Consider the following 230,686-nt stretch of genomic DNA (forward strand, 5'->3'; position numbering starts at 1 on the left):
ACCACCGAGGTGTACGAGGGCATGATCGTCGGGGAGAACTCCCGCTCCGACGACATGGACGTCAACATCACCAAGGAGAAGAAGCTCACCAACATGCGGGCCTCTTCCTCCGACGAGACCGAGAAGCTGATCCCGCCGCGCAAGCTGTCCCTGGAGCAGGCCCTGGAGTTCTGCCGCGAGGACGAGTGCGTCGAGGTGACCCCGGCGTCCGTGCGCATCCGCAAGGTCGTCCTCGACCAGACGCAGCGCGCCCGCGCGACCGCCCGCCGCAAGCACGCCGGCTGACGGCCGAGCACGACGTACCGGGCGGGCCGGGAGGGATCACCTCCCGGCCCGCTCCGCGTCCGGCCTCCTACGTCCGGCCCCCGCACCCGGCCCGTCGGCGGCCGGATCCGCTACGGTCACCGGCATGATCTGGGACGAGCTCGACGCGCATCTGGACACGCTGCCGGGCACCGTGTCGGCGTACCTGGGCCGGCTCGACGCCGCCCCCACCTGGACCCGCCACCCCGACGCCACCCACTACGCAGCCAGCACCATGAAGGTCGCCGTACTGCTGGCCCTGCACCGGGCGGCCGAGGCCGGCACCCTCGACCTGGCCGCCCCCGTCGACGTACGCAACGAGTTCGACTCCGCCCGGCCCGGCGCGCCCCGGTTCTCCTGCGCCCGGCACTACGACAACGACGAGGCCGTCTGGCAGCGGGAGGGCCACGGCGCACCCCTGCGCTGGCTCGCCGAGCGGATGATCGTGCGCTCCAGCAACCTGGCCACCAACGTCTGCCTCGGCCACGTCGGGCTGCCCGCCGTGGCCGACGCCTGGGCGCTCGCCGGCGCCCGGCACAGCGTCACCGGGCGCGGCATCGAGGACTTCGCCGCCCGGGAGGCCGGGATCACCAACCTGGTCACCGCCGCCGACCTGGCGGCCCTGCTCGGCGGGCTGGCCGCCGGGGCGATCCGGCCCGGGCCGCTCGCCTCCCCCGCAGGCTGCGCCGCCATGCTCGATGTCCTGTTCGCCCAGGAGTTCCGCGAGGATCTCGCCGCCGGGCTGCCCGAGGGGGTCCGCATCGCCCACAAGAACGGCTGGGTACGCGGCGTCCGGCACGGTGCCGGGGTGATCTACCCGCCCGACGCCCCGCCGTACGTGCTGGTCGTCTGCACCACCACCGACCTCGCCGACGGGGGTGCCACCGGCGACGAGTCCTCCGACGACGCCTGCCTGGTGCTCGCCGACATCTCCGCCCGGGCCTGGGCTGCCCGCCACGACCTGTGCCCCGCCGGCTAGACCCGCCCCCGGCAGGCGCCGCCACTGCGACCCACGCACCTGGCAGACGCCGCGCCGGTCCAGCTCGCATCCGGCAGACGCCGCGCCGGCCCAGCTCGCATCCGGCAGACGCCGCGCCGGCCCGCCACGCACCTGGCAGGCCCGGCGCGGTGGTGTTCCCACCCCCGCCGCGCGCCGGCCTCAGTCCAGCAGGCTGCCCCGCAGCGCCGCCAGGTGCGCGTCGGTCAGGCCCAACCCGTCGCGCAGGTACCGGTCGAACGAGCCGTGCACCCGGCGGACCTCGTCGTACGCGGCGTCCAGGTACTCACCGCGCACCTCCATCAGCGGCCGGATCGCCGCCTCCGCCAGCTCCGGCTGCCGGGCCCGCATCGCGGTGAGGATGACCTCCTTGAGGCTCTCCGTCTGCTCGTTGGTCCGCAGGTAGTCCGCCCGGATCGCCGCCTCGTCCACGCCCAGCGCGGTGAGCAGGACCACCGACAGCCAGCCCGTGCGGTCCTTGCCGGCCGAACAGTGGAACAGCAGCGGCAGGTTCCCCGCGTCGGCGGCCAGCCGGGCCGCCCCGCCGAAGCCCACCCTGGCCGCCTCCCCGGTGACGAACCACCGGTAGATCCCCGCCATCGCCGCCGGGCTGCCCTGCATGGCCAGCGTCGCCTCCGCGCCCAGGTTGTGCCCGAGCAGCACCTCCGACACCGCCGTGAAGACCGGGTGGGCCTCGTCGTACACCGGAAGTCGCACCACCCGGGGCTCGCCGGCCAGCCGGTTCGGCGGTGCCGCCGCGATCTCCGAGTCGTCGCGCAGGTCCACCACACAGGCCGGGGCGATCCTCCCCAGCGTCGACAGGTCGTCGTCGGTCAACCGACCCAGCGCCGGTGTCCGGATCAACCGGCCCGCCCGCACCCGCCGCCCATCCGCACCCACCATGCCGCCGAGGTCACGCGCGTTCGGTGCGCCAACCAGTTCCCAGCCCTGCCCCGTCATCCGGCCTCCCCTGTCGTCGTGCGCTGCCGTATAGGGTGCCGCACATGACAATCGCCGTGGTGCGCACCCACCGGCTCTCCGCGCCCCTGCACACCCCGTTCGTGACGGCGCTGCGCCGTACCACCACCGTGGACACCCTGATCGTGGAGCTGGTCGACGAGGACGGACGGTCCGGGTTCGGCGAGGCGCCGCAGGTGTGGCAGGTGACCGGGGCGTCGCTGGCCGGCGCCGAGGCCTGCGTCCGGGAGATGCTCGCACCGGTTCTGGTCGGGCGGGACGCCGACGACCTGGTGGCCCGCTGCGTCGAGGTGCAGCGCGCGGTGGCCGGCAACGAGGCCGCCAAGGCCGCGGTGGACACCGCGCTGCACGACCTGGCCGCGCGCCGGCTCGGCGTACCCCTGGTGCGGTTGCTCGGCGGCACGGCCCTGCGGGTGCCGACGGACGTCACCCTGGCCGCGGGCGACGCCGCCGACCTGGCCGCTGCCGCGCGGCAGCGGCGGGCCGAGGGATTCGCGGTGCTGAAACTGAAGGTGGGCACCGACGCGGCGGGCGACCTGGAACGGGTCCGCGCGGTCCGCGCCGCCGTCGGCCCTGGCGTGCAGATCCGGCTGGACGCCAACCAGGGCTGGACGCCCCGCGAGGCGGTCCGGGTGATCCGCGGCATCGAGGACGCGGGGCTGGACGTGGAGCTGGTGGAGCAGCCGGTGGCCCGCTGGGACCTCGACGGGCTGGCCTGGGTCAGCGACCGGGTCGGCGTGCCGATCCTGGCCGACGAGTCGGTCTTCGGCGTGCGCGACCTGGTCGAGGTCATCCGCCGCCGGGCCGCCGACATGGTCAACGTCAAGCTCGCCAAGTGCGGCGGCCTGCACGCCGCCCGGACCCTGCTCGACCTGGCCGCCGCGCACGGCGTCGGCACCATCGTCGGTTCGATGATGGAGAGCCAGGTCGGGGTGGGGGCCGCAGCCAGCCTGGTCGCCGCGTACCGGACCACCGCCGTCTCCGACCTCGACGCCGCCTGGTGGCTGGCCTGGTCGCCGGTGCGCGGCGGCATCCGGTACGACGGGGCGACGGTGCTGCTGCCGGACTCCCCCGGCCTCGGCATCGCCTCCGTGTCTGTAGCAAATATGCGATCGCCCGGTTGATGCTCGGCACTTTCTTTCATAGGGTCACGGCAGGTGACATCGGAGCTGGGAGTGGACGTGGAACTGCAACCGGGCCATGAGGCCGTCGTCCGGGTCGCGGTCGCGACCCTGTGGACCAGCCCCGAGGAGGTACGCCCCGTCGACCGCCCCGCCCTCGACCCGCAAGCCGACGTCGCCGCCTGGATCTCCGGCATGGACCCCGAGCAGCAGGTGGGTGACTGCGTCCTGAGCCAACTGCTGTTCGGGGAACGGGTGCTGGTCACCGCGCTGCGCCCCGACGGCTGGGCGCACGTGGTGGCCGTCGAGCAGCCCTCGGCCACCCATGACTCGCGCGGCTACCCGGGCTGGCTGCCGGCCGCCCAGCTCGCCCCCGTCGCACCCGACGACCCGCAGGGACCGGACGCCCCCTGGGTCGTCGACGCGACCGTCACCGCCCTGCGTACGGCCCCGGGCGGCGAGCCGGTCGTCGCCGGCATCGTCCTCGGCACCCGGTTGGCCCCGGCGGGCCCACCGGCCGACGGATGGCGCCCCGTGCACGCCTCCGGGCACGACCGGCCGCTCTGGCTACCCGACAGCCACCTCGTGCCCCTGCCCACCGAGCCGCCGCCCGCCCGGGACGTGCTGGCCGTCGCCGCCCGACTGCGCGACGTGATCTACGTCTGGGGCGGATTGTCGACGTACGGGATCGACTGCTCCGGCCTGGTGCACCTGGCCTGGCGGCGGTTCGGCGTGGTGCTGCCCCGCGACGCCGCCGACCAGGCCCGGGCCACCACCCCGCTGCCGCTGGGCGCCGAACGACCCGGCGACCTGTACTTCTTCGCCCGGCCCGGCCGGCAGATCCACCACATCGGCTTCGTCAGCGCCGAGCCGGACGCCGCAGCGAACCGGCGCCTCCTACACGCCTGCTACCAGCATCGGGGCGTGGTGGAGGAGGCGATGCCGGCAGGCCGGACCGCCACCCTGGTCGGCGTGCACCGGGTCTGACCCGTCGCCCAGCTAAGCCCAACCCAGGCCCGGCCAACCGGGCACGGGGCACTGCGGCATGGCGCAACCCGCCCGGCACCGACGCCAAGGGGCGCTCCCGGTGCGGGAGCGCCCCTTGGCGTCGGGTGGGTTGTCAGCCCCGGGCGGCGGTCAGCTCTCGCCGCCGGTCCCGGGCCGACTTGATCAGGCTGGCCACGGTCGCCACCAGCAGGGTGCCGAGGATGACCACCAGGGAAAGCCAGATCGGGATGTGCGGGGCCCAGCCCACCGGCTCCCCGCCGTTGACGAACGGCAGGTTGTTGTCGGCCAGCGCCTCCAGCACCAGCTTCACGCCGATGAAGCCGAGGACCACGGACAACCCGATGCTCAGGTAGATCAACCGGTCCAGCAGCCCGCCCAGCAGGAAGTAGAGCTGGCGCAGCCCCATCAGCGCGAACACGTTCGCGGTGAAGACCAGGTACGGCTCCTGGGTGATGCCGAAGATCGCCGGGATCGAGTCCAGCGCGAAGATCAGGTCGGTGGTGCCGATCGCGATCATGACGACCAACATCGGGGTGAACAGCCGGCGGCCGCGCTCGTGCGTGATCATCTTCGCGCCGTCGTAGTCCCGGGAGATCGGCAGCGCCCGCCGGCTCCACCGGATCAGCAGGTTCTCGGAGAAGTCGTCCTCGTTCGGCTCACCCTGCCGGAAGAAGTTGATCGCCGTGTAGATGAGGAACGCGCCGAACAGGTAGAAGACCCAGGAGAACTGCGAGATCAGCGCCGCACCGGCGGCGATGAACCCGCCGCGCATTACCAGCGCCAGCACGATGCCGATGAGCAGCACCTTCTGCTGGTACGGCCGGGGCACCCCGAAGCGGGCCATGATGATCACGAAGACGAAGAGGTTGTCCACCGAGAGGCTGTACTCGGTGAGCCAGCCGGTGTAGAACTCGCCGGCCACGCCGGGGCCGGCTGCGAGCCAGAGCCCCACGCCGAAGACCAGGGCCAGCCCGACGTAGAAGGCGACCCATAGACTTGACTCTCGGACGCTCGGCTCGTGCGGCCGGCGGCCGATGATCAGCAGGTCGACGACCAGAACCGCTGTCAGTGCGACGAGGGTTACCGCCCACACCAATCCGGACACGTTCAATCCAATCCTCCGGCAGACACGCGGCGTCGGGCACACCGTACGCCCCATGCGGGCGGGCGGGTTGCGGCAACGCGAAACAGTGGTGGCTGTCGGAGGTCTCTTCCGCCAGCGGCCCACGTGTGGACCGCTGACCGACGGAGCCGGGTCGCGCCACCGGGGGCGATGGTCGACCGTGCTGACGACTCCGTCACGGGGGAATACTCCCCTCCTTCGCCACCATTCTTCCCCATCGAGGCCTCCGGCCGCATCTTCGGGACCGCACATCGACGATCCCACCACGTCCGGCGTGACGGAAGTCTCCGCCCGTAGAGCTTCCTAGGAGGCCATCCCGGAACCGGTGCTGCCCGCTCGGCGGTCGCACACCTCCCGCCACCAGCCCGCCCGACGCCGATCGAGGCGGCCAGCGCCCGCAGAGATCCGCATCAGGCCGGGCAGCGATCAACTTGCTGCTGAAACACGGAAAGAGTGGCCACGCAGCGATGCCGAGGCCACTCTTTCCGTGTTTCAGCGCGATCTTGCTCGGCGGCGGAACGTGGAAGGGCAGGGCGGGGGCGGGGGCGGGCGGGGGCGGGCGGGGGCGGGCGGGGGCGGGCGGGGGCGGGCGGGGGCGGGCGGGGGCGGGCGGGCGCGGGGCGGGGCGGGGCGGGGGCGGGCGGGCGCGGGGCGCGGGGGGCGGGCTGGTCCGAGGGGCGGGACAGTGCCCCCGCGTCGTCCGTCCCGGACGGGTACGTGGCAGGCTCAGGGGCATGGTGCTTGAGGTCGCGCTCATCGATGTGGTGCCCGGACACGAGGACACGTTCGCCGCCGCGTACGCGCAGGGTCACGAGATCCTCGCGACGACGCCCGGCTGCCGCTCGGTGCGGATGACCCGCGGCATCGAGTCGCCGTCGCGATTCGTGCTGCTGGTCGAGTGGGACTCCGTCGAGGCGCACGAGGCGAACTTCCGGGGCACCGAGCGGTTCACCCGGTGGCGGGAGCTGATCGGCCCACACTTCGCCGGCCCGCCGCTGGTCGAGCACTTCGTCGACGTCCCTGCCTGAGCGACCCCGGCACTGCGGGTGCGCCCGCCGGTGCGCTTGACGGGTGCGCCCGCCGTAGCGGTCGGCCGCCGAATGTCGTACCCCCCGCCTACAGTGCGCCTGACGCGCCGGCCACCGGTGCCGACGGGCTCGGGGCCGCCGGGCCCGGTGGCGGCGTGGCGACAATCCGGGCTCAGTCCTGCGGCGGGCGGGGCCGGGGCACCGCCGCCACCTCCTCCGGCCGCACGCGGAAGGCCAGTGGATGGCCGCCCGGACCCGTCGGCGACGGCAACGCCGGATCGTCGGCCAGCCGGGCCAGCAGCGCCGTCGTCTCGGCTGCCGGGAGGGCGGAGTCGAGCATCCGGTCGACCACGGCGTCGTACCAGGCGAGGTCGGCGGCGGAGACCAGCCGGACATCGGTGGTCAGCGCCTCAAGCATCACGGTGCGCGGGTCGGCCGGGTCGGGGAAGGAATACCGGGCGAACGGGGTCAGCGGATGGGCGGCGCCGGTCGTGACGCCGGGCGGCACCACCCTGATCGTCACGTTCGGCTTGCGGGACAGGAGGGCCAGGTGGCGGACCTGCTCGCGCCAGACCCCTTCCGGCAACCCACCCGGGCCGCAGGCGGTGAACTCCAACAGCGCCGTGTACTGCGGCGGCTCGGCCCGGTGCAAGACCTCCTGCCGAACCAGCCGGGCCCGTACGTCGGCCTCCACGTCGACGTCGGGGTGCAGCAGCCGGGCGACCCCGAGACGCAGCCGGGCGTACGCCGGGGTCTGCAACAGGCCCGGCACGACGGCCGGCTGGTACTCCACCACGGTCGCCGCCCCGGCCTCCAGCTCGGCGTACGCACGCTGGCGCTCGCCCATCCCGCCGAGAGTCTTCCACCAGCCACGACCGATGGCCGCGTCCCGGGCGATGACGATCAGCGCGTCGCGTTCCTCGGCGGCGACCCGGTAGACATCGAGCAGGTCGAGCACGTCGGCGAGATCGGGGCGGCTCTGGCCCAGCTCGATGCGGGACAGCTTGGAGGTCGATGCCCAGCCCAGCCGCTCACAGACCTGCTCAAGGGTGAGCTCCTCCCGCCTGCGTAGCTGGCGCAACTCGGCACCGAGTCGCGCACGTCGGATCACCGGACTCGTTGGCAACGGCATCCCCGCCTCCCAGGACGGAGAGTACGCAGATCGATCACACGCTGCAATACCTTGCTCGCCGTCCGCAACGGGTGCCGGTGGTGCCCCGTGACCGCCACCCGCACCCGAGGGCGGGTCAGGGACGGTAGGTGCCGAACGACCAGATGTTGCCGACCAGGTCCCGGGCGGCGTAGTCCCGGGAGCCGTAGTCGGTGTCGAACGGTTCGCGGATGATCCGGGCACCGGCGGCCCGCGCCTGGGCGTGATGGGCGTCCACGTCGTCGACCGCGACATAGACCGCGTAGTCGTCCTCGGCCGGGCGGGACCGGGGGCCGGGGCCCGCGCCGAGCATGACCATGCCCGTCTCCCGCACCAGCTGGACGTGGACGACGGTCCCGTCCGGCGCGCGGTGCACCGCCCGGGGTTCGAGGCCGAAGGCGGCGTGCAGCCAGTCGACGGCGGCTTGGAGGTCGGGATACCGGAGGATCGGGTAGATCGTACGCATACCCCGATTCTGCGGGCGGCCGGTCAGCGGGGATTGGACGAATGTGACCGCGAACCGACGAGGCCAGCCGGGGTGTCCCCGGCGAACTCGCGGAAGTCGCGGATCAGGTGGGACTGGTCGTAGTAGCCGCAGGCCGCCGCCAGCTCCGCGCCGGCGGGCCGGCCCCCCAGGCCGTACGGGTCCCGGCGGACGTGCCCGGCCGCGCCGCCCGACCCGCCGCCGCCGTGCTCGGCCGGACCCGTCCCGCGCTCGTCCGCGCCGCCGGGCCCCGCCGGCGCACCGCCGGGCGGGGTGCCGGTCAGCAGGGCGTACGCCCCCTGGAAGCGCAGCAGCCGAGCGGTCGTCTTCGGGGTGAGCCCCAGTTCCCGGCGGAACCGTGCCGCCAGGTGCCGGCGGCTGCACCCCAGCTCCTCGGCGAGCGCCCCGACGCCCACCAGCCCGCCGCTGCGGGCGAGCCGCCCCCAGGCCCACCGCAGCGCGGGATCCACCGGGTCGGCCACGGCGAGCCTGGCCCCGATCGCGGCGTCGAGCAGCGCGAACCGCCCGGCCCAGTCGGGCGTGTCGGCCAACCGCCCACGCAGCCGGTCGAGCCAGCCGCCGGGAAGCTGCTCCGCCGCGAGGGCCCGGTTGGTCAGCTCACCGAGCGGCACGCCGAGCATCCGACGGGCGGCCGGCGGGGTGAGCGTGAGCTGCACCCCGGTGCCGGCCCCGACCGTGCTGGTGGTGCACCACGCGTCGAAGGTGCCGGCCACGAACGAGTCCACCCGGTACGCCGACCTGGCGGGGTCGCGCGGATCGACGATGTCCAGCGGGGCTCCCCAGCCGAGTACGACCACCACGAAGGCCCCGGCCACCTCGCGACGGCGCAGCTCCCGCTCGACGCGCTGCCGGTAGCCGAGGTAGTGGCCGACGAACGGGCGCAGCGCCGGGGCGGGCAGACCGACGACGGCCTCGTCGAGCGGGTCGACCGGGGCAGCCGCCCGCTCGCGGGTGGGGTGCGACGGCCCGGTGGGATGCGACGGCGGGGCACCGGAACCCACCGACCCGGTGCCTTCCCCGGGGGCCCGTTCCCCGGTCACTTCACGCCGGCCGCGTCCATCCCCCGCAACTCCTTCTTGAGGTCGGAGACCTCGTCGCGAATGCGGGCGGCCAGCTCGAACTGCAGCTCACGGGCGGCGGCCAGCATCTGGTCGTTGAGCTCCTGGATGAGCTGGGCCAGGTCGGCCCGGGCCATCCCCTCACGGGACGGGCCCGCCGCGCCGATCCGGCTGCGGCTGCGGGTCTCCTTGACCGGCGCCTTGCCCCGGGAAAGCTGCCGCGCCGCCCCGCCGATCCGGGAGTTCTCGGTGTCCTCCGCCTCCCGGTAGATGTCGTCGAGGATGTCGTGAATCTTCTTGCGCAGCGGCTCGGGGCTGATGCCGTGCGCCTTGTTGTGGGCGATCTGCTTGTCCCGGCGCCGGTTGGTCTCCTCGATCGCCGTCGCCATCGACGGGGTGATCTTGTCCGCGTACATGTGCACCTGGCCGGAGACGTTCCGGGCGGCCCGGCCGATGGTCTGGATCAACGACCGGCCGCTGCGCAGGAAGCCCTCCTTGTCGGCGTCGAGGATCGCCACGAGGGACACCTCGGGCAGGTCGAGGCCCTCCCGGAGCAGGTTGATGCCGACCAGCACGTCGTAGTCGCCCTTGCGCAGCTCGCTCAGCAGCTCCACCCGGCGCAACGTGTCCACCTCCGAGTGCAGGTAGCGCACCCGGATGCCGTTCTCCAGCAGGTAGTCGGACAGGTCCTCGGCCATCTTCTTGGTCAGCGTGGTGACCAGGACCCGCTCGTCCCGCTCGGTGCGCAGCTTGATCTCGTGCATGAGGTCGTCGATCTGCCCCCGGGTGGGCTTCACCACCACCTCGGGGTCGAGCAGGCCGGTCGGGCGGATCACCTGCTCGACGAACTCGCCCTGGGCCCGCTCCAGCTCCCACGGGCCGGGAGTGGCGGAGAGGAAGACCATCTGGCCGACCCGCTCCAGGAACTCGTCGAAGCGCAGCGGCCGGTTGTCGCCGGCGCTCGGCAGCCGGAAGCCGTGGTCGATGAGCATCCGCTTGCGGGAGGCGTCGCCCTCGTACATGCCGCCGATCTGGGGGATCGTCACGTGCGACTCGTCGACGACGGTGAGGAAGTCGTCCGGGAAGTAGTCGATCAGGCAGTGCGGCGGGCTGCCGGGCTGCCGGCCGTCGATGTGCATGGAGTAGTTCTCGATGCCGGAGCAGAAGCCGACCTGACGCATCATCTCCAGGTCGTAGGTGGTGCGCATCCGCAGCCGCTGCGCCTCCAGCAGCTTGCCCTGCCGCTCCAGCTCGGCGAGCCGCTCGGCCAGCTCGGCCTCGATGTCGCGGGTGGCCCGCTCCATCCGCTCCGGGCCTGCGGCGTAGTGCGTGGCCGGGAAGATCATCAGAGCGTCGACCTCACGGACCACGTCACCGGTCAGCGGGTTGAGGTAGTAGAGCTTCTCCACCTCGTCGCCGAACAGCTCGACCCGGATGGCCAACTCCTCGTACGCCGGGATGATCTCCAGCGTGTCGCCGCGCACCCGGAACGTGCCCCGCTGGAAGGACATGTCGTTGCGGGTGTACTGGATGTCGACGAGGCGACGCAGCAGCTGGTCGCGGTCGAGCTCCTGCCCGACGGCGACCCGGACGGCCCGGTCGAGGTATTCCTCCGGGGTGCCCAGGCCGTAGATCGCCGAGACCGTGGCCACCACGACCACGTCGCGGCGGGTGAGCAGCGACATGGTCGTCGAGTGCCGCAACCGCTCGACCTCCTCGTTGACCGAGGAGTCCTTCTCGATGTAGGTGTCGGTCTGCGGGATGTAGGCCTCGGGCTGGTAGTAGTCGTAGTAGGAGACGAAGTATTCCACCGCGTTGTGCGGCAGCAGCTCGCTGAACTCCTTCGCCAGCTGGGCGCAGAGCGTCTTGTTGGGGGCGAGCACCAGGGTGGGGCGCTGCAACCGCTCGACGAGCCAGGCCGTGGTGGCGCTCTTTCCCGTGCCGGTCGCGCCGAGCAGGACCGTGTTGCGATCTCCGCGCCGCACCCGACGCTCCAGATCGTCGATGGCTGCCGGCTGGTCGCCGGCCGGCTGGAAATCGCTGACCACCTGGAATCGGCCGTCGAGCCGGGGAATGTCGAGCGCCATGACCCCAACCGTACGCCGGGGGCCCGACACAACGTGGCGACCACCGTCAGTCAGTGATCGGCTTCAATATTCGCATTGTGTGGCACATCTCACCGCGCTAGGGTATGGGCCGTAGGCCGCTCGCGGCGGCCGTCCGGGCCGGCGGCCTGGCCTCAACGGCCGGCGCCCCCGGCACAGGGGGTCGCAGCACCCGGACATCACCGGCGTGCGCACCCCCGGTGGTCGCGCGACGCGCAGACCGGCCGCCGCGAGCGCCCCACCAGGGGCGATTCGTGCGTCACCTGTCACGCGCGCCGGCCGTTCATCCTGCCGTGGACAACTCCCCCGACCCGACGCCCCGACCCGACCGGGATCGCCGCCCACCGGGCGCCTGCGGCGCCGCATTCGACCGGGACCCGCGTGGGCCGGGCGCCGACGCCGCACCCGACCGGAGCCGTCACCTTTCGGCAACCGACGGCGCAGGCGACCGGCGCGACAGCCGGCGTCGGCGTACCACCGTGGTCGCCCTCGGGGCGATCGCCGTCGCCTCCGCCGCGGGCCTGGCCGCCGGTCTGCTGACCTGGGCGCCGGCGGCCCCGGAGCCGGCCCGGCCGCTGACCCCCGCCGAGGCGGAGCGGCTCGCCGCCGTCCGGGTCACCAACCACCGGGACGTCCGGTCCGGCCTGCGGATCACGATCGGCACCGCCGCCGCCCGCACCGACGTGGTGGGCTGGGTGGACTGGTCCCGGCCGCTGGCCTACGTGGACGTCGGCGGCCCGGGGGCCGGGCGGGGCCGGGGCCTGGTCCAGGCCACCCCCGGGCTGCTGATGGCCCGGCCCGACCCCACGGCGGTGCCGGCCCCGGCATCCCCGCCCATGGTGCCCCCGGTCGACGGGTGGCGGGTCGCCGACGGGGACGCCGCCCGCCCCCTGCGCCCCACCCTCGACCTGCTTTTCGCGCTCGCCGCGCCCCGGACCGAGCCGGCCGGGGCGATCCCTGCCGGCACCGCCCGGTGGCTGGCCCGCGCCGAGGCCGGCAGGCAGCCCGTGGACGTCCTCCAGGCCCCGCTGCCCGACGACGCCGGCCGGCAAGGACCGCACGAGGCCCCGGAAGCCGGCCGACCGGCCACGTCGACCCCACGCACCGCTTCCCACCCAGCCGGCCCCACGGGCCCGCCCACGGCGTCCCCACCGCGAGCCGGCATCGCGGGCTGGCCCGGCCCGGCGGTGAGCCTGCCGGCCGCAGCCGCCAGGCCCGCCGGGACCGCGCTCCTCGACGGGGCGGCACGCTGGTGGATCGATCGGGACACCCGGTTGCACCGGTTGGAGGGACGCCTCCCCGGCGGCGTGCCGGTGACGGTGGAACTGCAACGGGCCAACCGGCCGGTGCTGTGGCCGGTGGCGGCGCTGGGCGGCCGGGCGGGGCTGCCCAGGGCGCTCACCGAGCCCGAGGAGGACCGGCTCGCGCGAGCGGCGGCCCGGATGCGCGCCGCGGGCGGCGCGGCTGCGACCTTCACCGCGCCCGTCGCCCCAGGCGTCACCCTGCGCGGCACGGGCTGGGTCAGCTGGACCGAACGGGCCGCGTACCTGTCGGTCGGTGCCCGCGACGCACCCGCCGGGCGGACCCTGCGCCGCTACGACGCCGCCGGGGTCTGGTCGGCGCCGTACGCCGGGGACGCGCTCGTCGCGCCGCCGCTGCCGCCCCCACGCGCCGGACACACCTGGGAACGCGGCAGGACCGGCGTTGACGACGTCGACGTGCTGCTGGCCGCCGCGCTGCGGGTGGGCTCGGCGACCAGGCCACCCCGGTCAGCCACCCGGATCCGTGGGGACCGCCTCGCCGACCGGACCGTCGACGTCATCGAGGTGGACGCCCAGCCCGTCCGGCTGCGCTACTGGATCGACAAGACGGGCCTGCTCCGCCGGCTGGAGCTGCGTACCCGGCTCGGCACCTACGCCCAGCTCGACCTCGTGCCGGGGCGGGCGCCGGCGCTGCCCTCGCCCGTCCCGCCCGCCCGCGAGCCGGGGCGCTGACGCCCGGTCGCCGCCCTGCCCCGCAGCCCAGGACGGTTACGACGGGTCAGGGCCGCCAGCCGCTCCGTGCCGCCCACTCCTCGGCGAGGTGGTGCTCCTCGTCGAACCACGGGTCCTTGGCGGTGGTGTACGCCACTGTGTCCGGCGCGCTGGCCGCCAGTTCCCGCTTGAGCGCCAGGTACGCCGCCCGCTGGTCCGGGTCCGCGCGCAGGTGGTCCCGCATCAGCAAGGCGTAGCGCCAGCCGGGCGAGCCCGCCGGACGCAGGTGCAGGTGCACCGGGCGGTCGGGGTCGGCGCTGCCGTGCAGACGCTTCTCCCACCGGTCGCGGCCCTCCGGCCGGGGGTTGTCCCACCACTGGCCGGGCAGCCGGGGAAACCCCGCGGCGGCGAGTCGGTCCGCCAGCGGACCGTCCGCCTCGGCCAGGCTCGGCACCGTGAGCTGGATGTCGATGACGTCCTTGGCCGCCAGGCCGGACACGGCGGTCGACCCGATGTGGTCGATCCGCAGGTCGGCGGGGGCGATCGCGTGCCGGATCCGGGCCGCCAGCCGGGCGTACTGCTGGGGCCAGGTGGGGTCGGGTTCGGTCAGCCTCACCCGCTCGGGGCGCACCGCGCGCCGGTCTCGCACGTTCGCCTCGTACGGCAGCAGCCGGTCCCGCCATAGCCGGTCCACCGCGGCGTACAGCTCGTCGAGGGTGCCGTCGTTGGACAGCACCACGTCGGCCGCCGCCCGGCGGCGGGCGTCGTCGGCCTGCGCGGCGATCCGCCGCTCGGCGTCCGCCCGGTCCATGCCCCGGTCGCGCTCCAGCCTGGTCAGCCGGGTCGCCACCTCCGCCCGCACGACGACCACCAGGTGGTACGTCGGGGCGAGCCCGACCTCGACCAGCAGCGGCACGTCGTTGACGACGACCGCGTCCGGTGCCGCCGCCGCGACGAGTTCGGCGCTGCGGGCCCGGACCCGGGGATGGGTGATCGCCTCCAGCCGGCGGCGGGCCGCCTCGTCGGCGAAGACGACCGCGCCCAGCGCGGCCCGGTCCAGTGCGCCGTCGGGGCCGAGCACCCGGTCGGAGAAGGCGGCGACGATCTCCGCCAGTCCTTCGCTGCCCGGGGCGACCACCTCCCGGGCGATCCGGTCGGAGTCGATCAACACCGCGCCGAGCGCGGCCAGCCGCGCCGCGACAGCACTCTTGCCGGACGCGATTCCGCCGGTCAGTCCCACCATCAACACCGGACCAGTCAACCGGATCCCGGGCGCCGAGCCAAACCGGCCCGACGGCCGGTGCCGGGGTGCAGGGTGCCGGCACCGATGGTGGCCCACGGTCGTGCTCGATCTTGCGGGGGCCGAGCAGAACGCGGACAGGCACGACGCGGGACGGGCACGACACCCCGCAGGGCCCTCCCTCCCCCGCAGGGGCCGGGCATGGCGAGGGCCCCGCCCCCGGCGACCCGGTGAAACCGGATCGGCGGGGACGGGGCCCGTCGTCGTCAGCGGGTCACTTGCCGCCGGCGAGCTTCTCCCGCAGAGCGGCGAGCGCCTCGTCGGTGGCCAGGGTGCCGGCCGGCTCCTCGGCCTGCCGGCTCGGGGCCGAGCTGGTCGAGGTGGTGGTGGTGGTGCCACCAGCGGACACCGGCGGAGCCGGGTTGGCAGCGGCCTCGGCGTCGGCAGCCCGGGAGGTCTGCACCTGCTTGGTGTGGGCCTCCCAGCGCTGACGGGCCTCGGCGTACTGGTTCTCCCAGGTCTCGCGCTGCTTGTCGTACCCCTCGAGCCACTCGCCCGTCTCGGGGTCGAAGCCGTCCGGGTAGATGTAGTTGCCCTCGGTGTCGTACGTCGCGGCCATGCCGTAGAGGGTCGGGTCGAAGTGCTCCTCGCCCTCGACGAAGCCCTCGTTGGCCTGCTTGAGCGACAGCGAGATCCGGCGACGCTCCAGGTCGATGTCGATGACCTTGACCATGACCTCGGAGCCGACCTGGACGACCTGCTCCGGGATCTCCACGTGGCGCTCGGCCAGCTCGGAGATGTGGACCAGGCCCTCGATGCCGTCGTCCACCCGGACGAAGGCGCCGAACGGCACCAGCTTGGTGACCTTACCCGGCACGATCTGCTGGATCGCGTGGGTGCGGGCGAACTGCCGCCACGGGTCCTCCTGGGTCGCCTTCAGCGACAGCGAGACCCGCTCGCGGTCCAGGTCGACGTCCAGAACCTCGACCTCGACCTCCTGGCCGACCTCGACGACCTCGGACGGGTGGTCGATGTGCTTCCAGGACAACTCGGAGACGTGCACGAGGCCGTCCACGCCGCCCAGGTCGACGAACGCGCCGAAGTTGACGATCGAGGACACGACGCCCTTGCGGACCTGGCCCTTCTGCAGCTTGTTGAGGAACTCGGTGCGCACCTCGGACTGCGTCTGCTCCAGCCAGGCCCGGCGGGACAGGACCACGTTGTTGCGGTTCTTGTCCAGCTCGATGATCTTGGCCTCGAGCTCGCGGCCGACGTACGGCTGCAGGTCACGCACCCGCCGCATCTCGACCAGGGACGCCGGCAGGAAGCCGCGGAGCCCGATGTCGAGGATGAGGCCACCCTTGACGACCTCGATGACCGAGCCGCGGACGACGCCGTCCTCGTCCTTGATCTTCTCGATCGTGCCCCAGGCCCGCTCGTACTGCGCCCGCTTCTTGGAGAGGATCAGACGACCCTCCTTGTCCTCCTTCTGGAGGACCAGGGCCTCGATGTGGTCACCGACCGAGACGACCTCGGCGGGATCCACGTCGTGCTTGATCGACAACTCACGAGAGGGGATGACGCCCTCGGTCTTGTAGCCGATGTCGAGCAGGACCTCGTCCCGATCGACCTTGACGACGGTGCCTTCGACAATGTCGCCGTCGTTGAAGTACTTGATGGTCTCGTCGATCGCGGCGAGGAAAGCCTCCTCGGAACCGAGATCGTCGTGGGTGACCCGGGTGGCGCTCGAGGGGGCCTCGATGCTGCTCGTCATGTGGGCGGTTGCTCCGGTCGGATGGGTTTTGGGTTGTCACTGCAGGCTGGTGTCGCGGTGACCTGTTCGCGCCAACGGATCCGTCGCCGGGCACACCGAACGATCGCTGAGTGAGATCCTGATGTAGCTCCGTCGACCGCGCACCTGCTCCCTGCCGAGGCACACGATCCGCGAGCGCATCGTCCAGCCTACCGTGTGCATTACCACAGCGTGCAAGCCCCGGGCATAAGTGATCCAGCCCGCTTTCGTGATGCGCCGCCTCTTACGTCCCGACAGGCGCTGTTTTGCCCCTGTCCGGCCGGCGCCGCGCCGGGGGCGGCGGGCCGCCTCGGCGCGGAACCGGGGACCAGGCCGGATGGCCACTAGACTGCCGCGATGACCGACGATCGGGCGGGTGCCGCCACCCACGCCGACCACGCCGACCCGCAGGGCGTGCTGCGGCGCCCGGTCACCGACGCGGAGAGCCGCCGGGCCAACCGTGGCTGGTGGGACGCCGACGCCGACGACTACCAGGCGGAGCACGGCGCGTTCCTCGGCGATGTGGAGTTCGTCTGGTGCCCCGAGGGGCTGCGGGAGTCCGAGGCCCGGCTGCTCGGCGACGTCGCCGGGCGGCGGGTGCTGGAGGTGGGCGCCGGGGCGGCGGCCGTCGCCCGCTGGCTGGCCACGGCGGGGGCGAGACCCGTCGCGCTGGACCTGTCCATCGGCATGCTGCGGCACGCCGCGGCGGCCGCCGACCGCTCGGGTGTACGGGTGCCACTGGTGCAGGCCGACGCGCTCGCGCTGCCCTTCGCGGACGCGGCCTTCGACACCGCGTGTACGGCGTTCGGGGCGATCCCGTTCGTGGCCGACTCGGCGGCGGTGATGCGCGAGGTGTTCCGGGTGCTGCGGCCCGGCGGCCGGTGGGTGTTCTCGGTGACCCACCCGATGCGCTGGGTCTTCCTCGACGACCCGGGCCAGGACGGCCTGACGGCCGTGCACTCGTACTTCGACCGCTCCCCGTACGTGGAGCAGGACGCGGCGGGCGCGGCGACGTACGTCGAGCAGCACCGCACCCTCGGCGATCGGGTCCGCGAGCTGGTCGGCGCCGGGTTCCGGCTGGTCGACCTGGTGGAGCCGGAGTGGCCGGAGGAACACGAGGAGATCTGGGGGCAGTGGAGCCCGTTGCGCGGCCGGCTCTTTCCCGGCACCGCCATCTTCGTCGCGGAGAAGCCCGCCGACTGAGTGGTGTCGCACAGCGGGTGCGACATCCCGGGCGAGGGCCGGGGTTACGCTGACCGAGTGAGCGCCGAGCCGATCGCGACACCACCTGGCCCCTGGTGTCCGGACCCGATCCGGCAGCAGCGTGCCGACTACACGCTGGAAGACCTGCCCAATTTGCCGGACGACGCCCCGCGCGTCGAACTCGTCGACGGAGTCATCCAGGTGACACCCTCCCCCACCCTGGGCCATCAGGACATCTCCCTGCTCCTGGCCCGCTGGTTGTTGCAACACGCGCCCGACCATCTCCGCGCCACGCAGGCCGTCGGGGTGGCGCTCAACGCGAACACCAGCCGACAGCCGGACGTGCTGCTGCGCCGCGCCGAGGTGCGGTCCGACCGTTCCCTGCTCCTGCCGGAGGACGTCGTCCTCGCGGTGGAGGTGGTGTCCCCCGGCACCCGGCGGGTCGACCGCTTCGCCAAGCCGGGCGAGTACGCCGCCGCCGGCATCCCGTTCTACTGGCGCATCGAGCAGGATCCGGTGCACGTGTACGCGTACCGCCTCAGCGGCCAGCTCAGCCTGAGCGGTGAGCGGCAGTACGAGCTGGTCGCCGACAGCGCGGAGCTGATCGAGCTGACCGAGCCATTCGAGATCAAGCTGCCGGTCGCCGAGCTCACCGCGTAGCCGCCGCCCGTTTGGCCGGTGACGCCCCGGGTAGCCAGCCTCATGGCCGAGAAGAAGTTCAGCAGGGGTGACCACGTCTCCTGGGCCAGCCACAGCGGCCGCGCCCACGGAGTGGTGCGGGAGGAGCTGACCGAGCGGACGCACGTGCGCGGGCACACCGTGAACGCGTCGCAGGACGAGCCGCAGTACCGCATCCGCGTCGACGACTCGGGACGGGACGTCGCCCACCGGCCGGAGGTGCTGCGCCGTGAGCAGGGCTGAGCGGGGACGCGACACGTACCGGGAGTTCGCCGAGGCGGTGAACATGAAGCCGGGCGAGCTGTCGACGTGGTTGGAGACCGACGAGTCGAAGCAGGTCGGCTCGCACAAGGGCGGCCGGGCGGGCGGCGGCGAGTCGGTCGGGCACGAGTCCGGCCGGAAGATCATCAACCTGCTGCGGCGCGGTCGGGCCGGGCTGTCCGAGGCCGACTACCAGCACATGCGCAAGGTCGTCGGGTACGTCCGCCGGCACATGGCGCAGCGGCCGTCCGGGAACGTGCGCGACACGAAGTGGCGGTGGTCGCTGATGAACTGGGGCCACGACCCGCTCAAGTGAACGGGCCGCAGCCCCGGTGCACGGTGACCGGGGCTGCGGCGACCGAGCGCCCCGGCGACCGGGTGGAGCGTCAGTGGTCGGCGCTGTTCCAGTCGCGGCCCTCCCCGAGGGACACCTCCAGCGGCACCGACAGCGGGTAGGCCCCGCCCATCTCCTTGCGGACCAGCGCCTCCAGGGCGTCCCGCTCGCCCGGGGCCACCTCGAAGACCAGCTCGTCGTGCACCTGGAGCAGCATCCGGGACCGCAGGCCGGCGTCGCGCAGCGCCGCGTCGACGTGCAGCATGGCGACCTTGATGATGTCGGCGGCCGAGCCCTGGATCGGGGCGTTCAGCGCCATCCGCTCGGCCATCTCCCGGCGCTGCCGGTTGTCGCTGACCAGGTCGGGGAGGTATCGCCGGCGGCCCAGGAGGGTGGAGGTGTAGCCGTCGCGCCGGGCCCGGGCGACGACCTCGTTGAGGTAGTCGCGGACGCCGCCGAAGCCGGCGAAGTAGTTTTCCATCAGCCCGCGCGCCTCCTCGGCGGTGATCCCGAGCTGCTGGGACAGGCCGAACGTGCTCAGCCCGTACGCCAGGCCGTAGTTCATCGCCTTGATCTTGCGGCGCTGGTCGGCGGTGACCGCCTCCACGGGCACCCCGAACACCGATGACGCGGTGGCGGCGTGGAAGTCCCGGCCGGAGTTGAAGGCCTCGATCAGCGCGTCGTCCGACGACAGGTGCGCCATGATCCGCATCTCGATCTGGCTGTAGTCGGCGGTGAGCAGGCAGTCGTACCCCTGCCCCACGACGAAGGCCCGGCGGATCCGCCGGCCCTCCTCAGTGCGGATCGGGATGTTCTGCAGGTTGGGGTCGGTGGAGGAGAGCCGGCCGGTGGCCGCCACCGTCTGCTTGAACGTGGTGTGGATGCGGCCGTCGTCGGAGACCGACTTGAGCAGGCCGTCGACGGTCGACTTGAGCTTGGCCACGTCCCGGTGGCGCAGCAGGTGCTCCAGCACCGGCAGCGGGTTCTGCGCGTGGAGCCACTGGAGGGCGTCGGCGTCCGTGGTGTAGCCGGTCTTGATCTTCTTGGTCTTGGGCAGCCCCAGCTCGCCGAAGAGCAGTTCCTGGAGCTGCTTCGGCGAGCCCAGGTTGAACTCCCGCCCCACCGCGGCGTAGGCGCCCTGGGCGGCGGCCTTGACCTCGCCCGCGAAGTGCGCCTCCAGCTCCTGGAGGTAGTCCAGGTCTGCGGCGATGCCGACCTGCTGGATCGTGGCGAGCACCTCCGACAGCGGCAGCTCGACCCCCGCCATCAGCCGGGCGGACTGCTCGCCGTCGCGGGACAGCTCGGCGTCGATCGCGTCGGCCAGGTCGAGGGTGGCTCGGGCCTGGAGCATCAAATTCTGCTCGGCCTCGCCGTCGTCGCCGAAGCCGTCGAGGGTGAGCTGACCGGTCTCCGGGGCGTCGACCCGCAGCTCCCGGTGCAGGTAGCGCAGCGCCAGGTCGGTCAGGTCGTAGGAGCGCTGGTCGGGGCGGGCCAGGTAGGCGGCCAGCTCGGTGTCGCGGGCCACGCCCGCCAGGGACCAGCCACGGGCGGCGAACGCCAGCCGGGCGTGCTTGCTGTCGTGCACCACCTTGGGCCGCTGCGGGTCGGCCAGCCAGCCGGACAGGGCCCGCTCGTCGGCCTCGGCCAGCTGCGCCGGGTCGAACCAGGCCGCCTGGCCGGCCGCCAGCGCCAGGGCCACGCCGTCGAGCTGAGGCTCGTACCGCTCCCGGGGGGTGGTCGGCTTCGCCGGGGTCTTCACCGCGACGCCGACCTGGACGCCGGCCGGGGCGTGCGCGTCGAGCCAGCCGGCCAGCGCGCCGGGCTCGGTGAGCTTCTCGCCGGTCAGGTCGAACCCGGCCTCCGCCTCCGGTTCCACGGCCTCCAGGTACTGGTAGAGCCGGTCGCGCAGGATGCGGAACTCCAGGGTGTCGAAGACCTGGTGCACCGCCTCCCGGTCCCAGCCGGCCCAGCGGGCGTCCTCGGGGCGGACCGGCAGCTCCAGGTCGGAGACCAGGCAGTTGATCTCGTAGTTGCGGATCACGTCGGCGAGCCGCTCGCGCAGGCTGTCGCCGGCCTTGCCCTTGATCTCGTCCGCGTGCGCGATGACGCCGTCGACCCCGCCGTACAGGTTGATCCACTTGGCGGCGGTCTTCGGCCCCACCCCGGGCACGCCCGGCAGGTTGTCGCTGGTCTCGCCGACCAGGGCGGCCAGGTCGCGGTAGCGCTGCGGGCCGACGCCGTACTTCGTCTCGATCGCGGCGGCGTCCATCCGGGCCAGGTCGGAGACGCCCTTTCGCGGGTAGAGCACCGTGATGTTGTCGTCGATGAGCTGGAAGGCGTCCCGGTCGCCGCTGGAGATCAGCACCGTCATGCCCTGGTCGCGGGCCTGGCAGGCGAGGGTGGCGATGATGTCGTCGGCCTCGTAGCCCTCCATCTCCACCACCGGGATCTGGAGCGCGGCCAGAACCTCCTTGACGAGGCTGACCTGGCCCTTGAAGTCCGCCGGGGTCTCGCTGCGGCCCGCCTTGTACTCCGCGTACTTCTCGGTGCGGAAGGAGCGGCGGGACACGTCGAAGGCGACGACGATGTGGGTCGGCTGCTCGTCGCGCAGCGCGTTGATCAGCATCGAGGTGAAGCCGTAGACGGCATTTGTCGGCTGCCCGGTCGTGGTGGAGAAGTTCTCCACCGGCAGGGCGAAGAAGGCCCGGTATGCCAAGGAGTGTCCGTCGACGAGGAGCAGGCGTGGCGTCGTAGCTGTCACGCGAGCGACTCTAGCCCGTACGCCCGACAGCCCACGCCCGCCACGGCCGCGCACGGGCCGGCGGGAACACGATCCGCTCGCTAGGGTATCGACACACATGCCTGGACGGGGGAATAGGAATGCGTAAGACGATCATGCGTGTCGCCGTGCTGGCGCTCGTGGCCGCCGGCGGGCTCGCCGTGGCGGCCACGCCGGCCCAGGCCGGCGGCTGGATCACCCACAGCCTGTACGGCAGCCTGGCGGCGTGCCAGAGCGCCGGCGCCGGCTACGTGGCCGGCATCTACGACAGCTACCAGTGCAATCTCGGCACCTGGCCGTGCTCCGCGGCGGCCGCCACGGACGCGGCCACCGGCGTGCCCGAGGCCGTCCTCTACGACCGGTGCGGCGATCGCGGCTACATCCTCCGGCTCTACATCAGCTAGCCGGGCCACACGGCGGCGGCCGCCCGCTCCCCTCGCGGGGAACGGACGGCCGCCGGCGGCGCGGGGTCAGGCCACGCCGAGGTACGCCTCCTTGACCGCCGGGTCGTGCAGGAGGTCGCGACCGCTGCCCTCCTTGACGATCCGCCCGGTCTCCAGCACGTACCCCCGGTGGGCCCGGGACAGCGCCTGCTGGGCGTTCTGCTCCACCAGCAGGATCGTGGTGCCCTGCTCGTTGATCCGAGTGATGATCTCGAAGATCTGCTGGATCAGCTTCGGCGCCAGACCCATCGACGGCTCGTCGAGCAGCAGCAGCCGCGGCCGGGCCATCAGCGCCCGACCCACGGCGAGCATCTGCTGCTCACCGCCGGAGAGGGTGCCGCCGGCCTGCTTGCGCCGCTCCGCCAGCCGGGGGAACAGGTCCAGCACCATCGCCATGTCCTTGGCGATCTCGGCCTTGTCCCGGCGGGTGTACGCCCCCATCTCCAGGTTCTCCATCACCGTCATGCCGGGGAACACGCCCCGGCCCTCGGGCGCCTGCCCGATCCCGCGGGTCACCCGCAGGTCGGCCCGCATCCGGGTGACGTCCGTGCCGTCGAAGACGATCGAGCCCTGGGCCACCGGGCGCAGCCCGGAGATCGCCCGCATGGTGGTGGTCTTGCCCGCGCCGTTGGCGCCGATGAGCGCGACCACCTCGCCCTCGTTGACCACCAGGCTGATCCCGTGCAGCGCCTGGATGCGCCCGTACAGCAGGGTCAGGTCCTTGATCTCAAGCAGCATCGGTCGGCACCCCCAGGTACGCGGCGATCACCTTCGGGTTGTCCCGGACCTCGGCCGGCAGCCCTTCGGCGATCTTCTTGCCGAACTCCAACACGACGATCCGGTCGGTCACGCCCATCACCAGCCGCATGTCGTGCTCGATCAACAGCACGGTCGTGCCGTTGTCGCGGATCAACCGGATCAGGCCGAGCAGTTCCTCCTTCTCCGCCGGGGTGAAGCCGGCGGCCGGCTCGTCCAGGCAGAGCAGGGCGGGGTCCGTCGCGAGAGCCCGGGCGATCTCCAGCCGGCGCTGTTCGCCGTACGACAGGTTGCGGGACAGGTCGTTCGCGCGCCGCTCGATGCCGACGAACCGCAGCAGTTCGTACGCCTTCTCCCGGCCCTCCCGCTCCTCCCGCCAGTGCCGCGGCAGCCGCAGCATGGCCGAGATGACGCTGGTCTTGTGGTGGACGTCCGCGCCCACCATCACGTTCTCCAGCGCCGTCATCTCGGGGAAGAGCCGGATGTTCTGGAACGTCCGGGCGATGCCGGCCTTGGTGATCCACGACCGCCGCTTGCCGTTGGTGCGCTGCCCCTTGAACCGGATCTCGCCCTCGGTGGGCCGGTAGACGCCGGTCATCGCGTTGAAGCAGGTCGTCTTGCCGGCGCCGTTCGGGCCGATCAGGCCGAGGATCTCCCCCTTGTAGAGGGTGAAATTGACCTTGTCGAGGGCGACCACGCCGCCGAAGCGCAGCGTGACGTCGTCGACCTCCAGCAGCGGCTCCCGCCCTGCCGCGTCCCGCGCCGCCGGGGCGGTGGCCGTGGGCCCGTCGGGGCCCTTCGCTGGCGGCACGCCGACCGTGCTGCGGCCGTCGGCGGTGACGTCGCGGTCGCTGCTGGCGTCGCGCTCGCTCTTCATCTGCGGGTCACTCACTGGGCACCTTCTCCTGCGGAACCGCCTCCTGGCGCCGGTCGGCGAACTCCGCCGCCCGCCGCCGGTTGGGCACGATACCCTGCGGACGGAAGATCATCATCACGATGACGACCAGGCCGAAGATCAGGATCCGGTACTCCGCCGCGTCGAACTCCACCCCCAGCAGTTCGCCGACGCCGCGCAACCACTCCGGCAGGTACCAGGTGATCGCGCCGCCGACGATGGCGCCCTTGATGTTGCCGACACCACCCAGGATGACCGCCGCGAGCACCAGGATGGAGCTCTCCAGCACGAACTGGTCCGAGTTGATGAACGTCTGCTTGCCGGCGAAGACGGCACCGGTCAGACCGGCCACCGCCGCCCCGATCGCGAACGCCCAGAGCTTGTACTTGAACGTCGGCACGCCCATGACCTCGGCGGCGTCCTCGTCCTCGCGGGTGGCGACCCAGGCCCGGCCGACCCGGCTGTTGGCCAGGTTCCGCACCAGCACGATCACCAGGAGGATCAACGTCAGCAGGAGCCAGTAGTACGGCCGGGCGTCCACCACCCCGAACAGCGGCTTGCCGTCCGAGCCGGAGCCCGGCGGGTGCGGGATTCCCGGGATGCCCCGCTGCCCCTGGGCGATGCCCTCGTTGCGGGCGGCGTAGAGCCGGATCATCTCGGCGAAGCCGAGGGTCACGATGGCCAGGTAGTCGCCGCGCAGCCGCAGCGTCGGGCCACCGAGGACGACGCCGGAGATCATCGCGACCATGACCGCGATCGGCACCGCCGCCAGCCACGGCCATTCCGTCCCGAACCGGCTCTCCGGCGAGGTCAGCAACGCGACCGTGTACGCGCCGAGCGCGTAGAAGCCGAAATAGCCCAGGTCGAGCAGGCCGGCGAAGCCGACCACCACGTTGAGCCCCACGGCCAGCAGGACGAAGACCGCGGTGTCGAACAGCACGCCCGCGAAGTCCGACCGGGTGGTGTAGAGAGCGAAGTACTCGCTCCCGATCGGGAAGCCCAGGTACTCGTAGAACCACTTGTTGGGCAGGATGTAGAGCAGGACGATCAGCGCCGCGAGGGCGGCCCAGCGGACCTGCTTGGGCATGGCCGCCCAGCGGCCCTTGAAGCCGGCGGGCCGACCCTTGTCCACGGTGGCGGTCATGCGCGCGCCCTCCCGAGAGATTCGCCGAGCAGGCCGGTGGGCCGGAACATCAGCAGCACGATCAGCAGCACGAAGCCGGTGAAGTCCTTCCAGTCTCCGCCGAACAGGCCGGCGGCGTAGTTCTCCGCCACCCCGAGCAGCAGGCCGCCGAGCAGCGCGCCACGCAGGTTGCCGATGCCACCGAGCACCGCCGCCGCGAACGCCTTCAGCCCGATCAGGAAGCCGACGTTGAACTTCGTGAAGCCGTAGCGGACGTTCCACAGCAGCGCCGCGACGCCGGCCATCAGGCCGCCGAGCACGAACACCAGCAGGATCACCCGGTTCTTGTTCACGCCCATCAGGGCGGCGGTGTCCGGGTCCTGGGCCACCGCCCGGATGCCGCGGCCGAGTCGGCTGCGGTTCACGAACTGGTCCAGGCCGACCATCATCACCAGCGTCACGCCGAGGATCAGCAGCTGGATGTTGGTGACGGCCGCGCCGAAAACGGTGAACAGCGTCTCGGAGGGGAGCAGCGTCGGCATGCCGAACGGCGCCCGGGAGGTGCCGATGCCGAAGGACTCGGCGAGCACGAACGACGCGCCGATCGCGGTGATGAGGAAGGCCAGCGGTGGCGCGTTGCGCCGCCGCAGCGGCCGGTAGGCGACCAGCTCCACGGTCACCGCCGTCGCCGCGGAGGCGACGCCCGCCACGATCAGGCCGGCCGCCAGCGCGAGGATCAGCGGGCCGAGGGCCGGCGCGGCGGAGTTCTGGTCGTAGCCGAGGGCCTCCCAGGTCCAGAAGGCGGTGAAGGTACCGACCATGAAGACCTCGGAGTGGGCAAAGTTGATCAGGCGGAGGACGCCGTAGACCAGGGTGTAGCCGAGGGCGACCAGGGCGTAGATCGCGCCCTGTTCCAGCCCGGTGATGGTCAGGGCCGGGAAATTCCCGAACAACTCATCGAAGTTCAAGTGGGGCTCCAACTGTGCGGCCAAACGAGGCGGCCGGGAGGTTCACTCCCGGCCGCGTCGTCTGGTATCCCTGGCGGGACCGGAGAACCGGTCAGGCCTTCGGGATCTCGATGTCCGGAACGACCTTGCCCGCGTTGACCTTGAACGCCCAGACCAGCACCTGCGCCGGGTCCAGCTCGCCACTGGCCTCGAACTTGTAGGTCACACCGGTGGCGGGGCCGGCCTTGTTGTAGGCCTTCACGAAGGCGAGGAGGTCGGCGCGGGTGACCTTGCCGGCCTTGATGCCCTCGAGGTAGATCTTGGTGATGTCGTACGACACGTCGGCGTAGGTGCCCGGCTCGGCGTTCTCGAAGGCCGCCTTGTAGTCGGTCACGAAGGTGCCCTTGGCCGCGGTGGCCGGGGCGCAGGGGCAGGTCAGGACGGTGCCCTCGGCGACCGCCTGGCCGGCGACCTTGATGAAGAGGGCGTCGTTCACGCCGTCGCCGGCGACCATGGTGCCCTTCCAGCCGGCGCCCTTGAGCTGCTTGAGCAGCAGGCCCGCCTCGGTGTAGTAGCCACCGAAGAAGAGGGCGGTCGCGCCACTGCCGACGATCTTGGTGACGACCGCGGAGAAGTTGGTCTGCTTGACCTGGATCTTGTCCTCGCCGGTGACCGAGCCGAGGACCTTCTTGACCTCGCTCACCAGGCCCGTGCCGTACGCCGACTGGTCGTCGACGACGTAGACCTTCTCGGCCTTCAGCACGTTCTTGATGTAGCGACCGGCAGCCGGGCCCTGCGAGGTGTCGTTGCCGACGCCCCGGTGGTAGACCTTCCAGCCCTTGGTGGTCAGAGTCGGGTTGGTCGCCGACGGGGTGATGACCGGCAGGCCGGCCGCGTCGAAGATCGGGCCGCCCACCTCGGACTCGCCGGAGAACGCCGGGCCGACGAGGCCGACGACCTTGGTGTCGCCCACCGCCTTCTGCGCCAGCGGCGGGGCCTTGGCCGGGTCGCCCTGCGAGTCGTACTGCTCGAGGTTGACCTTGCAGTCCGCGTTGTCCTTGTTGTACTGGTCGATCGCCAGCTTGGTGCCGTTGCGCATGTGGATACCGAGACCCGCGGCGTCGCCGGTGAGCGGGCCGAAGAAGCCGATCTTGAGGTCACAGGCGGCGGAGCTGCCACCCTCCTCGGTGCCGCTGTCGGCCTTACACGCGGCCGTGCCACTGAAAACGAGCGCGCTGATGGCCACGCCACCGAGCACCCGTGCGAGCTTCTGCCTCACGGCTCGTACCCTCCTCCGTCCGAAGGCCCGAATCACCCGCCGCAATGTGGAAATTGGCTCTTGCTGGAGGGGATCGAACCGACCGCGAACCCGGTCTGGGGCGGGACGTTATCCCACCAGCAGGGCACGCCGTAAGACCTGGGAAGCGGGGTTGACCTAACCGTTACGTTGAGTGGCCAGATTCACTGAGGTGCTGTAACACACACCCTGCGGGGAAGGGCGAAATCGGACATCCGACACTGTCCGGAAACAAACCGCAGGCACGCTCAGCCGGGCCCGTCCGGCATTCGTGCCGACCAGACCCCGGCGCCCCGCGCGCCATCCACCAGCAGCAACACCCGGTCCCCCGCCCCGGCCACCGCGACCGACCGGTCCGCTCCCACCGGCAACGGGGCCGGCACCAGCACCGGCGACCAGCCGCCACCGTCCGTCGAGAACCAGGCCGCCCCGCCCGCGTCGGACAGGACCACCGCGACCATCCCACCGTCCACCGCCGCCAGGCCCGCCACCTGCGCCGACGCGCCCCCGGCCCGCTCCAGCACCCCGCCCGGCCGCCACCCAGCCCGGGTCGCCCCCGCAGCACCGCCGGGCCCCTCGATCCAGGCCCCCACGCCGTCACCGCGCCTACCCACCGCGACCAGCCGCTCCCCCGCCCGGACCACCCGCTGGAGATCGCCCGGCGTGTCCACGCCCGACAGCGCCTCCCGCCGCCAGCCCAGGCCGTCCGGCGAGGTCCACACCGCCGGGTCACCGCCCGGCCGCCCCGACGCCAGCTTCGACCCCACCAGCACCCAACCCGACGCTCCCGCGGCCACGTCCGCCGCCCAGGTCCGCCCCGCCGCGTCAGACGCCAGCGGCGGCACGCCGCTGACCAGCCGGAACTCCCCCGCGTCCACCGAGGACCAGGCCGCCGCACCGGTGCCCCGGTTACCGGCGATCACCCAGCCCTCCGGGCCGCCCGCGATCCGCCCCACATTCACCGCGTCCGGGCCGCCGAACACCTCGAACTCCGCCGGCACCTCCACCACAGAGCCGTCGGCGAGCTGCCGCCACGTGCTCACCCGGGGATTGCCGTGCGCCCCGCCGCTCTTCGCGCCCACCGCCGCCAGCCGGCCGTCGCGGCAGCCCACCGCCGTCAGCACGTTCTGCGCGCCGTACCCGCTGCGCGCCGCCAACCGCAACGGCGTCCACGCCGCCGTGTCCGGGCTGGACCACGCCGCCGGCCGGGTCACACCCGCCGCGTCCGCGACCGCGCCCACCACGAACCAGCGCCCGCCGCAGGCCGCCGCGTCGCGCAGCAGCAGCCGCCCCGGAGCGCCCGGCGGCGTCGGCAGGGTCACCGCCCGCCAGTCGGGGCGCAGCGGGGTCGGCTCCGACGCGGGACGCGGGGCCGACCAGCACCCGGCCAGCAGCACCGCGCACCCGGCCAGCACCGCCGAACACGCGGCCGCCACGCCAGGCATCGCCCGCAGGCGCCGAGAAGGCATGGACGCGATCATATCGATCGATCGCAGCGACGGGGAGCCCGCGAAGCGCCGGCCCCGCCGGACGGGGCCGTCAGGGGGCCGGCTGGGCCACCTCGCCGCCGGCGGTCTCGGCGAGGATCCGCTCGGCGACCTCCTTCATGGTCAGCCGGTGGTCCATCGCCGTGCGCTGGATCCACTTGAACGCCTGCGGCTCCGTCATCCCGTACGTGGTCATCAACGCGCCCTTGGCGCGCTCGACGGTCTTGCGGATCTCCAGCCGGTCGGTCAGGCCGGCGACCTCGGCCTCCAGCGCGGCGACCTCCGAGTACCGGGACAGCGCGATTTCCACCGCCGGCACCAGGTCGCTCTTCTGGAACGGCTTCACCAGGTACGCCATCGCGCCGGCCGCCCGGGCCCGCTCCACCAGGTCACGCTGGCTGAACGCGGTGAGGATGATCACCGGGGCGATCCGGGCGCCGGCGATCCGCTCGGCGGCGGCCAGCCCGTCCATGATCGGCATTTTGATGTCGAGGATGACCAGGTCGGGCTTCAGTTCCTCGGCGAGCCGGACGGCGGTCTCGCCGTCGCCGGCCTCGCCGACCACCTCGTAGCCCTCCTCGACCAGCATTTCGGCCAGGTCCAGCCGGATGAGCGCCTCGTCCTCGGCGATCAACACCCGCCTGCGCTCGGCATCCGTCTGCGTCTCGGCCACGAGCCACTCCCACCATCGATCATCGAACCACTGCCACCCATGTTCCCGCAGAAGCGTAGTCCGGTACAGTTGGGCCCACCCGCCGGGATGGTGGAACGGCATACACGGAAGTCTCAAACACTTCTGCCCGAAAGGGCTTGCGGGTTCGAATCCCGCTCCCGGCACTCTTGTCATACACCCGTTCGACCATATGGGCGTGCATCCTCCAGACATGCGTACGCGTGCTCGCGAGCCTCGCGCCCGTGGCCACGACATCAGGTCAGTGGCTCGCTCGCCGTCGCTGCCCTACAAGACTGGGTGGCACTGGTGTGTCGACCGCCCCGAGCGGGCCGTCGTCGGCACGGCGAAACGCTGCTACCGGTGCTCGCCCGAGGTCGACAATCCGACACGTCCGGATGCCTACGCCTACCTGCTCGGCCTCTACCTGGGCGACGGGCACCCCGTCCCGAAGAAGCACGAGCGGGCGATCGTCCTCGCCGGCTGGCAGCGCGAGATCGTCGCGGCGCACCCCGACGACTTCCTGCGCGGCCTGTTCCACTCCGACGGCCGCCGCGCGACCAACCGGGTGACCGTGCGCGGCAAGGAGTACGTCTATCCCCGTTACACGTTCGGCAACGAGTCCGCCGATGTCATGGGGCTCTGCCAGTGGGCACTGGACCTGCTGGGCGTCGCCTGGCGGATGTGCCGGCCCGACCTGCTGTCGGTGGCCCGGCGGGAGGCGGTCGCCGCCCTGGACCGGCACGTCGGCCCGAAGTCCTGAACGCAGGGCCGGACTTCTGCCGGTCAGCCGAGCGCGGCGAGCGCCTGCTCCAGGTCCGCCCGCAGGTCCTCCGGGTCCTCCAGGCCGACGGAGATCCGCAGCAGGCCGCCGACCGGCTTGGCGTCGCCTTCGACCGGCCGGTGGGTGAGCGAGGCCGGGTGCTGGATGAGGGTGTCCACCCCGCCGAGGGAGACGGCGTGGGTGATCAGCCGGCACGCCCCGGCGACGGCTGCGGCGGCGGACGCGCCACCGCGTACCTCGAAGGCGAGCAGGCTGCCGGTGCCGGCCATCTGCCGGCCGACGAGCCCGGCCGGGTCGTCGATGCCGGGGTGGTGCACGCGGGCGACGGCGGGGTGGCGGGCGAGCCAGCCGGCGAGCTTCTCGGCCCCGGCGGACTGGGCGCGGACCCGCACGGGCAGGGTCTGGAGGCCGCGGTGCAGCAGGTACGCGCCGAGGGGGTGCAGGATCGCGCCGGTGAGGGCGCGGACCTGGCGCAGCCGGGCGGCCCACTGGTCGTCGCAGGCGACGACGCCGGCGAGCACGTCGCCGTGGCCGCCGATGCTCTTGGTGGCGCTGTGCAGGACGAGCGCGGCGCCGTGCCGGGCGGGCTGCTGGAGGACGGGGGTGGCGACGGTGTTGTCGACGAGCAGGGGCACGTCGCCGGCGGCGGTGGCCAGGGCGGCGATGTCGACGAGGTCGAGGGTGGGGTTGGCGGGGGTCTCGACGATGACGAGGGCGGTGTCGGGGCGGACGGCGTCGGCGACGCCGTCGGGGTGGGCCCAGGTGACCTCGGTGCCGAGCAGGCCGGTGGCGAGGACGTGGTCGGTGCCGCCGTAGAGGGGGCGGACGGCGACGATGTGGCGCTTCCCGTCCCGGGTGGCGGCGAGGACGGTGGCGGTCAGGGCGGCCATGCCGCTGGCGAAGGCGACGGCGGCGGCGGTGCCTTCGAGCTCGGCGAGGGCGGTCTCGAAGCGGGCGACGGTGGGGTTCCAGAGGCGTTGGTAGACGGCGCTGCCGCCGGGTGGGAGGGTGCCGCCGGTGGCGAGGAGCTCGTACGCGTCGCCGCCGTCGGTGACCGACGGCAGGGGGTTGGTGGTGGACAGGTCGATGGGTGGGACGTGGACGCCGAGGGCGGCCAGGTCGGCGCGGCCGGCGTGCACTGCTCTGGTGTCCACGGTCGTCATGTGGGAAGCGTCGAACATCAGGGCGACGATCGGCAAGAGAGTCGCAGAAGATTCTGTTTGTCGGTCTTTGACAACGCGATAATTCGGAGCAGGATGGTGGAATGCCCCTCGCACCGAATGATGTGCGGCCCTTCGCCGCCCTGGACGACGTCGATCGCGCGATCCTGACCGAGTTGGCCGTGGACGGCCGGCTGCCGAACAACGCCCTGGCGGACCGGGTGGGGGTGGCACCGTCGACATGCCTGACCCGGACCCGGTCGCTGCGGGAGTGCGGGGCGATCCGGGGGTTCCACGCGGAGGTCGACCCGGCGGCGGTGGGACTGCCGTTGCAGGCCCTGGTGTCGGTGCGGCTGACGGCGCACGAGCGGGCGGCGGTGGACGCGTTCCGGGCCCGGTCGGTGCGGCTGCCCGGGGTGGTGTCGGTGTTCCACGTGGCGGGCGCGGAGGACTACGTGTTGCACGTGCGGGCGGCGTCGGGGGACGCGTTGCGGGACTTCGTGCTGGACCATCTCGCGGTGGACCCGGCGGTGCAGCACACCCAGACCAGCCTCATCTTCGAGCAGGCGCGCGGGATGGGTTGAGCCACACGTACCCGGCGAGGGGAACAATTCCGGCACACGGCGGGTTGGACGATCGCGTGATCAACGTACCGATGTCTGTTCTTGATCTTGCCCCGGTCGCGGCCGGCGCCACCGCCGGCGCGGCCCTGCGGCACACCACCGAGCTGGCCCGGCGCACGGAGGAGTTGGGCTACCGCCGGTTCTGGGTGGCCGAGCACCACAACATGCCGGCGATCGCGAGCTCCGCGCCGGCGGTGCTGCTCGCGCACCTGGCGGCGAACACCTCGACGATCCGCCTGGGCTCGGGCGGGGTGATGCTGCCCAACCACGCCCCGCTGGTGGTGGCCGAGCAGTTCGGCACCCTCGAGGCGCTGCACCCGGGCCGGATCGACCTGGGGATCGGCCGGGCACCGGGGACCGACCAGGTCACCGCGCTGGCGTTGCGCCGGACGATGGAGGGGCTGTCGGCCGAGGGGTTCCCCCGGGAACTGGCCGACCTGATGAACTACTTCTCCGGGGAGCGCCCGGGGCCGATCACGGCCACGCCGGGGCGGGGTTTGCAGCCCGCTGTCTGGCTGCTGGGGTCCAGCGGATTCAGCGCGCAGCTCGCCGGGTTGCTGGGGCTGCCGTTCTCGTTCGCGCACCACTTCAGCGCGCAGCACACGCTGCCCGCGCTGGCGCTGTACCGGCAGCACTTCCGGCCGTCGCGGTTCCTGGAGAAGCCGTACGCGATGGTGGCGGTGAACGCGGTCTGCGCGGACACCGACGAGCGGGCGGAGTGGCTGGCGGGGCCGAGCGCGCTGTCGTTCCTGAGGCTGCGCTCGGGGCGGCCGGAGCCCCTCGCCACGCCGGACGAGGCGGCGGCGTACCCGTACACGGAGGCGGAGCGGGAGTTCGCGCTCGCCAGGCGGGAGGGGCAGGCGCTGGGGTCGCCGGAGACGGTGCGCCGGCAGCTCACCGGCCTGCTGGAGCGCACCGGCGCGGACGAGCTGATGTTGACCACGCTGGTGTACGACGTGGCCGACCGGGTGCGCTCGTACGAGCTGATCGCGGACAAGGTGGCGAGCGGGCTGCGCCGGGACGGGTGAACCTTGTTGGAAACGCCCGAAACACGGTCTTCATAACGGCGTCACCCCCGCGTCGCGGACGGCGCGTAACTTTGGTTCCGGTGGTGGTACGGCACTCCCCGGTCGGGACGGGTCGGGGGTGCCGCGGTGTGGTGCACCGGGCCGGAGCTGTGCGGATTCCGCGGCTGCGGCCCGGTGCCTGCCACCCTGCCGTGCCGGTGTCCCCGGCGGGCAGGGCATCCAGCACGACGAGCGCTCAGCGCAGGTAGATGTTCGGCACGGGCGGGGTTCCCATGCCGTCCCCGATGAAGAAGCCCGGGTGCGGCGGCTGGTTGTAGGCCGTGTTCTGCCACGCCATGGCGGCCCGGTACTGCGGGTCGTGCATCAGCGTGTGGATCCGGGTGCCGGTCGGGGTCGGGGTGCTGTAGATGCGCAGCGCGGTGTTGTCGCTGGTGCGCCACACGACCTCCTCGCGCCAGTCGCCGAGGATGTCGCCGGACAGCGCCGGGGTCGACTTGGTGCCGTTGTTGGAGCTGACGCCGCTGCCGGTGAGCAGTCGGGTCTCGCCGCCGGTGCCGTACTTGTCGATCTTCGTGCCGTCGAGGAGTTCGCGCACCGGGTCGCCGTCCCACCAGGCGAGGAAGTTCGCCGAGGACGGCTTGCGGCCGACGTTCTGGCCCCTGGTGTCGGCGAGACCGTCGACGGCGGACGACCAGGACTCGGCGCCGGGGCTGCCGGCCCAGATGTCGGCGCAGACGCCCCGGCCGTTGTCGCCGGAGGCGGCGGTCGACCAGATGATCTGCCCGGTACGGGCGTCGGCGAACCAGGAGCTGGGCTTGCTGGCGTCCTCGTCGACCTTGAAGATCTCCAGGCCGGCACGGCTGGGGTCGAGGTCGCCGACGTGCAGGGCGTCGCCGTGGCCGTTGCCGGTGGAGTAGAGCAGCCGGCCGTTGTCGTCGATGGTGGCCGCCCCGTAGACGATCTCCTGCCGGCCGTCGGCGTCGACGTCGGCGACGGAGAGCTGGTGGTTGCCCTGGCCGGCGGCGGCGGAGTTGCCGGAGGCGTTCGAGTCGAACGTCCACCGCCTGGTGAGGGTGCCGTCGCGGAAGTCCCAGGCGGCGATCACGGCGCGGGTGTAGTAGCCCCGGGCCATGATCAGTGAGGGGCGCTGGCCGTCGAGGTAGGCGGTGCCGGCGAGGAACCGGTCGACCCGGTTGCCGTAGCTGTCGCCCCAGGAGGAGACGGTGCCGCGCGGCGGGTCGTAGTTGACGGTGGACAGGATCGCGCCGGTCCGGCCGTCGAACATGGTCAGGTACTCGGGGCCGGACAGGACGTACCCGCTGGAGTTGCGATGGTCCGCCGAGGAGGAGCCGACGATCTGGCCGGTGCCGGAGCGGGTGCCGTCGGCGGTCTTCATGGCCACCTCGGCCCGGCCGTCGCCGTCGTAGTCGTACACCTGGAACTGGGTGTAGTGGGCGCCGGCCCGGATGTTGCGCCCGAGGTCGATGCGCCACAGCCGGGTGCCGGTCAGGGTGTACGCGTCGACGAAGACGTTGCCCGTGTAGCCGGACTGGGAGTTGTCCTTGGCGTTGGACGGGTCCCACTTGAGCACGATCTCGTAGCGGCCATCGCCGTCGAGATCGCCGACGCCGGCGTCGTTGGCGGCGTAGGTGTACGCCTCCCCGGTCGGGGTGGTGCCCCCGGCCGGCGGCTGGATCGGCACGTCGAGGTAGTCGCCCGCGAACTGGAGCGCCGGCCCGGACGCCGCCTGCTCGACGCCGTTCACCACGGCCCGCACCGTGTACGCCGCCCCGGCGGCGGCCCCGCTGTCGAGGTGGTTGGTGGCACCGGCGATCGGGCTGCCGTTGACCCTGGTCGAGCCCCGGTAGAGGTTGAACGACACCCCGGAGGTCTCGGTGCCCAGCAGCCGCCAGGAGACGAGGTTCCCGCTGCCGGAACGGACGCTGATCAGGCCCCGGTCGAGGTCCTCGACCTGCTTCGCCCCGGCGGGCGGGGTGGTGGGGGGCGGCGTGGTGGCCGGCGGTGGGGTGGTGGTGGGCGGGGGCGTGGTGGCGGGCGGGCTGGTCGTCGGGGTGGTGGTGCCGGTGCAGGTCGTGCCGTTGAGCGCGAAGCTCGCCGGAACGGGGTTGCTGGCGTCGTTCCACGAGGCGTTGAAGCCGAAGTTCGCGGTGCCGCCGGTGCCGATGGCGGCGTTGTAGCCGGCGTCGCGGGCGGTGACCTGGGCACCGGACTGGGTGACGGTGGCGTTCCACGCCTGGGCGACCTGCTGACCCGCGGCGTAGGACCAGGTGAGGGTCCAGCCGTTGACCGGGTCGCCGAGGTTGGTGACGGTGACGTCGGCGCCGAAGCCGCCGCCCCACTGGTTGGTGATCTTGTAATCGACGCGGCAGCCGGCGGCGGCCGAGGCTGCCACGGCGCCGAGGGTGCCGGCGGTCAGGGTGATGGCGGTGAGGGCGGTGGCCGCCGCCGCGGCGAGCAGGGCGGCGCGGCGACGGGATCTGCTGGGGTGCACGGGCGTGCCTCCGGGGAGGTCGGGCGCGCGGCGACGCGATGCCCGTCGGCCTGCCCTGGGCCGGCGGTGGCGGTGCGCCGCGCTGGGGCGGTGGGGGGACGCATTGACGTCCGTAGTTCGACTCCGCGCTGCACGAATGCTAGGACAACGCTTTCCGGCAGGCAACAGCCGCGCCGGCCCCGCGCGTCGGAAGCACCCCCGGACGGGACCTTGCCCTCGGCGGCGAGATTTGATCAACTCGGCGGATGGCTGAGCACATGGACCCCGAGGAGTTCCGCCGGGCCGGGCACGCGGCGGTGGACTGGATCGCCGACTACTGGGCGACGCTCGGGCGGCGCCCGGTCACCTCACCCGCCCCGCCGGGGACGCTGGCGGCCGCGCTGCCGACCGGCCCGACCACGCACGGCGAGCCGGTCGAGGCCCTGCTCGCCGACCTGGACGACCTGGTCACCCCGCACCTGACCCACTGGCAGCACCCGAGCTTCTTCGGCTATTTTCCGGCGAACACCTCCGGCCCGAGCGTGCTGGGCGACCTGATCAGCTCCGGGCTCGGCGTGCAGGGCATGCTGTGGGCGACCAGCCCGGCCTGCACCGAACTGGAGACGGTGGTGCTGGACTGGCTGGCCGGGCTGCTCGACCTGCCGCAGCGGTTCCGCTCCACCGGCAGCGGCGGCGGCGTGATCCAGGACTCCGCCTCCTCGGCGACCCTGGTGGCCACCCTCGCCGCGCTGCACCGGGCCAGCGGAGGCCAGTGGCGGGCCGCCGGGATCGACCGCCGCTACCGCGCCTACACCTCCAGCCAGGGCCACTCGTCCATCGAGAAGGCGGCCCGGATCGCCGGACTGGGCCTCGACGGGGTACGGGTGGTCGACGTCGACCCGGAAACCCTGGCCATGCGCCCGGACGCGCTGCGCGAGGCGATCCGGGCGGATCTGGCGGCCGGCGACGTGCCCGCGATCGTGGTGGCCACGATCGGCACGACCTCCACCACCGCCATCGACCCGCTACCGGAGATCGGCGCGATCTGCGCGGAACTCGGCGTCTGGCTGCACGTCGACGCCGCGTACGCCGGGGCGGCGGCGGTCTGCCCGGAGTTGCGCTGGTCGCACGCCGGTCTGGAGTACGCCGACTCGTACTGCTTCGACCCGCACAAGTGGCTGCTCACCGGCTTCGACTGCGACGCGTTCTGGGTGGCCGACCGGGGTGAGCTGATCGAGGCGCTGACGGTGCTGCCGGAGTACCTGCACAACGCGGCGACCGAGACCGGCGCGGTGATCGACTACCGGGACTGGCAGGTGCCGCTGGGGCGTCGGTTCCGCGCTCTGAAGCTGTGGTTCGTGCTGCGCTGGTACGGGGCGGAAGGGCTGCGGGCGCACATCCGCTCCGGGGTGGCCCTCGCCGACCGGTTCGCCGCCCACGTCCGCGCCGACGACCGGTTCACGCTCGCCGCGCCGCACCCGTTCTCGCTGGTCTGCTTCCGGCTCACCGCCGGCGACGAGGCCAGCGCCGAACTGCTGTCCCGGGTCAACGCCACGGGTCGGGTGTTGCTCACCCACACCCGGGTCGCCGGCCGGTACACGCTGCGCCTGGCGGTCGGCTCGCCACTGACCACACAGGCGCACGTGGACGAGGCATGGGAGCTGCTCTCCACCATCGCGGGGACGGTGCTGGAGGAGCCCGGAGCCAGCGGCTGAAGATCCGCGACAGCCCGACGGCACGCCCAGGGGGGTACGCCTTCCGGTCGCTATGGAGCTGCCCGCACAAACGGGGCATCAGCGCGTCACGTCACGGCGGGCACTCGAGGCTGCTGAACCAGCACAAGGTGCCCGACCGGCCGCAAGATGCCCGACCCCGACGCAAGATGCCCGACCGGGCTCATGCCGGACGTCGCCGAGGACACGCGCTACCGGTAGCGCAGACGGGGCAGCTCAATAGGCAGCCCAACAGCCCATGCAGCTGCCTCCCGTGGTCGCGAGACACAGGGCAATGCCGACCGGGCGACGCCTTGGCTCCGCAGCCCGGCGAGGCGCACCCCGGCCCTACCGGGCCGCCTCAGCGGCCAGCCACCAACCACCGCAGCCAGCCACCAGCGACCCCGAGTCCTCAGTCCTCCGACCGTCAGCCCTCGGCGGTGGCACTCACCGGGACGGGCCGCGACGGGGCGTCGTCCGCCACCGGGGCAGCCGGGGCAGCGACGGCGGCCTCGACCGTGGCACGGGCGCCGCGGACGCGGCGCAGCGCGCGGACGGCCAGGACGATCGCGACGAGCCAACCGGCGGCGAGGAGCCCGTAGACCAGCCACTGGGCCCCGCCGGCGGGGAGGCCGCCGACGCGGATCAGGGTGCGGGCGTTGGTCAGCACGATCACGCCGCCGATGGTGGCGCCGAGGAGTTGGGCGGGGACGATCCGGACCAGCCAGGCCGCGATCGGGGCGGCGATCAGGCCGCCGATCAGCAGGGCGGCGACGGTCGGCAGCAGGAAACCCTCGGTGCCGAGGCCGATCAGGAAGCCGGCGCTGGCCGCGCCCGCCACCACGAACTCGGCGGTGTCGACCGAGCCGATGACCTTGCGGGGCTCCATCCGGCCGGAGACCAGCAGCGCCGGGGTGGCGACCGGACCCCATCCCCCACCGCCGGTCGCGTCGACGAAGCCGGCGACCAGGCCGAGCGGGCCGAGGAACCGGCCGCGCAGCCCACCGGCGGCGCGGTTGACGCGCAGCGGCCGGGAGAAGCGCACCAGCAGGTACGCGCCGAGGGTGAACAGGATCGCGGCCATCCACGGCGCGGCCGCCTCGGTGGAGATGGCGCTGAGGAAGGTGGCACCGGCGAACGCGCCGAGCGCGCCGGGAACGGCGATGCGGGCGACCACCCGCCAGTCGACGTTGCCGAACCGCCAGTGGGCCACCCCGGCGGCGAGCGTGGTGCCGATCTCGGCCAGGTGTACCGAGGCCGACGCGGCGGCCGGGGCGACCCCGGCGACGAGCAGCAGGGTGGACGAGGTCAGCCCGTAGGCCATGCCGAGCGAACCATCGATCAGTTGCGCGACGAGCCCGACCAGGGCGAGGACCAGCAGCTTGCGCACGAGCGCCCCCTGACTTTGCGGCATATCCTATCGACTTGGTCGACAATGCGGCACGGGTCGCCCCGGGTCAAGTCCCCGATCGGCTGATGGGACGCGCCGGACGGCCGCACCCGTGGCGCGGTCGGCGATCCGTGGCGATGGAGGGTGGCGCGGGTGGCGCGAGGCGCGGGTGGCGCCGGTCAGCTCCAGGCGCGCGGGTCGGCGGCCAGTTCGTTGACCCGCGCGGGGAGCGTGCCGTTGGCCACGTCCGCGACGGTGACCAGTTCGAGGATCTCCCGCTCGCTGGCCCGCAGGGCGATCCACACGTCCTGCAACGCCCGGGCGGCGCCGAGGTAGCCGAGCTGCTCCGGGCGCTGCCCCCGGACGTGTGCCAGCGGCCCGTCGATCACCCGGATCACCTCCGCCAGGGAGATGTCGGCGGCCGGCCGGGCCAGCCAGTACCCGCCCTCGGGGCCGCGCTGGGCGTGCACGATCCCGCCGCGGCGCAGTTGCAGCAGGATGCTCTCCAGGAACTTCGGCGGAATCTCCTGTGTCTTGGCGATCTGCTCGGCCGTCACCGGGCGGGCCCGGCCGGCGCCGGCACCCTCGGCGACCGCCGCGAGTTCGGCGGCCGCGCGGAGGGCGTAGTCGACCCGAGCGGAGAGACGCATGTCGGCCAGGTTAGTCGCCGAGCCGACCGGCCAGGCTGCCGCCCCTCGGCCGAACGGTCGAACCTCCCTCGCCCCACCGCCCGGCCGGGCGGCTCTCGTCGGTGGCGCGGTCGTGGCACCATACCCGTGTCGTCGCACGACGGGGACCCGACGACGCGTCAGCGCGCAGAGCGGAAGACAGCCAGGCCGATAGGGGCAGCGACAGCGATGCCGGATATGACGCCGCTGGGTCCGCGGGATCCGGACCGGGCGGGCCCCTACGAACTGCTCGGCCGCCTCGGTGCGGGCGGCCAGGGCGTGGTCTACCTGGGCCGCGAACAGCAGGGCGGGTTCGTCGCCGTCAAAATGATCAACCTCGACCTGCACCACAACCCGCGCGCCAAGGCCCAGTTCGCCAAGGAGATCGCCGCCGCCCGGCGGGTAACGCCGTTCTGCACCGCGCAAATCCTTTTCGCGGACGTGGACAACGACCCGCCCTACGTGGTGAGCGAGTACATCGAGGGCCCGACCCTGCAACGGCACGTCCGCGAGTACGGCCCGGTCACCGGCAACGCCCTGCACCGGCTGGCAGTGGGCACCGCCACCGCGCTCGCCGCGATCCACCAGTCCGACGTGGTGCACTGCGACCTCAAGCCGGACAACGTCGTCCTCGGCGCGGACGGCGCCCGGGTCATCGACTTCGGCATCGCCCGGGCCCTCGACGTCACCGAGACGATGACCAGCAGGATCATGGGCACCGCGCCATACATGGCGCCGGAGCGGTTCCGCGACGACGAGGTGGGCCCGGCCAGCGACGTGTTCGCCTGGGCGGCGACCATCGCGTTCGCCGCGGCGGGCCGACCGCCGTTCGGCACCGGGACGGTCGTTGCGGTGATGAACCGGGTGCTGCACGACCCGCCGGATCTGGCCGGCCTCTCCGGTCCGCTGGGCGAGCTGGTCGGGCAGTGCCTGGACAAGGACCACCGGGCCCGGCCGCCGGCCGAACAGGTCCTGCTGCGCCTGCTGGGGCACACCCCGCACGCCGGGGCGCCGGTGCCGATCCAGACGGCGCTGCGGGCGGGCACCGACGCGGCGGCCACCCAGCTGGTCCCCCGCCAGCCGGCGATGCACGAGCCGACCGGGTACCCACCGACGACGCACGGACCGACCACGTACCAGCCCACGACACACGGGCCGACGGCTCCCCCGCCGACCGCCTACCAGCCGACCACCCACGGGCAGACCGGGTACCCACCGACCGCCCAGAGCCAGACCGCGTACCCGCCGGCCACCCAGACCGGGTACCCGCCGACGACACACGGGCCGACGGCACCCTCGCCGGCCACGTACCGGCCGACGGCGCGCGGGCCGGCGCGGGACACGTGGTCGCGGCGGGTGCGCCGGCAGTACGCCGATGCCTGGGGGATCTCGGCCGCCATCTTCCTGGGCGCGACCGGTGGGGCCGCCGGATACGTGGCGACCACCGCCCCGGGCACCGCCGCCGCCGTGGGGGCGGTGACCTTCGTCGTGGTCTACGGTGTCCGTCTGCTCGTCGCCACCGCGCTGCCCGGAGCCGCCGCACCGGACGCCGCCGCACCCGACGGGTCCGGGGCGGCGCCCACGTCCGACCGGGGCGGCCCCGCGGCCTACCCCGGCGCCTGAACCCGCGAACCCCTGGAGGATCCGATGGCCACCGGTCAGCCTTCCGCCCGGCCATGGTTGCCGTTGACGGTGGCCGTCGTCGCCGGGTTCGCGGTCATCGCCGCGGCGTACGTGATCGTGCGGCCGGACCCCGGCGCGGACCGCTCCTCGTGCGTGGCGCTGGAGGTGAACTCCTCGACGGAGAAGGACCAGTTGCTCGGCCAACTCGCCGCGAAGTACAACGACAGTGATCGGCGCTTCGGCGGGCGCTGCGCCCAGGTGACCGTGCACGGGCTCAACTCGGGCAAGGCGATGGAGGCGTTGGCGGGCGGTTGGGCCAGGCAGCAGCCGGCGATCCCGGCGCCGCAGGTGTGGCTGCCGACGTCGTCGCTGTGGACCGGTCGGCTGCGGCTGCTGGACGAGACGAACGGCCGGCCGGTGCAGACCCCCGACAAGTACCCGTCGATCGCGAACAGCCCGCTGGTCATCGCCATGCCCAAGGAGAAGGGCGAGCTGGTGCAGCAGCGCGGCCCCCTCGGCTGGGCGGACGTCCTCGGGCTGTCCGGGGACCAGGGCTGGGCGGCCTTCGGCCGGCCCGAGTGGGGCCGGTTCACCTTCGGCAAGGACAACCCCAACCTGTCCACCTCGGGGCTGGCGGCCACCATCGCGACCTACTACGCGGCGGTGCAGCGCTCCAGCGACCTGACCGAGCCCGACCTGGCGCAGCCCGCGGTGACCCGGTTCGTCCGCGAGATCGAGGCGAACGTCTCGCACTACAGCGACGACTCGGTGGACCTGCTGCGCGACCTCGCCGAGGCGGACCTGGGCGCGGGCGGTGACGCGCGGACGCGGGACATGAGCGCGGTCGTGGTGCAGGAGGAGCTGGTCTACCAGTACAACCAGGGGCAGCTGAGCCCCACGCCGGGCCAGAAGCCCCGGGTCCCGCTGGTGGCGGTGCACCCGAAGGAGGGCACCTTCAACCTCGACCACCCGTACGTGGTGCTGCCCTCGGCGGACGAGGCGCAGCGCGCGGCGGCGCAGGACTTCCTGCTCTTCCTCCAGGACGACCAGCAGCAGCGCAGCTTCGCCGAACTCGGCTTCCGCGACCACGAAGGCCGGCCCTCGGACGAACTGGTGGCCGTCGTGCGGGGCGGGTCGGCCGGGAACCTCAACTACTTCGATCCGCCGGAGCCGGAGGTGGTGGACGCGATCCTGCGCGGGTGGAGCACGCTGCGCAAGAAGGCGAACATCCTGTTCGCCGTGGACGTCTCCGGCTCGATGACCAAGAAGGTCGGCGGCAAATCCCGGCTCCAGGTGGCCACCGGCGCCGCCGGCAAGGCGGTCGGCCTGCTCAACTCGGCCGACCAGGTCGCCCTCTGGTCGTTCTCCTCGGAGACGTCGCAGCGCCCGAAGCCGCACCGCGAGGAGCTTCGGCTCGCGCCGTTCAACAAGGCCGGCTTCACCGGCAAGCTCGGCGGCCTGAAGGCCGACGGCGGCACCGCGCTGTACGCGACGGTCCGCGCCGCGCACCGCCAACTGCTCGACGACTACGACCCGGACCGGATCAACGCGGTGGTGGTCCTCACCGACGGCAAGAACGAGTACCCGAAGGACAGCGACCTCGCCCGGCTGCTCAAGGACATCGCGCTGGACCCGGAGCGGCCGGTTAAGGTCTTCTGCGTCGCCTTCGACCAGGACTCCGACTTCGCCACCCTCGACAAGATCGCCAAGGCCAGCGCCGGCAAGGCGTTCGACGCCAGGGACCCGGCGACGATCGACGAGGCGTTCGTGAAGCTGGTCAGCAGCTTCTGATCAGGTGCCGACCCGGCGCAGCAGGCCCTCCTGCACGACGCTGGCGACGTGCCGGCCGTCGGAGGTGAAAACCCGGCCGGTGGCCAGCCCGCGCGCGCCGGAGGCGGACGGGCTGCCGGAGTCGTACAGGAACCACTCGTCGGCCCGGAACGGCCGGTGGAACCACAGGGCGTGGTCGAGGCTGGCCCCGACCACGCCGCCGGGCCCCCACACCTCGCCGTGTACCGACAGCACCGAGTCCAGCAGGGTCAGGTCGGAGGCGTACGTCAGGGCGCAGGCGTGCAGCAGCGGGTCGTCGGGCAGCTTGCCGTCGATGCGCATCCAGACCCGCTGGTGCGGGTCGGCGGGCCGGTCACCGGGGCGGACCCAGCCGGGCTCGCCCACGTAGCGCACGTCGATCGGGCGCGGGATCTGCCCCCAGATGCCCAGCCGCTCCGGGTAGCGGGACAGCCGGTCGGTCATCGTGGGCACGTCGTCCGGCGCGGGCACGTCCGGCGGGGTGGGGGCCTGGTGGTCCAGGCCCTCCTCGGTCCGCTGGAACGACGCCGACATGAAGAAGATCGGCTGGTCGTGCTGGAGCGCCACCGAGCGGCGCACGGAGAACGACCGGCCGTCGCGGACGTTCTCCACCTGGTACTCGATGGGCTCGGCCGGGTCGCCGGGCCGGACGAAGTAGCCGTGCAACGAGTGCACGAACCGCTCCGGGGCGACGGTGCGGCCGGCGGCGACCAGGGCCTGGCCCGCGACCTGGCCGCCGTACACCCGCTGCGGACCGACCGAGGGGCTGACCCCCCGGAAGGTCATCTTGTCGGTCTGCTCCAGGTCGAGGACCCCGAGGAGCTGATCGACGGCAGCCTGGCCGACGGCGGCCGGGTCGGTCACTGCAACGCCCGCGCGGACGCCGCGTCGACCAGCGAACCGAGCTGGTGCACCCGCAGGGTGTTGGTGGAGCCGGGGGTGCCGGGCGGGCTGCCGGCGACGATTACCACGTAGTCGCCGGGGTTGGCCCGGTCGAGCCCCAGCAGCGCCTGGTCGACCTGGCGGAACATCTCGTCGGTGTGCTCGACGAACGGCATCAGGAACGTCTCCACGCCCCAGCAGAGGGCGAGCTGACTGCGCACCTCGGGCACCGGGGTGAAGGCCAACAGCGGCAGGTCGCAGTGCAGCCGGCTGAGCCGCTTGACGGTGTCACCGGTCTGCGAGAAGGCCACCAGGGCCTTCGCGCCGATGGCCCGGGCGATCGAGGACGCGGCGACGGTGAGCGCCCCGCCGTGGGTGCGCGGGTCGTGCTGGAGCCGGGGCACCCCGATCGAGCCGGCCTCGGTGGTGGTGATGATCCTGGCCATGGTGCTGACCGTGAGCACCGGGTACTTGCCGACGCTGGTCTCGCCGGACAGCATCACCGCATCGGCGCCGTCGAGCACCGCGTTGGCCACGTCGGAGGCCTCGGCGCGGGTCGGCCGCGAGCTCTCGATCATCGAGTCGAGCATCTGGGTGGCCACGATGACCGGCTTGGCGTTCTCCCGGCAGAGCTGCACGGCGCGCTTCTGCACCAGGGGGACCTGGTCCAGCGGCATCTCGACGCCGAGGTCACCGCGGGCGACCATGACGCCGTCGAAGGCCAGCACGATCGCCTCGAGGTGGTCGACCGCCTCGGGCTTCTCGACCTTGGCCAGGACCGGCCGGTACAGGCCCTCCTCGGCCATGATGTTGTGCACGAGCTTGATGTCCTCCGCCGAGCGGACGAAGGAGAGCGCGATCATGTCGACGCCGAGGCCGAGGGCGAAACGCAGGTCCTCGGCGTCCTTGTCCGACAGGGCCGGGACGCTGACGGCCACGTTGGGCAGCGAGACGCCCTTGTTGTTGGAGACCGGGCCACCCTCGGTGACCAGGCAGCGGATGTCGTTACCGACCACATCGCTGACCTCGACGGCCACCCGACCGTCGTCGATCAGCAGCCGGTCGCCGGCCTTCACCTCCTGCGGAAGCTTGCGGTAGGTGCAGGAGACCCGCTCCTTGGTGCCGAGGATCTCGTCCCCGGTGATCACCACGGAGTCGCCGGTGCGCCACTCGTGCGGGCCGTCGGCGAACCGGCCGAGCCGGATCTTCGGGCCCTGGAGGTCGGCGAGCAGGGCCACCGGCCGGCCGGCGGCGTCGGAGGCCTCGCGGACGAGTCGGTAGACCGCCTCGTGGTCCTCGTGGCTGCCGTGGCTGAAGTTGAGTCTCGCCACGTTCATGCCCGCCTCGACGAGCCCCCGGATGCGCTCCGGGGACGAGGTGGCGGGGCCAAGAGTGCAGACGATCTTCGCGCGGCGTGTCACGCCCATCAGGCTAGTCTCTCCTCCGGGTCGGTCTACGGGCCGACCCCTTTCGGATTGCGGAACAGTTCTGCGACGACGCGTCACACCCGCGCACCCGGCGGGCGGACTCACACCCGGAACCATCGTCCGGAATCGTCGTGTCGGCGGGCATCGGCGACCGCGCGCCGGGAATCGTACCGCCCGGCGTCACCTCCCTCGGGCGCGCTCCCCACCACGGGGCGACGGTATCAGCGCACGGGCCGCGACCGCCGTCACGATGCCGACACCCCGCCGGCCGCCGAGCGGTCAGCTCTCCGTCTTGGCCAGGGGAAACTCCACCGCGCCGGCCGGGCAGAGGAACGTCATCACGTCCACCCGGTAGAGCCCGGCCTGCACCGCCGGGTCTGCCTCCATGACGCTGCGTATGTCGTCCACCGAGCCGGTGCGGGCCAGCCCGAAGCCGATCGGCGGGTCGGGCTCCCGGGCGGGGCCGTCGATCGAACCGGCGACCAGCACGATGCCCCGTCGTTGCAGGGCCCGCATGTGTTCGGTGTGCTCGGCCTGCAACCGCTGGACCGTCTCGTCGGGCAGGGCCCGCCCGGAGGGACCCGGGTAGAGCACGATGCACTCGTAGGTGTCGAGCGCGAAGTCGACCTGCGGCATCCCCGTCATGGTGCTCCTCCCCCTGGCCAGCGTCGCACGGGCGGGCCGGCGGCGGGGCCACTCGGCCCGATCCGCCACGCCGGGTGACCCGTCGCATGCGCGGGGCGACCCCGACCTTTCCCCTCGGTGATCGAGCAACTACCTTCTGAGTGGTTCTCGTATCCGTCGAAGCGGGAGGCCCCGTGCAGGAGTACGACTACGTCGTGGTGGGCGCGGGTGCCGCCGGGTGCGTGCTGGCCAACCGACTGAGCGAGGACCCGGCGACCCGGGTGCTGCTGGTCGAGGCGGGCGGCTGGGACCGCAGCCCCTTCGTGCGGCTGCCGAAGGGGTTCAGCCGGCTGATGGACGACCGACGCACCGCGTGGCACTACCCGGCGGAGGCGGCGCCCGCGCGGCGCGAGGTGTGGCAGCGCGGCCGGCTGGTCGGCGGGTCCAGCTCGATCAACGGCATGGTGTACGGCCGGGGCGACCGGGTCGACTGGGACGGGCTGGAGCGGCTGGGCAACCCGGGCTGGGGCTGGGACACCCTGCTGCCGATCTTCAAGCGGCTGGAGGACCACCCGCTGGGGGCCTCCGAGATGCGCGGCGCGGGCGGGCCGCTGCGGCTGTCCTCGGCGACCGGCACCGACGAGCTGTGCGAGGCGACGATCGGCGCCGGGGAGGCGCTGGGCTGGCGTCGGGTGGACGACCTGAACGCCGAGGACGGCGAGCGGATCGGCTACGTCACCGCGACGATCCGCGACGGACGCCGGGTCAGCGCCGCCGACGCGTTCCTGCACCCGGTCCGGGACCGACCCAACCTGACCGTGGCCGTGGAGACGGAGGTGCTGCGGCTCCTCGTCCACGCCGGCCGGGCCATCGGGGTACGGACCCGCCGCGCGGGACGGACGGTCGACTATGCCGCCTCGGCCGAGGTGATCCTCGCCGCCGGGGCGATCGCCAGCCCGCAACTGTTGCAGGTCTCCGGGGTCGGGCCGGCGGACACGCTGCGCCGGGCCGGGGTGAGCGTGCTGCTGGACCGGCCCCGGGTGGGGCGCGGGCTGCGCGAGCACCGGTCGACGCCGGTGCAGTTCCGGCTGGCCGGCAACGGCGGGTACAACCACATGCTGGGCAGCCTGGTCGGGCAGGGGCTGGCCGCGCTGCGGTACGCGCTGACCCGGCGCGGGCCGCTGAGCCTGCCCGTGCAGGACATCGGGGCGCACTTCCGCTCCACCCCCGACATCGATCATCCGGACGCGCAGTTGCTGGTCGCGCCCTTCTCGGCGGCGCCACGCCGCCCCGGTCACGCGCTGGAGCTGGAGTCCGAGCCGGGGATGATGGGGCTGTGCACGGTCACCCGGCCGGACAGCGAGGGCAGCCTCACCATCACCTCGGCCGACCCGTCGGCCCCGCCCCGGATCGTCGCCAACTACCTCGACACCCCGCACGACCGGCGGGTCGCCGTGAACGCCTTCCGGCGGATGCGGGAGCTGTTCGCGACGGACCCGGTCGCCGGGCGCATCGCGGTGGAGACCGTGCCCGGCCCGGAGGTGCGCGACGACCGGGAGATCGTCGAGGCGACGCTGGCGCTGGGCTACTGCGGGTACCACGCGGTGGGCACCTGCGCGATGGGGCCGGGCGACGAGCACGTCGTCGACCCCGAGCTGCGGGTACGCGGGATCGACGGGCTGCGGGTGGTGGACGCCTCTGTGCTGCCGGTGCTGGTGTCGGGTTACCTCAACGCCCCGGTGATGGCGTTGGCCTGGCGCGCGGCCGACCTGATCCTGGGCCAGGTGCCGCAGCCGACGGGTGTCGGACCGGCGTCGTAGCGTCCCCGGGCATGGGAACGAGTTATCAGAGCATTCTGGCCGTCGGCGAACTGGTCGCCGTGCGCGCTGCGGTGGGTGACGCCGGCCGGGAGGCGTACGTGACGGCGGTCGGGCCACGGCGGTGGGCGGTCGTGCCCCGCGAGGAGGAGGAGAGCGGCTACGCCGAGGTCGACGACCTGGCCGAGCTCATCAGCGTGGCGACGGGCGAGCCGGCGGTGGCCTTCAACGTGTTCGACTCCGACGTCATGTCGGCCACCGTCTACGTCGCCGGCGAGCTGGCGCACGACTACGTCTCCGACCGCTCCTGGGTCACCGAGTACTGGGACGACGACGACAACGAGTTCCTGGCCGGCTTCGACGGCACCCTGTACCAGGTGGACGGCCCGCTGCCGCCACCCGGCCCGTCCGGGGCCGACCCGGCGGCGTTCGTGGCGCTGGGCGTGGGCGAGGTCGACCCGGAGCGCCTGGGCGCGGCGCTGCGCGGCGACGTGCCGCTCGACGACGCGCCCCGGCTGTTCGCCGAGTGTCAGCATGCCGAGATCCTCGACGCGCTGGGTCTCCACCCGTGCCCGCTGACCCGACCGTTCCGGCACGCCCACCTCGAGCACGTGCCCGCGCCCCTTCACCTGGTCGCTACCCTCCGGGGGGACGCAGGGGGCGTACCGCGAGCGCGAGGAGACGACGGCATGGCCGCACCGGAGCAGGGCGAATCGATCGAGGAGAGCCCGGTCGGCTGGGTGGCCGAGCACGTGCGGCGGTACGTGGCGACCGACGGCACCGAGGGGGCCACGTACCAGGGCTACGACGCGCTGCTGGTCACCACCCGGGGCCGCAGGTCCGGCAAGCTGCGGCGGACCGCGTTGATCTACGGGCGGGACGGCGGCCGGGTCGTGCTGGTCGCCTCCAACGGGGGCGCGGCGGCGCACCCGTACTGGTACCTGAACCTCGTCGCCGACCCGGAGGTGGAGGTGCAGATCGGTGCCGAACGTTTCCGGGGCCGGGCCCGGACGGCCGCCGCCGAGGAGCGGCCCCGGCTGTGGGAGCTGATGACGAAGGTCTTTCCCCAGTACGCCCGCTACCAGCGCGACACCGACCGGGAGATCCCGGTCGTGGTGGTCGAGCGGGCCTGACCGCCGGGACTCCCGGTCGTGCCGCACGGGCGGGCCGGTCCGGCCCCGCCCGCGCCACCGGGCGCGACCGCCTCGACCCGCCCGTGCGGTACGCGCCGCGCGGGCGGCGTCGGTCAGGCCGTCGGGGTGCCCGCGTCACCGCCGGGGCCTGGGCCGGCGGCGCCCCGCCCGACGGCCGGCGGCTCGGCGTCTGCCCCCGCTCCGGTCAGCGGGGCGCCGTCGGCCGCCGGCAGCGCCCGGTCGGGCCGGTCGGCGTCCTGCGCCGCCTGCCGGAGCGCCCGGGTCGCCTGGTCGATCAGCTTCGTCGCGTCCGTCCGGCCGTTTACCTGGACCTCCACCTCGGAGTCGCCCACCTGGATGCGGATGCTCACCTCGGTGCGCTGTTGGTCGACCCAGCTCTGCAACAGGCCGAACAGCCCCGGCAGCAGCGCCTGGGCCACCACCGCGATGATCACCGCGTCGCTGAACCCGGGTCGGCCGCCGGTCCGGCCGCCGGAGTCCCGCACCCCGGCACGGAACTCGGGGCGCTGGTGCAGCCAGGTCAACAGCGGCACCCGGGGCGGCCGGGCGGTGCGCGGCACGAGCACCATCCGCACCGGCTGCCGGGCCCCGGTCGGGGTTCCGGTCACGTGGTCCCTCTCCTTCATTGGTCTCCTCCGCCGGCCACCGGCGAGCGGCCGTTCCCGTCATCGCCGGCCGGCCTCACTCGCCGGGCTGGAACGTCAGCCTGCCGTCCACCACCGACAGGACGCCGGTGACATCGAACGTGTCGTCCTCGGTGAACGGGCTGGTTCCGTAGAAGCCCTGGGTGGTACCGGTGGCCACGGCCGTCCCCTGGGCCTCGTACGGCGTCGTGACCTGGGCCGTGGTGGGGCCGGTCAGGGTCAGCTCCACCTTCGGGTACTCGGTGATCCTCCAGGCGATCTTCTTGACCGTATCCCCGGTGTAGTAGCGGAACGGGCAGTTCTCCGGCGCGGCCACCTGCTTCGCGGCGCAGGCGTCCAGGTACTTCCGTACCTCCTGATCGGCCGTCGACCGGGCGGTCGGCGTCAGGGTCGGCGTCAGCCGTATGTCGCCGATGTTGCCCTGCCCGGGTACGGCCAGGACGACCTGCGGCGGGGTCTCGGCGAGCAGGTTGGACTGCCCGCCCACCGTGTACGCCCCGGGCAGCAGCGGAACGCTCTTCCCCTCCGGCCCGACCGGCACCGACACCCCGTTGATCGTCAGGCCCGCCTGCCCGGCCGGCAGGCCGAGCCACGGGGAACTCTCGCTGATCCCCCAGCCGTGGAAGACCCCCAGGGTGGCGGACTCCTCCCGCTCCAGGTGCAGCTTCGCGGTCGCCTTCCGGCCGGCGAGGGTGAAGTCGACCGTGGCGACCGCCTCGTCGCCGTCCCGCTCGATCGACGTCACATCGACGTCCTTGGGCGGCTGGTAGTCCTTCGCCTCGACCAGCGCGGCGAGCAGTTCCAGGTCGCCGCCGGACGGTCGTACGCCGGGGGCCAGCGACTCCAGGGCCGCGCGGGCGTCGTGGTCGGCCAGCCCCGAGAAGTACCCGTCGACCACCGTCGCCGGCCGGAAGAACGCCCACTGCGCCGCCCCGAGCAGGGTGCCGCCGAGGCCGCAGGCCAGCGCCAGCAGGCCGGCCACCAGCACGGCCCGCGGGGACGCGATCGCCCCCGGCCGCCCGAACAGGTCCTCGGCGGTGACCGGGGCAGCGTCCCCGGCGGGCCGCTCGGCACCGTCGGCCGCCGGGGCGAGCCGCTCCAGGCGGTCCAGCCGCAGCTCGGACGCGGGATGGGTGGCGCAGACCGCCTCGTCCCAGCCGCTACGCCCGCTCTCGAAGGACTTGCGCTGCTCCAGCATGTCCCGCATGCCCCGGGCGTGGCCGGCGAGTACGGCGCCGGCGTCGGCGCGGTACTCGGCGGCCCGGACGTCCCGGGAGTGCGGCGGCAGCACCACGTACTTCATGGTGAGCAGCACGGGCCAGAAGAAGACGAACACCACGAGGTTGGTGGCCGGGTGCGGGAAGGTCCGCATCAGCCACGCCGGCACCGCGTGCACCAGCACCAGCGGCAGCGCCACCCCCCGGACGAACGCGCCGGTCACCTCGTCGCCGGTGTGCCAGTGCACCAGTTCGTGGCTGAGCAGCGCCGCGATGTCCTCGTCGGACTCGTCGAGCAGACTGGTGGTGACCACCACATGCCGGGCGTACGCGCGGGCGTTGGTGAGCACCGGGTCGTCCTCGATGAGCAGCCGGGGCACGTTGGGCAGGCCGAGGGCGCTCGCGCAGTCGTACAGGATGGGTCGGAGCCGTTCGGTCTCGCGGCGGCTGAGCTGACGCGCCCCCGAGACGGTCAGCAGCCAGGGCTCCCACAGCACCCGGTAGAGGGTGTAGAGCACGCCGACCAGGGCGGCGGCCACCACCATCCCGACCAGGCCGGTGAACAGGTTGGCCGGCTCGTCGAGCGCGTCGCGCCACGGCCACACCAGCACCACGAGGAAGCCGGCCAGGAAGCCGATCGCGAAGCCGGCGAAGCCGCCGAGCACCCCGCCGGACCGGTTGAGGAAGGCCTCGAGCAGCGCACCCACCAGGGGCGTGTCCCGCAGCACCGACGGCATGGCGTCGGGAGCGTCGCTGCCGCCGGTGACCAGGCCGGAGCCGGCGAAAGCGACTCCGCCCAAGACCGCGAAGAGCAGGGCGACGGGTACGTAGAACCAGGTGGCCAGGAACGCGCCCAGCACGCCGCGCCAGTCGCGCAGAATGCCAGCGCGCAGCCAGACCAGGGCGTTGGGGTAGCCGAGGGGACGGTTGGCGAAGCTCTTGCCGAGCCGGGACCCGTCGCCCGGCTCGGTGGCCGGCTCGGGGTCGGTCAGTGTCTCTACGGTGGCGGGCCTGACCTGCCGGTCAGTTTCCGGGTCGCGCACGGCGGCTCCTCGACTCGGCCGCCACCGGGGCGGGTGGCGAACGGGGACGGTTCACGGGCACGGCGTATCGGACGGGCGGCTCGGCCGACCGTCGGAGGAATTGCGCAGGTGCGGAGAATAGCGTCGTCCCGCTGATGGAATCGACGTCGGCACATTACCTGTCCAGAATGGATCTCGCTACCAGTATTCCTACAGTGCCTCGCGACAGACGTAAGGTTGACAAAGCCCGACCGTGACAGTTCCACGAAAGTGAACCCGCCGTGCTATTCCCCGAGGTGAAACACCGATGCCGCTCGAACGTGGGGAAGCGCGCGAAGCTATGAACCCGCGAGCGGCGCCGACCGCCGAGGGGCCGGCTGTCGCGGCCGGCGCGCCCGGCGGTCGGCCGGGGCCGGGGTCAGCGCGGAGGGGGCCAGCACCCGGAGCCCGGCCTTCTGGACGAAGATCGACCGTCGCGCGACCGCGTCACCCCTGTCGTCGAGCTGGTAGCCGTCGAGCCAGATCCAGCCGTCGTACGTGATCCAGTCCGCGTGCACGCGGATCAATCGGAAGAAGATCGGCTGCACGAACTGAGCGCTCGCCGCCCGGGTCACGTGGAGAAGCGTCCCGGCGCGGAACTCGATCACCGCACCCAGCCGAGGAAGCGGCGGTGGAGCGTGCCGGCCGGGGCCCAGTTGATGTCCTGGCTGGCGGCCACGTAGTACGAGCCCATCAAGAGCGCAAGGGAGATCGACGCGGAGGCGTACTCCTGGAGGAGTTCGTTTCGGCGAGTGGCACAGGGCCAGGGGGCGGAGCAGCCGGCGCAGAGCCAGAGGGGCAGGACGGGGCCGTGGTCGGTCACTGGTCCTCACCCGGCCAGTTTTCCCGGCTGATCGGGATCCGGTGTCTGTGGCGGCAGGGCAGCTCGTTGCCGCACTTGCAGACGTACCGCCACCTGATCCACGACCAGACCGGCCGGTGCCGGCGGGCCAGCGTCATGGCCGTAGCGAGCAGATACTCCTTGAATGTGACGGTTCGCCGCATATGAACAGCATCGCCGTCAGCCAGGGGTTTAGTCAACAGGCAATAGCCGATTGACTAGAGATTACCACCCTACGTTCGATCTATGGACCATGGCCCGGGGCTCCTCATGGGGCCCTACGAGATCGCCGAACATCTCCCGCGCCGCCCGGCGGGACCGCTCGCACAGGGCGGCCCGGCGGCTTGACGTCCACTCTTGCTCCACCTGGGCACGCTGCGCCTTGGCGCGGGCCAAGCCCTCAGCGGTGACGATCAGGCCATGTCGGACGGATTCGACGTCCATTTCCTCGGCGCGCATCCGGTCGCGGATGGCACTGACGACATACGCACTGGCGTTGGGCTCGCGCTCCAAGCGTTCTGCAACGTCCTGAGGGAGCAAGAACGATTTCTTGCTCCCCGTCCCTGTCATACGAGGAAGCCTACCGATCGCATCACCGACGGCAGCGCCGCCACACGCGCAGCCGAGGCTGGGGTATCACTTGCCCGACGCACCCTTGCGAACGGCTCCGCAAGAACGGCCGTTGTCGCTGACGGACACGCCGGGCAAACGCACACCTTATCTCGTTCGGGCGACGATCAAGTTGCGTCAGGTCCCGGGCTCGGCGTGCCGAGCGCCTCCGCGATCGCGGCGAACTCGCGCAATGCCGCCTGTAGGTCCTCGACGATCTCCTGCGCGATCACCTCGGGCGGCAGGAGCGCGTCGGCGTCCTCCAGGGAGGCGTCCTTCAGCCAGGTGATGTCGAGGTTGACCTTGTCGCGGGCGATCAGCTCGTCGTACGAGAAGGCCCGGAACCGTTCGGTCTCCACCCGCTCCGACCGGTCCTTGCTTGGCAGGTAGCAGTCGACGAAGTCCTGGAGGTGTTCCCGGCGCAGCGGGTTCTGCTTGAGCGTGAAGTGCTGGTTGGTGCGGAAGTCGTACACCCAGAGCTTTTCGGTCCACGGCTGCTCGCGGGCGCGCTTGCGCTCGAAGAACAGCACGTTGGCCTTCACCCCGCCGGCGTAGAAGATGCCGGTGGGCAGGCGCAGCATGGTGTGCAGGTCGTACTGCTTGAGCAACCGGCGGCGGATGGTCTCCCCCGCGCCACCCTCGAACAGCACGTTGTCTGGCAGGACGACCGCCGCCCGCCCGTCGATCTCCAACAGCGCGGCGATGTGCTGGACGAAGTTGAGCTGCTTGTTGGCGGTGGTGGCCCAGAAGTCGGCGCGCTCGATCTCGCGCTCCTCCCGGCTGGCCTTGCCGCCCTCCCCCACCATCCGGATCGACGAGCTGCGCCCGAACGGCGGGTTGGCGAGCACCAGGCTGATCCGGCTGTCCGGCTCCGTGCCGAGCGCGTCGCGCACCGCGATCAGCGACGGACCATTGGGAGTGCCGATGCCGTGCAGCAGCATGTTCATAGCGGCCAGCCGCGCGGTGCCGTCGACCAGTTCGGTGCCGGTGATCGCCCCGTTGGCGAGCCGACGCCGCTGGTCGGGGGTGAGCGCGCTGCCGTGGTGGCGCTGGATGTGCTCGAACGCCGCCAGCAGGAAGCCGCCCGTGCCGCAGGCCGGGTCGGTGATGCTGTCGTCGGGGGTGGGCAGCATGCAGTCGACCATCGCGGTCGTCAGGGCACGCGGGGTGAAGTACTGGCCCGCGCCGGACTTCGCATCCTCCGCGCCCTTGGCCAGCAGTTCCTCGTAGGCGTCGCCCTTGACGTCGACCCCGGTGCCCGACCACTTCTCCTTGTCAATCAGGTCGACGATCAGCCGCTTGAGCTTCGCCGGGTCCTGGATCTTGTTCTGCGCCTTCCGGAAGATGGTGCCGAGCGTGCCGTCCTCTCGGGCCAGGCCGGTGAGGATGTGCCGGTACTGCACCTCCAGCGCGTCGCCCTCGGCGTCGAGCAAGGTTTGCCAGCTCAGCTCGTCCGGCACGATCTGCTCGGGCTTGAGCTTCCGGTTGGCCCGCTCGTTAGCCATCTTGAGGAACAGCAGGAACGTCAACTGCTCCACGTAGTCGATGGTCGAGACGCCGTCGTCGCGGAGCACGTCGCAGTAGTTCCAGAGCTTCTGCACCAGCCGGCGCGAATCCACGGTGCTCACAGCGGCAAAGCCTCCTGCTGGTAGTCGTCGCCGGTCACCCTGGTCGGCGGAGCCGGCAGCTCCTTGGCGGTACGTCTGCGGGTGCGCTGCTTCGGGACACTGGCCGCCCGCTCGGCCTTGATCCGGGCAAGCAACTCCGACGCCGGCTCATCGTTCGGGTCCTGCGGCACCAGCCGCCCCGCAAATGCCTCGGCCAGCAATGATGTCCACAACTGAAGGGCCTTCTCACGAGCTACGCCGACGGCACTCTCCATGCCATCCAGCAGCGACAGATACTGCTCGGCGGCCTGAACGAGTGCCTCCTGTTCGGCGCGCGGCGGAATAGGCACGGGGAATTTCTTCATCTTGCCGAGGCTGATGGACGCCAAGTTGACGCTCTGGAGTCCGTTGACCTCAAACCACCGCCGTCCGAATCCGTTGGCGTGCCAGGCCAGCAGCTTCGGATGTAGCAGGCCATCTCTGATACGTGCGCGGAAGACGTGATTCTGGTGGATGCAGTCAGGCAACTGCCCCTCCCAGATCCAACCCCTACCCAGCTTGTCCCGGTCCCCTCCCTCGTTCAGAAGCACGTCACCCATGCGGAGCCGTAACTGCTCAACCTTTTTTGGAGGAACCATTATGCGGGCGACGTCCGAGAGATCGAGGAGCGCGCGCTGCACGTTGGCAACCCGCAGGTAGGGCACTTCGATGTAATCCGTATTCGACTGCCGCTTGCTGTCCTTAGTGACACCACCGACGACATCAGCGATGTCCTCCAATCGCTTCCACTGCCATGCCTCCGGGAGGGCAGGCAGCTCGCCATCCGACACCGCCGCTGGCTCCAATGGGCGAGCCACACCTCGCGGGGCATCTAGCCCAAGTTGCCCCACACCTGCCAGGAACATCACCTGATCACGGAACTTACTAATGCGCGTCGCGGTGTTCTTAAGCTGCTGAAGACCGACAGAACAGTGCGCGAGGTGGACATCTAGGACAGCAACGATTCGACGCTGCTCAGATATCGGGGGGAAAGGCAAGGGAATACCCTCGACCGTCCGCGATGAAAGATGCTTCACCGTCACAGAGGAGGTTTTCTCTCGAATCGCATCTAAATAGCCTTGAAGCACAAGCGTCAGGAAACGCGCATCATAGGCGTCATGTTCACGAACGGATACCCTACAAACACGCTGGTTCAGCAGGCCCTGAGGTCCACTCCATGCAGCAACACGGAAATCGCCATCCATCCCAACAAGAATGTCACCGGAATTTACGAGGTAGCGCGACTCGAAGTCACCGGAGTAATAGGTACCCGATCCAGACCTACCCACATCGCGAATCCTGATCAGTGGAAGGCCTTCCTTCTTCACATTGAAGAACCTGGATGAGAAGGCAGCGCCATTCTGTACATCCGCGATATCGCCCAAGCCAACCCGTTCCCAGGACTCATGCTTCGAAAGCAGTCCTGGATCCGGCCGAGCTTCCGCTTCCGCCACGATTTCCCGAACACTGAGCGTAAGCGTCATGCGGACAGCTCCTGGTTCAGTTCGTCGAGCAGCGGCTCGGCCCGTTCGCCGAACGTGTTGGCGTACCCGTCGATGCCGCCGCGTTCCGTGAACGGGGCTCCCTCCAGGTCGTCGGTGGTGATTTCCACGCTGACCGCTATCACGTCCTTGATCCTCTCCAGCCACCACGCCTGATCGGCAGTGAACGTAGCCCCCGCCTGCTCCTGCGACAGCAGCCACCCACGGAAGCGCTCCTCTATGGACGTCCGGTATGGACGCAGCTCCTGGTCGAGCCCCAGCTCGTACCGGATCAGGGCGACCAGGTCCGCCACCCCGCGTGACCCGCTTTCCGCTGACGTCCGTCCGAGCAGGACGTACGCCTTCCACAGCGACTCCGGCGTCCACGCCTGCGGGGGCCGGGCGATCCGCGTGGCCAGCTCGTTGAGCTGGTCGTAGCTGATCCGGCCCTTGCCCTCGTAGAAGACCTGCAACGCGGTGATCTCGTCGCGGTGCTGCTCCAGGTACTCGTGCCAGCTCTTCACGGTCACCCGGGCGCGCTCCTCGGCCGGCACCCCGGCCGCCGAGACGAGCTTGTCGACGTTGACCTCGTCGATGGTGATGTCGTGCGCCCGCCGGATCTCCAGGATGCGTTCGCGGAGCTGCGGGTTCGCGGCGAGCGGGCGCAGCGCGCCGGCCAGCAGGTCGCGTACGGCCTCCGGCCCGGCCTGCGTCGCCGGGTTGAGCTGTTCGGGGGCGACGGCGTCGACCAGCCCGCGCACGACGCCCTTGAGCGGCTGCCCGCCCAGCTCGGCCAACTCCTGGCGCTCGGCGTCAGTGAGCTGGTGGTCGAGCCGGGACAGCCGGGAGGCGAGGGTGGCCACCTCGTCGGGGTTGGCGGTGAGGGTGCCGGCCTTGCGGAGCAGGTCGCGCAGCGAGATCTGCTTCTCGGTGTGCCGTTGCAGCGGCACCGCCTCGTCCAGGTCGGCCTCGGTGACGCCGACCGCGTCGACGATGACGAACCGGTCCTTGACCTCGGCGTCGGGGGTGACGGACTGGAAGTCGGCCGGGTCGATGGTGCGTGCCCCGCGCCCCTTCATCTGCTCGAAGTACGTGGCGCTGCGCACCGGCCGGAGGAAGAAGACGCACTCCAGGGGCTTGACGTCGGTGCCGGTGGCGATCATGTCGACGGTCACCGCGATCCGCAGCTCCGGGCTGTTGCGGAACGCCTGGATGAGGGTGTCCGGGTTGTCGCCGTCCCGGCGGGAGGAGTAGGTGATCTTCTTGACGAAGTCGTTGCCGCGCCCGAAGACGAGGCGGACCATGGCGACGATCTCCTCGGCGTGGTTGTCGTCGCAGGCGAAAATCAGCGTCTTCGGCACCGTCGAGCGGCCGGGGAAGATCTCGGCGAACAGCCGCTCCCGGAAGGTGTCCAGCACCAGCTTGAGCTGCCCCTTGGAGATGACCGACCGGCCGACCTGACGACCGGCGTACGTGAAGTCGTCCTCCAGCTCCTGGTAGCGCTCGGCGCGGGTCCGGCGGTCACGCAGCGGCACGACGGTGCCGGCCTCGATCTTCTGCCCGGACTCGGTGATCTCGGTCTTGATCCGATACACGTCGAAGTTGACGTTGACGCCGTCGGCGACCGCCTGCTCGTAGGTGTACTCGGAGACGAGGTGCTGCTGGAAGAAGCCGAGGGTCTGCTTGACCGGGGTCGCGGTCAGCCCGACCACGAACGCGTCGAAGTACTCGATGACGGCCCGCCACTTGCCGTAGATCGACCGGTGACACTCGTCGACCACGATCAGGTCGAACGTCTCCGGCGGGAGCTGCGGGTTGTAGCCCACCTCGGCCGGCTCGTCGAGGTCGTAGCTGTCGTACGCCCGGTCGTCGAGGTCCACGTCCGGCAGCTCGGCGCCGCGCAGCGCCCCGTACAGCCGCTGGATCGTCGAGATCACCACGTTCGACGAGTCGAGCATGCCGGCCCCGGAGAGCCGGTCGACGTTGTACAGCTCGGTGAACTTCCGCCCGTCGTCCGGGGTCTGGTAGCCGGCGTACTCGCGCAGGGTCTGCTTGGCGAGGTTGTTCCGGTCGACCAGAAACAGGATGCGGCCGGCGCGGGCGTGCTTGAGCAGCCGGTAGCTGGCCGTGACCGCGGTGAACGTCTTCCCCGCCCCGGTGGCCATCTGGATGAGCGCGCGGGGCCGGTCCTCGGCGAGGGACCGCTCCAGGCCGTCGACGGCGTCGATCTGCGCCGGGCGCAGGCCGAGCCGGTCCAGCGCCGGCATCCGGCGCAGCCGGGCCCGCAAAGTGGGCGCGGCCGGCTCGTCGTCCGCCTCCCGCATCCACCGCGCGAGCGTCTCCGGCCGGTGGAAGGCAAACACCTCGCGGGTACGCGGGAAGGGGTCGAGCCCGTTGACGAAGGTGGTCTCGGTGCCGGTGGCGACGTACCCGAACGGCAGGGCCGCGTCCCGCCGCCAGGCGCTGAACCGCTGCTCCTTGGTGAGCCCGGTCAGGTACCGGTCGAGCTGCGCCTCGACGCCACGCGGGGCGGTGCCCTCGCGCTTGGCCTCGATCACCCCGACCAGGCGCTGGTCGACGTAGAGCAGGTAGTCGGCGCGGCCGGTCGCCAGGGTCACCTCCCGCACGGCGATGCCCGTGGCCGCGTACAGGTTGAGCTGGTTCTCGTCCTGGACCGACCAGCCGGCTGCGGCGAGCTGCCGGTCGATCTCGATGCGGGTCTGCGCCTCGTTCAGCGGCTCGTGGGAGGCGCGGCGGGCGCGGGCGATGAACTCCTCCCGCTTGCCGGCGGAGACCTTCGCCGGCTTCGCGCTGTCGAACGCCTGCTGCGCCGCCCCGACGGCCGGCTCCAGGCTGGTCACCAGCGCGGCGGCCTCCGCCCGGCGGGCGTCGGCGTCCCGCACCGCCCTCTCGGCGGCCAGGGCCGCGTCGGCCTGGGCCTGGGCCAGGGAGCGCTTCCCCTCCAGCAGCAGCTTGGCGTCGGCGAGTTCCCGCTTGTACCGGTCGATCTCAACCTGCAGGCCGGCCGCGATCGCGGCGGGGACCTGGGCGGGCGGAGGGGTGGGCGGCACGAAGCCGATCGGCGAGCGGTCGTCGGTCGTCGCGCGGTAAAACCACAGGCCCAGCTCGAAGCAGGTACGCAGCAGCTCCAGCGCCTCGCGGAGCTCACTGAGGTGCCCGTGCACCGCGTCGTTGCCGACGTTGCGCAGCCGTTCGAAGGCGGCGTACACGTGCGGGACGAGGGTGCCATCGGCGTTGAGCGCCTGCACCTGGTGCACGAACTTGGCGCTCTGCGGCTTCGCCCCGGTGCGCCGGACCAGGTCGCGGGCCAGCACCTCGCCGAAGCTGCGGGTCTTCACCATCGCGGCCTGGGCATCGACGTAGACGAGCGATTCCGCGCCCGCCCCGTACCAGACCAGCAGCGGATGGCTCTTCAAGAACCCGAAGTTGGCGGACTGCTCCGCCAGGCGACGTACCTTACGAGGATCCACGACTCTCCACGTCCATAGTCGACGGTGAACACGACAGGATATGAAGAAAGGACCAAGTTCGCCTACCGCAGGTGTATCGGTTATCCGACAGATTCTCGCGACGGCGATCGATGATCATCGCCGACCGATGGGTCAAGATTCTTCGCGATCACAGTCGGGTCGAAAGGAAAACGGGAGAGCCATGCCGGACAACGTTGTCAGCACCGCCGACGAGGTGTTGGAGCGGCTCGAAGACGAGATCGCGTTCCTGGCCGAGGGCCTGGCCACAGCCTCCGAGCAGCTCGACGAGCTGGTCTCCAACCTCGACGACCACCTCGTCGAGTACTCCTACGATCGGGTGAGCGATGCGGTTGACGAGGTCGGGGTGATCCTGGGCGAGGAGGTGGCCAGGGATCTGACCACCCTGGTGAGCCTCGGCGTCATCCGCCACGGGCACCCCATCACCGAGGGCGGAAAGGACGCGTCGGTCCCCACGCTGACCGCCGAGGAGCTACCCCTCCTGGTCTCCGACGACGAGGACGACGAGGACGACGAGGCCCGGATCGACAACCTGCGGGACCGGCTCAACGCCGCCGCGGACCACCTCTGCCTGCTGCTGAGCTTCGCCAACGATCGGTTCGACCTGGCCAGGGAGGCAGCCGAACGCGGGAACTCCGGCCGGGCGTTGAAGGACCTGTGGCTGGCGCAGCAGGCGGTGGCAGACGCGCCCACCGCGTATCAGCTCTGGATGCGGTGCCTGGGCGAGCTGGCAGACGTGAGCCCGGGGAGCCTGGGCGCCGTCGGGGAGATGCTGATGGGCTTCGAGTCGTTCCTGCACGCCACCCACGAGGCTGGCAGCGGCAACGAGCGCTGAGCCGGCACCCCGAAGCACATCCCGGCTTGAGCAGCTATGGGGTGCGCTCGGGCGGCGAGTTGTCGGTCAGGCCCCACACTTCCTTTTTCCCCTGTCAGACAAGGACGTCCCGGTGAGCAGCACACCGCATCTCGGTCCCGTTCCCCAGCGCATTGCCGTCGACGCTGAACAGGTGCGTCGGCTTGTCGCCGACCAGTTCCCTCAATGGGCCGGCCACCCCGTTCAGCCCGTAGCCAACGGTGGCTGGGACAACTGGACCTTCCACCTCGGCTCCCGAGCGTTGGTGCGTCTGCCCAGCGCATCGGAGTACGCCCTGGCGGTCGACAAGGAACACCGGTGGCTTCCGGCACTCGCCCCCCGACTTCCGCTGCCCATCCCCATCCCACTGGCAAAAGGCGAACCCGGCGCAGGCTACCCCTACTCGTGGTCGATCTACTCATGGCTCGACGGCGAGACGGCGAGCGCCGACCGCATCGCCGACCCCGTCCGGTTCGCGCTCGATTTGGCCGAGTTCCTGTCGGCCCTGCAAAGCGTCGATACCACCGACGGGCCCCGCCCCGGGCAGCACAACTGGTACCGGGGCGGCACGCTGCGCACCTACGAGGAAAAGGCCCAGCGCGCGCTCACGGCACTCGACGGTCACGTCGACATCGACCTGGCGCGCGGGATCTGGCAGAGCGCACTGGACGCACGCTGGGACGGCGTGGAGCGCTGGTTCCACGGTGACGTCGCCCAGGGAAATCTCCTGCTCAACGACGGGAAGCTGTCAGCCGTCATCGACTTCGGGACATGCGGCGTCGGCGATCCGGCCTGTGACCTGGCAATCGCGTGGACACTGCTGACCGCCGACGGCCGGCAGGCGTTCCGGGAGCGGCTGTCCGTCGACGAGGCGACCTGGGCGCGCGGGCGCGGCTGGGCCCTCTGGAAGACGCTCGTCACCTGCGCCCAGACCCTGCACGATGCCGACGATTCGGCCGCCGGCGCACTGCGCATCCTCGGCGAGATCTTCTCCGAATACGAACTCGCGCAGCGCCGCCCGTAGGGCCTCGACGATCTCCGGCGCGATGACCCCGGCGGCAGGAGCACGTCGGCGTCCTTCAGCCAGGCCGGGCGGCACCGCAGGCTCAGCCCGGGTGGACCTGCGCAAGCACGGCGCGCAGCTCCGCCTCCGGCACCCGCTCCGGGTCGGCCAGCACGTCGACCGCCACGCCCGGCTCGACCAGCCGGAACGCCTCGCCGTCGCCGACCAGGCCGGTGACGTCGCCGTCGACGAACTCGGTCGGCCGCCACCGCGCCGCGTCCCGCTCGTGGTAGCCGGCGAGGAAGTCGCGCAGCTCGTCGAGGGTGCCCAGCCCGCCGCCGCGCAGGACGTGCACCCGCAGGTCGACCCGGTAGCCCTCCTCGACCTGCCGCTCCCACACCCGGGTACGGAAGCGCACGTCCCCCCACTCGCTAGCGAAGTCGGACACCTCTGCGCCGATCCCCGCCGGCACGTACCCGATGACGAACCCGTCCAACTCGCCGCTCACCGGCACCTCCCCGTCACCCGACCCGGCCCGCCGCCGAATCCTGGACACCTGTCGTCCACAAAAGACGACTATCGTCCAAGATCCGCGAATGCCGAAACGGGATGCGGAATGTCGCGGTATTCGGGCCCCGGGTCGGTCAGTCCTCGTCGAGTAGGGCGAGGAGGTGGTGGACGGCCGGGTTCGTGGTGTCGCGGGGCCAGGCCAGGCGCACGTCCACGGTGGGCGTCGGGGCGGTGAACCGGCGCAGCCGTACCCCCGGCACCTTCAGCGCGCGGGCACGACCGGCCGGCACCGCCGCGACCACGTCTCCCCCGGCCACCGCTCGGAGCAGTTGCTCGTCGTCCGGCTCCTGCCGGACGAGGCGGAAGCCGCCCTGCGGCCACACCTGGGCGATGGTCCGGTCGAACATGCCGGGGCCGTTCTCGCGCGGCCACATCACCGCGGGCAGGTCGACCACCTCGGCCCGGCTGATCCGACGGCGGCCGGCGGCCAGCGGATGCCCGGTCGGCAGGGCGAGCAGCAGTTCCTCGGCGTCGACGAACCGGCACCTCAGCCCCGGCTCCTCGACCGGCGTGCGGACGAACGCCGCGTCGAGCCGGCCGGCGAGCAGGCCGGCGACGTTGGGGGCGGTCCAGGCGGTCTCGGCGACCACCTCCACGTCGGGGTGGGCGGCCCGGAACCGGGTCACCAGGGCGTCCACCCGGCCGCCCCGGGCCGAGCGGGTGTACGCCAGCCGGAGCCGGCCGTCCCGACCCCGCACCAGGTCGCGGATGCGGGCGGTGCCGGCGTCGACCTCGGCGAGCAGCCGACCGGCCTCGGCGGCGACCCGCTGCCCCACCTCGGTCAGCGTGCAGCCCCGGCTGGTGCGGTGCACGAGCGGCACGCCGAGCTCACGTTCCAGGGCCCGGATCTGCTGGCTGAGCGCCGGCTGAGCGATGTGCAGGCGGGCGGCGGCCCGGGTGAAGTGCAGCTCCTCGGCGAGCACCGCGAAGTATCGCAACCGGCGCAGGTCCCACCAGGCGTCCCGGGTCACGGAGTCGGGCATGGCAGCCATTATAAGCGCCGCTTATCGCCAACTGTGGTTTCCGTCTTGGACGGCGCATCGCCCGCCCGGGCACGATCCGAAGTCACGGCATGACAGACCGCAACGTGACAACCGCGGCGCGACGGCCGTGGATGACAGGCAGCGGACGACAGCCACGGCACCGACGGCCGTGGACGACCGGAGGGAGCGGCGATGACGGAGAAGACGACGGACGTGGTGGTGGTCGGCGGCGGGGTGATCGGGCTGACGGCCGCCGTGGCGCTCCAGGAGCGGGGCGCGCGGGTGACGGTGTGGACCGCGGACGATCCGGCCGACATCGTGTCGACGGTGGCCGCCGCGGTCTGGTACCCGAGCCACACCGACGAGGACCCCCGGGTGCTGCGCTGGGCCCGGGAGACCCACGCGGAACTGGGCCGCCAGGCGGCCGGCGGAGTGCCGGGGGTGGTGGCCCGGGCGACCCGGATGCTGCTGCGCCACCCCGACGCGGGCCCGCCGTGGTGGGCGGATGCGACCGGGGACCTGACGGCCGAGCCGGCCGCCGCGCCGTACACGACGCTGCTGCGGTTCACCGCGCCCACGGTGGAGATGACGCCGTACCTGGCGTGGCTGACCGAGCGGGTCGAGGCGGGCGGGGGGCGGGTGCTGCGCCGCCGGGTGCAGCGGCTGGACGAGGCCTTCGAGGCAGCCCCCACCGTGGTGAACGCGACCGGGCTGGCAGCCGGCTGGCTCGCCGCCGACCCGGCGGTGCATCCGGTGCGCGGGCACGTGGTGCTGGTGGCGAACCCGGGCCTGACCACCTCGTTCCGCGACGAGGACGACCCGGCCGGGATCACCTACGTACACCCGCGCCGGCACGACGTGGTGCTCGGCGGCACGTTCCAGCCGGGGGTGTGGGACACCCGGCCGGACCCGGAGACGGCGGCGGCGATCCGGCGCCGCTGCGTGGCGCTGGTGCCGGAACTGGCCGACGCGCCGGTGCTCGGTGAGCGGATCGGGCTCCGCCCGGCCCGGCACGGCGGTCCCCGGGTGGAGGTGCAGCCGGCCGGACCGGGCGGCGGCCGGCTCGTGCACGCGTACGGGCACGGCGGCGCGGGGGTCACCCTCTCCTGGGGCTGCGCCGCCGAGGTCGCCCGGCTGGCCCTGGACGGCTGAACCGCCCGGTGGCCGGCGGTCAGCGCACGAGGCGGAACAGCAGCAGGTAGCCGCAGTAGGCGAGGGGCACGAGCAGCACGCAGGTGACGAAGCCGAGCGGGACGAACCGGGGCGGCTGCTCCGAGCCCAGCGCCGGCCGCCCCCACCGGCCCAGCACCAGGTACCCGGCGACGAAGGAGAGCACCGGCAGGCCGGCGCAGGTGGCGGCGTAGAGGGCACCGAGGCCCACCACCGCCAGGTCGGCGGCCACCACCATGATCAGCATCAGCACCACCCCGGCCGCCGCGCAGCCGGCGTACACGGCCAGGGCCCGGGCCAGCGGCGACCAGGTCGGCAACAGCGGCGGTTGCCGGGCGACGGCCTCGGTGGCCTGGACCAGCCGGTCGGTCTCGTCGGCGAGCCGCCGGGCCTCGGCCAGCTCCGCGGCCGGGTCGGTAACCCCGGCGCGGGGCGCGGGCACCCCGGCCGCCGTCGGCAGCGCCACCACCGCCCCGCCCGGGGCACCCGGTGGGTACGCCCCGACGCCCGGCCGCCCCGGCGCGGCGGCTGCGCCGCCGTCGGGCACCGCCCCCGCCCCGGAGGTCCCGCCGGACGACGTCGCCCCGGGGGTGCTGCTTCCGGGGGCGGTCGGCCCGGGGCGGTCTCCCCCGGCGGCGGGTGGCGGGTCGGCGGGCAGGCCGATGGCGTGGCCGAGCTGGCCGAGGCGGTGGGACTGGACGGCGAGGCGCCGGGTGAGCTGGTCGAGCGTGGTGTGCAGGGCGCGGCGGCGGCCGGCCTCGGCGGCGGCGTCCTGATCGGTCTCGCGGCGCTGGTCGGCGAGTTGCCGGGCCAGGGCGGCGTACTCGGAGAAGGTGGACACGTCAGCTCTCCTCGTCCCGCTCGCGCCCGGCCCACGCGAACGGCACGATCAGTCGGGTGCGCTGGTCGTGCCGGTCCACCAGGAGAGCCCGGTCGGCGCGCGGGGTGTGGGCGAGGTCGTGCTCGCCCAGGTACAGCCCCAGCTCCGCACCCGGGACGTTCAGCGCGACGAGGCAGGCGGCGTCGTCGCGGTGGTGCGACCCGCCGAGGTCGTCGGCGAGCCGGCGCAACCCGCGCCACCAGCCGAGCAGGTGCACCCCACGGGCTGGGCCCTCGCGCAGCAGGGCCCGCAGGTCGTCGTGGCCGGAGCGGAAGGTGACCGGGTCGGTGCCGGCGAGGGTGGCCGACGCCGCGTCCGCGCCGAACAGCACCAGGTAGGTCCGGCCGACTGCCGAGGCGGCAGCAGGCGAGGTGGTGGCGGGCGGACCGGCGGCGGGCGAGGAGGGGGCAGGTGGGGTGGCGGCGGGTGGGGTGGCGGCTAGGGCTGCGAGCCGGTCCCGCAGGGCGGCCTGGTCCAGCCGCTCGACCGGGTGGCCGGCGGCGGCGAGCGCGGCGGCGGTGTCGTCGGCCGCCGAGCCTGCGGCGGCGACCAGCGGGGCGAGCAGAAACCGGGCCTCGCCGGGCGCGTGCTGCCGGGCGAGGCTCAGGGCGGCGGCCCGCAGCACGTCCGCGCCGGCGGTCGAGGTGCCGACCACGGCCAGGTGCCGGCCCGGGGTGGCGTCCAGGGTGAACGACGCGGTGCTGCCGGCCACGTCGACCGTGCGGCCGACCAGGGCGACCGGGTGCCCGGCACCGGGGCGCAGCCCGGCGAAGGTGGGATCGTCCTCCAGCCGCGCTGGCTCGTACCCCCGGAAGACGGCCGGAGGGCTGTCGCCGGCCGGCCGGTCCCGCCACAGCTCGTGGCGCAGCCGGGCCAGGTCGGCGCGGGCGGCGTACGCGTCGGGGAAGCGGACCACGGTGTCGGCGCCGGCCGCCCCGGCGGCCGTGTTCAACACGGCCGCGCCGATCGGCAGCGCGTTGGCGGCGCCGTTGAGCGGGTCGAGCGCCCCCGCGCCGCCAGGCAGCGCCACCCGCAGCGGGAACTGCCCGAAGATCGCCTCGGCCCGCCCGTACAGCGACTCGATGCCGGTGGTGGACTGGCTGGCCAGCACCAGGTGCACCCCGTACGAGCGCCCCTTGCGGGCCAACTCCTCCAGCAGGTCGACGGCCTCCCGGGCGAGGGCGTCGGTGCCGGCGATCAGCACCTGGAACTCGTCGACGACCGCCACGATCCGGGGCACCGCCGCGTCGGCGGGCAGGTCGGCGAGCTTGGTGACGCCGTGCCGCTTGAGGACGGTCGCCCGCCGGTTCAGCTCCCGGCGCAGCTCGCGCAGGACCGCCAGGCCGTACTCCCGGTCGGATTCGATGCCGACGGCGCGGGCGTGCGGCAGCCAGGACGGATCCCGCTCGGTGGGGACGAACTCGGTGAAGCTGACGCCCTCCTTGAAGTCGAGCAGCCAGAGCTGGAGCTGCGCCGGGGAGTAGCGGGCGGCCAGCCCGTAGAGGACGTCGAGCAGGAAGACGGTCTTGCCGGCGCCGGTGCGCCCGGCGACCAGCCAGTGCGGGGTGGCGTCGTCGAAGGCGACGGTGACCGGCTGCCGCCCGGCCCGGCCGACCACGGTGGACAGCCCGGCCGCGCTCGACCCGGCCCAACGTCGGGCGGGCAGCAGGTCGGCGAAGGTGGGCGGGGCGTCGCGGCGCACGGCCGGGCCGAGGTGCCCGGCGAGGGCGGCCACGGTGGCCGGCGGCAGGTCGCCGTCGAGCACGACGGGGGCGGCCAGCCCGGAGCCGTCGCCGCTGAACGGATGCCCGGGCGGGTCGCCGACGTGGGCGTACCGCTGCATGAGGCGCAGCGCGGTGGCCGCGCCCAGCGGCGGCGGGTCGGCCGCGCCGGCCTGCGGGTGACCCGCGAGCAGTACGCAGACCGCGGCGGACGGGCCGGCGTGGGTGAGCGCGGCGAGCCTGGCCAGCTCCGGGGGCGAGGGCGCGGCGGCGGCGACCAGCACCAGCAGCTCCCGGGCGGCCGGGGCGGCGTGCTGCGCCGCCCGGGCGTGCCGCTCGGCCTCGTCGAGCAGCGCGGCGACCTCGGCGGCGGTGGTGGCGGGCGGGGCGAGCACCCCGGCATCGAGCAGCGGGCGCAGCGGCAGGAAGGTGGCCCCGAAGGCCACCGTGTCGATCCCGGCGACCCGGACCGTGCCGGCCGGGGCGGTGGCGAGCAGCCGCAGCACCAGCGCGCGCAGCAGCTCGCCGACGCGGGGATCGCGGGCGTCGGCGTCGATGGTGAGGTGGCAGCCGCCGCCGAGCGGGACGAGCACCGGGAAGCCACCGTCCAGGGTGGCCGCCTCGCCGACCCGGACTCCGGCGGGCGCCTCGGTCAGCGGGGTCGCGCCGGGGGTGGGTGCGGCGAGCCGCCCGCCGAGGCGGGCCAGCCGGGCGACGACCTCGGCGGCGCCGGTCACGGCCGCCGGTGGCGCGCCGAGGGCCAGCCGGGCCCGTTCCAACCGGTCACGGGCCTGCCGGTGGGCGGTGACCGCCTGGCCGTACGCCGCCGCGAGCCTGCCCACCCTTGTGCCCCCCACGCGATGGCCGTCCGGTCCAGCGAACCCTAACGGACGCGTGGCGGCGACGGACAGCCCCGCAGCCAGGACGGCCGCGGGGCTGGCCGGGGTCAGCCGGTGACGGCGGTCAACGCCGGCAGGAAGCCGTGGCGGTAGCCGTCGGCGTTCGGGTGGTACGCCTCGATGACGCCGCTGACGTCGCGGATCCACGGCGCGGCGGCGCAGACGCCGTGCCCGGCGAAGTACGGGCGGGTGTCGGCGAAGGTGGCCCTGGCCGCGGCGGCCCGGCCGGCGGTGACCGAGGCGAGCAGGTCGGCGGCCTCGTTGAGGATGGTGCGCTTGTAGGTGCTCATCGCGAGCAGCCCGCACGAGCCCGTCTCGAACAGTCGCGGATAGCCGAGCACGATCAGCCGGGCGTTCGGGGCCCGGTTGCGGATCGCGGCGTAGGTGCGGTCGAGCCGGCCGGGCAGCTCGCCGGTGGCGAAGGCCTTCGCTTCGTTCACCGCGTCCGTGCAGCTGCTGGTGCTGCCGAACCGGCAGCTGGTGATGACGTCGGCGAAGCCGGCGTCGTTGCCGCCGATGGTGATGGTGACCAGGGTGGTGCCGGTGCTCAGCGCGCTCACCTGGCTGTCGATGACGTCGGCGGTGACCGCGCCGCCGCAGGCCGGGAACTTGAAGCTGGTCACCTGGTGGGCGGCGGCCCAGAGTGGGGCGTACGACTTCTCGCTGCGCAGGCAGGTGGACAGGTCGTACGGGCCGGCGCCGACGCCGGAGGAGTACGAGTCGCCGAGGGCCACGTAGTTGACGGCTGCGGCAGCCTGGGCGGCACCGGGGACGGCCACCGCCCCGACGGCGGCGGTGAGGACGGCGGCCAGCGCGGTCAGGGCGCGGGCCAGCGGGCGTTGGGGCATGGAGAACCTCCACGGGACAGGGGTGGTGGATCCTCGGAACCGCGCGCGTGGCCAAGGCTGGTGGTTGTTACTGGACGGTAATGCTATCGAAACATCTAGATACAAGGAATAGGTCGGGGAACTCACCTGCGGGACACACATGTTCACAACCGTCGATTAGTTTGATTGTGCGTACACCCCGACGGAGGGAGTCCACCTCGTGCGACGCGTTCTCGCGGCGGCCATCGCCGCCCTGACCGTCACCACCGCCGGCACGGCCGTGACCGGCGCCCCCGGCCAGGCCGCCGCCCGATCGGGCTGGGGCCGGCCGATCCTCGCCCCCGCCGCGCCGAGCCCCGGCAGCCCCGGCCTGGGCGACAGCTACTTCCCCGACTACGGCAACGGCGGCTACGACGTAGACCACTACGACATCCGGCTGCGCTACGAGCCGGCCACCGACCAACTCAGCGGCACCACCACGATCCTGGCCCGGGCCACCCAGGACCTGTCCCGGTTCAACCTGGACTTTGTGCTCGGCGTCGAGTCGGTGCGGGTCAACGGCTGGTCGGCCACCTTCGCCCGGGAGGGCGTCCACGAGTTGGCGATCACCGCGCCCCGGCCGATCGTCAAGGGCCAGTCCCTGACCATCGTGGTGAAGTACGCCGGGGTGCCGTCGACGACCCGGGTCAACGGCTACAGCGGCTGGACCCGCACGTCCGACGGTGGGCTCGCCGTGAACGAGCCCGAGTCGGCCTGGTGGTGGTACCCGAGCAACGACCACCCCCTCGACAAGGCGAACTGGGACGTCTCGGTGTCGGTGCCGGCCGGCGTCGAGGTCATCAGCAACGGCGTGCAGCCCCGCCCGCCGCTGGCCGAGGCGGGCAACCGGATGCGGTGGAGCTGGCGCAGCACCAGCCCCGGCGCGCCGTACGAGTCGTTCCTGGCCGTCGGGCAGTACGACATCGTCACCGACACCGCTCCCAACGGGCAGCCGGTGGTCAACGCGTACAGCACCACGCTGGGCCCGCTCGCACCCGCGGCGCGGGCCAGCATCGAGCGGACCGCCGAGATCGTCGAGTGGGGCAGCACGATCTTCGGGCCGTACCCGTTCGAGGCGCAGGGCGGCGTGGCCGGGCCGGTCGACGGAATCGGCTTCGCCCTGGAGACGCAGACCCGCCCGGTGTACGGGCCGGGCTTCTGGCGGCGCGGGTCGAACACCTACGTGATCGTCCACGAGAACGCCCACCAGTGGTTCGGCGCCTCGGTCTCGGTGGCGGACTGGCGGCACATCTGGCTCAACGAGGGCTTCGCCTCCTACGCCGAGTGGCTATGGTCGGAGGAGCAGGGCGAGGGCACGGCGCAGGAGCTGTTCGACTTCACCTACGCCACCTACCCGGCCGACGACGACTTCTGGCAGGTCCCGCCGGGTGACCCGGGCGCCGACAACGTCTTCGACGGCGCGGTCTACGACCGGGGCGCGATGGCCCTGCACCAGATCCGGCTGGCCGTCGGCAACGACGCCTTCTTCCGGATCCTGCCGCAGTGGACCGCCGCCCACCGGCACGGCAACGGCACGGTCGAGCAGTTCCAGGCCCTCGCCGAGCAGGTCTCCGGCCAGGACCTGGACGCGGTGTTCACCACCTGGCTGTTCACCAGGGGCCGCCCGGAGCTGTCCGGTGACGCCGCCGCCCGCACCGCCACCACGCCGGCCGAGCCGAAGTCGTGGGCCAGGCTCCGCGAGTCCCACCGCCTCCTCGCCCACTGATCCAGCACCCCGGGCACGGGCACTGACACCGGCACGGGCACGGGCACCGGCACCGGCACCGGCACCGGCACCGATCGAGGCTCCACGTGGCAGCATCGCGGCATCGCACGACGGATGCCGCGATGCCGCCGCCCTCACCGCCCCGACCCGGGCGACGGCCCGCGCCCTGGCGAAGGTCGACAACGCCGTGGCCGTGGTGCTCGTCGAGGGCATCAGCGACCAGATCGCTCTGGAAACGGCCACCGTGGGACGCGGCCGGGATCTCGAGGCGGAGCGAGTCGTGGTCGTGCCGATCGGCGGGGCGCACGCGATCGGCCGCTTCCTGACGAGGTTCGGCCCGCTGGGCGCCCGGGTGCGGCTTGCCGGCCTGTGTGACCTGCACGAGGAGGAGATATTCCGGCGCGGACTGGACGCGGCCCAGGCCGGCCCAGCAGGCACGCGCACCGACATGGAGCACCTCGGGTTCTACGTCTGCGTCGACGATCTGGAGGACGAGCTGATCCGCGCCGTGGGCGTCGCAGGGGTCGAAGCACTCTTCGACTCGCAGGGCGACCTCGGGTCGTTCCGCTCGTTGCAGAGCCAGCCCGCCTGGCGCGGCAGGCAGCCCGAAGCGCAGATGCGGCGCTTCCTGGGCAGCGGCTCGCGCCGCAAGCTGCGCTACGCACGGCTGCTCGTCGAGGCGGCGGTTGGCCGGGATGCCCTGCCTCGGCCGCTCGACGCGCTGCTCACCGCCGTTCGACCCATCGACGGTCAGGCCCTCGACCACCGGCCCGAAAGGCAGCCCACTGCGCAGCCCACTCATGCCGGGGCCGCCGGCCGGGAACGCATCTGATCGCTCGGCCGTCTTGTCGACCGAGGCCCGGGATCTGCCACGGCATCGGATTCGGATCAAGACGCGGCCCGAGACGGACGATCCGACGCGGAGCCCTTTGGAGCTGCCCCGTCCACGCTACCGCTAGGCGAGACAGCCAGCAGGGACCCCCGCCACGACGGGACGGCTCCCCCTGCGCCAGCCCCGTCCCGGCCCGGATACCGATCTGCGGCCTGCCGGCCCGCAGGCCGCAGATCGGACCGCCACCAGCCCTGGGCGCACGAACGGGGCAGCTCCATAGGCGCCACGCGGACCCAGGGAGCTGCGTGAGGCCCCAGTACCGATCGGGGCAGGCACCGCATGGGGCAGGCACCGCATGGGGCAGGCACCGCATGGGGGCGCATCACCGAGCGGGGCCAACCAGCGCGTAAGCAACCGGCAGCGCGCGAAGAGCCAGCACCACGCGGGCGGACCCGTGCCAGCCAACAACGGGCACCCGGCCGGGGCGGGCCCGGGACACGGCCGGCGGGCCCGGGACACGGCCGGCGGGCCCGGGACATGAGGACCCGGCCCGCCGGCCGTTACGAGGCTCCGCCGGTCAGCGGGCGGCCAGGGGCTGCCGCGCGGGGTCGACCGGGGCGGGCAGCTCGCCCACTCCGCCGAGGTACGCGTGGATCGCGGCGGCCGCCGCGCGCCCCTCGGCGATCGCCCAGACGATCAGCGAGGCGCCCCGGTGCATGTCGCCGGCGACGAAGACGCCGGCGGCCCCGGTCTGCCAGTCCGGCCGGGCGTCGATCGCTCCCCGGCCGTTGCGGGCCACCCCGAACTGCTCCAGCAACGGCTGTCGCTCGGTGCCCTCGAAGCCGATCGCCAGCAGCACCAGATCCGCCGGGAGTTCCCGCTCCGAGCCGGGCAGCGGGGTGACGATCCGCCGGCCGTCGCGCTTCTCGACGGTCACCTCGGCGATCCGCACCGCCCGTACCTGGCCGGTGCCGTCGTCGACGAACTCCTGCACGGCGGCGGCGAACACCCGGTCGCCGCCCTCCTCGTGGGCGGGGTAGTTGCGCAGCAGCCACGGCCAGGTCGGCCACGGGTCCCGGTCGGCGTCGCGGGAGTGCGGCGGCTCCGGGTACAGGTCGAGCTGGTGCACCCCGGCCGTGCCCTGGCGGTGGGCCACGCCGAGGCAGTCCGCGGCGGTGTCGCCGCCGCCGATGATCACCACGTGCTTGCCGGCCGCGTCGATCGGGGTGCCGTCGGGCAGCACGGCGAGCGCCGCCTTGCCCTCACCGGCCGCCGCGACCACCCGGTTCGCCGCGACCAGGTGCGTCATCGCCTGGTGCACGCCGCGCAGTTCCCGCCCCGGGGTCTCGGGGGTGTCCCGGCCCTGGAGCGCGCCGCAGGCGAGCAGCACCGCGTCGTGCGCCTCGCGTAGCTGCTCGGCGGTCACGTCGACGCCGACGTTCACCCCGGTGCGGAACCGCACGCCCTCGGCCGCCAACTGGGCCTGCCGCCGGTCGATGTGCTGCTTCTCCAGCTTGAAGTCGGGGATGCCGTACCGGAGCAGGCCGCCGATCGCGTCGTCGCGCTCGTACACCGTCACGGCGTGGCCGGCGCGGGCGAGCTGCTGGGCAGCGGCCAGGCCGGCGGGACCGGAGCCGACCACGGCGACCGACCGGCCGGTCGGGGCCGCCGGTGGGCGGGGTTCCAGCCCGCCCCGGGTCACCGCCGCATCGGCGATCTCCACCTCAACCTGCTTGATGGTGACCGGGTCGCCGCCACCGATGCCGAGGACGCAGGCGGCCTCGCACGGGGCCGGACAGAGCCGGCCGGTGAACTCGGGGAAGTTGTTGGTGGCGTGCAGCGACTCCACCGCCGCGTCCCAGCTACCGGTCCGGACCAGGTCGTTCCAGTCCGGGATGCGGTTGCCCAGCGGGCAGCCGTCGTGGCAGAACGGGATGCCGCAGTCCATGCACCGGGTGGCCTGCTCGCGGACGAGGCCCTCGCCGGCCGGCGGGTACACCTCCCGCCAGTCGCTGATCCGCACCGGCACCGGGCGGCGCGCGGGCAGCCGCCGGTTGTAACGCAGGAAACCGTTCGGGTCAGGCACGAGCCACCTCCTGGGCGACCGCCCGCGGGGCGGGCGGCATGGACGCATCGGTTGGCGCCGACGGCGCCGCTGGGGCGGCTGGGGCCGCCAGTGCGCTCATCACCGCGTCGTCGACGTCACGGCCGGCGGCTTCGGCGGCCCGCATGATCTCCAGCACCCGGCGGTAGTCCCGGGGCACCACGGCGGTGAACTCCTCCACCGCCTCCTGCCAGCGCTTCAACAGCGCCTCGGCCACCGCCGAGCCGGTCTCGGCGAAGTGCCGGTGCACCAACTCGTGCAGCCGGTCCCGCTCCTCGTCGCGCAGCGGCGACAGTTCGACCAGCTCCCTGTTGATCCGGCGCCGGTCGAGGTTCCAGACGAACGCGGTGCCGCCGGACATGCCGGCGGCGAAGTTGCGCCCGGTCTCGCCGAGCACCACCACCGTGCCGCCGGTCATGTACTCGCAGCCGTGGTCGCCGACGCCCTCGACGACAGCCACCGCGCCGGAGTTGCGCACCGCGAACCGCTCGCCGACCCGGCCACGCAGGAAGACCTCGCCCGCGGTGGCCCCGTACAGGATGGTGTTGCCGGCGATGATCTGGTCCTCGGCGCGCGCGCCCGGCATGGCCTTGCCCTCGACGAACGGCGCGGCGGCGTCCGGGCGGACGACGATCCGGCCACCGGACAGGCCCTTGGCGACGTAGTCGTTGGCGTCGCCGTGCAGGCGCAGGGTGACCCCGCTGGGCAGGAACGCGCCGAACGACTGCCCAGCGGTGCCGCGCAGCAGGAACTCGACGGTGTCGGCGGGCAGGCCGGCCCCGCCGAAGCGGCGGGTGACTTCGCCGCCGAGCATCGCGCCGACGCTGCGGTGCTCGTTGCGCACCGCCACCTCGACCCGCACCGGCGTGCCGTCGGTGAGCGCCGGCCCGGCGAGGGCGATCAGCTCGTTGTCCAACGCCAGCTCCAGGCCGTGGTCCTGGGCCCGCACGCCGCGCCGGGCGGCACCGGCCGGCAGCTCCGGCAGGTGCAGGACGCGGCCGAGGTCGAGGTCCCGGGCCTTCCAGTGGTCGATGGCGTCGACGACGTCGAGCAGCTCGGTCTGCCCGATGGCCTCCTCGATGGTGCGCAGGCCCAGCTCGGCGAGGTATCCCCGGACCTCTTCGGCGAGGAAGAGGAAGAAGTTCTCCACGAACTCCGGCTTGCCGGTGAACCGCTCGCGCAGCACCGGGTTCTGGGTGGCGATGCCGACCGGGCAGGTGTCCAGGTGGCAGACCCGCATCATCACGCAGCCCTCGACGATCAGCGGGGCGGTGGCGAAGCCGAACTCCTCGGCACCGAGCAGCGCCGCGACCAGCACGTCCCGGCCGGTCTTGAGCTGGCCGTCGACCTGCACGGTGACCCGGTCGCGGAGCTTGTTGAGCAGCAGGGTCTGCTGTGCCTCGGCCAGCCCCAGCTCCCACGGGGTGCCGGCGTGCTTGAGCGAGTTCAGCGGGGACGCTCCGGTGCCGCCGTCGTGGCCGGAGATCAGGATGACGTCGGCCTTGAGCTTGGCCACGCCGGCCGCGACCGTGCCGACGCCGACCTCGCTGACCAGCTTGACGTGCACCCGGGCGGCCGGATTGACGCACTTGAGGTCGTGGACGAGCTGGGCCAGGTCCTCGATCGAGTAGATGTCGTGGTGCGGCGGCGGGGAGATCAGGCCGACGCCCGGGGTGGCGTGCCGGGTCCGGGCGATCCACGGCCAGACCTTGTTGCCGGGGAGCTGTCCACCCTCGCCGGGCTTCGCGCCCTGGGCCATCTTGATCTGGAGGTCGTCGGCGTTGACCAGGTATTCGCTGGTCACGCCGAACCGGCCGCTGGCGATCTGCTTCACCGCGGAGCGGCGCTGCGGGTCGTGCAGGCGCTCGGCGTCCTCGCCGCCCTCGCCGGTGTTGGACTTGCCGCCGAGGCGGTTCATGGCGATGGCGAGGGTCTCGTGCGCCTCGGCCGAGATGGAACCGTACGACATGGCGCCGGTGGCGAACCGCTTGACGATCTCGGTGGCCGGCTCGACCTCGTCCAGCGGCACCGGCGGGTGGACCCCGGTGCGCAGGGTGAACAGGCCACGCAGCGAGCCGGCCTTCGCGGCCAGTTCGTCGACCTTCGCCGTGTACTGGCGGAACACGTCGTACTGGCGGCTGCGGGTGGCGTGCTGGAGCAGGAAGACCGTCTCCGGGTTGAACAGGTGCAGCTCTCCCTCGCGGCGCCACTGGTACTCGCCGCCGACCTCCAGCCGGTCGGACGCCACGGCACCGGGCGGCGGCCAGGCCAGCGAGTGCCGGGCGGCCACCTCGGCGTGGATGCCGTCCAGCCCGACGCCGCCGATGGTGCTCGGGGTGCCCCGGAAGTACCGCTGGACGAGGCGGGTGTCCAGGCCGACGGCCTCGAACACCTGCGCCCCGCAGTACGACGAGACGGTCGAGATGCCCATCTTCGACATGATCTTCAGGACGCCCTTGCCGAGCCCCTTGACGTAGTTGCGCACCGCCTTGACCGGGTCCACGCCGGCCAGGGCACCGGTGGCGATCATGTCCTCCACCGACTCGAAGGCCAGGTAGGGGTTGACGGCCGCTGCGCCGTACCCGATCAGCACGGCCGCGTGGTGCACCTCGCGGCAGTCGCCGGACTCGACGATCAGCGCCACCTGGGTGCGGGTCTGCTCGCGGACCAGGTGCTGGTGCACGGCGGCGGTGAGCAGCAGCGACGGGATCGGGGCGAGGTCGGAGTTGGAGTCCCGGTCGGAGAGCACCAGGATGCGCACGCCGTCCTCGATCGCCTCGGAGACGTGCCGGCAGATCTCGATGAGCCGGGCCTTGATGCCGGGCCCGCCGTCGCGGACCCGGTACAGCCCGGAGACCCGCACGGCCTTGAAGCCGGGCAGGTCGCCGTCCTCGTCGATGGAGAGGATCTTGGCCAGCTCGTCGTTGTCGATCACCGGGTGCGGCAGCACGATCTGCCGGCAGCTCGCCGCGCCCGGGTCGAGCAGGTTGCCCTCCGCGCCGATGGTGTGCTGGAGGCTGGTCACCAGCTCCTCGCGGATGGCGTCCAGCGGCGGGTTCGTGACCTGGGCGAAGAGCTGGTGGAAGTAGTCGTAGAGCAGCCGGGGCCGGGTGGACAACGGGGCGATCGGGGTGTCGGTGCCCATCGAACCGAGCGGCTCGGCACCGGTGCGGGCCATCGGCGCGAGGAGGATCTTCAGCTCCTCCTCCGTGTACCCGAAGGTCTGCTGGCGGCGGCGCACCGAGTCGTGGGTGTAGACGATGTGCTCGCGCGGCGGCAGGTCGGTCAGGTCGATCAGCCCGGCGTGCAGCCACTCGTCGTACGGCTGGGCGGCGGCCAACTCCGCCTTGATCTCGTCGTCGGAGACGATCCGGCCGGCGACGGTGTCGACCAGGAACATCTTGCCCGGCTGGAGCCGCCCCTTGGCGACCACGGTGGCCGGGTCGAGGTCGAGCACGCCGGCCTCGCTGCCGAGCACCACCAGCCCGTCGGAGGTGCGCCACCAGCGGCCCGGTCGCAGGCCGTTGCGGTCCAGCACCGCCCCGACGATCTCGCCGTCGGTGAACGCGACCGACGCCGGCCCGTCCCACGGCTCCATCAGGCTGGCGTGGAACCGGTAGAAGGCGCGCTTGTCGGCGCGCATGTCCGGGTCGTTCTCCCACGCCTCGGGGATCATCATCAGCACCGCGTGCGGCAGGCTGCGCCCGGCCAGGTGCAGCAGCTCCAGGACCTCGTCGAAGTTCGCCGAGTCGGAGGCGGCGGGGGTGCAGACCGGGAAGACCCGGCGGATGTTGCCCGGGATGTTCGGGCTGCGCAGCAGCGCCTCGCGGGCCTGCATCCAGTTCCGGTTGCCGCGGATCGTGTTGATCTCGCCGTTGTGGGCGATGATCCGGTACGGGTGGGCCAGCGGCCAGGACGGGAACGTGTTGGTGGAGAACCGGGAGTGCACCAGCGCGATGGCGCTGTCGACCCGCTCGTCGGTCAGGTCGGGGAAGAACTCGGGAAGCTGGTCGGGGGTGAGCATCCCCTTGAACACCATGGTCCGGCCGGACAGCGACGGGAAGTACGCCGGCACGCCCCGCTCGGCGGTCTCCCGCTCGGACTGCTTGCGCACGCAGAAGGCCACCCGGTCCAGGTCGAGCCCGGACAGCGGGGAGCCGGCCGGGCCAGCCGGGGTGTCGGTGAGCCGGCGCGCGGCGAGGAAGACCTGCCGGACCCGGGGCATCGCCGCGAGCGCGGTCTCGCCGAGACCGCTCGGGTCGGTCGGCACGTCCCGCCAGCCCAGGATCTCGGCGCCCTCGACCAGGGCGTACTTCTCCAGCACCCGGCGGGCGCGGGCCTCACCGGCGTCATCGGTCGGCAGGAAGACCAGGCCGGTGGCGTACTCGCCGGCGGGCGGCAGCGGGAAGTCGACCACGGCGCGCAGATACGCGTCCGGCACCTGGATCATGATGCCGGCGCCGTCGCCGGTATTGGGCTCCGCGCCCCGGGCGCCCCGGTGGTCCAGCCGGAGCAGGGCACCGAGACCGTTGGCCACGACCGCGTGGGAGCGCCGGCCGTGGAGGTCCGCCACGAAGGCCACCCCGCACGCGTCGTGCTCGTGCGCGGGGTCGTAGAGCCCGGTCGCGCGCGGGGCCGACTGCTGGCTGGAAGGGTACGGAAAGGCCACCGGGCCTCCTGTCGTCACTCAGGTTGGAGCATGGTCGGGACGACGTCGGCCCTTATGGGTTTATTGAGTCTACGTTAGGGGTTGCGGCGCAAGGCCAGTTCAGATTGATCACACTTCCAGATGCTGGGAACGATAGTCTCGCGCGGTGGATCACGTACGTACTGAGACGACTGCGACGTTCGACCGGCTGGAGCACTTCTACGACGCGGTGCCCCGGGACTCCGCCCGGGCCGAGGAATACGGCCCCCTGGTGCTGTTCGTCCGGGAAGGGGCGGGTTGGCCGTTCTATGCCCGCCCCCGCCTGGACGCCACCGAGCCGCCCTCGCTGGCCGACGTGACCGCCGTACGGGAACGGCAGCGGGAGCTCGGCATGCCTGAGGCGTTCGAGTGGGTGCACGAGCGTAGCCCGGACCTGCTGGCGGTGGCCCGCTCGGCGGGGCTGGCCGTGCTGGAGGCCCCGCTGATGGTGCTCGACCCGGCCGCGCTGGCCGTTCCCGAGGAGTTCACCGACGTACCGGTGTGGCTGCTGGACCCCGCCGCGCCCAGCTTCGCCGCCGACGTGGCCGCCCGCCGGGCGGTCGCCGCGGTCGGGTTCTCCGCCGCCGGCACCGCCCGGGGCGAGGCCGGCCCGGCGCAGCGGGACGCCGCGGTCACCGAGCTGGACGTGGATGCACTGGAGGAGGAGCGGGCCCACGTCGCCGACGGCCGCCGGCTGTCCGCGCTCGCCGGGACGCCCGCCGAGGGTCCGCTGGCCAGCGGGATGGCGATGCGGGTCGGGGAGGTGGCCGAGATCGCCGGGGTCGCCACCCTGCCGGCGGCCCGCCGCCGGGGCCTCGGCGCGGCGGTCACCGCCGCCCTCGCCCAGGCGCTGCGCGGTGCCGGCACCGGCCTGGTGTTCCTCTCCGCCGGCAGCGAGGAGATCGCCCGGGTCTACCTCCGCGTCGGATTCCGCCGGGTCGGCACCGCCTGCATCGCGGAGCCCGCCGCGCTCATCTGAGCGCACCCCGCCGCCCGGTTCCCCGGCACCCGTCGCCGGAACGGGACGGGCCCGGCCGGCCGGGCGGGTGAGCCGGTCAGGACGGGGGGCGCCACTGGGCGGCGACGGAGGCCGCGGTGGAGAGCAGGCGGGGGCTGATGGTGCCCAGGGCGGCGTCCCGGGCCCGCAGGGCGAGCCGGCCCCGGGCCTGGAGCACCGCCGACATCCGCCGGGTCTGCCGGACCACGATCGCCGCCCGGGGCCGGCGCAGCCGGTCGTAGGTGGCCACGGCGTCCGGGAGGCGGGCCTCGCGCAGCAGCGAGGCGAGGGTGGCGGCGTCCTCGAAGGCCAGGCAGGCGCCCTGGCCCAGGTGCGGGGGCATGGCGTGGGCGGCGTCGCCCAGCAGCACCACCCCGCCCGGCCCGGCCGGGAAACCGTAGGCGCGGGGCAGCGGGCGCAGCTCGCGGATCTCCTGCTGGACCACGTCGGCCGGGTCGGTGGCGTCGAGCAGCTCGCCGATTGGGGCGGGCCAGCCGGCGTACCAGCGGCGGAGCAGGGCGAGCTGGGTCTCCGGGGACTCCGGCCGGGGCGCGCCGGCCGCGGTGGCCACCCAGTAGATGCCGCCCCGGCTCGACCCGCCGGACGAGCCGCGCTCGCCCAGCGAGGCGGCCACGAAACGGTAACCGGCGCCCAGGGTCTCCCCGCCGGCCGGCTGATCCGCGGGAAGCCGGGGCGCCCGGTACCAGGGGATGACCGCCCGCCACGCGGCGCAGCCGGAGCTGACCACCCCCGCCTCGGGGGCCAACTGCCGGCGGATCTCGCTGTCGGTGCCGTCCGCCCCGACCACCAGGTCGGCCTCGAAGCGCTGCCGGCCGTCGCCGACCGAGGGCCGCTCACCACGATCGGCCCGGACCGTGCGCACCGTCACGCCGGTGCGCAGCTCCACCCGCTCGCCGAGGCCCGCGATCAGCGTGTCGTGCAGATCCTCCTGGTGCACCACCACCGGCATCCGGTCGGCCGGGGTCGGGCGGGGCTGCACCAGCCAGTGCCCGTCGGGCCGGCGTATCCCGCCGTCGGGCAGCGGGGTGGCGATCGCGTCCAGGCCCGCGCCGAGGCCGAGGGCGCGCAGCGCGCGTACCCCGTTGGGCCAGAGCACGACGGCCGCCGGATCCGGGCGGACCCGGTCGGCGCGCTCCAGGAGGGTGACCTGCCACCCGGACCGGGCGAGCGCGCCGGCGACCGCGAGGCCGCCGATCCCGGCCCCGACCACCACCGCCGTACGCATGCTGCCCCTCCCCCGCTCAGCTCTCCCGGTCGGTGGCGCGCGGGCCGGTCGTGCCGGCCCGCTCGTCGCCCGCCGGCACGTCGCCCGCCTCGCGGTCGTCCGGCGCGGCGTCCCCGGTTGCCACGGGGCCCGGCGCGTCGTCGTCATCCACGGCCGCGTCGTGGCCCGGCGTGTCGTCGTCCGCAGCCGCGTCGGGCCCGTCGGGTACGACGCCCGTGTCCCGGTACGCGCGGAACTGTTCCTCGCCCACCACCCGGTACCCCTCCGGGGCGGTCGCCTGCGCACCGGCCTCGCGCTGGGACAGGTCGACCTGGGAGACGTCGCCGCCGGTGGCGGCCGGGGCGGGGGTGGGCCCGCCGATCGGGACCAGGTACTCCCGGGGACCACGGACCCGCAGGAAGTAGATCAGCGCGCCGAGGAAGACCAGGGCGGACGTGAAGACGTTGAGCCGGACGCCGAGGATGTGGGTGGCCTCGTCGGTGCGCATCAGCTCGATCCAGAACCGGCCGGCGGTGTAGCCCATCACGTAGAGCGCGAATGCCCGCCCCTTGCCGAGGCGCAGCTTCCGGTCGAGGAGGAGGACCAGGGCGGCGACGCCGACGTTCCACAGCGCCTCGTAGAGGAAGGTCGGGTGGTACAGCCCGGGAAGCAGCACCGGCTCGCCGTCGACGACCTTCGCGTGGCCGGGGTTGCTCGGGTCCATGTCGTGCACCCGCAGCCCCCAGGGCAGGGTCGTCAGGCCACCGTAGAGCTCGTTGTTGAACCAGTTGCCGAGTCGGCCCACCGCCTGGGCCAGCGGCAGCCCCGGGGCGAGCGCGTCGGCCACCACGGTGAACGGGATGCCGAGCTGGCGGGCGGCGATCCAGGCGCCGATCGCCCCACCGGCCACCGCGCCCCAGATGCCCAGGCCGCCCTCCCAGATGGCGAACGCCTTGAGCGGCTCGCCGCCGGCGCCGAAGTACTTCTCCGGGGAGGTGAGCACGTGGTAGATGCGGGCGCCGATGATGCCGGTCGGCACCGCCCAGACGGCGATGTCGAGGACCGCGCCGGGGGCGACGCCGCGCTGGCGCAGCCGCCGCTCGGTGACCACGCAGGCCACCACGATGCCGGCGATGATGCAGAGCGCGTACGCCCGCAGCGGCAGCGGGCCGAGCTGCCAGACGGCCGTGCTGGGGCTCGGCAGGGCCGCCTGGGGAATCGTCGAGGCGAGGGTCACGGGTGCACACGCTACCGCTGTGCACCGTCGCAGCGGCACCCCCGGTCGGTCAGCGACGCGGGTTGCGCACCCCGTCGGCGAGTTCGGCGCTCAGGGCGCGCAGGGCGGCCAGGCCGGCGTCCGGGTCGGGCGCGTCGAGCACGCAGCGGACCAGCGCGCTGCCGACGATCACCCCGTCGGCGTACCCGGCGACCGTGCCGGCCTGCGCACCGGTGCCGACGCCGAGCCCCACGCCGACCGTCAGGTCGGTGACCTCGCGCAGCCGGGAGACCAGGACGGGGGCCGCGTCGGAGGTCTGCGCCCGGGCGCCGGTGACCCCCATGATCGCGGTGGCGTAGACGAATCCCCGGCAGTGCTCCACGGTCATCTTCAGCCGCGCGTCGGTGGACGACGGGGAGACCAGGAAGGTGCGGTCCAGCCCGTGCGCGTCCGAGGCGGCCAGCCACTCGTCGGCCTCGTCGGGGATCAGGTCGGGGGTGATCAGGCCCGTGCCGCCGGCCGCGGCCAGGTCCCGGGCGAACGCGTCGACGCCGTACTGCTCGATCGGGTTCCAGTAGGTCATGGTGACCACCGGGGCGCCGGTGGCCGCGACCGCCTCGACGATGCGCAGCGTGTCGGCGACCCGGACGCCGCCGGCCAGGGCGATGTCGCTGGCCTGCTGGATCACCGGGCCGTCCATCACCGGGTCGGAGTACGGGATCTCCACCTCGATGACGTCCACCCCCGCGGAGACCATGGCGGTCATCGCGGCGATGCTGCCCTCGACCGTGGGGAAACCGGCCGGCATGCAGCCCACCAGCACGGCCCGCCCGTCGGCGCGGGCCTTGTCGAACGCCTCCCCGATGCGGCTCACGTTCTCACTGCTCCTTGTCGAGGATGCCGAAGTACTCGCCGGCGGTGTGCACGTCCTTGTCGCCCCGGCCGGAGAGGTTGACCACGATGACCGGCTCCCGGCCCAGCTCGGCGGCGAGCCCCGGGGCGATCTTCAGCGCGCCGGCGAGCGCGTGCGCGCTCTCGATCGCCGGGATGATCCCCTCGGTGCGGCAGAGCAGCTCGAACGCGGCCATCGCCTCGCGGTCGGTCACCGGCGTGTACGTCGCCCGGCCGCTGTCGTGCAGCCACGCGTGCTCCGGGCCGACGCCCGGGTAGTCCAGGCCGGCCGAGATCGAGTGCGACTCGATCGTCTGCCCGTCGGAGTCCTGGAGCACGTACGTGCGGGCGCCGTGCAGCACCCCCGAGGAGCCGCCGGTGATGCTGGCCGCGTGCCGCCCGGTCTCCATGCCCTCGCCGCCGGCCTCGAAGCCGTACAGCCGCACGCCGGGGTCGCCGACGAAGGCGTGGAAGATGCCCAGCGCGTTGGAGCCGCCGCCGACGCAGGCCGCGACCGCGTCCGGCAGCGCGCCGGTCAGGTCGAGGCACTGCGCGCGGGCCTCCTCGCCGATGCCCCGGACGAAGTCCCGGACCATCTCGGGGAACGGGTGCGGGCCCGCGGCGGTGCCGATCAGGTAGTGGGTGTCGTCGACGTTGGCGACCCAGTCCCGCATCGCCTCGTTCATCGCGTCCTTGAGGGTGCGCGAGCCGGTGGTGACCGGGACGACGGTGGCGCCGAGCATCCGCATCCGGGCCACGTTGAGCGCCTGCCGCCGGGTGTCGACCTCGCCCATGTAGACCACGCAGTCGAGGTCGAACAGGGCGGCGGCGGTCGCGGTGGCCACGCCGTGCTGGCCGGCGCCGGTCTCGGCGATCACCCGCCGCTTGCCCATCCGCTTGGTCAGCAACGCCTGGCCGAGCACGTTGCGCACCTTGTGCGCACCGGTGTGGTTGAGGTCCTCCCGCTTGAGCAGCACCCGGGCGCCGATCTTCGCGGAGAACCGCTCGGCCGGGTAGAGCAGCGAGGGGGTGCCGGCGTAGCCGCGCAGCAGCCCGTCGAACTCGGCGAGGAACTCCTCGTCGCCCATCGCCTTGCGGTACGCCGCGTCCAGCTCGTCGAGCGCCGCGACGAGCGCCTCCGGGACGAACCGGCCGCCGAACCGGCCGAAGTGACCGGCGGCGTCGGGGAGCCGGCCGGGCGGGGCGGGGGCGTCGGCGCTCATCGCGGTGTCCTCTCGCTGCTGCTTGTCGCCCCGGGCGCGGGTCAGCGCGCCGGTCGGGGCGTGGCCGGGTGGTTGCCGGCGTTGACCAGTCCGGCCACCGCCTCGCGGGGGCTGGACTGGGTGACCAGGCCCTCGCCGACCAGCACGGCGTCGGCGCCGGCCGAGGCGTACCGGATCAGGTCGTGCGGGCCACGCACGCCCGACTCGGCGATCTTGACGACGCTGCTGGGCAGGCCGGGGGCGATCCGCTCGAACACCGAGCGATCGACCTCCAGCGTACGCAGGTCACGGGCGTTGACCCCGATCACCTGGGCGCCGGCCTCCATGGCCCGGTCGGCCTCCTCCTCGGTGTGCACCTCGACCAGCCCGGTCATCCCGAGGGACTCGATCCGCTCCAGCAGCCCGACCAGGGCGTTCTGCTCCAGCGCGGCGACGATCAGCAGGACCATGTCGGCGCCGTGCGCGCGGGCCTCGTGCACCTGGTAGCTGGAGACCACGAAGTCCTTGCGCAGCACGGGGACCTTCACCGCGGCCCGGACGGCGGCCAGGTCGTCCAGCGACCCGCCGAACCAGCGCCCCTCGGTGAGCACGCTGATCGCCCGGGCGCCACCGGCCGCGTACTCCGCGGCCAGCTCGGCCGGGTCGGCGATCTCGGCCAGCTGCCCCCTGGACGGCGACGAGCGCTTCACCTCGGCGATCACGGCCACGCCGGGCCGGCGCAGGGCCGCGTACGCGTCCAGCGGCGGGGGCGCGGCGGCGGCGAGTTCGCGGATCCGCTCCAGCGGAAGCTGCTCCTGCCGCCGGGCGACGTCCTCTCGGACACCGGCCAGGATCTCGTCGAGCACGCTTCCGGACGCCGCCGGACCGGCCCCGTCCCCCTCCGCGTGCGCATGGTCAGCAGTCACCAACGGACTCCCCTCTCCGGGTGTCATGGGCCGATGCTAGGTGGCGCCACCTGGGACCGGATGCCGGGGGGTATGGCGCTCCTCACGGAATGGGCTGCGGCATAATGCCCGACTTCCGGTGAACGCCGCGTCACACAGCGCCACCACTCCCGTCGATCGCGGTGACCCCGCAGCCGGCGGGTGCGCCGGTCGGCCCATCGACGGGTACCCATTCCCATTCACCCATTGTCGGCCCGCGCCCGCCCCCCGCGCATCTCGGTGGGTGCTGTGACGTAGGTCAAGGCGGAACGGCCCTGTCCAGGTCGCCCGCTCCGGGGGAGAGTTGACGTGCCGGTGACCGGGGCGAAACGTGAGCCGGGCATCGTCTTTCTCGGGCAGACTCGGTTTACGCGCCTGCCCGGGGCGTCGGGTGACGCGGCGACGCGCAGCCCGAGACCGTCGGAACGATCTTCGTGCGGGGTGACCATGAGCAACGTCGAGCCCAACCCGACCATTCGACTGACCACCATCTCCCGTACCGTCGCGTCGCTCGCTGTCGGGGTGGTGCACACCCTGGAGCGCGCCGTGGTGGGGGACGGCCGGGTCCGTACCGCGCGCGGCAACGCCTGGGAGGCGGTCTGCGCCGACCGGGCCCGCGCCGACCAGCGCGCCGAGCTGGACCGCCTGGTGGCCGAGCTGGTTGCCACCCGTGCCGCCGCCCGCGAGCGCCAGCCGGTCGGCTGACCGCCCGTCAGCCGGCCGTCGGGTCCTCGCCGCGGTCCAGCGCGTCCCATGCCTCGGTGGTGCGCCGCCCGGTCACCGGTCCGGCCGCCGCCGGCCCCGGCTCGGTGGCGGCCCGCCGGGCCGGTCGGTCGTAGCGGGCCCCCATCGCCGGCCAGCCCGCGCCGCGCAGTGCGGTGAGCGCCCCGCCGGCGCCGGCGAGCAGCCCGCCGACCAGGCACAGCGCCGGCCACTGCCGGCTGACCTCGCCGTCGAACGCGGCGACCAGTCCGTACCCTCCACCGGCCGCCACGGCGACGCCGAGCGCCAGCAGCAGCACACCGATCAGCCGGCGCAACGCCCCCCGGGTGGCCAGCACCGCGCCGCCGCCGGCCAGCCCGACCACGGCCAGCGCCGACAGCCAGGGCAGCAGCCCCGCGCCGGTGCGCGCCTCGCGCACCGGGGGCAGCGGCGTGGGCCGGACGGTCAGCTCGAACGACCAGGTCCGGGTCGACGCCCACAGCGCCAGGCCCGCCCCGGCCAGGCAGAGCAGCACCGCGTACGTCATCTCGCGCCGGCGCCGCGCGGCCGGCGCCGCGGTTGTCGGGCCGGTCACCGGGCCGGCCGGAGGGTCTCGGCGGCGGCGATGGCGGCCAGCACTGCGGCGGCCTTGTTGCGGGTCTCCTGGTCCTCGGCGGCCGGGTCGGAGTCGGCCACCACCCCGGCGCCGGCCTGCACGTACGCCCGGCCGTCCCGGATCAGCGCGGTGCGGATGGCGATCGCCATGTCCAGGTCCCCGCCGAAGTCGAAGTACCCGACGGTGCCGCCGTACAGGCCGCGCCGGACCGGCTCCAGCTCCTCGATGATCTCCATGGCCCGGACCTTCGGCGCACCGGACAGGGTGCCGGCGGGGAAGGTCGCCGCGAGCGCGTCGAAGGCCGTCCGGTCCTCCCGCACCGTGCCGACCACGGTCGAGACGATGTGCATGACGTGGCTGTACCGCTCGATGGTGGCGAACTCGGACACCTCGACGGTGCCCGGCCGGCAGACCCGGCCCAGGTCGTTGCGGCCCAGGTCGACCAGCATCACGTGCTCGGCGCGTTCCTTCGGGTCGGCGAGCAGTTCGGCGGCGAGCCGGGCGTCCTCCTCCGGGTTGTCGCCGCGCGGGCGGGTGCCGGCGATCGGGTGCAGCAGCGCCCGGCGCTGCCCGTCCGGGCCGGCGCTCACCTTCAGGTGCGCCTCCGGCGACGAGCCGACGACGTCGAAGCCGTCGAAGCGCAGCAGGTACATGTAGGGGCTGGGGTTGGTGGTGCGCAGCACCCGGTACACGTCCAGCGGGTCGGCGTGGGTCGGCCGCTCGAAGCGCTGGGCGAGCACGATCTGGAAGCACTCGCCGGCCCGGATCGCCTCCTTGGCCGCATCGACGGCCTTCGGGTAGCCGCCCTCCTCGGTGCGGCTGACCACGTCGCCGACCGCCGGCCGGTCGACCGTGGAGATCATCGGCGGGATGGGCCGGGACAGCGCGGTGGTCATCGCGTCCAGCCGCCCCACCGCGTGGTGGTACGCGCCGGAGATCAGGGCGTCGCGGTCCGGCTCGTCCGGCGGCGGGAGCACCGCGTTGGCGATCAGGATCGCCGAGCCGTCGTAGTGGTCGAGGACCACGAGGTCGGTGGCGAGCATCATGCCCAACTCGGGCACGCCGAGGTCGTCCTCGGTCAGCTCGGGCAGCCGCTCGAAGCGGCGGATCAGGTCGTACCCCAGGAAGCCGACCATGCCGCCGGTGAGCGGCGGCATGCCGCTGGCCGGGTCCCAGGCCGGGCCGGCCAGGGCGTTGACCGTCTCGCGCAGCACCCGGACCGGGTCGCCCCCGGTGGGCAGCCCGGCGGGCGGCTGGCCGGTCCAGTACGCGGTCCCGTCCCGCTCGGTGAGCGTCGCGCCGCTGCGTACCCCGATGAACGAGTACCGCGACCAGGCGGACCCGGCCGGGCCGGCGCCCTGCTCGGCGGACTCCAGCAGGAACGTGCCCGGCCCGCCGGCCAGCTTTCGGTACACCCCGACCGGGGTCTCCGCGTCGGCGAGCAGTCGGCGGGTGACCGGGACGACCCGCCAGCGGGCCGCCAGGTCGGCGAAGGTGACCTGGTCCGGGCTGACGGAGCCGTCGGTCATGAGGGGTCTCCCGGGGTGGAGGTGACCGGAAGCTCCGTGAAGAAGCAGGTCCGCTCGCCGGTGTGGCAGGCCGCGCCCACCTGCTCGACGCTGACCAGCAGCGCGTCGCCGTCGCAGTCGAGGGCGACGGAGCGGACGTGCTGGTGGTGGCCGGAGGTGGCGCCCTTGACCCAGTACTCCTGGCGGCTGCGCGACCAGTAGGTGGCCCGGCCGGTGGTGAGGGTGCGGTGCAGCGCCTCGTCGTCCATCCAGGCGACCATCAGCACCTCGCCCGTGTCGTGCTGGCGGACCACGGCGGCCACCAGGCCGTCGGGGTTGCGGCGCAGCCGGGCGGCGACGGCCGGGTCGAGCCGGGACGGGCCGGCCGGCGCACCGGCCGCCGACGGGTTCGCAGGGGCGTTGGCGCCGGTCGGCGGCGCGTCAGGTACGGGCACAGTGAGCAATTGTCCCGCACGCGGCGCGGGCACCGGCGACGGCTCCCGCCGCAGCCGTGGTACGGCCGGCGCGACGCCGGTGAGCTGGGCGAGGTAGCGGTCCAGCCGCCCGTCGGCGAGGGCGTCGGCCAGGTCCGTGCCGGCCACCGCGGCGATCTCGTCGGCGTACGGGCGGACCAGCGGGACGGTGCCGGTGACCAGCCGCCCGGCGGCGGCCCAGAGCTGCCCGGTGGAGCCGGGCCGCCCGCCGAGGCAGAGCAGCATGTCGTCGCGGTACCCGGGCGGGGCGACCGGCAGGTCGAGGGCGGCGGTGAACGCGGCCCGCCGGGACACCACCCGCACCGACGGGTTGGCCAGCCGGAGCACGGACGGGCAGAGCCGGGCCAGGTCGGCGGCGGCGAGCCGGACGCCGAGGTGGTCCTCTCGGGCCCGGGCCCCGGCGACCTTACCGAGAGTGGCGATCAGTTCCTCCAGCCGCGGCTCGTCGGCGGGCTGGCAGAGCACCGTCAGGTCGATCCGGTCGCGCCAGTGCTCGTCGGCCCACAGCAGCCGGGTGGGCGTGGTGACCGGCAACCCGAACGCCCAGTCGGCCGGCTGGGCCAGCCGGGCCAGCCAGGAGCGGACGTCCCGCACCGCCACCGAGACGTGGGTCAGCCGACCGCCGGATTCGGCGAGGTAGGCGCGGCGGGCGGCGTACGGGGCGTTGATCGGCGGGGCGGCCGACCGGGGCGGTGCCCCGTCGGTGACGAGCACGTCGAGGTCGACGTCGCTGTGCGCCGTGGCGGCCCGGCGGGCGTGGCTGCCGCGCAACAGGATGCCGACGACGGGCCGCTCGGCCCCCTGCCGCAGCCGCGCGGCCCAGTCGTCGAGGAACCCACTCTCAGGTGACGCAGCGTGACCCACCGCGCCATCGTGCCGTACGCCCGTTCGGGGCGCAATGCCCGATGCCGGACCGGCTGTCCGGGTCCGAAGGCTAGTGCCCGGTCCGAAGGCTAGTGCCCGGTCGTTCTCATTCCTGCCTCGGGGTACCTTTCGCCGGCCACGGCACCCGACGGCACCGCAGCGGCCAGCCGGGCCAGCTGCTCGGCGCTGAGCCGCAGGTCGGCCGCGGCGGCGTTCTCCTCCAGGTAGCGGATCCGCTTGGTGCCGGGAATGGGCAGGATGTCCTCGCCCTGGGCCAGCAGCCAGGCCAGCGCGGCCTGGGCCGGGGTGCGGCCGACCTCGGCGGCGACCGCCCGGACCTCGTCGACCAGTTTCAGGTTGGCGTCGAGGTTGCCCTCGGCGAACCGGGGCGCACCGGCTCGCCAGTCGCCGGCGGCGAGCTGGTCGCGGCGGGTGATCGCCCCGGTGAGCAGGCCCCGGCCCACCGGCGAGTACGCCACCAGCGCCACCCCCAGTTCCCGGCAAGTGGCCAGCATCTCGCCCTCGACGTCCCGGGTGAACAGCGAGTACTCCATCTGCACGGCGGCCACCGGGTGCACGGCGTGCGCCGCCCGCAGGGTCGCCGGGCTCACCTCGGACAGCCCGATCAGCCGGACCTTGCCGGCCGCCACCAGCTCGGCCAGCGCCCCGACGGTCTCCTCGATCGGGGTGTCCGGGTTGCGCCGGTGCAGGTAGTACAGGTCGATGGTGTCCACCCCGAGCCGGGTCAGCGACGCGTCGCAGGCCTGGCGGGCCCAGGTGGCGCTGCTGTCGACGTACGCCCCGGGGGCCCCGGTGCCACCGAAGGACGCGCCGCTGGTGCGATTGCCGAACTTGGTGGCCAGGAAGACCTCGTCCCGGCGCTGCCGGAGCACGGGGGCGAGCAGCCGCTCGTTGGCGCCCTGGCCGTACATGTCGGCGGTGTCGAGGTGGTTGACCCCGAGGTCCAGGGCACGGTGCAGGGTCCGGGTCGACTCGGCGTCGTCGGCGCCGCCGTACGCGAAGCTCATCCCCATGCAGCCGAGGCCGATCGCCGAGACCTCCGGCCCGTGCGCCCCCATCCGTCGACGCCTCATCCGCAGCCCTCCGTCCGCTGGTACATGTCGATCTTGTAGTTGAGCACCTTGAGGTCCTCCTCCAGTTCGCCGATCTGCCTCAGTACCCGGGCCCGGTGCGCCTCGAACAGCGCCCGACGGGCGGCCCGCGTCCGGTCGCCCTGCCGGGCCAGTTCCGCGTAGCGGCGCATGTCCCGCACCGGCATCCCGGTACGCCGCAGCCGGGTGAGCAGGCGCAGCCACTCCACGTCGGCGGCGGTGTACCGGCGGCGGCCCGCCGAGTCCCGGCCGACGGGGGCGACGAGGCCCTCCTGCTCGTACCAGCGCAGCGTGTAGGTGGTGAGGCCGACCAACTCGGCCGCCTCGCCGACGGAGAGGCGGGTCTCCGGCGGGCCGATCTCCTGCGTGCTGACGTCCACGCGACACAGGCTGTCAGTTGGAGCGCACTCGAAGTCAACCCCCCCGTTGCGCGCACAGAGAAATTCATCTAGCGTTGATTTCATTAGGTGATGAAATCTGGAGGTGACGATGGACCACGCGATCGCAGTCCGCGACCTGGTCGTGGACCGTGGCCGGCGGCGGGTGCTGCACGGCGTGAGCTGCACGGTGCCGCGCGGCTCGGTGACCGGGCTGCTCGGGCCGAGCGGCAGCGGCAAGACCACCCTGATGCGGGCCGTCGTCGGCGTGCAGACCGTCCGCTCCGGCTCGGTGACCGTGCTCGGCCGCCCCGCCGGCTCGGCGCCGCTGCGCAGCCGGGTCGGCTACCTGACCCAGGCGCCCAGCGTGTACGCCGACCTCACCGTCCGGGAGAACGCCCGCTACTTCGCCGTCCTGCAGGGCCGGGGCCGGGCCGAGGCGGACCGGTCGGTGGCCGACGTCGGGCTGGCGGAGGCGGCCGGGCAGCTCGTCGGCACCCTCTCCGGCGGCCAGCGCAGCCGGGCGTCGCTGGCCTGCGCCCTGGTCGGCGAGCCGGAGCTGATCGTCCTCGACGAGCCGACCGTCGGGCAGGACCCGGTGCTGCGCGCCGACCTGTGGGCCCGGTTCCACGCCCTCGCCGCGGCCGGGACGACCCTGCTGGTGTCCAGCCACGTGATGGACGAGGCGGCCCGCTGCGACCGGCTGCTGCTGATCCGCGAGGGCCGGCTGATCGCCGACGACACCCCCGACGCGGTCCGCGCCGCCACCGGGGTCGACGACCTCGACGAGGCGTTCCTGCGCCTGATCCGGGCCGGCGGCACGGCCGGGATCACGGCCGACGGCACGGGCCGCACCACCGGCCCGGACGGGGGTGCGTCGTGAGCCCGCGCATCCTGGCCGCCACCACCGGGCGCATCCTGCGCCAGCTCCGGCACGACCGGCGCACCGTCGCCCTGCTCGTGGTGGTGCCGGCGCTGCTGCTCACCCTCGTCCACTTCATGTATGCCGAGCAGCCCACCCCACCCGGCCAACCGAGCATGTTCGACCGGGTGGCGCTGGTGTTGCTCGGCATCTTCCCGTTCGTGATCATGTTCCTGGTGACCAGCATCGCGATGCTGCGCGAGCGCACCTCCGGCACCCTGGAACGGCTGCTCACCACCCCGCTCGGCCGGCTCGACCTGCTGTTCGGCTACGGCATCGCGTTCGGCGTCGCCGCCGCCGGGCAGGCCGCGATCGCCGCGGCCGTGGCGTACTGGGTGTTCGGGCTGACCACCGCCGGCAGCAGCGCCCTGGTGATCGGGATCGCGGTGGTCAACGCGGTGCTCGGGGTGGCCCTCGGGCTGTTCTGCAGCGCGTTCGCCCGCACCGAGTTCCAGGCCGTACAGTTCATGCCGGTCGTGGTGATCCCCCAGCTGCTGCTCTGCGGGCTCTTCGTCGCCCGCGACGAGATGGCCGGCTGGCTCCAGGCGGTCAGCTACGCCCTCCCCCTGTCGTACGCGGTCGAGGCGTTGCAGGAGGTCGGCGCGCACGCCGAACCGACCGGCACGATGTGGCGGGACCTCGGGGTGGTGGCCGGCGCGGTGGTGCTGGCGCTGGTGCTCGCCGCGGCCACCCTGCGCCGACGCAGCGGCTGAGCCGCCGGGGGCGGACGGCACGACGACGAACGTGGGAAGGGCGGCGATGGCGCGGCGGACCGGTCGACGACCCGGCAACCCGGACACCCGGGAGGCGATCCTCGACGCGGCCCGGGCCGCATTCGCGGAGCGGGGCTTCGACGCGACCTCGATCCGGTCGATCGCCGGGGCGGCGGGGGTGGATCCGGCGCTGGTGCACCACTACTTCGGCACCAAGGACCAGCTCTTCCTGTCCTCGATGGACGCCCCGGTCGACCCCGGCGAGCTGTTCCCCGGGGTGCTCGGCGGGGACGCCGACGGCGTCGGCGAGCGGCTGGTCCGCACGTTCCTGGAGGTCTGGGACTCCCCGGCGGGCGCCGGCGCCGTGGCCCTGCTGCGATCCGGGGTGAGCAACGAGTGGACCGCCCGGCTGCTGCGCGAGTTCCTGGTCACGCAGGTGCTGCGCCGGGTCCTGGACCACCTCGACGTCGACCCGGCCGAGCGGCCGCTGCGCGGGTCGCTGGTGGCCACCCAGATGATCGGGCTGGCCATGATGCGGCACGTGATCCGGCTGGAGCCGGTCGCCTCCGCGCCGGCGGAGACCCTGGTCGTCGCGATCGCCCCCACGGTCCAGCGATACCTGTGCGGCGACCTCTCGTAGTGCTCCGGTCGACGCCCCCGGCGGAGCTGGTCCCCCGCTCGCGCCGGGACGCGGGTGCGGGGGACACGGGCGCGGGCGGGCCGGTCAGGCGGGGCCGGTCAGGCGGGGTGACTCGGCGGGCCGGCAGAACGCGGGGTGCAGCAGCCGGGCCAGCTCGCCGTGGTCGGCCAGCGGGCTCGGGAAGGCCAACCGGGCCCGCCGCCGCGCGCCGGGGGAACCGAAGGAGACCACCAGGCCGTACCGGTCGACCCGCACCACCCGGGGCGGGTCGGCCCGGGCCGCGTCGGCCAGGCCGAGCTGCCGCCGGACGTACGCCGTCATCTCCCGGCCGTGCTGCACGGTGAGCTCGGCCAGCAGCTCCGCCTCCACCGGGTGCAGCGGGTCCGGCTCGGCCTCCGCGTACGCCAGCGGGTCGATCCGGAGCAGTCCGTCAGGGCGCTCCAGGCGGGCCTCGGCCACCTCGAAGCGGTACAGCCGGAACCGGGTGCCGACGTCGAGCAGGTCTCCCGTCGGGTCCACCTCGGCGTAGTCCAGCGCGCCGCGGCGGGCGGCGTCGCCGTGCAGCGCGGCCGCCCAGCCGGAGACCCAGGCCCGACCCAGCGACGGGGCGCCGGCGGCCGGCGGCAGGTCCAGCACGTCGAGCGCCACGGCGACGTCGCCGCCCGGCGGCAGCGCCGCCGCGAGGTCGCTGTGCACCGGTACGAGCAGCAGCACCCGACCCTCGGCGTCGGTGACGTGCCGGACGTGGAACGGGCCGGGCCGCTGGGCGAGGTAGGCCAGGCCCGGCAGCCGGCCGGCGGCCAGAGTCCGGACGATCTCGGCGGGACTGGGCCGCAGGGCGGTGCTGGGGCGCACGACCCACCTCCAAAGGTTAGGCTTACCTAAGTGGCACCGTAGACCACCCGCGCCCCCCACGTCCACCGCCTTGCCGGTTCCGGCCGGGTCACCCGGTCAGCGGGTCTGCTCCAGCCAGGAGGCGTAGAGCAGCCCGTAGACCGAGCCCGGCTCGCGGACCAGCTCGTCGTGCGGGCCGCGCTGCACGACCCGGCCCCGGTCCACCACGATCACCTCGTCCGCCGCCTGCGCCGTGGAGAGCCGGTGCGCGATCGCGAGGGTGGTCCGGCCCCGGGTCACCGCGTCCAGGGCGCGCTGCAGGCGGACCTCGGTGGCCGGGTCGACCGCGCTCGTCGCCTCGTCCAGCACCAGCAGGTCAGGGTCGGCGACGTACGCCCGCGCCAGCGCGACGAGCTGCCGCTCCCCCACGCTCAACGCCTCGCCGCGCTCGCCGACCGGGGTGTCCAGCCCGGCCGGAAGCCCGTCCAGCCAGTCCACCAGCCCCAGCTCGGTGAAGGCCGCCGTCAGCTCGGCGTCGGTCAGCTCCGGCCGGGCGAACCGGACGTTCTCCCCGACAGTGGCGTCGAAGAGGAAGCCGTCCTGCGGAACCATCACCACCCGCGCGCGCAGCGAGTCGAACCGGACCTGCGGCAGCGGCACCCCGGACAGCAGCACCTCGCCGCCGGTCGGATCCATCAGCCGGGTGAGCAGCTTGGCGAAGGTGGTCTTGCCGCTTCCCGTCTCCCCCACCACGGCCACCCGGCTCTTCGCCGAGATCTCCAGGCTGACGTCGTGCAGCACCGGCGGGCCACCCGGGTAGGCGAAACCCACCCCGGCGAAGCGGATGTCCAGCGGGCCGGACGGCAGCTCCCGCCCCCGCTCGCCCGGGTCGGCCACGTCCGGGACGACGTCCAGCACGTCGAGCACCCGCCGCCAGCCGGCGATCGCGTTCTGCGCCTCGTTGAGCACCTCGGTGGCGATCTGCACCGGCTGGATGAACAACGTCACCAGGAACAGGAACGCCGTGAGCTGACCGACCGACAGGGTGCCGTCCACCCCGAGCGTGATCCCGAGGACGACGACGCCGGCCAGCGCCAGCCCGGCCGCCAACTCCCCCACCGAGCTGCCCAGGATGCTGATCCGGATCGCCCGCTGCTGGGCCTGCCGCTGCCCCTCGATCGCCACGTCCAGCCGACGGGCCGTCCGCCCCGCGATCCCGTACGCCCGGATCACCGGCGCCCCCACCACGCTCTCGGCGATCGTCCCGAGCAGCGTCCCCATCCGCTGCCGGACCACCCCGTACGCCCCGGCGAGGCGGCGCTGGAGCACCCGGATCACCAGCACCGCCGGCGCGAACGCGGCGAGCACCACCAGGGTGAGCTGCCACGAGTACGCCAGCATCACCGCCGTGGTCACCGCGAGCTGACCGAGGTTGACGATCAGGATCACCCCGCCCCACTGGAGGAACTGGGTGATCTGGTCGACGTCGCTGGTCACCCGGGAGACCAGCGAACCGCGCCGCTCGGACTGCTGGTGCAGCATCGACAGGTCGTGCACGTGCCGGAACGCCCGGGTGCGCACGTTGGCCAGGGCGGTCTCGCTGACCGTGAACAGCCGCCGCATCATCAGGTAGCCGCAGATGGTGGTCACCACCAACACGGCGACCGCAACCACCACCACCGTCCAGACCACATCCAGGTCGAGCCCACCGACGATGCCCTTGTCGATGCCCTGCTGCACGGCCACCGGCACGGCCACCCGGCCGACCATGTAGACCAACGCCAGGGCGAGCGTGCCGGCCAGGCCGGCGCGCAGCTCCGGGGAGAGGGCCAGCCCCCGCCGCAGGGTCTGCCAGGTGCTCTCCTCCTCTGCGGGGCTCGCAAGCTCACTCCTCGCGCTCACCGATCCACCTCGTTCACGACTGCGGGGCTCGCAAGCTCACTCCTCGCGCTCACCGATCCACCTCGTTCACGACTGCGGGGCTCGCAAGCTCACTCCTCGCGCTCACCGATCCACCTCGATCTCCAGGCCCGAGGCCAACGGCTTGACCTCGTCGGGCGTGCGCTCCTGCTGGGGGTCGGTCTCGGCCTGCTCGTAGGCGGTGACCAGGTCGGCGTAGCCGGCAACGGTGGCGAGCAGCTCGGTGTGGGTGCCCCGGGCGAGCACCCGGCCGTGCTCCAGGTAGATCACCTCGTCGGCGAGCGCAATGGTGGCCCGCCGGTACGCCACCACCAGGATCGAGGCGGCCGGCCCCCCGGCGGTCGGGGCGCGCAGCCCGGCCAGGATGGCCGCCTCCACCCGGGGGTCCACCGCGCTGGTGGCGTCGTCGAGGACCAGCAGCCGGGGTCGCCCGGCCAGCGCTCGGGCCAGGGTGAGCCGCTGCCGCTGCCCGCCGGAGAGCGAGGTGCCCCGCTCGCCGACCATCGTGTCCAGCCCGTCGGGCAGCGCGGCGACGAAGCCGTCCGCCTCGGCCAGCCGCAGCACCGCCCAGACGTCCTCGTCGGCGATGTCGGGCCGGTCCAGGGTGATGTTGGCCCGGACCGTGTCGTCGAAGACGAACGGCACCTGGGCCACCAGCGCGGCGGCGCCCGCCAGCGATGTGGCCGTGAGCTCGCGGACGTCCACCCCGTCGAGGCGGACCGCGCCCGTGTGCGGGTCGATCAGCCGCACCGCCAGCGCGGTGATCGTCGACTTCCCGGAGCCGGTCGGCCCGACCAGGGCCACGGTCTTCCCGGCCGGAACGGTGAAGGAGACCCCCCCGAGCACCTCGACGCCGGGCAGGTCCGCCTCGGCCGGCTCGTACGCGAAGCCGACGTCGGCGAAGGTCAGGTTGGCCGGGGTGGGGTCGGCCGGGTCGAGCGCGACATCCCCGTACGACATCTCGCCGGTGGCGTCGAGCACCTGGCGCACCCGGTCCCAGCCGGCGACGCTGCGCGGCAGCTCGGCCAGGACCCAGCCGATGGCCCGCACCGGGAACGCCAGGACGGTGAACAGGAACGCCACGCTGACCAGCTCGGTGACCGTGATGGCACCCTGCCGGAGCCGGAACGCGCCGACCACCAGCACGGCGAGGGTGCCGAGACCGGGCAGGGTCTCCAGCAGCGGGTCGAACACGCCGCGCAGCCGGCCGACGGAGATCAGCGCGTTGCGCAGCTCACCGGCCCGGGCGGAGAACCGGGCGGTCTCCTGGGCCTCGCGGCCCATCGTCTTGACCACCAGGGCGCCGTCGAAGCTCTCGTGGGCGATCCCGCTGACCTCCGCGCGCAGCCGCTGGGCGCGGGCCTGGCGGGGGGCCATCCAGCGGGAGTAGACCACGTTGAGGGCGAACAGCGCCGGGAACACGGCCAGCCCGACCAGGGCCAGCGCCCAGTCGGTGAGGAAGAGCGAGGCGACCGCGCCGACCAGCATCACCAGCGTGCCGACCGCGAACGGCAGCGGGGCGATCGGGTACCAGGTCGCCTCGACGTCGGAGTTGGCGTTGGACAACAGGGTGCCGGTGGCGTTGCGCTGGTGCCAGGACAACGGCAGGTCCAGGTAGCGACGGGTGACCCGGCGACGGTACGCGGCCTGGAGCCGGAACTGCATGTAGCCGGCGCCGAGCCGGCGGCCGAAGATGCCGACCACCCGCAGCACGCTCATGCCGAACAGGGCCCCGGCGGCGAGGGCGATGGCCGCCACGCCCACCGACCCGCGCTCGACCGCCGGCACCACCACGTCACCGACCACCGCGCCGACGATGTACGCGCTGGCGATGACCAGCCCGCCGTACAACACGCTGCCGGCCACCGCGACCGCGAAGATCCGGGGCTGTTCCCGGATCGCCCGGCCGAGCACGGACAGTCCTCTGCCGAGCACGTCCCGACTTGCCTTGCTGGTCACGCTCTCCCCCGCCGTAAGCCGCAATTATCCCCCCTCATCCTTACCGGGTCCGGTCCACCCCGCCGTCCCGCACCGGGTATGTCGGTGATCACGTCCCGGCCTTCGACGCCGCCGCCGCGCCGAGCGCGCCGGACCGGCCTACGATCGGGCGATGACGCGGTACGCCCGGTCGGAGCGCGACGCGCTCGCCGACCTCATGCTGAGCCTGGGTCCGGACGCGCCGACGATCAACGAGGGCTGGTCGGTCCGCGACCTCGCCGCCCACCTGATCGTCCGGGAACGCCGGCCGGACGCCGCCGGCGGGATCATGCTGCCGCCCCTGCGCAACTACGCCGAGGGGGTGCGGGCCCGGATCGCGGCCCGGCCGTTCGCCGAGCTGCTCGGCCAGGTCCGCCGCCCGCCGGTGTGGAGCCCGGTGAGCAACCCGCTCACCGACGAGCTGGTCAACACCATGGAGTTCTACATCCACCACGAGGACGTCCGCCGGGCCCGGCCCGGGTGGCAGCCGAGGGACCTGCCGGCCGGGCTGCACGCCGTGCTGTGGCGCCGGGCCGGGGTGCTGGGCCGGCTGGCGTTGCGCCGCTTCCCGGCCGACCTGCTGGTGCAGGCGCCCGGGCACGGCGAGCTGTCGGCGGGGCGGGGCGGGCAGCGGGCCCGGCTGGTCGGCCCGCCGGGCGAACTGGTGCTGTTCCTGACCGGCCGGCAGCGGGTGGCCCGGGTGCAGGTGGACGGGCCCGCGGAGCTGGCCGAGCGGCTGAGGTCCGCCAAGCTGGGCATCTGACGGATCGCGATTCTTCGATCACACCCGGGTGTGAACCATTCGTGACCGAATTATGAATGTCGATCGGTGCTGACGTACCCTCGTCCGGCCGTCGCCCCACCCCGGGGCGGCCACATCCGGAAGGGCGACATGCGAAGTTTCGCAGTCTCGGCCCTGGACGAACCGCCGTTTCCCCCGCGCCGGCACGCCGAGACCGACCTGGCCGCCGAGGCGAGCCTGGCCTGGGCACAGGAACTCGGTCTGATCACCAACAGGCACCGGCTGATCCGGCTGCGCGGGGCGGCCGCCGCCGAGCTGGCCGGGCGTACCTGTCCGGACGCGGCCGGCGAGCGCCTGCGCCTGCTCACCGACCTGGTCACCTGGCTGTTCGTGGTCGACGGCGCCTGCGACGAGGACGGCCTCGGCGCGGCACCCACCCGGCTGGCCCCGGCCGTCGCCGACCTGCTCGACGTTCTCGACCGGCACGGCGCACCGGGGAACGCGGGCGGCGACCCGCTCGGCAGCGCCCTGGACGACCTGTGCCGACGGACCCGGATCCACGGCTCCCCCGGGCTGCTGCTGCGCTTCGTCGGCCAGGTGCGCGACTACCTGCTGGCCCTGCTCTGGGAGGCGGCGAACCGGGAGCGCCGGCGCACCCCCGGGGTGGCGGAGTACGTCCAGCTACGCCGGCACACCGGCGCCGTGCATCCCGCGTTCACCCTGACCGACCTGGCGTACGACGCCCCGCCCGCGGCGGAACGCCGGGTCGAGCCGGCGCTGGTCGACGTCGAGACCCTCGCCGCGGACCTGGTCTGCTGGTGCAACGACATCTTCTCGTACGGCAAGGAGAACCAGTCGGGTCCGGACGCGCACAACCTGGTCAGCGCGATCGCGGCCGAGACCGGCCGAGACGAGCCGGCGGCGCTGCGTGCCGCCGCCGACCGGTTCAACCGCACCCTCGCGGTGTACGCCGAGCGGGAGGCGGCCCTGCTCGCCGACGACCCGACGGTGCGCCCGTTCCTGGCCGCCCGGAGCAACTGGGTGCGGGCCACCTACGACTGGTCCACCCGTGCCGCCCGGTACGCCTGAGGCCGCACCCGGCAGCGCAGCCTGGGATCGCCAGGGCTAGCCGATGGGCGGTGCAGGCAATACCCTTCGGTAACCGCAGAATGACGTGACCCCCGTCACGCCTCCAGCCCTGAAGGCGGCTACAGCGATGGCTCTCGATGTACCGTACCGTTCCATCCCCGACATGTTCCTCAAGCGCGTCGCGGCGTCCCCCGACCGCCACGCCTTCGCCCACCCCGCCCCCGACGACTCCGGGCCGGTCTGGCTGACCTGGCGGCAGGTCAGCCAGCGGGCCAAGGCGGTCGCGGCCGGGCTGCACGGGCTCGGTGTCGGCCAGGAGAACCCGGTGGCGATCCTGGCGAGCACCCGGCTCGACTGGGTCATCGCCGACTTCGGCATCATGTGCGCCGGCGGCGCCACCACCACCGTGTACCCGACCACCGAGCCCGAGGAGGCGGCGTACATCGTCGCCGACTCCGGCTCCCGGGTGCTGTTCGCCGAGAACCCGGCCCAGGCCGCGAAGCTCGCCGGCGCGGAACTGCCGGCGCTGACCCACGTGGTGCTCTTCGACGGCGCGGCCGATCCCGCCTCGGCCGTGCCCCAGCTGACCCTGGCCGAGCTGGAGGAGCAGGGCGCCCGGGCGCTCGCCGCCGAGCCGGGGCTGATCGAGCGGCTGGTGGCCGGAATCGGGCCGGAGCACCTGGCCACCCTGATCTACACCTCGGGCACCACCGGCCGACCCAAGGGCGTCGAGCTGCTGCACGGCGGCTGGTGCTGGGAGGGGGTGGCACAGGACGAGGTCGGGCTGCTGCGCGACGACGACCTGCAGTACCTGTGGCTCCCGCTGTCCCACTCGTTCGGCAAGACCCTGCTCTGCGGGTCCACCCACGTCGGCCTGCCGACCTACGTCGACGGCCGGGTGGAGAAGCTGGTCGACCTGCTCGGGGTCATCCGGCCGACGCTGATGTGCGGGGCGCCCCGGGTGTTCGAGAAGATCTACAACAAGGTGGTCACCACCGCCCGGGACGCCGGCGGCGCCAAGGCCAAGATCTTCGCCTGGGGGGTCGGGGTCGGCCAGGCGAAGGTGGCCCTGGAGCAGGCCGGCCGTCCCGTGCCGGCCGGGCTGAGGCTGAAGTACGCGCTGGCCGAGAAGCTGGTGTTCAGCAAGCTCCAGGCCCGGCTCGGTGGGCGGATCCGGGTGCTGGTCTCCGGCGCCGCGCCGCTGAGCAAGGAGATCGCCGGCTTCTTCGCCGCCGCCAACCTGCCCATCTCGGAGGGGTACGGCCTCACCGAGACCAGCGCCGGCAACTTCGTCAACCCGCCGGACGGGCTGCGGATCGGCACCGTGGGCCGGGCGATGGGCGACCTCGAGTGCCGGATCGACACCGACGGGGAGATCCTGGTCCGGGGCCGCCCGGTGATGCGCGGCTACCACAACCTGCCCGAGGACACCGCCGCCGCGTTCACCGACGACGGGTTCTTCCGCACCGGCGACATCGGCAGCCTCGACGAGGACGGCTACCTGCGCATCACCGACCGGAAGAAGGACCTGGTCAAGACCTCCGGCGGGAAGTACATCGCGCCGTCGCACATCGAGGGGATGTTCAAGGCGCTCTGCCCGTACACCTCGCAGGCGATCGTGATCGGCCAGGCCCGCAACTACTGCACCATGCTGGTCAGCCTCGACCCGGACGCGATCACCGGCTGGGCGGCGGGCGGCCCCCTGGAGGGCCGCGGGTACGCCGAGATCGTCGCCTCCGACGAGGCCCGGCTCATGGTCGAGGAGTACGTCGCCCAGCTCAACGCCAAGCTGAACCGCTGGGAGACGATCAAGAAGGTCGCCGTCCTCCCCCGGGACCTGACCATCGAGCACGGCGAGATGACCCCGTCCCTGAAGATCAAGCGTCGGGGCGTGGAGGGCAACTTCGCGGCCGAGATCGAGAAGATGTACGCCGGCACGCTCGCCGAGCTCTGACCGCGGTCCCGCCGGCGGCCGTGTCCCCCCGTCCCGGGACACGGCCGCCGCCGTCGGCTCACAGGTGCTCGCCCCGCCACGGCTCCCCTCGATCTCGGCCGGGTGGTCCGGGAGCCGGGCGCACCGGGGTAGACCCACTGCGGCCAGCCCCTGTTGCCCACTCCGCCGCTCAGGCGATGACGGCCGGCTCCCGCCACCGCGGCCGGCCGCCACGGTCCAGGTCGTACCGGACCGCGGCGAGCCGCCCCACAGCGTCGACCAGGTCCGCGGCCGGCAGGGTGAACGGCAGCCGCAGGAACCGCTCCAGCGTCCCGTCCAGGCCGAACCGGGGTCCGGGGGCCAGCCGTACGCCGACCTCCTCGGCGGCCCGGGCGAGCGCGCTGGAGATCGGCCCGTCCAGCTCGGCCCAGAGCGTCACCCCGCCACGCGGGACGGTGACCCGCCAGTCGGGCAGCCGCTGCGCGAGCGCGCCGGTCAACGCGTCGCGCTGGGCGGCGAGCTGCACCCGCCGGGCGGCCACGATGGTCGACGCGTCGGCCAGCAGGTGGACCGCGACCAGCTGGTCCAGCACCGGGCCGGCCATGTCCACCCCGACCCGGGCGGCGGCCAGCCGCTGCACCTGGGGGGCGGAGGCGCGCACCCAGCCGATGCGCAGGCCGCCCCAGTACGGCTTGCTCATCCCGCCGATGGAGATCACCCGGGAGTGCCGGTCGAAGGTGGCGACGGGCGGCGGCAGCGGGGTGCCGTCCAGCGGCAGGTCCACGAACGACTCGTCGATGACCAGGTCGGTGCCGGCGGCGTGGGCCGCGCCGACCACCCGCTCGCGCAGCTCGGCGGGCATCAGGTGCCCGGTCGGGTTCTGGAACTCCGGGATCAGGTACGCCAGCTTCGGCCGCCCCTGGCGCAGGCTGCCCAGCAGCAGGTCGGCGTCCCACCCGGCACCGTCGGTGGCCAGCCCGTGGGTGGTGATCCGGGCCCGCCGGGCGGCCAGCGCGGCGAGGGCGTTCGGGTAGGTCGGCGACTCGACCAGCACGCTGCCCCCGGGGGCCAGGGCCAGCCGCAGCACCAGGTCCAGCGCGTGCTGGGTGCCGCTGGTGATCATGATCTGGTCGGGCGAGGTGGGCAGGCCCCGGTCGGTGTACCCGGCGGCCACGGCCTCGCGCAGTTCGATGATGCCGGTCGGGTGGTAGCCGGCGCCGCCCAGGTAGCGGGGCAGGTCCTCGGCGGCGGCGCGGGCGGCGGGCATCAGCTCCGCCGGGGCGGCCAGCGCGGCCATCCCGAGGTCGATCATGTCCCGGTCGTCCTGCGGGGTCCACAGCCCGGTGCTGGCGACCCGGTGGGTGCCCGGGAGCATGGTCCAGCTCCCCGCGCCCCGCCGGCTGGCCAGGTGGCCGGTCTCCCGCAGCAGCCGGTATGCGGCGGTGACCGTGGTCCGGCTGATCCGCAGCGCCTCGGCCAGCTCCCGCTCGGCGGGCAGGCGCACCCCCAGGGGCAGGCGGCCGTCGGCGAGCAGCCCCCGGACGGCGGCGGCGAGCGCCGCGTAGTCCGGGCTGCGGCGGCGGCCCGGCAGGGCGTGCCACTGCCCGAGTAGTCGGGCCAATTGGGGGCCACGCACCTGACTTGTCATGGCCACCCTTCTGATATTGGCTCCTTATGCCGTACCAATTGGACCCTAGGGTGGCACGCATGGCACCGATTGGCAATCTCCGGCAGCGGCCGGTCCGGCGGCTGACCCAGCTCTACGCGGGCCTGCTCCTCTACGGCGTCAGCATGGCGCTGATGATCCGCTCCGGGCTCGGCCTCGATCCCTGGGACGTGTTCCACCAGGGGCTCTCCCGGCTCACCGGGCTGTCGTTCGGCACCGTCACCATCGCGGTCGGCGCGCTGGTGCTGCTGCTGTGGATCCCGCTGCGGCAGCGTCCCGGCCTGGGCACGGTGAGCAACGTGCTGGTGATCGGGCTGGTGGTGGACGCTACCCTGGCCCTGCTGCCCGGCGGCGGCCCGCTCGCGGCGCGGGCGGGGCTGCTGGTCGCCGGGATCGTCGCCAACGGCGCCGCCACCGCCCTCTACCTCGGCGCGCGGCTCGGCCCGGGCCCCCGCGACGGCCTGATGACCGGGTACGTGGCCCGCCGGCCCGGACGGTCCGTCCGGCTGGTGCGCACCGTCATCGAGATCACCGTGCTGGCCCTGGGCTGGCTGCTCGGCGGCACCGTCGGCGTCGGCACGGTCGCATACGCGCTCGCCATCGGGCCGCTGGCCCAGTTCTTCCTGCCCGTCTTCACGGTGGACCTGCCGCCCCGGGAGCCCGCCGCGCCGGAGCCCGCCGGCCCGGAGCGGAACGGCCGGATCGCGGTCGACCCGGAGCCGGACGGCCATAATGTGGTCGAAGCACCGGCGACGGACTGCGGTCAACCGCGCTGAGCTGCGGAAATGCCGGGCCGGGAAAAGTGGGTGTTTCCTTGCTCGGCGGCGCACGGCATCATTCCTGCATGGGGGAGAACGGATGGCTTTGGGCCGACGCCTGGATCTTCGTTTCACTGGTGATCGCGAACGGTGCGGGGCGGCACCGCCGGGCGGCGTCCACCCGCCGGCCGGAGGGCGTCCGGCTCACTGACGTGCTCTCCACAGCCGACCACCTCAACCACGCCATCCCCGAACGGCACGAGGTGGAGACGGCGGTCCGACGGCTCGTCGGCGCCGGCCTGGTCAGCGTCTCGGACGGCTGGTTCCGGCTCACCGCCGACGGGGAGCGGCTGTGGCGCACCCGGCCGAACGCCGGCCTGTCCACCGCCGTGGACACCGTGCAGGGCGTGCTGTGCCGGCGGCACACCCCCGGCAGCGCCGACTGGACGCTGGAGAAGGAGGAGCACGCCGCCGCCGTGCAGGAGTACGTGGTCCGCTCGATCCCGGCCCCGCGCCGCTCCCCCGAGGGCCAATCCGGCCGGGGCTGACCCCGGAGGGCGACGTCAGCGGACGGGGTGACCCGAGCCGCGCAGCACGCCCTTGACCTCGCCGACGGTCAGCTCGCCGAAGTGGAAGACGCTGGCCGCGAGCACCGCGTCCGCCCCGGCGGCGATCGCCGGCGGGAAGTGGGCGATCTCGCCCGCGCCGCCGCTGGCCACCACGGGCACGTCGACGACCCGGCGGACCTCGCCGATCAGCTCCAGGTCGAAGCCGGCCTTCGTGCCGTCGGCGTCCATCGAGTTGAGCAGGATCTCCCCCGCGCCCAGCTCGGCGCCGCGCCGCGCCCACCGGACGGCGTCGATCCCGGTGCCCCGGCGACCCCCGTGGGTGGTCACCTCGAAGCCGCTCGGGGTGACCCCGGCCGGTGCCCGGCGCACGTCGAGGGAGAGCACCAGCACCTGCCGGCCGAACCGGTCGGCGATCTCCGCGATCAGCTCCGGGCGGGCGATGGCGGCGGTGTTCACCCCCACCTTGTCGGCGCCGGCGCGCAGCAGGGTGTCGACGTCCGCGACCTGCCGGACGCCGCCGCCCACGGTGAGCGGGATGAAGACCGACTCGGCGGTGCGCCGCACCACGTCGAGCATGGTGCCCCGCTCGCCGGAGGAGGCGGTCACGTCCAGGAAGGTCAGCTCGTCCGCGCCCGCCCGGTCGTAGGCCGCCGCCAGCTCCACCGGGTCGCCGGCGTCGCGCAGGTCGAGGAAGTTGACCCCCTTGACCACCCGCCCGGCGTCCACGTCCAGACACGGGATGACCCGTACCGCCACCGTCATGCCGCGAAGCCTATCCTCTCCCCGCCGCCCCCTCCGTGACCGCCCGAGCCCGCCTCCCGCACCGCAACGGCGGGGTGGTCGGGGGTCTACAGCCGGACGAGCATCTTGCCGAGGTTCTCGCCGCGGAGCAGGCCGAGGAATGCCTCCGGGGCGCGGGTGATGCCGTCGACGACGGTCTCGTCGTACGAGAGCTTCCCCTCGCGCAGCCAGCCGGCGACCTCCTGGACGAACTGGCCGCGCAGGTGTTCGTGGTCGCTGACCAGGAAGCCGCGCAGGGTGAGCCGCTTGCCGATGACCAGCGCCAGGTTGCGCGGGGCCGCCGGCGGCTCGCTGTCGTTGTACTGGGCGATCATCCCGCAGATCGCGGCCCGGCCGTGCAGCCGCATCGCACCGATGGCCGCCTCCAGGTGGTCCCCGCCGACGTTGTCGAAGTAGACGTCGATCCCGTCCGGCGCGGCGGCCCTGAGCGAGTCGCGCACCGGGCCGTCGTGGTAGTCGAAGGCGGCGTCGAAGCCCAGTTCCTTCAGCCGCTCGACCTTGGCCGCCGAGCCGGCGCTGCCGACCACCCGGCCGGCACCCCTGAGCATGGCGATCTGGCCGACCATGCTGCCCACCGCTCCGGCCGCGCCGGAGACGAAGACGGTCTCGCCCGGCTTCATCGCGGCCACGTCGAGCAGCCCCGCGTACGCGGTCAGGCCGGTCATGCCGAGCGCGCCCAGGTACGTGCTCACCGGGGCCAGGCCCGGGTCGACCTTGCGGGCGCCCCGGGCGTCGACCAGGGCGTACTCCCGCCAGCCGAGGCCGTGCAGGACCGTGTCGCCCGGGGCGATCCCGTCGGCCTCACCGGCCACCACCTCGCCGAGCGCGCCGCCGTCGAGCGGGGCGTCGAGGGCGAACGGCGGCGCGTACGACTTGACGTCGTTCATCCGCCCCCGCATGTACGGGTCGACGGACATGAACTGGTTGCGCACCACGAGCTGGCCGGGCCCCGGGGTGGGCACCTCGGTCTCCACGAGGCGGAAGTTCTCGGCGGTCGGCCAGCCCTGCGGGCGGGAGGCCAGGTGGATCTCACGGTTGACGGTCACGGTGTCGTCCCTTCGGTCGCTGGTCGGGCTGCGCTGCGCGAGGTGTCAGGCGGCCAGGGCCTCGCGGACGGTGAGCGCGACCTCGACGTTGCCACGGGTCGCGTTCGAGTAGGGGCAGACCTGGTGAGCCTGGGCGACGAGCTGCTCGGCGGCCTCCCGGGGCACGGCCGGCAGGTCCACCACGAGGGCCACGGTCAGCCCGTACCCGCCGTTGCCGTTCGGGCCGATGCCCACCTCGGCGTCGACGACGGAGCCGGTGACGTCGGCCTTCGCCCCGCGGGCGACCAGGCGCAGCGCCGAGTGGAAGCAGGCGGCGTACCCGGCGGCGAAGAGCTGCTCCGGGTTCGCGGCGCCGCCGGCCCCGCCCATCTCCTTCGGGACCGCGAGGTCCAGCTCGAACGTGCCGTCGGAGGTGCGGACGCGGCCGTCGCGGCCGTCGCCGGTGGCGCGGGCGTTGGCGGTGTAGAGGACCTTCATGTCACTGCTCCTTCTGTCGGTGGATCGTCTCGGTGACCCGGGTCAGGGTGTCGCGCAGCGCGACCAGCTCGGCCTCGCTGAGGCCGGTGGCGAGGGCCACCCGCAGCGGGACGTCGCACATCCGCTCGCGCAGCGCGGCTCCGTCGCCGGTCAGGCGCACCTCCACCCGACGCTCGTCGCGCGCCGAGCGGGACCGGACCAGCAGGCCCGCCGCCTCCAGCCGCTTGAGCAACGGGGACAGGGTGCCGGAGTCCAGGCGCAGCGCGGCGCCCAGCTCGGAGACCGTGGGGGCGTCGTCGTCGCGCTCCCAGAGCACCAGCAGCACCAGGTACTGCGGGTAGGTCAGCCCGAACGCGTCGAGGATCGGCCGGTAGACGTCGGTCAGGGCGCGCGACGCCGCGTACAGCGCGAAGCACACCTGCCGGCGCAACACCAGATCATCGGCCACCCCAGAAAGGTAGCGGACAATTAAGTTGCGCACAACCGATCTGGTGGGACGGTGGCCCGACTCACCCCGCCCTCGCCGGAGCGGGGCGGGGCGGGGTGGGGCGGGGTGGGGCGGGGTGGGGTGGGGCGGTCTAGCGGTCGCCGAGGTACGCCTCCAGCTCCACCTCGACCAGGTGGTCCGGGTCCAGCAGGGCGGCCACCACGACCAGGGTCGCCACCGGGCGGACCGCGCCGAACACCGCGTTGTGGGCCCGGCCCACCTCGTCGGCGTACGCGCGGTCGGTCACGTACATCCGGGTGCGCACCACGTCCCCGGGCTCCGCGCCGACCTCAGCCAGGGCCGCCAGGCCGATCCGCAGTGCCTGGGCGGTCTGCGCCGCGGCATCCCCCACGTGCACGACACGCCCGTCGACCGTGGCGGTGCAGCCGGCCGTGACAGCCCGGTCGCCGGCCCGGACCACCCGGGAGTAGCCGTAGAGCTGCTCCCAGGGGCCGCCCGAGCCGAGCCGGGTGACGGTCACGCGGCGGCCAGCACGTCGAGGGCCTGTCGCACGGTGAACGCGCCCGCGTACAGCGCCTTGCCGGCGATCACACCCTCCACGCCCACCGGCTCCAGGGTGGCCAGGGCCCGCAGGTCGTCCAGCGCCGAGACGCCGCCGGAGGCGATCACCGGGGCGGCGGTGCGGGAGCACACCTCGCGCAGCAGGTCCAGGTTCGGCCCTCGCATGGTGCCGTCCTTGGTGATGTCGGTCACCACATACCGGGCGGCGCCGGCCTTGTCGAGCCGCTCCAGCACCTCGAACAGGTCGCCGCCGTCGCGGGTCCAGCCGCGCGCCGACAGGGTACGACCCCGCACGTCCAGCCCAATGGCGACCCGGTCGCCGTACTCGCCGCAGACCCGGTCGCACCACTGCGGGTCCTCCAGCGCGGCCGTGCCGATGTTGACCCGGGCCGCGCCGGTGCCCAGGGCGGCCCGCAGCGACTCGTCGTCCCGGATGCCGCCCGACAGCTCCACCTTGACGTCGAGCCGGCGGACCACCTCGGACAGCAGGGCCGCGTTGGAGCCACGGCCGAACGCGGCGTCCAGGTCCACCAGGTGGATCCACTCCGCGCCGTCGCGCTGCCAGGCCAACGCCGCCTCCAACGGGTCGCCGTAGGCGGTCTCGCTGCCGGCGGCGCCCTGCACGAGCCGGACGGCCTGGCCGTCGACGACGTCCACGGCGGGCAACAGGGTGAGGCTCAACGCTCTTCTCCTCGAATCGGGAACACGGTGGATCAGGACCGGCGGCCCAGGGCGATCACCACGGCCGCCGGCAGGACCAGCAGCAACAACACGACCAGCACCAGCCGCAGCGCCAGGTCGTCGACGAAACTCCAGATGCCGAGCACCGCCACCCCGGTCAGCCCCACGATCGCGGCCCGCTCGCCCCGGGTGTGCCGGGCCAGCCGGCCCGAACGGCGGCGCGACCAGCGGGGCAGCAGCCGGCGTACCAGGGCGCGGCGGCGCTCCCGGCGGGCCACCCGGCGGCGGCGGACGGCCCGCTCCCGCTCCAACTGGGCCTCGCGGGCCTCCCGGCGGCGGGCCCGCTCCTTGCTCATCGGACGCCCCGGCCCGGCGTCGCCGGGCCGACGGGCGGCCGGGCCGCGGCGGCCCGGCCCGGCCCGGTGACCCGCTCAGCCACGGACGGTCACGGTGGCCAGCCAGTTGCGCAGCAGCGCCGCGCCGGTGTCGGCCGACTTCTCCGGATGGAACTGGGCTGCCGACAGCGCGCCGCGCTCGACCGCGGCCACGAAGTCCGTCTCGTGGTGCGCCGTGGTCACCGTCGCCCCGGCCGCGGCCAGCGCCGCCGGGTCGGTCACCCCGTAGGAGTGGACGAAGTAGAAGCGATTGTCCGCCGGCAGGCCGGCGAAGAGCGTCGACGACGCCGGGGCGTGCACGGTGTTCCAGCCCATGTGCGGCAGCCGGGCGGCGGCCAGCCGCGTCACCGCGCCGGGCAGCAGCCCGAGCCCCTTGGTGACCACCCCGTGCTCGTCCCCGTGCTCGAAGAGCACCTGCATGCCGACGCAGATGCCCAGCACCGGGCGGCCGGCGGCGACCCGTTCGGCGATCACCGGGCCCGCGCCGATCGCCTCGATCCCGGCCATGCAGGCGGCGAACGCGCCGACGCCCGGAACGACCAGGCCCTCGGCCTCGGCGGCGGCGGTCAGGTCGTCGGTCACCGTGACGTGCGCGCCGGCCCGTTCCAGGGCCCGCTCGGCCGAGCGCAGGTTGCCCGAACCGTAGTCCAGCACCACAATTTGCTTGCTCATGCCGGCACTCCGCTGCGCTCCGTGCCGCCATGAGGCACCACAGCACTGCGCCTGACGATTCGCTCGCTACGCTCGCTCATCAGCCCTCCCCGGGCAGCAGCCAGAGCACCCCGCCGATGGTGGCCAGCACCGCGAGCAGCGCGGTGATCACCACCGCGCTACGCGGCGCGCCCTGGCGGTACAGCGACCACGCCCCGCCGACCAGCACCCCGGCGAGGATCAACAGCAGCGTCGGCAACACAGACCCCATCAGGATCGTCCCTTCCGCGCGCCCGGCCTCACAACGCGCCCTTCGTGCTGGGGATCGCGCCGGCCGAGCGCGGATCGATGGCGGTGGCCTCGCGCAGGGCGCGGGAGACCGCCTTGAACTGGGCCTCCACCACGTGGTGGGCGTCCGGGTGGCCGCCGGGGCGGGCCGCCCGCAGCACGTCCACGTGCAGGGTGATCCGGGCCGCCTGGCCGAAGGACTCCCAGATGTGCCGGGTCATGCTGGTCGGGTAGACCGGCCCGATGTACGGCGCGAGCGGCGGCTCGTCGTGCACCACGTACGGGCGGCCGGACAGGTCGACGGCGGCCCGGACCAGGACCTCGTCCATCGGGACGGTGGCCGAGCCGTACCGCCGGATGCCGGCCTTGTCCCCCAGCGCCTGGTCGAACGCGGCGCCCAGGGCGAGCGCGGTGTCCTCCATCGTGTGGTGGGCGTCGATCTCCAGGTCGCCGACGGTGCGCACGGTCAGGTCGAAGCCGCCGTGCCGGGCGATCTGGTTGAGCATGTGGTCGTAGAAGCCGACGCCGGTGCCGATCTCGGCCCGGCCGGTGCCGTCGAGGTCGATCTCGACGAGCACCTTCGTCTCGTTGGTGATGCGCTCCACCCGGGCGGTCCGGCTCATTGAAGTCTCTCCATCGCGGTGAGGAAGGCGTCGGTCTCGGCGGGGGTGCCGGCGGTGACCCGCAGCCAGCCGGGCAGCCCGACGTCGCGGACCAGCACGCCGGCGTCGAGCAGGGTGCGCCAGGCCACCGCCTGGTCGCCGCCCACGGCGAAGAGCACGAAGTTGGCGTCGCTGTCGGCCACCCGGTGCCCCCGGGCGCGCAGCTCGGCGACGATCCGGTCCCGCTGCCCCATGATCGCCTCGACCGTGCCGAGCAGGGCGTCGCGGTGCGCCAGCGCCGCGCGGGCGGCGGCCTGGGTGAGCGCGGAGAGGTGGTACGGCAGCCGGACGAGCTGCACCGCGGCCACCACAGCCGGATCGGCGGCCAGGTAGCCGAGCCGGCCGCCGGCGAAGCCGAACGCCTTGCTCATCGTCCGGGTCACCACCAGCCTCGGGTGGCCGGGCAGCACCGCGAGGGCGCTGACCGTGCCGGGGCGGGCGAACTCGGCGTACGCCTCGTCGACCACCACCATGCCGGGGGCCTCCGCCAGCACCGCGGCGACCACCGCCGGGTCCAGCACGGTGCCGGTGGGGTTGTTCGGCGAGCAGAGGAAGACCACGTCGGGGCGGTGCTCGCGGACCTGGGCCACCGCCTCGTCGGCGGTCAGCCCGAAGTCCGCCCCACGCCGGGCCGGCACCCAGCGGGTGCCGGTGCCCAGGGCCAGCAGCGGATGCATCGAGTACGCGGGGGCGAAGCCGAGCGCGCTGCGCCCCGGGCCGCCGAACGCCTGGAGCAGCTGCTGCTGGATCTCGTTGGAGCCGTTGGCCGCCCACACCTGCTCGACGGTGAGCCCGTGGCCCAGGTACGCCGCCAGGTCGGCGCGCAGCGCCACGGCGTCGCGGTCCGGGTACCGGTTGAGGTCGCGCAGCTCCGCCGCGAGGGCCTTGCCGATCGCGTCGACCACCGGCTCGGGCACCGGGTAGGAGTTCTCGTTGGTGTTCAGCCGCACCGGCACGTCGAGCTGCGGCGCCCCGTACGGGGACAGCCCGCGCAGGTCGTCGCGGATCGGCAGGTCGCCGATGGCACTCACGCCCGCCACCCCGCCTCGCTCGCTCACGGGGCGTCCCCCGGGAAACGCACGCTGACCGCCTGGCCGTGGGCCGGCAGGTTCTCCACCCCGGCCAGGATGACCACGTGTGGGGCCACCTCGCGCAGCGCCTGCTCGGTGTACTCCACGAGGTGGACGCCGCGCAGGAAGGACTGCACCGACAGGCCCGAGGAGTGCCGGGCGCAGCCGCCGGTGGGCAGCACGTGGTTGGAGCCGGCGCAGTAGTCGCCCAGCGACACCGGCGACCAGGCGCCGACGAAGATCGCCCCGGCGTTGCGCACCCGCAGCGCCCACTCGCGGGCGTTCTCGGTCTGGATCTCCAGGTGCTCGGCGGCGTACGCGTCGACCACCCGCAGGCCGGCCTCCAGGTCGTCGACGAGGACCACGCCGCTCTGCTCACCGGTGAGCGCGGTGGTGACCCGCTCGGCGTGCTTGGTCGCGGGCACCTGTCGGGCCAGCTCCCGCTCGACCGCCTCGACCAGCGCGGGCGACGGGGTGACCAGCACACTGGCCGCGAGGGGGTCGTGCTCGGCCTGGCTGATCAGGTCGGCGGCGACGTGCGCCGGGTCGGCCGTGTCGTCGGCGAGGATGGCGATCTCGGTCGGGCCGGCCTCGGCGTCGATGCCCACCACCCCGCGCAGCAGCCGCTTCGCGGCGGTCACCCAGATGTTGCCCGGGCCGGTGATCATGTCGACCGGTTCGCAGCGCTCCGCGCCGGACGGGTCGACCGCCGAGCCGTACGCGAGCATGGCCACCGCCTGAGCGCCGCCGACGGCGTACACCTCATCGACGCCGAGCAGCGCGCAGGCCGCGAGGACCCGGGCGTCGGGCAGGCCGCCGTTGTCCTGCTGCGGAGGGCTGGCCACCACCAGGGAACGGACCCCGGCCGCCTGGGCGGGGACCACGTTCATCACCACGGTCGACGGGTACATCGCCAGGCCGCCGGGAACGTACAGGCCGACCCGGTCCACCGGCACCCAGCGCTCGGTGACCGTGCCGCCCGGCACCACCTGCGTGGTGTGGTCGGTGCGCCGCTGGTCGGCGTGCACCTTCCGGGCGCGGCTGATCGACTCCGACAGCGCTGCGCGGACCTGCGGGTCGAGCGTCCCCTCGGCCTCGGCGATCGCCTCGGCGGGGACCCGAAGCAGCTCCGGCGAGACGCCGTCGAACCGCTCGCTCGCCTCCCGGATCGCCGGGTATCCATGCTCCCGGACCGCCTCCACGAGCGGGCGGATCCGCTCGACGGCCACGGAGACGTCGAGCTGGGCACGAGGCAGCAGGCGGCGGGGGTCCCGGACGCCGCCGCGCAGGTTGATCCGATTCAACACCCCTGCGAGTCTAGGCGGACCGCCCGGCGTCGGCCCGCGCCGCCCGCAGGCCGGGACGGTGAGCCGAGCCACGCCGTCGCGGCGCGGGCGGGCTACGCTCGACCACGTGACTGCACGGTTGCCGATCTTCCCCCTCGGGACGGTGCTCTTCCCCGGTCTGGTGCTGCCCCTGCACATCTTCGAGGAGCGCTACCGGGCCCTGGTGCGCCACCTGGTGGGCCTGCCCGAGGGCACCCCCCGCGAGTTCGGGGTGGTGGCGATCCGGGCCGGCTGGGAGGTGGCCCCCGGGTCCACGGAGCGACCCGTGCCCGGCGTCGGCGACGTCACGCTGCACGAGGTGGGCTGCACCGCCGAGGTGCGTCAGGTGACCGAGCTGGCCGACGGCGGGTTCGACATCGTCACGGTGGGACGGCGGCGGTTCCGCATCACCGACGTCGACGAGCGTGCCGAGCCGTACCTGACCGCCGAGGTGGAGTGGCTGCCGGAGCCGGGCGGCCCGGACGAGGGCAGCGACCTGCTGGCGGCCCGGGTGATCTCGGTGTTCCGGCAGTACCTCGGGCTGATCCGTCCCGACCCGGAGGATATCTCCGAGCAGCTCCCGGAGGACCCCACCGTCCTGTCCCACCTGGTCGCCGCGACGGCCATGCTGACCGTGGACGACCGGCAGCGGCTGCTCGCCATCGACGACACGGCCGCCCGGCTCCGCGCCGAGCTGCGGCTGCTCAACCGCGAGGCGGCTCTGCTGCGCCAGGTGCGGGCGGTTCCGGTGCCGCTGTCGGAGCTGGCGAGCCCTCCGGCCCCCAACTGACCCCCGGCGGGGCGGCCGGGAAGCCGCCGGGCGGGACGGCCGGGACCCAGGCCAGGTCGGGCGTCGGCTCCCGGCGCAGCGACGGCCAGCGGGACCAGCCGGCCAGCAGGGTGTACGTCACGGCCGCGGCGAACGCCGGCAGCAGCAGGTTGCCGTACGGCACCGGGAGCACGTCGAGGAACCAGTGCACGCCCCCGGCGCGCAGGTCGGCGGGCTTGGTGAACGCCCGCCCCACCGGGGCGTCGGCCAGCAGACGGTCGTACGTCGACAGGCCGACCCGGCGGCCGACCTGCCAGGCCACCGGTGCCGCCGCGAGCCCGCCGAGTACGCCGGCGAGCAGCCCGGCGGGGCCGCGGCTGCGACGCAAGAGCACCCACAGGGCCAGCGCGGCGAGCACGCCGAACCCGAGCCCGAGCATGCTGAACCAGCCGTCCGCGGCGATCGGCTGCTCCGGCTGCGGCTGGGCGTAGACGGCACCCGCGGCGGTCTTGACCACCGGGGTGTCGGGCGCGACGGCCGCCCAGAGAAGCCCCAGCGGAACGCCCAGCGCGGCCAGCGCCGCCGCCGCGCCGAGCGCCACCGCGATCGACCGCCCCGGCCGACGCGCCGGCCGGTCGGCACCGGGGAACGGGACGTAGCCGGCGTCGGGGAACGGGACGCTGCCGGCGTCGGGAGTCGCCGGTCCGGACGCCCCGGGGTCGGGGGCCGGCCAGGCGAGCGGGTCCGCGCCGGGCGCGGCGGCGGGGGTGCCCGCCGGCACCGGCAGGCCGGCGGACCAGCCGGGGGCCTCCGGGCCCGCCACCGGCCGGGGCTGCGCCCCGGGCTCGGGCCCGCCCGGCGCGGCGGGTGGGGGCAGGGGGCGGTCGGGATCGGAGGTGTCCGGGCTCACCGGTTGATCCTTCCAGACCGGACCCACCCCCGGGGCGTCGGTGCCGCCGGACGGTCTCAGTCGGCGAAGGGTTCGAGCATGGTCGACGCGGCGCGCAGCCAGGCCTGGCGGGTCTCCGGCTGGAGCTGCTGGTACTCGATCGAGGACCCGGTCTCCAGCGCCGGGTCGTACGGCACCACGGTCACGGCCCTCGTCCGGGTGGCGAAGTGCCGCTCCAGGTCGTCCTGCAGCGGCGAGCGGCCGGGCGTCGGGCAGGAGATCAGGGTGACCGCGTTCTCGGCCAGCTCGCCCATGCCCACCTCGTGCAGCAGGTCGAGCATCCAGTCCGCGCTGAACGCGGCGTCCTCCCGGGGCACGGTGGTGACCACCAGCTGGTCGGCGGCCTGCATCACCGTGCGCCAGTTCGGGCTCTCCACGTTGTTGCCGGTGTCCACGCAGACCACGTCGTGGGTTCGGCGCAGCAGCTCCAGCACCCGCTTGACGGTGAACTGGTCCAGCCGCTGGGCGAACCTAGGGCTCTCCTCCCCGGCCAGCACGTCGTACGAGCCGTCGGAGGCGTGCCGCAGATAGTCGTCCAGGCTCCCCAGCAGTTCGGCGCCCTCGCGGATCTCGATCTGGGCGAGGTCGCCGATCAGGTGCCGGATGGTCCGGGCGTGCCGGGCGCTGCCGGCGCGCAGCCCGAGGGTGCCGCGCAGCTCGTTGTCGTCCCACGCGAGCACGCCCCGGCCCCGCACGCTGCCCACGGTGGCGGCGGCCAGCACCGTGGCGGTGGTCTTGTGCACCCCGCCCTTGGGGTTGGCGAAGGCGAGCACCCGGGAGGTGCCCAGCTCGCGGCGGAGCACCCCGGCAGACCGCTCCAGCTCGCTCTCCGGGCTCTGCGGTCGCCACTCGATCCGGGCCGGGTAGCCCCGGTCCACCACGGCCGGCGGCCCGGCCTGGTAGACCGGCTCGACCGGAGGCTGGTACACCGGCTCAACCGGGTAGACCGGCTCGATCTGCGGCTGGTACACCGGCTCGACCGGGTAGGCCGGCTCGACCGGAGGCTGGTACACCGGCTCGATCGGGTAGGCCGGCTCGATCTGCGGCTGGTACACGGGCTCGACCGGTGGCTGGTACGTCGGCTCGGGCCGGTACCCGCCGTTGTCCAGCAGCGCGTACCGCGACTCGACCGGTGACGGCTCGGACCGGTAGCCGTTTTCCAGCATCGCGTACCGGGACCGGGCGGGCGGGGCAAGGTCGGTGCGGCGCACCGGCTCCGGCTCGGGATGGGCCGGCTCGTGGCGGGCCGGCTCGGCCCGCCACACCGGCTCGACCGGATAGCCGGACTCGAGCGGGTACCCCGGCTCGACCGGATAGCCGGCCTCGGACTGGTAGGACGGCCCGGGCCGGTGGGACGGCTCCGCCTGGTACGCGGGCCCGGGCTGGTGGGACGGCTCCGCCTGGTACGTCGGCTCGGGCTGGTAGGAGGGCTCGGGCTGGTAGCCCGGGTCGATCCGATAGGCCGGGTCCACCCGGTAGCTCGCCCCGGCCCGGTAGCCCCCGTGCGGCGGCTCGGCCGGGTGGCCGGGCTCCGCGCCGTACGACGGCTCGGCGGAGCGGCCGATCGCCGGCGCCCGCCCGGCGTAGCCGTTGCCCGACGCGCGCCGGGGCAACGGCTCGGGGGCCACCCGGGACGCCTCCTCGGCACGATGGTCGGCCTCGGCCTGCTCCGCGGTACGACCGCCGTGGCGGGCCCGGTCGAGCAGCGCCCGCCACCGCGGTGCTGGCTCGGCCGGTCGACCCCAGCCGGTCTCCGTGCCGTCCAAGGCTCGCCCTCCCAGCGCCATCGATCTCCGCCTGACAGGCTACGAACGAAACCCTATTCGGGCCACACCGGTCTGCGCACATTCTGGTCCGTCTTTGTCACCGGGGCACCGCCTCCGGGCCGCCGTCGGCCGCGTACGGCGAGGTCGCGGCGCTCGGCGCGACCTCGCCGGCCGACGCCGGGCTGACAGGCGGTGATGACACCACGACCTTCGGTGCCGCTTCCGACGTTTCGCCCACCCCCGGCGCCGGCCCGGTGTCGGCCGGCGGGCGGGCCACGTCGCGCTGTTCGGGCAGCGGTGGGGTGACCACCGCGCGGTCCAACCGGCGCAGCTCCGGGGCAGGTTCGACGGACCGGACCCGCGGCCGACCGGCCAGCGCGCGCAGCGCCTCCGGCCCGCCCCGCACCACCGCCGCGTACACGCAGGCACACCCCGCCCGGTACGCCGCCGCCTCGTCCGCCGCGACCTGCGCCCCGGTCTCGTACCCCCGGCGCAGCTCGGGATCGGTGGCACCGGCGGCCCGGGTCCGCTGGTCGGCGGCCTCGCGGTCCTTGCGGGCGGCCACCCCGGCCATCCCGGCGGTCACGTCCTGCGGCAGCCACTGGACCGGCAGCCGGACGATCTCGCTCTGCCGGCCGGGCAGCGGCGCCCGGACCACCACCTCCGCGACGGACACGCCGTCGAGCAGCGCCGCCAGCCCGCCCGGGGCGACGTACGCCGAGAACGACACCAGCGCGTACGTTCCGGCCGTCGACCCGCCGGCCGGCAGGGCCGCCAGCTCGGCCGCGGCGGCACGCAGGTACCCGGGGATCGGGTCGCCGGAGGCGATTCCGACCCGGGTCACCTCGCCCACCGTGCGGTCCCCCACCGGCCGGTCCTGGCGGCTCGCCCACCCGACGGTGAGCAGCACCGCCGCCACCGCCAGCAGCGCGGCCGAGGTGAGCAGGCGGGGCCGGCGGGCCACTCCGGCCGGGGCGCGACCGGCGGCGGGTCCGGTCGCGGCGGCCGGCCCGGTGTCCGGGCCCGACGGCGGCTGGTCGGACCGCGGTGGTTCGGTAGCGCGCACCGCGCGGGCCCTCTCGTCGGAAGAGTCTCGGTGGGACGTCGGCTCAGTCGCGGAGGATCTCCAGCGCCCGTTCCAGGTCGGCCGGGTAGTCGCTGACGAAGGTCACCTCGTCGCCCGTGCGCGGGTGCACGAAACTCAGCGACCGGGCGTGCAGCCACTGCCGGCCCAGGCCCAGCCGGGCGGACAGCGTCGGGTCCGCGCCGTAGGTGAGGTCGCCCACGCAGGGGTGGCGCAGGGCGGAGAAGTGCACCCGGATCTGATGGGTCCGGCCGGTCTCCAGCCGGACGTCCAGCAGGCTCGCCGCCGGGAACGCCTCCAGCGTGTCGTAGTGGGTGACGCTGGGCTTGCCGTCGGAGACCACGGCCCACCGGTAGTCGTGGTTCGGGTGCCGGTCGATCGGGGCGTCGATGGTGCCGCGCAGCGGGTCCGGGTGACCCTGCACCACGGCGTGGTAGCGCTTCTCCACCTCGCGGTACTTGAAGGCCCGCTTCAGCGCGGTGTACGCCTGCTCGCTCTTGGCCACCGCCATGATCCCGGTGGTCCCGACATCGAGGCGGTGCACCACGCCCTGCCGCTCGGCGGCGCCGCTGGTGGAGATCCGGTGCCCGACGCCGGCCAGCCCGCCGATCACGGTCGGACCGGTCCAGCCGGGGCTGGGGTGGGCCGCCACGCCCACCGGCTTGTCCACGACCACGATGTCGTCGTCGGCGTACACCACCCGCAGGCCGGGAACCGTCTGCGGCGCCACGGTCGGCGGGGCGGGCGGGGCCGGCAGCGTCACCTCCAGCCACGAGTTGGCCTTGACCTTGTGCGAGTTGGGCCGGGCAGCGCCGTCGACCAGCGCGTCACCGGCGTCGACCAGGGCCGCGGCGGCGGTGCGGGAGAGCCCGAAGAGCCGGGACACGGCCTGGTCGAGCCGCATGCCGTCCAGTCCGTCCGGCACCGGCAGGGAACGCTGGTCGCCGCCCGCGGCGAACGCCGCGGTCACGCCCGCTCCCGCTGTCCGGCCGGGACCGCGTCGGCGGACTTGTCCCTGCCGAGCCGGGAGCCGTCACGCTGACGCCCGGTGAGTTCCAGCACCACGGCCAGCACCACCCCGCAGAGCAGCGAGCTGTCGGCCAGGTTGAACACCGGCCATACCTGGCCGTACGGGTCGAAGAGGCTGATCATGTCGACCACGTGGCCGACGAAGTGGCCGGGGGCCCGGAAGATCCGGTCGCCCAGGTTACCCAGCGCCCCGCCGAGCACCAGACCGAGCGAGACCGCCCAGGGCAGCGAACGCAGTCGCAGGGCCATCCACCCGATCCAGCCGACCACCCCGATGGTGATCAGCGGGAAGATCCAGGTGTGGTCGCCGCCGATGCCCCACGCCGCGCCGCTGTTGCGGGTGAGGCTGAGGTAGACCGCGCCGCCGAGCAGCTTCACCGGCTCCCTGTCGCTGAGCTCGAGCAGGGCGAGGTGCTTGGTGAGCAGGTCGGCCAGGAACGCCACCAGGGCGACCGCGACGAGGATCACGATCGCCCGGTGCCGGGCCGGGGGCGGGGCCCCGCCCGGCTCGGCGGTGCCGGTCTCGGACCCGGCGGGCGGTGTAGCCGTCATCTGCTCCCCATCGACGCTCTCGGCGGTGATCGCTCACCGTCCTGATCGGCCGGGGAGCGAATTCAGCGCCGCTCCTCCAGCTGCTTGCACTTCACGCAGAGCGTCGCCGACGGGAAGGCGGCGAGCCGCTCCACCGGGATCGGGTCGCCGCACCGCTCGCACCAGCCGTAGCCGCCCTCGTCGAGCCGCTCCAGCGCCCGCTCGACCTGCGTGATCCGTTCCCGGATGCTGTTGGCGAGTGAGATCTCCTGCTCACGCTCGAACGTCTTGGTGCCGGTGTCGGCCTGGTCGTCCCCGGCCGAGTCCGTCAGCCGGTCGCGCTGCAGCTCGGTGATCTCGCTCAACGTCTGATCGTACTCGGCGCGCAACTCGTCCCGCCGCGCTGCCAGGGCCGCCCGGATCTTCTCGGTCTCGGCGGCGCTGCGGGTGGCCTTGGCCGTCGGCTTGCGGCCGGCGGTCCTGGTGTCGGCTGGCTTCGCCATCGTCGCTCCCTAGCGCCGCGGCGCCGCGGCGCTGCCGCGGCCCCTGGACAGGGGTCGCCGGCCTGGCGCCCCCAGGTAACAAAACGGGCGCACGGCAACGGTCGCCGCGCACTCCGGAGGTTGGCAAGAATACGGAACGTACAGGCGTCCGACAACGTGCCGCACCGCCGCCCCGCCATTCCGCCCCGAAAAGCCCTCAAATGGGCAAAAAGAACGCTAGCAGATCAATCGTCGCGATCCTCGCCGTACTCGCCAAACCACCGGGCCAGGCGTCCCCGGCGGCTGACCGCGCGCAGCCGCCGCTCAGCGGCGTCCCGCACCCCCGACGTCGCCACGATCAGCAGGCTGTCGCCGGTCTTCAGCCGGGTGTCCGGGCCGGGCACGAAGCCCGTCCCGTCGCGCAGCACCAGGGTCACCGAGGCGCCCACCGGCAGCCGCAACTCGTCCACGTGGACGCCGGCCAGCCGCGACTGCGGGGGCACCTCCAACTGGAGCAGGTCCGCCCGCATCCGCTCCAGCGGGGCGCTCTCCACCCGGATCTCCGCCGGCTCCGCCGGCGCGGTCACCCCCAGCCAGCGGGCGGCCGGGGCGAGGGTGCCCGCCTGGAGCAGGGTGAAGATGACCACCAGCACGAAGACCGCGTCGAAGAGCCGCTCCGCGCCCGGCACCCGCTCCGACAGCGGAATGGTCGCCAGCACGATCGGCACCGCACCGCGCAGCCCGGCCCAGGACAGGAACGCCTGATCGCGCAGGCCGAACCGGAACGGCCAGGCGGACACCGCCACCGACAGCGGCCGGGCCGCCAGCACCAGCGCCAGCCCGGCGACGATCGCCGGCAGCAGCGCCGCGTCCAGCCGGGCCGGCGAGGCCAGCAGCCCCAGCAGGACGAACAGGCCGATCTGGGCCAGCCAGGCCAGCCCGTCGGCGAAGCCGAGGATGGCCTGCCGATGCGGCAACCGGGCATTGCCCAGCAGCACCCCCGCGACGTACACGGCCAGGAAGCCGGAGGCGTGCAGCACCGCGCCCGCCGCGTACGCGAGCACGGTGAAGCCGACCGCCGCGATCGGGTAGAGCCCGGCCGAGGGCAGCGCCGCCTTGCGCAACGCCGCCCGGCCGGCGAGCCCGACGCCCAACCCGACCGCGACGCCCACGCCCAGCTCGTAGGCGAGCAGCAGACCCTCGTACCACCACGGGTGGGCGGCCTCGGCGGCCGCCCGGGACAGCAGCACCACCAGCAGCACCACCGGGGCGTCGTTCATCCCCGACTCGGCCTCCAGGGTGGCGACCAGCCGGGGCGGCAGGCGCAGCCGGCGCAGGGTGGCGAAGACGGCAGCGGCGTCGGTCGAGGAGAGCACCGCGCCGTAGAGCATGGCCAGCCGCCAGTCCAGCCCGAGCAGCAGATGCACCGCCAGGCCGACCACCAGAATGCTCACCACCACCCCGGCGGTGGACAGCACCGCGGCCAGCCCGAGCACCGGTCGCAGGGCGCTCCACCGGGCGGTCAACCCGCCCTCGGCGATGATCACGATCAGGGCGCAGAAGCCGAGGGTGCGGGTCAGCTCGACATCGTCGAACCGGATACCCAACCCGGACTCGCCGATCGCCATGCCGAGCGCGAGATAGACCAGAAGGCTCGGCACGCCCAGCCGGGTGGAGAAGCGGACCGCGCCGACGGCCACCAGCAGCACCCCGGCGCCGAGCAGCAGCGTGAGGTCGAACCCGGGGGTCATGCCGGCCCGGGGCGGGCAGCCGTCACCGGTCGGCCCCGTCGCGCAGCCGGCGCAGCGCCTGCGCCAGCTCCGGCGACGGCCGCTCGACGAGGAAGAGCTTGTCCCGGCTGGCCGAGCCGGCCCGCAACGACACGGCCGCCGGCCGGACGCCGAGCGCCTCGGCCAGCGCCCGACGAGCCGCCTCGGTGGCCCGGCCGTCGACCGGCGGGGCGTTCACGGCGATCACCAGGGCCGGCCCGTGCGGGCCGTCGTGCCGGCCGCCGACCCGGGCCCGGGCTGCCCCCGGCTTCACCCGCACGGCAACGGTGAGCATGTCGTCCATCGGGTGTCAGAGTGGCCGGGCGTCGGCGAGCAGGAAGGTGTCCGGCGCGCAGCCGGCGCACGGGGTGAAGCCCAGCCGGACGGCCTCGGCCACCGGCAGCGGCTCGGCGACACGGCCGAACAGGTGCGAGCAGTCGGCCAGGTGATAGCGGGGCCGCCCGTCGACGACCTGGACCTCGTCGTCGAGCTGAGCGACCAGCGCGGCGTCCGACGGGGACACCCGCAGCGCGGGCGGCTCGTCCGGCGGCGCCGCGGCCTGGTCCGGGTCGGCCGGACCGGCGTACGGGTCCTCGGCCGCGTACGGCTCCCCGTCGTCGTGCGGGTCCTCGGTTGCGTACGGCTGCCCGTCGTCGTGCGGGTCCTCCCCGACGACGGCCGACGACCCGGGTGGTTGCCGCCACCCGGTGTCGTCGGCACCGATCGTCGGGGGAACATGTTGGGCCGGGATGTCCGCCCCGGCCGGGAAGTGAGACTCGGCCTCCGGGTCGTCGCCGGCCGGTCGCCGGCGGACCCAGGTGGCGTCCGGATCGGAACGCCCGGCTGCCGCCCGGGTGGCGGCTGCCTGGCGGGCACCGACCACCAACGCGACGGCGGCCAGCAGGCTGGCCGCGATGGAGGCGGTCAGCGGCAGGCTGGAGCCACCGGTGAGGCCGACCACCAGGAGCACGACGGCGACGAGGATGAGCAACAGGCTTACGACTATCACGGCTCACCCCCGCCGCGTCGGATTCAGGTGGGCGTGGTCGGCGGTCGTCCCCACGACGACCGCCGTACCGGAATCAGCGACCCGACTCCAGGGCGCCGGACCGACCGCCGCTGTACGAGCCGGCGAGGCCGGCTGCCGCGAGGCCGTTGCTGCCGCCCACGGCCCGGCTGCCCTCGCGGGTCATCTCGGCCTCCAGGCCCTGACCGCGGCCGTCGAGGTCGCGCAGCTGGCTCTCCAGGTACGCCTTGAGCCGGGTGCGGTACTCCCGCTCGAACTGCTTGAGCTCCTCGATGTGCTTCTGCAGCGCGGTGCGCTTGGCGTCCAGGCCGCCCATGGCCTCCTGGTGCCGCTGGCGGGCGTCGCGCTCCAGGGCGTCAGCCTTGGAGCGCGCCTCACGGGTGACCTCCTCGGCGTTCGAACGGGCCTCGGAGAGCAGCTGGTCGGCCTCCCGACGGGCGTCGGAGACGTGGTCGTCGGCGGTGCGCTGGGCCATCATCAGCACCCGCAGCGCCTGCTGCTCGCCGTCGCCGGCCACGGCAGGGCCGCCCTGGGTACGGACCTGCTCCAGCTCGGCCTGCATCGCGCGGGCGGCCTGCTCGGCCGCCGCCTTGTCACGCTGCACCCGGTCGAGCTGGGCCTTGACGTCGTTCAGCTCGGCGGCGAGCCGGGCGTCACCGCCGGGGCCGGCGGGAGCGCCGCCACGGCCGCCACGCTCCACCTGGGCGCGCAGCTCGTTGTTCTCCTCGATCAGACGGGCAAGCTCACGCTCGACCTCGTCCAGGAAGGCGTCGACCTCCTCCTCGTCGTACCCCCGCTTGCCGATCGGCGGCTTTTTGAAGGCGACGTTGTGTACGTCGGCCGGGGTCAGCGGCATCGAAACTCCTCGGGTCAGTTGCGGCCGCGTAGCGGGCTGGGCCTGCGGGTGTTCACCACCCGCGGATCAGCCGCTTCAACACGAACTCCATCAGCACGAACAGGATAACCAGGAGCACAAGGGAGGCCAGGTCGATGCTCACGGTACCAATGCGCAGCGGAGGGATCACACGCCTCAACGCCTTCAGAGGCGGATCAGTGACGCTCCACACGGATTCCAGTCCCGCCGTCGCCCCCCGCCCCGGCTGCCAGCGGCGGCCGTAGGCGAGCACCGCGCTGAGGACAAACCGGGCCAGAAGAATGATCAGGAAGACATACAGAATCAGGTACAGGACTTGCAGCAGGATCGACAACACAGCAGGCGACGTCCCTCGGTCGGCCGGGGCTAACTCAGGCTGAAGAACCCGCCCTCGGCAATCTTGGCCTTGTCCTCTGCGGTGACCTGGACGTTGGCCGGTGAGAGCAGAAACACCCGGTTGGTCACGCGCTCGATCGTACCGCGCAGGCCGAACGCCAACCCGGCGGCGAAGTCGACCAGTCGGCGGGCATCCGCCTCGTCCATCTCGGTGAGGTTGATGATCACCGGAACGCCGTCCCGGAAGTGCTCCCCGATCGTGCGGGCCTCACGGTACGTGGTCGGGTGCAGCGTGGTGATCTGGTACCGCTGCTCCTCCTCGGCCGGCACCGCCCGCTCCCGGGCCTGCCCCTGCGGGGCCAGGGCCAGGTTGTCCCGGGTGTGGTAGCTCAACGTGCCCGAGCCGTCACCGGCGGAGTTGCGGGTGATCGACCGGACGCTGGACCGGTCGGCACGCTCGCGCTCGACCCGCTCCGGACGGTCGGACTCGGCCCGGTCGGTGTCCAGCGCGCGGCTCGCGGAGCGTTCGGTCAGCCGGCCCCGCTCCCCTGCCCGGGGTCGGGGAGCCGGCGGCTCGTCGGCCTCGTCGTCATCGTCGTCGGCGAACTCCTCCGCGTACCGGCCCTGCCGGTAACGCGACTCGCGGTAGCCACCCTTTTCGTAGCCACCGTCGTCGTAGGCCCGCTCGTCGTCCTCCTCGACCAGACCGAGCCAGACCCCCGCCTTGCGCAGTGCACCCATCCCGCGCCCTTCCGTCCGCCGTGCGGCACGCGCCCCCGTGCCGTGTCGCTTCTCGCGGGTAGACAACTGCCCACCGGACCGGAACGGCAATCCCCGGCCCGCGATTCGCGGTCACGGGCCCGACCCCCTGGCAACGGGACGCCGCTCCTGAAACAACACTGATGTAATTTGCTTCTCTCGCGGTCAGGCTACCGCAGCGTGGAACGCATTCCGAGCAACGCGCTGCCGACGCGGACATGTGTCGCGCCGTACCCGATCGCGGTTTCCAGGTCGCCGCTCATTCCGGCGGAGAGCATGACCGCCTCCGGGTGGGCGGCCCGGAACTCCCGCGCCACCTCGGCCAGCCGGGCGAACGCCCGCTCCGGCTCCCAGCCCAGCGGGGCCACCGCCATCAGCCCGGCCAGCCGCAGCCCCTCCGCGCGGGCCACCGCCTCGGCCACCGGGTGCAGTCCGGCGTCCGGGTCGGCCGAGCCCGGCAGCGCGCCGCCGCGGGTCGGGTCGCCGTCGATGCTGACCTGGATCAGCGCGTCGACGGGCCGATCCCGGCCGGCCACCGCAGCGGCGCCCAGCGCCCGGGCCAGCCGGGCGCTGTCGACCGACTGGACGACGTCGGCGTACCTGACCACCGAACGGCACTTGTTGCGCTGCAACTGCCCGATGAAGTGCCACCGCGGCCTCGCCCCGGCGGCGGCCACCTCGGCGGCCTTGCCGGCCGCCTCCTGGTCCCGGTTCTCCCCCACCTCGGTCACCCCGAGCCCGGCGAGGGCCAGCACGTCGGAGGCCGGGTACGTCTTGGTGACCGCGACCATGGTGACCTCGGACCGGGCCCGCCCGGCGAGCGCGCAGGCGTCGGCGATCCGGGCCTGGACCTGAGCCAACCCGGCCGCCAGCTCGGCCTGGCGGTCCGGGAGCACGGTCGGCTTCGCGTCGGTCATGGCCGCCGGTCAGGATCCGTTCTTGAGGAAGTCCGGCACGTCCACGTCGTCGAAGAGCACCCGACGCGGCGACTGGGTGGGCGCCGGCATGGTGGTCTGCGGCGTGGCCGGCGGGGTGGGCTGGGTCGGCTGGTTCTGGTTGGTCTTGCGGCTCGTCTCGACCGCCTTGTACGCCGGGGTGCCGCCGTCGAAGCCGGCGGCTATCACGGTGACCCGCACCTCGTCGCCGAGCGCGTCGTCGATGACCGCGCCGAAGATGATGTTGGCGTCCGGGTGGGCCGCGTCGGTGACCAGTTGGGCCGCGTCGTTGATCTCGAACAGGCCCAGGTCGGAGCCGCCGGCGATGGAGAGCAGCACGCCACGCGCGCCGTCCATGCTCTGCTCCAGCAGCGGGCTGGAGATGGCCGCCTCGGCCGCCTCGACCGCGCGGTTCTCCCCGCGCGCGCTGCCGATGCCCATCAGGGCGCTGCCCGCGCCGCTCATCACGCTCTTGACGTCGGCGAAGTCCAGGTTGATCAGACCCGGAGTGGTGATCAGGTCGGTGATGCCCTGGACACCGGAGAGGAGCACCTGGTCGGCGGTACGGAACGCGTCCATCATGCTGATGTTGCGGTCGCCGAGCGCCAGCAGCCGGTCGTTCGGGATGACGATCAGCGTGTCGCACTGGTTGCGCAGCTCGTCTATTCCCGCCTCGGCCTGCACCTGGCGGCGCTTGCCCTCGAACGAGAAGGGCCGGGTGACCACGCCGATGGTCAGCGCGCCGAGCTTGCGGGCGATGTTCGCCACCACCGGCGCTCCGCCGGTGCCGGTGCCGCCGCCCTCGCCGCAGGTCACGAAGACCATGTCGGCGCCCTTGAGCACCTCCTCGATCTCGTCGCGGTGGTCCTCGGCGGCGTTCTTGCCCACGTCCGGGTTGGCGCCCGCGCCGAGCCCGCGGGTCAGCTCGCGGCCGACGTCCAGCTTCACGTCGGCGTCGCTCATCAGCAGCGCCTGCGCGTCGGTGTTGATCGCGATGAACTCGACGCCCTTGAGCCCAACCTCGATCATCCGGTTGACGGCGTTGACGCCGCCACCCCCGATGCCGACGACCTTGATGACCGCCAGGTAGTTGTGCGGAGGTGTCATCTCCGGTCCTTTCCCTTCGAGATTGGCATGGGCCGACCCCACACGGCTTGGCCAGACCAGCGTCGACATCAGCTTGTCCCTGCGAGGCCGAGCTGAACCCTCACCCTCTACTAGAGGCTTACAGTTATGTCAACTACTGATCCTCTTCGGGGCAACGTAAGCGGCCTCACGCCCGGAGCCAAGGACCCGCCCGGCGTGTCGCCGCCCGGAGAGGGCCACGCCTCACTTCCGCCGCCCACCGGCCACCCCGGACGGCCCCACTGACCGGCCGGTCACTTGAAGGTGACCACGTCCGGAGCGCTGACGTCGATGGTGTCGGCCTCACGACCGAGCAGGGCCGTGGCCACCCGGGCCTTGTCCGCGCCCCGGGTGGCGTCCCCCCAGACCACGGTCCGGTCGCCGCGCAGCCGCAGGCTGATCCGGGCCAGCCCCTCCACGGTCACCTCCACCAGTTGCCCGCGAAGCTGGGGAGTGAGCACGCCCAGCACCTCCAACCCGGCCCGGGTGCCGGGGTCCTCCGGGCCCGGCCGGCCGACCCGCACCACCGGCAGGCCGTCCGGCTGCCGTGGCAGGGACCGGAAGACCACCCCGGAGCGGTCGACCACCGCGAACGCGCCGCCCTGCGGCACCGTTGCCACGGGCGTCCGCTCCACCACCCGCACCACCAGCGTGCCCGGCCAGTCCCGGGTGACCGTCGCCCGCTCCACCGGGGCCAACGTGCCGATCCGCCGGCCGGTGCCGGCCAGGTCCACCCGGGCCAGCGGAAAGTCGTCCGGCACCGCGGCGGCCTCACGGACCTGCACCGCGCTGACCAGTTCGGCGCCCTCCACCCGGACCTCGCGCACCCCGAGCAGGCCGGTGCCGAAGACCGTCCAGCCCACCAGCGCGGCCAGGGCGAACACCCCGGCGGCCACCGCCCAGGGCAGCGCCGCGCGCATCCGGCGCTGCCGGGCCCGGGCCATGAACCGCCGGGTGGACGGCGGCACCGCGTCGGTGCCGGCCCGGACCAGCTGCCAGCGGCGCACCGGCCCTCGCCGACCGCCGCCCGGGTCCACGCCGGCGGTACGGCCGCGCGCCGGACCGGGGCTCATCCGGCGGTGGCCGCCGAGCCGTCCGGTCCGACGGCGGCGGCGTCACCGGAGCGGGCCGTCAGGGCGTCCAGGAGCTGGTCGCCCATCAGCGAGATCGGCGGCGCACCCATGGTCACCACCACGTCACCGGGGCGGGCCCGGCGGACCACCTCCACCGGCGCGTCGTCCCAGGAGTCCACGAAGACCTTCCGTTCGGCCGGCAGCGACACGGCCTCGACCAGCGCGGCCGAGCCCTCACCCGGCTGGCGCAGCTCGCCCGGCCCGAAGACCTCCAGCAGCACCAGCTCGTCGGCGATGTCCAGCGCCGCGGCGATCTCCGCCTGCAGGTCCCGGGTCCGGTAGAGCCGGTACGGCTGGAACACCACGATCACCCGCCCGTCGCCGGCCACCTCACGCAGCGTCTGCAACGCCAGGGTCATCGACGTCGGGTGGTAGGCGTACTCGTCGTAGACCAGCACGCCGTCGGCCACACCCTTGCGCTCGAAGCGCCGCCGCACCCCCGGGAACGCGCCGAGCGCGGCCTCCGCCGCCTCGACCGGCAACCCCAGCAGGTACGCGGTCAGCACCGCCGAGGCGCTGTTGAGCCCCATGTGCCGCCCCGGCACCGGCAGCCGGATCTCACCCAGCGAACGGCCGTCCACCTCGGCCAGGTAGCGCACCCCCTGGGCGGACGAGACGATGTCGCTCAGCCGCAGGTCGGCGTCGGGCGCCTCGCCGTACGTGTGCACCCGGCGGCCCTCGGCCCGCAGCGTCTCGGCCAGCCGCCGCCCGCCCGGGTCGTCGGCGCAGGTGACGATGAACCCGTCGGGGTCGGTGAGCCGGGCGAACTCGGCGAACGCCGCCTCCAGGGTGGCCAGGTCGCCGTAGGTGTTGAGGTGGTCCGCCTCGATGTTCGTGATGACCGAGACGTACGGGCGGTAGATCAGGAACGAGCGGTCGCTCTCGTCCGCCTCGACCACGAAGTGTTCGCCGGTGCCGTGGTGCGCCCCGGAGCCGACCTCGGAGATCTCCCCGCCGATGACGAAGGACGGATCGACGCCGGCCTGCTGGAGCACCATCGTCACCATCGAGGTGGTGGTGGTCTTGCCGTGGGTGCCGGCCACCGCCACGGTCCGCCGGCCGGTCATCGCCGCGGCCAGGGCCTCGGAGCGGTGCAGCACCCGCAGCCCGCGCCGACGCGCCTCCACCATCTCCAGGTGGTCCTGCGGGATCGCCGAGGAGTAGACCACGGTGTCGACGCCGTCGAGGTTGGACACCTCGTGGCGGGAGTGGATGGTCCCGCCGAGGGCGCGCAGCCCGGCCAGCGACGGCCAGTCCCGCAGTTCGCTGCCGGAGACCGGCAGGCCCCGGGTGAGGAAGAGCCGGGCCAGCCCGCTCATCCCGACCCCGCCGACCCCGATCAGGTGGATCCGGCCCAGGTCCTCGGCGGTCAGTGTGCCGGCCGGGGTGAACTGCGCGGTGTTCATGACGGGTACCTTCCGGTCTCGACGGCCCTCGCACTCATTTGGCCACCGCCTCGTAGACGAAGTTCAGCAGCACCTCGTCGCCGTCGCGCCGCCCGTAGGCCGATGCGGCGGCGCCCATCGCGGCGAGCCGGTGCGGGTCGCGGATCAGCGGAATGATGGTGCGCTCCACCCAGGCCGGGGTCAGCTCGGCGTCGTCGACGAGCAGCCCGCCGCCGGCCTCCACCACGGGCAGCGCGTTGCGCTTCTGCTCCTGGTTGCTGTGCGGGTACGGCACGTAGACGGTGGGCAGGCCGATCGCCGCGACCTCGGCGCAGGTCATCGCCCCGCCCCGGCCGAGCATCAGGTCGGCTGCCGCGTAGCCGATCTCCATCTGGGACAGGTACGGCAGGGTCACGTACGGCACCGGCAGGTCGGTGGGGATCGGCACCGGCTCGTTGCGGGCACCCATCACGTGCAGCACCTGCACCCCGTGCCGGGCCAACTCCTTGGCCGCCCCGGCCACCGCGAGGTTGATCGAGCGGGCACCCTGCGAACCGCCGGCGACGAAGAGCACCGGCAGGTCGGGGCGGAGTCCGAAGTGGGCGCGGGCGGCGGCGGCGTTGGCGGCCCGGTCCAGCCCCGCGATGCCCCGGCGCAGCGGCACGCCGACGACCCGGGCGTCGCGCAGCGCCTCGGCCTGCGCCGGCTGGTGCGGGAAGCCGACGGCCACGTTGTCGGTGAACTTCATGCCGAGCCGGTTGGCCACCCCCGGCGGCACGTTGACCTCGTGGATGACGATCGGCAGCTCGCGCCGCCAGGCGGCGAGGTAGCCGGGCACCGAGACGTACCCGCCGAAGCCCACGACCACGTCGGCCCGGACCTCGTCGATCACCTTGCCCGCCGCGCGGGCCGCCTTCCACATCCGGTCCGGGGTGCGGACCAGGCTCATGCTCACCGACCGGGGAAGCTGGTACGCCGGGATCTGCCGCAGGTCGTAGCCGGCCGGCGGGATCAGCTCGTTCTCCAGGCCCTTCGGTGTGCCGAGGCAGGTGATCCGGACGCCCGGGTCGTGTCGGCGCAGGCAGTCGGCGAAGGCGAGCAGCGGGTAGATGTGGCCACCCGTGCCCCCTCCGCAGAGCACCACCGAACGCAGCGGACCCATCAGCGTCTCCTCTCGCTCGCCGTCCCGCCCCGGGCCCGGTCGGGCCGGGCGCCGCGGGATGCGGCCTGGTCGTCCTCGCGCCGCCCTCGGGACCGGGGTACGGACCCACGGTCCGGCGGCGGCGGCGCCGGACGGCGGCGCCGGCCGGGAAGCGGCGGCAACGGGGCCCAGAGTAGTCGGACCCATCGGGCGGGCGGACGGGCATGCAGGGCTCGGGCCGCGTCGGGTTCCGCGCGGGCGAACGAGGCCAGCATCCCGATCGCCGCCAGGGTCACCACCAGGGCGCTTCCGCCGTCGGAGATGAACGGCAGCGGCACGCCGGTCATCGGCATCAGGCCGATGACCCCGCCGATGTTGATGATCGCCTGGCCGATCAGCCAGGTGGTCGCCCCGGCCGCGGCGAGCCGGCGGAACGGGTCCTCCACCCGCCGGGCGATCCGCAGGCCGGTGTAGCCGAGCACCGCGAACAGGGTGATCAGCACCACGCAGCCGACGACGCCCAGTTCCTCGGCGAGCACGGCGAAGATGAAGTCGTTGTGCGCCTCGGGCAGCCAGCCGAACTTGAGGCTGCTCTTGCCCAGCCCGACGCCGAACCAGCCGCCGTGCTCGATGGCGTTGCGGGCCTGGACCGGCTGGTAGCACCAGGTCTCGAAGCACTTCGCCGGATCGGGCGGGTTGATGAAGACGGTCAGCCGGGCCAACCGGTAGTTCTCCTGTCCCTTGGCCCCCGACCCGGCGCCGAGCGAGGCGGCGGCGACCAGCAGGCCGATGCCGACCAGGCCGATCACCGACAGGACCGCGAAGACCTTGGCCCGTACCCCGGCCGCCCAGAGCAGCCCGACGACCAGGGCGAGCAGGCAGAGCATGGTGCCGACGTCGTTGTAGCCGACCAGCACGAACAACAGCGCGACCACCGGGAACAGCGGGGTGGCCAGCTCCTTCCACCAGCCGAGCCGGGCGCCCTTGCGGGCCAGCACGTCGGCACCCCAGAGCACCAGCGCGAACTTCGCCAGCTCGGACGGCTGGAGCTGGATGCCGCCGATGAACAGCCAGAGCAGTTCCGCCTTCAGCGGCCCGATCCCCTGCACCCCGAAGAACGAGTTCAGGGCGAGCAGCAGGTTGAGCACCAGCAGCAATCCCACCGCGATCCCGAGCGCGATCCGGGCGACCGAGCGGTAGGTGCTCGCCGGCAGCCGCTGGCAGACCCAGAACGCCACCACCCCGATCACCGCGAAGATGGCCTGCTGGGTGAGGTCGGCGAAGGCGTTGCCCTCCTCGGCGTAGTTCTTCACGCTGGTGGCCGAGAAGACCATGGTCAGGCCGATCACCAGCAGCAGACTGGCGCTGGAGATCAGCAGGTAGTACGAGGCCAGCGGCCGGGCCAGCAGGCCGCGCAGCGCCGCCAGCCCGCCTGCGGCGTCCAGGCCGAACCCCGGCGCCGGGCCCGGCGGATCGGCGGTGCGCCCACCCCCCGCCGCCCGCCTCGGAGACGTGTCGATTGTCGTCGTGCCGGTACCTCGGTCCTCCCCCACCCGCCCATCATGGCGAATGCGACCGGCCCGTTCCCGCCGAACGCCGTGGTCGGCGTGTCGGACCGGCGAAAAGGAGGGCCCCCTGCTATCGCAGGAGGCCCTCCGGACGGCTCAGGAGCCGCGGGGCGGCTCAGCCCATCGCGGCCAGGAAGTCGCTGTAGAACAGCCCCAGCGCGATGGCCACGCCGATCCCGGCGATGATCCAGAACCGGACCACGATGTTGACCTCGCTCCAGCCGGCGAGCTCGAAGTGGTGCTGCAGGGGCGACATCCGGAACACCCGCTTGCCGGTGGTGCGGAACGAGATGATCTGGATGACCACCGACATCGTGATGATCACGAACAGCCCGCCGATGATCGGCAGCAGCAGGATGGTCCGGGTGGACATCGCCATGCCGGCGATCAGGCCGCCCAGGCCCAGCGCCCCGGTGTCGCCCATGAAGATCCGGGCCGGGGAGGTGTTCCACCACAGGAAGCCGACGCAGGCCCCGGCCGCCGCCCCGGCGATCAGCGCGATCTCCAGCGGATCCCGGACGGTGTAGCAGTAGTTGTTCGGGTTCGCCGTGTACGCCGGGTCGGCGCACCAGTGCCGGTACTGCCAGAACGCGATCAGCGCGTACGCCGCAAGGACCATCACCGACGCGCCGGTGGCGAGGCCGTCGAGGCCGTCGGTGAGGTTCACGCCGTTGGTCGCCGCCATCACCACGAAGATGAAGATGACCACCGCGCCGATCTTGCTGATGTCCAGGGCGGGGATGTCCCGGATGAAGCTCAGCGTGCTGGCGCCCACCGTCTCGGTGTTGGTGGCCGCGCCGGTGGCGTCGGTCATGCTGCTCGGGAAGTACAGCGCGACGACGCCGAAGACCGCGCCGACCAGGATCTGACCGGCCAGCTTGCCCCGCTTGTTGAGCCCGCCGCTGTTCCGCTTGCGGACCTTCAGGAAGTCGTCGATGAAGCCGACCGCGCCGGAGAAGACCATCAGACCCAGCAGGAACAGCGCGGTGATGGTCGGCTCGACCTGGGCGATCTGCGCGTCCGGCAGGGTGGTCAGGGCCAGGTGCCCGGCGACGTACGCGATGACCGTGGCCAGGATGAAGACCACGCCGCCCATCGTCGGCGTGCCCTTCTTGCCCTCGTTGCTGGCAAGCCCGAGGTTCGATCGGATCGGCTGGCCGGCCTTGAGCCGGGCGAACACCTTGATCGCGATCGGGGTGCAGAAGAGCGAGACGAGGAACGCCACCCCGATGGCGATGATCACCGCCCTCATGCGGCGGCCCCCTCGCCCGTGGCGTCGACGCGCAGCGCGTCGGCCACCTCCCAGGTGCGGTACCGGGAGCCCTTCACCAGGACCACGTCCCCCGGTCGTAGTTCGCCCCGCAGCATCTCGACGGCCGCCGCCTGATCGGTGAGCAGCACCGACTCTCCTCCCCAGTCCTCTACCGCTGTCGCGCCCTCATGGATCGGCGCCGCCGGCTCGCCCACCACGAGCAGCCGGTCCACCCCCAGCCCGGCCGTGAGCCGGCCGACCTCCAGATGTCCGTCCCGTTCGTACGGCCCCAGCTCGGCCATGTAGCCGAGCACCGCGAGCGTGCGCCCCCCGCCGCGCATGCCGGCGAGCGCCTGTAGCGCCACCGCCATCGACGCCGGGTTCGCGTTGTACGAATCGTCAATCACCGTCACGCCGTCGGGGCGCTCGAAGACGTCCATCCGACGGGTGGAGACCAGACCCAGCTCGCCCAGAGCGGCGGCCAGCTCGGTCAACGACATGCCCAGCTCCCGGGCCACCGCGGCGGCGGCCAGCGAGTTGGAGACCTGGTGCCGGCCGGTCAGCCCGAGCCGCACCGGCGCGCTCCCCTCCGGGGTCACCAGGGTGTACGACGCCCGGCCCCGCCCGTCCAGGGTCACGTCCACGGCCCGGACGTCGGCATGCGCGGCCTCGCCGTAGCGGACCACCCGGGCCCGGGTACGCCCGGCCATCGCGTCGACGAGCGGGTCGTCGGCGTTGAGCACGGCCAGCCCGTCGGCCGGCAGCGACTCGACCAGCTCCCCCTTGGCCAGCGCGATGTTCTCCACCGAGCCGAACTCGCCGAGGTGCGCCACGCCGACGTTGAGCACCACGGAGATCCGGGGCGGCACCACCTCGCACAGGTAGCGCACGTGCCCCACCCCCCGGGCGCCCTTCTCCAGCACCAGGAACCGGGTGTCCGGGTCGGCCCGCAACGCCGTCCACGGGTGCCCCAGCTCGTTGTTGAACGACCCGGGCGGGGCCACCGTGGGGCCGAGCCGGACGGTGAGCTGGGCGATCAGGTCCTTCGTGGTGGTCTTCCCGGACGAGCCGGTCAACCCGATCACGGTCAGTTCGGGCAGCCGGTCCACCACGGCCCGGGCCAGCCGGCCCATCGCGTCCAGGGCGTCGGCGACCAGCACCATCGGCACCCCGGGCACCTCCCGGGTGCCGAGCACCGCGACCGCGCCGGCCTCGACGGCCGCGGCGGCGTAGTCGTGGCCGTCGACCTTCTCCCCGGGGAACGCCACGAACAGCGTCCCGGCGGACACCTTGCGCGAGTCGAACTCGACCGGGCCGGTCACCCGGGCGGCCGGGTCGGCGGCGAGCAGCCGGCCGTCGACCGCCCCGGCCAACTCGGCCAGCGTCAGCGGGATCATCGCTGACCCGCCAGGTCGCCGAAGCGGGCGCGCAGCGCGTCGGCCAGCTCGGTCCGGTCGTCGAACGGCAGCACCTCGCCGCCGACCTCCTGCCCGCGCTCGTGGCCCTTGCCGAGCACAGCCACCACGTCGCCCGGGGCGGCCAGCCGGACCGCCTCGTCGATCGCCGCCCGGCGGCCGGCCACCTCGACGATCCGGGCCGGGGCCCCGGCCCGGTACGCCCCGGCCAGCACCTCCGCCCGGATCGCGCCCGGGTCCTCGGTGCGCGGGTTGTCGTCGGTCACCAGCACCACGTCGGCCCCCTGCGCGGCGGCGGCGCCCATCGCCGGCCGCTTGCCCCGGTCCCGGTCGCCGCCGGCGCCGATGACACAGATCAGCCGCCCGGCGCTCAGCTCGCGCAGCGCGGCCAGGGCGGCCACGATCGCGTCGGTCTTGTGCGCGTAGTCGACCACCCCGCGCACCGGGCCGGCCGTGGAGACCAGCTCCAGCCGGCCGGGGACCCCGCCGCAGGCGGCCACCCCGGCGGCGGCGGTCTCCGCGTCCACCCCGGCGGCGACCAGCGCGGCGATGGCCAGCAGGGCGTTGGCCACGTTGTGCCGCCCGGGCAGCGCCACCCCCGCCGGCACGGTCAGCCCGTCGGGGCCGTGGGCGGTGAACCGCTGGGCGTAGCCCTCGCCGTCGACATCGCCGGCGTACCAGGTGGCGGTCGGGTCGCCGGCGGCCGAGTAGCTGACCGTGGCGGGCCTGAACAGCGGGCGCAGGGCCGGGTCGTCGTGGTTGAGCACCTCGACCGCGCAGCGCCCGTCGAACAGCTGGGCCTTCGCGGCGAAGTAGTCCGCCGAGTCGGCGTGGAAGTCCAGGTGGTCGGAGCCGAAGTTGGTGTACCCGCCCACGGTGAACCGCACCCCGCCGACCCGACCCATCGCCAGGGCGTGGCTGGAGACCTCCATGACCAGCGCGGTCACGCCGCGTTCCCGGGCTGCGGCGAGCATGGCGTGCAGGTCGGTGGCCTCCGGCGTGGTCCGCACGCTGTCGACCACCAGGTCGCCCAGCCGGGTCTCCACCGTGCCGATCAGCCCGGTCACGTGGCCGGCGGCGCGCAGCCCCGACTCGACGAGGTAGGCGGTGGAGGTCTTGCCGGCCGTTCCGGTGATCCCGATGACGGTCAGCCCGGTGGTGGGATCGCCGTAGACGGCGGAGGCGAGGGCGCCGAGCACCGCGCGGGGGTCGGGCACGATCAGCGCGGGCAGGCCCGCCGCGGCCACCGCCGGGGCGCCGGCCGGGTCGGTCAGGGCGGCCACCGCGCCCGCCGCCGCCGCGCCGGCGGCGAACTCCGCGCCGTGCCGACGGGCGCCGGGCAGCGCGGCGTACAGGTCGCCGGGGCGGACCTCCTGGCTGGCGTGGGTCACCCCGGTCACCGCGACGTCGGCGGCGCCTGGCGGCGGCTCGACGGCGAGCCGGTCGGCGAGATCGCCGAGCCGGAGTCCGGTAATGGTACGGGGGCGTGGATTGCCGGGCACGGCGTCAGACCCTACCCGGTCGTCCGGTCCCGAGCGCACAGCCGCCCCGGTGGTTCGTCCCCACTCACCGATGATGTCCCCCCGCGCCTGGTCAGCGCGGAAAGACCTCGAACTTGGGCGGCTTGGCCGCCGACGGGGGAACCCGGTACCGGCTGAGGGTGAAGCCCATGATCTCGCGGAAGGCCGGCGCGGCGACCGCCCCGCCACCGCCCTCGGGGCTCCACACGAAGACCGCCACCACGAACCGCGGGTTGTCCGCCGGTGCCATCCCGATGAACGAGCCGACCTCGCCGGGCTGCTGCTTGCCGTCGACGTAGCGCAGGCCGGTGCCGGTCTTGCCGGCCACCTGGTAGCCGGGCACCGCCGCGGCGAGCCCGGTGGCCCCGTCGACCGTGGTGACCGCCTGGAGCAATTTGCGCAGCTCCGCCGCGTTCTGCGGGCTGAGCACCGAACGGGTGACCGGTGCCTTGCCCGGGGTTCGGCTACCGTCCTTCCCGTTGATCACCTCTTTGATCAGGTGCGGCTGGACGTAGGTGCCGTTGTTGGCGATCGCCCCGTACGCGGCGGCCATCTGCAGCGGCGTGGCGTCGACGCTGTGCCCGATCGGCACCGACCCGTACGACGACCCGCTCCACTGCTCGACAGGGAGCAGCCGGCCACTGGCCTCGCCCGGCATGCCCTCGCCGGTGGGCTGGCCGAGCCCGAAGCGCTTCTGGTAGTCGATCAGCCGGTCCGGGCCGAGCTTGTCGGCGATCTCGATGGTGCCGACGTTCGACGAGTACGCCAGCATCCCGGCGAGGCTCATCGTCTGCCCGTTGACCGGGTGGGTGTCGCGGAAGACCTCGTCGCCCCTGCGGATCGTGTTGGCGACCGGCAGCGCGGTGTCGGGCGTGACGACGCCCTCCTGGAGCGCCGCGCCGAAGGTGATCGCCTTGTGGATCGAGCCGGGGTCGACCACGAAGCTGGTGGCGGCGTCCTCCCGGTCGGTGGGGTCGCTCTCCTCGTGCTTCGCGGCGTTGTAGGTGGGGTGGCTGGCCTGGGCCAGCACCTCGCCGGTCGGCACGTCGAGCACGACGGCCACGCCGACGCTGCCCCGAGCCTTCTCCGTCTGGTCCTTCAGCACCTGCTGCGCCTTGAACTGGAGGTCCCGGAGGATGGTCAGCTCCAGGGAGCTGCCCGGCTTGGGCGGGGTGGTGCGGCTGTAGCCGCCCGGGATGGGGGCGCCCAGGTCGCCCTGCCCGGCCTCGTACACCCGGCGGCCGTTCTCGCCGCGCAGCAGGTCGTCGTAGCGGGCCTCCAGGCCCTCCAGGCCGACCATGTCCTGGCTGGTGAAGCCGAGCAGGTTCGCGGCCAGGTCGGCGCCGGGCACCTCGCGCCGCTCGTCGCGGTGCACGCCGATGCCGTCGAGCTCCAGCGCCATGATCTTCTTTGCGGTGGGGATGTCGACGCCGCGCGCCAGGTACTCGAACTGGGACGCGAGGCCGTCGTCCCGGGTGCGCGGCTTCATCCGCCGGGCCAGTTCGGAGGCGGGCAGGCCGAGCAGGGGCGAGAGCGCCCGCGCGGCCGCCGTGCGGTCCTTGACCCGGGTGGGGTCGGCGAAGACGTACCGGGCCTCGACGCTGTGCGCCAGCGGGGCCCCGGTGCGGTCGTAGATGGCCCCCCGGGGGGCGGGCAGGTCGACCCGGGTCAGCCGGGCGGCCAGCCCGCCGCCGGCGTACGCCGGGGTGTCGACGGCCTGGAGGAAGACCAGCCGGACGCCGATGGTGGCGAACAGCGTGAGAACGAGCAGGGTGCCCAGGCGCAGCCGGCGCCGGGGGTCGGCCAGCCGGGGCGGCTTGCGCGGCTTGCGCGGCGAGCGCCGGGCGGCGGGCCGCTCCGGGCGGCGCGGGGCGCGCGGGCCGCCCCGGCGGCGCGGCGGGAGCGGCGCGTCATCGTCGTCGTCGGCCGGCGTGCGGGCCGGCCGGGCCTGGACGGTCCGGATCACCCCGGAGCGCCCGGCCGGCACGTTCTCCCGCCGGCCCGTGCGGGTCGAGCCGACCCGGCCGCCGTCGAGCACCTGCAACGCCGGCCGGAACGGGTCGCCGCCGGCCCTGGTGCTGCGGGGGGTACGCCGCTGCTCGGCGCCCCCGGTGCCCGGCCGGCCGAGCGCGCCGTCCTCCTCGCGGATGGTCCGTCCCCGGGGGGTGTACGCCCGCGCGTCGGAGATGCCTCCCACGCCGGGCTCGCCGGCGCGCGACTCGCCCCGACCGCGGGTGGAGCGCGACGAACCGCGCCGGGACCCCGTGGGGTCCCGGCGCGGTTCCTCCGATCTCGGTGGCACCGGTCAGCCTCCCGCGCCCTGCTGGCTGGTGACCGAGGGCTGGCCGTTGGCCGGCTGCGGCACGCCGATGATCCGGCCGTCCGGCAGTCGGATGTACGCCGGCTCCTCGGCCTCGACCATGCCCAGCCGCTTGGCGGCGGCGGTGAGGCTGCCGGGGGCCTCTGCGGCGGCGATCTCCTTCTCCAGCTGCTGCTGGTCCACGTCGAGCTTGGCCTGCTGCTGCTGGAGCCGCTCCAGCCGGAAGGAATTCTCGTTGATCTTGGTGTTGACCAGCAGGATGCCGAGCACCCCGCCGACGACCAGCACCAGAATCAGCGCGACGAAGGGCGCCCGCGGCACCGTCACCGGCGGCGGCGGAGCGACCCGCAGCCGTGGTGACGGGGTCGCCGCCGGACTGGTCCGCTCGGCCGGGCGCAGCGCGGCGCTGCCGTTGGTCGGGAACTCGCGCGCCCCCCGGGCGCGAGCCTCCCCCTGCCGGTCGAACCGGCCGGCCCCCGCCGCCGGAACACCGGTCCGCGTGGTCCGCTGCGCCGCGGTCCGGCCCCCCGACCGCGGTGCGCGCTGCCCAACGCCGGTGTCCCGGCCGTCGCGCTTGTCAACGTTCATCTTCCCTCCCCCTCTTCGTCCGTCCCTGCCCCTCGCCCCGCGCCGGCCTCGGATCCGCCGATCCCGCCGACCCCGGTTGGTGCATCGCCCTGACCCGCCGGCGGTACCGTTCGCGGTCGGCCCGCCCCTGCTGCTCCGCCTCCGGGTCGATTCGTTCCGCGGCCCGCAGGCGCACCGAGGCGGCGCGCGGGTTCGCGGCGACCTCCTCCTCCCCGGGCAGCTCCGCACCCCGGCTGAGCAGCCGGAACGTCGGAGCCGAACCGGGAAGTTCGACCGGGAGGTCGACCGGGCCCTTGCTACGGACCCGGTCGGCGAGGGCCGCCTTGGTGAGCCTGTCCTCCAGCGAGTGGTAGGACAGGACCACCATGCGACCACCCACGGTGAGCGTGTCGAGAGCAGCTGGCAGCGCCGTCTCCAGCGCTGCCAGCTCCTTGTTTACCTCGATCCGTAAAGCCTGAAACGTTCTCTTGGCCGGGTGTCCGCCCGTCCGTCGGGCTGCTGCCGGGATGCTCTCCCTGACCAGTTCGGCCAGCCGCGCCGACGAGGTGATCCGGGCCCGCTCGCGCTCCCGGAGGATCGCCGAGGCGACCCGCACGGCGAACTTCTCCTCGCCGTACACCCGCAGCACCCGGGCCAGGTCCGGGTGGGGATAGCTGTTGACCACCTCCTCGGCGGTCACCCCCCGGGTCTGGTCCATCCGCATGTCCAGCGGGGCGTCCTGCGCGTAGGCGAACCCGCGGTCGGGCGCGTCCAGCTGGAGCGAGGAGACGCCCAGGTCGAACAGGATGCCGTCGATCGCCGGGTAGCCGAGCCGGCCCAGCACCTCGGGCAGCTCGTCGTAGACGGCGTGCTCCAGGTGGACCCGGTCGGCGAACCTGGCCAGCCGGACCCGCGCGTGGGCGAGGGCCTCGGTGTCCCGGTCCAGCCCGATCAGCACCGTGCGCGGATGCCGTTCCAGCACCGCCTCGGCGTGACCGGCCAGCCCCAGCGTGACGTCGACGTGGATCGTGCGGTCGCCCCTGTCCAGCGCGGGGGCCAGCAACTCGAGGCACCGCTCGAGCAGCACAGGCACGTGCGTGCCGCGAAGCTCCCCCATGTCGACCCCCACTTGGCTTGAACCGTCCGTTTCTCTCCGCGCCTGCCGTCGCCACGACGCCTCCGTCGTACCGCCAGATCCCCATCCGCTCCCGCCCGCCGGAGGCCGCGGCCCTCCGATGAGATCGTGCGCCTGGCACCGGGGAAGGGGTGCCAGGAACTCGAAAGCGGCTGGAGATCTCGCAGTACGTCGGGCGCCGTCACGCCCTACAGACCGCCCGGCAGCACCCCCTCCTCGATGTCGGCGAAGTCGTCCTCGCTCTCGGAGAGGTAGGCCTCCCAGGCCGCCTTGTCCCAGACCTCCACCCGCGTGCTCGCCCCGATCACCACCAGGTCCCGGTCGAGCCCGGCGTACCCCCGCAGGTGGGGCGGGATGGTGACCCGGCCCTGCTTGTCCGGGACCTCGTCGTGCGCGCTGGCGAAGAAGACCCGGCTGTACGCCCGGGCCGCCTTGTGCGTCATGGGTTGCGCGCGCAACTGGTCGGCGATGCGCTGGAACTCGGGCATCGGGAAGACGTAGAGACAGCGATCCTGCCCTTTGGTGATCACGACACCCCCCGCCAGCTCATCCCGGAACTTCGCCGGAAGGATCAACCGGCCCTTGTCGTCCAGGCGCGGAGTGTGGGTGCCGAGAAACACCGGCCCAACCCCCTCGCCCATTCAGCGGCGTTCGCGGCGCCGCTTCCCCCCGGGCCGGTGGGCCCTACCGACCTCACCATTGGGCCCCACTCTACTCCACTTCCCTCCACCTGCAACCAGAATCGCCCGCACGGCGCGGCGTTTCGGAACGCAAAACCGCACGTCAGAGGGGGTGGAGCGGAGTGGAGGGCCCGAGCGCCCCCACCCGGGCGTCCACTACCCGACATAGATCGACTCCATCCGGTCGAGCGCGCGCTGACCGTCCGCCGGACACCCCCGGCCGAACGGTTCGCCGTCGGCGGCGATCTGGCGGGGGCGGCGGTCCGGTAACCTCGCTCGCGTGACGGACGCGAAGATGCCCCTGCGGGCGAAGGTGGCCAGCTCGGTGTCGCGGACCGCCGCGGCGCTGTCGAGAGCCGCAGGTCGTGGTGACGGTTCGGTCATCGGCGGCTGGATCGGCCTGAAGATCGACCCGGACCTGCTCGCCCACCTGTCTGCCGGACGTGCCATCGCGCTCGTCTCCGGCACCAACGGCAAGACGACCACCACCCGGCTGGCCGCCGCGGCGGTCGGCGTCCTGGGCCGGGTGGCCACCAACTCCTTCGGCGCCAACATGCCCACCGGCCACACCTCGGCGCTGGCCAAGGCCGGCAGCACCCCGTACGCGGTGCTGGAGGTCGACGAGCACTACCTGGCCCAGGTCCTGGAGGCCACCGAGCCGCACGTGGTGGCGCTGCTCAACCTCTCCCGGGACCAGCTCGACCGGGCCAAGGAGGTCGCCATGATGGCGCAGCTCTGGCGGGCCGCGCTGATCAACCACCCGGACGTGCGGGTGGTGGCGAACGCCGACGACCCGATGGTGGTGTGGGCCGCCACCCCGCCCGGCGACCCGGCCCGCGGCATCCGGCCGCCACACGTCACCTGGTTCAGCGCCGGCCAGCGCTGGCACGACGACTCGTGGGTCTGCCCCGAATGCGGCCACACCATCCAGCGCTCCGGCGAGCAGTGGTGGTGCAGCGGCTGCCCGCTGCGTCGCCCCGGCCCGCAGTGGACGGTGGAGGACGACGGCGTGCTCGACCCCACCGGGGCCTGGCACAAGGTGACCCTCCAGCTCCCCGGCAAGGTCAACGTGGGCAACGCGGCGACCGCCCTGGCCGTCGCCGCCGAGTTCGGCGTGCGCCCGGTCGACGCGGTCTCCCGGCTGGGCTCCGTCACCTCGGTCGCCGGCCGCTACGCCCAGGTCGACCGGGACGGGCGCAACATCCGGCTGCTGCTGGCGAAGAACCCGGCGAGCTGGCTGGAGGCGTTCGAGATGGCCGACGTGGCCCCGACGCTGCTGTCCATCAACGCCCGGGACCCCGACGGGATGGACACCTCCTGGCTGTTCGACGTCGACTTCGCCCCGCTGCGCGGCCGGCAGGTGCTGATCACCGGCGACCGGGCGTACGACCTGGCGGTCCGCCTCGACGTCAACGGGGTGCCGTTCCAGCACGTCCGGGCGTTCGCCGAGGCGGTCCGGGCCGTGCCACCCGGCCGCCTGGAGGTCATCGCCAACTACACCGCCTTCCAGGACATCCGAGCGGAGCTGGACCGTGTCAACTGAGAGCCTGCGTATCGTCTGGATCTACCCCGACCTGCTGTCCACCTACGGCGACCGGGGCAACATGCTGATCCTGGCCCGCCGGGCGCAGCAGCGCGGGATGCCGGTGGAGGTGCTGGAGGTCCGCTCCGACCAGCGGCTGCCCGCCACCGCCGACATCTACCTCATCGGCGGCGGCGAGGACGGCCCACAGGCGCTCGGCGCGCAGCGGCTGCGGGCCGACGGCGGCCTGCACCGGGCCGCCGCCCAGGGGTCGGTGGTGTTCGGCGTCTGCGCCGGCTACCAGCTCCTCGGCACCTCGTTCTTCGCCAAGGGCGTCCAGTGCACCGGGCTGGAGCTGCTCGACCTCTCCTCCGACCGGGGCCCGAGCCGCGCCGTCGGCGAGCTGGCCGGCGACATCGACCCCCGGCTCGCCGTGCCGGCGCTCACCGGCTTCGAGAACCACGGCGGCCGGACCCACCTCGGCCCGGGGGTGTCCCCGCTGGCCCGGGTGACCACCGGGGTCGGCAACGACGGCGCCACGGAAGGCGCGTGGCGGGGCAAGTTGCTCGGCACGTACTCGCACGGCCCCGCCCTGGCCCGCAACCCCGCCCTGGCCGACCTGCTGCTGCGCTGGGCGACCGGCGCGCACCAGCTCCCGCCGCTGGACGACACCTGGGCCGACCGGCTCCGCGCCGAGCGCCGCGCCGCCGTGGCCGCCGCCCGGGCATGATCCAGGCCGTCCGGCGGCTGCTGAAGCAGCCGTCGGCGCGGCGGTTCGCCCTCCTGCTGCTCCTGCTCGCCGGGTTTGCGGTGCTGCTGGCGGTGCTCCCCCGGCCCGAGATCGCGGCGCTGCCCCGGCTCGCCGACGGCCTCGGCGGGTACGCCCCGGTCGCCGCGATCGTCGGCGGGGCGCTGCTACTGGTCGCCCTGGTGCCGCGCACCTTCGTCACGCTCGCCATCGGCGCGATCTTCGGCCCCCTCGAAGGCGCGGCGTACGCGCTCGGCGCGGCGCTGCTGGCCGCCGCGCTCGGCTTCGCCGTCGGCCGGGTGCTGGGCCGGGAGTTCGTGGCCGAGCGGGTACGCGGCCGACTCGCCCGCCTCGACGGCTGGTTCACCCGGCAGAGCGTGCTAGGGGTGGCCACGGTCCGACTGCTCCCGATCTCCGGGTACGGACTGGTCAGCTACGGCTACGGCACCACTGGCGCCCGGGTGCTGCCGTACCTCGCCGGTAGTGTCCTCGCCTCCGCGCCGACGGCGTTCGGCTACGCGGCGCTCGGCGCGGCCGCCACCACGCCGGGCGACATCAACTGGTACGCCGCCGCCCCCGCCGCCCTGGGCCTGATCGCCAGCGCCGTGCTGCTGTCCCGCTGGTGGCGCGCGGAGCGCCGCAGAGCCGCCACCCGTCGATCTTGCAGTTACGGCCCCGACACTGCGCCCTAAAGGGACGAAACGAGGGCCCTAACTGCAAGATCGACGGAGTTGGGGGTGGTGGGGTGGGGGGTGGGGTTAGGGGGTGGGGGTGGTTAGGTTTGCGTCGTAGGCGGCGATTACCAGGTGGACTCGGTCGCGGGCGCCTAGCTTGGTGAAGAGGCGGGCCACGTGGGCCTTGGCGGTGGCCGGGCTGATCACCAGTTGAGCGGCGATCTCGGCGTTGGACAGGCCACGGCCGACGAGGGTAAGCACCTCGCGCTCCCGCTCGGTGACGCCGTCGAGGGACCGGGTCGGGGCGGCCGGGGTGGGCCGGCGGGCGAACTCGGCGATGAGCCGGCGGGTGACTGCGGGAGCGATCAGCGCGTCCCCGGCGGCGACCACCCGGACCGCGCCGAGGATGTCGTCCAGCGCCATGTCCTTCACCAGGAAGCCGCTCGCGCCGGCGCGCAGCGCGCCGTGCACGTGCTCGTCGTCGTCGAAGGTGGTCAGCACGAGCACGCGGGTCGGGCCGCCGTGCGCGACGATCGCCCGGGTGGCCTGGATGCCGTCCATGCCGGGCATCCGCAGGTCCATCAGCACCACGTCCGGCACGACCTCGCGGGCCAGCCGCACCGCCTCGGCCCCCGTGGCCGCCTCGGCGACGACATCGAGGTCGGGGGCGTCGGCGATGAGCACCCGCAGGCCGGCGCGGATCAGTGGCTGGTCGTCGACGAGCAGCACCCGGACGGTCACCGGTCCCCCGTCCCGGCCCGCCATCCGACCGGCGCCTCGGCCACCGGTGGCACCGGCAGCCACGCCGCCACCCGGAAGCCGCCCTCGGGGCGCGGCCCGGCGTGGAACCGGCCGGCGGCCAGGGCGACCCGCTCGCGCATGCCGACGAGCCCGTGCCCCGCACCGCCCACCGCGCCGCCCCGGCCGTCGTCGACGACCTCCACCGCGACCTCGTCGGGGCCGTGCGTGACGGTGACCCGGCACCGGTCGGTGCCCGCGTGTCGTACCACGTTGGTGAGCGCCTCCTGGACGATCCGGAACGCGGCGAGGTCGAGGTCGGCCGGGACGGGCCGCCGCTCGCCGCACTGCCGCAATTCCACCCGCACCCCGGCGTCGGCGGCGGCCGAGACCAGCCGGTCGAGGTCGTCCAGCCCCGGCGTCGGATCCAACGACGCCGACTCCGACTGCGGGCGGCGCAGCGCGCCGAGCGTACGCCGCAGGCCGGCCAGGGTGTCGCGGCTGGTCGCCTCGATGGTGGCCAGCGCGGCGCGGGCCTGCGCCGGCTGGGTGTCGATGACCCGGGCCCCCACGCCGGCCTGGATGGCGATCACCCCGATGCTGTGGGCGACCATGTCGTGCAGCTCGCGGGCGATGCGCAGCCGCTCGGCGGTGACCGCCTCGGCTGCGGTGTGCGCCCGGACGGCCTCCGCGTAGCCGCGCCGGGCCCGCACCGAGTTGCCGACCGTCCACGCCGTGACGACCGCCAGCACGGAGAGCGTGGCCCGGCTGAGGGGGTCGCTGGCCGGGTTCACGAAGGCAGCGGCGATCTGCACGGCGAGCGCCCCGACGGCCACCGGCGCCGAGACGCGGCGGGACCGGTTCGCCGCGATCAGCCCCACCACCAGGTCGATCGCAATGAACTGCAGGTACCAAATGTCGGTCAGGTAGCCGGGTTCCGGGACGTTGACGACGACGGTGACCATGCACGCCGCGACGATCATCAGCGCCAGGGCGAGCACCGGCCGGCGCCGCAGCAGGCCGGCGGGCAACCCCACGGCCAGCAGCGGCACCAGGTAGCGCTCCGCAATCCACCAGTCGCCGAACCCCACTCCGCCCCGGCTCGACGCCATCGGCAGGGCGAGGAGCAGGGCGACCGGCAACAGCGCGACGCCGGCCCAGGGCAGGGCCGCCCGCGCCGGCCACGAGGCGCGGCGCGACAACGGCACGGTCGGGTCCATGTCGCCCACGGTAACCAGCCGGCCGCCGCCCGGGCATCGGCCCACGGGCGTACGCCCCGGGGCTGAGGCCCCGCCGCCCGTTGTGGCCGCCGGGGCGACGCCTCGCCGGCCGCCGCCCGGCAGCGTGGGGCAGGTGATCGAACTTCGAGCCCTGACGAGACGGTACGGCCGCACGACGGCCGTCGACGACCTCACCCTGACCGTGCGTCCCGGCCACGTCACCGGCTTCCTCGGGCCCAACGGGGCCGGCAAGTCCACCACGCTGCGAATGATCCTCGGGCTCACCGCGCCGACCAGCGGCACCGTCACGGTGGACGGGGTCCGGTTCGCCGACCGGCCGCGCGGGCTGCGCCACGCCGGCGCGCTGCTCGACGCCGGTGACGTGCACGGCGGGCGCAGCGCCGGGGCCCACCTGTCCGCCCTGGCCCGCAGCAACGGCATCGCGCGCACCCGGGTCGACGAGGTGCTGCGGGACGTGGGGCTGGCCGGCGCCGCGCGGCGACGGATCGGCGGCTTCTCACTCGGCATGCGGCAGCGGCTCGGCATCGCCGCCGCGTTGCTCGGCGACCCGCCGGTGCTGCTCTTCGACGAGCCCTTCAACGGCCTCGACCCGGAGGGGGTCCGCTGGGTGCGGGACCTGTTCCGGCGGCTGGCGGCGCAGGGGCGCACGGTCTTCGTCTCCAGCCACCTGATGAGCGAGATGGAGCACTGCGCCGACCGGCTCGTGGTGATCGGCCGGGGCCGGCTCATCGCCGAACAGAGCCTCGCCGAGTTCGCCGCCCGGAGCACCCGGGCCAGCGTGGCCGTCCGGACGCCCGACCCGACGACGCTGGCCACCGTGCTGGAAGCCGAGGGTGCGGACGTCCTCCCGGCCGACGCCGGGGCGCTCGTCGTGACCGGCCTGCCGGCCGCCCGGATCGGCGACCTCGCGCTCGCCCACGGCATCGGGCTGCACGAGTTGACCACCCGCACCGCCTCGCTGGAGGAAGCCTTCATGGAACTCACCGCCGACAGCGTCGAGTACCTCGCCGGGGAGGGGACCCGATGACCGCCGTGACCGAGCTGACCCGCCGACCGACGGTGACCGACGGCCCGGCCCGCTTCCGCGACCTGCTGGCCGCCGAGTGGATCAAACACTGGTCGCTGCGGTCGAACCGCTGGACGCTGCCGCTGGTCTTCCTGTTCGTGGTCGGGGTCAGCGTCAATGCCAGCCTCGCCGACCACCGGAACTGGCCGTCGTACACCGAGGGGCGGCGGGAGATGTTCGACCTGTACGGGCCGGTGCGCGACGCCTTCCCCGAGGCCGGCTACCTGCTGCTGATCCTCGCCTCGGCCACCCTCGGCGCCCTGACCGTCGTCGGCGAGTACCAGAGCGGGCTGATCCGGACCACGTTCGCCGCCGTGCCCGCCCGGCGGGCGGTGGTCGCGGCGAAGGCCGCCGTGCTGGCCGGGGTCATGCTCGCCTTCGGCACGGTCACCGCGTCGACCTCGTTCTGGGTGTCCCAGGCGATCCTCGCCGACCGGAACGCCGGCTGGTCGATCGGCGAGCCGGGGGTGCTGCGCGCCGTCGTGGCGAGCGCCGTGCTGGTGCCCGTGTGCGCGCTGGTCGGGATGGGTCTGGGCGCGCTCACCCGGCACGCCGCCGCAGCCGTGTTCGCAGCCACGACGGTGCTCGTGCTGGCGCCGCTGCTGGTCGACAGCGACGAGCACCGGTGGATCGCCGAGCTGTACAACGCCCTGCCCCTCGCCGCCTGGCTGCGACTGATCGAGGTGCACCCCGACATCATCAACCCGGACCCGTACCCGGCCACCGTCACCGGCTCCTGGCTGACCCTCGCCGCCTGGTCCCTGGCCGCGACGCTGGCGGCGATCACTCTCATCCAGCGCCGCGACCCGTAACCCCCCACCCCACCTGCCCTTGCCCCGCCCGCCCGGCCCGGTCCGCCCGCCCGGCCCGGTCCGCCCGGTCCGCCCGGTCCGCCCGGTCCGCCCAAAATCACGGAAAGAGTGGCATCCACGCGTGGAATGGCCACTCTTTCCGTGAATCTGTCGCCCCAGCCCTCGCTCCCGCTCCCGCGACGGCGGGGCGGGACAGGGCGGGGGCGGCGGGGGTCAGGCGACGACGGAGACCATGCGGCCCTTGATGACGATGACCTTGCGGGGTTCCTTGCCGGCCAGGGCGGACGCGACCGCCTCCAGGGCCGCCACGCGGACCGTCTCCTCGGACGCGTCGGCGGAGACCTCGACGCGGCCGCGGACCTTGCCGTTGATCTGCACCGGGTACGTCACCGTCTCGGCGACCAGCAGCGCCGGGTCGGCGACCGGGAAGTCCGCGTACGCCAGCGAGGCGTCGTGGCCCAGCCTGCGCCACAGTTCCTCGGCGACGTGCGGGGCGAACGGCGCCAGCATCAGCACCAGCGGCTCGGCCACCTCGCGGGGGGTGGCCGGCAGCCGGGTCAGCGCGTTGGTCAGCTCGATCAGCTTGGCGATCGCGGTGTTGAACCGGATCCCCTCCATGTCGCCGCGGACCCCGTCGACCACCTTGTGCAGCAGCCGCCGGGTGGCCTCGTCGGCCGGGGCGTCGGTGATCCGCAGCTCGCCGGTCTGCTCGTCAACGACGGCCCGCCAGACCCGCTGCAGGAACCGGTACGACCCGACGACCGCCCGGGTCTCCCACGGGCGGGACACCTCCAGCGGGCCCATCGACATCTCGTACACCCGGAAGGTGTCCGCGCCGTACGCGGCGCACATGTCGTCGGGGGTGACGACGTTCTTCAGCGACTTGCCCATCTTGCCGTACTCGCGGCGCACCTCCTCGTCGCCCAGGAACCAGGCGCCGTCGCGCTCGACGACCTCCTCGGCCTGCACGTAGGAGCCCCGGGGATCGACGTACGCGTACGCCTGGATCATGCCCTGGTTGAACAGCTTGCGGTACGGCTCGAACGACGAGACGTGGCCCAGGTCGTACAGCACCTTGTGCCAGAAGCGGGCGTACAGCAGGTGCAGCACGGCGTGCTCGGCACCGCCGACGTACAGGTCGGTGCCCCCGCAGTCGCCCTCGGCGCGCGGGCCCATCCAGTAGCGCTCGTTCTCGGCGTCGACGAACCGGCCGGAGTTGGTCGGGTCCAGGTAGCGCAACTCGTACCAGCAGGAGCCGGCCCACTGCGGCATCACGTTGGTCTCCCGGGTGTACCGCTTCGGCCCGTCGCCCAGGTCCAGCTCCACCTCGACCCAGTCGCGCCGGCGCGACAGCGGGGTCTCCGGGTTGCTGGCGGCGTCGTCCGGGGCGAACGTCTTCGGGGAGAAGTCGTCCACCTCGGGCAGCTCGACCGGCAGCATCTCCTCCGGCAGCGCGATGACCGCCCCGGTCTCGTCGTACACGATGGGGAACGGCTCGCCCCAGTAGCGCTGCCGGGAGAACAGCCAGTCGCGCAGCCGGTAGGTGACCGCGCCGGTGCCGTGCCCCTCAGCCTCCAGCCAGGCGATGATCGCCGCCTTGGCGTCGGCGACCCCCAGGCCGTTCAGGTCCAGGCCGCGCTCGGGCACGGCGCTGTTGATCGCGGGGCCGTCCCCGGTGTACGCCTTGCCGTCGAAGCCGTCGGCCGGCTGCACGGTGCGCACGATCGGCAGGTCGAAGACCTCGGCGAACGCCCAGTCCCGCTCGTCCTGCGCGGGCACCGCCATGATCGCGCCGGTGCCGTAGCCGGCCAGCACGTAGTCGGCGATGAAGATCGGGACCTGCCCGCCGGTGACCGGGTTCGTGGCGTACGCGCCGACGAAGACGCCGGTCTTCTCCTTCGTGTCGGACTGCCGCTCCACGTCCGTCTTGGCCGCTGCCGCCTTCCGGTACGCCTCGACGGCCGCCCGGGGGCCGGTGTGCCCGCCGGTCCAGGCTTCCTTCGTGCCCTCCGGCCAGGCCGCCGGCACCAGCGCGTCGACCAGCTCGTGCTCGGGGGCCAGCACCATGTAGGTGGCCCCGAAGATCGTGTCCGGTCGGGTGGTGAACACCCGCACCGGCTCGACGGCGGTCGGGAAATCGATGTGCGCCCCTTGCGACCGGCCGATCCAGTTGCGCTGCATCAGCTTGATCGGCTCAGGCCAGTCCAGCGTGTCCAGGTCGTCCAGCAGCCGGTCGCCGTACGCGGTGATCCGCATCTTCCACTGCTTCAGGTTCCGCTTGAACACCGGGAAGTTGCCCCGGTCCGAGCGGCCGTCGGCGGTGACCTCCTCATTGGCCAGCACGGTGCCCAGCCCCGGGCACCAGTTCACCGGCGCCTCCGAGACGTACGCCAACCGGCGGTCGTCGACGATCCTCCGCCGCTCGGCGACGGTCAGCTCCGCCCAGGGGCGGCCGTCCGGGGTGGGCCGGGTGCCGCCGGCGAACTCGGCGATCAACTCGGTGACCGGGCGGGCCTTCTTCGCGTCCTGGTCGTACCAGGAGTTGAAGACCTGCAGGAAGATCCACTGGGTCCAGCGGTAGAAGTCGGTGTCGATGGTGGCCACCGAGCGGCGGTCGTCGTGGGCCATTCCCAGCCGACGCAACTGCTCCTTGTACCGGGCGATGTTCGCCACGGTGGTGGTGCGCGGGTGGGTGCCGGTCTGCACGGCGTACTGCTCGGCGGGCAGCCCGAACGCGTCGAAGCCCATCGCGTGCAGCACGTTGCGCCCGGCCATCCGCTGGTAGCGGGCGAAGCAGTCGGTGCCGATGTACCCCAGCGGGTGCCCGACGTGCAGGCCCGCCCCCGACGGGTACGGGAACATGTCCAGCACGTACAGCTTCTCCGCGCCGGCCCTCGGGTGGTCGGGGTCGGCCAGCGGGCCGGTCGGGTTCGGGGCGTGGAAGGTGCCCTCCCGCTCCCAGGTGTCCTGCCAGCGCCGCTCGATCTCGTCGGCCAGGGCCGCGGTGTACCGGTACGGGGGGATGTCGCCCGCCGGTGCTGCCTCACTCATGGTGTCTCCTCGCTTCGCTCGTCGCCGCCGGCCACGCCTCGGCCGGGCTGGGTGCTGACCTCGCTCGGCGCGGTCATGTCGTCTGGGGAGTGCGCCGCCCGCCGCGCGGCGGCGGGGACCCGTGCCGCCCGTCGCCGGAGCGGGCCCGACCGGCGGAGGGCACAAAAAAGCCCCTCGCGCAGGAGGGGCCGCCGTGCTGTCGCGCGTCAGCGCATCAGCACGGCCCGGTAAGAAGCAGGAAGACTCCGGCCATGTCGGGGAGTGTACCCCGCGGGCCGGGCGCGCGCGTCGCCCGCCTCAGGGAGGCGCGGCCCCTCCACCGACGGCGCGGACTCTGTTCCCCCGGGTGACTCCCCCGTCCGGCGAATATTCAGGGCGTAACCGGCCGAGTTCCTGCGGGAGTCGGCGATCGGGACAAACATGGTTAGCCTGAGGGGCCTGTGAGATTTCTGCGGCAGACGAGAAGATTTGTTCCCGCTGCGAACCCGACGGCGGGTCCAGGTGCTCTGTACAGAGCTGCCGTTCGGCGACGAGGAGGAGGCCCGTGACACAACAGACCTGGGACGAGGTGGGCGGTCTGCTGCCGCACGACGAGTTCCGCACCGCCAGCGAGGCCATCGTGGCCAACATCGAGCAGGTCATCGAGGGCAAGACCGCCACGATCCGGCTCGCCCTCGCCGTCCTGCTCGCCGAGGGCCACCTCCTCATCGAGGACGTCCCAGGTGTCGGCAAGACCAAGCTGGCGAAGGCCCTCGCCCGGTCGATCGACTGCTCCGTGCGCCGCATCCAGTTCACGCCGGACCTGCTGCCCAGCGACGTCACCGGGGTGAGCGTCTACAACCAGGAGACGCACGACTTCGAGTTCCGGCCCGGGGCGGTCTTCGCCAACCTGGTCGTCGGCGACGAGATCAACCGCGCGTCGCCGAAGACCCAGTCCGCGCTGCTGGAGTGCATGGAGGAGCGACAGGTCACCGTCGACGGGGTCACCTACCAGTTGCAGACCCCGTTCATGGTGATCGCCACCCAGAACCCGATCGAGATGGAGGGGACCTACCCGCTGCCCGAGGCGCAGCGGGACCGGTTCACCGCCCGGATCGCCATGGGATACCCGGACCCCGCGGCCGAGCTGGCCATGCTGGACGGGCACAGCGCGGCCGACCCGCTCCAGGAGTTGGGGGCCGTCTCCGACGCCGACACGGTCCGCCGGCTGATCGCCACGGTCCGCGAGGTGCACGTCGCCGACGCAGTGAAGCAGTACGCGGTCGACCTGGTCACCGCCACCCGGGAGGCTCCCGACCTGCGACTGGGCGCGTCCCCCCGGGCCACCCTCCAGCTCCTGCGCACCGCGCGGGCCGTCGCCGCCCTGGAGGGCCGCGACTACGTCCTGCCCGACGACCTCCAGGCGCTCGCGGTGCCGGTGCTCGCCCACCGGATCATCCCGACCGCCGACGCCCAGCTCGCCCGGCGCACCACCGACGCGATCGTGTCCGAGCTGGTGCACCGGCTCCCGCTGCCGCACGACCGCCAGCGCTCCCCGTACGACAACCGGCCCACCGGTGAGGGCAACGGCCGAGCCACGTACGAGCCGCGGAGGCGATGACCGTGCGCGAAGGGCTCCGGGGCCTGACCACCCGCGGCCGTTCCTTCCTGGCCGCCGCGCTGGCCGCGGGCGTCTCCGCCGCCATCCTCGGCGAGAAGGACCTGCTGCGGGTGGCGGTGCTGCTGGCCGCTCTGCCGCTGCTCGCCGCCGCGTACGTCGGGCGCAGCCGGTACAAGCTGGCCGGCAACCGGTCCCTGGAGCCGCACCGGGTGCCGGTCGGGGCCAGCTCCCGGGTGGTACTGCGGTTGCAGAACATGTCCCGGCTGCCCACCGGCACGCTGCTGTTGGAGGACCGGCTGCCGTACGCGCTGGGCAGCCGGCCCCGGGTGGTGCTGGAGCGGCTCGGCGCGCACCAGGCCAGCTCGGTGGCGTACACCGTCCGCGCGGACGTGCGCGGCCGGTACGGGCTGGGCCCCCTGGTGGTCCGGTTGACCGACCCGTTCGGGCTGTGCGAGCTGAGCCGGGCCTTCCCCGGCACCGACCACCTCACGGTGATCCCGCAGGTCACGGCCCTGCCCTCGGTCCGGCTCCCCGGCGAGTACGCGGGCAGCGGCGACAGCCGGGCCCGCTCGGTGGCGGTGCACGGCGAGGACGACGCGGCGACCCGGGAGTACCGGGTGGGCGACGACCTGCGCCGGGTGCACTGGAAGTCGACCGCCCGCACCGGGGAGCTGATGGTCCGCCGCGAGGAGCAGCCCTGGGAGAGCCGGGCCACCGTCGTCCTGGACACCCGGGGGTACGGCCACCGCGGCGACGGGCCGACGGCGAGCTTCGAGTGGACCGTATCCGCGGCGGCCAGCATCGCCGTGCACCTGCGCCAGGCCGGGTACAAGCTGCGTCTGGTCACCGGCGGCGGCGCGGACGTCGACGCGACCGAGGGCGCCGGGGACGGGGTGCTCCTCGACCACCTCGCCGAGGTTCGGCTCGACGGGCGCGGCGAGATCACCACGCTGGTGCAGCGGGTCCGGCAGCGCGCCGACGGCGGCCTGATCATCGCGCTGTTCGGCTCGCTGAGCGCTGCCGAGGCCGAGCTGCTCGCCGGGCTGCGCGGCAACGGCGCCACCTGTGTCGGCTTCCTGCTGAACAGTTCCACCTGGCTGAACCTGCCGGCCCGGGCCCGGGCCGAGGCCGACCACGCGCACGGCACCGCCGCGCTCGCCCTGGTGCGCAACGGGTGGCGGGTGATCGGGGTCGACCACGGGGCCCGGCTGCCCGCGCTCTGGCCGCAGGCCGGCCGGGGCTCGCAGGGGTTCGCCCTACGGGCGGCGCTGGCCGAGACGGTCGCGGGCGGCGTGAAGTGACGCTCGGGCCGGGGCGGCGGATCGACGCTCCGGCTCGGGCGTGAGGTGACGCTCCCCGGGCGGGAGCACGCGAGCGGCCCGGCACGCCGGGCATGACACACACCGGAAGGGTGGTCCCGTGACCGCGACCCGCAACCTCGGCTTCGTGGCCGCCGGCGCGACCCTGCTCTCGGCGGCCCCGCTGTCGGCCATCTTCGAACGCTGGACCTGGCTCATCCAGGCCGCCATCGCGGTCGCGGTGGTGGCCGGGGTGGCGGCGTTGACCCGGCTGGCCCGGGCGCCGCTGTGGGGGCAGGTCCTGGGCATGCTCGCCGGGCTGGTGCTCGCGCTGACCTGGCTCTTCCCCAGCGGCGGGGAGCTGGTGGCGTTCCTGCCCACCCCGGCCACCTTCGCCCACTTCGGCGAGTTGGCCGGGGCGTCCGCGCAGGACATGCGCTCGTACGGGGTCAAGGTGCCCGACACCGACCCGCTGCTGTTCATCAGCGTGCTCGGCATCGGCGGGGTGGCGATGGTGGTGGACGTGCTCGCCGTCGGGCTGCGCCGCCCGGCGCTGGCCGGCCTGCCGATGCTCGCCATCTACTCGGTGCCGGTCGCGGTGTACATCGACAGCGTCCCCGCCGTGCCGTTCATGGTCGGCGCCGCCGGTTACCTCTGGCTGTTGGTCGCCGACAACGTCGACCGGGTGCGCCGGTTCGGCCGCCGGTTCACCGGTGACGGCCGGGACGTCGACGTGTGGGAGTCGTCCCCGCTGGCCGCCGCCGGCCGCCGGCTGGCCGTGGTGGGGGTCGCGCTGGCGGTGGTGCTGCCGCTGGCCGTGCCGGGGATGACCGGCGGGCTGCTCGACGCCCTCAGCTCCGGGACGGGAAACGGCACCGGACGCGCCGGCCAGGGCGGCAGCCCGGGCAAGGTCGACCTGTTCGCCGCGCTGAGCGGCGAGCTCAACCAGTCCGAGGTCGTCGAGATGGTGAAGGTGACCACCACCGAGCCGAGCCCGTTCTACCTGCGCTTCGGCGTTGCGGACAGGCTCCGGGCGGACGGCTTCCGGGAGAGCGACCCGACCGGCCGGCCGGTGAACCGGGGGCTGCCCGACCCGGCCCGGGCCGGGGAGGGCGTCGAGCAGCAGGAGTACCGGGCCACCGTCGAGGTGACGAAGAACTTCCCCATGCCCCTGCTGCCGGTCTACGGCGAGCCGGTGCGGACCGAGGAGCTGGGCGGCAACTGGCTGTACGACCCGGCCCTGCAGCTGATCTTCTCCAAGCGGGACAACGCCCGCGACAAGCGCTACTCGTTCGACTACGTCCGGTCGACGTACAGCCCGACGGCACTGCGCCGCGCCCCCTCGCTGCCGGCCGACCACCCCGTCCGGGTCCAGCAGACCGAGACCCCGCCGGTGTCGCAGGTGGACACCCTGGTCTCGGACCTCGTCCGGGGCAAGCGCACCGACTATGACAAGGTGCGGGCGATCTACGACTACTTCTCCTCGGACAACGGCTTCACCTACAGCCTGACCACCAAGGGCGGCACCAGCGGGCAGGACATCGTCGACTTCCTCAACAACAAGGCCGGCTTCTGCCAGCAGTACGCGGCGGCGATGGCGTGGCTGGTCCGAGCGGCCGGCATCCCGGCCCGGGTGGCGTTCGGCTTCACCAACGGCACCGGCCGCACCGGCGAGGGGTACGTGCTGACCAACCGGAACCTGCACGCCTGGACGGAGGTCTACTTCGACGGGATGGGCTGGGTGCCCTTCGACGCCACCCCGGCGTACGGAGTGCAGGGCTCGACCCGCTCGGCGTGGGCCCCGGACACCGACGCCCCCGAGTCCGTCACCCCCGAATCCGGCGCTCCGAGCGCCCCGGGCGACAACGGCCCCTCCCCGGAGGCCGCCGGCCCGGACGCCGCCGACCGGGACACCGACGCGGGGCTGGCCGTCGGGGCCGGCGACCCCACCCGGCAGGCACCCGTCTGGCTCTGGTGGACGGCGGGCCTGCTCGCCCTGCTCGTCCTGCTCGCGGTGCCGGCACTGCGCCGGGCTGCGCTGCGTCGACGCCGGGGCACCCGGGTCGCGGCGGCCCCGAAGGCGACCATGGTGGACGCCGGCACCGGCCGGGACGGGGTCGAGCGGGCGATCGTGGTCGGGGTGGATCCCGCCCGGGCCCGGGCAACAGCGCACGCGGCCTGGGACGAGCTGCTCGACACCCTGGTCGACTACCAGGTCCGGGTGGACCGGACGGAGACCCCCCGGGCGACGGCCGAGCGCCTGGCCACCGACGCGCTCACCGAGGACGCCTCCGCCGCCGCGGCGGCCCGGCTGCTCGGGCGCGCCGAGGAGCGGGCCCGCTACGCCCGGGACCCGCTCGCCGGTGAGGACCTGACTCCGGCCCTGCGCAGCGTCCGCGGCGTACTCGCCGCCCGGGCCGACCGGCGGACCAGGCTGCTGGCCGCCGCGCTGCCCCCGTCGGTGCTGCTGCGCTGGCGGACGGCGGTGAGCGACACGTCCTCGCGGTTGGTGGCCACCGCCGGCGACGTCCGGTACCGGCTGTTGCGCTGGAGCCCCCGCCGCCTACTGGCCTCCCGCACCGGCCGCTGACCCACCGATCAGACCACCACTCCCATCCGTCGGCCAGGCGCAGGACGTCGAGGCTCGCCGCCGGCGACCGGCGCAGCAGGGTCGCCAGCAGCTCGTGGCCCAGCGGCCGGTTGCGGACCTCCGCCGCCGCCACCCGGTCGGCGCTCACCAGCGCCTGGCCGGCGGTGGTCAGGTCGCCCGTCTGCATGAACCCGCTCGCGGCGTCGAGCAGGTAGGCCGCCCGGCGCTCCGGCGGCAGCCGCCGGAAGGCGGTGCCTTCGATGAGCTGCTGATGCGCGGCGAGGTCAACCGCTACGCCGCCCCGCACAGCGGGCAGTCGGGCGGCGGCCTGACGAATGCCTTCCGGGCGGTCGGGGACCTGCCCATCGGCCCCTATGGAGCTGCCCCGTTTGTGCTCCCACTCCACCGACAGCACAAACGGGGCAGCTCCAAAGGAACCAACGCAGGGCACGCCGACCCGGCAAAGGCCGATGGCGTCGGCAGCGCGCGCATCCCCTGGGCCTGCCAAGCCGGAGACCCTCACGACTTTGCCGGGGCCCTGTCCCGGGGGGGGGTGCTCTGACCGCCCGAGTTCAGCAGTTTGAGCGCGGCGAAAATGGGATGGACCGGCTCCTGATACTTGGCACATGAACGGACCTGTTCTGGGCGCGGGGTCGGGCACATTCCCGGCGCGGTCGAGCGAGTTGCTGGGTTTTCCACCGGATGCCCGGCTGCTCATCGTCAATCTCGACGACTTCGGGATGTATCACGCGGTGAACGCTGCGGTGGTGCGCTCGATCGAGGAAGGGATCGGTAGTTCCTGCAGCCTGATGGTGCCGTGTCCGTGGGCTGTACACGCCATGCGCTTGCTGCGTGAGCGTCCGGAGATCCCGTTCGGGATCCACCTCACGCTGGTATGCGAAATGACCGACTACCGCTGGCGGCCATTGACCTCTAGAGCAGAAGTTCCATCGCTGCTCGACGAAAGTGGCGAGTTGTTCAGCGCCGCGCGGATTCCCGAGTTGATGATCCGGGCCCGGCTTGAAGAGGTCGAGGTCGAGTTCCGTGCCCAGATCGAATCCGTGCTGGAGGCCGGACTGAGGCCGACCCATCTGGATTGGCACTGCGTAGCCGACGGCGGACGTGCTGACATCTTCGACCTGACAGTGGCCCTGGCTGAAGAGTACGGGCTCGCGGTAAGGGCCTGGCTGGAGCCGGCCCGCCGGAAGATCCGTCAGCGGGGCCTGCCGGTCGTCGATCATGATTTCTTGGACAGCTTCGCCCTGGACCTGGACAGCAAAGCCGCCAAGTACGCGCAGTTGCTGCGTGAGTTGCCCGTGGGATTGAGCGAATGGGCCGTGCACCCCGGCCTGGGGGACGCCGAGGCGCAGGAAATCGATTCCGGCTGGCGGGTACGTCGTACCGACTACGACTTCCTGACCTCCTCCTACGCCCGCGAACTCCTCGAACAGCAGCGGATCACCGTGATCGATTATCGGGCGATTCAGGAGGTCTGGTCGCGGTCCCGGTACACCGACAGATCAAGCGGTCAGCAAGATCCGGTTGCGGAGTAGGTCGAAGTTGGCGCGGCCGAGGCACCGGCGGCACAGAGAGAACCCGGTTGCCTCTCGGCGGCCGGAAAGGCCCGCGCGGGATCGGCGCGGGCACGAAACAACGGCCCGTCGTCGGACGGGCCGGAGTCCGGCGCGGCCCCGCCGGGCGGCGGGACCGGGGATCAGTGGAGGGGCCGGGTCAGCGGTGCCCCTCCGGGCGCTGCCGCCACCGGTCCTCCATCCGGTCCAGGAACGACGACCGCCGGCCTGACCGCCCACGCGGACGGCGCCGACTGGTCGTCCCGCCGACCACGTGCAGGTCGGGGGACTGCGCCCGCCGGTGCGACTGCACCGCATACGCCGCCGAACCCAGCATGACGACGAAACCCGCCACCGCGAGCGGTGGAGTCTTGATCACCGCACCGTAGACCAGCAGGGCCAGCCCAACGATGATCGCGCCGGCAGCGACGAGCAGGCGACGCCGCGCATGGAAGCGCGGATCGCTGGCACGCACGGCCGAGGCGAATTTGGGGTCCTCGGCAAGCGACCGCTCGATCTGCTCGAACAGCCGCTGCTCGTGCTCCGAGAGCGGCACGGCACTCCTCCCCGGTCACGTGGGTCGGCCCGGGCGGGCCGATAGACCGTGGCAGCCAACCGGCTGCTTACCGCCAAGTCTACGAGGGGGGTCGCGCGTCGGAAAGCGGGACGACCTATGGGCCGGGTGGATTTTCATTTCGCCCTCGGTCGCGACGACGAAGCAGACTCGCCGGACCTATGACGGACCGCCCGAAACGGGCAGCCGCGGCGTCCGCGGCCGCCTCCGCCTCCCGCCAGCCGCGCTCGGGGGCGCCGAGGGTGAGCTGCTGCGGGGTCTGCTCCGCCGGCGCGAGGCCCTCCAGCCGCACCCCGACGAGGCGGATCCGCTCGCCGGGGTCAAGAACGGTGTAGAGCGCCCATGCGGTGTCGAAGATCTCCCGGGCCGTGTCGGTGGGGACGCCGAGGGTGCGGGAGCGGTTGACCGTGCGGAAGTCGGCCATCCGCACCTTGATCGACACCGTCCGGCCGACCTGGCCGGCCCGGCGCAGCCGGACGCCCACCTTCTCGGCGAGGGCCAGCAGCGCCCGGCGGATCTCCAGCGGGTCGCCGACGTCGACGTCGAAGGTCACCTCGGCGCCGATCGACTTCTCCACCTGCTCCGGGGTGACCCGGCGCGGGTCCCGCCCCCAGGCCAGCTCGTGCAGGTGGCCGGCGGCCGCCGTCCCGACCGCCTTGCGGAGCATGCCGAAGGGCGCCTCGGCCAGGTCACCGACGGTGTTCAGCCCCAGCCGGCACAGCGTCTCGGTGGACCGCTCCCCCACCCCCCAGAGCGCGGAGACGGGCAGCGGGTGCAGGAATTCGAGCACCCGGTCGGCGGGCACCACCAGCAGCCCGTCGGGCTTGGCGCGGGTGGAGCCGAGCTTGGCCACGAACTTGCTCGGCGCGACCCCCACCGAGCAGGTCAGCTCCTGCTCCCGCTCGACCCGGGCGCGGATGCGCCGGGCGATCTCGGCCGGTGCACCGAAGAGCCGGCGGGCGCCGGCCACGTCGAGGAACGCCTCGTCGAGCGAGAGCGGCTCGACCAGCGGGGTGACGTCCCGGAAGACCTGCATGACCGCCCGGGAGGCCGCCGTGTACTGCGCGAAGTCGGGCGAAAGGTAGACCGCGTGCGGGCAGAGCGCCCGGGCCCGCCCGGTGGGCATGGCGCTGCGGACGCCGTACCGTCGGGCCTCGTAGCTGGCGGAGCTGACCACGCCGCGCGGCCCGACCCCGCCGACCACGACGGGCCGGCCGCGCAGCTCGGGGCGGCGGCGCACCTCGACAGAGGCGAAGAAGGCATCCATGTCGACGTGCAGGATCGGGCAACCGGAGTCGTCGCCGTCGGGCCCGAAGCGCGGGTCGCCCCCGCGCGGCAACGACTGACTGCGGCCCATCCCCGCAGGCTAGCCCCCGGGTACGACACCCCGGGGACCGCACGGCGGCTCAGCCGCGGACCACCAGCAGCGGGATCGTCATCTCGGCAGCCGTGTCCGCCCCGTGGTACGCCACCAGGCGCGACTCGATCGGGTTCTCCGACCGGGTGGCCACCACCGCGGACGTGCCCCGGCAGACCACCACCACGTCGCCGACCCGGCGCAGGTGCTCCTCCGACACCGGGCCGAACCAGCCGGTGGCCACCGCCTCTCCCCGGTGCAGCACCCGGGCCGCGTCGCCGAGCACCGCCGACCAGGCCGCCACCACGTCGTCGGCCGCGCCGGGCTCGACGTGCAGGTAACGGACCCGGGGTTCGCCGGCCAGCACCCGCACCCCGGCCCGCAACCCGGGGTCGGCGTCGAAGTCGACCCGGTCCGCCACCGGCACGTCGAGCTGGCCGTGATCGGCGGTGACCAGCAGCGCGGCGTCCTTCGGGAGGCCGTCGACCAGCCGGGCGAGCAGCCCGTCCACCACGGCGGCGGCGACCCGCCACGGCGCGGAGTCGACCCCGCTGAGGTGGCCGTGCCGGTCCAGGCCGGGGTGGTAGCCGGAGACCAGGGTCGGCCCGGTCCCGGCGGCCAGCGCGGTGAGCATCGCGGCGGCGAGCGCCTCGGCGTCGGCGGCGCCCCGGTAGTCGCCGCCCCGGTTGGCGGCCAGGGTGAGGCCGCTGCCGGCGTACTCGGGACGGCTCACCACGGTCACCGCGACCCCGGCGGCGCGGGCCCGCTCGAACTGGGTGGCGACGGGCTGCCAGCGCAGCGGCTCCGGGTCGCCGGTCCACTCGATGTGGCTGAGCACCCGGTCGGTGTCGGGTACCCGGACCTTGAAGCCGAGCACCCCGTGCGCGCCGGGGGCCACGCCGGTGCCCAGGGTCACCAGGCTGGTCGGGGTGGTCGACGGGAAACCGGAGGTGAGCGGGCGGCCGACGGTCGCGGCCAGCCCGGCCAGGGTCGGGGCGTACGGGGCGGCGGTGGGGATCTGGTACCAGCCGAGCCCGTCGACCAGCAGCACGGCGACCCGCCGCACCCCGGCCAGTCGGGGGGCCAGCCCGAGCAGGTCCACGGCCCCCGGCACCCCGAGCACCGCCAGCGCGCTGGGCAGCACGTCGGCCAGGCTTCCGCCGCCGTACCGGGGCGCGACCGGCTCCAGCTGCGCGACCGGGAACTCCGTCCCCGGCGCAGAGCGGGCCGGCGCGACCGGGAACTCCGGCCCGCCCGACGGTGCCGGGCGGGCCGGATCGCCGGGCGGGGGCAGCACGGGCCTGGTCATACCGGCCGGCGCGCGAACAGATGCAACTGGGCGGCGAGGTCCCGGTACGGCGGCCGGGCGGCCAGGGCCCGCTCCAGCTCGACCAGGGCGGCCGGTTGGCCGTCCGCGACGGCGGCGGGGAGCAGGTCGGCCAGGACGCGTACCCCGTGGATCTCCTCGACCGCGAGGCCCCCGTCGGTGAGCAGCGCCGCGGCGCGGTCGGCGTCGTAGCGCCGGCGCAGGGTGTCCCGGGGGCCGGCAGCGCCGGCCGGGTCGGCGGCCACGGCGGCAGCCAGGTCGAGGTGGCCGTTCATCGCCCGGCCGAGCACCGCGGCGGCCTGCCCGGCGACCAGGACGCTGGCCGCGCCGCCCGGGCGCAGCGCGGCGACCAGCGCGGCCACCACCGGCGCGGGGTCGTCGACCACCTCCAGCACGGAGTGGCAGAGCACCAGGTCGACGCTCGCCGGCTCGACCAGCCCGGCGAGCGCGTCGCCATCGCCCTGCACGGCGCGTACCCGGTCGGCGACGCCGGCCTCGGCGGCCCGACGCGTCAGCGCGGCGAGGGCGTCGGGGCTGGCGTCGACCACGGTGACCCGGTGCCCGGCCTGGGCCAGCGGCACGGCGAACCCGCCGGTGCCGCCGCCGACGTCGAGGACGGTGAGCCGGTCATCGGCGCGGCGGTCCAGTTCGGCCCGGAGCACGGACCAGATGACGGCGGTACGGGGGGTCAACGGCGGGCCGGTGAGCCGGCCACGGGTCTGCTCCACGCGGTCGAGCCTAGTCACCTGGTCCAGCCGCCCGGCGCATCCGGTGGCCGGGGAACGGCGACCGGTCGAGCCGGGCGGGCTCCGGACCGGGTGGTGTCAGGACTCGCCGCCGCCGGCCGGGTCGTCCTCGGCACGGGACCGGCGGGCGTTGGCCACCGGGCCGTCGGTCACCGAGTATTCGCGAATCTCGGTGGTGTGCGCCGCGACCCAACCGGCATCGAGCCGGGTGCGTCGGGCGTTGGCCACCGCACCGGTGTACGTGTCGTTACCCGCCACTCGTTCTACCCCCTCGTGGAACCCGGGCCACTCTGCCCGCGCGCGATCACAAGTCTCCCTCGCGATCGCCCGCCACACTGTAACGTCGATCACCGGAAGTCGCGGGAGGCCGGTGCGACCGGCGGTTCGATCGGGTCGAGCCGGTCGGCGGTGAGGCTGATCACCCCCTCGTGCCGCTGCAACCGGCCGCGCACCACCAGGGCGGCGCTGGTCCGCGCCACCCGCCGGTGGCGCTGCCACAGCCCCGGCGAGCAGGTGACGTTGAGCATGCCGGTCTCGTCCTCCAGATTGAGGAAGGTGACCCCGCCGGCGGTGGCCGGCCGCTGCCGGTGGGTGACGATCCCGCCGACCCGGATCCGCCGGCCCGGCTCCACCCGGCCGAGCCGGGCGATCGGCACCGCGCCGAGGGCGTCGAGGCGGTCCCGGATGAACCGGGCGGGGTGGCTCTCCGGCGACAGCCCGGTCGCCCAGACGTCGGCGACGAGGCGGTCCACCGCCTCCATCCCCGGCAGGGTCGGGGCGGTCGTGCCGGTCACCGTGCCCGGCAGCCGGCCCGGCCGGTCCTGGGCCGCCGCCCCGGCGGCCCAGAGCGCCTGCCGCCGGGTCAGCCCGAAGCAGGCGAAGGCGTCCGCGGTGGCCAGCGCCTCCAGCTGCGCGGCGGTGAGACCCACCCGCCGGGCCAGGTCCGGCATGTCCCGGTACGGCCCGTGCGCCGCCCGCTCGTCCTCGATCCGCTCGGCCACGCCGTCGCCGAGGGTACGCACGCCGCCCAGCCCGAGCCGGACGGCCGGCCCACCGAGGCCCCACTCATGCGGGGGCTCCCCGGGGGCGCTGCCCCACCGGGTGACCGGGGTGGATTCGAGGACGGCCTTCGCGCCGCTGGCGTTGACGTCCGGCCGGCGAACCTCCACCCCGTGCCGGCGGGCGTCGTCGACCAGGGTCTGCGGCGAGTAGAAGCCCATCGGCTGGGCGTTGAGCAGGGCGGCCAGGAACGGGCCCGGGTGGTAGCGCTTGAGCCAGGAGCTGGCGTACACCAGGTAGGCGAAGCTCATCGCGTGGCTCTCCGGGAAGCCGTAGCTGGCGAACGCGGTGAGCTTGCGGTAGACGTCGTCGGCCAACTCCCCGGCGATGCCCCGCTCGGCCATCCCGGCGTAGAGCCGGTCGGCGATCTGCGCCATCCGCTCCACCGAGCGCTTGGCCCCCATCGCCCGGCGGAGCTGGTCGGCCCCGGCCGCGTCGAAGCCGGCCAGGTCGATGGCGAGCTGCATGAGCTGCTCCTGGAACAGCGGCACGCCGAGGGTCTTCTCCAGCGCGTTGCGCATCAGCGGATGCGCGAACGTCACCGGCTCCTGGCCGTTCTTGCGCCGGATGTACGGGTGCACCGAGCCGCCCTGGATCGGGCCGGGACGGATCAGCGCCACCTCCACCACCAGGTCGTAGAACTCGCGGGGCTTGAGCCGGGGCAGGGTGGCCATCTGGGCACGGCTCTCCACCTGGAACACCCCGACCGAGTCGGCCCGGCAGAGCATGTCGTACACCTCGGGGTCGTCCAGCGTCATGTCGCCCAGGTCGAGGCTCTCGCCGATCATGTCGTAGCCGTAGTGCAGGGCGGAGAGCATGCCGAGGCCGAGCAGGTCGAACTTGACCAGGCCGACGGCGGCGCAGTCGTCCTTGTCCCACTGGAGCACGCTGCGCCCGGGCATCCGGCCCCACTCCACCGGGCAGACCTCGATCACCGGCCGGTCGCAGATGACCATCCCACCCGAGTGGATGCCCAGGTGCCGGGGGAACGTCTGCAACTCGTCGGCGTACGCGACGACCTGCTCGGGAATGCCCTCGACGTCGACGGAGGCGACGGAGCCCCAGCGGTCGATCTGCTTGCTCCAGGCGTCCTGCTGGCCGGGCGAGAAGCCGAACGCCTTCGCCACGTCCCGCACCGCCGACCGGGGCCGGTACGAGATGACGTTGGCGACCTGGGCGGTGTGCTCCCGGCCGTACCGGGCGTAGACGTGCTGGATCACCTCCTCCCGGCGGTCGGACTCGATGTCCACGTCGATGTCGGGCGGGCCGTCGCGCTCCGGGGCGAGGAAGCGCTCGAAGAGCAGCCGGTGCCGGACGGCGTCCACGTTGGTGATCCGCAGCGCGTAGCAGACCGCCGAGTTCGCCGCAGACCCCCGGCCCTGGCAGTAGATGTCCTGCTGGCGGCAGAACGTGACGATGTCGTACACCACCAGGAAGTAGCCGGGGAAGCCCAGCTCGTCGATCATCCGCAGCTCGTGGTCGAGCTGCCGGTACGCCGCCGGGTGCGCCCCCGGTGGCCCGTACCGCTCCCGGGCGCCGTCCATGGTGAGCCGGCGCAGCCAGGTCATCTCGGTGTGCCCCGGCGGCACCGGGTACGCCGGCAGCCGTGGCGCCACGAGCTGGAGGTCGAACGCCAGCTCCGCGCCGAACTCGGCGGCCCGGGCCACCGCACCCGGGTACGCGGCGAACCGGGCCGCCATCTCCTCCCCGCTGCGCAGGTGCGCGGTGGACGCGGCGGGCAGCCAGCCGTCGATCTCGTCCAGGCTGCGCCGGGCCCGCACCGCGGCCAGGGTGGTGGCCAGCCGGCGCCGGCCCGGCGTGGCGTAGTGCACATTGTTCGTGGCCACCGTGGGCAGCCCCGCCGCGGCGGCCAGCTCGGCGAGGGCGTCGTTGCGGTCGGCGTCGACCGGATGGCCGTGGTCGGTCAGCTCCACCGCCACCGTGTCCGCGCCGAACAGCGCGGTCAGCCGGTCCAGCTCCCGGGCCGCCGCGTCGACGCCCTCGGTGAGCAGCGCCGCCGGCACGTGCCCCTTACGGCAGCCGGTGAGCACCAGCACGTGGTCGCGCAGCTCGGCGGCGACCTCCTCCAACTCGCCGTAGTCCGGGCGGCCCTTCTCCCCGCCGCGTAGCTGGGCGCGGGCGATGGTACGGGCCAGCCGGGCGTACCCCTCGGGGCCGTGGGCGAGGGCGAGCAGGTGGGTGCCGCGCGGGTCGGGCCCACCGTTGCCGCCCCGGGGCCCCGGCTGCGGCCCGGACAGGCCCAGCGACAGCTCCGCGCCGATCACCGTGGGCAGTCCCAGCGCACGGGCCGACTCGGCGAAGCGGACCACGCCGTAGAAGCCGTCGTGATCGGTGACGGCGAGCGCGGTGAGCCCGAGCCGGGCCGCCTCCTCGGCCAGTTCCCCGGGGTGGCTGGCCCCGTCCAGGAAGCTGAAGTTGCTGTGCGCGTGCAACTCGGCGTAGGGCACCGCGCCGCCGGGACGGACCAGCTCCGACGGCCGGGACGGCTCCGACGGCCGGGACGGCTCCCGCCGACGCCCCCAGGCCGGCGCGTCGCCCCCGTCTGCGTCGACGGCGAGTGGATCCACCACGTGCAGGTGCCGCCCACCCGCCACCGCGCCGCCGGACCGCCCGGAGAGCACCCGCTCCAACTCCGCCCACTGCATCCGCGGATTGTGGAAACTCACCACGCCCCCGGTTCCGTGGAGATCTTGGAAGATTCCGGCCCCTGGAGGGGCCGGAATCTTCCAAGATCCGCGGGTAGGGCGGCCCATCGGTCAGTCATAGATGGCCTCCACCAGCCACTGGCCGGCCTCGACCGCTAGGAGGAGGGCGGCGCCGTCGGCCAGGCAGACCTGGAACCGGGCCCGACGGCGGGCCTCGGCCGGCGCCCACCAGCGCTCGTCCACCGGCCACGGGCCGGCCCAGCCGACGATGTCCACCGGACGGGCCGTGCCGACCACCAGCCGGGCGGGGGCGGCGCTCACCTGGAGCCGCGCGCTGACCCCGACCGGCTCGCCGACGGCGTCGTACACCGTCGCGGCCAGCGGCTCGGGGAGCACCACGGCCGGCGCGGGCGGCGGAAGGCGCCCCGGCCACGGAGGAACACCGGGTCCGGTGGCACCACCGACCCCGACGGCGGTCCAGACGCCACCACGGGACCTGACAGCACCGCCGGACCTGCCCGACCCGACAGCACCACCAGGTCCGACACCGCCGGAGCCCGTCGGTTCCACCGGCGCCGGCAGGGCATCCTGGCCCGGCCAGGTGGGCTCGCCCGGGCGGGCGGGCAGCCGCTCGTCGCCCCAGGGCACCAGCCGCACCTGGTCGGCCGGGGACCGCCCGCCGCCGAGCACCGCGGTGACCACCGCCTCGGGGCCGAGGATGCCCTGCACCCGGCTCAGCGCCCGGTGCGCCCGCTCCCGCTCCTCGCCCACCTCCCCCCACAGCCCGGGTTGCAGGCCGGCCTGGGCGAGCACCCCGTCGGGCACCAGCCGCAACCGGATGATCCCGGCCGTCGGCCGGGCCGGGCGGGCGCCGGGCCGCCCGGTGCTGCCGGAGAGCCAACCGTCGAGCTGCCAGCGCACCCGGTCGGCGATGGCCGCGGCGGTGAGCAGGCCGTCGTGCCGCCAGACCCGGTGCAGCTCCTGGCCGTGCGCGGTGACCGCCTCGATGCCGAGCCGGGTGCAGGCCAGGCCGTACGCGGCCAGCCGGTCGTGCAACCGCTCGGCCAGCGCACGGGCGGCGAAGGCCGCCGCGTCCACCCGGTCGATCGGCTCGTCGTGGTCGGCGGTGACCGCCAGGTCGGCCGGGGGCTGACGGACGGCCAACGGCCGGTGGTCCCGGCCGGCGGCGAGCCGGTGGGCCAGCGCACCGTCGAACCCGAACCGGGCCAGCACGTCCCCCGCCGGCAGCGCGGCGAAGTCCCCGAGGGTACGGACACCGAGCCGCCGCAGCAGGTCGGCCAGGGCCGGCCGGCCGAGTGCCTCCACCGGCAGGCCCGCCAGGAACCCGGGCGTGCCGCCGGCGGGCACCACCTGTCCGACGCGGGCGGCGAGGCCGGCGGCGAACACCCCGTCGGCGATCCCCACCTGGCTCTCCACCGCGCAGGTCTGCGCGACGTGCTCGACGAGCCGCTCGGCGGCTGGCTCCTCGCCGCCGAGATAGCGGCTCGGGCCCCGCGCGGCCAGCGCGCAGGCACCCGGGCGGACCACCTCGACCCCGGCGGCGACCTCCTCGACCGCGGCGACCACCGGCTCGAACGCCCGGGCGTCCCGGCCCGGGTCGTGGTCGACGACGGTCAGCTGCGGGCAACGCCCCTGTGCCTCCCGCTTACGCAGCCCTCGACGGACGCCCTCGGCACGGGCCCGCTCGGAGCAGGCGACCACCCGGTTGGCGTGCAGCACGGCGACCGGCCCGATGGCCGGCACCCCGTCGACGATCTCGGCGGCCAGCACCGGCCAGTCCGGGCACCAGAGCAGCAGCGTGCGCGTCGGCACCCCGGTCACGCGGGACCGACCACGGCAAGCCCGCCACGGTCGGGCGGGACGTCGAAGGCGGACGCGCCACGATGGTCCGGGACGTCGCGACGGGGCGGGACGTCCCGGACGAGCCCAGCACGGCCAGGCGGCACGTCGAAAGCGGGCGGCACGTCGAAAGCGGGCGGCACGTCGAAAGCGGGCGGCACGTCGAAAGCGGGCGGGAACGCCGGGGGCACCGGGCGGAGCCGGCCGGCGGCCGAACGGCCGGTGACGGAGGCGGCCGGGACGGCTGCCGGACGGGGGATGATCCGGGTGAGCCCGTCGCCGGGGAGCCAGACCTTGATCTCCTTGGGCCGGGCGGCCGCGCCCCGCCCCCGGGCGGAGACGGTGACCTCGCGCCGACGCAGCCGGCCCCGGCCCTGTCCCAGCCCCTCCCAAACGCCCCGGACCACCTGCAACGTGATGTCCGCGCCGTCCCAGCGGCCGTACGGGACGAGCACGCTGCCCCGCTGGCGGGCCCGGGCGGCCAGCCGGTTGGTGACCGAGGCGGAGACGGTGGCCGGCACGGCGGCCACCACCACGTCGACCCCGTCGATCAGCGCGGCGACGACGGTGGGCCACTCCGGCCCCGGCTGCGGCACCAGGGCGAGCCGGTCCAGGGCGAGCCCGGCCTCGGCCGCCGCGCCCGCGCCGAAGGTCGGCACCCCCACCACGGCGCACCACGAGCCGGCTCGGGACGCCTCGGCGAGCAGCGCCAGCAGCAGCGACGTGCCGCCGCTGCGCCGGGGCTGGCCGGTGGCGACCGCGATCGTGCTGCCCCGGCGCAGCCCTCGGTTGGGCAGCAGGCCGGTCAGCTCGGGGGGCACCGGGAGCACCCGCTGCCCGCCGGCCGGGTCCGGCGCGCTCGCCGGGCGTACCAGGCCCGCGAGCGCGGCGGAACCGATCACCATTCGGCCCGCCATCGGACCTACCCCCCGTCGTGCTCGTCGTGCCGGAATCGGAGCCCTGCGCGGGCTGGGCGGAGGCCGCCCCTGCGGGGGCAGCGCCCGCCGGGCGGCTCGTTCAGGCGGCCAGGCCGTCGAGCGCCGGCTGGTGGGCCAGCCCGAGGGTGGTCTCCACCACCGTCACGAACTGCTCGGCCGCCCGGAGCAGGTCGTCTGCCTGCCGGGCGGTGACCACCCGGGGGATGCCGGCCTCGGCCGCGGCGCGCTTGCTGGCACCGGCGGCGAAGAACGCCGCCCACTCGTCGAGCTCGGGGGCGACGGTGGAGAGCAGGACCCAGACGCTGGTGATCCGGTTGCGCCGGGCCGGGGCGGGACGGGCCCGGGCTGCGAGCAGGGCTGCGGCGGCGCGGAGCGCGGCCAGGTGGGCCGCCGCGTAGCGCAGCCCGTCGGGGCCGGTCCGGCCGGCTTCGGTCAGCCCGTGGCGGGCCACCGCGAGAAGCTGGGCCGGGGTGCGGTGCGGCAGCACGTGTGCCGGCACCGTCGGTGGCTGGGCCGGGTTGGTCGGCATGGGCTGTCTCCTCCACGTGGCCGGGGCGGGGCGCGGGCGACCGGGGTCCGCCGGCGCACGGGCCGTCGAGTGGTGCGGAGGAAGACGCACCGTTGGGGGGCCGGCCGGGTGTGGACGCTTCCCCACACCACACCCGGCCGGCGTACCGGCGGGTTCGTCGCCCGCCGCCCGGGGGTCGTGGGCGGCGGGCGACGCTCCTGCCTGACGGGCCCGGACTCGCGACTGCCCGGGACCCAGGTGCGGCCCGCGGAGCCGCACCGCCCGGGGCCGGTGCCGCGAAACACCGCCCGGGCTGTTGGAACGAATGTTCGAGACAATCGAACACTCGTTCTAACTGCTGCTGACAGTACACCCCGCGCCCGACGAAAAAGCAACGTGCGGCGGATGGCGCGGCGCAGCGACAACGGCCGGTCGGCCCCGCACGCCGGACCGGCTTCCCGCACCCGACGGGGCCCGGCCGACAGGTGCCTGCACGGGGCGTGGACGGGTAACGAGCGACACAGCCCTACGCCCCTGACAACCGCGGCGCTAGCCTCTGCTCGTGACGACCCCCCGCCCCGCCCTCGGCGTCGCCATGGTGCTCGGCTCGGGAGCCCTGTTCGCCGTCAACGGCACGGTCTCCAAGTTGGTGCTCCGGGCCGGCCTGAATGCCCAGCAGCTCACCCTGCTGCGCGCGCTCGGCGCCGTCGCGGGCCTGCTCCTGCTGAGCCTGGTGCTGCGCCCGGGCGTGCGCCGGCTCCGGGCCACCCCCCGGCAGATCCCGCTGCTGGTCGCGTACGGCCTGACCGGCTTCTTCCTGGTCCCGATGCTCTACTTCGTCGCCATCTCCCGGCTGCCGGTCGGCCTCGGCCTGCTGTTCGAGTACTCCGCCCCGCTGCTGGTCGCCCTCTGGGCCCGGTTCGGCCAGCGGCACCGGGTCCGCCCCCGGCTCTGGGCCGGCCTGGCGCTGAGCCTCGCCGGGCTGGGCTGCGTGGCCGAGGTGTGGGGCGAGCTGAAGCTGGACGGGCTCGGCATCCTCGCCGGCCTCGGCGCGGCGGTCTTCCTGGCCGTCTACTACGTGCTCGGCGCGCGTGGCGTGCAGGGGCGGGACACCCTGTCGCTGTGCACCTGGGCGTTCGGCGCGTCCGCCGTGGCCGGGCTGCTCACCCGGGCGGTCACCGCCGACACCGGCGGCTGGGAGCCGCTGACCGGCAGCGCGGCGGGCGTCCCGGTCGCCCTGCTCTGCGGGTACGTGGTGGTGCTCGGCTCGATCGTGCCGTACCTGCTGGTGGCGGGCGCGATGCGGCACCTGCCGGCGACCAGCGTCGGGATCGTCGGCATGGTGGAGCCGGTACTCGCCGCGGCGGTCGCCTGGGTGGTCATCGGCGACGGTGAGACGCTCAACACCGCACAACTCGGCGGCGGGGCGCTGGTGCTGCTCGGGGTGGCGCTGGCCGAGACGGCCCGGGTGACCACGCCCCGGGCGACCACGCCGCCCGCGCCCGACACCGGCACGCTCGACCCGGCCCCGGCCCCGGCCCCGCCGCTCAAGGGGCCGGGGAACGAGCGGGCCGGACGAGGCTCGGGCCGCCCCTGGGAGCTGGGCGGGAGCGGGCCGGGAAGAATGGGTGTCATGCAGTCACACCCGAACGTACGGGCGATGCGGGAGGCCCTCGACGCCGTGGGCGCGCTCGACGGCGCCGGCCGACCCAGCGCGGTTCGCCTGCTGCCCGAGGCGGTGCACACCGCCGCCGCGGCGGCCGAGGCGCTCGGCGTGGACGTCGGCGCCATCGCCAACTCGCTGGTCTTCGCCGCCGACGACGCCCCGCTGCTGGTGCTCACCTCCGGCGCGCACCGGGTGGACACGGCCGGCCTGGCCGCGTCCCTCGGGGTCACCCACCTGCGCCGGGCCACCCCCGAGTTCGTCCGGCAGCACACCGGCCAGGTGATCGGCGGGGTCGCCCCGCTCGGCCACCCCACGCCGCTGCGCACCCTGGTCGACACCGCCCTGGAGGGGTACGACGAGATCTGGGCGGCCGGCGGGGTGCCCCGGGCGGTCTTCCCCACCACGTACGCGGAGCTGCTCCGGATCACCGCCGGCACCCCGGCCGAGGTGGCGTGAGCGGCGTACCCGAGCTGGTCACCCTGCACGTCTGGCGGATTCCTCGGGCGGCGCTGCCCGGGGCGCTGGCCCGGATGGCGACGCACCCGACGCGGCTGCGACGCACCGGCGGGGTGCGGTTCGGCAAGTTGCTCGGCACCGGGACCGGCACCGGCTTCGGCCCCGGCGACGCCGACCTGACCCGCTGGGCGGCGCTGGTCGTCTGGGAGTCCCCGGCCGCCGCGGCCGGCTTCGCCGACTCACCCGTGGGCCGCTCCTGGGCCCGCGTCGCCCGCTCCTCGGCCCGGGTGGACCTGCGCCCGCTGACCAGCCGGGGTGAGTGGTCCGGCCGACGCCCGTTCGGCGAGCCGTCCGGCGGCCGGGTCGCCGGCCCGGTGCTGGCGCTGACCCGGGCCCGGCTGCGGGCCCGCCGGGCGGCCACCTTCTGGCGGGCGGTGCCGCCGGTGGCCGCCGCCCTGCACGCCGCGCCCGGCCTGCTGGCCCGGTTCGGCGTCGGCGAGGCCCCGCTGGGTTGGCAGGGCACGGTCAGCGTGTGGCGCGACACGGCGGACCTCGTCGCGTTCGCGTACCGTCACCCCGAGCACCGCGCCGCGATCACGCGCACCCCCACCGCGGGGTGGTACGCGGAGGAACTCTTCGCGCGGTTCGAGGTGCGCGACGTGGTCGGCGACCGGTCGGTGCTGGGTTGGGTCGCCGACGGCGATCCGGAGACGGCGAAGGATGGACGGGCATGAGGTTGGTGCGCTGGACGCCGGACGACCTGGTCCGGCGGCTGGACGACGTGGTGGCCGTCTACGGCGAGGCGATGAACTACCGGACGGACCTGTTGGCGGCCCGGCGCGGCTACATCGCCACCCACGTGCGCCGCCCCGGCTTCCGCGCCGTCGCCAGCCTCACCTCCGAGGGCCACCTGGCCGGCTTCGGGTACGGATACCTCGGCGCGGCGGGCCAGTGGTGGCACGACCAGGTGCACCGGGCGCTGGACGGCGACGCCCGGCGGCGCTGGCTCGCCGACTGCTTCGAGGTGGTCGAGCTGCACGTCCGGCCGCCCGCGCAGGGGCACGGCCTGGGCGCCCGGCAGCTCACCGCCCTACTCACCATGGCACCGGGCAGCACCACCCTGCTGTCCACCCCGGAGGCCGACGAGCAGCACTCCCGCGCCTGGCGGCTGTACCGCCGGTTCGGCTTCGTCGACGTGCTGCGCCACTTCCACTTCCCCGGCGACGAACGCCCGTTCGGCATCCTCGGCCGGGACCTCCCGCTCACCCCGCAGGCCCCCGCGGACCGGACGGCCTCCGCCCCGGGCCCGGTCGCGTCGTGACCCGACCCCGACGGCCCCGGCTCGGGCCGTGACCCGACCCTGGCTGCCCCGGATCGGGGCCGTGACCCGACGCAGGCTGCCCCGGGTCGGGCTGGAGGGCCTGCTGACCCGAGCCGGGCTGGACTGCCGGCTGCCCTGGGCCGGGCTGGGCGTGCTGGTCCTGGCCCAGATCTGCTACCCGCTCACCACCGGCGCCACCCGGGCCGGGCTGACCGTGGCCACCGTCGTGCTCGGGTGCCTGCTCTCGGTCGGTCACGCGCTGCTGAGCCGGGGGCCCCGCGCGGCGGCGGCGCTGGTCGCCGTGGCCGCTGGCGGCGGCTTCGCGATCGAGGCCCTGGGGGTGGCCACCGGCTTCCCGTTCGGCAGCTACGACTACTCCGGCGAGCTGGGTCCGAAGCTGGCCGGAGTGCCCCTGATCATCCCGCTCGCCTGGACGTGGATGGCCTGGCCGGCCTGGCTGACCGCGGCCCGGCTCGCCCCGCCCGGGGTCGGCCGGGTGGCGCTCGCAGCCGTCGGGCTGGCCGCCTGGGACCTCTTCCTCGACCCGCAGATGGTCGCCGAGGGCTACTGGGTGTGGCGGGACGCCACCCCGGCGCTGCCCGGCCTGCCCGGCGTGCCGGTCAGCAACTACCTCGGCTGGCTGCTGTTCGCGGTGCTGCTGATGGCGGCGCTGCGCCCGCTGGCCGGGCCGGTGATCGACCACGCGGACTCCCGGGACGCCCCGATGTTCGCGCTCTACCTGTGGACGTACCTGTCCAGCATCCTGGCCCATGCGGTCTTCCTCGGCCTGCCCGCCTCGGCGGCGTGGGGCGCTGCCGGGATGGCGGTGGCCGCCGTGCCGCTGGCCCTGACACTGCGCCGGGAACGCCGGGAGCGCCGCCCGCGCCGGCCGGTCGACGCCACCGCATGACCGGCGTCCTGCTGCTGGTCGCGGGCGTCGCCGCGCTCACCGCGCACACCTGGGTCAACGCCACCCGGTGGCTGCGCCGCCCCGCCGGCGGGCCGGTCGAGGTCGCCGAGACCGTCGCGCTGCTGCTGCCGCTGCGCGACGAGGCCGCCCGGGTCACCCCGTGCCTGCGGGCGCTGCTCGCCCAGCGGGGCGTGCCCGACCTGCGGATCGTGGTGCTCGACGACGGCTCGGCCGACGGCACCGCCGACGTGGTCCGCGTGGTGGCCGGCGCCGACCCCCGGGTCACCCTGCTCACCGGGGTCGCCCCGCCGCCGGGCTGGCTGGGCAAGCCGCACGCCTGCCACCAGCTCGCCACCCGGGCCGACCCGGCCGCCACCGTCCTGGCGTTCGTCGACGCCGACGTGGTGCTCACCCCGTACGCGGTGGCGGCGGCGGTGGCGGAGCTGCGCGCCGCGCGGGTGACGCTGCTGTCGCCGTACCCCCGGATCGTGGTGGCGACGGCGGCCGACCGGCTGGTGCAGCCGCTGTTGCAGTGGCTCTGGCTGACCTTCCTGCCGCTGCGGGCGATGGAGCGCTCGCCGCGGCCGTCGCTGGCCGCGGCCGGCGGGCAGTTCCTGGTGGCGGACCGGGCCGGGTACGACGCGGCCGGCGGGCACGCCGCCGTGCGCGCGAGGGTCCTGGAGGACATCGAGCTGGCCCGGGCGGTCAAGCGGTCCGGCGGCCGGATCGCCCTGGCCGACGGCTCCCGGCTGGCGGCCTGCCGGATGTACGACGACTGGCCGCAGCTGCGCGACGGCTACACCAAGTCGCTGTGGGCCTCGTTCGGCCACCCGGGCGCGGCGGCGGCCGTGCTGGCCCTGCTGCTCCTGCTCTACACCGCTCCCCCGCTGCTGGCCCTGGGGGCCCTCGCGGCGGGCGCTCCGGCGGTCGCGGCGGCGGCGTTCCTCGGCTACCTGCTCGGGGCTGCCGGGCGGGCGGTCAGCGCCCGGGCGACCGGTGGCCGGTGGTGGCCCGACGCGCTCGGCCACCCCGTGTCGGTCGTGGTCCTCGGTTGGCTGACCCTGCGGTCGTACCATCTGCGGAAGCGGCACCGCCTGTCCTGGCGAGGCCGCCCGGTCAGCTAGGAGGGCACGTCATGGCTCGGATCGTGGTCGTCGGCGCAGGGGTGGGCGGGCTGGCCACCGCCGCCCGGTTGGCCGCCACCGGGCACGAGGTGACCGTCTTCGAGCAGGCCGACACCGTCGGCGGCAAGCTCGGCCGGTACGTCCACGACACCCCCGGCGGGTCGTTCCACTTCGACACCGGGCCGAGTCTGCTCACCCTGCCGGAGGTCTTCCACGACCTGTTCGAGGCGACCGGGGCGAAGCTCGACGAGTACCTCGACCTGGTCCCGGTGGACCCGATCGTCCGGCACGTCTTCCCCGACGGGGCCACGCTCGACTCGTGCGCCGACCCGGCGGAGTTCGCCGCCCGCGTCGGGGCGGCGTTCGGCGACCGGGCCGCCGCCGACTGGCAGCGGCTGTGGCGACGCGCCGCCCGGGTCTGGGACGCCTCGCACCGGGACGTCCTGCGCCGGGCTGTCGACTCCCCGCTGGACCTCGCCGGGCTGGCCTGGCGGCTGGGCGACCTCGCCGCAATCGGTCCCGGCCGCACCCTGCGCGGGCTGGGCCGCCGGCACCTGTCCGACCCCCGGCTGCGGATGCTGCTGGACCGGTACGCCACCTACACCGGCGCCGACCCCCGCCGGGCCCCGGCCGCGCTGGTCGCCGTGCCGTACGCCGAGCTGACGTTCGGCGGCTGGTACCTGCGCGGCGGCCTGGGCACCCTCGCCGACGCGCTGCTGACCCGGTGCCTGGACCTCGGCGTGGTCGTGCGGACCGGCACCGCGGTCACCCGGATCGACGCCGCGGGCGGCCGGGTGCACGGGGTACGCCTCGCCGGCGTCGCCGCGCCCGTCCCCGCCGACGTGGTGGTGGCCAACGTGGACGCGCTGACCGTCTACCGGGACCTGCTGCCCAGCCCGCGCCGGCTGGCCGGGCTCACCGACCGCAGCCTCGCCGGCTTCGTGCTGCTGCTCGGGGTGACCGGTGACACCGGGCTGGCCCACCACAACGTGTTCTTCCCGCGCGACTACGACGCCGAATTCGACGCGGTCTTCGGCCACCCGGGGCGCGGGATCCGGGCCCGCCCCGCGCCCGACCCGACGGTCTTCGTCACCGTCGCCGACGACCCGGCCGTCCGCCCCGAGGGGCAGGAGGCGTGGTTCGTGCTGGTCAACGCCGCCCGGCACGGCACCGCCACCGGGGCGGTGGACTGGCGCCGGCCGGGGCTCGCCGACGCGTACGCCGACCGGGTCCTCGACGTGCTCGCCGAGCGGGGTGTGGACGTGCGGGACCGGCTGGCGTTCCGGGAGGTCCGCACCCCGGCCGACCTGGACGCCACCACCGGCGCGCCCGGCGGTTCGATCTACGGCACGGCCGGCGGCCTGCTCCGCCCGGCCAACCGGGGCCCGGCGGCCGGCCTCTGGCTCGTCGGCGGCTCCTCCCACCCGGGCGGCGGCCTCCCGATGGTCACCCTCTCCGCGCAGATCGTCGCCGACGAGATCGGCCCAGCCTGGGCCTGAGGGAAGCCGACTCCACCCACCGGGTGTCGTCAGTCGGCGTCGATGAGGGCGCGGCGGACGGTGGAGAGGAGTTGGCCCAGGCCGAAGCCGGCGAGCAGCACCCAGACGGCGGTGGCCATGGTGATGGTGCCGGCGGTCAGGTCCGGGTCGATCAGTCCGGCCAGCCCGGCCAGCAGCAGCCCGACCAGGGCCACACAGACCCGGGTGGGACGCTCCCCCACGGTGACCACGCTGATCTCCCGCATCCCGGCCGAGACCGCCCGGGCCCGGACGTACTCGTGCAGCCAGGACAGCCCGCCCGCGGCTACGACCAGCGGGCCCGGCGCGCCCAACAGCCAGAACGCGGCCAGCCAGGCGACCTCGCCGAGCCGGTCGGCCACGGAGTCGTAGACGTACCCGAGCCGGGTGGTGCGGTTGGTGGCGACCGCCACCGCACCGTCGACGCTGTCGGCCACCGAGGCGGCCAGCACGAACAGCGCCCCGATGATCGGCCCGTTCACGGGCCGGACGGCGAACAGCGGTACGCAGAGGCAGAGCAGCACGCCCGCCACGGTGACCGCGGTCGGGGTGACCCGCAGCCGGCCCAGCACGTACCCGACGTGGTAGGCGAACCGCAGCCAGGCGCGGACCACCGGGGCCGCCACCCGGGGATCGAAGCCCCCGTGCAGCCGTGCCCACACCGTCGCGTATTCGTCCCAGTTCAGCTGACTGCCCACCACGGAACAACCGTCGCATCGGCGCTCAGGTGTCGCGCCACGGGGGTCACACCCGGGTGTCGACCTGCAACTGCTGCCAGACCTCCCGGGTCGCGGTGGACCGGTTGAGGGTGATGAAGTGAATCCCGGGGATGCCCTCGTCCAGCAGGCGTCGGCACATCTCGGCCGCCTGCTCGATGCCGAGCCGGCGGACCGCCTCCGGGTCGTCGGCGACCTCGGCGAACCGCGCGGCCAGGGCCGGCGGGAACGGCGCCCCGGAAAGCTGCGTCGAACGCTCGATGGTGCTCAGCTGGGTGACCGGCATCACTCCGGCCAGAATGGGGGTGGCGCAGCCGGCCGCCGCCACCCGGTCGCGCAGCCGCAGGTAGTCGTCGGCGTCGAAGAACATCTGGGTGATCGCGAACTCCGCACCGGCCTGGCACTTGCGGACGAAGTGCGCGGTGTCGCCGGCCACGTCGGCCGAGCGCGGGTGCTTGTAGGGAAAGGCGGCCACCCCGACGCTGAAGTCGCCGGCGTCGCGGACCAGCCGGACCAGGTCCTCGGCGTAGAGCACGCCCTCGGGGTGGCGGACCCACTCCCCGCCCGGGTCGCCCGGCGGGTCGCCCCGCACGGCCAGAATGTTGCGCACCCCGACGCCGGCCAGCCGGCCGATGACGTTGCGCAGCTCGGCGACGGAGTGGTTGACCGCGGTCAGGTGCGCCATCGGCAGCAGGGTGGTCTCGGTGGCGATCCGCTCGGTCACCGCGACCGTGGTGTCCCGGGTCGACCCGCCGGCCCCGTAGGTGATCGAGACGAACGACGGGCGCAGCGACTCCAGCTCTCGGATCGCCTGCCAGAGCAGCCGCTCGCCCTGCGGGGTCTTGGGCGGGAAGAACTCGAACGAGAAGGTGGGCTGACGGTCACGGATCAGCTCCCCGATCGCCGGCTGGGGATTGGGGAGGACCGAGGGAAGACCGAGCGCCACGCCTGAACTCTAGCGGCCGGCACCTGCCGGGCCCAGACTTTCCCACCTGGCGCGACCGCACCAGGAGCCGCGAGACGGAACCGGTCGTCCCGGTGCCCGGAAGGCGGGCCGTACCGGCCCTGAGGTTCCTCTCGCACCACGCCACGACGGCCACCGTCGTACCCCCGGAGTAGACAGGTGGGCAGCGCGGACGGGGCCGGCTCCCGGGGGCCCGCGCGGGGGTCAGCACCGACCGGCGGCACACCGGTCCCGCCCGTTCGGGCAGGTCGACGCCGTCGCCGCGCCGACCCCTCCCGGAGGACCGATGACGCCGCCCACGCCACCCGGCCCCGAGCCGCTCGGGCCGTTGCTCGCCCGGCTCCGGCTGGCCCGGGGCCGCAGTCAGCAGCTCCTCGCCGCCGAGCTGTGCGCCGCCTCGGGCGTGCCCACGCTGAGTCGGCACGAGGTGTCGCGCTGGGAGCGGCAGCTCCGCGTGCCGGGGGACTTCTGGCTGGGATGGCTGGCCGTGACCCTCGCCGTGCCGGTCGAGCTACTGGCCGAGGCCGCCGAGCACAGCCGGCCAGCTCGCCGGGGCACGCCGCCGGCCGGCCCGGCACGCCCGGCACGCCCAGCACGCCCAGCACGCCCGCGAGCCGACGGTACGGCGACGCGCCGCCCTCGCCTGCGCGGCGGCCCGTCACCTGCCCCCACCGCCACCATCCGGCCGGCACCGCCACCCGGCCGGCCCGTCCACCGGGCGGGCCGGCGATCACCGCCCGCGACCAGGCGCTAACCCCGGTGCGACGGCGTTCGGCGGGCGGGGTGGCCCACGGCGCGCCACGGGCCACGGATGCGGCACCGTCCCGGGCGACCCGCTAGCGTCGGGGGCGTGACCCACGCTGCTCCCGTGTCCCCCGTCGACCGCGCTGGCCTGCGTCAGCGGGTCGACAAGGCCCTGACCGAGTTCCTGGCCGGCCAGCACGCCTGGATGAAGGGCGTCGACGAAGACCTGGTGCCGGTGGCCGAGGCGATCGAGGCGTTCGTGCTGGGCGGCGGCAAGCGGCTGCGCCCGGCCTTCGCGTACTGGGGGTTCCGGGGTGCCGGCGGGGGCGACTCGGACCAGGTGGTGACCGCGCTGGCTGCACTGGAGTTCGTGCAGGCCAGCGCGCTGATCCACGACGACCTGATGGACCGCTCGGACACCCGGCGCGGCGAGCCGGCGGTGCACCGGCGGTTCGCCGCCCGGCATCGCAGCGCCGGCTGGGGCGGCAACGCCGACGGGTTCGGCGACGCTGCGGCGATCCTGCTCGGCGACCTGTGTCTGGTCTGGTCCGACGAGCTGCTGCACTCCGCCGGGCTGGACCCGCGGATCGTGGCCCGGGCCCGCCCGGTCTTCGACGAGATGCGCACCGAGGTCACCGTCGGGCAGTACCTCGACGTGCTCACCCAGGCCACCGGCGACACCTCGGTGGAGCGCGCGGGCAAGGTCGCCCGGTACAAGTCGGCGAAGTACACGGTCGAGCGTCCGCTGCTGCTGGGTGCCGCGCTGGCCGGCGCGACGGCGGACGTCCGGGCTGCCTACTCGGCGTACGGACTGCCGCTGGGCGAGGCGTTCCAGTTGCGTGACGACGTGCTGGGGGTGTTCGGCGACCCGTCGCAGACCGGCAAGCCGGCCGGCGACGACCTGCGCGAGGGCAAGCGGACGTTCCTGGTCGCGGCGGCCGTGGAGGCCACCGACGCGGCCGGCCGGGAGCTACTGCTCGGCCGGCTCGGCGACCCGGGCCTGGACGAGGACGGGGTGGCCCGGCTGCGCGAGCTGATCACTTCGACCGGGGCGCTGGCCCGCACCGAGGAGCGGATCGCCACGCTGACCGACACGGCGCTGGCCGCGCTGGCCGCCGTCGACCTGGAGACGGAGGCCCGCCAGGCGCTGGTCGACCTCGCCGTCGCCGCCACCCGCCGCGCCGACTGACCCCGCCCCGCCCGGCCGACCCGCCATCCCGGCCAGGGCCGCCCGGTACGGCGCAGCCCGCCCGACCCGCCCGGTGCGACGGGAAACAGGGGTCGGGCGGGGTGGGTCAGGGGGTCAGAAGCCGAGGGCCTGGGCGCGGCGCTTGACCTCGCGGGCGTGGTCGCCACCGAGCGTGGCGGCCGGGGTGCCGCCGGACAGGGTGTCGTCGGGCTCGTAGAGCCAACGCAGCGCGGCCTCGTCGTCGTAGCCGGCGTCGGTCATCAGGGTGAGCACCCCGGGCAGGTGCTTGAGCACGGTCTGGTTGGCCACCAGGTCGACGGGAATCCGGCGGATGCCGTCGCGGCGCACCGAGAGCAGCTCCCGGTCCCGGATCATCTGGTGGATCTTGCTGATCGACAGGTCGAGGCGCTCGGCGACGTCCGGCAGGGTCAGCCAGCGGGCCGGATCGGTCGGGCCGGCGAGGGCGGCGCCGGAGGCAGCCTGGTCGGAGGGTACGGAGTCGGTCACCCGATCACCCTGCCACGTTGCCGGCAGCAGCGGCGAGGGCACCCCCTCGACCGGTCCGGACGGGTGCCGGGAGGACTCCGAGGGGCGACGTGAGCGCGGCGGGACGGGCCCCCTCGCCAACCATCTGTGGCATCCTGTTCAACCTCTGCCCTCTGGACACATAGACTGCCTGCCGATGGACACACAGGTCGCCGACACGTTGCTGGGCTCGCTGATCGACGGGCGCTACCGCATTCGCGGTCGCGTGGCCCGTGGCGGCATGGCGACCGTGTACACCGCCACCGACGAGCGCCTGGAGCGCACCGTCGCGGTCAAGATCATTCACCCGACCCAGGCCGCCGAGACGCGGGCCCGGACGGCCGGGTTCCTGGAGCGGTTCACCGACGAGGCGAAGACCATCGCCCGGCTGACCCACCCGAACGTGGTGGCGGTCTACGACCAGGGCACCCACGCCGGCCTGCCGTACCTGGTGATGGAGTACGTGCGCGGCCGGACGCTGCGCGACGTGCTCGCCGAGCGGCGCCGGCTGCACCCGGACGAGGCGCTGGCGATCATGGAGCAGATGCTCGCCGCGATCGCCGCCGCGCACCGGGCCGGCCTGGTGCACCGCGACGTCAAGCCGGAGAACGTGCTGGTCGCCGAGGCGCCCACCGGCGGGGTCGCCAACCTGGTCGACAGCGTGGTCAAGGTCGCCGACTTCGGGCTGGCCCGGGCGGTGGAGGCCAGCGCCGAGGACGAGCCGGGCAACCAGCTCATGGCCACGGTGGCGTACGTCGCGCCGGAACTGGTCACCGACGGGCACTCCGACACCCGCACCGACGTCTACTCGGCCGGCATCGTGCTGTTCGAGATGCTCACCGGCCGGGTCCCGTACGACGGCGACCGGCCGGTGGACGTCGCCTGGCAGCACGTCGACAACGACGTGCCAGCCCCGTCGACGCTGGTGCCGGGGCTGCCGAAGGCGCTCGACGACCTCGTCGCTCGGGCCGCCCGACGCGACCCGGAGGCGCGGCCGGCCGACGCCGGCGTCCTGCTGGCCGAGGTCCAGGTCGCCCGCGACGAGCTGGGCAACCCGAACGCGCACACCGCCGTGCTGCGCGCGGTGACCGACGACGCAACCCCGCTGAATCAGCCCACCATGGTGGTAGCGGCGGTCCGGCCCGCCGAGCGCCCGGCCTGGGCCCGGCTGCCCGAGCACAAGGAGCAGCGCCCGCACCGGCGGCGGGCCGAGCCGGAGAGCCCCAGCCCGGGCGGCCGGATCGCCGCCCTGCGGGCCCGGGTGCTCGGCGACCCGCGGGGGCGCATGGGCCTGCTGGCGGCGGCCGTGGTGCTCGTCCTGATCGCCGCGCTCACCGGCTGGTGGTTCGGGGTCGGCCGGTACACGGTGGCCCCGGAGCTGGTCAGCCTCAGCAAGGCCGAAGCGCAGGCGCAGGCGACCCGGGGCGGTTTCACCCTCGAGTACGCCGAGCCCCGCTACGACGAGAAGGTCCCGCGCGACGGCGTGGTGGCACAGAGCCCGGTCTCGGCCGCCCGGATCCTCAAGGGCGGTGCCATCACCCTCACCCTCTCGCTAGGGCCGGACCGGTTCCCCGTGCCGGACGTGGTCGGCAAGGAGTTCGAGCTGGCCCAGGCCGACCTGACCAACGCCAAGCTGGTGGTCGCCAAGGGCACCCCCCGGTACGACGACAACCTGCCCGAGGGCGTGGTGGTGGACACCAACCCGAAGGTCGGTGCCGAGGTCAAGCCGGGCGCGAAGGTCACCGTCATCCTGAGCAAGGGCAAGGCCCCGATCTCGGTGCCGAACCTCGTCGGCAAGAACGTCAACGAGGCCCGCGCCGCCCTGTCCCAGCTCGGCCTGGTGCCGGTCGAGACGTACAAGGACTCGGACAAGCCGAAGGACGAGATCCTCGGGCAGAGCCCGGCGGACGGCGCGGGCGTGGAGAAGGGGGCCCAGGTCAAGCTGGACGTCAGCAAGGGCCCCGCCCCGGTGGTCGTGCCCCGGGTGCTCGACCTGCCCTGCCAGCAGGCCAAGCAGCAGTTGGAGAGCCAGGGCTTCCCGGTGAACGTGCAGTTCAACCCGAACGGCATCGTCCGGTTCCAGAACCCGGGCGAGAACGCCCAGGTGGCGCCGGGCACCCAGATCACGATCGGGTGTCTGTAGAGATGTCGGCGTCCGCTCTCCGCCGGCCGGTCGGCTCGCACACCCCCACGTCGGGCGGGCTGGCGAAGGCGGCCCTGCCGTACGTCGACGCGGCCGGCTCCGAGGCCGTCCAGGTCTACGTCTCCAACTCCCGGGGCTGGGCGCTCCCGGCGGGCGACCCGGCCCAGGACGCGCTGTTCCGCGACGGCTGCGCCGAGCGGGGGGTGCCGGTGTTCGTCCACGCGTCGCTGCTGGTGAACCTCGGCTCCCCCACCCCGGCCACGGTCGAGCGGTCGGCGCAGACCCTGGCCCACGCGCTGCGCCGGGGGCGGGCGATCGGCGCCTCCGGGGTGGTCTTCCACGCCGGCAGCGCGGTCGACGCGGGTCACGCCGACGCGGCCATGCGTCAGGTACGCGAGGCGCTGCTGCCCCTGCTCGACGAGACGCTGGCGACGGGTGGCCCGCTGCTGCTGGTCGAGCCGAGCGCGGGTGGCGGCCGGTCGCTGGCCTCCCGGGTGGAGCATCTCGGCCCGTACCTGGACTCGGTGGACCGACACCCCGGCCTGGGCGTCTGTTTCGACACCTGCCACGCCTGGGCCGCCGGGCACGACCTGGCCGTCGAGGGCGGCATGACGGCCTGCCTGGACACGCTGGTCGCGACGGTCGGGCCGGACCGGCTGCGACTGGTGCACGCCAACGACTCGAAGGACCTGTGCGGCTCGACCCGGGACCGGCACGAGAACATCGGCAAGGGCGGCATCGGCGAGCCGGCGTTCGCCGAACTGATGGCCCACCCCGCCACGGCGGGCATTCCGGTGGTGGTGGAGACCCCCACCGAGAAACACGAGGGCCACGCCGCCGACATAGCCACCCTCACCCGCCTCCACCCCTGACCCACCGGCCCAGGCGGGCCCGGCCAGGCCACGTTGATCAAGAGCTTTCCGAGCGCCGGATCCCGACGCAAGCCTCTTGATCACCGGGGCGACCGGGGGGTGGGGGTGGGGTTAGCGGTGCAGGAGGGTCGTCAGGGTCTGGGTGGCGTGGGCGATGGCGGTGTCGTCGACGTCCAGGTGGGTGACCAGGCGGGCGGTGCGCGGGCCGAGGACCGAGATCAGTACGCCCTCGGCGCGGGCGGCGGCGGCCAGGCCCCGCGCGTCCAGCGGAAACTTGGTCAGGTCCAGCGGGACGATGTTCGTCCGCACCGCCGAGGCGAGCACCCCGAACGGCGCGACCGCCTCGGCCAGTCGGACGGCCTTCGCGTGGTCGTCGGCGAGCCGCTGGACGTGGTGCGCGAGGGCGTACCGGCCGGCGGCGGCAAGCACGCCGGCCTGGCGCATCCCGCCGCCCATCCGCTTGCGGACGAACCGGGCCCGCTCGATCTTCTCCGCGCTGCCGATGACGAGCGAGCCGACCGGCGCGCCGAGGCCCTTGGACAGGCAGACCGACATGGTGTCGAACAAGGCCCCGTAGGTGGCCAGCGGCACGTCGTCCGCGACGTGGGCGTGCCAGATCCGGGCGCCGTCGCAGTGCAGGGCCAGCCCGTTGGCGTCGGCCACCCGGCGCAGCTCGCGCAGGGTGGCCAGCGGGATCACCCCGCCGCCGCCGCGGTTGTGGGTCTGCTCCACGGCGATGGCCCGGGTCGGCACCGCGAAGTAGCCGTCCGGCCGGACCATGCCGGCGACCAGTTCGGGGTTGATGTCCGCGCCGTCCGCCGGCCAGGTCCGCGACGAGATCCCGCCGTACGCCGCCGCCGCGCCGATCTCGTACGTGACGATGTGCGCGTCGGCGTCGCAGAGCAGCTCGTCGCCGGGCGGCACCACCAGTTGCAGGGCGATCTGGTTGGCCATCGACCCGGTCGGGGCGAACAGCGCCGCCTCGTGCCCGAACAGGGCGGCGACCTCGGTCTCCAGGGCGTTGACCGTCGGGTCCTCGCCGTAGACGTCGTCGCCGACCTCGGCGTTGGCCATCGCCTCCCGCATCCCGGCGGTGGGCCGGGTCACGGTGTCCGATCGCAGGTCGACAAGAAGATCACCCACATTCACTCCTCGCGTCAGCCACAGTCATTCCTTCGGCCGCCGACTGCGGGGCTCGCAAGCTCACTCCTCGCGTCAGCCACAGTCATTCCTTCGGCCGCCGACTGCGGGGCTCGCAAGCTCACTCCTCGCGTCAGCCACGGAGCATCTCCGCCACCAGGAAAGCCAGCTCCAGCGACTGCTGGGTGTTCAGCCGTGGGTCGCAGGCGGTCTCGTACCGGTCCGGCAGGTCGAGGTCCTCGATGCCCTGGGCACCGCCGAGGCACTCGGTGACGTTCTCACCGGTCAGCTCGACGTGCAGGCCGCCCGGGTGGGTCCCCAGGCCCCGGTGCACCTCGAAGTAGCCGAGAACCTCGTCGACGATCCGGTCGAAGTGCCGGGTCTTGTAGCCGTTGGAGGACTCGTGGGTGTTGCCGTGCATCGGGTCGCACTGCCAGACGACCTTCGCGCCGGCGGCGGTGACCTTCGCCACGATCGGTGGCAGGGCGTCGCGGACCTTGTGGTTGCCCATCCGGCTGATCAGGGTCAGCCGGCCGGGGATGTTGTCCGGGTTGAGCTTCTCGCAGAGCTCGATCGCCTCGTCCGGGGTGGTGGTCGGGCCGAGCTTCACGCCGATCGGGTTGGCGATGCGGGAGATGTAGTCGATGTGCGCGCCGTCGATCTGCCGGGTCCGCTCGCCGATCCAGAGGAAGTGCCCGGACAGGCCGTACCCCCGGTTGCCGGAGACCCGGGTGAGCGCCCGGTCGTACTCCAGCGCGAGGGCCTCGTGGGAGCAGTAGAGGGTGACGGTGCGCAGCGCGTCGTCCTCGGTCATCCCGCAGGCGCTGATGAAGGCGAGCGCCCGGTCGATCTCCCGGGCGATCGCCTCGTAGCGCTCGCCGGCCGGGGAGCTCTTGACGAAGCCCTTGTTCCAGTCGTGCACCGCGTGCAGGTCGGCCAGCCCGCCCGCCAGGTACGCCCGGAGCATGTTCATCGCGGCGGCCGAGTTCGCGTACGCCCGGATCATGCGCTGCGGGTCGGCGACGCGCGCCTCCGGCGTGGCCTCCAGCGAGTTGATCAGGTCGCCGCGGTAGGCGGGCAGCCCTCGGGCGTCGGTCGGCAGCGACCGGGGCTTGGTGTACTGCCCGGCGACCCGGGCGACCTTGATCACCGGCAGTGACGCGCCGTAGGTCAGCACGATCGCCATCTGGAGCAGGGTGCGGGCGTTGGCGAGCAGGTGATGCTCGGTGTTGTCGACGAAGGTCTCCGCGCAGTCGCCGCCCTGGAGCAGGAACGCCTTGCCCTCGCAGACCAGCGCGAGGCGGTTCCGGAGTTGGTCTACCTCGTAGGGCGCGACGACCGACGGCACGGTGTCGAGCACCTTGCAGACCTCGGCGACCGCGGCCGGGTCCGGCCACGGCGGGATCTGTGCCCGGGGCAGGTCCCGCCAGCGGTCCAGGCCGAGGGCTGCGTCCTCGGCGGAGTCGACGGTCGGACGGCTGGTCTGCAGGCCGGGGCTGCCCACGGCGGGATGGCTCAGCTGATGCCACTCATGGCGCATGGGGAAAGCGTACGGCGGCCCCCGGAGGGACCGGGCGTCGAGGGGGACGGTTCCGGAGGTTGGGAGCTCCGGGACGCCGCAGCGCGGCGTGGCGGGAGGATGTCAGGGGGTAACCGTCGGCCCCGGGGTGTGCCCGCCCGGCGCCTCCCCCGCGACGCACCAGTCGGCACCGCTGCGGGTGACGGTGAACAGCAGTGGCCGGGCGGCCTCGCGGGCGCCGACGGTGACGGTGACCGACGTGCTGACCTCCTGCCCGGCCGCGCCGGGGCGGACGTCGGTGATGGCCGCCTCCGTCACGGTGAAGTGGTCGGCGAAGTCGCCGTTCGGGCCGGTTGCGGCGGAGTCGAAGCCACCCTGGGCGGGGGCGCAGAGCTGGCTGCGCCCGGCTGCGGCGTCCTTGGCGATCATCGCGTCGAGGTACGCCTGCACCCGCTCGCGGGCCTTGGTGGCCGCCTCCTCGGCGGGCGCCCGCCCGGGCTGCTCCGCCGCGGCCTTCTCGTCGTCGCCGCCGAGCCCGCAGCCGAACAGGGCGAACGGCAGGAGCGCGAGCGCCGCGACGAGCGCCGACCTGGAGTGAGTCACAGCCATCCGTCCCTCCCCTGGACCCGGCACGGGCAGGTGCCGATGCGCGAGTCTGACACATCGCCCCGGCCCCGCCGAGCATCCGGTGCGCCACGCGGGCGTCACGACGGGGCAGGCGGGGCGGGTGTGGCGAGGGTGCCGGCGACACGAGCGGGCGGGGAGGGACCAGGCACTGGTCCCTCCCCGCCGTGTGGGTGTTGCGTCGGCCCTCAGCTCAGCCGAGGCCGCCCTTGATGGCGCCGATCAGCTCACCGTTGCTCGTGTCGCCGGAGAGCTCCCAGAAGAATGCGCCACCGAGGCCCTGGTTCTTCGCGTACGTCATCTTGCCGCCGATGGTCGACGGGGTGTCATAGCTCCACCAGTTGCTGCCGCATTTGGCGTATGCGGTGCCGGCGATGGTGCCGGTGGCCGGGCAGGTGTTCTTGAGGACCTTGTAGTCCTCGAAGCCGGCCTCGTAGGTGCCCTGGGCCGCGCCGGTGGCGGTGCCACCCGGGGTGGCCTGGGTGACCCCGGTCCAGCCCCGGCCGTAGAAGCCGATGCCGAGCAGCAGCTTGTCGGACGGGATGCCCTTGCTCTTGAGCTTCTGGATCGCCGCGTCGCTCCAGAAGCCCTGCTGCGGGATGCCCGGGTACGAGGTGAGCGGCGAGTGCGGGGCGGTGGGACCCTGCGCAGCCCAGGCACCGAAGAAGTCGTACGTCATCGGCATGATCCAGTTGAGGTTCGGCACCGCGCCGGCGTAGTCGGCGGCGTCGATCTTGCCGCCGGTGCTGCCGTCCGCGGTGATGGCCGCGGTGACCAGCGCCGAGGAGCCGAACCTGGTCCGCAGCGCGCCGACCACGTTCTTGAAGGCGTTGGGGCCGCTGGTGTCACAGGTGAGGCCGCAGGCGTTCGGGTACTCCCAGTCGACGTCGATGCCGTCGAAGACGTCCGCCCAGCGCGGGTCCTCGACCATGTTGTAGCAGCTCTCGGCGAACGCGGCCGGGTTCTGCGCGGCCTGGGTGAAGCCGCTCGACCAGGTCCAGCCGCCCACGGAGTAGATGACCTTGAGGTGCGGGTACATCTTCTTCAGCTTGCGGAGCTGGTTGAAGCTGCCGCGCAGCGGCTGGTCCCAGGTGTCGGCGACGCCGTCGACGCTGTCCGCGGCCGTGTACGCCTTGTCGTAGTCGGCGTAGCTGTCGCCGATGCTGCAGCGACCGCCGGCGGTGTTGCCGAAGGCGTACAGGATGTGGGTCAGCTTCGCGGCGGACCCGCTGGTGTGGATGTTCTTGACGTGGTAGTTACGGCCGTAGACGCCCCACTCGGCGAAGTACCCGACGACCTTCTTGCCGCCCGGCGGGGGCGTGGTCGGCGGCGGGGTGGTCGGCGGCGGGGTCGTGGGGGGCGGGGTGGCCGTCGGGGTCGTCGTCGGGGTCGTCGTCGGCGGCGGGGTGGTCGGGATGGTGCCCCCGCCGCACGGAGCGCCGTTGATGGTGCAGTTCAGCGGCGCCTTGTACGCCCCGGCACCGTTGTAGCCCCAGCTTGCGCTCGCCCCGGGGGCGAGCGGGCCGGCCCAGCTCTTCTTCACTGCCACGTAGTGGTTGCCGCTGCTGGTGACGTCGGCGTCCCAGGAGCTGCTGATGCTGGTGCCGGCAGGCAGGTCGAACTCGATGCGCCAGGTGCTGATGCTGGCGGCGGAGTCGTTGGCGACGGTCACCCGGCCTTCGTGACCGGTCCCCCAGTCCTGCACCTTGGCGAACGTGGCGGTCACACTTCCGGCGCCGAACGCCGAAGTCATCGGGACCGCTGCGGCGGTCACTGCGACCACGGCGCCGGCCCAGAGGGCCCGGCGGAACGATCTCTTCATGTGACGTCTCCCCAAACAGTTAGGAAACTTTCCTAAAGGATGGTGAGACGCTACTCACGGCGTCATCACTTCGTCAAGATGTACATGTGTCGATCTACGAGAAACCGGGTTCCGTCCGGCCGTCGCGGCCGGTCGGTAGCCTCGGCGGATGACCGTTTTCGACACTCAGATCGACGCGCTGACCGGCGGCCCGGCGGACCTCGACCACCACCGGGGCCGGGCCCTGCTGGTGGTGAACGTGGCGTCCCGCTGCGGCCTCACCCCGCAGTACGCCGGCCTCCAAGCCCTGCACGAGACCTACGCCGACCGGGGCCTGGTGGTGCTCGGCGTGCCGTGCAACCAGTTCGCCGGCCAGGAGCCGGGCACCGCCGCCGAGATCGGCGAGTTCTGCCAGGTCAACTACGGGGTGACCTTTCCGCTCACGGAGAAGGTGGACGTCAACGGCCCGGCCCGGCACCCGCTGTACGCGGAGCTGGTGACCACGCCGGACGCCGACGGGCACGTCGGCGACGTGCGGTGGAACTTCGAGAAGTTCCTGGTGGCGCCGGACGGCACGGTGGCCGCCCGGTTCGCCCCGACCGTCGCGCCGGACTCCCCGGAGCTGCGCGCGGCGATCGAGAAGATCCTGCCGGCGTAGCCCGCCGCCCCCCGCCCCGAATTGATCGAGGCCGCGCGCCCACCCGTCGGGGTGGGGGCGCGGCCTCGGAGGTCACCGGCCGGGGCCGGCCCGGTCAGCCCGCGGCGGAGCGGAAGACCGGGTAGTAGCCGCCGGCCTGGCCGGCCGCCGTCGGGTGGTACGAGACGCCGATGTTCAGGAAGTTCAGGGCGTGCATCCACTTGTCGCCGTAGCTGCACAGCTGGTGGCCGACGAAGGCCGACCGCACGTCGGCGAACTTGAACCCGGCCGAGGTGGCGGCGGTGCGGATGATGTCGTCGACCAGGTTGATGCCCGCGTTGAGCCTCGTCCGGGAGGTCGTGGTGAGCCCGACGCAGGGCGTGCCGAGCTGGTAGAAGACCGGGTAGCCGACGACCACCACCCGGGCCGCGGGCGCCTTGGCCTTGATTCCGTTGTAGACGTTCGCCAGCTTGCCGGGCAGCTCCGTGCGCGCCTTGGTCTCGGCGGCGGCCACGGCGGCCACGCACTGGCTCTCGCCCTGGAGCACGCAGGTGGACATGATGGTGGAGAAGCCGACGTCGTTGCCGCCGATGGTGACGCTGACCAGCGTGGTGCTCGACGACAGCGCCGAGATCTGCTTGTTGATCACGTCCGACGTGATCGCCCCGGAACAGGCCACCGACTTGTACGAGGCCGGCTTGATCTTGGTGTTGTACAGCGCGGAGTACGCGTTTGTGCTGCGCTTACAGGCACCGCTCTCGGCCGTGTAGTTGTCGGCACCGACGCCGGAGGCGTACGAGTCGCCGAGGGCGACGTAGTGGTCGCTGGCGGACGCCTGGGCGGGAACGGCCAGCGTGAGCGTGGCGCCGAGGGACGCCGCAACACTCACGGCGAGGGTAATGAAGCGGGATCTCCGCACGTAGCACTCCTGGGGGTGGGAAGTCGTGGTAAGAGATAGGTATCACTGGATGCGGGTTCGATGGAAGATCACCGATTGCCTACAGGGGTGGATAGGGGTGGTTCGGTCCGCAACCGTCCAGAGTGCCGGAAGGCGATAGCCCACCGGATCGGTCGGGCGTGCGCCCCCGCCGAGCTGAACGACGAGCCCACCACCACCAGCGAACCGCTCCAGCGCATCTGCCGAAGTCAGGGGTGGCCAAGGGCTTCAACAGCGTCTACTCCGAACATCTGCTCGCCCGAACGACGCCGCCGATCCGACCATCCGAACGGAGCGGCCCTCGGGCCGATCGTCGGCGAGCCCGATCAGACGCCCGCCCGGCACGTACTCGAAGATCATCTCCAGGCTCACAAGCAACTCCCACAGGAGATCTCCGAGATGATCAACAAGTACGCTGGGCGCTGCGGCACGTGCAGCGCCCAGGTGCAGGCAGGTGCCGGTCAGGCCGTCAACGTCGACGGTCGTTGGAACCCGTACCACCACGGATGCGTCCCGGTCCGGATCGCGCCGCCGGTCGGCCGGCACACCGGGTGGCACGACCTGCCGGTGGTGGGCTTCGACCTCGAGGGCACGCTGCCCGAGCCGACGGAGACCCGGATCATCTCTGCTGCGCTGGTCCACTCGGACGGAACGACGCAGGAGTGGCTCATCGACCCGGGTGTGTCGATCCCCGCCGACGCGACGGCCCGGCACGGCATCACCGACGAGATGGTCCGCAGCGGCGGCCAGCCCGCCCGGGAGGCGCTGGTAGACCTGGGAACGGCGGTCGCCAAGCTGATCGCCGACGAAATCCCGCTGGTGGCCTTCTGCGCCCCGTACGACGTCACGGCCCTGCACACGGAACTGGCCCGGCACGGCCTGCCCGCCATCGACTGGGACCGGGCCGTCGTCATCGACCCGTCGGTGCTGCACAAAGAGGTCGAGCCCCGCTGGTACGGCAGCAAGCAGTTGGGCGACCTGTGCCGGTACTACGAGGTCACGCTGGAGACCGCCCACGAGGCGGCCAGCGACGCGCGGGCGGCGGCCGACATGGCCCGGTCGATCGCGGCCCGACACGAGCGCATTGCCCGGATGCGGCCGGACCTGCTGCACCAGGCACAGATCGGCTGGTACGCCGAGCAGTCCCGGGACCTCCAGAGCTACTTCGACCGGCAGGGCCGGAACGAGACGGTCAGCACGCAGTGGCCCCTGGAGACGAAGCCGCGCGACTGACGGCGGACCGGCCGCGGGCAGCCGTCAACGGGTGAAGGTCTCGGGCAGCCGTCAACGGGTGAAGGTCTCGGGCAGCCGTCAACGGGTGAAGGTCTCGGGCAGCCGGCTGCGCGCGGCGGGAACCCCCGCCGCGCGCAGCCGCAGCCGCGCGCCGGCCAGCATGGCCGGCGGCCCGCAGACATACACCTCCTGCCCGGACTCGTGGCGATCGAGGGCCACGGTGAGGGCGTCGCCCCGCTCGGCCGGCTCGGCGAAGACGTCGTGCGAGAACGCCGGCACGATGGTCAGCCAGCCGTGGGCGCACTGGAGCTTGTCCAGGATGATCGCGTCGTACAGGTCGGCGAAGGTGCGGGCACCCACGACGAGGGTGACCCGGCGGCCGTCCGGGGCGGCGGCGACCTGCTCGACGATGGCGCGCAGCGGCGCGAGGCCGGTGCCCCCGGCGACCAGGAGCAGGTCCCGGCGGGGTCGCGGGTGGGGGGTCAGCCCGACCTCGGCGGGCGGGCCGAGCCAGAGCGGCTCGCCGGGGCGTACCTCGTGGACGAGGCTGCGGGAGACGGCGCCCGCGGCGACCGCGCGGACGTGCAGCTCGAGGGTTCCGTCGGGGCGCGGTGCGTTGGCCGGGCAGTACCAGCGCCACACGCCGGGCCGGCGGGGCGTGCAGACCGGGACGGCCTGGCCGGGCCGGTGCGGCAGGCGCTCCCCCGGTTGTACGGTCAGGATCGCGACGTTGTCGCCCGCCCGGTCGTGGTTGACGACCCGGGCCGACCACCACGCCGGCCCGGTCCCGCCCGGCGGCAGTTCGCGCAGCGCCTCGCGGCAGCGAAACAGCCAGTCGGCGGTCAGCTCCGGCGTCCGCCGCTCCTTCCGAGGCGACACGGCGAGAAGGGCGTCGGCGATCGACTCGGCGTGCTCGGGGCGCAGGCCGTACCGCCGCCGGGCCCGTCCCAGCACCGTCAGCAGGGCCGCCCGCCCCGCCGGGTCGTCGCCGCCGTCGACCAGCCGGGCGAGACTCGCGAACAGCAGCGGCCCGTCCCGCCCCTGCGGGCCACCGCCCGTCGCCGCCCGGAAGTGGCGGGCCGCCACGTCCGCGTACCGGAAGGTCGCCGCCCACGACGCGGCCTGGCCTGTGGCCGGGGGCCCTGCCTCGTCGGCGAACGCCCGGCCCGCCGCCTCGACCGCCGCCGCCGGCAGGTCGCGCGCCAGCAGCACCCCGGTCAGGTAGTCGACCACCCGCCGGTGCTGCGCCTCGGTGAGCCCGAGGCCGCGCCACGCGCCCGCTGCCGGGCGGGCGATGCCGCCGGCCGGGCCGCCGAGCGCCGTCGTGAGGGTCAGCGCCAGGTGCCCGGCGAGCCGGGTCCGATCGACCCCGACGAGGTACGGCGACAGGTCGGCGTCCGCAGCCACCAGCCGCAGCCACCGCGTCACCGCGTCGCGCACCCCTGCCGGCCCGAGCCGGCCGAACGACCCCATCCGGTACGTCACCGCTGGCCACCGTTGGTTGAGAAGTGGAGCGGCACCGGGGCGGGCGGGGACGGTGGAAGCGCTCGGGGTGACGCTCCCACCGGAGCCCGGCACCCGCCCCGGGCCATGCCCCCACCCTCGCCGGCCCCGTGACCAGGGGCTACAGCGTCAAAGGAGCTGAAATGTCGCACAACTGAGGCATCTGAGTATCTGCCGAACGTACGCAGCGTCACTAGAGTGGTCCCGAGTACGAAGGGACGGTGCCCGTGGCACTCAAGCGACACCGGCTGTGCCAGCGCCGCAAGACACTCGGCTTCAGTCAGGAACGGCTCGCCGAAACACTCGGCGTCGACCGTTCCACCGTCGTCAGGTGGGAGAACGCGGAGACCGACCCTCAACCTTGGCACCGCACCCGCATCGCGGCTGTCCTCCGGGTCACGCCCGACCAGTTCGACGGCATGCTGGGCGATGTATCGATCGTACGGAGGCGAGGGCAGGCCATGGGAGATAACGCGAAGGCAGCCCCGGCTCGCACAGAGCTACTAAGCCCCTTGCGGGCCTTCCTCACTACCAGCTACCTGCCGCCAGCAATTCGGCTCGAACCTCGCACTGTGGATGTCCGGCGTAGCGTCGGACAACTCCATCGCTTGTACCAGCAGGCTAGCTATGACAACGTGGCCCGCCAGGTTCCAGACGTCCTCAGCCAAGCGACCGTTCTGGCGGGCAACAGCTCGGGCCCACAGCGGAGCACAGCCATCAAACTGCTGGCTGCCGCATACCTGGCCGCATCGAAGCTGGCCGTCAAGGCCGGAGACGGAGAGATCGCCCTCGTCACCGCTGACCGAGCCGCCACCGCCGCACATCTCGTCGAGGACAAGGCCCTCGCCGGAGTGGCTGCCTACCAGGCATCCTGCGCCTACCTGCGCCTGCCTGGTCACATGCACGAGGCGGAACAGACGGCGCTGGCGAGCATCGAGCAGTTGTCAGTACGCCAACGGATCGATGACCCGGACCTGCTCTCCGTTCGCGGCGCACTGACACTGCTGAGTGCCGTCGTCGCAGCACGGCTCGGCCGTTCAGACAACGCGGATTCACGCCTCGCAGACGCCGAGCGGTTGGCCGCGAATCTGAGAGCGGACGGGAACCGGATGTGGACCGCATTCGGCCCGACCAACGTGGTCATTCACCGCGTTTCGGTGGCAGTCGATGCCGGCCAGTACGACCGAGCATTTGAGGTCAGCAAGCCCCTTGACACCTCAAAGCTTCCGGCGGGCCTGGTCAGCCGACGAGCTCAGGTTCACCTCGACCTCGCGGTAGCCAGCGCAGCGAACAACGAGGGACCGTCCCTGGCCGTGCTCCATTTCTTGGAGGCCGAGCGGATTGCGCCGGAGACAATCAGCGCCAACATTCATGCCCGCACGCTTGTGGCGAACCTGCTGTCGAAGGAGCGCCGATCAGCAACGCCCGGGCTTCGGCCGTTGGCTACGCGAGCTGGGCTGACTTCATGACCGACCATCCGGTCCTGTACCTGGTGGTGTGCGCCGCTCCCCCCGCGCAGCGAATCGGCGAGTTGGTCGAGCTGCTCATATGCGACGGCTGGACGGTGTGCGTGATCGCTACGCCGACGGCCGCCACCTGGATCGACAGGGAGGCCCTGGCCGAGCGGACCGGTCACCCCGTCCGCTGGACGCCCCGGACGCCCGGAGAGCCCGCCGTGCACCCCGAGGCCGACGCCGTCCTGGTGGCACCCGCGACCTTCAACACGGTCAACAAGTGGGCACTCGGCATCAACGACAACGTCGCCCTCGGCATTCTCAACGAGCTACTCATGTCGGGCCTGCCGATCCTCGCCTCCCCGTACGCCAAGCAGAGCATGACGGTGCACCCCTCGTACGCCGGACACGTCCGGCTGCTCGCCGCAGCCGGCGTGGAGTTCACGGAGACGGAGGCCCTACGGCCGAGGACGACCGCCGACGACCACCCGTGGCACATGGTGAACGAACGGCTGAGGCGTCATCTTCCGGCCGCCGACACGTAGACGCTGTCAGTCGGCTGCCAGGCAGGCGCCGGCGCAACGTCGGGCCGGTGGCGGGGGCGAATCCCAACGAGCGGTGGAGCGCTCACCGTCCGCCGTCGCCCGCTGGCCTGCGAGACAGGCGGTGACCAGGGGTCGACGAAGCAGCTCGTCGCCCCCTGGTCACCGTGTCCGGCTGTGCCGGCTCGGCCGCCTGGCGATGGTGTTCCGGGTGCCCCCGTCCGCCAGCGGACAGCCGGCCGGCCTCTAACGGTCGGGCGCGTTCGCGCCTTCTCCGTACTCTGGCGGCCGGGGCTGGAACGGGCCTGACGCGACGCTGAAACGGCTACGGCGCGGTCAACGAACCGGGCTCGGCGAAGCCGGGCCGAGCAGTTGCGGCGGTCCTGGGAACCGGCGGAGCTTCACGCGAACCCGTTCGGCGTCGGAGTGACCGAGCGCGTCGAGGATGTCCAGGGCCCGTTGCCAGGACCGGCGGGCGGCGTCCAGGTCGCCTTCCGCCTGGCGGCTGTCCCCGGCATGGCTGAGCGTGTCGGCCTCGTAGTAGCGGTCGCCGACATCGCGGAACAGCTCGACCGCCCGCCGGTAACAGGCGGTGGCCTCCTGGTACTCGCCGAGGTGGTGGTGGGCGTAGCCGAGGCTGTCCCAGGTGTTGGCCTCGCCGAAGCGGTCGCCGACCTCGCGGAGCAGGCGCAACGCCCGCTGGCAGTAGCGCAGGGCCGGCCCGTGGTCGCGCAGTTGGGCATACTGCCAGCCGACCGTGTTGAGGGCCCTGGCCTGCATCGGACGGTCGCCGACCGATTCGAATAGTTCGAGCGCGCGCAGCGCGTGGACGAGTCCCCTCCGGTGCTGCCCCTGCCGGGAGTACAGCCAGGCGATGCTGCGGTCGGCGTGCGCCTGACCGGCCGGGTCGTCGAGCTGGCCCGACAGGCTGGCTGCCGACCGGAAGTGGGCATGGGCGTCGGCGAACCGGCCCAACTGGGCCCGGGCGCGGCCGAGGCCGCAGTGGACCCTCGCGGCGGCTCGGAGGTCCACCAACCGTTGGGCGGCAGCCAGCGCGGTCTCGTGGGTCACCACCCAGTCGTGCCAGTGTCCCTTGCGGTCCAGGAAGTCGGACAGGGTCCAGGCCAGCCGCCAGGCGTGTCCGTGCATGTCGTCCTCGGCCGCCCGGGCCACGGCGTTGAGCAGCACCGGATGCTCGGCGTCGAACCAGGCCATCGCCTGCTCGGCGTCCGCCGGCGACACCGTCGTGACACCGGGCAGGGCGGGTTCCAGGTCGATCAGCTCACGGAACGGCTGCAACAGCCGGGCACCGGCGTACGCGACGTGCAGGTAGTGGTCGAGCAGCCGGCGCACCGCCGCCCGCCGGTCGGCCTCGCTGTCGAGATCGTGGGTCAGCTCGGTGGCATAGGTCCGCAACAGGTCGTGGAAGAGGTACCGCCCCGGCGCGTGCTCGATGAGTAGGTGGGTCCGGGCCAGCGCGGCCAGCAGGACCCGCGCCTGGCGCGGCGCGATGCCGGTGAGGCTGGCGGCGGCGGGCACGGCGATGTCCGGGCCGGGATGCAGACCCAGCAGCCGGAACAACCGGCCGGCATCCTGGCCCAGGGCGCGGTAGGACCAGGAGAAGACCACCCGTACGTTGGTGGTCGGGTCCCCGCCGTCGAAGGCGTCGAGGGCGTCCGCCGCGTCCCGCAGCTCCTCGGCGAGCACGGCCAGCGGAAAGCCGGGGCGCGTCGCGGCCCGGGAGGTGGTGATGGCCAGCGCGAGGGGCAGCCGTGCGCAACTCGTGATGATCCGGCGCACCGCGTCCGGTTCCCCGGCCACCCGGTCGGCGCCCAGCCGGCGGGCCAGCAGGTCCTGGGCCTCCTCGGTCGGCAGCACGTCCAGAGCGATCGGGTGGGCGCCCTCGATGGCGACCAGCGGGGCGAGCTGGTTGCGGCTGGTCACCACGGCGAGACAGCCGGCCGAGCCGGGCAGCAGCGGGCGGACCTGCTCCGCGTCGCGGGCATTGTCCAGCAGCACGAGGACCCGCTTGCCGGTCAGCAGGCTGCGGTAGAGACCGGCCTGCGCCGGCAGGTCCGCCGGGATGCGCTCCACCGGAACTCCGAGCGCGGCCAGGAACCCCCGCGCCGCCTCGGTGGGGTCCAGCACCGAACCGCCGGCGTCGAATCCGCGCAGGTTCACGTACAGCTGACCGTCCGGGAAACGGTCGGCGACCTGGTGGGCCCAGTGCAGGGCCAGCGCCGTCTTGCCCACCCCCGCGGTTCCCGACACGGCCGAGATGACCACCGCCGTCGGACCGTTCTCGTCCGTCCCGGCGAGCAGCTCGTCGAGCCGGCGGAGTTCGGCGGTACGGCCGGCGAAGGCACACACCGCGGGCGGTAGGTGTGCGGGGATCGACGGGCGCCTCGCACCGGCGGCCACCTCGATCGGCTGCGGGGCAGGGTCGAGGGCCGGGTCCTGGGTCAGGATGGCGCCTTCCAACTCACGCAGGGCCGGGCTCGGCTCGATCCCCAGCTCCTCGTGGAGCGTGCGACGCAGCCGCCGGTACGTCGCCAGCGCGTCGGACTGCCGGCCGGTGCGGTAGAGCGCCAGCATGAGCTGTCGGTAGATGTGCTCGTCGAGCGGGTGTTCCTGGCTGAGCTGGTCCAGCTCCGGAACGAGCTGCGCATGCTCGCCGAGGGCCAACCGGGCATCCGCGAGGGCCCGCACCGCCACCAGCCGGACGTGTTCCAGGCGCTCGGCCTGCTCGTCCAGCCAGCCGAGGCCGGCGACGTCCACCAGCGCCCGACCGCGCCACAGACCGAGCGCGGTCCGCAGGCACGAGCGTCCGTACGCCTGATCGGTGGTGCGCGTACCGTCGCGGATGAGGCGCTCGGCGGCCTCGACATCGGTGGCCTCACCCGGCACGTCCAGCTCGTAGCCGGGCGGTCGCGACACGATCACGTTCCGCACGCCGATCGTCCGGCGCAGGTAGGACACGTGGCTCTGCAAGGTGTTCCGCGCGGTCGCGGGTGCCCGGTCGCCCCAGATCACATCGACGAGACGGCCGGTGCTGACGATCTCGCCCGAGTGCAGGGCAAGCACGGCGAGCACGGCCTTGCGCCGCAGGCCGGAAACCGTTCGCGGAGTGTCGTCCACCATCACGTCGACCGGTCCGAGAAGCCTGACCTGCATTGACCCGCCCCCGCTTCGAGCAAAGACCTGCCCAGGCTAACGGCGGGGCAGCCGGCTCCGGGCGGCTCAGTCGGACACCGGACCGTGGCGGGGCGGACGGTCGTCGCGGGCGCGATGCCCTGCGCTCACACCGGGCGGCGGCCGGCGAAGCCGCACTCGACGCGGTGGTACCAGCGCACGTCGGAGTCGCCCTCCAGCCAGCACCACAGCACCGGGCGGCCGGCCCGCTCGCCGGGGAAGTCCAGCAGTACCGGGGCGATGCCCTTGACCTGGATGCCGTGCTCGTGCAGCTCGTCCACGATCCCGTGCAGCCGGGCCTCCAGGCCCTTGACCTCGGCCAGACCGCCGAGCGGGCTCAGCCCACCGTCGGCGAGGTCGACGCGCAGCTCGGCCAGGTCGGCCCGGAGCCGGATCAGCTCGTCGACGCGTGGGTGCAGGGTGGCCGCCAGGTGCCGCGCCTGGGCGAGTGTGAACACCGCGACAGTATGGGGCATTCCTGTGGACGACATGTCCCGCCGGCCCGTCCAAAAGGCGGCGGCCGGCGCTGCGGCGGAACGGTGACCGGTGCCGGGCCGCTACTCGGACTGGGCGGCCAGTTCCCGGGCGCGGTCCCGGGCCGCCTCCAGCGCGGCGAGCATGGCCGCCCGGACGCCGTGGTTCTCCAGCTCCCGGATGGCGGAGATAGTGGTGCCGGCGGGCGAGGTGACCGCCTCGCGCAGCTTCACCGGGTGCTCGCCGGAGTCGCGCAGCATCACCGCCGAGCCGATCGCGGTCTGCACGATCAACTCGTGGGCGACCTGTCGGGGCAGGCCGAGCAGGATGCCAGCGTCGATCATCGCCTCGACCAGCAGGTAGAAGTACGCCGGCCCGGAGCCGGACAGGGCGGTCACGGCGTCCTGCTGGGACTCGGGGACCCGGACGGTCGACCCGAGTGGCTTGAACATCTCCTCGGCCAGGGCCAGGTGCTCGCCGGTGGCGTGCGCGCCGGCCGAGATCGCGCTCATCGCCTCGTCGACCAGGGCGGGGGTGTTGGTCATGACCCGGACCACCGGGGTGCCCTCGGGCAGCCGCCGGTTGAAGAAGGTGGTGGGCAGGCCGGCGCAGAGCGAGATGACCAGCTTGTCGGCCGGCACCTTCGGCCCGATCTCGTCGAGCAGGGCGGAGGCGTCCTGCGGCTTCACGGAGACGGCCAGCACCGCCGCCTCGTCCACCGCGGTCAGGTTGTCGACCACCCGGACGCCGTAGCGGGCGGTCAGCTCCTCGGCCCGGCTCGGCCGCCGGGCGGTGGCGAGCAGCCGTTCCACCGGCCACCCGGACCGCAGCAGACCGGAGAGCATCAGCTCGCCGATCTTGCCGGCCCCGATCACCGCCACGGTGTGTTTCCCCGCCGCCATGGCCGTACCCCCTCAGTCGCCCGCCTCGCGTCGCTCCAGTGTGTCGTCGCCCCGCCGGACGCCCGACCCGGAGGCGGCGGCCCGCGCGACGGCCGCCGCGGCCGCCCTGGACCGGCCGCGGCGCAAGCCCGGCGGCGCGTGCGGCGCCCCCCGCCAGGGGGTGCCGCACGCGCCGCGTGGGCGTCAGCTGCCGAAGAAGACCTCGGCCTCTTCGTACCGCTCCAGCGGCACGGTCTTCAGCTCGCGGGTGGCCTCGGCCAGCGGCACCCGGACGATGTCCGTGCTCTGCATCGCGACCATCTTGCCCCAGTCGCCCTCGTGCACCGCGTCGATCGCCTGGAGGCCGAGCCGGGTGGCGAGCACCCGGTCGAACGCGGTCGGGGTGCCACCGCGCTGGATGTGGCCCAGCACGACGGTCCGCGCCTCCTTGCCGGTCTTGGCCTCCAGCTGCTCGGCGAGCCACTGGCCGATGCCGCCGAGGCGGACGTGGCCGAACGAGTCGAGCTCCTGGTTGTGCAGCACCATCTGGCCGTCCAGCGGCTGGGCGCCCTCGGCGACCACGACGATCGGGGCGTACTGGTGCTGGAAGCGCTTCTCGACGTACCCGGCGACCTGCTCGACGTCGAACTGCCGCTCGGGCAGCAGGATGACGTTGGCACCGCCGGCCAGGCCGGCGTGCAGGGCGATCCAGCCGGCGTGCCGGCCCATCACCTCGACGACCAGGGTGCGGTGGTGACTCTCCGCAGTGGTGTGCAGCCGGTCGATCGCCTCCATGGCGATGTTGACAGCGGTGTCGAAGCCGAAGGTGTAGTCGGTGGCACCGAGGTCGTTGTCGATCGTCTTCGGCACGCCGACCACGTTGACGCCCAGCTCGTACAGCTTGGTGGCGACACCGAGGGTGTCCTCGCCGCCGATCGCGATCAGCGCGTCCACGCCCTGCGCGGCAAGGTTGTCCTTGATCCGCTCGACCCCGTTCTCGATCTTGAACGGGTTGGTGCGGGACGAGCCGAGGATGGTGCCGCCGCGCGGCAGGATGCCCCGCACCTCGGCGATGCCCAGGGGCTTGGACAGGCCCTCAAGCGGACCCTTCCAGCCGTCCTGGAAGCCCACGAACTCGTGACCGTAGTTTGCGACGCCCTTGCGGACCACCGCCCGGATTACCGCGTTGAGACCCGGGCAGTCGCCGCCGCCGGTGAGCACGCCAATACGCATGATCTGCTCATCCTCCTGGAGCATCAGGTGAAGCCCGATTTGCCCCAGGATATGTGTCGGATCAGACCATCGGCGCCATTGCCGGCCCGGGGCGGGCCGTCAGTGCGAACTGTAGCCGTCGTAGCTGCGCGTCGACCGCGCGCCCCGGGCAGGCCCGCCCACCGCTCAGAAGATCACCTCCCGGTTCTCCCCCGCCCTCGGCTGCTTCCCGGTGACCGCCGACCTGGCGAAGCCGAGCAGGTTGACCACGGTGCCGCTCGGCGAGCCCCAGTACTCCGCGGAGCTGACGTGCACCTTGATCAGCGTCAGCCCGGGGGTGTCCGGGCCGTCCGGGAACCAGGTCTTCAACAACGGGTTCCACAACTGCTCGGCGCGGGCCCGGTCGCACCCCTCCTGCGCGGTGCCGGACAGCGACACCCAGGCGTTGTTCCGCTGGTCGGAGAAGCTGACGTTGACCTCCGGGTTCACCCGGAGCTGGCGGACCTTCGCCGAGTCGGCATGGGCGAAGAACCACAGGTCGCCGTCGAACTTCGCCGCCTGGAGCCCCATCGGCCGGCTGACCAGCCGCCCGTCCAGGCCGATGGTGGTCAGCATGCAGATCCGCGCCTCGCGAATCAGCTCGGTGACCCGGTGCCGGGCGTCGGCGGCACTTGTCGGCTCACTGCTCATGGCGATACCCCCTCGATCGACCGGATGTCGACGCGGTGCCCGGGACGGACCCGACCAAACCTGAAGGAGCCGACGAGGTCAGCGGGCGGTCATCGCGCGCCAGCGGGCGAGGTTGTGCCGGGCGTCGACCAGCGCGTCGTGCCGGGCGGCGTCGGCGTTCGGCAGCGGCGGGCGCCCCCGGTCGTCCCAGAGTTGCCGCAGGTCCTTGGTGAACCGGGGGATCTCCCGGGGCAGCGCCGGCATCGCACCCCAGAGCTGGGCCAGCACCACGTGGTCGTACGCGGCGTACCAGGCCCACAGCTCCAGCTGCTCGCCCGGCCGGTCCCGGACCGGCTCGACCAGGAACTCGTGGAGGTCGTCGCGGATCCGCTCCCGTGACCGCCAGGCCCGGTCGGCCGGCGAGGGGAGCTTGTCCAGCACGTTGCGGCGCACCCAGGGCACGGCCCGAGAGTCATCGAACTCGGTGGAGACGGCGTAGAACTCGCGCCCGTTCTCGTCGACGACGCCGATCGACACCAGGTCGACGGTGCGCCCGTCCTCGATGAACTCGCAGTCGTAGAAATAGCGGTAGACCATCGTGCCCATCCTGGCCCACCCGCGTCACCCGCCGTCGGCCGGGGCCCGCCCCGCCGCCCTTCGTCGCAGCTCGGGAGTGTCACGGAAGTGTTTCCAGGGGTGTACAGCAAGCGACTGGACCGTCATGATCTGATGTGTACCGCTACCGGACGCCGAACCGGTTCAGAACCTCGTACCGGGGGCTGTCAGGTTCACCCGGCTGCGAGTTGTCCTTGACCGGGGAGGGGTTGGGCCGTGGAGATGCGCCTGCCGGAGCCGGGTGACGCCCTAACCGGCGTCGACATGTTCGCCGGCCTCGAGCCGGAGGTGCGCCAACGGGTGATCGCGGCGGCGGTGCCGCGAACGTATCGCAAGGGCCAACTGCTCTTCGTCGAGAACGACCCGGGCGAGTCGCTGATCGTGCTGCGCCGGGGCGCGGTGGCAGTGTTCCGCACCGCGCCGACCGGCGAACGGGCCGTGCTGTCGGTGATCCGCCCCCCGGACGTGCTCGGCGAGGTCTCCCTGCTCGACGCGTCCACCCGCTCGGCGTCGGCCGAGGCGATCGAGGACTCCGCGGCGCTCGCGCTGTCCCGCCCCGCCTTCATGGAGCTGGTGCACTCCAACCCGCGCATCCTCGACGCGGTGATGCGCTCGCTCGGCGGACTCATCCGCCGGCTGACCGAGCAGAACGCCGACCACGTCTTCCTGGACCTGCCCGGTCGGGTCGCCAAGACGCTGGTCCGGCTGGCCGGCGAGAGCCAGGCCCCGATGATCACGATCGAGCTCAACCAGAGTCAGCTCGCGGAGATGGCCGGCGGCTCCCGGCAGAGCGTCAACCAGGCGATCGGCTCGTTCGCCAGCCGCGGCTGGCTGCGTACCGAGGGCCGCCGGATCGTGGTCACCGATGTGGGGGCGCTACGCCGCCGGGCCGGCATGAACGACCGCTGAGCCACCCCGGCCCGGCGGCCCCCTGACGACGAGAAGGGCCGGCGGGCGAGGCCCGCCGGCCCTTTCACCGGTTATTGACGTGTCCCGTTGTTCAGTTGCCCGGCTCGTCCGCGGGCGGTGCACCCGGGCCGGGACCGATCGGTGTCGGATCGGTCGGCTTGGGCTTCGGCGGGGGCGTCGACGTGGTGTTCGTGGTGTTCTCGGGACCAGTACCCTGGCCGTCCGGTGCTTCAACCATGCCTTGCTCCTCCAGTGAGGCGAGAGTGACGGCGTCGACCTCGACCGTGTCGCCCGGGGCCCACACGGTCCCGCGCGAATCCATCCACGGGGCGGACAGTCGTACGTGCACGGCACTCTCCTGACGGGGTATCTCCTGAGTGGAAGGTTAGTCTGGCCCGATCAGCCGCACAGTCCGTCCACATATCGGGTAGCCGACTCAGCGGCAGGGGCGTGATACTGGGGTCACCTCGCGCTACGGAGCCGACCATCGACCTGAAGTGTGGACACTGCTCACGCGGAGCCGGTCCCGACGACCGCTTCTGCGGCGGGTGCGGGCAGGCATTGAGCCGCAGCTGCGCCCGCTGCGGGCACGCCAACGGCGCCGAGGCCAACTTCTGCACGAGCTGCGGCCAGCCGCTGCACGACCGGCCGGTGGCGGCGCAGGAGGACCGCCGCCAGGTCAGCGTCCTGTTCATCGACATCGTCGACTTCACGACGTACGCCGAGCGGGCCGACCCGGAACAGGCCCGCAGCCTCCAGCAGCGCTACTTCGCCACCGTGCGCCAGCTGGTGCACCAGTACGGCGGGGTGGTCGAGAAGTACATCGGCGACGCGGTGATGGCGCTGTTCGGGGCGCCGGTGGCCACTGACAACGACGCACTGCGCTGCGTACGCGCGGGGCTGGAGCTGCAACGGAACCTGGCCCGTCAGCCCGCCGGCCCGCACCCGCCGCTCGGGTTCCGGGTCGGCATCGCCACCGGCGAGGCGCTGGTCGACCTTTCCGCGGCCCGCGACGGCGGGCAGGGCTTCGTCACCGGGGACGTGGTGAACACGGCCTCCCGGTTGCAATCCCTCGCCCCCTCCGGCGGGGTGGTGGTGGACGAGAGCACCTGGACGGCCACCCGGCACGACATGGAGTACGCCGTCCAGCCCTCGGTGACACTGCGGGGCCGCTCGGCGATCAGCCGGATCTGGCTGGCCGTCCGCGCGCTGCCCCAGCGGGACCTGAGCACCGCCGAGCTGACCCCGATGGTCAACCGGGAACACGAGCGCGGCCTGCTGGTCAACGCCCTGCACCGGACGATCACCGAGCGCACCTCGCAGCTGGTCACCGTCTTCGGCCCGGCGGGGGTGGGCAAGAGCCGACTGCTGCGCGAGTTGGCCCGGCACGCCGCCAGCCTGCCCGGGCCGCCGGTCGCCTGGCTGGTCGGGCAGTGCCCGCCGTTCGGCGAGAACGTCACGTACGCCGCCCTCGCCGACATCGTCAAGGGGTGGGTCGGCGTGTCGGACGTCGACGACCCGACGGCCCTCGACGACCTGCTGCGGCGCCGCCTGGGCGGGCTGGCCGACCGGCACGGCGTCCGGCTGGCCGGTCAGCTCGGCCCGCTGATCGGCCTGCCCGGCGAGCGGCTCACCCCGGGCGAGACCGAGGCGTCCTGGCGGCGGTTCCTGCTCACCCTGGCCGCCGCCGGCCCGACGGTGCTGGTCTTCGAGGACATGCACTGGGCCGACCAGGCCATGCTCGCCTTCGTCGAGCAGCTCGGCGCGGCGGCACGCGGCGTGCCGCTGCTGGTGTTGGCCACCGCCCGGCCGGAGCTGCGGGAGCGCCACCCGGCCTGGACCGGGACGATCAGCGGGGCGATGTCGATCTCGGTGCCGCCGATGCACGACGCGGACATCGACACCCTCTACTCGCTGCTGCTCGGGCAGGCCGCGCTGCCGCCCGAGTCCCGGGGGCCACTGATCGAGTTCGCCGACGGCAACCCGCTCTACGCCCAGGAGTACGCCCGGATGCTGCTCGACGGCGGGCTGCTCGACGCGACCCGGCCGGACGTCCGGCTCGACCCGGCCGGCTCCCCGGGGATGCCGCGCACCGTGCAGGCGGTCATCGCCAACCGGCTCGACCTGCTCGACCCGTCCGACCGGGCCGTGCTCCAGGCCGCCGCGGTGGTCGGCGTGCAGTTCTGGCCGGGGCCGGTGGCCACCGCGCTGAGCCGGCCGGTGGAGTGGGTCGAGCGGGCGCTGGACCGGCTGCAACGCCGCGACCTGGTGTACGAGCAGCCCACCTCGGCGATGCCCGGGCAGCCCGAGTACCGCTTCCGGCACATCCTGGTCCGGGACGTCTGCTACCAGCGGCTTCCCCGCGCCGAGCGGGTGCTGCGCCACCAGCGCACCGCCGACTGGCTGGAGCAGGTCACCGACGGTCGGCAGCACGACCTCGTCGAGGTGCTGGCCAACCACCGCTGGACGGCGCACGAGATCGCCCGCACAGTCGGCCTGGACACCGCCCCGTACGCACCGGCGGCGCGGGCCGCCCTGCACCGCGCGGCCCGGCGGGCGAACGAGCTGCACGCGCTGGACACCGCCGCGACCCTGGTCGGGCGGGCGCTGGCCCTGGCCGGCGGGCCCGACCCGACGCTGGAGCTGTTCGACGCCGAGTTGGCGTTCTACCGCGACGGCGACGCGTTCCTGGTGGCCGAGGGCGCGGGCAAGCTGACCGAGCTGGCCGACCGGCTGGCCGAGGCCGGCGAGTGGACGGGGGCGGCCCGGGCCTGGACGCTGCTCGCCACGGCGGCGTGGAGCCGGGCCGACCGGTCGGAGACGCTGCGCTGCCTGGACCGGGCGCTGGGCATCTACGTCGACCTGCCGGACACCGAGGAGAAGGCGGGCGCCCTGCTGGAGCTGGCCCGGGTGCACATGTTCAACGCGGAGACCGACCCGGCCTGTGCGGCGGCCCGGACCGCCGCCGGGCTCGCCGAGCGCCTGCAACTGCGCGAGGTGAGCGCGAACGCCCGGATCACCCTCGCCGTGGCCCGCTACCTGTCCGGCGTCGGCGAGGCGTACGCCGAACTGGCCGAGATCACCGAGCACTGCCGGGTGGAGCGGCTGACCAGCCGCCGCCGGGCGGTGCACAACCTGGCCTGGGTGTTGCAGGAGGAGGGCGACCTGGCCGGGTCGGCCCGGCTCGTGGACGAGCAACACTCGCTGGACCTCGGCGGCGAGCACAGCCTCGCGACGAGCTTCGAGGACCAGTGGGCCCGGTCGTACTACGCCGGGGACTGGGGTTCGGCGGCAGCGCTGGTGGCCGAGTCGACCCGGCGGCCCACCGCCGAGTGGGACCTGCACATCGTCGCGGTCTCCGGCTGGCTGCGGGCGCTGCGCGACCACCCGGAGCGGGCCGCCACCGGGCCGGACGGGGCCGGCGGGGTCGGGGCCGAGGAGGGCGGCGAGGACGGCCAGGTGGAGCGGGCGGTGCTGGCCGCCCGACGCTCGGGCTTCCACCGGGTGCTCCGCTCGACGCTGGCCCACGCCGCGCTCTGCCGGGCGGTGCAGGGACGCGACGCCGAGGCGCTACGGCTGCTCGCCGAGCTGGACGACGACTGGCGGCGAACCCGGATGATCCCGTTCGCCGAGTGGGTTCCCGCGATCGGGCACGTCGCGGTGGTGCTCGGCGGGGACGCCGCCCGACAGGTCCGGGAGCTGCTGGCCCGCTCGCCGCGGACGACCCCGTGGGCCCTGGCCGCCGGCCAGGAGGCAGAAGCCGCGCTCGCCCGGGCGGCCGGGGACACCCTCGCCGCCGCCGGGCTGTTCCGGTCGGCGGCCGAACAGTACCGCCGGATGGGCGACATCACCGACCACGCGCTCGCCCTCGCGCTCGCGCTGCCCACCCTCGGCGAGGTGGACCCGCCGGGCGCGGCCGAGGTGCGGGCCCAGGTGCAGGAGTTCGCTGGCCGCAACCACGCGCCGGGCCTGCTCCGCCTCGCCGGTGCCGGTGCCGGTGCTGGCCCGCAGGCGTAGCCGCCCGTCCGGGCTGGAGACGACCTGAGCTGTGCCTAGCGTCGGTTGGTCCATGTGGAGCTGCCCCGTCTGCGCTATCGGGTCGGCGGTAGCACGAACGGGGCAACTCCACATGGACCACCGGGCAGGACCCCCACCCACTCACCGCTCGTCAACGGCCCCCGGCTCGTTGGCACAGAACGCGGCCGGCGAGGACGCCGGCGGCGATGCTTCGCCAGCCGGCCCTTGAGCCCCTTACCGGTGAACTACTCCGCTTTGGCGATGAATGTGACTTTTCGCTTGACGGCCGGCGGCGTGAAGATCGAATCGGAGAAGGACAGGTGGTTGCTCGCGAGGATGATGTACTTCATCAGCCACGGGGGTGCCGTCGGCGGGCGGAACCGTCGGCCGTGAGCCGACGAACCAGGAGCGGCACGCCACAACGCACTCCCGGAATGGGGCCCCGACGTGTCACGATTCAGGGCACGGCGTGCGGGGCGCCGGGGCGACCGCACCGCGAGGTGCGCCGAGGGAGGATGTCCGGTGACAGCGGGTGGGGCCCGCCGAGGGCGGCGGGACAACGGGATCGACGCGAGCGAGTACGCAGTCGCCGGCGACGTGGATCCGCGCGTCGGCGAGCACCTGCTCGACGTGCTGGCCGCCGGCGGCATCGCGGCGTACCTTCAGCCGTCGGCCGACCTGAACCCCGTCACCCGCACCACCACCGTTCCGTCCCGGCCGGTCGACCGGCTCTACGTCGACCGGTCGCACCTGACCACGGCGCGTGACTACCTCACCCAGCTCGCCGAAGAAACCCCCGCCGAGCCGGCCCGCAACGAGCCGGACGTGGACGCCGAGTGGGCCCGCATCGTGGCCGGTTTCCACACCGCCCCGGCCGCCGGGGCGCACCCCTGGCCCGCGGCGGAGGACGTCGACGACGAGCCGGGTGAGCCGGCGGCGGGCGGAGCCGGCCGGGTTGGCGCGGACGAGGGCGGGACCGCCACCGACGTGCGCCGGCTGCCCTGGGCCGCCGACATCTCCGGCGTCTCCGTGGGCCAGGGCCGGCAGGACGAGCCGTCGCTGCTGGACGGGCTGGACACGTTCGGCGCCGACCTGCCCGACGGCGCGGAGGAGCGCTACACCCCGCCGCCGCCCCCACCCCTGCCCCGGATCTCCAAGTACGCGGTGGCCGGCGTGCTCGCCATCATCATCGGCTTCGTGCTCTTCCTGGAGCCGACGCTGCTACCGGTGGATTCGTCGGTGGTCACCCTGTTCGGGTTCACCGGGATACTGGCCGGCTTCGTGACGCTGATCTGGCGGCTGCGCCCCGGTGACTCCGACGACGACCCGGACAACGGCGCCCGGGTCTGAGGCGGCAGGGGCACGCTTCATCGCGTACCGTTCCCGGGCACGGACGCCGGGTGCCCGGATTGCGGGACGCCGCCGCCCACCGCGAGAGGCGTAACAGTGGTGTAACTTACTGTCAGTAGGAATACCGCTGTACGTCACTTCCCCCACTGACTGCCCGGTTGTTCCTCGCTCGCGGTGGTCAGTCTCTGCTGATCGGAATGCCCGAGATGCGACAGAGTTCCCTCGTGGTGGTGGCAAACCGCCTCCCCATCGACGACAGTGTGGCGCCCGACGGCGCCTGCGAGTGGCGAAGCAGCCCCGGCGGGCTGGTGAGCGCCCTGCATCCCCTGCTCCGGCACACCCCGGCCACCTGGGTCGGCTGGGCGGGCGGCACCGGGCCGGCGCCGGCCCTGCCCGACGTCGACCGTGTCCGGATGCACACCGTGCCGCTGAGCTCCGAGGATCTTCGCGACCACTACGAGGGCTTCGCCAACTCCACCCTGTGGCCGCTGTACCACGACGCGGTCGAGCAGCCCGAGTACCACCGCCGCTGGTGGGAGGCGTACCAGCGGGTCAACCAGCGGTTCGCCGAGGCGACGGCCGAGGTGGCCGAGCGGGGCGCGGTGGTCTGGGTGCAGGACTACCACCTGCAACTGGTCCCCGGCCTGCTCCGCGAGCTGCGCCCCGACCTGCGGATCGGCTTCTTCCTGCACGTGCCGTTCCCGCCGCCGGAGCTGTTCATGCAGCTCCCCCGCCGGGCCGAACTGCTGCGCGGCATGCTCGGTGCCGACCTGATCGGCTTCCAGCGCGCCCAGGCCGCGCACAACTTCGCCCAGCTGGTGGCCAAGGTGCTGGAGCTGCCCGCGACCGACCGGCGGATCAGCGTCGGCGACCGGGTGGTCCGGATCGGGGCGTTCCCGGTCTCGATCGACACCGCCGAGATGGCCGCCCTGGCGGGCCGCCCCGACGTGGCCGCCCGGGCCCGGCGGCTGCGCCAGGACCTCGGCGACCCCGACCAGGTCATCCTCAGCGTCGACCGGATGGACTACACCAAGGGCATCGAGCAGCGTCTCAAGGCGTACAGCGAGCTGCTGGCCAGCGGGCACGTCAAGGTGCGCGACACGGTGCTGGTGCAGGTGGCGGTGCCCAGCCGGGAGCGGGTGACGCAGTACCAGATCCTCCGTGACCGGGTCGAGCGCGAGGTGGGGCGGATCAACGGAGAGTTCGGCCGGGTCGGCGAGCCCGCCATCCACTACCTCACCCAGCCGTTCGACCGGGCCGAGCTGGCCGCGCTCTACCGGATCGCCGACGTGATGGCGGTGACCCCGCTACGGGACGGAATGAACCTGGTCGCGAAGGAGTACGTGGCGGCGCGGGTGGACGACACCGGTGCGCTGCTGCTCAGCGAGTTCGCCGGCGCGGCGGCGGAGCTGCCGCAGGCGTACCTGGTCAACCCGCACGACCTGGAGGGACTCAAGCAGGAGCTGTTGGCCGCGCTCCAGGCCGACCCGGCCGACGTGACCGCCCGGATGCGCGCGATGCGCGAGCACCTGCACCGCAACGACATCCACGCCTGGGCGCGCTCCTACCTCAGCGCCCTCGACGACGAGGGCTCGCTGTTGAACCACATCGGCACGACCGGCTGACCGGCCGGCCGCGTCGGCGCGGGTCAGGCCGGGGCGTGCTCCTTCTCCAGCCAGTCCAGGATCGCGTCGATCGGCTCCCGCCAGCGGGCGTCCAGCATCAGGTCGTGCCCCATCCCGGGGAAGAGCAGCGGCGCACCGCCGTGCCGCCGGGCGGCCCGGGTCAGCGCGGCCGGCGGGACCACCCGGTCGTCGGGGCTGCCCAGCACCAGCACCGGCGGGTGACCCACGGCCGGCTCCGGGTCGCGATGGGTCAGCAGCTGCCACTGCGCGCGCCGGCCGGCCCGACCGAGCCGGGAGGCGTACCGGCGGGCCTCGGCGTCGGGCAACTCGCGGCTGAACAGCTGCCGGCGGCTCAGCCGCAGCCCGCCGCCGACCAGGGCGGGCAGGGTGCCGCCGGGGTTGCGGCGCAGCGCGGTGCCCAGCGTCCCCCACTCGCCGAGCACCGGGGCGACCAGCACCGCCGCCCGGGCCGGGTAGCGGGCCAGGGCGTGCCGGACCACCAGCGCCCCGGCGCCGTGCCCCACCAGCACCGCCTGGCGCGGCAGGCCCGCCGCCACCTGCGTCACGTCGTGGGTGTACGCCCGCAGCGTCGCCTCCGGCGCCGGCTCGCTGCCGCCGTGCCCGCGCAGGCTCAGCGCGTACGCCGGGAAGCCGCGCCCGGCGGCGTGCTCCAGCCAGTGCTCGGCGAACGCCCACGCGCCGTGCCCGAAGCCGGGCACGAACAGCAGCGGGGGGCGGCCCTGCTCCAGCTCGGGGAGCGCGCTGAGCACCTCGCGGCGGGCCGGGCGGACCGGGCGGGCCCACTCCCGGCCGCGCATGATCCGCACCCGTTCCCCGCCGCCGCTCACTTCTCCTCCAGGTCGTACATCGCGCGCTGCACGGCGCGCAGGTAGTCGGCGTGGCCGACCTCGAACCAGTGCCGGCTACTGTCCTTGACCTTGCCGGCGTAGCGCTCGCCGACCCCGGCCGCGGCCCGCTTCGCGAACACGGCGGCCCGGTCGGGCCGGGTGAGGCGCAGCGTGAGCAGCCGGGCGAAGAGCACTGTCTGCCAGTGCGACAGGGTGAAGATCCCCGAGTCGGACTGGACCAGGCCGGCGACGGCGAGGGTCGGATGGCCGGGGGCGAAGGCGTTGAGCCACAGCCGGGGCCGGCCCGACCCGTCGGCGTCGCCGAGGATCTTCGGGTCGAGGAACTCGAAGCGGGGAAGGTAGCCGGTGGCGAAGACGACCAGCTCCGGCTCGATCCGGCGGCCGTCGGTCAGCTCCACCGCCTTGGCGTGGAACCGGGCCACGTCCGGCACCGGGGCGATCTCGCCGTGCCCGACGTAGTAGACGAGCTGGCTGTTGGCGATCGGGTGGGTCTCGTAGACCCGGTGGTCGGGCTTCGGCAGGCCGAACCGGGTCAGGTCGCCGACGGTGAGCCGCAGCGTCCAGTGGTAGAGCCACTGCCGGATCCGCAGCGGCACCCGCAGCGCCAGCAGACGGTCGTTGACCTGGTCGGCGGGGCGCCCGAGGACGTACTTCGGGGCGTACCAGTAGCCGCGGCGGGTGGAGTGCCAGCAGTGGGACGCCTGCTGGGCCGCCTCGACCGCGATGTCGCATCCGGTGTTGCCGGCCCCGACGACCAGCACCCGCTTGCCGCGCAACTGGGCCGGGTCCTTGTAGGACGAGGCGTGCATGATCTCGCCCCGGAACTCCTCCAGCCCCTCGTAGCGGGGCAGCTTCGGCGACCAGTTGTGGCCGTTGGCGACGACCACGGCGGCGTACCGGGAGGTGCGCTCCGGGCCGTACCCGCCGGTGCTGCGGGTGGTGACGTCCCATCGGTCGCCGGCGACCGGCTCGACCCGGACCACCTCGGTGCCGAACCAGACGTGCTGGCGCAGGTCGAAGTGGTCGGCGTAGCGCTCGAAGTAGGACAGCAACTGGCTGTGGTGCGGGTAGTCCGGCCAGTCGTCCGGCATCGGGAAGTCGGGGAACTGGGTGAACGGCGGCGACGAGATCAGGTGGGTGCTGGCGTACACGGGGCTGCGGTCGTGTCGCCAGTTCCACGCGCCGCCGACGCCGGTCTCCCGTTCGTAGCAGTCGACGCCGAAGCCGTGTTCGCGCAGGTTCTTCACCGCGGTCAGGCCGCTGGCCCCGGCCCCGATGACGCAGACCGTGTCGCCCCGGTCGGAAACCGGGCGGCCCTCCCGGGTCGGGGCGAGCGTCGCCGCTTCCGGCTCGGGACGGCCGGGGTCGGTGGAGGGGGACACCGGATTCTCCTTAGGTGCGGCACGAGTGCCGGTCGCTGCGAAATCCTTCCGGTAACCCAACCGGTTTGTCCAGCCCCTGTGGAGGGTCGGACGCCCCGGGACGGTCAGCCGGTGGCCGGCAGCAGCAGGTCGACCAGGACGGGGAAGTGATCGCTGGCACGGCGGGTCTGCGGGGTGTCCACCACGTCGTAGTCGACCACGGTGATCCGGGGGTCGACGAAGACCGCGTCGATCCGGCGGCGCGGGTCGGCGCACGAGTAGGTGTGCCGGTCGGCCCTGTCGGCCGCGACCGCCGCGTCGGTCAGCCCCTCCCCCACCGTCGCCCAGGCCGAGCCGTCGGGGCCCTCGTTGAGGTCGGCGCCGGCCACCACGGGCAGGTCGGCGGCTGCCAACTCCCGCTTGAACGCCGCCGCCTGGGTGGGCCGCTCGGCCGGGTCGGTGGCCAGGTGCGAGCCGGCCAGCAGGAACCGTGCCCCGCCCACCCGACACTCGGCGTACGCGGCGCCGCGCAGGTGCCGGCCCGGGGTCAGCGGGTAGCGCTGGCAGCGGGTGTCGAGCACCCGCACCCGCAGGCTGGTCAGCAGCAGGTTGCCCAGCGACGGCAGCCCGCCGGCGGCGACCACCAGCCCGAACGACTCGGCCAGCGTGGCCGACTTCTGCCGCCACCGGAACCGCCGGGGGGCCTCCTGCACGATCACCACGTCCGGCGCGGCCTCGCGGACCACCGCGGCCAGCGCGGCGGTGTCGTCGCGCTGACTGTGGATGTTGTACGACACGACGCGCAGCGGCACGCCAGCGTTCTCGCTCATCCCGGCCCGCCTCAGACCCGACGGGCCAGGTCGGCGGCGCCGATCACGCCGGCGGTGTTGCCCAGCTCGGCGGGGCGCACCTCGGCGACCGGGAGCCGGCTGCGCTGGGCCAGCGCGTCGGTGAAGGACCGCCGGGTCGGGCCGAGCAGCAGGTCGCCGGCCTCGACGACGCCACCGCCGACGACCAGCACCTGCGGGTCGAGGATCTGCGCCATGTCGGCGAGGCTGGTGCCGAGCCAGCGCCCGACCTGGGCGAACGCCTCGGCGGACACGGGGTCGCCGCCCTGGGCGGCGGCGGTCACCATCGGGCCGGTGACGGCCTCGGCCTCGCCGCCGGCCAGTTCCAGCAGTGCGGTGGCCCGGTGCGGCTCCTGGCGGGCGGCGGCGCGGGCGAACCGGACCAGGGCGCTGCCGCTGGCGTACTGCTCGATGCAGCCGAGCCGGCCGCAGCCGCACTGGTGGCCGTCGGGGACGGTGAGCATGTGCCCCAACTCGGCGGCGATGCCGTTGGCCCCGCGCACCAGTTCACCGCCGAGCACGATGCCGCCGCCGACGCCGGTGCCGATGGTGAACATGACCATCGAGTCGTCGGCGTGCCGGGCCGCGCCGTAACGGAACTCGGCCCAGGCTGCGACGTTGCCGTCGTTCTCCACGATCACGGGCAGGCCGGTCGCGACGCTGACGTACTCGCGCAGCGGCTCGTCGCGCCAGGCCAGGTTCGGGGCGAAGAGGACAGTTGATCGGCTAACGTCGATCCAGCCGGCCGCGCCGATGCCGACGGCGTAGATCTGCCGGCCGGCGGCGAGTTCGGTGACCACATCGATGATGACGTCGCGGGTCTTGGCCACGTTGTCGGCGGGGGTGTCCCGTCGGGCCTGCACGAGGACCTTGCCGGTGTCGTCCACGACACCGCCGGCCACCTTCGTGCCACCGACGTCGACTCCGATGGTCAGCGTCACCGCTGCCACTCCCCTCTGCTGTGCTGTCCGGCACCGTCACGGCGAACCGCCGTGGGGTGGGTCGGGATGTCCGGTGGTCAGGCCTCGTCGCCTGGTGCGTCCTCGCCCGCGCCGCCGGGCGTCCGCGAGACGGGCACCCCGGGTTGGCCGGCCGTCGGCCGGGGGTCCCCCGGCGCGTCCGACCCGGCGTCGTCGGCGGGCGGCACGTCGGCAGCCGGAACGCCCCGACCCTCCCCCCGGGTCGCGGCGGACCACACGTCCTGCTCCGGCGCCGGCTGAGAATCATGCCCGGTGCGGGTGGCCTCGCGCCACACATGATCGCCCGACTCCTGTCGCGCCCCGGTCCGGGGCGGGGGCGGCGCTGCGTCCCCCGGCTCCTGCGGGCGGTGCGCGGGGTCGTCGGCCGAGGCGAACGCGCGCAGCAGGCTGGCCACGCCGGCGGCCAGATCACCCGCTCCGGTGGCGAGCCGCTCGGCGAATTCCGGACTCGGGTCGCGTAACGCCGCGATACCGCGGCATACCGGGCAGATGCAGCACTCTGCCGCACCGGTGGCGAACCCGCCCCGGCCGGCCTCGGCGGGCCCGCCGGCCGTCCGCCCGCCGGCACTGTGACCGAGGACACTCGACAGGATCCCACCGACCGGACCCCACGGGCCCGCCCCGGAACCGGAACCGACGCCCGCGCGAATTCCGGCCAGCCGGGCCGCCGCGAGCGCCGTGGCGACCAGCCGCTCCGCCTCTTCCCGGGCCGAACCCGGCTCGGTACCCCCCATGGTCGGCTCCTCTACCGTGCCGGGCGTGCCGCAGCAGGTCGCGTCAACGCGCCGCACCGGATTCTTCTACCCGGAGCTTGAGCTGCTTCAACGCCGTATCCATGATCATTTTTTCGGCCTTGCGCCGAAACATGCCCAGCATGCCCACGGAAAGCTCCACCTCCAGGGTGTAGGTCACCGTGGTCGTCCCGTCCGGGTTGCCGACCAGGTCGTACGACCCGTGCTGGGAGCGCTGCATCTTCGAGGGCGCCACCAGGTGCCACTCGATGCGGGTCAGGTCCTCGGAGTACTCGTAGGCGAGCACGTACTCGTCGGCCATCACCCCGGCGTCGATGGTGAACCGGACCTGGCTGGCGTAGCCGTCCTCGTACTCCTCGACGACCTCGGCCCGGCGCATCGCCTCGGTCCACTCGGGGTAGCGCGCGAAGTCGCAGATCACCGCCGCGACCCGATCCGGTGACGCGCCGATGACGATCGACTGGGTGGAGGAGTCCGCCATGTGGGGGAGGCTACCCGGCGGCGGGCGGGAACGCCCCGGTCCACCCCCGCCACGCGGGCGGCCCGTCGCCGGCGGACCCGTCCGGCGAGCGCCACGCTCGGGGCCGATTCGGGGGGCGGTGCGGGCAACCTCCTACCGCAGTCACCTGGGCGGGCGGGTAGGTTTCGACAGAGCCGACCCGTCCGGGCCCCCGCCCGCCCGGCCAGTGCGAGCACGAGGGAGTGCAGGTGCGCGAGTTCTCCGTTCCGCCGATCGTCACCGTCGGCGACTCGGCCAACCTGACCCAGCCGGTCTGGGACAACGCCGAGGCGGCCCCGGAGGCGGTGCAGTTCGTCCGCCCCGCCCCGTCGGCCGGCGAGACGGGCGCGGGCCGGGAGGACATGACCTGCCGGCAGTTCCGCGACGAGGTGGTCGCGGTGGCCCGCGGGCTGGTCGCGGCCGGCGTGTCCCCCGGCGACCGGGTCGCCCTGATGAGCCGCACCCGGTACGAGTGGACCCTGTTCGACTACGCGATCTGGGCGACCGGCGCGGTCACCGTGCCGATCTACGAGACCTCCAGCGCCGAGCAGGCCGCCTGGATCCTGGAGGACTCCGGCGCGGTCGCGGTCGTGGTCGAGAGCACCGCGCACGCCACCCTGGTCGCCGGCGTCCGGGACCGGCTCCCCGAGCTGGCGCAGGTCTGGCAGATCGAGCTGGGCGCGGTCGGCGAACTGGTCGCCGCCGGCGCCCCGATCGACCCGATGGAGATCGACCGGCGCCGCACGGCGGTCCGGGCCGACGACGTGGCGACCATCATCTACACCAGCGGCACCACCGGCCGCCCCAAGGGCTGCGTGCTGACCCACCGCAACATGTACGCCGACATCGCCAACGCGGTGCCCGTACTGCCGAACCTGTTCCTGCGGCCGGGCGCGTCGACCCTGCTGTTCCTCCCGCTCGCGCACGCCTTCGCCCGGCTCATCCAGATCGGCATGGTGCAGGCGCGGGCCACCATGGCGCACTGCCCCGACACGACGGACCTCGTCGGGGCGCTCCAGGAGTTCAAGCCGACCTTCGTGCTCTCTGTCCCCCGGGTCTTCGAGAAGGTCTACAACGGGGCCCGGCAGAAGGCCGAGGCCGACGGCAAGGGAAAGATCTTCGACCGGGCCGAGCAGGTCGCGGTCGCGTACAGCGAGGCCCTGGACAAGCCGGGCGGGCCGGGCCTGGCGCTGCGCGCGCAGCACGCGGTCTTCGACAAGCTGGTCTACCGCAAGTTGCGCGCCGCCCTGGGCGGCCGGTGCCGGGACGCCATCTCCGGCGGCGCGCCGCTCGGCGCCCGGCTCGGCCACTTCTTCCGGGGCATCGGAGTGACCATCTGCGAGGGGTACGGGCTCACCGAGACCTCCCCGGCCGCCGCCGCGAACCTGCCCGACGCCACCCGGATCGGCACCGTCGGACGCCCGCTGCCCGGCGTGACCGTCCGGATCGACGACGACGGCGAGATCCTGATCTCCGGCGACCTGATCTTCCGGGGGTACTGGCGCAACGAGGCGGCCACCGCCGAGGCGCTCAGCGCGGACGGCTGGTTCCGCACCGGGGACCTGGGGAAGCTCGACGACGACGGCTTCCTCAGCATCACCGGCCGGAAGAAGGAGATCATCGTGACCGCCGGCGGCAAGAACGTCGCCCCGGCGATGCTGGAGGACCAGGTCCGGGCGCACCCGCTGATCAGCCAGTGTGTCGTGGTCGGTGACCGCCAGCCGTTCATCTCCGCGCTGGTCACCATCGACGAGGAGGCGCTGCCGAAGTGGCTGGCCGCCCACGGCCGCCCGGAGACCACCCCGGTCGCCGACCTGCGCGAGGACGAGGCGCTGCGCGCCGAGGTGCAGGGCGCGGTCGACCAGACCAACCAGTCGGTCTCCAAGGCCGAGGGGATCAAGGTGTTCCGCATCCTGCCGCACGACTTCACCGAGGCCACCGGCGAACTCACCCCGTCGCTGAAGGTCAAGCGGCAGGCCGTGCACAAGACGTACGCGGCGGAAATCGCCGACATCTACCGGCGCTGACTACGATCCGTCACGTGCCAGCCTCCTCGACACCCGTCCGGCCGCCCACGCAGCCGCTCGCCACCGCCGCGCGCCTGGTCATGCTCGCGCTGGTGGCCGTCCTCACCTTCTTCGCGACCCGCGACGTCGGGCAACTCTGGTGGATCGCCCTGCTGGGAGCCGCCGGCCTGCCCGCCGTCCTGGCCCCACAGCACCGGCTGCTCGGCCCGCTCAGCCGCTTCGCCGAGGTCGTGGTGCTGGGGCTGGCCGCCAGCCAGGTCGCCGCCGTCACCACGCTTGACGGCGCCACCGGCGGGCTGGGCGCCTCGGCCGTGCTGGCCTACCTCGCCGTCCCGGTGACCGTGACCGCGCTGCGCCGCCGGTTCCGCGAGGGCGCGGCGCTGCTCGCCGTCTGCGCCGCCACCCTGCTGATCAGCGCCGCGCTCACCGGGGTCGACGGCGGTCGCCAGCTCGGCCAGCCGGGGTACCTCGCGGTCTGCGCCCAGTGGCTGATCCTGGCCGGGCTCGGGCTCTACACGGCCGGCACCCTGCACCGGGTGATGCGGGTCCGCAGCGAGGGCAAGCCCCAGCCGTACGCCGAGGCCACCCGGCTGCTGACCCAGCTCCGCACGGTCGCCCGGCAGCTTCCCGGTGCCACCCTCGACCCGGGCGGCATCTCCGAGCACCTGCTGGAGGAGCTGCGCACCGTGGCCCGGGCCGAACGGGCGGCGGTGCTCTCGGCCAGCGGCGGCGGGCGGCTGGTGGTGCTCGCCCAGGTGGGCGTGGACCGGGTCGACTGGGAGACCACGCTCGACGCGGACTCGGCGATCGCCGACGCCTGGGCCAGCCAGCAGCCGCAGACCGCGAGCCGCTCGCAGGCCCGCTCGCACACCGGCGGCGACGTGTCGGCGCTGATCGTGCCCCTGGTCGCCGGCGTCCGCACGATCGGCATGCTGGTGATGGAGGCGGACGCCGCGCAGGCGTACCCGCCGCCGGTGGTGTCCCGGGTGACGGCGCTGACCCGCCCGGCCGCGCTGCGGCTGGAGGCCGCCCTGCTCTTCGACGAGGTGCGCTCGCTGGCCACCAACGAGGAGCGGCAGCGGCTGGCGCGGGAGATCCACGACGGGGTCGCCCAGGAACTGGTCATGGTCGGGTACGGCATCGACAACGCCCTGGCCACCGTCTTCGAGGACGCCGACGAGACCGCCGAGTCGCTGCGCCAGCTGCGCCATGAGGTGACCCGGGTGATCACCGAGCTGCGGCTGAGCCTGTTCGAGCTGCGCAGCGAGGTGGACCGGCAGGGTGGCCTGGCCGCCGCGATCGCCGAGTACGCTCGCACCGTCGGCGCGTCCGGTGGGCTGCGGGTGCACCTGTCGCTGGACGAGTCGACCGCCCGGCTGCCCGCCGCGACCGAGGCGGAACTCCTGCGCATCGCCCAGGAGGCGGTCACCAACGCCCGCAAGCACGCCGGGGCGTCGAACCTGTGGGTCACCTGCGAGGTGGACCCGCCGTACGCGCAGATCGAAGTGTCGGATGACGGTCACGGCATCGGCGAACAGCGCCCGGACGGGCACTACGGTCTTGCGATCATGGCCGAGAGGGCGGAACGTATCCGGGGCCGGTTGGAGATCAGGCCGCGGCAACCCAGCGGCACGACGGTGGCGGTGGTTCTCGGCTCGTCGCCCCGGCGCGATAGGGTGCGCGGCAACGCCGCAGCAGCAGAAGGGGAGTAACCCGAGGATGACCACAAGCCCGACACCGGCGACCCGCACCAAGGTCCTCCTTGTCGACGATCACGACCTGATCCGCAAGGGACTGCGGCACGCCTTCGAGCGGGACCGGCAGTTCGAGGTCGTCGGCGAGGCCGCCACGGCGGCGGAAGGGGTCCGGCAGGCCGGCGCCCTCCAGCCCGACGTGGTGATCATGGACCTGCGCCTGCCCGACGGCAGTGGCCTGGAGGCCACCCGCGCGCTGCGCAAGTCCAGCGCTTCGATGGGCATCGTCGTGCTCACCATGTACGCCGGCGACGACCAGCTCTTCGGCGCCCTGGAGGCCGGGGCGAGCGCGTTCGTGCCCAAGACGGCCCCGGCCGACGAGGTGGTGGCCGCCGCCCGGCATGCCGCCTCCTCGCCGAGCGCGTTCACCGCGGCCGACCTGGCCGAGGCGATGAAGCGGCGGCTCGCGCCGTCCGGTCCGCAGCTCTCCCCCCGGGAGGGCCAGGTGCTGCGGCTGCTCGCCGACGGCATGAGCGTGGCGGGCATCGCCAAGCAGCTCTTCGTCAGCGAGTCGACGGCCAAGACCCACATCTCGAAGCTCTACGAGAAGCTGGGCGCGGCCAACCGGGCGCAGGCGCTGATGACGGCGCTGCGGCTCGGCCTGCTCGAGGCGCCGGACGCCCCGAAGTTCTGACCGCTTCCCCGTCCGACCGGCAGTCGCCGGTCGGGGGGTTCCGCGACGGCCGGTGGGTCCGGTCAACGGGACCGCCCGACCGGCCGGTCGGGCGGGGGGCGGCCCTCTCTGGTCACCCGTGGGGCGGCCGGGGCAGAATACCCGGATGACCCGCGCGGGACGACGTGTTCCGCGTCGTTGACAAAGGGGTAGGGCATGCAGCGGCCGGACTGGGCACCCGACACCATCGACATCGAACGTCCCAGCGTGGCCCGCATGTACGACTACTACCTCGGCGGCTCGCACAACTTCGCCGCCGACCGCGCCGCCGCGCGGGCGATGGTGGACGCGGTGCCCGAGGCGCCGCTGATGGCCCAGGCGAACCGGGCGTTCATGCGCCGGGCGGTGCACTTCCTCGCCGAGGCCGGGATCCGCCAGTTCCTCGACATCGGCTCCGGAATCCCGACGGTCGGCAACGTGCACGAGATCGCCCAGCGGATCGACCCCGCCTCCCGGGTGGTCTACGTCGACGTCGACCCGGTGGCGGTGGCGCACAGCCGGGAGATCCTCAGCGGCAACAACCGGACCGCCGTGGTCCAGGAGGACCTGCGCCACCCCGAACGGATCCTGACCCACCCCGACGTCACCGGGATGCTGGACCTGTCGCAGCCGGTCGCGGTGATGATCGTGGCGGTGCTGCACTTCGTCCCGGACTCCGACCGGCCGGCGGAGATCCTGCGAACGCTGCGCGAGGCGCTGGCGCCGGGCAGCTACCTGGTGCTCTCCCAGGCCAGCGACGAGGACCGACACAACACCGGGGAACGCGCGGAGGCCGAGGCGGTCTACCGCCGCACCGACAACCCGCTGTTCATCCGCAGCCGGGCAGAGCTGACCTCCCTCTTCGACGGCTTCGAGCTGGTCGACCCGGGAGTGGGCTGGGTGCCACAGTGGCGCCCCGAGACACCGGAGAGCGCGGAGGACGCCGAGCAGGCGGTCTTCATGGGCGGCGTCGGGCGGCTCGATGGGTAAGCGGTCCGACGGCCAGGTGGGCCCGGCGGGCCCGAGGTCATTCGCCTCATATCCGGGGCCGCCCGCTCCGCACCCGGGGCACCTCACCCCGCGCCCCGGGGCCTTCGCCCGGGCCTGGGCGAAGGCGGTCTCCGGCACCAGCTACCTGCCGATGACCCAGGCCCAGTTGGAGGCGCTGCTGCAACGGTTCACCGATCGGCTGGCCGAGGCGTTGGTGGTTGAGCCGTTCGACCTGCGGGTCGGCCACCAGGTCGGGGCGGAGCTGGTCGAGTCGCACATCGCCTCCGCCGAAGGGCTGGGCCGCACGGTCGAGGTCGTGCAGCTCCGGCTGCTGCGCGACCTGGGGCTGGTCGGCGAGGACGTCGAGGACCGGCTGGCCCGGCTGCTGGCCACCGTGGCCACCGGCTACGCCCGGGCGCTGCGGGGCCGCACGCTGGACGAGCAGGAGTCCATCCGCCGGGCCGCGATGGTGGCCCGGGCGCAGGCCGAGCAGGCGCTGCGCGACAGCGAGGCCCGGTTCCGGCACCAGGCCACCCACGACCCGCTGACCGACCTACCCAACCGCACCCTGTTCACCGAGCGGCTCGCCGCCGCGATCGACGTCCCGGGCCGGGGCGCCGACCGGGTCGGGGTGTGTTTCCTCGACCTGGACCGCTTCAAGGTGGTCAACGACTCCCTCGGCCACCAGGTCGGGGACCGGCTGCTGGTCTCGGTCGCCGACCGGCTGCGCCGGGCGCTCGACGAGCATCTGGTCGCCCGCCTCGGCGGTGACGAGTTCGTCATCCTGGTCGAACGGACCGCCGGCACCGACGACGTGGTGAAGGTGGCCGAGGCGGCGCTCGCCGCGGTCAGCGAGCCGGCCCTGGTCGACGGGCACGAGCTGACAGTGTCGGCGAGCATCGGCATCGTCGAACGCCCGGTGGCCGGGACCACTCCCGTCGACCTGATGCGCGCCGCCGACGCCACGCTGCACTGGGCCAAGGCCGCCGGGGGCGCCCGCTGGTCGCTGTACGACGCCGACCGCAACCGCCGGGAGCTGGCCCGGTACGCGCTCTCCGCGGCGATCCCTGCCGCGCTGGAGCGGGGTGAGTTCTACCTGGACTACCAGCCGCTGACCTCGCTGTGCGACGGCACCGTGCTCGGCGCCGAGGCCCTGGTCCGCTGGCGGCACCCCGCGCTCGGCGAGCTGCGCCCGGACAGCTTCATCGGGTTGGCCGAGGAGACCGGGCTGATCGTCCCGCTCGGCGGGTGGGTGCTCGCCGAGGCGTGCCGGGAGGCGGCGACCTGGTCCGAGCCGGGAGGTGCCGCGCCGTTCGTCAGCGTCAATTTGGCGGTGCGGCAGGTGCACCGGCCCGACCTGGTGCACCTGGTGCGCGCCGTGCTCGACCGCACCGGCCTGCCGCCCGAGCGGCTCCAGCTGGAAGTCACCGAGAGCACCATGATGAGCGCCGTCGAGGAGCCGGTGCGCGCCCTGCGGGTGCTGGCCGACCTCGGCGTGCGGATCGCCATCGACGACTTCGGCACCGGCTACTGCAACCTGGCGTACCTGCGGGACCTGCCGGTGACCGAGCTGAAGGTGGCCGGGGATTTCGTGGCCGGGCTGCGGGCCCCCGCAGACGACCCGGCCAGCCGCACCGACGAGCGGATCCTCGCCTCGCTGGTCTCGCTGGCGCACGCGCTGGACCTGACCGTCACCGCCGAGGGGGTGGAGACCGCCGGGCAGGCCGACCGGCTGCGTGCCATCGGCTGTGACGCCGCCCAGGGCTGGCACTTCGGCCGACCCGCACCGCCGCCGTCCTCCTGGACCACCTGACCCCCGACCGGGACATCGGCCTGACCGGTTGGCGACCAGCCGAGGGCAGCGGTCAGCCGAGGGCAGCGGTCAGCCGAGGGCAGCGGTCAGCCGGCGAGGAGGGTGGCCATCCGGGCGGCCTGGGTCTCCCAGCGCCACTCCCGCTCCACCCAGGCCCGGCCGGCTGCGCCGAGCTGCCGGGCCAGGTCCCGGTCGGCGAGCAGGGTGGCCACCCGGTCGGCGAGCTGGGCGACGTCGTGGCCGGAGACGACGTACCCGGTCTCGCCCTCGCGGACGGCGTCGGGCGCACCCCCCGAGTCGCCCGCCACCACCGGCAGGCCGGCCGCGGACGCCTCCAGGTAGACGATGCCGAGCCCTTCCACATCCAGGCCACGGTTGCGGGTGCGGCAGGGCATGGCGTAGACGTCACCGGCGGCGTAGTGGGCGGGCAGGTCCGCCGAGGGCACCGAGCCGGTGAAGACCACGTCCCGCTCGACGCCCGTCTGCCGGGCCAGCTTTTCCAGGGTGTCCCGGTGCGGCCCACCGCCGACGACCAGCAGCGCCGCGTCCGGCACCCGGCGGCGGATCGCCGGCAGGGCGCGGATCAGCATGTCCTGGCCCTTGCGCGGCACCAGCCGGGAGACGCAGACCACCACCGGCCGGTCGGCCAGCCCGAGCCGGTCCCGGACCGGCTTCCCGTCGACCGACGGGTGATACGTCTCGACGTCCACGCCGGGAGCCAGCCGGTGCAGCTCGGTCACCCCGTGCAGCGCCCGCTCCAGCCGGACCCGGGTGTAATCGCCGAGGTACGTCACCACGTCCGCGCCCCGGCCGATCCGGCGCAGCGCGGACCGGGCCACGGGCAGAGCCGCCCAGCCCACCTCGTGCCCGTGGGTCAGGGCCACCACGCGGCGGACGCCGGCGCGGCGGCGCAGCCCGGCGGCGAGCAGCCCGAGCGGGGCCGCCGCGCCGAACCAGACGGTGTCGCAGTCGTGCTCGCGGGCCAGCCGGGCTGCCCGGCGGGCGACCAGCGGGGTGGGTAGCAGCACCCGGGTGCGCTCCCGGACGACCTCGAACGGCTGGTCGGCGTCGAACTTCTCCGCCCCCCGCCAGCTCGACGCGTAGACCACCACGGATCCGGTGGGCTGGCGGACGGCGAGGTTGTGCACGAAGGACTGGATGCCGCCCGCACGGGGCGGGAAGTCGTTGGTGATCAGCAGCGTGCGGCTCATCGGCCGGCCTCCCTGGCGTAGGCGCGGGCGGCGGCCATCCGCTCGACCGTGGACGGGTGCGACGCCGAGTAGAGGTACTCCCAGCGGGGTGGATCGGGATCGGCCAGGTTCACCCCGGCCAGGCGGCGCTGCATCGCCTCGAAGGTCGCCGGGTCGCCGGTGAGGGCGAGGGCGTGCGCGTCGGCCCGGACCTCGACCCGGCGGGACACCAGCGCCTGGACCGGGGCGGTCACCAGCCCGGCCACCGTGACCAGCGCGATCAGCAGCGGGAACGCGCGCGGCTCGGCGATCGAGTCGACGCCGGCCAGGCGCAGCAGCGGGCCGGCCGAGCCGAGCAGGTAGAGCACGACCACGGCCAGCGCGGCGCCCAGCGCCCCGGTCAGCGTGCCCGTCCACACGTCCCGGTCCTTGGCGTGCCCCAGCTCGTGCGCGACGACGCTGGTCACCTCGGCCGGGGTGGCCTCGCGCAGCAGGGTGTCGTAGACGACGACCCGGCGGGTCGGCCCGAGCCCGGAGACGTACGCGTTGACCGCGCGGGTACGCCGGGACGCGTCGGCGACCAGCACGTCGCGCACCGGCACCCCGTCGCGGGCCGCCATGCCCATCAGCTCGGTGCGCAGCGGGCCCTGCTCCATCGGGGTGAACCGGTTGAACACCGGCTCCACCAGCACCGGCAGCACGAACGACAGCAGCACCACCAGCCCGGCCGCGCCGGCCGCGCCGAACGCCCACCACCAGCGCGGGGCGAGCCGGGTCACGGTGTAGAAGCCGAGCAGCGCGAGCGCGCCGATCACCGCGCTGACCGCGTACGACTTGAGCAGGTCGGCCGTCCAGCCGGCCCAGCCCTGGGTGCTCAGGCCGTACCGGGTGAGGATCGTCTGCCGCCAGGCGGCGAGGGGCAGGGTGAGCAGGTCGGCGACGAGCACCACGGCCAGCCCGCCGAGCACCGCCTGGGCGATCCAGTTTCCACCGAACGGGCGCCCTGCCAGCTCCACGAGGCGACTGCCCAGCGGGGTCAGCCCGAGCGCCACGGCCACCAGCAACCCGAGGGCGAGGCCGGCCCAGCCGGCGGGGCGCAGCGCGGCCCGGAACTCCCGGCTGTGGGCGACCTGGTCGACGGGCAGGTCCCGCAGCGCGGCGAGCTGGTCGGCGCGCGGGGCCGGCGGCCGGTGCCACGGCACCAGCAGGGCACCGGCGACGAGCAGCGCCACGGCCAGCCCGGCGAGGGTGAGCACCGCCCAGCCGCGTGGCGTCATCCCGCCACCCCGGCGCGTCGTACCCGCGTCATGCCACTCCTCCCGCCGTGAGCGCCCATCCTATGGCCCGGCGGAGGCGGGGCTTCCTGGGCGGCGGCCGGCGACGGTCGCCCGACCGGGCCGCGACAGCCCGCACCCCGACGGGCGGCGGGCGGCGGTTACGCCACCCGGCGGCGGGCCGGGCGGGGACGGGCCGGGCGGGTGGGCTCGGCGGGCGGGAGCACCTCGACGTCGAAGCCGGCCCGGGCGAACACCTCGATCGCCCGCTGCTCGGCGGCGCCGAGCTCGCCCCCGGGCCCGTCGGCGTCGAACAACGCGGTCACCAGGCAGCCGGAGCAGCCCGCGCCCCGGATCGCGCACCTGTCGCAGTCGATCAGCATCGTTCCTCCTGAAGCGATGCGTCGGCGGCGGGCGGAACCGACCTGGCCGACCACGTCGTCGCCCAGGTCGCCGTCGTCGCCGCCGGCCACCGTCGGTCATCCCGACGCTACGGCAGGGGTACGACAGAACCGGACAACCGGCTCGCTACGCCCCAGATCCGAGCAAGCGCCCCGGATCAGGAACGGGCGAGCCGGCGCAGCAGCGAGTCGGCGCCGAGCGGGTACGCGCCGTGCCGGCGTACCCCGTCGGCGACCTCCCGGTCGGAGGAGACCACCACCACCGGCCGGCCGGCCGGCTCGGCCCGGACCAGCCGCCGGATCAGCTCGTCGGCGGTCTCGCCCTTGCGGGAGAAGAGCACCCGCACGCCGCGCGGGGTGGGCGGCAGGCCGTGCATCCGCTCCGCGCCGTCGAAGACGACGGTGACCTCGTCACCGGTTTGGGCCGCGATCCCGCCCAGCCCGGTGATCAGCCGCTTGCGCTGCTGTTCCAGGGACATCTCGCCGAAGCCGCGTTTGGTCACGTTGTAGCCGTCGACCACCAGGTGCGCCTTGGGCAGCGCGAGGAGCTGGTCGAGGCGGGCCGGGTCGTCGGTGTCGCGGGCCCGGGTGGCGGCGCCGGCCGGGGTGGGCGCCGACCGGTCGGCGAAGGCGTCGGCGACGAAGTCGGCGGGGAGCTGCTCGACCGGGTCCAGCGCCAGCTCGCGGCGCAGCCCGACGGCGGCCTGCCCGATCGTCTCCAGCAGCAACCACAGCCTCGCGTCGTCGACCGAGCGGGCCTCCTTCGCGCTGACCCGGGCCACGCCGGCCGCCGCCTCGGCATCGGCCAGCCGGGCCCGGGCGCGGCGCAGCTCGGCGTCCGCGTCGGCCGCGGCCCGGGTGGCCCGACCCCGCTCGGTGGCCAGCAACTCGCCGGCCTTGCGCTCGCGGGCCTGGGTCTCCCGCAGGGTACGGGCGAGCTGGCGGCTCTCCTCGCGGAGCTGGCCGAGCTCCTCGCGGACCCGGGCCAGCTCGTCGCGGAGCTTGTCGGCCTCCACCCGGGCCACTGCCCGCTCGTGCTCGGCCCGGCCGGCCCGCTGCTCGGCCTCGCGTATCAGCTCGTCGACGACGGCCTTGTCCGCCTCGGCCCGCACCGCCGCGCCGCTGGCCTCGATCAGATCGCGCCAGCCCCTGGGCCGGGCCAGATACGCCAGGGCGGCCACCTCGACCGGGTCGGCGGCGGCCGGGGCGGTGCCCTCGACCACGGCGGCGCCGAGGTCGCCGGCGTCGGCGAGCACCCGGGTGGTGATCCGCTGCCGGAACAGCGGGTCGGCGGCGAGCTGGGCGGCGATCACCGAGGCGCCGAGCCGGGCCCGGCGGTTGGGGGCGAACTTGGCCACCCGGCGCAGCGGCACCGGCACCTCGTCGCCGGGCAGGACCGGCAGCACGGCGGCGGTGAGCGCGACGATCCGCTGGCGTACCGGCTCCGGCAGTGTCGGCTCCGGCTCCCCGGCGGGCGGCTCCGTCAGGTCGGGACGCGACGGGTCGGGGTCGCGCCGCAGGTCGGGCTCGCGGTCGGTGTCCGGGGAGTCCTCACCGGGGTGGCGCATGGCACCGGCCGACACCTCCCCCGGGAGGTTGTCGTCGTAAGGCTCGGTGAGGGGCATGTGGCAAGTCTCCCACCGCGACCGGGCCCACCGCCCGGTGGTGAGCCGATCTCTCATCCTAGACCGGTGATGACGTCTGGGGCCGCTGATGCGGGAGTGTCGCACCCGCGGACTAGCGTGCCGCAGGTGGCACGAGAGGAGTACGTCCAGCAGGCGCTGGCCGGTCTGGACCGGGCCGCCGGCGACGGGGTGGACCCGGCCCTGCCGCTGTACGCGACGACCTTCGTGGTGGTCGACCTGGAGACCACCGGCGGCGCGCCGGACGGCGGCGGGATCACCGAGATCGGCGCGGTCAAGGTGCGCGGCGGCGAGGAGCTGGGGGTGCTGGCCAGCCTGGTCGACCCGGGCGTGCCGATCCCGCCGTTCATCACCGTGCTGACCGGGATCACCCAGGCCATGTTGATCCCCGCACCGCCGATCGAGCAGGTGCTGCCGAGCTTCCTGGAGTTCATCGCCGACGCGGTGCTGGTCGCCCACAATGCCCCCTACGACGTCGGCTTCCTCAAGGCGGCCTGCGCGCGGCACGGCTACCGCTGGCCCAACCCCCGGGTGCTGGACACCGCGGCGCTGGCTCGCCGGGTGCTCACCCGCGACGAAGTGCCCAACCGCAAGCTGGGCACCCTGGCGGCATACTTCCGCACCACCACCCAGCCCACCCACCGGGCCCTCGACGACGCCAAGGCCACCGTCGACGTGCTGCACGGGCTGATCGCCCGGCTGGGCGGGCACCGGGTCGACACGGTCGGCGAGGCGATCGAGTTCGCCCGGGCGGTCACCCCGACCCAGCGGCGCAAGCGGCACCTCGCCGACGGGCTGCCGAAGGTGCCCGGGGTCTACATCTTCCGGGCCGCCGACGACCGGCCGCTCTACATCGGCACCTCGGGCGACATCGCCACCCGGGTGCGCAGCTACTTCACCGCCGCCGAGAAGCGGGCCCGGATCTCCGAGATGCTCGCCGCCGCCGAGCGGGTGGAGGCCGTCGAGTGCGCCCACTCGCTGGAGGCGGAGGTGCGCGAGCTGCGGCTGATCGGCGCGCACGCGCCGCCGTACAACCGGCGGTCGAAGTATCCCGAGCGGATGGTCTGGCTCAGGCTCACCGACGGGCCGTACCCCCGGTTGTCGGTGGTCCGGTCGCTGGCCCCCGGTGACGAGGCCTACCTGGGGCCGTTCAGCTCCCGGCGGGCGGCCGACCTGGCCGCCGCCGGCTTCCACGACGCCGTGCCGCTGCGCCAGTGCACGCACCGGCTGTCGCTGCGCACGATCACCCCGGCCTGCGCACTGGCCGAGCTGGGTCGCTGTCCGGCGCCCTGCGAGCACCGGATCAGCCCACAGGAGTACGACGACCGCGCCGTCGCGCCGTTCCGCACCGCCACGGCCAGCGACCCCGGGTCCGTGGTGGACGCCCTGCTGGCCCGGGTCGAGGCGCTGGCGGCCGACCAGCGGTACGAGGAGGCGGCCGTGGCGCGCTCGCGGCTCGCCGCGGTGCTGCGCGCGACGGTACGGATGCAGCGGCTGGCCGCGCTGGCCGGCATCGCCGAGCTGGCCGCCGCCCGCCCGGCCGCCCGGGGCGGCTGGGAGCTGGCCCTGGTCCGGCACGGCCGGCTGGCCGGCGCCGGGGTGTCCCCGCCCGGCGTCCACCCGCGGCCGACGCTGAACGCGATCCGGGCGACGGCCGAGACGGTCCCGCCCGGGCACGGCCCGGTGCCCCGGGCCTCCGCCGAGGAGTCGGAGCGGATCCTGTCCTGGCTGGAGCGACCCGATACCCGGCTGGTGGAGATGTCCTCCGGCTGGTCGTCCCCGGCTGCCGGGGCGGGCCGCTTCCGTGACCTGCTCAGCAAGGCCGAGGTCGCCTCGTCCCACCAACTCTCGACCGAACGCCCATGACCAAGTGACCGATCGGACGACCCTGCCTCGCTTAGGCTGTTAAGGAAGTGCAGTACTGCCCGTTTCGTGGGCCTGCTCCCGGTTGCCGGTGCCCGGCTGTCGTGGAGCCGGGGTTAGGAGGTGTCCCACGTGGACGTCGACGCCGGACACGGCGCCGCCCTGGGGGGCGCGCTCCCGACCCAGCCGGGCGAACTTCCCCTGGCCCGTCGGCTGCGGTCGTTGCTGAGCTGGCCGAGCGCCGAGACAGACCCGGTCACCCATCTCGTCCGCACCCACCGGGCGATCCACACCGGCACCGACCCGTCGGTGCTGCGCCGGGCGTACACGATCGCGGAGAACATGCACCGCGGCCAGTTCCGCAAGAGCGGCGAGCCGTACATCACCCACCCGCTGGCGGTCGCCCAGATCTGCGCGGAGCTGGGCATGGACCCCATCACCCTGGTCGCCGCGCTGCTGCACGACACGGTGGAGGACACCCGCTACACCCTCCAGGCCCTGGCCGAGGACTTCGGCGGCGAGGTGGCCCACCTGGTCGACGGGGTGACCAAGTTCGACAAGGCGTTCTACGGCAAGGCCGCCGAGGCGGAGACCACCCGGAAAATGATCATCGCGGCCGGCAAGGACGTCCGGGTGCTGATCATCAAGCTGGCCGACCGGCTGCACAACATGCGTACCCTCGGCGTCCGCTCGGCCGCGTCGCGGGAGCGCATCGCCCGCAAGACGCTGGAGGTGCTGGTCCCGCTCTGCGACCGGCTCGGCATCCAGACCCTCAAACGCGAGCTGGACGACGTGGTGCTGCTGCACCTGGAGCCCGACGAGCACGCCCGGATCGCCCGGTTCGTGCACGACCGGCCCGGCTGGGACACGTACCTCGGCGACGTGGTCGCCAAGGTGAAGGTGGCGCTGCGCCGCAGCCGGGTCGACGCGCAGGTGGCCCCCCGCCCCCGGCACCTCTACTCGATCTGGAAGGACACCGTCGCCGGCAGCCACGGCACCCCGTACGACCTGCCCCGGATCGTGATCGTGGTGGACGGCCCGGCGACCGACTGCTACGCGGCCCTCGGCGCGGTGCACGGCCTCTGGCGGCCCGCACCCGGCCGGTTCAAGGACTTCATCGCCTCCCCCAAGAACAACCTCTACCGCTCGCTGCACACCAGCGTGTGCGGCCCGAAGAACCGCACGGTCGAGGTGCTGATCCGCACCGAGGAGATGCACCGCGCCGCCGAGTACGGCATCGCCGCCGACTTCCGGTTCCCCCGCACCGCCGGGGCCGCCGCCCGCGCCCAACAGCTCGACTGGCTGCGCCGGGTGCTCGACTGGGAGCAGGAGGCCGCGGACCCGGCGCAGTTCCTCCAGTCGCTGCGCTGTGACCTCGCCGAGGCGCAGGTCCAGGTGGTCACCGAGGGCCGGCAGGTGGTCCTCCCCGCCGGGGCGACCCCGGTGGACGTGGCGTACGAGCTGGGCTCCGACCGGGGCGACCGCTGCCTGGCGGCCCGGATCAACGGCCGGCTCGCCCCGCTCTCCTCCGAACTGGACGAGGGCGACGTGGTGGAGATCTTCACCGAGACCGACGCCGAGACCGGCTTCGAGGCGGACGTCGCCCCGCGCGGCCCCCGCAAGGAGTGGCTCGGCTTCGTGAAGTCACCGCACGCCCAGATGCAGATCAACCGGTGGTTCGCCGAGCACACCGAGCCGGGCATCTCGATCGCCGACAAGGTCCGCCTCGGCCGGGCCACCATCGGGCTGGCGCTGCGCAAGCACAACCGGGGGCTGGCCAACGACCTGCCGCTGCTGCGGCTGTCGGAGGAACTGGGCTACCCGGACCTGGAGACCATGCTGGTGGCGGTCTTCGACCGGGCCATCGAGCCCGACGCGGTGGTGCTCCAGCTCATCGACCTGGTCGACCATCGGCACTGACCGTTCTCCCCCCGGTGGCCGGCCCAGCCCCCGCCGGCCACTAACCTGGACCCATGATCCCCCGCTCCCGCGCCACTGGACGGGCCTTCGCCTATCAGGTCTTCTACCGGCTGCCCGTGTCGGTGCGGCGCCGGCTCGTCCGGCTCGCCACGCCGAAGTACATCGTCGGGGCGGTCACCCTGGTCCGTGACGCCGAAGCCGCCGGCCCCGGCCGCCTGCTGCTGCTGCGCCAGCCGCCGGGACACAGTTGGACGCTCCCGGCCGGGCTGCTGCAACGCGGCGAGGACCCGGTCGTCGGCGCGGCGCGCGAGCTGTTCGAGGAGTCCGGGGTCCGGCTCGCCCCGGACCGGCTCCGCCCGGCGGTGCCGAACGCGCTGGTGCACGCCAAGGGCTGGGTGGACGTGGTCTTCGAGACCGAGGTCCCGGCTTCGACGACGGAACTGAAGGTCGACGGTGCCGAGGTCTACGAGGCCGCCTGGCACCCGCTGGACGACCTGCCCCGGCTGAGCCGGGCGACGGCGAACCTGCTCGGGTACTACGGCATCGGGCCGCGGGCCGGCGAGGTGCCGCCGCCCCGCCCGACGGCGTGACGGCCCCGGCGTCCAGCGGGGGCGGGCCGGAGATCTGCGCGGTGGTGCTCGCCGCGGGCGAGGGGACCCGGCTGCGCCCGCTGACCGAGCGGCTGCCCAAGGCGCTCTGCCCGGTCGGCAACACCCCGCTGTTGGATCGGGCGCTGGCCCGGCTGGCCGGGCTCGGCCTCAGCGGCCCGGCCCGGGTCGCCGTGAACGCCTGCTACCTCGGCGACCAGGTGGTCGCGCACGCCGGCGGCCGGGCCCACCTGTCGGTCGAGCCCGGCGACCCGCTCGGCACGGCCGGCGGCGTGGCGAACCTGCGGGACTGGATCGCCGGCCGGGGCGTGCTGGTCGGCAACGCCGACGCGTACCTGGCGGATCCGGCCGCCGCGCCGGGCCCGGACGTCGCCGCGCTGCTGGCCGGCTGGGACGGCGAGACCGTGCGCCTGCTCGGCCGGCCCGCCGACGATCCGGCCGCCCCCGGCACCTTCGACGGCCACCGGTTCGTCGGCTTCTCGCTGCTGCCCTGGCGGCTGGTGCGGGGCCTGCCCGTCGAGCCGGGCGACCTGGTCCGGGCGGTGTGGCGGCCGGCCGAGGCGGCCGGGGCGCTGACCGTGGTGCCGTACCGGGGCACCTTCTACGACACCGGCACCCCGGCGGACTACCTGGCGGCGAACCTGCACGCCGCGGGCGGCGGCAACCTGGTCGACCCGAGCGCCACGGTCACCGGTCGGTGCCGGGAGTCGGTGGTGGGCGCGGGGGCGACGGTGCGGGGTGAGGTGACCCGGTCGGTCCTCTGGCCGGGCGCCGAGGTGGCCGCCGGGGAGTGCCTGACCGGGGTGGTCCGCGCGCCGGGGGGCCTGACCGTTCCGGCCGCGCGCCGCTGAGGGTGGCCCTCCGGTAGCGTCCCGTTGCGGCCCGCCGGTCCCGGTCCGGGCGGGCCGGGCGGCCTCTAGCATGGTGATCGACGCCGACCGGCGGGAGTGGACGCACGACGAAGGAGCGGACCCGTGATCACCGCGATCGTACTGATCGACTGCGCCACCGACTCGATCCCCGAGGTGGCCGAGAACCTGGCCAACCTGCCCGGGGTCAGCGAGGTCTACTCCGTGGCCGGGCACGTCGACCTGATCGCCGTCGTGCGGGTCCGGGAGTTCGACGAGATCGCCCAGGTGATCGCCGGCAGCATCTCCAAGGTTCCCGGCGTGTTGGACACGGAGTCGCACATCGCCTTCC

At 73.8% G+C, this 230,686-nt stretch carries 195 protein-coding genes, 1 tRNA gene and 6 pseudogenes (2 of these 202 only partly in view); 74 read left to right on the forward strand and 128 right to left on the reverse strand.

The window, feature by feature from the left end:
* A protein-coding gene (gene typA / locus ACQPZO_RS21195) for a translational GTPase TypA (protein WP_433343371.1) crosses the window boundary here: on the forward strand, positions 1-285 show its final stretch. The gene continues 1,584 nt to the left of window position 1, outside the view; only the last 285 of its 1,869 coding nucleotides appear in the window; the start codon falls outside the window, past its left edge; the stop codon is at positions 283-285.
* A gap of 124 nt (positions 286-409) precedes the next feature.
* Positions 410-1,282 (forward strand): serine hydrolase, encoded by an 873-nt coding sequence (locus ACQPZO_RS21200; protein ID WP_433343372.1) that lies wholly within the window; start codon positions 410-412, stop codon positions 1,280-1,282.
* 180 nt (positions 1,283-1,462) lie between these two features.
* Here ACQPZO_RS21200 and ACQPZO_RS21205 read toward each other — a convergent pair whose 3' ends face one another.
* Positions 1,463-2,260 carry a tyrosine-protein phosphatase gene (locus ACQPZO_RS21205; protein ID WP_433343374.1) on the reverse strand — a complete coding sequence of 266 codons (798 nt, stop codon included), beginning with the start codon at positions 2,258-2,260 and terminating at the stop codon, positions 1,463-1,465.
* Between the two features lie 44 nt (positions 2,261-2,304).
* Between ACQPZO_RS21205 and ACQPZO_RS21210 the strand changes: the two genes are divergently transcribed.
* Complete coding sequence (locus tag ACQPZO_RS21210; protein WP_433343376.1) at positions 2,305-3,402, forward strand: mandelate racemase/muconate lactonizing enzyme family protein; 1,098 nt, start codon at positions 2,305-2,307, stop codon at positions 3,400-3,402.
* Between the two features lie 33 nt (positions 3,403-3,435).
* Complete coding sequence (locus ACQPZO_RS21215) at positions 3,436-4,386, forward strand: NlpC/P60 family protein (RefSeq protein ID WP_433343378.1); 951 nt, start codon at positions 3,436-3,438, stop codon at positions 4,384-4,386.
* 133 nt (positions 4,387-4,519) lie between these two features.
* On the opposite strand, the gene ACQPZO_RS21220 is transcribed toward ACQPZO_RS21215, so the two are convergent.
* Complete coding sequence (locus ACQPZO_RS21220) at positions 4,520-5,518, reverse strand: TerC family protein (RefSeq protein WP_433343380.1); 999 nt, start codon at positions 5,516-5,518, stop codon at positions 4,520-4,522.
* A gap of 746 nt (positions 5,519-6,264) precedes the next feature.
* On the opposite strand from ACQPZO_RS21220, the gene ACQPZO_RS21225 reads away from it, so the two are divergent.
* The gene (locus ACQPZO_RS21225) at positions 6,265-6,558 is read left to right on the forward strand and encodes an antibiotic biosynthesis monooxygenase family protein (protein ID WP_396670848.1); all 294 of its coding nucleotides are present in this window, start codon (positions 6,265-6,267) and stop codon (positions 6,556-6,558) included.
* Between the two features lie 172 nt (positions 6,559-6,730).
* Here ACQPZO_RS21225 and ACQPZO_RS21230 read toward each other — a convergent pair whose 3' ends face one another.
* The 4 genes from ACQPZO_RS21230 to uvrB form a co-directional block, all read right to left on the reverse strand.
* Complete coding sequence (locus tag ACQPZO_RS21230) at positions 6,731-7,690, reverse strand: helix-turn-helix domain-containing protein (RefSeq protein WP_433343382.1); 960 nt, start codon at positions 7,688-7,690, stop codon at positions 6,731-6,733.
* 115 nt (positions 7,691-7,805) lie between these two features.
* The gene (locus ACQPZO_RS21235; protein WP_433343383.1) at positions 7,806-8,174 is read right to left on the reverse strand and encodes a VOC family protein; all 369 of its coding nucleotides are present in this window, start codon (positions 8,172-8,174) and stop codon (positions 7,806-7,808) included.
* Between the two features lie 23 nt (positions 8,175-8,197).
* A complete protein-coding gene (locus ACQPZO_RS21240) occupies positions 8,198-9,214 on the reverse strand; it encodes a helix-turn-helix domain-containing protein (protein WP_433343385.1) in 1,017 nt (338 codons plus the stop codon).
* Positions 9,215-9,249: 35 nt separating this feature from the next.
* On the reverse strand, positions 9,250-11,358 hold the full coding sequence (uvrB, locus tag ACQPZO_RS21245; protein ID WP_433343386.1) for an excinuclease ABC subunit UvrB: 2,109 nt from the start codon (positions 11,356-11,358) through the stop codon (positions 9,250-9,252).
* A 311-nt stretch (positions 11,359-11,669) separates the two neighbouring features.
* Here uvrB and ACQPZO_RS21250 point away from each other — a divergent pair, with 311 nt between their 5' ends.
* Positions 11,670-13,370: a hypothetical protein gene (locus ACQPZO_RS21250; protein ID WP_433343388.1), complete on the forward strand. Its 1,701-nt coding sequence runs from the start codon at positions 11,670-11,672 to the stop codon at positions 13,368-13,370.
* A 46-nt stretch (positions 13,371-13,416) separates the two neighbouring features.
* Here the strand turns inward: ACQPZO_RS21250 and coaE are convergent, their stop codons facing one another.
* Together coaE and rpsA are read right to left on the reverse strand one after the other, a co-directional pair.
* Positions 13,417-14,598, reverse strand: coding sequence for a dephospho-CoA kinase (gene coaE, locus ACQPZO_RS21255; RefSeq protein ID WP_433343390.1), 1,182 nt, complete (start codon positions 14,596-14,598; stop codon positions 13,417-13,419).
* 265 nt (positions 14,599-14,863) lie between these two features.
* Positions 14,864-16,363 carry a 30S ribosomal protein S1 gene (gene rpsA / locus ACQPZO_RS21260; protein WP_433343391.1) on the reverse strand — a complete coding sequence of 500 codons (1,500 nt, stop codon included), beginning with the start codon at positions 16,361-16,363 and terminating at the stop codon, positions 14,864-14,866.
* 375 nt (positions 16,364-16,738) lie between these two features.
* On the opposite strand from rpsA, the gene ACQPZO_RS21265 reads away from it, so the two are divergent.
* The 4 genes and pseudogenes from ACQPZO_RS21265 to ACQPZO_RS21280 form a co-directional block, all read left to right on the forward strand.
* Positions 16,739-17,584, forward strand: a complete 846-nt coding sequence (locus ACQPZO_RS21265; RefSeq protein WP_433343392.1) for a class I SAM-dependent methyltransferase — start codon at positions 16,739-16,741, stop codon at positions 17,582-17,584.
* A 57-nt stretch (positions 17,585-17,641) separates the two neighbouring features.
* The gene (locus tag ACQPZO_RS21270) at positions 17,642-18,244 is read left to right on the forward strand and encodes a Uma2 family endonuclease (RefSeq protein ID WP_433343394.1); all 603 of its coding nucleotides are present in this window, start codon (positions 17,642-17,644) and stop codon (positions 18,242-18,244) included.
* Positions 18,245-18,262: 18 nt separating this feature from the next.
* Entirely contained in the window at positions 18,263-18,505 is a 243-nt protein-coding gene (locus ACQPZO_RS21275; RefSeq protein ID WP_433343396.1) for a DUF2945 domain-containing protein, read from the forward strand.
* 43 nt (positions 18,506-18,548) lie between these two features.
* Positions 18,549-18,836 (forward strand): annotated as a pseudogene (locus ACQPZO_RS21280) (DUF3140 domain-containing protein); the annotation flags it as partial.
* 73 nt (positions 18,837-18,909) lie between these two features.
* Here the strand turns inward: ACQPZO_RS21280 and polA are convergent.
* Complete coding sequence (gene polA / locus ACQPZO_RS21285; RefSeq protein WP_433343398.1) at positions 18,910-21,618, reverse strand: DNA polymerase I; 2,709 nt, start codon at positions 21,616-21,618, stop codon at positions 18,910-18,912.
* A gap of 119 nt (positions 21,619-21,737) precedes the next feature.
* On the opposite strand from polA, the gene ACQPZO_RS21290 reads away from it, so the two are divergent.
* Positions 21,738-22,040, forward strand: a complete 303-nt coding sequence (locus tag ACQPZO_RS21290; RefSeq protein ID WP_433343400.1) for a hypothetical protein — start codon at positions 21,738-21,740, stop codon at positions 22,038-22,040.
* Between the two features lie 66 nt (positions 22,041-22,106).
* Here ACQPZO_RS21290 and ACQPZO_RS21295 read toward each other — a convergent pair whose 3' ends face one another.
* From ACQPZO_RS21295 to ACQPZO_RS21325, 7 genes are all read right to left on the reverse strand, one after another.
* Positions 22,107-22,817 carry an ABC transporter ATP-binding protein gene (locus ACQPZO_RS21295; RefSeq protein WP_433343402.1) on the reverse strand — a complete coding sequence of 237 codons (711 nt, stop codon included), beginning with the start codon at positions 22,815-22,817 and terminating at the stop codon, positions 22,107-22,109.
* A complete protein-coding gene (locus tag ACQPZO_RS21300) occupies positions 22,807-23,727 on the reverse strand; it encodes an ABC transporter ATP-binding protein (protein ID WP_433343404.1) in 921 nt (306 codons plus the stop codon). Before ACQPZO_RS21300 ends, ACQPZO_RS21295 begins: the two co-directional genes overlap by 11 nt.
* Positions 23,720-24,874, reverse strand: coding sequence for a branched-chain amino acid ABC transporter permease (locus tag ACQPZO_RS21305; protein WP_433343406.1), 1,155 nt, complete (start codon positions 24,872-24,874; stop codon positions 23,720-23,722). The genes ACQPZO_RS21300 and ACQPZO_RS21305 overlap by 8 nt, the downstream gene beginning before the upstream one ends.
* Positions 24,871-25,821, reverse strand: coding sequence for a branched-chain amino acid ABC transporter permease (locus tag ACQPZO_RS21310; RefSeq protein ID WP_433343408.1), 951 nt, complete (start codon positions 25,819-25,821; stop codon positions 24,871-24,873). Before ACQPZO_RS21310 ends, ACQPZO_RS21305 begins: the two co-directional genes overlap by 4 nt.
* 91 nt (positions 25,822-25,912) lie before the next feature.
* On the reverse strand, positions 25,913-27,079 hold the full coding sequence (locus ACQPZO_RS21315; protein ID WP_433343410.1) for a branched-chain amino acid ABC transporter substrate-binding protein: 1,167 nt from the start codon (positions 27,077-27,079) through the stop codon (positions 25,913-25,915).
* 266 nt (positions 27,080-27,345) lie between these two features.
* Entirely contained in the window at positions 27,346-28,566 is a 1,221-nt protein-coding gene (locus ACQPZO_RS21320; protein ID WP_433343411.1) for a hypothetical protein, read from the reverse strand.
* A 70-nt stretch (positions 28,567-28,636) separates the two neighbouring features.
* Complete coding sequence (locus ACQPZO_RS21325) at positions 28,637-29,257, reverse strand: ANTAR domain-containing response regulator (protein ID WP_433343413.1); 621 nt, start codon at positions 29,255-29,257, stop codon at positions 28,637-28,639.
* 81 nt (positions 29,258-29,338) lie between these two features.
* On the opposite strand from ACQPZO_RS21325, the gene ACQPZO_RS21330 reads away from it, so the two are divergent.
* Together ACQPZO_RS21330 and ACQPZO_RS21335 are read left to right on the forward strand one after the other, a co-directional pair.
* A tRNA-Leu gene (locus tag ACQPZO_RS21330) sits at positions 29,339-29,421 on the forward strand.
* 47 nt (positions 29,422-29,468) lie between these two features.
* Positions 29,469-30,017: a transcriptional regulator gene (locus ACQPZO_RS21335; RefSeq protein WP_433343415.1), complete on the forward strand. Its 549-nt coding sequence runs from the start codon at positions 29,469-29,471 to the stop codon at positions 30,015-30,017.
* A 23-nt stretch (positions 30,018-30,040) separates the two neighbouring features.
* Here the strand turns inward: ACQPZO_RS21335 and ACQPZO_RS21340 are convergent, their stop codons facing one another.
* Positions 30,041-31,219 carry a trans-sulfuration enzyme family protein gene (locus ACQPZO_RS21340; protein WP_433343416.1) on the reverse strand — a complete coding sequence of 393 codons (1,179 nt, stop codon included), beginning with the start codon at positions 31,217-31,219 and terminating at the stop codon, positions 30,041-30,043.
* 83 nt (positions 31,220-31,302) lie between these two features.
* Here ACQPZO_RS21340 and ACQPZO_RS21345 point away from each other — a divergent pair, with 83 nt between their 5' ends.
* Positions 31,303-31,782, forward strand: a complete 480-nt coding sequence (locus tag ACQPZO_RS21345) for an Lrp/AsnC family transcriptional regulator (protein ID WP_350885069.1) — start codon at positions 31,303-31,305, stop codon at positions 31,780-31,782.
* 71 nt (positions 31,783-31,853) lie between these two features.
* The gene (locus ACQPZO_RS21350; RefSeq protein WP_433343419.1) at positions 31,854-32,849 is read left to right on the forward strand and encodes an LLM class flavin-dependent oxidoreductase; all 996 of its coding nucleotides are present in this window, start codon (positions 31,854-31,856) and stop codon (positions 32,847-32,849) included.
* A 235-nt stretch (positions 32,850-33,084) separates the two neighbouring features.
* On the opposite strand, the gene ACQPZO_RS21355 is transcribed toward ACQPZO_RS21350, so the two are convergent.
* Positions 33,085-35,361: a cellulose binding domain-containing protein gene (locus ACQPZO_RS21355; protein WP_433343420.1), complete on the reverse strand. Its 2,277-nt coding sequence runs from the start codon at positions 35,359-35,361 to the stop codon at positions 33,085-33,087.
* A gap of 245 nt (positions 35,362-35,606) precedes the next feature.
* On the opposite strand from ACQPZO_RS21355, the gene ACQPZO_RS21360 reads away from it, so the two are divergent.
* Positions 35,607-37,055, forward strand: coding sequence for a pyridoxal-dependent decarboxylase (locus ACQPZO_RS21360; RefSeq protein ID WP_433343421.1), 1,449 nt, complete (start codon positions 35,607-35,609; stop codon positions 37,053-37,055).
* A gap of 424 nt (positions 37,056-37,479) precedes the next feature.
* Here ACQPZO_RS21360 and ACQPZO_RS21365 read toward each other — a convergent pair whose 3' ends face one another.
* Complete coding sequence (locus ACQPZO_RS21365) at positions 37,480-38,442, reverse strand: sulfite exporter TauE/SafE family protein (RefSeq protein ID WP_433343423.1); 963 nt, start codon at positions 38,440-38,442, stop codon at positions 37,480-37,482.
* Positions 38,443-38,621: 179 nt separating this feature from the next.
* Positions 38,622-39,092 carry an RrF2 family transcriptional regulator gene (locus tag ACQPZO_RS21370; protein WP_433343424.1) on the reverse strand — a complete coding sequence of 157 codons (471 nt, stop codon included), beginning with the start codon at positions 39,090-39,092 and terminating at the stop codon, positions 38,622-38,624.
* Positions 39,093-39,308: 216 nt separating this feature from the next.
* Here ACQPZO_RS21370 and ACQPZO_RS21375 point away from each other — a divergent pair, with 216 nt between their 5' ends.
* A complete protein-coding gene (locus ACQPZO_RS21375; protein WP_433343426.1) occupies positions 39,309-40,733 on the forward strand; it encodes a protein kinase domain-containing protein in 1,425 nt (474 codons plus the stop codon).
* Between the two features lie 24 nt (positions 40,734-40,757).
* On the forward strand, positions 40,758-42,524 hold the full coding sequence (locus tag ACQPZO_RS21380; protein ID WP_433343428.1) for an extracellular solute-binding protein: 1,767 nt from the start codon (positions 40,758-40,760) through the stop codon (positions 42,522-42,524).
* Here the strand turns inward: ACQPZO_RS21380 and ACQPZO_RS21385 are convergent, their stop codons facing one another.
* The 3 genes from ACQPZO_RS21385 to ACQPZO_RS21395 form a co-directional block, all read right to left on the reverse strand.
* Positions 42,525-43,406, reverse strand: a complete 882-nt coding sequence (locus ACQPZO_RS21385) for an acyl-CoA thioesterase (RefSeq protein WP_433343430.1) — start codon at positions 43,404-43,406, stop codon at positions 42,525-42,527.
* The gene (gene pyk / locus ACQPZO_RS21390) at positions 43,403-44,851 is read right to left on the reverse strand and encodes a pyruvate kinase (protein ID WP_433343432.1); all 1,449 of its coding nucleotides are present in this window, start codon (positions 44,849-44,851) and stop codon (positions 43,403-43,405) included. The genes ACQPZO_RS21385 and pyk overlap by 4 nt, the downstream gene beginning before the upstream one ends.
* 279 nt (positions 44,852-45,130) lie before the next feature.
* On the reverse strand, positions 45,131-45,496 hold the full coding sequence (locus ACQPZO_RS21395; RefSeq protein ID WP_433343434.1) for a YciI family protein: 366 nt from the start codon (positions 45,494-45,496) through the stop codon (positions 45,131-45,133).
* A 173-nt stretch (positions 45,497-45,669) separates the two neighbouring features.
* On the opposite strand from ACQPZO_RS21395, the gene ACQPZO_RS21400 reads away from it, so the two are divergent.
* Together ACQPZO_RS21400 and ACQPZO_RS21405 are read left to right on the forward strand one after the other, a co-directional pair.
* Positions 45,670-47,295, forward strand: coding sequence for a GMC family oxidoreductase (locus ACQPZO_RS21400; RefSeq protein WP_433343435.1), 1,626 nt, complete (start codon positions 45,670-45,672; stop codon positions 47,293-47,295).
* 686 nt (positions 47,296-47,981) lie between these two features.
* Positions 47,982-48,425, forward strand: a complete 444-nt coding sequence (locus ACQPZO_RS21405; protein WP_433351128.1) for a nitroreductase family deazaflavin-dependent oxidoreductase — start codon at positions 47,982-47,984, stop codon at positions 48,423-48,425.
* Positions 48,426-48,538: 113 nt separating this feature from the next.
* Here ACQPZO_RS21405 and ACQPZO_RS21410 read toward each other — a convergent pair whose 3' ends face one another.
* The 8 genes from ACQPZO_RS21410 to ACQPZO_RS21445 all read right to left on the reverse strand — a co-directional run bounded on the left by ACQPZO_RS21410 (position 48,539) and on the right by ACQPZO_RS21445 (position 59,436).
* The gene (locus ACQPZO_RS21410; protein ID WP_433343437.1) at positions 48,539-49,054 is read right to left on the reverse strand and encodes an effector-associated constant component EACC1; all 516 of its coding nucleotides are present in this window, start codon (positions 49,052-49,054) and stop codon (positions 48,539-48,541) included.
* A gap of 73 nt (positions 49,055-49,127) precedes the next feature.
* On the reverse strand, positions 49,128-51,350 hold the full coding sequence (locus ACQPZO_RS21415; protein WP_433343438.1) for a M48 family metalloprotease: 2,223 nt from the start codon (positions 51,348-51,350) through the stop codon (positions 49,128-49,130).
* A 317-nt stretch (positions 51,351-51,667) separates the two neighbouring features.
* On the reverse strand, positions 51,668-51,976 hold the full coding sequence (locus tag ACQPZO_RS21420; RefSeq protein ID WP_433343440.1) for a hypothetical protein: 309 nt from the start codon (positions 51,974-51,976) through the stop codon (positions 51,668-51,670).
* A complete protein-coding gene (locus ACQPZO_RS21425) occupies positions 51,973-52,191 on the reverse strand; it encodes a hypothetical protein (protein WP_433343442.1) in 219 nt (72 codons plus the stop codon). The genes ACQPZO_RS21420 and ACQPZO_RS21425 overlap by 4 nt, the downstream gene beginning before the upstream one ends.
* Positions 52,188-52,373, reverse strand: coding sequence for a hypothetical protein (locus tag ACQPZO_RS21430; protein WP_433343444.1), 186 nt, complete (start codon positions 52,371-52,373; stop codon positions 52,188-52,190). Before ACQPZO_RS21430 ends, ACQPZO_RS21425 begins: the two co-directional genes overlap by 4 nt.
* A 573-nt stretch (positions 52,374-52,946) precedes the next feature.
* Positions 52,947-54,446 carry a type I restriction-modification system subunit M gene (locus tag ACQPZO_RS21435; protein ID WP_433343446.1) on the reverse strand — a complete coding sequence of 500 codons (1,500 nt, stop codon included), beginning with the start codon at positions 54,444-54,446 and terminating at the stop codon, positions 52,947-52,949.
* Positions 54,443-55,948, reverse strand: a complete 1,506-nt coding sequence (locus ACQPZO_RS21440) for a restriction endonuclease subunit S (RefSeq protein ID WP_433343448.1) — start codon at positions 55,946-55,948, stop codon at positions 54,443-54,445. The genes ACQPZO_RS21435 and ACQPZO_RS21440 overlap by 4 nt, the downstream gene beginning before the upstream one ends.
* Positions 55,945-59,436, reverse strand: coding sequence for a DEAD/DEAH box helicase family protein (locus tag ACQPZO_RS21445; protein ID WP_433343449.1), 3,492 nt, complete (start codon positions 59,434-59,436; stop codon positions 55,945-55,947). The genes ACQPZO_RS21440 and ACQPZO_RS21445 overlap by 4 nt, the downstream gene beginning before the upstream one ends.
* Before the next feature lie 181 nt (positions 59,437-59,617).
* Here ACQPZO_RS21445 and ACQPZO_RS21450 point away from each other — a divergent pair, with 181 nt between their 5' ends.
* On the forward strand, positions 59,618-60,289 hold the full coding sequence (locus ACQPZO_RS21450) for a hypothetical protein (protein ID WP_433343451.1): 672 nt from the start codon (positions 59,618-59,620) through the stop codon (positions 60,287-60,289).
* Positions 60,290-60,401: 112 nt separating this feature from the next.
* Positions 60,402-61,331, forward strand: coding sequence for an aminoglycoside phosphotransferase family protein (locus ACQPZO_RS21455; RefSeq protein ID WP_433343453.1), 930 nt, complete (start codon positions 60,402-60,404; stop codon positions 61,329-61,331).
* An 82-nt stretch (positions 61,332-61,413) separates the two neighbouring features.
* Here ACQPZO_RS21455 and ACQPZO_RS21460 read toward each other — a convergent pair whose 3' ends face one another.
* Together ACQPZO_RS21460 and ACQPZO_RS21465 are read right to left on the reverse strand one after the other, a co-directional pair.
* Positions 61,414-61,818, reverse strand: coding sequence for a hypothetical protein (locus ACQPZO_RS21460; RefSeq protein ID WP_433343455.1), 405 nt, complete (start codon positions 61,816-61,818; stop codon positions 61,414-61,416).
* A 136-nt stretch (positions 61,819-61,954) separates the two neighbouring features.
* Positions 61,955-62,863: a LysR family transcriptional regulator gene (locus tag ACQPZO_RS21465; RefSeq protein WP_433343456.1), complete on the reverse strand. Its 909-nt coding sequence runs from the start codon at positions 62,861-62,863 to the stop codon at positions 61,955-61,957.
* A gap of 192 nt (positions 62,864-63,055) precedes the next feature.
* On the opposite strand from ACQPZO_RS21465, the gene ACQPZO_RS21470 reads away from it, so the two are divergent.
* On the forward strand, positions 63,056-64,015 hold the full coding sequence (locus ACQPZO_RS21470; RefSeq protein WP_433343458.1) for an FAD-dependent oxidoreductase: 960 nt from the start codon (positions 63,056-63,058) through the stop codon (positions 64,013-64,015).
* 19 nt (positions 64,016-64,034) lie between these two features.
* Here the strand turns inward: ACQPZO_RS21470 and ACQPZO_RS21475 are convergent, their stop codons facing one another.
* The 3 genes from ACQPZO_RS21475 to ACQPZO_RS21485 all read right to left on the reverse strand — a co-directional run bounded on the left by ACQPZO_RS21475 (position 64,035) and on the right by ACQPZO_RS21485 (position 68,381).
* Positions 64,035-64,874 carry a hypothetical protein gene (locus ACQPZO_RS21475; protein ID WP_433343460.1) on the reverse strand — a complete coding sequence of 280 codons (840 nt, stop codon included), beginning with the start codon at positions 64,872-64,874 and terminating at the stop codon, positions 64,035-64,037.
* 1 nt (position 64,875) lies between these two features.
* Positions 64,876-67,476: an FtsK/SpoIIIE domain-containing protein gene (locus ACQPZO_RS21480; protein WP_433343462.1), complete on the reverse strand. Its 2,601-nt coding sequence runs from the start codon at positions 67,474-67,476 to the stop codon at positions 64,876-64,878.
* A gap of 104 nt (positions 67,477-67,580) precedes the next feature.
* A complete protein-coding gene (locus ACQPZO_RS21485; protein WP_433343464.1) occupies positions 67,581-68,381 on the reverse strand; it encodes an SGNH/GDSL hydrolase family protein in 801 nt (266 codons plus the stop codon).
* A gap of 199 nt (positions 68,382-68,580) precedes the next feature.
* Here ACQPZO_RS21485 and ACQPZO_RS21490 point away from each other — a divergent pair, with 199 nt between their 5' ends.
* Positions 68,581-70,125 (forward strand): M1 family metallopeptidase, encoded by a 1,545-nt coding sequence (locus ACQPZO_RS21490; protein ID WP_433343466.1) that lies wholly within the window; start codon positions 68,581-68,583, stop codon positions 70,123-70,125.
* A 187-nt stretch (positions 70,126-70,312) separates the two neighbouring features.
* Positions 70,313-70,957, forward strand: a complete 645-nt coding sequence (locus tag ACQPZO_RS21495) for a TOPRIM nucleotidyl transferase/hydrolase domain-containing protein (protein ID WP_433343467.1) — start codon at positions 70,313-70,315, stop codon at positions 70,955-70,957.
* A gap of 577 nt (positions 70,958-71,534) precedes the next feature.
* Here ACQPZO_RS21495 and ACQPZO_RS21500 read toward each other — a convergent pair.
* Positions 71,535-73,043, reverse strand: a complete 1,509-nt coding sequence (locus ACQPZO_RS21500; protein ID WP_433343469.1) for a glutamate synthase subunit beta — start codon at positions 73,041-73,043, stop codon at positions 71,535-71,537.
* On the reverse strand, positions 73,036-77,730 hold the full coding sequence (gene gltB, locus ACQPZO_RS21505; protein ID WP_433343470.1) for a glutamate synthase large subunit: 4,695 nt from the start codon (positions 77,728-77,730) through the stop codon (positions 73,036-73,038). Before gltB ends, ACQPZO_RS21500 begins: the two co-directional genes overlap by 8 nt.
* A gap of 145 nt (positions 77,731-77,875) precedes the next feature.
* Here gltB and ACQPZO_RS21510 point away from each other — a divergent pair, with 145 nt between their 5' ends.
* Positions 77,876-78,727, forward strand: coding sequence for a GNAT family N-acetyltransferase (locus tag ACQPZO_RS21510; RefSeq protein WP_433343472.1), 852 nt, complete (start codon positions 77,876-77,878; stop codon positions 78,725-78,727).
* Positions 78,728-78,803: 76 nt separating this feature from the next.
* Here the strand turns inward: ACQPZO_RS21510 and ACQPZO_RS21515 are convergent, their stop codons facing one another.
* From ACQPZO_RS21515 to trpC, 5 genes are read right to left on the reverse strand one after another with little or no spacing between them, the layout of a single operon-like run.
* The gene (locus ACQPZO_RS21515; RefSeq protein ID WP_433343473.1) at positions 78,804-79,991 is read right to left on the reverse strand and encodes an FAD-dependent oxidoreductase; all 1,188 of its coding nucleotides are present in this window, start codon (positions 79,989-79,991) and stop codon (positions 78,804-78,806) included.
* A 16-nt stretch (positions 79,992-80,007) separates the two neighbouring features.
* Positions 80,008-81,207 (reverse strand): prolipoprotein diacylglyceryl transferase, encoded by a 1,200-nt coding sequence (gene lgt / locus ACQPZO_RS21520; protein ID WP_433343474.1) that lies wholly within the window; start codon positions 81,205-81,207, stop codon positions 80,008-80,010.
* A 49-nt stretch (positions 81,208-81,256) separates the two neighbouring features.
* Positions 81,257-82,060 (reverse strand): tryptophan synthase subunit alpha, encoded by an 804-nt coding sequence (gene trpA, locus ACQPZO_RS21525; RefSeq protein ID WP_433343476.1) that lies wholly within the window; start codon positions 82,058-82,060, stop codon positions 81,257-81,259.
* A 4-nt stretch (positions 82,061-82,064) separates the two neighbouring features.
* Positions 82,065-83,300: a tryptophan synthase subunit beta gene (gene trpB / locus ACQPZO_RS21530; RefSeq protein WP_433343478.1), complete on the reverse strand. Its 1,236-nt coding sequence runs from the start codon at positions 83,298-83,300 to the stop codon at positions 82,065-82,067.
* Positions 83,301-83,341: 41 nt separating this feature from the next.
* Positions 83,342-84,145, reverse strand: coding sequence for an indole-3-glycerol phosphate synthase TrpC (gene trpC, locus ACQPZO_RS21535; protein WP_433351130.1), 804 nt, complete (start codon positions 84,143-84,145; stop codon positions 83,342-83,344).
* A 525-nt stretch (positions 84,146-84,670) separates the two neighbouring features.
* Here trpC and ACQPZO_RS21540 point away from each other — a divergent pair.
* Complete coding sequence (locus ACQPZO_RS21540; protein ID WP_350885000.1) at positions 84,671-84,928, forward strand: hypothetical protein; 258 nt, start codon at positions 84,671-84,673, stop codon at positions 84,926-84,928.
* Positions 84,929-84,935: 7 nt separating this feature from the next.
* On the opposite strand, the gene ACQPZO_RS21545 is transcribed toward ACQPZO_RS21540, so the two are convergent.
* From ACQPZO_RS21545 to ACQPZO_RS21570, 6 genes and pseudogenes are all read right to left on the reverse strand, one after another.
* Positions 84,936-85,472, reverse strand: a complete 537-nt coding sequence (locus ACQPZO_RS21545) for a Trp biosynthesis-associated membrane protein (protein WP_433351132.1) — start codon at positions 85,470-85,472, stop codon at positions 84,936-84,938.
* Between the two features lie 44 nt (positions 85,473-85,516).
* Positions 85,517-87,070, reverse strand: coding sequence for an anthranilate synthase component I (locus ACQPZO_RS21550; RefSeq protein WP_433343480.1), 1,554 nt, complete (start codon positions 87,068-87,070; stop codon positions 85,517-85,519).
* Positions 87,067-87,504, reverse strand: a complete 438-nt coding sequence (gene hisI / locus ACQPZO_RS21555; protein ID WP_433351134.1) for a phosphoribosyl-AMP cyclohydrolase — start codon at positions 87,502-87,504, stop codon at positions 87,067-87,069. The genes ACQPZO_RS21550 and hisI overlap by 4 nt, the downstream gene beginning before the upstream one ends.
* Positions 87,505-87,732: 228 nt before the next feature.
* Positions 87,733-88,407, reverse strand: a pseudogene (locus ACQPZO_RS21560) (phosphoribosyl-AMP cyclohydrolase); the annotation flags it as partial.
* Positions 88,408-88,496: 89 nt separating this feature from the next.
* On the reverse strand, positions 88,497-89,501 hold the full coding sequence (locus ACQPZO_RS21565; RefSeq protein ID WP_433343481.1) for an aldo/keto reductase: 1,005 nt from the start codon (positions 89,499-89,501) through the stop codon (positions 88,497-88,499).
* Positions 89,498-89,899, reverse strand: a complete 402-nt coding sequence (locus tag ACQPZO_RS21570) for a MerR family transcriptional regulator (RefSeq protein ID WP_433343483.1) — start codon at positions 89,897-89,899, stop codon at positions 89,498-89,500. The genes ACQPZO_RS21565 and ACQPZO_RS21570 overlap by 4 nt, the downstream gene beginning before the upstream one ends.
* A gap of 109 nt (positions 89,900-90,008) precedes the next feature.
* Here ACQPZO_RS21570 and ACQPZO_RS21575 point away from each other — a divergent pair, with 109 nt between their 5' ends.
* Genes ACQPZO_RS21575 through ACQPZO_RS21585 form a run of 3 tightly spaced genes read left to right on the forward strand, consistent with a single transcriptional unit; the run spans position 90,009 to position 92,171 of the window.
* Complete coding sequence (locus ACQPZO_RS21575) at positions 90,009-90,779, forward strand: ABC transporter ATP-binding protein (protein ID WP_433343485.1); 771 nt, start codon at positions 90,009-90,011, stop codon at positions 90,777-90,779.
* Positions 90,776-91,531: an ABC transporter permease gene (locus ACQPZO_RS21580; protein ID WP_433343487.1), complete on the forward strand. Its 756-nt coding sequence runs from the start codon at positions 90,776-90,778 to the stop codon at positions 91,529-91,531. Before ACQPZO_RS21575 ends, ACQPZO_RS21580 begins: the two co-directional genes overlap by 4 nt.
* 46 nt (positions 91,532-91,577) lie before the next feature.
* Positions 91,578-92,171, forward strand: a complete 594-nt coding sequence (locus tag ACQPZO_RS21585; RefSeq protein WP_433343488.1) for a TetR family transcriptional regulator — start codon at positions 91,578-91,580, stop codon at positions 92,169-92,171.
* Between the two features lie 84 nt (positions 92,172-92,255).
* On the opposite strand, the gene ACQPZO_RS21590 is transcribed toward ACQPZO_RS21585, so the two are convergent.
* From ACQPZO_RS21590 to ACQPZO_RS21600, 3 genes are all read right to left on the reverse strand, one after another.
* Complete coding sequence (locus ACQPZO_RS21590) at positions 92,256-93,008, reverse strand: DUF2470 domain-containing protein (RefSeq protein ID WP_433351136.1); 753 nt, start codon at positions 93,006-93,008, stop codon at positions 92,256-92,258.
* 114 nt (positions 93,009-93,122) lie between these two features.
* The gene (locus ACQPZO_RS21595; RefSeq protein WP_433343489.1) at positions 93,123-94,907 is read right to left on the reverse strand and encodes an ABC transporter ATP-binding protein; all 1,785 of its coding nucleotides are present in this window, start codon (positions 94,905-94,907) and stop codon (positions 93,123-93,125) included.
* Between the two features lie 102 nt (positions 94,908-95,009).
* Positions 95,010-96,884, reverse strand: coding sequence for an ABC transporter ATP-binding protein (locus ACQPZO_RS21600; RefSeq protein WP_433343491.1), 1,875 nt, complete (start codon positions 96,882-96,884; stop codon positions 95,010-95,012).
* A 151-nt stretch (positions 96,885-97,035) separates the two neighbouring features.
* On the opposite strand from ACQPZO_RS21600, the gene ACQPZO_RS21605 reads away from it, so the two are divergent.
* The 3 genes from ACQPZO_RS21605 (at position 97,036) to ACQPZO_RS21615 (ending at position 100,687) form a co-directional block, all read left to right on the forward strand.
* Positions 97,036-97,665, forward strand: a complete 630-nt coding sequence (locus ACQPZO_RS21605) for a TIGR03085 family metal-binding protein (RefSeq protein WP_433343492.1) — start codon at positions 97,036-97,038, stop codon at positions 97,663-97,665.
* A 129-nt stretch (positions 97,666-97,794) separates the two neighbouring features.
* Positions 97,795-98,733, forward strand: coding sequence for a terpene synthase family protein (locus tag ACQPZO_RS21610; RefSeq protein WP_433343494.1), 939 nt, complete (start codon positions 97,795-97,797; stop codon positions 98,731-98,733).
* Between the two features lie 127 nt (positions 98,734-98,860).
* Positions 98,861-100,687 carry an AMP-dependent synthetase/ligase gene (locus ACQPZO_RS21615; protein WP_433343496.1) on the forward strand — a complete coding sequence of 609 codons (1,827 nt, stop codon included), beginning with the start codon at positions 98,861-98,863 and terminating at the stop codon, positions 100,685-100,687.
* Between the two features lie 169 nt (positions 100,688-100,856).
* Here the strand turns inward: ACQPZO_RS21615 and ACQPZO_RS21620 are convergent, their stop codons facing one another.
* The gene (locus ACQPZO_RS21620) at positions 100,857-102,314 is read right to left on the reverse strand and encodes a PLP-dependent aminotransferase family protein (RefSeq protein ID WP_433343498.1); all 1,458 of its coding nucleotides are present in this window, start codon (positions 102,312-102,314) and stop codon (positions 100,857-100,859) included.
* Positions 102,315-102,373: 59 nt separating this feature from the next.
* On the opposite strand from ACQPZO_RS21620, the gene ACQPZO_RS21625 reads away from it, so the two are divergent.
* On the forward strand, positions 102,374-103,108 hold the full coding sequence (locus ACQPZO_RS21625) for a YczE/YyaS/YitT family protein (protein WP_433343499.1): 735 nt from the start codon (positions 102,374-102,376) through the stop codon (positions 103,106-103,108).
* 68 nt (positions 103,109-103,176) lie between these two features.
* Complete coding sequence (locus ACQPZO_RS21630; RefSeq protein ID WP_433343501.1) at positions 103,177-103,638, forward strand: hypothetical protein; 462 nt, start codon at positions 103,177-103,179, stop codon at positions 103,636-103,638.
* A 15-nt stretch (positions 103,639-103,653) separates the two neighbouring features.
* Here ACQPZO_RS21630 and hisF read toward each other — a convergent pair whose 3' ends face one another.
* The 12 genes from hisF to hisD form a co-directional block, all read right to left on the reverse strand.
* Positions 103,654-104,421: an imidazole glycerol phosphate synthase subunit HisF gene (gene hisF / locus ACQPZO_RS21635; protein WP_387023427.1), complete on the reverse strand. Its 768-nt coding sequence runs from the start codon at positions 104,419-104,421 to the stop codon at positions 103,654-103,656.
* 86 nt (positions 104,422-104,507) lie between these two features.
* Positions 104,508-105,506, reverse strand: coding sequence for an NADP-dependent oxidoreductase (locus ACQPZO_RS21640; protein ID WP_433343502.1), 999 nt, complete (start codon positions 105,504-105,506; stop codon positions 104,508-104,510).
* A 45-nt stretch (positions 105,507-105,551) separates the two neighbouring features.
* Positions 105,552-105,983, reverse strand: coding sequence for an organic hydroperoxide resistance protein (locus tag ACQPZO_RS21645; RefSeq protein WP_433343504.1), 432 nt, complete (start codon positions 105,981-105,983; stop codon positions 105,552-105,554).
* A gap of 1 nt (position 105,984) precedes the next feature.
* Positions 105,985-106,431, reverse strand: a complete 447-nt coding sequence (locus ACQPZO_RS21650) for a MarR family winged helix-turn-helix transcriptional regulator (protein ID WP_433343506.1) — start codon at positions 106,429-106,431, stop codon at positions 105,985-105,987.
* A gap of 130 nt (positions 106,432-106,561) precedes the next feature.
* Positions 106,562-106,951 (reverse strand): RidA family protein, encoded by a 390-nt coding sequence (locus ACQPZO_RS21655; RefSeq protein ID WP_387023435.1) that lies wholly within the window; start codon positions 106,949-106,951, stop codon positions 106,562-106,564.
* A complete protein-coding gene (gene priA, locus ACQPZO_RS21660; RefSeq protein ID WP_433343507.1) occupies positions 106,948-107,673 on the reverse strand; it encodes a bifunctional 1-(5-phosphoribosyl)-5-((5-phosphoribosylamino)methylideneamino)imidazole-4-carboxamide isomerase/phosphoribosylanthranilate isomerase PriA in 726 nt (241 codons plus the stop codon). The genes ACQPZO_RS21655 and priA overlap by 4 nt, the downstream gene beginning before the upstream one ends.
* 32 nt (positions 107,674-107,705) lie before the next feature.
* Positions 107,706-108,029 (reverse strand): hypothetical protein, encoded by a 324-nt coding sequence (locus ACQPZO_RS21665; protein ID WP_387023439.1) that lies wholly within the window; start codon positions 108,027-108,029, stop codon positions 107,706-107,708.
* Positions 108,030-108,104: 75 nt separating this feature from the next.
* Positions 108,105-108,740 carry an imidazole glycerol phosphate synthase subunit HisH gene (gene hisH, locus ACQPZO_RS21670; RefSeq protein WP_433343510.1) on the reverse strand — a complete coding sequence of 212 codons (636 nt, stop codon included), beginning with the start codon at positions 108,738-108,740 and terminating at the stop codon, positions 108,105-108,107.
* Between the two features lie 79 nt (positions 108,741-108,819).
* Positions 108,820-108,990 (reverse strand): hypothetical protein, encoded by a 171-nt coding sequence (locus tag ACQPZO_RS21675; protein ID WP_433343512.1) that lies wholly within the window; start codon positions 108,988-108,990, stop codon positions 108,820-108,822.
* Between the two features lie 28 nt (positions 108,991-109,018).
* Positions 109,019-109,630 carry an imidazoleglycerol-phosphate dehydratase HisB gene (hisB, locus tag ACQPZO_RS21680; RefSeq protein WP_433343513.1) on the reverse strand — a complete coding sequence of 204 codons (612 nt, stop codon included), beginning with the start codon at positions 109,628-109,630 and terminating at the stop codon, positions 109,019-109,021.
* On the reverse strand, positions 109,627-110,700 hold the full coding sequence (locus tag ACQPZO_RS21685) for a histidinol-phosphate transaminase (protein ID WP_433343515.1): 1,074 nt from the start codon (positions 110,698-110,700) through the stop codon (positions 109,627-109,629). Before ACQPZO_RS21685 ends, hisB begins: the two co-directional genes overlap by 4 nt.
* Positions 110,701-110,723: 23 nt before the next feature.
* Complete coding sequence (hisD, locus tag ACQPZO_RS21690; protein ID WP_433343516.1) at positions 110,724-112,046, reverse strand: histidinol dehydrogenase; 1,323 nt, start codon at positions 112,044-112,046, stop codon at positions 110,724-110,726.
* Between the two features lie 106 nt (positions 112,047-112,152).
* Here hisD and ACQPZO_RS21695 point away from each other — a divergent pair, with 106 nt between their 5' ends.
* On the forward strand, positions 112,153-112,854 hold the full coding sequence (locus ACQPZO_RS21695) for an LON peptidase substrate-binding domain-containing protein (protein WP_433343517.1): 702 nt from the start codon (positions 112,153-112,155) through the stop codon (positions 112,852-112,854).
* Here the strand turns inward: ACQPZO_RS21695 and ACQPZO_RS21700 are convergent.
* The 25 genes and pseudogenes from ACQPZO_RS21700 to mraZ form a co-directional block, all read right to left on the reverse strand.
* The gene (locus tag ACQPZO_RS21700) at positions 112,769-113,743 is read right to left on the reverse strand and encodes a DUF2567 domain-containing protein (protein ID WP_433343519.1); all 975 of its coding nucleotides are present in this window, start codon (positions 113,741-113,743) and stop codon (positions 112,769-112,771) included. The genes ACQPZO_RS21695 and ACQPZO_RS21700 overlap by 86 nt on opposite strands.
* Before the next feature lie 56 nt (positions 113,744-113,799).
* On the reverse strand, positions 113,800-115,569 hold the full coding sequence (locus ACQPZO_RS21705) for an AAA family ATPase (protein ID WP_433343521.1): 1,770 nt from the start codon (positions 115,567-115,569) through the stop codon (positions 113,800-113,802).
* A gap of 76 nt (positions 115,570-115,645) precedes the next feature.
* Entirely contained in the window at positions 115,646-116,614 is a 969-nt protein-coding gene (locus ACQPZO_RS21710) for a hypothetical protein (RefSeq protein ID WP_433343523.1), read from the reverse strand.
* A 43-nt stretch (positions 116,615-116,657) separates the two neighbouring features.
* Entirely contained in the window at positions 116,658-117,602 is a 945-nt protein-coding gene (locus tag ACQPZO_RS21715; protein ID WP_433343524.1) for an RluA family pseudouridine synthase, read from the reverse strand.
* Positions 117,599-118,213 (reverse strand): signal peptidase II, encoded by a 615-nt coding sequence (gene lspA / locus ACQPZO_RS21720; RefSeq protein ID WP_433343526.1) that lies wholly within the window; start codon positions 118,211-118,213, stop codon positions 117,599-117,601. Before lspA ends, ACQPZO_RS21715 begins: the two co-directional genes overlap by 4 nt.
* Before the next feature lie 62 nt (positions 118,214-118,275).
* Complete coding sequence (locus tag ACQPZO_RS21725) at positions 118,276-118,695, reverse strand: TraR/DksA family transcriptional regulator (RefSeq protein WP_433343528.1); 420 nt, start codon at positions 118,693-118,695, stop codon at positions 118,276-118,278.
* Positions 118,696-118,919: 224 nt separating this feature from the next.
* The gene (locus ACQPZO_RS21730; protein WP_433343530.1) at positions 118,920-120,425 is read right to left on the reverse strand and encodes a potassium/proton antiporter; all 1,506 of its coding nucleotides are present in this window, start codon (positions 120,423-120,425) and stop codon (positions 118,920-118,922) included.
* A 22-nt stretch (positions 120,426-120,447) separates the two neighbouring features.
* Positions 120,448-120,747 carry a DUF167 domain-containing protein gene (locus ACQPZO_RS21735; RefSeq protein WP_433343532.1) on the reverse strand — a complete coding sequence of 100 codons (300 nt, stop codon included), beginning with the start codon at positions 120,745-120,747 and terminating at the stop codon, positions 120,448-120,450.
* 6 nt (positions 120,748-120,753) lie between these two features.
* Positions 120,754-121,452 carry a hypothetical protein gene (locus tag ACQPZO_RS21740; RefSeq protein ID WP_433343534.1) on the reverse strand — a complete coding sequence of 233 codons (699 nt, stop codon included), beginning with the start codon at positions 121,450-121,452 and terminating at the stop codon, positions 120,754-120,756.
* A gap of 73 nt (positions 121,453-121,525) precedes the next feature.
* Positions 121,526-122,326 (reverse strand): DivIVA domain-containing protein, encoded by an 801-nt coding sequence (locus tag ACQPZO_RS21745; protein ID WP_350884920.1) that lies wholly within the window; start codon positions 122,324-122,326, stop codon positions 121,526-121,528.
* 52 nt (positions 122,327-122,378) lie between these two features.
* Entirely contained in the window at positions 122,379-122,681 is a 303-nt protein-coding gene (locus tag ACQPZO_RS21750; RefSeq protein ID WP_161690198.1) for a YggT family protein, read from the reverse strand.
* A 29-nt stretch (positions 122,682-122,710) separates the two neighbouring features.
* Positions 122,711-123,421 carry a cell division protein SepF gene (locus ACQPZO_RS21755; RefSeq protein ID WP_433343537.1) on the reverse strand — a complete coding sequence of 237 codons (711 nt, stop codon included), beginning with the start codon at positions 123,419-123,421 and terminating at the stop codon, positions 122,711-122,713.
* A 188-nt stretch (positions 123,422-123,609) separates the two neighbouring features.
* Positions 123,610-124,356 (reverse strand): YggS family pyridoxal phosphate-dependent enzyme, encoded by a 747-nt coding sequence (locus ACQPZO_RS21760; RefSeq protein ID WP_433343538.1) that lies wholly within the window; start codon positions 124,354-124,356, stop codon positions 123,610-123,612.
* Positions 124,357-124,365: 9 nt separating this feature from the next.
* Positions 124,366-125,481 carry a cell division protein FtsZ gene (gene ftsZ / locus ACQPZO_RS21765; protein ID WP_433343540.1) on the reverse strand — a complete coding sequence of 372 codons (1,116 nt, stop codon included), beginning with the start codon at positions 125,479-125,481 and terminating at the stop codon, positions 124,366-124,368.
* A gap of 272 nt (positions 125,482-125,753) precedes the next feature.
* Positions 125,754-126,536: a cell division protein FtsQ/DivIB gene (locus tag ACQPZO_RS21770; protein ID WP_433351138.1), complete on the reverse strand. Its 783-nt coding sequence runs from the start codon at positions 126,534-126,536 to the stop codon at positions 125,754-125,756.
* Between the two features lie 32 nt (positions 126,537-126,568).
* Positions 126,569-128,038 carry a UDP-N-acetylmuramate--L-alanine ligase gene (gene murC, locus ACQPZO_RS21775; protein ID WP_433343542.1) on the reverse strand — a complete coding sequence of 490 codons (1,470 nt, stop codon included), beginning with the start codon at positions 128,036-128,038 and terminating at the stop codon, positions 126,569-126,571.
* A gap of 34 nt (positions 128,039-128,072) precedes the next feature.
* Positions 128,073-129,179 (reverse strand): undecaprenyldiphospho-muramoylpentapeptide beta-N-acetylglucosaminyltransferase, encoded by a 1,107-nt coding sequence (gene murG, locus ACQPZO_RS21780; RefSeq protein WP_433343544.1) that lies wholly within the window; start codon positions 129,177-129,179, stop codon positions 128,073-128,075.
* Positions 129,179-130,585 carry an FtsW/RodA/SpoVE family cell cycle protein gene (locus tag ACQPZO_RS21785; RefSeq protein WP_433351140.1) on the reverse strand — a complete coding sequence of 469 codons (1,407 nt, stop codon included), beginning with the start codon at positions 130,583-130,585 and terminating at the stop codon, positions 129,179-129,181. Before ACQPZO_RS21785 ends, murG begins: the two co-directional genes overlap by 1 nt.
* A gap of 256 nt (positions 130,586-130,841) precedes the next feature.
* Positions 130,842-131,978 (reverse strand): phospho-N-acetylmuramoyl-pentapeptide-transferase, encoded by a 1,137-nt coding sequence (mraY, locus tag ACQPZO_RS21790; protein WP_433343545.1) that lies wholly within the window; start codon positions 131,976-131,978, stop codon positions 130,842-130,844.
* A complete protein-coding gene (locus ACQPZO_RS21795) occupies positions 131,975-133,375 on the reverse strand; it encodes a UDP-N-acetylmuramoyl-tripeptide--D-alanyl-D-alanine ligase (RefSeq protein ID WP_433343547.1) in 1,401 nt (466 codons plus the stop codon). The genes mraY and ACQPZO_RS21795 overlap by 4 nt, the downstream gene beginning before the upstream one ends.
* Positions 133,372-134,934: a UDP-N-acetylmuramoyl-L-alanyl-D-glutamate--2,6-diaminopimelate ligase gene (locus ACQPZO_RS21800; protein ID WP_433343549.1), complete on the reverse strand. Its 1,563-nt coding sequence runs from the start codon at positions 134,932-134,934 to the stop codon at positions 133,372-133,374. Before ACQPZO_RS21800 ends, ACQPZO_RS21795 begins: the two co-directional genes overlap by 4 nt.
* A gap of 52 nt (positions 134,935-134,986) precedes the next feature.
* A complete protein-coding gene (locus tag ACQPZO_RS21805) occupies positions 134,987-137,215 on the reverse strand; it encodes a peptidoglycan D,D-transpeptidase FtsI family protein (protein WP_433343551.1) in 2,229 nt (742 codons plus the stop codon).
* Positions 137,216-137,218: 3 nt separating this feature from the next.
* Positions 137,219-137,821, reverse strand: a complete 603-nt coding sequence (locus tag ACQPZO_RS21810; RefSeq protein ID WP_433343553.1) for a hypothetical protein — start codon at positions 137,819-137,821, stop codon at positions 137,219-137,221.
* Positions 137,818-138,917 (reverse strand): annotated as a pseudogene (gene rsmH / locus ACQPZO_RS21815) (16S rRNA (cytosine(1402)-N(4))-methyltransferase RsmH). The gene ACQPZO_RS21810 and the pseudogene rsmH overlap by 4 nt, the downstream one beginning before the upstream one ends.
* A gap of 206 nt (positions 138,918-139,123) precedes the next feature.
* On the reverse strand, positions 139,124-139,555 hold the full coding sequence (gene mraZ, locus ACQPZO_RS21820) for a division/cell wall cluster transcriptional repressor MraZ (protein WP_433343554.1): 432 nt from the start codon (positions 139,553-139,555) through the stop codon (positions 139,124-139,126).
* A 355-nt stretch (positions 139,556-139,910) separates the two neighbouring features.
* Here mraZ and ACQPZO_RS21825 point away from each other — a divergent pair, with 355 nt between their 5' ends.
* From ACQPZO_RS21825 to ACQPZO_RS21835, 3 genes are read left to right on the forward strand one after another with little or no spacing between them, the layout of a single operon-like run.
* Complete coding sequence (locus ACQPZO_RS21825; protein WP_350885135.1) at positions 139,911-141,158, forward strand: MurT ligase domain-containing protein; 1,248 nt, start codon at positions 139,911-139,913, stop codon at positions 141,156-141,158.
* On the forward strand, positions 141,148-141,867 hold the full coding sequence (locus ACQPZO_RS21830; RefSeq protein WP_433343555.1) for a type 1 glutamine amidotransferase: 720 nt from the start codon (positions 141,148-141,150) through the stop codon (positions 141,865-141,867). The genes ACQPZO_RS21825 and ACQPZO_RS21830 overlap by 11 nt, the downstream gene beginning before the upstream one ends.
* Positions 141,864-142,577 carry a TVP38/TMEM64 family protein gene (locus ACQPZO_RS21835; RefSeq protein WP_433343557.1) on the forward strand — a complete coding sequence of 238 codons (714 nt, stop codon included), beginning with the start codon at positions 141,864-141,866 and terminating at the stop codon, positions 142,575-142,577. The genes ACQPZO_RS21830 and ACQPZO_RS21835 overlap by 4 nt, the downstream gene beginning before the upstream one ends.
* Positions 142,578-142,643: 66 nt before the next feature.
* Here ACQPZO_RS21835 and ACQPZO_RS21840 read toward each other — a convergent pair whose 3' ends face one another.
* Entirely contained in the window at positions 142,644-143,300 is a 657-nt protein-coding gene (locus ACQPZO_RS21840; RefSeq protein WP_433351142.1) for a response regulator, read from the reverse strand.
* The gene (locus tag ACQPZO_RS21845; RefSeq protein WP_433343558.1) at positions 143,297-144,517 is read right to left on the reverse strand and encodes a sensor histidine kinase; all 1,221 of its coding nucleotides are present in this window, start codon (positions 144,515-144,517) and stop codon (positions 143,297-143,299) included. Before ACQPZO_RS21845 ends, ACQPZO_RS21840 begins: the two co-directional genes overlap by 4 nt.
* A 133-nt stretch (positions 144,518-144,650) precedes the next feature.
* On the opposite strand from ACQPZO_RS21845, the gene ACQPZO_RS21850 reads away from it, so the two are divergent.
* Together ACQPZO_RS21850 and ACQPZO_RS21855 are read left to right on the forward strand one after the other, a co-directional pair.
* Positions 144,651-145,565, forward strand: coding sequence for an ABC transporter ATP-binding protein (locus ACQPZO_RS21850; protein WP_433343559.1), 915 nt, complete (start codon positions 144,651-144,653; stop codon positions 145,563-145,565).
* Positions 145,562-146,416 carry a hypothetical protein gene (locus tag ACQPZO_RS21855; protein ID WP_433343561.1) on the forward strand — a complete coding sequence of 285 codons (855 nt, stop codon included), beginning with the start codon at positions 145,562-145,564 and terminating at the stop codon, positions 146,414-146,416. Before ACQPZO_RS21850 ends, ACQPZO_RS21855 begins: the two co-directional genes overlap by 4 nt.
* A gap of 213 nt (positions 146,417-146,629) precedes the next feature.
* Here ACQPZO_RS21855 and leuS read toward each other — a convergent pair whose 3' ends face one another.
* On the reverse strand, positions 146,630-149,467 hold the full coding sequence (gene leuS, locus ACQPZO_RS21860) for a leucine--tRNA ligase (protein WP_433343563.1): 2,838 nt from the start codon (positions 149,465-149,467) through the stop codon (positions 146,630-146,632).
* A gap of 544 nt (positions 149,468-150,011) precedes the next feature.
* Between leuS and ACQPZO_RS21865 the strand changes: the two genes are divergently transcribed.
* The 4 genes from ACQPZO_RS21865 to ACQPZO_RS21880 all read left to right on the forward strand — a co-directional run bounded on the left by ACQPZO_RS21865 (position 150,012) and on the right by ACQPZO_RS21880 (position 156,508).
* Positions 150,012-151,067, forward strand: coding sequence for an AAA family ATPase (locus ACQPZO_RS21865; RefSeq protein WP_433343564.1), 1,056 nt, complete (start codon positions 150,012-150,014; stop codon positions 151,065-151,067).
* 2 nt (positions 151,068-151,069) lie between these two features.
* Positions 151,070-152,368: a DUF58 domain-containing protein gene (locus tag ACQPZO_RS21870; RefSeq protein WP_433343566.1), complete on the forward strand. Its 1,299-nt coding sequence runs from the start codon at positions 151,070-151,072 to the stop codon at positions 152,366-152,368.
* A gap of 118 nt (positions 152,369-152,486) precedes the next feature.
* Positions 152,487-154,955, forward strand: coding sequence for a transglutaminaseTgpA domain-containing protein (locus ACQPZO_RS21875; RefSeq protein ID WP_433343567.1), 2,469 nt, complete (start codon positions 152,487-152,489; stop codon positions 154,953-154,955).
* A gap of 626 nt (positions 154,956-155,581) precedes the next feature.
* Positions 155,582-156,508 carry a polysaccharide deacetylase family protein gene (locus ACQPZO_RS21880; protein WP_433343569.1) on the forward strand — a complete coding sequence of 309 codons (927 nt, stop codon included), beginning with the start codon at positions 155,582-155,584 and terminating at the stop codon, positions 156,506-156,508.
* Positions 156,509-156,686: 178 nt separating this feature from the next.
* Here ACQPZO_RS21880 and ACQPZO_RS21885 read toward each other — a convergent pair whose 3' ends face one another.
* From ACQPZO_RS21885 to ACQPZO_RS21925, 9 genes and pseudogenes are all read right to left on the reverse strand, one after another.
* Entirely contained in the window at positions 156,687-157,082 is a 396-nt protein-coding gene (locus ACQPZO_RS21885) for a DUF3040 domain-containing protein (protein ID WP_117668892.1), read from the reverse strand.
* Between the two features lie 115 nt (positions 157,083-157,197).
* Positions 157,198-158,457 carry a DNA polymerase IV gene (locus tag ACQPZO_RS21890; RefSeq protein ID WP_433343571.1) on the reverse strand — a complete coding sequence of 420 codons (1,260 nt, stop codon included), beginning with the start codon at positions 158,455-158,457 and terminating at the stop codon, positions 157,198-157,200.
* A 49-nt stretch (positions 158,458-158,506) separates the two neighbouring features.
* On the reverse strand, positions 158,507-159,766 hold the full coding sequence (locus ACQPZO_RS21895) for an alkaline phosphatase family protein (RefSeq protein WP_433343572.1): 1,260 nt from the start codon (positions 159,764-159,766) through the stop codon (positions 158,507-158,509).
* Entirely contained in the window at positions 159,763-160,530 is a 768-nt protein-coding gene (locus tag ACQPZO_RS21900; protein WP_433343574.1) for a methyltransferase domain-containing protein, read from the reverse strand. Before ACQPZO_RS21900 ends, ACQPZO_RS21895 begins: the two co-directional genes overlap by 4 nt.
* 78 nt (positions 160,531-160,608) lie before the next feature.
* Positions 160,609-160,788: a hypothetical protein gene (locus tag ACQPZO_RS21905; RefSeq protein WP_387023514.1), complete on the reverse strand. Its 180-nt coding sequence runs from the start codon at positions 160,786-160,788 to the stop codon at positions 160,609-160,611.
* An 89-nt stretch (positions 160,789-160,877) separates the two neighbouring features.
* Positions 160,878-164,276, reverse strand: a complete 3,399-nt coding sequence (locus tag ACQPZO_RS21910; protein ID WP_433351144.1) for an error-prone DNA polymerase — start codon at positions 164,274-164,276, stop codon at positions 160,878-160,880.
* A 90-nt stretch (positions 164,277-164,366) separates the two neighbouring features.
* A complete protein-coding gene (locus tag ACQPZO_RS21915; protein WP_433343576.1) occupies positions 164,367-166,097 on the reverse strand; it encodes a DNA polymerase Y family protein in 1,731 nt (576 codons plus the stop codon).
* Between the two features lie 197 nt (positions 166,098-166,294).
* Positions 166,295-167,032: pseudogene (locus tag ACQPZO_RS21920) on the reverse strand (hypothetical protein); the annotation flags it as partial.
* Positions 167,033-167,132: 100 nt separating this feature from the next.
* On the reverse strand, positions 167,133-167,582 hold the full coding sequence (locus tag ACQPZO_RS21925) for an SAV_6107 family HEPN domain-containing protein (RefSeq protein WP_433343577.1): 450 nt from the start codon (positions 167,580-167,582) through the stop codon (positions 167,133-167,135).
* A gap of 574 nt (positions 167,583-168,156) precedes the next feature.
* On the opposite strand from ACQPZO_RS21925, the pseudogene ACQPZO_RS21930 reads away from it, so the two are divergent.
* The 7 genes and pseudogenes from ACQPZO_RS21930 to ACQPZO_RS21960 all read left to right on the forward strand — a co-directional run.
* A pseudogene (locus tag ACQPZO_RS21930) lies at positions 168,157-168,954 on the forward strand (EamA family transporter); the annotation flags it as partial.
* A 240-nt stretch (positions 168,955-169,194) separates the two neighbouring features.
* Positions 169,195-169,683, forward strand: a complete 489-nt coding sequence (locus tag ACQPZO_RS21935; RefSeq protein WP_433351146.1) for a YbaK/EbsC family protein — start codon at positions 169,195-169,197, stop codon at positions 169,681-169,683.
* Positions 169,680-170,417, forward strand: a complete 738-nt coding sequence (locus ACQPZO_RS21940; protein WP_433343579.1) for a monooxygenase — start codon at positions 169,680-169,682, stop codon at positions 170,415-170,417. The genes ACQPZO_RS21935 and ACQPZO_RS21940 overlap by 4 nt, the downstream gene beginning before the upstream one ends.
* Positions 170,414-171,004: a GNAT family N-acetyltransferase gene (locus ACQPZO_RS21945; RefSeq protein WP_433343581.1), complete on the forward strand. Its 591-nt coding sequence runs from the start codon at positions 170,414-170,416 to the stop codon at positions 171,002-171,004. Before ACQPZO_RS21940 ends, ACQPZO_RS21945 begins: the two co-directional genes overlap by 4 nt.
* Before the next feature lie 118 nt (positions 171,005-171,122).
* On the forward strand, positions 171,123-171,914 hold the full coding sequence (locus ACQPZO_RS21950) for a carotenoid biosynthesis protein (RefSeq protein WP_433351147.1): 792 nt from the start codon (positions 171,123-171,125) through the stop codon (positions 171,912-171,914).
* Positions 171,911-173,038: a glycosyltransferase gene (locus ACQPZO_RS21955; RefSeq protein ID WP_433343582.1), complete on the forward strand. Its 1,128-nt coding sequence runs from the start codon at positions 171,911-171,913 to the stop codon at positions 173,036-173,038. The genes ACQPZO_RS21950 and ACQPZO_RS21955 overlap by 4 nt, the downstream gene beginning before the upstream one ends.
* Positions 173,039-173,049: 11 nt before the next feature.
* Positions 173,050-174,537 carry a phytoene desaturase family protein gene (locus ACQPZO_RS21960; RefSeq protein WP_433343584.1) on the forward strand — a complete coding sequence of 496 codons (1,488 nt, stop codon included), beginning with the start codon at positions 173,050-173,052 and terminating at the stop codon, positions 174,535-174,537.
* A 29-nt stretch (positions 174,538-174,566) separates the two neighbouring features.
* On the opposite strand, the gene ACQPZO_RS21965 is transcribed toward ACQPZO_RS21960, so the two are convergent.
* Positions 174,567-175,256: a CDP-alcohol phosphatidyltransferase family protein gene (locus ACQPZO_RS21965; protein ID WP_350882895.1), complete on the reverse strand. Its 690-nt coding sequence runs from the start codon at positions 175,254-175,256 to the stop codon at positions 174,567-174,569.
* A gap of 43 nt (positions 175,257-175,299) precedes the next feature.
* Positions 175,300-176,217, reverse strand: a complete 918-nt coding sequence (gene metF, locus ACQPZO_RS21970; RefSeq protein ID WP_433343586.1) for a methylenetetrahydrofolate reductase [NAD(P)H] — start codon at positions 176,215-176,217, stop codon at positions 175,300-175,302.
* 304 nt (positions 176,218-176,521) lie between these two features.
* Here metF and ACQPZO_RS21975 point away from each other — a divergent pair, with 304 nt between their 5' ends.
* Together ACQPZO_RS21975 and ACQPZO_RS21980 are read left to right on the forward strand one after the other, a co-directional pair.
* Positions 176,522-176,989: a helix-turn-helix domain-containing protein gene (locus tag ACQPZO_RS21975; protein ID WP_433343587.1), complete on the forward strand. Its 468-nt coding sequence runs from the start codon at positions 176,522-176,524 to the stop codon at positions 176,987-176,989.
* A 96-nt stretch (positions 176,990-177,085) separates the two neighbouring features.
* Positions 177,086-178,168: a polyprenyl synthetase family protein gene (locus tag ACQPZO_RS21980; RefSeq protein ID WP_433343588.1), complete on the forward strand. Its 1,083-nt coding sequence runs from the start codon at positions 177,086-177,088 to the stop codon at positions 178,166-178,168.
* 114 nt (positions 178,169-178,282) lie between these two features.
* On the opposite strand, the gene ACQPZO_RS21985 is transcribed toward ACQPZO_RS21980, so the two are convergent.
* Positions 178,283-178,675 carry an Rv2175c family DNA-binding protein gene (locus ACQPZO_RS21985; RefSeq protein WP_433343589.1) on the reverse strand — a complete coding sequence of 131 codons (393 nt, stop codon included), beginning with the start codon at positions 178,673-178,675 and terminating at the stop codon, positions 178,283-178,285.
* 175 nt (positions 178,676-178,850) lie between these two features.
* On the opposite strand from ACQPZO_RS21985, the gene pknB reads away from it, so the two are divergent.
* Both pknB and ACQPZO_RS21995 read left to right on the forward strand, forming a co-directional pair.
* Positions 178,851-180,836 (forward strand): Stk1 family PASTA domain-containing Ser/Thr kinase, encoded by a 1,986-nt coding sequence (gene pknB, locus ACQPZO_RS21990; protein WP_433343591.1) that lies wholly within the window; start codon positions 178,851-178,853, stop codon positions 180,834-180,836.
* A gap of 2 nt (positions 180,837-180,838) precedes the next feature.
* Positions 180,839-181,708, forward strand: coding sequence for a deoxyribonuclease IV (locus ACQPZO_RS21995; protein ID WP_433351149.1), 870 nt, complete (start codon positions 180,839-180,841; stop codon positions 181,706-181,708).
* Between the two features lie 111 nt (positions 181,709-181,819).
* Here ACQPZO_RS21995 and ACQPZO_RS22000 read toward each other — a convergent pair whose 3' ends face one another.
* From ACQPZO_RS22000 to ACQPZO_RS22015, 4 genes are all read right to left on the reverse strand, one after another.
* The gene (locus ACQPZO_RS22000) at positions 181,820-182,794 is read right to left on the reverse strand and encodes a threonine aldolase family protein (protein ID WP_433351151.1); all 975 of its coding nucleotides are present in this window, start codon (positions 182,792-182,794) and stop codon (positions 181,820-181,822) included.
* Positions 182,795-182,981: 187 nt separating this feature from the next.
* Positions 182,982-184,388: a class II 3-deoxy-7-phosphoheptulonate synthase gene (locus ACQPZO_RS22005; protein ID WP_396670971.1), complete on the reverse strand. Its 1,407-nt coding sequence runs from the start codon at positions 184,386-184,388 to the stop codon at positions 182,982-182,984.
* Between the two features lie 102 nt (positions 184,389-184,490).
* A complete protein-coding gene (locus ACQPZO_RS22010; protein WP_433343593.1) occupies positions 184,491-184,976 on the reverse strand; it encodes a hypothetical protein in 486 nt (161 codons plus the stop codon).
* A 208-nt stretch (positions 184,977-185,184) separates the two neighbouring features.
* Complete coding sequence (locus ACQPZO_RS22015) at positions 185,185-186,813, reverse strand: glycosyl hydrolase family 18 protein (protein ID WP_433343595.1); 1,629 nt, start codon at positions 186,811-186,813, stop codon at positions 185,185-185,187.
* 148 nt (positions 186,814-186,961) lie between these two features.
* On the opposite strand from ACQPZO_RS22015, the gene ACQPZO_RS22020 reads away from it, so the two are divergent.
* Positions 186,962-187,450 carry a glutathione peroxidase gene (locus tag ACQPZO_RS22020; RefSeq protein WP_433343596.1) on the forward strand — a complete coding sequence of 163 codons (489 nt, stop codon included), beginning with the start codon at positions 186,962-186,964 and terminating at the stop codon, positions 187,448-187,450.
* Between the two features lie 94 nt (positions 187,451-187,544).
* Here the strand turns inward: ACQPZO_RS22020 and ACQPZO_RS22025 are convergent, their stop codons facing one another.
* Positions 187,545-188,318, reverse strand: a complete 774-nt coding sequence (locus ACQPZO_RS22025; RefSeq protein ID WP_433343598.1) for an SGNH/GDSL hydrolase family protein — start codon at positions 188,316-188,318, stop codon at positions 187,545-187,547.
* A gap of 447 nt (positions 188,319-188,765) precedes the next feature.
* On the opposite strand from ACQPZO_RS22025, the gene ACQPZO_RS22030 reads away from it, so the two are divergent.
* Positions 188,766-189,599, forward strand: a complete 834-nt coding sequence (locus ACQPZO_RS22030; RefSeq protein WP_433343599.1) for an exonuclease domain-containing protein — start codon at positions 188,766-188,768, stop codon at positions 189,597-189,599.
* 78 nt (positions 189,600-189,677) lie between these two features.
* Here the strand turns inward: ACQPZO_RS22030 and ACQPZO_RS22035 are convergent, their stop codons facing one another.
* Positions 189,678-191,084, reverse strand: coding sequence for an FAD-binding oxidoreductase (locus ACQPZO_RS22035; protein WP_433343600.1), 1,407 nt, complete (start codon positions 191,082-191,084; stop codon positions 189,678-189,680).
* Positions 191,085-191,329: 245 nt separating this feature from the next.
* On the opposite strand from ACQPZO_RS22035, the gene ACQPZO_RS22040 reads away from it, so the two are divergent.
* Together ACQPZO_RS22040 and ACQPZO_RS22045 are read left to right on the forward strand one after the other, a co-directional pair.
* Positions 191,330-192,571: a helix-turn-helix transcriptional regulator gene (locus ACQPZO_RS22040; protein WP_433343602.1), complete on the forward strand. Its 1,242-nt coding sequence runs from the start codon at positions 191,330-191,332 to the stop codon at positions 192,569-192,571.
* A complete protein-coding gene (locus ACQPZO_RS22045; RefSeq protein WP_433343604.1) occupies positions 192,568-193,101 on the forward strand; it encodes a flavoprotein in 534 nt (177 codons plus the stop codon). Before ACQPZO_RS22040 ends, ACQPZO_RS22045 begins: the two co-directional genes overlap by 4 nt.
* 333 nt (positions 193,102-193,434) lie before the next feature.
* On the opposite strand, the gene ACQPZO_RS22050 is transcribed toward ACQPZO_RS22045, so the two are convergent.
* From ACQPZO_RS22050 to ACQPZO_RS22075, 6 genes are all read right to left on the reverse strand, one after another.
* Positions 193,435-196,272 (reverse strand): BTAD domain-containing putative transcriptional regulator, encoded by a 2,838-nt coding sequence (locus ACQPZO_RS22050; protein WP_433343606.1) that lies wholly within the window; start codon positions 196,270-196,272, stop codon positions 193,435-193,437.
* 125 nt (positions 196,273-196,397) lie between these two features.
* On the reverse strand, positions 196,398-196,748 hold the full coding sequence (locus ACQPZO_RS22055) for a DUF2203 domain-containing protein (RefSeq protein ID WP_433343607.1): 351 nt from the start codon (positions 196,746-196,748) through the stop codon (positions 196,398-196,400).
* Positions 196,749-196,847: 99 nt separating this feature from the next.
* Complete coding sequence (gene proC, locus ACQPZO_RS22060) at positions 196,848-197,666, reverse strand: pyrroline-5-carboxylate reductase (RefSeq protein WP_433343609.1); 819 nt, start codon at positions 197,664-197,666, stop codon at positions 196,848-196,850.
* A 183-nt stretch (positions 197,667-197,849) separates the two neighbouring features.
* On the reverse strand, positions 197,850-198,878 hold the full coding sequence (locus ACQPZO_RS22065) for a 6-phosphofructokinase (RefSeq protein WP_350882946.1): 1,029 nt from the start codon (positions 198,876-198,878) through the stop codon (positions 197,850-197,852).
* A gap of 165 nt (positions 198,879-199,043) precedes the next feature.
* Positions 199,044-199,547: a pyridoxamine 5'-phosphate oxidase family protein gene (locus ACQPZO_RS22070; protein WP_433343610.1), complete on the reverse strand. Its 504-nt coding sequence runs from the start codon at positions 199,545-199,547 to the stop codon at positions 199,044-199,046.
* Between the two features lie 78 nt (positions 199,548-199,625).
* Positions 199,626-200,123 carry a polyadenylate-specific 3'-exoribonuclease AS gene (locus ACQPZO_RS22075; protein ID WP_350882944.1) on the reverse strand — a complete coding sequence of 166 codons (498 nt, stop codon included), beginning with the start codon at positions 200,121-200,123 and terminating at the stop codon, positions 199,626-199,628.
* Positions 200,124-200,357: 234 nt separating this feature from the next.
* On the opposite strand from ACQPZO_RS22075, the gene ACQPZO_RS22080 reads away from it, so the two are divergent.
* Together ACQPZO_RS22080 and ACQPZO_RS22085 are read left to right on the forward strand one after the other, a co-directional pair.
* Positions 200,358-201,050, forward strand: coding sequence for a Crp/Fnr family transcriptional regulator (locus ACQPZO_RS22080; protein ID WP_161690328.1), 693 nt, complete (start codon positions 200,358-200,360; stop codon positions 201,048-201,050).
* A 450-nt stretch (positions 201,051-201,500) separates the two neighbouring features.
* A complete protein-coding gene (locus tag ACQPZO_RS22085; protein WP_433343611.1) occupies positions 201,501-205,067 on the forward strand; it encodes an ATP-binding protein in 3,567 nt (1,188 codons plus the stop codon).
* Between the two features lie 248 nt (positions 205,068-205,315).
* Here ACQPZO_RS22085 and ACQPZO_RS22090 read toward each other — a convergent pair.
* Positions 205,316-205,408, reverse strand: a pseudogene (locus ACQPZO_RS22090) (1-acyl-sn-glycerol-3-phosphate acyltransferase); the annotation flags it as partial.
* Between the two features lie 181 nt (positions 205,409-205,589).
* Between ACQPZO_RS22090 and ACQPZO_RS22095 the strand changes: the two are divergent.
* The gene (locus tag ACQPZO_RS22095; protein WP_433343612.1) at positions 205,590-206,417 is read left to right on the forward strand and encodes a DUF308 domain-containing protein; all 828 of its coding nucleotides are present in this window, start codon (positions 205,590-205,592) and stop codon (positions 206,415-206,417) included.
* A gap of 206 nt (positions 206,418-206,623) precedes the next feature.
* Positions 206,624-208,042 (forward strand): alpha,alpha-trehalose-phosphate synthase (UDP-forming), encoded by a 1,419-nt coding sequence (locus ACQPZO_RS22100; protein WP_433343614.1) that lies wholly within the window; start codon positions 206,624-206,626, stop codon positions 208,040-208,042.
* Positions 208,043-208,065: 23 nt separating this feature from the next.
* Here ACQPZO_RS22100 and ACQPZO_RS22105 read toward each other — a convergent pair whose 3' ends face one another.
* The 6 genes from ACQPZO_RS22105 to ACQPZO_RS22130 form a co-directional block, all read right to left on the reverse strand.
* Entirely contained in the window at positions 208,066-208,860 is a 795-nt protein-coding gene (locus tag ACQPZO_RS22105; protein WP_350882942.1) for an alpha/beta hydrolase, read from the reverse strand.
* A gap of 26 nt (positions 208,861-208,886) precedes the next feature.
* The gene (locus tag ACQPZO_RS22110; RefSeq protein ID WP_433343616.1) at positions 208,887-210,293 is read right to left on the reverse strand and encodes a flavin-containing monooxygenase; all 1,407 of its coding nucleotides are present in this window, start codon (positions 210,291-210,293) and stop codon (positions 208,887-208,889) included.
* A gap of 104 nt (positions 210,294-210,397) precedes the next feature.
* Positions 210,398-211,102 (reverse strand): endonuclease/exonuclease/phosphatase family protein, encoded by a 705-nt coding sequence (locus ACQPZO_RS22115; RefSeq protein WP_433343618.1) that lies wholly within the window; start codon positions 211,100-211,102, stop codon positions 210,398-210,400.
* Between the two features lie 11 nt (positions 211,103-211,113).
* A complete protein-coding gene (locus ACQPZO_RS22120) occupies positions 211,114-212,061 on the reverse strand; it encodes an ROK family glucokinase (protein ID WP_433343620.1) in 948 nt (315 codons plus the stop codon).
* A gap of 77 nt (positions 212,062-212,138) precedes the next feature.
* Positions 212,139-212,834, reverse strand: coding sequence for a hypothetical protein (locus ACQPZO_RS22125; protein ID WP_433343622.1), 696 nt, complete (start codon positions 212,832-212,834; stop codon positions 212,139-212,141).
* A gap of 43 nt (positions 212,835-212,877) precedes the next feature.
* On the reverse strand, positions 212,878-213,333 hold the full coding sequence (locus ACQPZO_RS22130; protein ID WP_405106001.1) for an SRPBCC family protein: 456 nt from the start codon (positions 213,331-213,333) through the stop codon (positions 212,878-212,880).
* Between the two features lie 227 nt (positions 213,334-213,560).
* Between ACQPZO_RS22130 and ACQPZO_RS22135 the strand changes: the two genes are divergently transcribed.
* The 5 genes from ACQPZO_RS22135 to ACQPZO_RS22155 all read left to right on the forward strand — a co-directional run bounded on the left by ACQPZO_RS22135 (position 213,561) and on the right by ACQPZO_RS22155 (position 220,587).
* Positions 213,561-215,378, forward strand: a complete 1,818-nt coding sequence (locus ACQPZO_RS22135) for an AMP-dependent synthetase/ligase (protein WP_433343624.1) — start codon at positions 213,561-213,563, stop codon at positions 215,376-215,378.
* A gap of 74 nt (positions 215,379-215,452) precedes the next feature.
* Positions 215,453-217,090: a sensor histidine kinase gene (locus ACQPZO_RS22140; protein ID WP_433351153.1), complete on the forward strand. Its 1,638-nt coding sequence runs from the start codon at positions 215,453-215,455 to the stop codon at positions 217,088-217,090.
* Positions 217,091-217,097: 7 nt separating this feature from the next.
* Positions 217,098-217,766 carry a response regulator transcription factor gene (locus tag ACQPZO_RS22145; protein ID WP_007072219.1) on the forward strand — a complete coding sequence of 223 codons (669 nt, stop codon included), beginning with the start codon at positions 217,098-217,100 and terminating at the stop codon, positions 217,764-217,766.
* Between the two features lie 195 nt (positions 217,767-217,961).
* Positions 217,962-218,774, forward strand: coding sequence for an SAM-dependent methyltransferase (locus tag ACQPZO_RS22150; protein ID WP_433343626.1), 813 nt, complete (start codon positions 217,962-217,964; stop codon positions 218,772-218,774).
* Between the two features lie 151 nt (positions 218,775-218,925).
* The gene (locus ACQPZO_RS22155; protein WP_433351155.1) at positions 218,926-220,587 is read left to right on the forward strand and encodes a putative bifunctional diguanylate cyclase/phosphodiesterase; all 1,662 of its coding nucleotides are present in this window, start codon (positions 218,926-218,928) and stop codon (positions 220,585-220,587) included.
* A gap of 86 nt (positions 220,588-220,673) precedes the next feature.
* On the opposite strand, the gene ACQPZO_RS22160 is transcribed toward ACQPZO_RS22155, so the two are convergent.
* The 4 genes from ACQPZO_RS22160 to ACQPZO_RS22175 all read right to left on the reverse strand — a co-directional run bounded on the left by ACQPZO_RS22160 (position 220,674) and on the right by ACQPZO_RS22175 (position 225,077).
* Entirely contained in the window at positions 220,674-221,798 is a 1,125-nt protein-coding gene (locus tag ACQPZO_RS22160) for a glycosyltransferase family 4 protein (RefSeq protein WP_433343627.1), read from the reverse strand.
* Positions 221,795-223,054 (reverse strand): M48 family metallopeptidase, encoded by a 1,260-nt coding sequence (locus tag ACQPZO_RS22165; protein ID WP_433343629.1) that lies wholly within the window; start codon positions 223,052-223,054, stop codon positions 221,795-221,797. Before ACQPZO_RS22165 ends, ACQPZO_RS22160 begins: the two co-directional genes overlap by 4 nt.
* A gap of 158 nt (positions 223,055-223,212) precedes the next feature.
* Positions 223,213-223,434, reverse strand: coding sequence for a hypothetical protein (locus ACQPZO_RS22170; protein ID WP_433351157.1), 222 nt, complete (start codon positions 223,432-223,434; stop codon positions 223,213-223,215).
* A gap of 176 nt (positions 223,435-223,610) precedes the next feature.
* Positions 223,611-225,077 carry an NYN domain-containing protein gene (locus ACQPZO_RS22175; RefSeq protein ID WP_433343631.1) on the reverse strand — a complete coding sequence of 489 codons (1,467 nt, stop codon included), beginning with the start codon at positions 225,075-225,077 and terminating at the stop codon, positions 223,611-223,613.
* Positions 225,078-225,203: 126 nt separating this feature from the next.
* Between ACQPZO_RS22175 and ACQPZO_RS22180 the strand changes: the two genes are divergently transcribed.
* The 5 genes from ACQPZO_RS22180 to ACQPZO_RS22200 all read left to right on the forward strand — a co-directional run.
* Positions 225,204-226,961 carry a DEDD exonuclease domain-containing protein gene (locus tag ACQPZO_RS22180; protein ID WP_433343633.1) on the forward strand — a complete coding sequence of 586 codons (1,758 nt, stop codon included), beginning with the start codon at positions 225,204-225,206 and terminating at the stop codon, positions 226,959-226,961.
* A gap of 129 nt (positions 226,962-227,090) precedes the next feature.
* Positions 227,091-228,878: a RelA/SpoT family protein gene (locus ACQPZO_RS22185; RefSeq protein ID WP_433343635.1), complete on the forward strand. Its 1,788-nt coding sequence runs from the start codon at positions 227,091-227,093 to the stop codon at positions 228,876-228,878.
* A 53-nt stretch (positions 228,879-228,931) separates the two neighbouring features.
* On the forward strand, positions 228,932-229,468 hold the full coding sequence (locus ACQPZO_RS22190) for an NUDIX hydrolase (protein ID WP_433343637.1): 537 nt from the start codon (positions 228,932-228,934) through the stop codon (positions 229,466-229,468).
* On the forward strand, positions 229,465-230,337 hold the full coding sequence (locus ACQPZO_RS22195; RefSeq protein WP_433343639.1) for a sugar phosphate nucleotidyltransferase: 873 nt from the start codon (positions 229,465-229,467) through the stop codon (positions 230,335-230,337). The genes ACQPZO_RS22190 and ACQPZO_RS22195 overlap by 4 nt, the downstream gene beginning before the upstream one ends.
* Positions 230,338-230,460: 123 nt before the next feature.
* On the forward strand, positions 230,461-230,686 hold the 5' portion of the coding sequence (locus ACQPZO_RS22200; protein WP_396670999.1) for an Lrp/AsnC family transcriptional regulator. Its footprint extends 62 nt past the window's final position; only the first 226 of its 288 coding nucleotides appear in the window; the start codon lies at positions 230,461-230,463; its stop codon lies beyond the right edge, outside the window.

The sequence above is a fragment of the Micromonospora sp. CA-111912 genome (assembly GCF_050948415.1).
Classification (GTDB): Bacteria; Actinomycetota; Actinomycetes; order Mycobacteriales; family Micromonosporaceae; genus Micromonospora.

Excerpts from the sequence above, each read along its gene's own strand:
- ACQPZO_RS21630 (WP_433343501.1), top strand. The coding sequence starts at position 103,177 with ATGGGGGAGAACGGATGGCTTTGGGCCGACGCCTGGATCTTCGTTTCA.
- ACQPZO_RS21795 (WP_433343547.1), bottom strand. The coding sequence starts at position 133,375 with ATGATCCCGCTGACGCTGGCCGAGTTGGCCGGGGCGGTCGACGGCCGG.
- ACQPZO_RS21230 (WP_433343382.1), bottom strand. The coding sequence starts at position 7,690 with ATGCCGTTGCCAACGAGTCCGGTGATCCGACGTGCGCGACTCGGTGCC.
- mraY (WP_433343545.1), bottom strand. The coding sequence starts at position 131,978 with ATGAGGGCGGTGATCATCGCCATCGGGGTGGCGTTCCTCGTCTCGCTC.
- ACQPZO_RS22130 (WP_405106001.1), bottom strand. The coding sequence starts at position 213,333 with ATGGCGGACTCCTCCACCCAGTCGATCGTCATCGGCGCGTCACCGGAT.
- ACQPZO_RS21810 (WP_433343553.1), bottom strand. The coding sequence starts at position 137,821 with ATGAACGTTGACAAGCGCGACGGCCGGGACACCGGCGTTGGGCAGCGC.
- ACQPZO_RS21440 (WP_433343448.1), bottom strand. The coding sequence starts at position 55,948 with ATGACGCTTACGCTCAGTGTTCGGGAAATCGTGGCGGAAGCGGAAGCT.
- ACQPZO_RS21370 (WP_433343424.1), bottom strand. The coding sequence starts at position 39,092 with ATGCGTCTCTCCGCTCGGGTCGACTACGCCCTCCGCGCGGCCGCCGAA.
- ACQPZO_RS22070 (WP_433343610.1), bottom strand. The coding sequence starts at position 199,547 with ATGAGCAGTGAGCCGACAAGTGCCGCCGACGCCCGGCACCGGGTCACC.
- ACQPZO_RS21755 (WP_433343537.1), bottom strand. The coding sequence starts at position 123,421 with ATGGGTGCACTGCGCAAGGCGGGGGTCTGGCTCGGTCTGGTCGAGGAG.
- ACQPZO_RS21540 (WP_350885000.1), top strand. The coding sequence starts at position 84,671 with ATGAGCAACGTCGAGCCCAACCCGACCATTCGACTGACCACCATCTCC.
- ACQPZO_RS21515 (WP_433343473.1), bottom strand. The coding sequence starts at position 79,991 with ATGCGTACGGCGGTGGTGGTCGGGGCCGGGATCGGCGGCCTCGCGGTC.
- ftsZ (WP_433343540.1), bottom strand. The coding sequence starts at position 125,481 with ATGACACCTCCGCACAACTACCTGGCGGTCATCAAGGTCGTCGGCATC.
- ACQPZO_RS21375 (WP_433343426.1), top strand. The coding sequence starts at position 39,309 with ATGACGCCGCTGGGTCCGCGGGATCCGGACCGGGCGGGCCCCTACGAA.
- ACQPZO_RS21855 (WP_433343561.1), top strand. The coding sequence starts at position 145,562 with ATGACCGCCGTGACCGAGCTGACCCGCCGACCGACGGTGACCGACGGC.
- hisB (WP_433343513.1), bottom strand. The coding sequence starts at position 109,630 with ATGAGCCGGACCGCCCGGGTGGAGCGCATCACCAACGAGACGAAGGTG.
- ACQPZO_RS22155 (WP_433351155.1), top strand. The coding sequence starts at position 218,926 with ATGACCCAGGCCCAGTTGGAGGCGCTGCTGCAACGGTTCACCGATCGG.
- ACQPZO_RS21935 (WP_433351146.1), top strand. The coding sequence starts at position 169,195 with ATGCAGTCACACCCGAACGTACGGGCGATGCGGGAGGCCCTCGACGCC.
- ACQPZO_RS21845 (WP_433343558.1), bottom strand. The coding sequence starts at position 144,517 with ATGGACCCGACCGTGCCGTTGTCGCGCCGCGCCTCGTGGCCGGCGCGG.
- murG (WP_433343544.1), bottom strand. The coding sequence starts at position 129,179 with ATGGGTCCGCTGCGTTCGGTGGTGCTCTGCGGAGGGGGCACGGGTGGC.
- ACQPZO_RS21610 (WP_433343494.1), top strand. The coding sequence starts at position 97,795 with ATGCGAAGTTTCGCAGTCTCGGCCCTGGACGAACCGCCGTTTCCCCCG.
- ACQPZO_RS21725 (WP_433343528.1), bottom strand. The coding sequence starts at position 118,695 with ATGGCGAAGCCAGCCGACACCAGGACCGCCGGCCGCAAGCCGACGGCC.
- ACQPZO_RS21745 (WP_350884920.1), bottom strand. The coding sequence starts at position 122,326 with ATGCCGCTGACCCCGGCCGACGTACACAACGTCGCCTTCAAAAAGCCG.
- ACQPZO_RS21955 (WP_433343582.1), top strand. The coding sequence starts at position 171,911 with ATGACCGGCGTCCTGCTGCTGGTCGCGGGCGTCGCCGCGCTCACCGCG.
- ACQPZO_RS21350 (WP_433343419.1), top strand. The coding sequence starts at position 31,854 with ATGTCTGTTCTTGATCTTGCCCCGGTCGCGGCCGGCGCCACCGCCGGC.
- ACQPZO_RS21895 (WP_433343572.1), bottom strand. The coding sequence starts at position 159,766 with ATGACCAGGCCCGTGCTGCCCCCGCCCGGCGATCCGGCCCGCCCGGCA.
- ACQPZO_RS21665 (WP_387023439.1), bottom strand. The coding sequence starts at position 108,029 with ATGAGCAAGGAGCGGGCCCGCCGCCGGGAGGCCCGCGAGGCCCAGTTG.
- lspA (WP_433343526.1), bottom strand. The coding sequence starts at position 118,213 with ATGACGGCTACACCGCCCGCCGGGTCCGAGACCGGCACCGCCGAGCCG.
- ACQPZO_RS21225 (WP_396670848.1), top strand. The coding sequence starts at position 6,265 with ATGGTGCTTGAGGTCGCGCTCATCGATGTGGTGCCCGGACACGAGGAC.
- ACQPZO_RS21835 (WP_433343557.1), top strand. The coding sequence starts at position 141,864 with ATGATCCAGGCCGTCCGGCGGCTGCTGAAGCAGCCGTCGGCGCGGCGG.
- ACQPZO_RS21995 (WP_433351149.1), top strand. The coding sequence starts at position 180,839 with ATGTCGGCGTCCGCTCTCCGCCGGCCGGTCGGCTCGCACACCCCCACG.
- uvrB (WP_433343386.1), bottom strand. The coding sequence starts at position 11,358 with ATGGCGCTCGACATTCCCCGGCTCGACGGCCGATTCCAGGTGGTCAGC.
- ACQPZO_RS21265 (WP_433343392.1), top strand. The coding sequence starts at position 16,739 with ATGACCGACGATCGGGCGGGTGCCGCCACCCACGCCGACCACGCCGAC.
- ACQPZO_RS21200 (WP_433343372.1), top strand. The coding sequence starts at position 410 with ATGATCTGGGACGAGCTCGACGCGCATCTGGACACGCTGCCGGGCACC.
- ACQPZO_RS21585 (WP_433343488.1), top strand. The coding sequence starts at position 91,578 with ATGGCGCGGCGGACCGGTCGACGACCCGGCAACCCGGACACCCGGGAG.
- ACQPZO_RS21890 (WP_433343571.1), bottom strand. The coding sequence starts at position 158,457 with ATGGGCCGCAGTCAGTCGTTGCCGCGCGGGGGCGACCCGCGCTTCGGG.
- ACQPZO_RS21735 (WP_433343532.1), bottom strand. The coding sequence starts at position 120,747 with ATGGACGACATGCTCACCGTTGCCGTGCGGGTGAAGCCGGGGGCAGCC.
- ACQPZO_RS22005 (WP_396670971.1), bottom strand. The coding sequence starts at position 184,388 with ATGCGCCATGAGTGGCATCAGCTGAGCCATCCCGCCGTGGGCAGCCCC.
- ACQPZO_RS21360 (WP_433343421.1), top strand. The coding sequence starts at position 35,607 with ATGGCTGAGCACATGGACCCCGAGGAGTTCCGCCGGGCCGGGCACGCG.
- ACQPZO_RS22050 (WP_433343606.1), bottom strand. The coding sequence starts at position 196,272 with ATGCAGGTCAGGCTTCTCGGACCGGTCGACGTGATGGTGGACGACACT.
- ACQPZO_RS21620 (WP_433343498.1), bottom strand. The coding sequence starts at position 102,314 with ATGACAAGTCAGGTGCGTGGCCCCCAATTGGCCCGACTACTCGGGCAG.
- ACQPZO_RS21760 (WP_433343538.1), bottom strand. The coding sequence starts at position 124,356 with ATGACCGACGCGAAGCCGACCGTGCTCCCGGACCGCCAGGCCGAGCTG.
- ACQPZO_RS21925 (WP_433343577.1), bottom strand. The coding sequence starts at position 167,582 with ATGCCGACCAACCCGGCCCAGCCACCGACGGTGCCGGCACACGTGCTG.
- ACQPZO_RS21945 (WP_433343581.1), top strand. The coding sequence starts at position 170,414 with ATGAGGTTGGTGCGCTGGACGCCGGACGACCTGGTCCGGCGGCTGGAC.
- trpB (WP_433343478.1), bottom strand. The coding sequence starts at position 83,300 with ATGAGCGCCGACGCCCCCGCCCCGCCCGGCCGGCTCCCCGACGCCGCC.
- ACQPZO_RS21295 (WP_433343402.1), bottom strand. The coding sequence starts at position 22,817 with ATGCTGCTTGAGATCAAGGACCTGACCCTGCTGTACGGGCGCATCCAG.
- hisF (WP_387023427.1), bottom strand. The coding sequence starts at position 104,421 with ATGACGGTGGCGGTACGGGTCATCCCGTGTCTGGACGTGGACGCCGGG.
- ACQPZO_RS21575 (WP_433343485.1), top strand. The coding sequence starts at position 90,009 with ATGGACCACGCGATCGCAGTCCGCGACCTGGTCGTGGACCGTGGCCGG.
- rpsA (WP_433343391.1), bottom strand. The coding sequence starts at position 16,363 with ATGACGAGCAGCATCGAGGCCCCCTCGAGCGCCACCCGGGTCACCCAC.
- ACQPZO_RS21485 (WP_433343464.1), bottom strand. The coding sequence starts at position 68,381 with ATGCCCCAACGCCCGCTGGCCCGCGCCCTGACCGCGCTGGCCGCCGTC.
- ACQPZO_RS21340 (WP_433343416.1), bottom strand. The coding sequence starts at position 31,219 with ATGTTCGACGCTTCCCACATGACGACCGTGGACACCAGAGCAGTGCAC.
- ACQPZO_RS22100 (WP_433343614.1), top strand. The coding sequence starts at position 206,624 with ATGCGACAGAGTTCCCTCGTGGTGGTGGCAAACCGCCTCCCCATCGAC.
- ACQPZO_RS21975 (WP_433343587.1), top strand. The coding sequence starts at position 176,522 with ATGACGCCGCCCACGCCACCCGGCCCCGAGCCGCTCGGGCCGTTGCTC.
- ACQPZO_RS22190 (WP_433343637.1), top strand. The coding sequence starts at position 228,932 with ATGATCCCCCGCTCCCGCGCCACTGGACGGGCCTTCGCCTATCAGGTC.
- ACQPZO_RS21320 (WP_433343411.1), bottom strand. The coding sequence starts at position 28,566 with ATGCCTTCTCGGCGCCTGCGGGCGATGCCTGGCGTGGCGGCCGCGTGT.
- ACQPZO_RS22165 (WP_433343629.1), bottom strand. The coding sequence starts at position 223,054 with ATGACGCCACGCGGCTGGGCGGTGCTCACCCTCGCCGGGCTGGCCGTG.
- leuS (WP_433343563.1), bottom strand. The coding sequence starts at position 149,467 with ATGAGTGAGGCAGCACCGGCGGGCGACATCCCCCCGTACCGGTACACC.
- ACQPZO_RS21380 (WP_433343428.1), top strand. The coding sequence starts at position 40,758 with ATGGCCACCGGTCAGCCTTCCGCCCGGCCATGGTTGCCGTTGACGGTG.
- hisH (WP_433343510.1), bottom strand. The coding sequence starts at position 108,740 with ATGAGCAAGCAAATTGTGGTGCTGGACTACGGTTCGGGCAACCTGCGC.
- ACQPZO_RS22015 (WP_433343595.1), bottom strand. The coding sequence starts at position 186,813 with ATGAAGAGATCGTTCCGCCGGGCCCTCTGGGCCGGCGCCGTGGTCGCA.
- ACQPZO_RS22000 (WP_433351151.1), bottom strand. The coding sequence starts at position 182,794 with ATGCGGGAGGCGATGGCCAACGCCGAGGTCGGCGACGACGTCTACGGC.
- ACQPZO_RS21605 (WP_433343492.1), top strand. The coding sequence starts at position 97,036 with ATGACGCGGTACGCCCGGTCGGAGCGCGACGCGCTCGCCGACCTCATG.
- ACQPZO_RS21625 (WP_433343499.1), top strand. The coding sequence starts at position 102,374 with ATGGCACCGATTGGCAATCTCCGGCAGCGGCCGGTCCGGCGGCTGACC.
- ACQPZO_RS22020 (WP_433343596.1), top strand. The coding sequence starts at position 186,962 with ATGACCGTTTTCGACACTCAGATCGACGCGCTGACCGGCGGCCCGGCG.
- ACQPZO_RS22030 (WP_433343599.1), top strand. The coding sequence starts at position 188,766 with ATGATCAACAAGTACGCTGGGCGCTGCGGCACGTGCAGCGCCCAGGTG.
- ACQPZO_RS21730 (WP_433343530.1), bottom strand. The coding sequence starts at position 120,425 with ATGACCCCCGGGTTCGACCTCACGCTGCTGCTCGGCGCCGGGGTGCTG.
- ACQPZO_RS22105 (WP_350882942.1), bottom strand. The coding sequence starts at position 208,860 with ATGCGCGGCCGGGAGTGGGCCCGCCCGGTCCGCCCGGCCCGCCGCGAG.
- ACQPZO_RS21290 (WP_433343400.1), top strand. The coding sequence starts at position 21,738 with ATGCGTAAGACGATCATGCGTGTCGCCGTGCTGGCGCTCGTGGCCGCC.
- ACQPZO_RS21705 (WP_433343521.1), bottom strand. The coding sequence starts at position 115,569 with ATGGCGCTGGGAGGGCGAGCCTTGGACGGCACGGAGACCGGCTGGGGT.
- ACQPZO_RS21615 (WP_433343496.1), top strand. The coding sequence starts at position 98,861 with ATGGCTCTCGATGTACCGTACCGTTCCATCCCCGACATGTTCCTCAAG.
- ACQPZO_RS21825 (WP_350885135.1), top strand. The coding sequence starts at position 139,911 with ATGCCCCTGCGGGCGAAGGTGGCCAGCTCGGTGTCGCGGACCGCCGCG.
- ACQPZO_RS22010 (WP_433343593.1), bottom strand. The coding sequence starts at position 184,976 with ATGGCTGTGACTCACTCCAGGTCGGCGCTCGTCGCGGCGCTCGCGCTC.
- ACQPZO_RS22065 (WP_350882946.1), bottom strand. The coding sequence starts at position 198,878 with ATGCGTATTGGCGTGCTCACCGGCGGCGGCGACTGCCCGGGTCTCAAC.
- ACQPZO_RS21205 (WP_433343374.1), bottom strand. The coding sequence starts at position 2,260 with ATGACGGGGCAGGGCTGGGAACTGGTTGGCGCACCGAACGCGCGTGAC.
- ACQPZO_RS21210 (WP_433343376.1), top strand. The coding sequence starts at position 2,305 with ATGACAATCGCCGTGGTGCGCACCCACCGGCTCTCCGCGCCCCTGCAC.
- ACQPZO_RS22045 (WP_433343604.1), top strand. The coding sequence starts at position 192,568 with ATGACCGACCATCCGGTCCTGTACCTGGTGGTGTGCGCCGCTCCCCCC.
- ACQPZO_RS22160 (WP_433343627.1), bottom strand. The coding sequence starts at position 221,798 with ATGAGCCGCACGCTGCTGATCACCAACGACTTCCCGCCCCGTGCGGGC.
- ACQPZO_RS21880 (WP_433343569.1), top strand. The coding sequence starts at position 155,582 with ATGAACGGACCTGTTCTGGGCGCGGGGTCGGGCACATTCCCGGCGCGG.
- ACQPZO_RS21430 (WP_433343444.1), bottom strand. The coding sequence starts at position 52,373 with ATGCGGCGAACCGTCACATTCAAGGAGTATCTGCTCGCTACGGCCATG.
- ACQPZO_RS22145 (WP_007072219.1), top strand. The coding sequence starts at position 217,098 with ATGACCACAAGCCCGACACCGGCGACCCGCACCAAGGTCCTCCTTGTC.
- ACQPZO_RS21465 (WP_433343456.1), bottom strand. The coding sequence starts at position 62,863 with ATGCCCGACTCCGTGACCCGGGACGCCTGGTGGGACCTGCGCCGGTTG.
- proC (WP_433343609.1), bottom strand. The coding sequence starts at position 197,666 with ATGGCGGCGGGGAAACACACCGTGGCGGTGATCGGGGCCGGCAAGATC.
- ACQPZO_RS21545 (WP_433351132.1), bottom strand. The coding sequence starts at position 85,472 with ATGACGTACGCGGTGCTGCTCTGCCTGGCCGGGGCGGGCCTGGCGCTG.
- ACQPZO_RS22125 (WP_433343622.1), bottom strand. The coding sequence starts at position 212,834 with ATGGGGGGTACCGAGCCGGGTTCGGCCCGGGAAGAGGCGGAGCGGCTG.
- ACQPZO_RS21305 (WP_433343406.1), bottom strand. The coding sequence starts at position 24,874 with ATGACCGCCACCGTGGACAAGGGTCGGCCCGCCGGCTTCAAGGGCCGC.
- ACQPZO_RS22170 (WP_433351157.1), bottom strand. The coding sequence starts at position 223,434 with ATGCTGATCGACTGCGACAGGTGCGCGATCCGGGGCGCGGGCTGCTCC.
- ACQPZO_RS21395 (WP_433343434.1), bottom strand. The coding sequence starts at position 45,496 with ATGACGGGGATGCCGCAGGTCGACTTCGCGCTCGACACCTACGAGTGC.
- ACQPZO_RS21235 (WP_433343383.1), bottom strand. The coding sequence starts at position 8,174 with ATGCGTACGATCTACCCGATCCTCCGGTATCCCGACCTCCAAGCCGCC.
- ACQPZO_RS22150 (WP_433343626.1), top strand. The coding sequence starts at position 217,962 with ATGCAGCGGCCGGACTGGGCACCCGACACCATCGACATCGAACGTCCC.
- ACQPZO_RS21565 (WP_433343481.1), bottom strand. The coding sequence starts at position 89,501 with ATGAGGCGTCGACGGATGGGGGCGCACGGGCCGGAGGTCTCGGCGATC.
- ACQPZO_RS21405 (WP_433351128.1), top strand. The coding sequence starts at position 47,982 with ATGGCCGCACCGGAGCAGGGCGAATCGATCGAGGAGAGCCCGGTCGGC.
- pyk (WP_433343432.1), bottom strand. The coding sequence starts at position 44,851 with ATGGGCGTGACACGCCGCGCGAAGATCGTCTGCACTCTTGGCCCCGCC.
- ACQPZO_RS21470 (WP_433343458.1), top strand. The coding sequence starts at position 63,056 with ATGACGGAGAAGACGACGGACGTGGTGGTGGTCGGCGGCGGGGTGATC.
- ACQPZO_RS21335 (WP_433343415.1), top strand. The coding sequence starts at position 29,469 with ATGCGTACGCGTGCTCGCGAGCCTCGCGCCCGTGGCCACGACATCAGG.
- ACQPZO_RS22075 (WP_350882944.1), bottom strand. The coding sequence starts at position 200,123 with ATGGTCTACCGCTATTTCTACGACTGCGAGTTCATCGAGGACGGGCGC.
- ACQPZO_RS21960 (WP_433343584.1), top strand. The coding sequence starts at position 173,050 with ATGGCTCGGATCGTGGTCGTCGGCGCAGGGGTGGGCGGGCTGGCCACC.
- murC (WP_433343542.1), bottom strand. The coding sequence starts at position 128,038 with ATGAACACCGCGCAGTTCACCCCGGCCGGCACACTGACCGCCGAGGAC.
- ACQPZO_RS21675 (WP_433343512.1), bottom strand. The coding sequence starts at position 108,990 with ATGGGGTCTGTGTTGCCGACGCTGCTGTTGATCCTCGCCGGGGTGCTG.
- ACQPZO_RS21550 (WP_433343480.1), bottom strand. The coding sequence starts at position 87,070 with ATGACCGACGGCTCCGTCAGCCCGGACCAGGTCACCTTCGCCGACCTG.
- ACQPZO_RS22175 (WP_433343631.1), bottom strand. The coding sequence starts at position 225,077 with ATGCCCCTCACCGAGCCTTACGACGACAACCTCCCGGGGGAGGTGTCG.
- ACQPZO_RS22115 (WP_433343618.1), bottom strand. The coding sequence starts at position 211,102 with ATGAGCGAGAACGCTGGCGTGCCGCTGCGCGTCGTGTCGTACAACATC.
- ACQPZO_RS21345 (WP_350885069.1), top strand. The coding sequence starts at position 31,303 with ATGCCCCTCGCACCGAATGATGTGCGGCCCTTCGCCGCCCTGGACGAC.
- ACQPZO_RS21645 (WP_433343504.1), bottom strand. The coding sequence starts at position 105,983 with ATGAAGGTCCTCTACACCGCCAACGCCCGCGCCACCGGCGACGGCCGC.
- pknB (WP_433343591.1), top strand. The coding sequence starts at position 178,851 with ATGGACACACAGGTCGCCGACACGTTGCTGGGCTCGCTGATCGACGGG.
- ACQPZO_RS21450 (WP_433343451.1), top strand. The coding sequence starts at position 59,618 with ATGCCGGACAACGTTGTCAGCACCGCCGACGAGGTGTTGGAGCGGCTC.